Source organism: Pseudomonas sp. sp1636, from assembly GCF_030376615.1.
In the GTDB taxonomy this organism is placed as follows: Bacteria; Pseudomonadota; Gammaproteobacteria; order Pseudomonadales; family Pseudomonadaceae; genus Aquipseudomonas.
In genome coordinates, this window is sequence record NZ_JARRAB010000001.1 from 1 (window position 1) to 226,387 (window position 226,387).

At 63.4% G+C, this 226,387-nt stretch carries 211 protein-coding genes, 1 tRNA gene and 2 pseudogenes (1 of these 214 cut by a window edge); 93 read left to right on the forward strand and 121 right to left on the reverse strand.

What is annotated here, in order from left to right; genetic code table 11:
* Positions 1-439: 439 nt before the first annotated feature.
* The 5 genes from P8H27_RS00005 to merR form a co-directional block, all read right to left on the reverse strand.
* Entirely contained in the window at positions 440-730 is a 291-nt protein-coding gene (locus P8H27_RS00005; RefSeq protein WP_289634564.1) for a GYD domain-containing protein, read from the reverse strand.
* A gap of 369 nt (positions 731-1,099) precedes the next feature.
* Positions 1,100-2,584, reverse strand: coding sequence for a sodium/proline symporter PutP (gene putP, locus P8H27_RS00010; protein ID WP_289634565.1), 1,485 nt, complete (start codon positions 2,582-2,584; stop codon positions 1,100-1,102).
* Between the two features lie 152 nt (positions 2,585-2,736).
* Positions 2,737-5,925 (reverse strand): bifunctional proline dehydrogenase/L-glutamate gamma-semialdehyde dehydrogenase PutA, encoded by a 3,189-nt coding sequence (gene putA / locus P8H27_RS00015; protein ID WP_289634566.1) that lies wholly within the window; start codon positions 5,923-5,925, stop codon positions 2,737-2,739.
* 433 nt (positions 5,926-6,358) lie between these two features.
* Positions 6,359-6,637 carry a hypothetical protein gene (locus P8H27_RS00020; protein WP_289634567.1) on the reverse strand — a complete coding sequence of 93 codons (279 nt, stop codon included), beginning with the start codon at positions 6,635-6,637 and terminating at the stop codon, positions 6,359-6,361.
* 597 nt (positions 6,638-7,234) lie between these two features.
* On the reverse strand, positions 7,235-7,633 hold the full coding sequence (gene merR, locus P8H27_RS00025; protein WP_289634568.1) for an Hg(II)-responsive transcriptional regulator: 399 nt from the start codon (positions 7,631-7,633) through the stop codon (positions 7,235-7,237).
* A gap of 75 nt (positions 7,634-7,708) precedes the next feature.
* Here merR and P8H27_RS00030 point away from each other — a divergent pair, with 75 nt between their 5' ends.
* From P8H27_RS00030 to P8H27_RS00045, 4 genes are all read left to right on the forward strand, one after another.
* A complete protein-coding gene (locus P8H27_RS00030) occupies positions 7,709-8,056 on the forward strand; it encodes a mercuric transporter MerT family protein (RefSeq protein ID WP_289634569.1) in 348 nt (115 codons plus the stop codon).
* Between the two features lie 12 nt (positions 8,057-8,068).
* Positions 8,069-8,344, forward strand: coding sequence for a mercury resistance system periplasmic binding protein MerP (gene merP, locus P8H27_RS00035; protein WP_289634570.1), 276 nt, complete (start codon positions 8,069-8,071; stop codon positions 8,342-8,344).
* Between the two features lie 7 nt (positions 8,345-8,351).
* Positions 8,352-8,561, forward strand: a complete 210-nt coding sequence (locus P8H27_RS00040) for a GDCCVxC domain-containing (seleno)protein (protein ID WP_289634571.1) — start codon at positions 8,352-8,354, stop codon at positions 8,559-8,561.
* A gap of 691 nt (positions 8,562-9,252) precedes the next feature.
* Positions 9,253-10,479, forward strand: a complete 1,227-nt coding sequence (locus P8H27_RS00045; protein WP_289634572.1) for a nitrate/nitrite transporter — start codon at positions 9,253-9,255, stop codon at positions 10,477-10,479.
* A gap of 353 nt (positions 10,480-10,832) precedes the next feature.
* Here P8H27_RS00045 and P8H27_RS00050 read toward each other — a convergent pair whose 3' ends face one another.
* Positions 10,833-11,651, reverse strand: coding sequence for an AraC family transcriptional regulator (locus P8H27_RS00050; protein ID WP_289634573.1), 819 nt, complete (start codon positions 11,649-11,651; stop codon positions 10,833-10,835).
* Between the two features lie 127 nt (positions 11,652-11,778).
* On the opposite strand from P8H27_RS00050, the gene P8H27_RS00055 reads away from it, so the two are divergent.
* The 3 genes from P8H27_RS00055 to P8H27_RS00065 all read left to right on the forward strand — a co-directional run bounded on the left by P8H27_RS00055 (position 11,779) and on the right by P8H27_RS00065 (position 15,602).
* Complete coding sequence (locus P8H27_RS00055; RefSeq protein ID WP_289634574.1) at positions 11,779-12,735, forward strand: ornithine cyclodeaminase family protein; 957 nt, start codon at positions 11,779-11,781, stop codon at positions 12,733-12,735.
* 105 nt (positions 12,736-12,840) lie between these two features.
* Positions 12,841-14,328: a Na+/H+ antiporter NhaC gene (gene nhaC / locus P8H27_RS00060; RefSeq protein WP_289634575.1), complete on the forward strand. Its 1,488-nt coding sequence runs from the start codon at positions 12,841-12,843 to the stop codon at positions 14,326-14,328.
* Complete coding sequence (locus tag P8H27_RS00065; RefSeq protein WP_289634576.1) at positions 14,328-15,602, forward strand: FAD-binding oxidoreductase; 1,275 nt, start codon at positions 14,328-14,330, stop codon at positions 15,600-15,602. Before nhaC ends, P8H27_RS00065 begins: the two co-directional genes overlap by 1 nt.
* Positions 15,603-15,674: 72 nt before the next feature.
* On the opposite strand, the gene P8H27_RS00070 is transcribed toward P8H27_RS00065, so the two are convergent.
* The 4 genes from P8H27_RS00070 to P8H27_RS00085 form a co-directional block, all read right to left on the reverse strand.
* On the reverse strand, positions 15,675-16,214 hold the full coding sequence (locus P8H27_RS00070) for a DinB family protein (protein WP_289634577.1): 540 nt from the start codon (positions 16,212-16,214) through the stop codon (positions 15,675-15,677).
* Entirely contained in the window at positions 16,187-16,450 is a 264-nt protein-coding gene (locus P8H27_RS00075; protein ID WP_289634578.1) for a hypothetical protein, read from the reverse strand. Before P8H27_RS00075 ends, P8H27_RS00070 begins: the two co-directional genes overlap by 28 nt.
* Positions 16,451-16,759: 309 nt before the next feature.
* Positions 16,760-19,054: a TonB-dependent siderophore receptor gene (locus tag P8H27_RS00080; RefSeq protein ID WP_289634579.1), complete on the reverse strand. Its 2,295-nt coding sequence runs from the start codon at positions 19,052-19,054 to the stop codon at positions 16,760-16,762.
* Positions 19,055-19,174: 120 nt separating this feature from the next.
* Complete coding sequence (locus tag P8H27_RS00085; RefSeq protein WP_289634580.1) at positions 19,175-19,534, reverse strand: DUF2946 domain-containing protein; 360 nt, start codon at positions 19,532-19,534, stop codon at positions 19,175-19,177.
* Positions 19,535-19,888: 354 nt separating this feature from the next.
* Between P8H27_RS00085 and P8H27_RS00090 the strand changes: the two genes are divergently transcribed.
* A complete protein-coding gene (locus P8H27_RS00090; RefSeq protein ID WP_289634581.1) occupies positions 19,889-21,058 on the forward strand; it encodes a diguanylate cyclase in 1,170 nt (389 codons plus the stop codon).
* A 141-nt stretch (positions 21,059-21,199) separates the two neighbouring features.
* Here P8H27_RS00090 and P8H27_RS00095 read toward each other — a convergent pair whose 3' ends face one another.
* The 7 genes from P8H27_RS00095 to P8H27_RS00125 all read right to left on the reverse strand — a co-directional run bounded on the left by P8H27_RS00095 (position 21,200) and on the right by P8H27_RS00125 (position 27,624).
* Complete coding sequence (locus tag P8H27_RS00095; RefSeq protein WP_289634582.1) at positions 21,200-21,613, reverse strand: hypothetical protein; 414 nt, start codon at positions 21,611-21,613, stop codon at positions 21,200-21,202.
* 17 nt (positions 21,614-21,630) lie between these two features.
* Positions 21,631-22,584 (reverse strand): class I SAM-dependent methyltransferase, encoded by a 954-nt coding sequence (locus tag P8H27_RS00100; protein WP_289634583.1) that lies wholly within the window; start codon positions 22,582-22,584, stop codon positions 21,631-21,633.
* A gap of 1,053 nt (positions 22,585-23,637) precedes the next feature.
* Positions 23,638-23,979: an FKBP-type peptidyl-prolyl cis-trans isomerase gene (locus P8H27_RS00105; protein WP_289634584.1), complete on the reverse strand. Its 342-nt coding sequence runs from the start codon at positions 23,977-23,979 to the stop codon at positions 23,638-23,640.
* A 191-nt stretch (positions 23,980-24,170) separates the two neighbouring features.
* Positions 24,171-24,473 carry a ribbon-helix-helix domain-containing protein gene (locus P8H27_RS00110; RefSeq protein ID WP_289634585.1) on the reverse strand — a complete coding sequence of 101 codons (303 nt, stop codon included), beginning with the start codon at positions 24,471-24,473 and terminating at the stop codon, positions 24,171-24,173.
* Between the two features lie 78 nt (positions 24,474-24,551).
* Positions 24,552-25,133 (reverse strand): DJ-1/PfpI family protein, encoded by a 582-nt coding sequence (locus tag P8H27_RS00115; RefSeq protein WP_289634586.1) that lies wholly within the window; start codon positions 25,131-25,133, stop codon positions 24,552-24,554.
* A 186-nt stretch (positions 25,134-25,319) separates the two neighbouring features.
* Positions 25,320-26,477, reverse strand: coding sequence for a phosphatidylserine/phosphatidylglycerophosphate/cardiolipin synthase family protein (locus P8H27_RS00120; protein WP_289634587.1), 1,158 nt, complete (start codon positions 26,475-26,477; stop codon positions 25,320-25,322).
* Between the two features lie 256 nt (positions 26,478-26,733).
* Positions 26,734-27,624 carry an acyl-CoA dehydrogenase gene (locus P8H27_RS00125; protein WP_289634588.1) on the reverse strand — a complete coding sequence of 297 codons (891 nt, stop codon included), beginning with the start codon at positions 27,622-27,624 and terminating at the stop codon, positions 26,734-26,736.
* A 152-nt stretch (positions 27,625-27,776) separates the two neighbouring features.
* On the opposite strand from P8H27_RS00125, the gene olsB reads away from it, so the two are divergent.
* Positions 27,777-28,535, forward strand: coding sequence for an L-ornithine N(alpha)-acyltransferase (gene olsB, locus P8H27_RS00130; RefSeq protein WP_289634589.1), 759 nt, complete (start codon positions 27,777-27,779; stop codon positions 28,533-28,535).
* 124 nt (positions 28,536-28,659) lie between these two features.
* Entirely contained in the window at positions 28,660-29,430 is a 771-nt protein-coding gene (locus P8H27_RS00135; RefSeq protein WP_289634590.1) for a 1-acyl-sn-glycerol-3-phosphate acyltransferase, read from the forward strand.
* 1 nt (position 29,431) lies between these two features.
* On the opposite strand, the gene P8H27_RS00140 is transcribed toward P8H27_RS00135, so the two are convergent.
* Complete coding sequence (locus P8H27_RS00140) at positions 29,432-30,280, reverse strand: universal stress protein (RefSeq protein ID WP_289634591.1); 849 nt, start codon at positions 30,278-30,280, stop codon at positions 29,432-29,434.
* Between the two features lie 133 nt (positions 30,281-30,413).
* Between P8H27_RS00140 and P8H27_RS00145 the strand changes: the two genes are divergently transcribed.
* The gene (locus P8H27_RS00145) at positions 30,414-33,140 is read left to right on the forward strand and encodes a cation-transporting P-type ATPase (protein WP_289634592.1); all 2,727 of its coding nucleotides are present in this window, start codon (positions 30,414-30,416) and stop codon (positions 33,138-33,140) included.
* 216 nt (positions 33,141-33,356) lie between these two features.
* Here P8H27_RS00145 and P8H27_RS00150 read toward each other — a convergent pair whose 3' ends face one another.
* A complete protein-coding gene (locus P8H27_RS00150; protein WP_289634593.1) occupies positions 33,357-33,938 on the reverse strand; it encodes an ACP phosphodiesterase in 582 nt (193 codons plus the stop codon).
* Between the two features lie 128 nt (positions 33,939-34,066).
* Between P8H27_RS00150 and P8H27_RS00155 the strand changes: the two genes are divergently transcribed.
* Both P8H27_RS00155 and P8H27_RS00160 read left to right on the forward strand, forming a co-directional pair.
* Positions 34,067-34,369 carry a helix-turn-helix transcriptional regulator gene (locus tag P8H27_RS00155; protein ID WP_289634594.1) on the forward strand — a complete coding sequence of 101 codons (303 nt, stop codon included), beginning with the start codon at positions 34,067-34,069 and terminating at the stop codon, positions 34,367-34,369.
* 40 nt (positions 34,370-34,409) lie between these two features.
* Positions 34,410-35,459, forward strand: a complete 1,050-nt coding sequence (locus tag P8H27_RS00160) for an alkene reductase (RefSeq protein ID WP_289634595.1) — start codon at positions 34,410-34,412, stop codon at positions 35,457-35,459.
* 76 nt (positions 35,460-35,535) lie between these two features.
* Here P8H27_RS00160 and P8H27_RS00165 read toward each other — a convergent pair whose 3' ends face one another.
* The 4 genes from P8H27_RS00165 to P8H27_RS00180 form a co-directional block, all read right to left on the reverse strand.
* Complete coding sequence (locus P8H27_RS00165) at positions 35,536-36,297, reverse strand: amino acid ABC transporter ATP-binding protein (RefSeq protein ID WP_289634596.1); 762 nt, start codon at positions 36,295-36,297, stop codon at positions 35,536-35,538.
* Between the two features lie 11 nt (positions 36,298-36,308).
* Complete coding sequence (locus tag P8H27_RS00170) at positions 36,309-37,406, reverse strand: amino acid ABC transporter permease (RefSeq protein ID WP_289634597.1); 1,098 nt, start codon at positions 37,404-37,406, stop codon at positions 36,309-36,311.
* Between the two features lie 9 nt (positions 37,407-37,415).
* Complete coding sequence (locus P8H27_RS00175; RefSeq protein WP_289634598.1) at positions 37,416-38,600, reverse strand: amino acid ABC transporter permease; 1,185 nt, start codon at positions 38,598-38,600, stop codon at positions 37,416-37,418.
* Between the two features lie 99 nt (positions 38,601-38,699).
* Complete coding sequence (locus tag P8H27_RS00180) at positions 38,700-39,728, reverse strand: amino acid ABC transporter substrate-binding protein (RefSeq protein WP_289634599.1); 1,029 nt, start codon at positions 39,726-39,728, stop codon at positions 38,700-38,702.
* Positions 39,729-40,211: 483 nt separating this feature from the next.
* Here P8H27_RS00180 and P8H27_RS00185 point away from each other — a divergent pair, with 483 nt between their 5' ends.
* The 7 genes from P8H27_RS00185 (at position 40,212) to P8H27_RS00215 (ending at position 48,805) form a co-directional block, all read left to right on the forward strand.
* Positions 40,212-40,898 carry an alpha/beta hydrolase gene (locus P8H27_RS00185; RefSeq protein ID WP_289634600.1) on the forward strand — a complete coding sequence of 229 codons (687 nt, stop codon included), beginning with the start codon at positions 40,212-40,214 and terminating at the stop codon, positions 40,896-40,898.
* Complete coding sequence (locus P8H27_RS00190) at positions 40,895-42,796, forward strand: acyl-CoA synthetase (protein ID WP_289634601.1); 1,902 nt, start codon at positions 40,895-40,897, stop codon at positions 42,794-42,796. Before P8H27_RS00185 ends, P8H27_RS00190 begins: the two co-directional genes overlap by 4 nt.
* A gap of 195 nt (positions 42,797-42,991) precedes the next feature.
* Complete coding sequence (locus P8H27_RS00195) at positions 42,992-43,927, forward strand: GGDEF domain-containing protein (RefSeq protein WP_289634602.1); 936 nt, start codon at positions 42,992-42,994, stop codon at positions 43,925-43,927.
* Positions 43,928-44,126: 199 nt separating this feature from the next.
* Positions 44,127-45,587 (forward strand): ATP-dependent RNA helicase RhlB, encoded by a 1,461-nt coding sequence (gene rhlB, locus P8H27_RS00200; protein ID WP_289634603.1) that lies wholly within the window; start codon positions 44,127-44,129, stop codon positions 45,585-45,587.
* 304 nt (positions 45,588-45,891) lie between these two features.
* Complete coding sequence (locus tag P8H27_RS00205) at positions 45,892-46,854, forward strand: ornithine cyclodeaminase family protein (RefSeq protein WP_289634604.1); 963 nt, start codon at positions 45,892-45,894, stop codon at positions 46,852-46,854.
* A 10-nt stretch (positions 46,855-46,864) separates the two neighbouring features.
* On the forward strand, positions 46,865-47,989 hold the full coding sequence (locus P8H27_RS00210; protein ID WP_289634605.1) for an FAD-binding oxidoreductase: 1,125 nt from the start codon (positions 46,865-46,867) through the stop codon (positions 47,987-47,989).
* A 186-nt stretch (positions 47,990-48,175) separates the two neighbouring features.
* The gene (locus P8H27_RS00215) at positions 48,176-48,805 is read left to right on the forward strand and encodes a transcriptional regulator (RefSeq protein ID WP_289634606.1); all 630 of its coding nucleotides are present in this window, start codon (positions 48,176-48,178) and stop codon (positions 48,803-48,805) included.
* Positions 48,806-48,980: 175 nt separating this feature from the next.
* Here P8H27_RS00215 and P8H27_RS00220 read toward each other — a convergent pair whose 3' ends face one another.
* A complete protein-coding gene (locus P8H27_RS00220) occupies positions 48,981-49,892 on the reverse strand; it encodes a LysR family transcriptional regulator (RefSeq protein WP_289634607.1) in 912 nt (303 codons plus the stop codon).
* Between the two features lie 236 nt (positions 49,893-50,128).
* On the opposite strand from P8H27_RS00220, the gene P8H27_RS00225 reads away from it, so the two are divergent.
* The gene (locus tag P8H27_RS00225) at positions 50,129-51,511 is read left to right on the forward strand and encodes an MFS transporter (protein WP_289634608.1); all 1,383 of its coding nucleotides are present in this window, start codon (positions 50,129-50,131) and stop codon (positions 51,509-51,511) included.
* A 152-nt stretch (positions 51,512-51,663) separates the two neighbouring features.
* Here P8H27_RS00225 and P8H27_RS00230 read toward each other — a convergent pair whose 3' ends face one another.
* The gene (locus tag P8H27_RS00230) at positions 51,664-52,248 is read right to left on the reverse strand and encodes a DUF4157 domain-containing protein (RefSeq protein ID WP_289634609.1); all 585 of its coding nucleotides are present in this window, start codon (positions 52,246-52,248) and stop codon (positions 51,664-51,666) included.
* 151 nt (positions 52,249-52,399) lie between these two features.
* On the opposite strand from P8H27_RS00230, the gene P8H27_RS00235 reads away from it, so the two are divergent.
* Positions 52,400-52,864 (forward strand): group II truncated hemoglobin, encoded by a 465-nt coding sequence (locus P8H27_RS00235; RefSeq protein ID WP_374761312.1) that lies wholly within the window; start codon positions 52,400-52,402, stop codon positions 52,862-52,864.
* 168 nt (positions 52,865-53,032) lie between these two features.
* Here P8H27_RS00235 and P8H27_RS00240 read toward each other — a convergent pair whose 3' ends face one another.
* From P8H27_RS00240 to dmeF, 6 genes are all read right to left on the reverse strand, one after another.
* Complete coding sequence (locus P8H27_RS00240) at positions 53,033-53,809, reverse strand: ABC transporter substrate-binding protein (RefSeq protein WP_289634611.1); 777 nt, start codon at positions 53,807-53,809, stop codon at positions 53,033-53,035.
* Positions 53,810-54,120: 311 nt separating this feature from the next.
* Entirely contained in the window at positions 54,121-54,576 is a 456-nt protein-coding gene (moaE, locus tag P8H27_RS00245; protein WP_289634612.1) for a molybdopterin synthase catalytic subunit MoaE, read from the reverse strand.
* Positions 54,577-54,578: 2 nt separating this feature from the next.
* Positions 54,579-54,827 carry a MoaD/ThiS family protein gene (locus P8H27_RS00250; RefSeq protein ID WP_289634613.1) on the reverse strand — a complete coding sequence of 83 codons (249 nt, stop codon included), beginning with the start codon at positions 54,825-54,827 and terminating at the stop codon, positions 54,579-54,581.
* Entirely contained in the window at positions 54,824-55,300 is a 477-nt protein-coding gene (moaC, locus tag P8H27_RS00255) for a cyclic pyranopterin monophosphate synthase MoaC (protein WP_289634614.1), read from the reverse strand. Before moaC ends, P8H27_RS00250 begins: the two co-directional genes overlap by 4 nt.
* Before the next feature lie 121 nt (positions 55,301-55,421).
* A complete protein-coding gene (locus tag P8H27_RS00260; protein ID WP_289634615.1) occupies positions 55,422-56,813 on the reverse strand; it encodes a PhoH family protein in 1,392 nt (463 codons plus the stop codon).
* Between the two features lie 312 nt (positions 56,814-57,125).
* Positions 57,126-58,073 (reverse strand): CDF family Co(II)/Ni(II) efflux transporter DmeF, encoded by a 948-nt coding sequence (dmeF, locus tag P8H27_RS00265; protein WP_289634616.1) that lies wholly within the window; start codon positions 58,071-58,073, stop codon positions 57,126-57,128.
* 169 nt (positions 58,074-58,242) lie between these two features.
* Here dmeF and yaaA point away from each other — a divergent pair, with 169 nt between their 5' ends.
* The 4 genes from yaaA (at position 58,243) to P8H27_RS00285 (ending at position 60,876) form a co-directional block, all read left to right on the forward strand.
* Entirely contained in the window at positions 58,243-59,022 is a 780-nt protein-coding gene (gene yaaA / locus P8H27_RS00270) for a peroxide stress protein YaaA (protein WP_289634617.1), read from the forward strand.
* 108 nt (positions 59,023-59,130) lie between these two features.
* Positions 59,131-59,595, forward strand: coding sequence for a multidrug transporter (locus tag P8H27_RS00275; protein WP_289634618.1), 465 nt, complete (start codon positions 59,131-59,133; stop codon positions 59,593-59,595).
* Between the two features lie 36 nt (positions 59,596-59,631).
* Positions 59,632-60,462 carry an SDR family oxidoreductase gene (locus P8H27_RS00280; RefSeq protein ID WP_289634619.1) on the forward strand — a complete coding sequence of 277 codons (831 nt, stop codon included), beginning with the start codon at positions 59,632-59,634 and terminating at the stop codon, positions 60,460-60,462.
* Positions 60,463-60,876, forward strand: coding sequence for a hypothetical protein (locus P8H27_RS00285; protein ID WP_374761305.1), 414 nt, complete (start codon positions 60,463-60,465; stop codon positions 60,874-60,876).
* Between the two features lie 58 nt (positions 60,877-60,934).
* On the opposite strand, the gene P8H27_RS00290 is transcribed toward P8H27_RS00285, so the two are convergent.
* A complete protein-coding gene (locus tag P8H27_RS00290; protein ID WP_289634620.1) occupies positions 60,935-61,834 on the reverse strand; it encodes a DMT family transporter in 900 nt (299 codons plus the stop codon).
* Positions 61,835-62,102: 268 nt separating this feature from the next.
* Positions 62,103-62,459, reverse strand: coding sequence for a metalloregulator ArsR/SmtB family transcription factor (locus tag P8H27_RS00295; RefSeq protein WP_289634621.1), 357 nt, complete (start codon positions 62,457-62,459; stop codon positions 62,103-62,105).
* A gap of 463 nt (positions 62,460-62,922) precedes the next feature.
* Here P8H27_RS00295 and arsB point away from each other — a divergent pair, with 463 nt between their 5' ends.
* The 5 genes from arsB (at position 62,923) to P8H27_RS00320 (ending at position 68,965) form a co-directional block, all read left to right on the forward strand.
* Entirely contained in the window at positions 62,923-64,002 is a 1,080-nt protein-coding gene (gene arsB / locus P8H27_RS00300) for an ACR3 family arsenite efflux transporter (RefSeq protein WP_289634622.1), read from the forward strand.
* Positions 64,003-64,011: 9 nt separating this feature from the next.
* Positions 64,012-65,016 carry a permease gene (locus tag P8H27_RS00305; RefSeq protein ID WP_289634623.1) on the forward strand — a complete coding sequence of 335 codons (1,005 nt, stop codon included), beginning with the start codon at positions 64,012-64,014 and terminating at the stop codon, positions 65,014-65,016.
* A 15-nt stretch (positions 65,017-65,031) separates the two neighbouring features.
* Positions 65,032-65,265 carry a thioredoxin family protein gene (locus P8H27_RS00310; RefSeq protein WP_289634624.1) on the forward strand — a complete coding sequence of 78 codons (234 nt, stop codon included), beginning with the start codon at positions 65,032-65,034 and terminating at the stop codon, positions 65,263-65,265.
* A gap of 92 nt (positions 65,266-65,357) precedes the next feature.
* The gene (locus tag P8H27_RS00315) at positions 65,358-66,233 is read left to right on the forward strand and encodes a helix-turn-helix domain-containing protein (RefSeq protein ID WP_289634625.1); all 876 of its coding nucleotides are present in this window, start codon (positions 65,358-65,360) and stop codon (positions 66,231-66,233) included.
* 98 nt (positions 66,234-66,331) lie between these two features.
* Positions 66,332-68,965, forward strand: coding sequence for a DEAD/DEAH box helicase (locus P8H27_RS00320; RefSeq protein WP_289634626.1), 2,634 nt, complete (start codon positions 66,332-66,334; stop codon positions 68,963-68,965).
* A 146-nt stretch (positions 68,966-69,111) separates the two neighbouring features.
* Here the strand turns inward: P8H27_RS00320 and P8H27_RS00325 are convergent, their stop codons facing one another.
* Together P8H27_RS00325 and P8H27_RS00330 are read right to left on the reverse strand one after the other, a co-directional pair.
* Positions 69,112-69,615: a phosphate-starvation-inducible protein PsiE gene (locus P8H27_RS00325; protein WP_289634627.1), complete on the reverse strand. Its 504-nt coding sequence runs from the start codon at positions 69,613-69,615 to the stop codon at positions 69,112-69,114.
* Between the two features lie 197 nt (positions 69,616-69,812).
* The gene (locus P8H27_RS00330) at positions 69,813-70,280 is read right to left on the reverse strand and encodes an aminoacyl-tRNA deacylase (protein ID WP_289634628.1); all 468 of its coding nucleotides are present in this window, start codon (positions 70,278-70,280) and stop codon (positions 69,813-69,815) included.
* 304 nt (positions 70,281-70,584) lie between these two features.
* On the opposite strand from P8H27_RS00330, the gene P8H27_RS00335 reads away from it, so the two are divergent.
* Positions 70,585-70,848: a YebG family protein gene (locus tag P8H27_RS00335; protein WP_289634629.1), complete on the forward strand. Its 264-nt coding sequence runs from the start codon at positions 70,585-70,587 to the stop codon at positions 70,846-70,848.
* Between the two features lie 299 nt (positions 70,849-71,147).
* Here the strand turns inward: P8H27_RS00335 and P8H27_RS00340 are convergent, their stop codons facing one another.
* Positions 71,148-71,462 carry a helix-turn-helix transcriptional regulator gene (locus tag P8H27_RS00340; RefSeq protein WP_289634630.1) on the reverse strand — a complete coding sequence of 105 codons (315 nt, stop codon included), beginning with the start codon at positions 71,460-71,462 and terminating at the stop codon, positions 71,148-71,150.
* 89 nt (positions 71,463-71,551) lie between these two features.
* On the opposite strand from P8H27_RS00340, the gene soxC reads away from it, so the two are divergent.
* Positions 71,552-72,835, forward strand: coding sequence for a sulfite dehydrogenase (soxC, locus tag P8H27_RS00345; protein WP_289634631.1), 1,284 nt, complete (start codon positions 71,552-71,554; stop codon positions 72,833-72,835).
* Positions 72,828-73,388 (forward strand): c-type cytochrome, encoded by a 561-nt coding sequence (locus P8H27_RS00350; RefSeq protein WP_289634632.1) that lies wholly within the window; start codon positions 72,828-72,830, stop codon positions 73,386-73,388. The genes soxC and P8H27_RS00350 overlap by 8 nt, the downstream gene beginning before the upstream one ends.
* A gap of 70 nt (positions 73,389-73,458) precedes the next feature.
* On the opposite strand, the gene P8H27_RS00355 is transcribed toward P8H27_RS00350, so the two are convergent.
* The 4 genes from P8H27_RS00355 to P8H27_RS00370 all read right to left on the reverse strand — a co-directional run bounded on the left by P8H27_RS00355 (position 73,459) and on the right by P8H27_RS00370 (position 78,041).
* Positions 73,459-74,568 (reverse strand): dihydrolipoamide acetyltransferase family protein, encoded by a 1,110-nt coding sequence (locus P8H27_RS00355; RefSeq protein ID WP_289634633.1) that lies wholly within the window; start codon positions 74,566-74,568, stop codon positions 73,459-73,461.
* A gap of 296 nt (positions 74,569-74,864) precedes the next feature.
* The gene (locus P8H27_RS00360) at positions 74,865-75,851 is read right to left on the reverse strand and encodes an alpha-ketoacid dehydrogenase subunit beta (RefSeq protein ID WP_289634634.1); all 987 of its coding nucleotides are present in this window, start codon (positions 75,849-75,851) and stop codon (positions 74,865-74,867) included.
* The gene (pdhA, locus tag P8H27_RS00365; RefSeq protein ID WP_374761306.1) at positions 75,844-76,938 is read right to left on the reverse strand and encodes a pyruvate dehydrogenase (acetyl-transferring) E1 component subunit alpha; all 1,095 of its coding nucleotides are present in this window, start codon (positions 76,936-76,938) and stop codon (positions 75,844-75,846) included. The genes P8H27_RS00360 and pdhA overlap by 8 nt, the downstream gene beginning before the upstream one ends.
* Positions 76,939-77,021: 83 nt before the next feature.
* A complete protein-coding gene (locus P8H27_RS00370; RefSeq protein WP_289634636.1) occupies positions 77,022-78,041 on the reverse strand; it encodes a Glu/Leu/Phe/Val dehydrogenase in 1,020 nt (339 codons plus the stop codon).
* A 178-nt stretch (positions 78,042-78,219) separates the two neighbouring features.
* Here P8H27_RS00370 and P8H27_RS00375 point away from each other — a divergent pair, with 178 nt between their 5' ends.
* From P8H27_RS00375 to P8H27_RS00410, 8 genes are all read left to right on the forward strand, one after another.
* On the forward strand, positions 78,220-79,020 hold the full coding sequence (locus tag P8H27_RS00375) for a SirB1 family protein (protein WP_289634637.1): 801 nt from the start codon (positions 78,220-78,222) through the stop codon (positions 79,018-79,020).
* Between the two features lie 564 nt (positions 79,021-79,584).
* On the forward strand, positions 79,585-79,968 hold the full coding sequence (gcvH, locus tag P8H27_RS00380) for a glycine cleavage system protein GcvH (RefSeq protein ID WP_289634638.1): 384 nt from the start codon (positions 79,585-79,587) through the stop codon (positions 79,966-79,968).
* Between the two features lie 10 nt (positions 79,969-79,978).
* Positions 79,979-82,840 (forward strand): aminomethyl-transferring glycine dehydrogenase, encoded by a 2,862-nt coding sequence (gene gcvP / locus P8H27_RS00385; protein WP_289634639.1) that lies wholly within the window; start codon positions 79,979-79,981, stop codon positions 82,838-82,840.
* 265 nt (positions 82,841-83,105) lie between these two features.
* Positions 83,106-84,482: a sodium:alanine symporter family protein gene (locus P8H27_RS00390; protein WP_289634640.1), complete on the forward strand. Its 1,377-nt coding sequence runs from the start codon at positions 83,106-83,108 to the stop codon at positions 84,480-84,482.
* 60 nt (positions 84,483-84,542) lie between these two features.
* Positions 84,543-85,796, forward strand: coding sequence for a serine hydroxymethyltransferase (gene glyA / locus P8H27_RS00395; protein WP_289634641.1), 1,254 nt, complete (start codon positions 84,543-84,545; stop codon positions 85,794-85,796).
* A gap of 72 nt (positions 85,797-85,868) precedes the next feature.
* A complete protein-coding gene (locus tag P8H27_RS00400) occupies positions 85,869-87,245 on the forward strand; it encodes an L-serine ammonia-lyase (protein ID WP_289634642.1) in 1,377 nt (458 codons plus the stop codon).
* A 115-nt stretch (positions 87,246-87,360) separates the two neighbouring features.
* The gene (gene gcvT, locus P8H27_RS00405) at positions 87,361-88,482 is read left to right on the forward strand and encodes a glycine cleavage system aminomethyltransferase GcvT (protein ID WP_289634643.1); all 1,122 of its coding nucleotides are present in this window, start codon (positions 87,361-87,363) and stop codon (positions 88,480-88,482) included.
* Between the two features lie 1,202 nt (positions 88,483-89,684).
* On the forward strand, positions 89,685-90,722 hold the full coding sequence (locus tag P8H27_RS00410) for a tellurite resistance/C4-dicarboxylate transporter family protein (RefSeq protein ID WP_289634644.1): 1,038 nt from the start codon (positions 89,685-89,687) through the stop codon (positions 90,720-90,722).
* 218 nt (positions 90,723-90,940) lie between these two features.
* Here P8H27_RS00410 and P8H27_RS00415 read toward each other — a convergent pair whose 3' ends face one another.
* A complete protein-coding gene (locus P8H27_RS00415; protein WP_289634645.1) occupies positions 90,941-91,600 on the reverse strand; it encodes a hypothetical protein in 660 nt (219 codons plus the stop codon).
* Positions 91,601-91,812: 212 nt separating this feature from the next.
* On the opposite strand from P8H27_RS00415, the gene P8H27_RS00420 reads away from it, so the two are divergent.
* From P8H27_RS00420 to P8H27_RS00430, 3 genes are all read left to right on the forward strand, one after another.
* Entirely contained in the window at positions 91,813-92,724 is a 912-nt protein-coding gene (locus P8H27_RS00420) for a DMT family transporter (RefSeq protein WP_289634646.1), read from the forward strand.
* Positions 92,725-92,830: 106 nt separating this feature from the next.
* Positions 92,831-93,133: an I78 family peptidase inhibitor gene (locus tag P8H27_RS00425; RefSeq protein WP_289634647.1), complete on the forward strand. Its 303-nt coding sequence runs from the start codon at positions 92,831-92,833 to the stop codon at positions 93,131-93,133.
* Positions 93,134-93,387: 254 nt separating this feature from the next.
* Entirely contained in the window at positions 93,388-94,920 is a 1,533-nt protein-coding gene (locus P8H27_RS00430; protein ID WP_289634648.1) for a sigma-54-dependent transcriptional regulator, read from the forward strand.
* 44 nt (positions 94,921-94,964) lie between these two features.
* On the opposite strand, the gene P8H27_RS00435 is transcribed toward P8H27_RS00430, so the two are convergent.
* The 3 genes from P8H27_RS00435 to P8H27_RS00445 all read right to left on the reverse strand — a co-directional run bounded on the left by P8H27_RS00435 (position 94,965) and on the right by P8H27_RS00445 (position 97,577).
* Positions 94,965-95,732 (reverse strand): crotonase/enoyl-CoA hydratase family protein, encoded by a 768-nt coding sequence (locus P8H27_RS00435; protein ID WP_289634649.1) that lies wholly within the window; start codon positions 95,730-95,732, stop codon positions 94,965-94,967.
* Positions 95,733-95,894: 162 nt separating this feature from the next.
* Positions 95,895-96,806 (reverse strand): SDR family oxidoreductase, encoded by a 912-nt coding sequence (locus P8H27_RS00440; RefSeq protein WP_289634650.1) that lies wholly within the window; start codon positions 96,804-96,806, stop codon positions 95,895-95,897.
* 318 nt (positions 96,807-97,124) lie between these two features.
* Positions 97,125-97,577 carry a flavodoxin gene (locus tag P8H27_RS00445; protein ID WP_289634651.1) on the reverse strand — a complete coding sequence of 151 codons (453 nt, stop codon included), beginning with the start codon at positions 97,575-97,577 and terminating at the stop codon, positions 97,125-97,127.
* A 323-nt stretch (positions 97,578-97,900) separates the two neighbouring features.
* Here P8H27_RS00445 and P8H27_RS00450 point away from each other — a divergent pair, with 323 nt between their 5' ends.
* From P8H27_RS00450 to P8H27_RS00475, 6 genes are all read left to right on the forward strand, one after another.
* Positions 97,901-98,530 (forward strand): hypothetical protein, encoded by a 630-nt coding sequence (locus P8H27_RS00450; RefSeq protein ID WP_289634652.1) that lies wholly within the window; start codon positions 97,901-97,903, stop codon positions 98,528-98,530.
* A gap of 381 nt (positions 98,531-98,911) precedes the next feature.
* On the forward strand, positions 98,912-99,622 hold the full coding sequence (folM, locus tag P8H27_RS00455; protein ID WP_289634653.1) for a dihydromonapterin reductase: 711 nt from the start codon (positions 98,912-98,914) through the stop codon (positions 99,620-99,622).
* A 23-nt stretch (positions 99,623-99,645) separates the two neighbouring features.
* Positions 99,646-100,206, forward strand: a complete 561-nt coding sequence (gene folE, locus P8H27_RS00460; RefSeq protein ID WP_289634654.1) for a GTP cyclohydrolase I FolE — start codon at positions 99,646-99,648, stop codon at positions 100,204-100,206.
* A gap of 2 nt (positions 100,207-100,208) precedes the next feature.
* The gene (gene folX, locus P8H27_RS00465) at positions 100,209-100,580 is read left to right on the forward strand and encodes a dihydroneopterin triphosphate 2'-epimerase (protein ID WP_289634655.1); all 372 of its coding nucleotides are present in this window, start codon (positions 100,209-100,211) and stop codon (positions 100,578-100,580) included.
* Positions 100,581-100,733: 153 nt separating this feature from the next.
* Positions 100,734-101,039, forward strand: a complete 306-nt coding sequence (locus tag P8H27_RS00470; protein ID WP_289634656.1) for a DUF1244 domain-containing protein — start codon at positions 100,734-100,736, stop codon at positions 101,037-101,039.
* Positions 101,036-101,377, forward strand: coding sequence for a HopJ type III effector protein (locus P8H27_RS00475; protein ID WP_289634657.1), 342 nt, complete (start codon positions 101,036-101,038; stop codon positions 101,375-101,377). The genes P8H27_RS00470 and P8H27_RS00475 overlap by 4 nt, the downstream gene beginning before the upstream one ends.
* Before the next feature lie 205 nt (positions 101,378-101,582).
* On the opposite strand, the gene trxB is transcribed toward P8H27_RS00475, so the two are convergent.
* Entirely contained in the window at positions 101,583-102,527 is a 945-nt protein-coding gene (gene trxB / locus P8H27_RS00480; protein WP_289634658.1) for a thioredoxin-disulfide reductase, read from the reverse strand.
* Positions 102,528-102,777: 250 nt separating this feature from the next.
* Between trxB and cysZ the strand changes: the two genes are divergently transcribed.
* Positions 102,778-103,533, forward strand: coding sequence for a sulfate transporter CysZ (cysZ, locus tag P8H27_RS00485; RefSeq protein WP_289634659.1), 756 nt, complete (start codon positions 102,778-102,780; stop codon positions 103,531-103,533).
* Positions 103,534-103,684: 151 nt separating this feature from the next.
* Here the strand turns inward: cysZ and P8H27_RS00490 are convergent, their stop codons facing one another.
* The 4 genes from P8H27_RS00490 to P8H27_RS00505 all read right to left on the reverse strand — a co-directional run bounded on the left by P8H27_RS00490 (position 103,685) and on the right by P8H27_RS00505 (position 106,765).
* Positions 103,685-104,794 carry an NADH:flavin oxidoreductase gene (locus P8H27_RS00490; RefSeq protein ID WP_289634660.1) on the reverse strand — a complete coding sequence of 370 codons (1,110 nt, stop codon included), beginning with the start codon at positions 104,792-104,794 and terminating at the stop codon, positions 103,685-103,687.
* Positions 104,795-104,851: 57 nt separating this feature from the next.
* Positions 104,852-105,445 carry a TetR/AcrR family transcriptional regulator gene (locus tag P8H27_RS00495; RefSeq protein ID WP_289634661.1) on the reverse strand — a complete coding sequence of 198 codons (594 nt, stop codon included), beginning with the start codon at positions 105,443-105,445 and terminating at the stop codon, positions 104,852-104,854.
* Between the two features lie 182 nt (positions 105,446-105,627).
* A complete protein-coding gene (locus tag P8H27_RS00500) occupies positions 105,628-106,110 on the reverse strand; it encodes a glutathione peroxidase (RefSeq protein ID WP_289634662.1) in 483 nt (160 codons plus the stop codon).
* Positions 106,111-106,279: 169 nt separating this feature from the next.
* Complete coding sequence (locus P8H27_RS00505; RefSeq protein WP_289634663.1) at positions 106,280-106,765, reverse strand: peptidylprolyl isomerase; 486 nt, start codon at positions 106,763-106,765, stop codon at positions 106,280-106,282.
* Between P8H27_RS00505 and P8H27_RS00510 the strand changes: the two genes are divergently transcribed.
* The 4 genes from P8H27_RS00510 to P8H27_RS00525 all read left to right on the forward strand — a co-directional run bounded on the left by P8H27_RS00510 (position 106,764) and on the right by P8H27_RS00525 (position 111,658).
* Complete coding sequence (locus P8H27_RS00510; RefSeq protein WP_289634664.1) at positions 106,764-107,093, forward strand: DUF3565 domain-containing protein; 330 nt, start codon at positions 106,764-106,766, stop codon at positions 107,091-107,093. The two genes, P8H27_RS00505 and P8H27_RS00510, sit on opposite strands and share 2 nt — an antisense overlap.
* On the forward strand, positions 107,094-108,281 hold the full coding sequence (locus tag P8H27_RS00515; protein WP_289634665.1) for an acetate kinase: 1,188 nt from the start codon (positions 107,094-107,096) through the stop codon (positions 108,279-108,281).
* 19 nt (positions 108,282-108,300) lie between these two features.
* Positions 108,301-110,394 carry a phosphate acetyltransferase gene (gene pta / locus P8H27_RS00520; protein ID WP_289634666.1) on the forward strand — a complete coding sequence of 698 codons (2,094 nt, stop codon included), beginning with the start codon at positions 108,301-108,303 and terminating at the stop codon, positions 110,392-110,394.
* A gap of 352 nt (positions 110,395-110,746) precedes the next feature.
* Complete coding sequence (locus P8H27_RS00525; RefSeq protein ID WP_289634667.1) at positions 110,747-111,658, forward strand: acyltransferase; 912 nt, start codon at positions 110,747-110,749, stop codon at positions 111,656-111,658.
* 101 nt (positions 111,659-111,759) lie between these two features.
* Here the strand turns inward: P8H27_RS00525 and P8H27_RS00530 are convergent, their stop codons facing one another.
* Both P8H27_RS00530 and P8H27_RS00535 read right to left on the reverse strand, forming a co-directional pair.
* Entirely contained in the window at positions 111,760-112,419 is a 660-nt protein-coding gene (locus P8H27_RS00530) for an OmpA family protein (RefSeq protein WP_289634668.1), read from the reverse strand.
* Positions 112,420-112,532: 113 nt separating this feature from the next.
* Positions 112,533-113,177 carry an MBL fold metallo-hydrolase gene (locus P8H27_RS00535; protein WP_289634669.1) on the reverse strand — a complete coding sequence of 215 codons (645 nt, stop codon included), beginning with the start codon at positions 113,175-113,177 and terminating at the stop codon, positions 112,533-112,535.
* Positions 113,178-113,548: 371 nt separating this feature from the next.
* Here P8H27_RS00535 and hsdR point away from each other — a divergent pair, with 371 nt between their 5' ends.
* From hsdR to P8H27_RS00565, 6 genes and pseudogenes are all read left to right on the forward strand, one after another.
* Positions 113,549-115,927, forward strand: a complete 2,379-nt coding sequence (hsdR, locus tag P8H27_RS00540; protein WP_289634670.1) for an EcoAI/FtnUII family type I restriction enzme subunit R — start codon at positions 113,549-113,551, stop codon at positions 115,925-115,927.
* 101 nt (positions 115,928-116,028) lie between these two features.
* Entirely contained in the window at positions 116,029-117,495 is a 1,467-nt protein-coding gene (locus P8H27_RS00545; RefSeq protein WP_289634671.1) for a class I SAM-dependent DNA methyltransferase, read from the forward strand.
* Between the two features lie 19 nt (positions 117,496-117,514).
* Complete coding sequence (locus tag P8H27_RS00550; RefSeq protein WP_289634672.1) at positions 117,515-118,057, forward strand: endonuclease domain-containing protein; 543 nt, start codon at positions 117,515-117,517, stop codon at positions 118,055-118,057.
* Complete coding sequence (locus tag P8H27_RS00555) at positions 118,054-120,426, forward strand: restriction endonuclease subunit S (RefSeq protein ID WP_289634673.1); 2,373 nt, start codon at positions 118,054-118,056, stop codon at positions 120,424-120,426. Before P8H27_RS00550 ends, P8H27_RS00555 begins: the two co-directional genes overlap by 4 nt.
* A gap of 57 nt (positions 120,427-120,483) precedes the next feature.
* Positions 120,484-121,482: an Abi family protein gene (locus P8H27_RS00560; RefSeq protein ID WP_289634674.1), complete on the forward strand. Its 999-nt coding sequence runs from the start codon at positions 120,484-120,486 to the stop codon at positions 121,480-121,482.
* A gap of 345 nt (positions 121,483-121,827) precedes the next feature.
* Positions 121,828-121,959 (forward strand): annotated as a pseudogene (locus tag P8H27_RS00565) (transposase); the annotation flags it as partial.
* Between the two features lie 50 nt (positions 121,960-122,009).
* Here P8H27_RS00565 and P8H27_RS00570 read toward each other — a convergent pair.
* The 11 genes and pseudogenes from P8H27_RS00570 to P8H27_RS00620 all read right to left on the reverse strand — a co-directional run bounded on the left by P8H27_RS00570 (position 122,010) and on the right by P8H27_RS00620 (position 133,598).
* Positions 122,010-122,621, reverse strand: coding sequence for a LysE family translocator (locus P8H27_RS00570; protein WP_289634675.1), 612 nt, complete (start codon positions 122,619-122,621; stop codon positions 122,010-122,012).
* Between the two features lie 90 nt (positions 122,622-122,711).
* Positions 122,712-123,032, reverse strand: coding sequence for a hypothetical protein (locus tag P8H27_RS00575; protein ID WP_289634676.1), 321 nt, complete (start codon positions 123,030-123,032; stop codon positions 122,712-122,714).
* 146 nt (positions 123,033-123,178) lie between these two features.
* Positions 123,179-123,925: a TIGR00266 family protein gene (locus P8H27_RS00580; protein WP_289634677.1), complete on the reverse strand. Its 747-nt coding sequence runs from the start codon at positions 123,923-123,925 to the stop codon at positions 123,179-123,181.
* 132 nt (positions 123,926-124,057) lie between these two features.
* On the reverse strand, positions 124,058-125,353 hold the full coding sequence (locus tag P8H27_RS00585; RefSeq protein ID WP_289634678.1) for a flavohemoglobin expression-modulating QEGLA motif protein: 1,296 nt from the start codon (positions 125,351-125,353) through the stop codon (positions 124,058-124,060).
* Positions 125,354-125,382: 29 nt separating this feature from the next.
* Complete coding sequence (locus P8H27_RS00590) at positions 125,383-125,934, reverse strand: hypothetical protein (RefSeq protein ID WP_289634679.1); 552 nt, start codon at positions 125,932-125,934, stop codon at positions 125,383-125,385.
* 64 nt (positions 125,935-125,998) lie between these two features.
* Positions 125,999-126,160 (reverse strand): annotated as a pseudogene (locus P8H27_RS00595) (TetR family transcriptional regulator); the annotation flags it as partial.
* Between the two features lie 186 nt (positions 126,161-126,346).
* Entirely contained in the window at positions 126,347-127,849 is a 1,503-nt protein-coding gene (gene lysS, locus P8H27_RS00600; RefSeq protein WP_289634680.1) for a lysine--tRNA ligase, read from the reverse strand.
* 136 nt (positions 127,850-127,985) lie between these two features.
* Positions 127,986-129,081 (reverse strand): peptide chain release factor 2 gene (prfB, locus tag P8H27_RS00605; RefSeq protein WP_289634681.1). Its coding sequence is split into 2 segments (ribosomal slippage): positions 127,986-129,008 and positions 129,010-129,081, totalling 1,095 coding nucleotides; the frame shifts between segments, so codons are not numbered across the junction.
* Between the two features lie 246 nt (positions 129,082-129,327).
* Positions 129,328-130,689 carry an exosortase Q gene (xrtQ, locus tag P8H27_RS00610; protein ID WP_289634878.1) on the reverse strand — a complete coding sequence of 454 codons (1,362 nt, stop codon included), beginning with the start codon at positions 130,687-130,689 and terminating at the stop codon, positions 129,328-129,330.
* Positions 130,690-130,703: 14 nt separating this feature from the next.
* A complete protein-coding gene (locus P8H27_RS00615; RefSeq protein ID WP_289634682.1) occupies positions 130,704-132,734 on the reverse strand; it encodes a VIT domain-containing protein in 2,031 nt (676 codons plus the stop codon).
* Between the two features lie 135 nt (positions 132,735-132,869).
* Entirely contained in the window at positions 132,870-133,598 is a 729-nt protein-coding gene (locus P8H27_RS00620; protein WP_289634683.1) for a tellurite resistance TerB family protein, read from the reverse strand.
* A gap of 329 nt (positions 133,599-133,927) precedes the next feature.
* Here P8H27_RS00620 and P8H27_RS00625 point away from each other — a divergent pair, with 329 nt between their 5' ends.
* Positions 133,928-134,614 carry a transglutaminase-like cysteine peptidase gene (locus tag P8H27_RS00625; protein WP_289634684.1) on the forward strand — a complete coding sequence of 229 codons (687 nt, stop codon included), beginning with the start codon at positions 133,928-133,930 and terminating at the stop codon, positions 134,612-134,614.
* A gap of 3 nt (positions 134,615-134,617) precedes the next feature.
* Here P8H27_RS00625 and recJ read toward each other — a convergent pair whose 3' ends face one another.
* Positions 134,618-136,330: a single-stranded-DNA-specific exonuclease RecJ gene (recJ, locus tag P8H27_RS00630; protein ID WP_289634685.1), complete on the reverse strand. Its 1,713-nt coding sequence runs from the start codon at positions 136,328-136,330 to the stop codon at positions 134,618-134,620.
* A 65-nt stretch (positions 136,331-136,395) separates the two neighbouring features.
* Positions 136,396-136,935 carry a YaeQ family protein gene (locus P8H27_RS00635; RefSeq protein WP_289634686.1) on the reverse strand — a complete coding sequence of 180 codons (540 nt, stop codon included), beginning with the start codon at positions 136,933-136,935 and terminating at the stop codon, positions 136,396-136,398.
* 97 nt (positions 136,936-137,032) lie between these two features.
* Here P8H27_RS00635 and P8H27_RS00640 point away from each other — a divergent pair, with 97 nt between their 5' ends.
* From P8H27_RS00640 to P8H27_RS00660, 5 genes are all read left to right on the forward strand, one after another.
* On the forward strand, positions 137,033-138,232 hold the full coding sequence (locus P8H27_RS00640) for a CaiB/BaiF CoA-transferase family protein (protein WP_289634687.1): 1,200 nt from the start codon (positions 137,033-137,035) through the stop codon (positions 138,230-138,232).
* Positions 138,233-138,422: 190 nt separating this feature from the next.
* The gene (locus P8H27_RS00645; protein WP_289634688.1) at positions 138,423-139,496 is read left to right on the forward strand and encodes a hypothetical protein; all 1,074 of its coding nucleotides are present in this window, start codon (positions 138,423-138,425) and stop codon (positions 139,494-139,496) included.
* Positions 139,497-139,677: 181 nt separating this feature from the next.
* Positions 139,678-140,076 carry a hypothetical protein gene (locus tag P8H27_RS00650; protein WP_289634689.1) on the forward strand — a complete coding sequence of 133 codons (399 nt, stop codon included), beginning with the start codon at positions 139,678-139,680 and terminating at the stop codon, positions 140,074-140,076.
* On the forward strand, positions 140,073-141,623 hold the full coding sequence (locus tag P8H27_RS00655) for a multiheme c-type cytochrome (protein WP_289634690.1): 1,551 nt from the start codon (positions 140,073-140,075) through the stop codon (positions 141,621-141,623). Before P8H27_RS00650 ends, P8H27_RS00655 begins: the two co-directional genes overlap by 4 nt.
* A gap of 50 nt (positions 141,624-141,673) precedes the next feature.
* Positions 141,674-143,944, forward strand: a complete 2,271-nt coding sequence (locus tag P8H27_RS00660) for an FTR1 family protein (protein ID WP_289634691.1) — start codon at positions 141,674-141,676, stop codon at positions 143,942-143,944.
* A gap of 375 nt (positions 143,945-144,319) precedes the next feature.
* Here the strand turns inward: P8H27_RS00660 and thrC are convergent, their stop codons facing one another.
* The 4 genes from thrC to xerD all read right to left on the reverse strand — a co-directional run bounded on the left by thrC (position 144,320) and on the right by xerD (position 148,948).
* Complete coding sequence (gene thrC / locus P8H27_RS00665; RefSeq protein WP_289634692.1) at positions 144,320-145,729, reverse strand: threonine synthase; 1,410 nt, start codon at positions 145,727-145,729, stop codon at positions 144,320-144,322.
* A gap of 80 nt (positions 145,730-145,809) precedes the next feature.
* Complete coding sequence (locus tag P8H27_RS00670) at positions 145,810-147,114, reverse strand: homoserine dehydrogenase (RefSeq protein WP_289634693.1); 1,305 nt, start codon at positions 147,112-147,114, stop codon at positions 145,810-145,812.
* Between the two features lie 119 nt (positions 147,115-147,233).
* On the reverse strand, positions 147,234-147,959 hold the full coding sequence (locus tag P8H27_RS00675) for a thioredoxin fold domain-containing protein (protein WP_289634694.1): 726 nt from the start codon (positions 147,957-147,959) through the stop codon (positions 147,234-147,236).
* Between the two features lie 92 nt (positions 147,960-148,051).
* The gene (gene xerD, locus P8H27_RS00680) at positions 148,052-148,948 is read right to left on the reverse strand and encodes a site-specific tyrosine recombinase XerD (RefSeq protein ID WP_289634695.1); all 897 of its coding nucleotides are present in this window, start codon (positions 148,946-148,948) and stop codon (positions 148,052-148,054) included.
* 85 nt (positions 148,949-149,033) lie between these two features.
* Between xerD and P8H27_RS00685 the strand changes: the two genes are divergently transcribed.
* Positions 149,034-150,875, forward strand: coding sequence for a sodium:proton antiporter (locus P8H27_RS00685; protein WP_289634696.1), 1,842 nt, complete (start codon positions 149,034-149,036; stop codon positions 150,873-150,875).
* A 197-nt stretch (positions 150,876-151,072) separates the two neighbouring features.
* On the opposite strand, the gene rplS is transcribed toward P8H27_RS00685, so the two are convergent.
* The 5 genes from rplS to ffh all read right to left on the reverse strand — a co-directional run bounded on the left by rplS (position 151,073) and on the right by ffh (position 154,586).
* Positions 151,073-151,423, reverse strand: coding sequence for a 50S ribosomal protein L19 (gene rplS / locus P8H27_RS00690; RefSeq protein ID WP_289634697.1), 351 nt, complete (start codon positions 151,421-151,423; stop codon positions 151,073-151,075).
* 42 nt (positions 151,424-151,465) lie between these two features.
* Positions 151,466-152,218, reverse strand: a complete 753-nt coding sequence (gene trmD / locus P8H27_RS00695) for a tRNA (guanosine(37)-N1)-methyltransferase TrmD (protein ID WP_289634698.1) — start codon at positions 152,216-152,218, stop codon at positions 151,466-151,468.
* 5 nt (positions 152,219-152,223) lie between these two features.
* Positions 152,224-152,751, reverse strand: coding sequence for a ribosome maturation factor RimM (gene rimM, locus P8H27_RS00700; RefSeq protein WP_289634879.1), 528 nt, complete (start codon positions 152,749-152,751; stop codon positions 152,224-152,226).
* 17 nt (positions 152,752-152,768) lie between these two features.
* Positions 152,769-153,020, reverse strand: coding sequence for a 30S ribosomal protein S16 (gene rpsP, locus P8H27_RS00705; RefSeq protein WP_172144420.1), 252 nt, complete (start codon positions 153,018-153,020; stop codon positions 152,769-152,771).
* A 192-nt stretch (positions 153,021-153,212) separates the two neighbouring features.
* A complete protein-coding gene (ffh, locus tag P8H27_RS00710; RefSeq protein WP_289634699.1) occupies positions 153,213-154,586 on the reverse strand; it encodes a signal recognition particle protein in 1,374 nt (457 codons plus the stop codon).
* A gap of 157 nt (positions 154,587-154,743) precedes the next feature.
* Here ffh and P8H27_RS00715 point away from each other — a divergent pair, with 157 nt between their 5' ends.
* Together P8H27_RS00715 and P8H27_RS00720 are read left to right on the forward strand one after the other, a co-directional pair.
* The gene (locus tag P8H27_RS00715; protein ID WP_289634700.1) at positions 154,744-155,544 is read left to right on the forward strand and encodes an inner membrane protein YpjD; all 801 of its coding nucleotides are present in this window, start codon (positions 154,744-154,746) and stop codon (positions 155,542-155,544) included.
* A 9-nt stretch (positions 155,545-155,553) separates the two neighbouring features.
* A complete protein-coding gene (locus tag P8H27_RS00720) occupies positions 155,554-156,840 on the forward strand; it encodes an HlyC/CorC family transporter (RefSeq protein ID WP_289634701.1) in 1,287 nt (428 codons plus the stop codon).
* A gap of 33 nt (positions 156,841-156,873) precedes the next feature.
* Here the strand turns inward: P8H27_RS00720 and P8H27_RS00725 are convergent, their stop codons facing one another.
* Genes P8H27_RS00725 through P8H27_RS00740 form a run of 4 tightly spaced genes read right to left on the reverse strand, consistent with a single transcriptional unit; the run spans position 156,874 to position 158,975 of the window.
* Positions 156,874-157,608, reverse strand: coding sequence for an SGNH/GDSL hydrolase family protein (locus P8H27_RS00725; protein WP_374761307.1), 735 nt, complete (start codon positions 157,606-157,608; stop codon positions 156,874-156,876).
* Entirely contained in the window at positions 157,605-157,811 is a 207-nt protein-coding gene (locus P8H27_RS00730) for a DUF1289 domain-containing protein (RefSeq protein WP_289634702.1), read from the reverse strand. The genes P8H27_RS00725 and P8H27_RS00730 overlap by 4 nt, the downstream gene beginning before the upstream one ends.
* Positions 157,811-158,335 (reverse strand): gamma carbonic anhydrase family protein, encoded by a 525-nt coding sequence (locus P8H27_RS00735; RefSeq protein WP_289634703.1) that lies wholly within the window; start codon positions 158,333-158,335, stop codon positions 157,811-157,813. Before P8H27_RS00735 ends, P8H27_RS00730 begins: the two co-directional genes overlap by 1 nt.
* Before the next feature lie 37 nt (positions 158,336-158,372).
* Positions 158,373-158,975: a CoA pyrophosphatase gene (locus P8H27_RS00740; protein WP_289634704.1), complete on the reverse strand. Its 603-nt coding sequence runs from the start codon at positions 158,973-158,975 to the stop codon at positions 158,373-158,375.
* A 168-nt stretch (positions 158,976-159,143) separates the two neighbouring features.
* Between P8H27_RS00740 and P8H27_RS00745 the strand changes: the two genes are divergently transcribed.
* Together P8H27_RS00745 and P8H27_RS00750 are read left to right on the forward strand one after the other, a co-directional pair.
* The gene (locus P8H27_RS00745; RefSeq protein WP_289634705.1) at positions 159,144-159,701 is read left to right on the forward strand and encodes an NUDIX hydrolase; all 558 of its coding nucleotides are present in this window, start codon (positions 159,144-159,146) and stop codon (positions 159,699-159,701) included.
* Positions 159,702-159,720: 19 nt separating this feature from the next.
* On the forward strand, positions 159,721-160,224 hold the full coding sequence (locus P8H27_RS00750; RefSeq protein WP_289634706.1) for a murein L,D-transpeptidase family protein: 504 nt from the start codon (positions 159,721-159,723) through the stop codon (positions 160,222-160,224).
* 46 nt (positions 160,225-160,270) lie between these two features.
* Here the strand turns inward: P8H27_RS00750 and P8H27_RS00755 are convergent, their stop codons facing one another.
* Both P8H27_RS00755 and purL read right to left on the reverse strand, forming a co-directional pair.
* Positions 160,271-160,588 carry a YqfO family protein gene (locus P8H27_RS00755; protein WP_289634707.1) on the reverse strand — a complete coding sequence of 106 codons (318 nt, stop codon included), beginning with the start codon at positions 160,586-160,588 and terminating at the stop codon, positions 160,271-160,273.
* Positions 160,589-161,050: 462 nt separating this feature from the next.
* Positions 161,051-164,944 carry a phosphoribosylformylglycinamidine synthase gene (gene purL / locus P8H27_RS00760; protein ID WP_289634708.1) on the reverse strand — a complete coding sequence of 1,298 codons (3,894 nt, stop codon included), beginning with the start codon at positions 164,942-164,944 and terminating at the stop codon, positions 161,051-161,053.
* A gap of 143 nt (positions 164,945-165,087) precedes the next feature.
* Here purL and mltF point away from each other — a divergent pair, with 143 nt between their 5' ends.
* On the forward strand, positions 165,088-166,548 hold the full coding sequence (gene mltF / locus P8H27_RS00765; RefSeq protein WP_289634709.1) for a membrane-bound lytic murein transglycosylase MltF: 1,461 nt from the start codon (positions 165,088-165,090) through the stop codon (positions 166,546-166,548).
* A gap of 181 nt (positions 166,549-166,729) precedes the next feature.
* On the opposite strand, the gene tadA is transcribed toward mltF, so the two are convergent.
* The 5 genes from tadA to P8H27_RS00790 form a co-directional block, all read right to left on the reverse strand.
* Positions 166,730-167,212, reverse strand: a complete 483-nt coding sequence (gene tadA / locus P8H27_RS00770) for a tRNA adenosine(34) deaminase TadA (protein WP_289634710.1) — start codon at positions 167,210-167,212, stop codon at positions 166,730-166,732.
* Positions 167,212-168,579 carry a multicopper oxidase family protein gene (locus P8H27_RS00775; protein ID WP_289634711.1) on the reverse strand — a complete coding sequence of 456 codons (1,368 nt, stop codon included), beginning with the start codon at positions 168,577-168,579 and terminating at the stop codon, positions 167,212-167,214. The genes tadA and P8H27_RS00775 overlap by 1 nt, the downstream gene beginning before the upstream one ends.
* A gap of 272 nt (positions 168,580-168,851) precedes the next feature.
* The gene (guaA, locus tag P8H27_RS00780) at positions 168,852-170,432 is read right to left on the reverse strand and encodes a glutamine-hydrolyzing GMP synthase (RefSeq protein ID WP_289634712.1); all 1,581 of its coding nucleotides are present in this window, start codon (positions 170,430-170,432) and stop codon (positions 168,852-168,854) included.
* A 76-nt stretch (positions 170,433-170,508) separates the two neighbouring features.
* Positions 170,509-171,978, reverse strand: coding sequence for an IMP dehydrogenase (gene guaB, locus P8H27_RS00785; RefSeq protein WP_289634713.1), 1,470 nt, complete (start codon positions 171,976-171,978; stop codon positions 170,509-170,511).
* Positions 171,979-172,186: 208 nt separating this feature from the next.
* Positions 172,187-172,738 carry a sugar ABC transporter ATPase gene (locus P8H27_RS00790; protein ID WP_289634714.1) on the reverse strand — a complete coding sequence of 184 codons (552 nt, stop codon included), beginning with the start codon at positions 172,736-172,738 and terminating at the stop codon, positions 172,187-172,189.
* A 107-nt stretch (positions 172,739-172,845) separates the two neighbouring features.
* Between P8H27_RS00790 and xseA the strand changes: the two genes are divergently transcribed.
* The 5 genes from xseA (at position 172,846) to leuA (ending at position 179,129) form a co-directional block, all read left to right on the forward strand.
* Positions 172,846-174,225, forward strand: coding sequence for an exodeoxyribonuclease VII large subunit (xseA, locus tag P8H27_RS00795; RefSeq protein WP_289634881.1), 1,380 nt, complete (start codon positions 172,846-172,848; stop codon positions 174,223-174,225).
* Positions 174,226-174,279: 54 nt separating this feature from the next.
* Entirely contained in the window at positions 174,280-175,104 is an 825-nt protein-coding gene (locus P8H27_RS00800) for a M23 family metallopeptidase (protein WP_289634715.1), read from the forward strand.
* Between the two features lie 45 nt (positions 175,105-175,149).
* Positions 175,150-175,692: a hydrolase gene (locus P8H27_RS00805; protein ID WP_289634716.1), complete on the forward strand. Its 543-nt coding sequence runs from the start codon at positions 175,150-175,152 to the stop codon at positions 175,690-175,692.
* Between the two features lie 92 nt (positions 175,693-175,784).
* Positions 175,785-177,029: a mechanosensitive ion channel family protein gene (locus P8H27_RS00810; protein ID WP_289634717.1), complete on the forward strand. Its 1,245-nt coding sequence runs from the start codon at positions 175,785-175,787 to the stop codon at positions 177,027-177,029.
* 426 nt (positions 177,030-177,455) lie between these two features.
* Entirely contained in the window at positions 177,456-179,129 is a 1,674-nt protein-coding gene (gene leuA, locus P8H27_RS00815) for a 2-isopropylmalate synthase (RefSeq protein WP_289634718.1), read from the forward strand.
* A 114-nt stretch (positions 179,130-179,243) separates the two neighbouring features.
* Here the strand turns inward: leuA and P8H27_RS00820 are convergent, their stop codons facing one another.
* The 21 genes from P8H27_RS00820 to trmJ all read right to left on the reverse strand — a co-directional run bounded on the left by P8H27_RS00820 (position 179,244) and on the right by trmJ (position 197,960).
* Positions 179,244-180,035 carry an amidohydrolase gene (locus P8H27_RS00820; RefSeq protein ID WP_289634719.1) on the reverse strand — a complete coding sequence of 264 codons (792 nt, stop codon included), beginning with the start codon at positions 180,033-180,035 and terminating at the stop codon, positions 179,244-179,246.
* Positions 180,023-181,171, reverse strand: coding sequence for a pyridoxal phosphate-dependent aminotransferase (locus P8H27_RS00825; protein ID WP_289634720.1), 1,149 nt, complete (start codon positions 181,169-181,171; stop codon positions 180,023-180,025). The genes P8H27_RS00820 and P8H27_RS00825 overlap by 13 nt, the downstream gene beginning before the upstream one ends.
* Positions 181,172-181,292: 121 nt before the next feature.
* A complete protein-coding gene (gene der / locus P8H27_RS00830; protein WP_289634721.1) occupies positions 181,293-182,765 on the reverse strand; it encodes a ribosome biogenesis GTPase Der in 1,473 nt (490 codons plus the stop codon).
* A 128-nt stretch (positions 182,766-182,893) separates the two neighbouring features.
* Positions 182,894-184,045 carry an outer membrane protein assembly factor BamB gene (gene bamB, locus P8H27_RS00835; RefSeq protein WP_289634722.1) on the reverse strand — a complete coding sequence of 384 codons (1,152 nt, stop codon included), beginning with the start codon at positions 184,043-184,045 and terminating at the stop codon, positions 182,894-182,896.
* Complete coding sequence (locus tag P8H27_RS00840; protein WP_289634723.1) at positions 184,038-184,682, reverse strand: tetratricopeptide repeat protein; 645 nt, start codon at positions 184,680-184,682, stop codon at positions 184,038-184,040. Before P8H27_RS00840 ends, bamB begins: the two co-directional genes overlap by 8 nt.
* A gap of 38 nt (positions 184,683-184,720) precedes the next feature.
* On the reverse strand, positions 184,721-186,010 hold the full coding sequence (hisS, locus tag P8H27_RS00845) for a histidine--tRNA ligase (RefSeq protein WP_289634724.1): 1,290 nt from the start codon (positions 186,008-186,010) through the stop codon (positions 184,721-184,723).
* A gap of 18 nt (positions 186,011-186,028) precedes the next feature.
* Positions 186,029-187,141: a flavodoxin-dependent (E)-4-hydroxy-3-methylbut-2-enyl-diphosphate synthase gene (gene ispG, locus P8H27_RS00850; RefSeq protein WP_289634725.1), complete on the reverse strand. Its 1,113-nt coding sequence runs from the start codon at positions 187,139-187,141 to the stop codon at positions 186,029-186,031.
* 1 nt (position 187,142) lies between these two features.
* Positions 187,143-188,117 (reverse strand): RodZ family helix-turn-helix domain-containing protein, encoded by a 975-nt coding sequence (locus P8H27_RS00855; RefSeq protein WP_289634726.1) that lies wholly within the window; start codon positions 188,115-188,117, stop codon positions 187,143-187,145.
* Complete coding sequence (pilW, locus tag P8H27_RS00860) at positions 188,117-188,875, reverse strand: type IV pilus biogenesis/stability protein PilW (protein WP_289634727.1); 759 nt, start codon at positions 188,873-188,875, stop codon at positions 188,117-188,119. Before pilW ends, P8H27_RS00855 begins: the two co-directional genes overlap by 1 nt.
* A gap of 13 nt (positions 188,876-188,888) precedes the next feature.
* Positions 188,889-190,037 carry a 23S rRNA (adenine(2503)-C(2))-methyltransferase RlmN gene (rlmN, locus tag P8H27_RS00865; protein WP_289634728.1) on the reverse strand — a complete coding sequence of 383 codons (1,149 nt, stop codon included), beginning with the start codon at positions 190,035-190,037 and terminating at the stop codon, positions 188,889-188,891.
* A gap of 24 nt (positions 190,038-190,061) precedes the next feature.
* Positions 190,062-190,493: a nucleoside-diphosphate kinase gene (gene ndk / locus P8H27_RS00870; RefSeq protein ID WP_238039797.1), complete on the reverse strand. Its 432-nt coding sequence runs from the start codon at positions 190,491-190,493 to the stop codon at positions 190,062-190,064.
* Between the two features lie 100 nt (positions 190,494-190,593).
* Positions 190,594-190,794 (reverse strand): Fe-S cluster assembly protein IscX, encoded by a 201-nt coding sequence (iscX, locus tag P8H27_RS00875; RefSeq protein WP_289634729.1) that lies wholly within the window; start codon positions 190,792-190,794, stop codon positions 190,594-190,596.
* A 22-nt stretch (positions 190,795-190,816) separates the two neighbouring features.
* Complete coding sequence (fdx, locus tag P8H27_RS00880) at positions 190,817-191,155, reverse strand: ISC system 2Fe-2S type ferredoxin (RefSeq protein ID WP_289634730.1); 339 nt, start codon at positions 191,153-191,155, stop codon at positions 190,817-190,819.
* Between the two features lie 2 nt (positions 191,156-191,157).
* Entirely contained in the window at positions 191,158-193,023 is a 1,866-nt protein-coding gene (gene hscA, locus P8H27_RS00885) for a Fe-S protein assembly chaperone HscA (protein WP_289634731.1), read from the reverse strand.
* Between the two features lie 52 nt (positions 193,024-193,075).
* Complete coding sequence (gene hscB, locus P8H27_RS00890) at positions 193,076-193,597, reverse strand: co-chaperone HscB (RefSeq protein ID WP_289634732.1); 522 nt, start codon at positions 193,595-193,597, stop codon at positions 193,076-193,078.
* A gap of 7 nt (positions 193,598-193,604) precedes the next feature.
* Positions 193,605-193,928, reverse strand: coding sequence for an iron-sulfur cluster assembly protein IscA (iscA, locus tag P8H27_RS00895; RefSeq protein WP_289634733.1), 324 nt, complete (start codon positions 193,926-193,928; stop codon positions 193,605-193,607).
* An 11-nt stretch (positions 193,929-193,939) separates the two neighbouring features.
* Complete coding sequence (iscU, locus tag P8H27_RS00900) at positions 193,940-194,326, reverse strand: Fe-S cluster assembly scaffold IscU (protein WP_090442874.1); 387 nt, start codon at positions 194,324-194,326, stop codon at positions 193,940-193,942.
* Between the two features lie 187 nt (positions 194,327-194,513).
* Complete coding sequence (locus P8H27_RS00905; protein WP_289634734.1) at positions 194,514-195,728, reverse strand: IscS subfamily cysteine desulfurase; 1,215 nt, start codon at positions 195,726-195,728, stop codon at positions 194,514-194,516.
* 49 nt (positions 195,729-195,777) lie between these two features.
* Positions 195,778-196,269, reverse strand: a complete 492-nt coding sequence (gene iscR, locus P8H27_RS00910; RefSeq protein ID WP_289634735.1) for a Fe-S cluster assembly transcriptional regulator IscR — start codon at positions 196,267-196,269, stop codon at positions 195,778-195,780.
* 139 nt (positions 196,270-196,408) lie between these two features.
* On the reverse strand, positions 196,409-197,188 hold the full coding sequence (gene cysE / locus P8H27_RS00915; RefSeq protein WP_289634736.1) for a serine O-acetyltransferase: 780 nt from the start codon (positions 197,186-197,188) through the stop codon (positions 196,409-196,411).
* The gene (trmJ, locus tag P8H27_RS00920) at positions 197,181-197,960 is read right to left on the reverse strand and encodes a tRNA (cytosine(32)/uridine(32)-2'-O)-methyltransferase TrmJ (RefSeq protein ID WP_289634737.1); all 780 of its coding nucleotides are present in this window, start codon (positions 197,958-197,960) and stop codon (positions 197,181-197,183) included. Before trmJ ends, cysE begins: the two co-directional genes overlap by 8 nt.
* Positions 197,961-198,105: 145 nt before the next feature.
* Here trmJ and suhB point away from each other — a divergent pair, with 145 nt between their 5' ends.
* Positions 198,106-198,921, forward strand: a complete 816-nt coding sequence (gene suhB / locus P8H27_RS00925; protein ID WP_289634738.1) for an inositol-phosphate phosphatase — start codon at positions 198,106-198,108, stop codon at positions 198,919-198,921.
* 87 nt (positions 198,922-199,008) lie between these two features.
* On the opposite strand, the gene P8H27_RS00930 is transcribed toward suhB, so the two are convergent.
* From P8H27_RS00930 to queA, 6 genes are all read right to left on the reverse strand, one after another.
* Entirely contained in the window at positions 199,009-199,545 is a 537-nt protein-coding gene (locus P8H27_RS00930; protein ID WP_289634739.1) for a glycine zipper 2TM domain-containing protein, read from the reverse strand.
* A gap of 119 nt (positions 199,546-199,664) precedes the next feature.
* Positions 199,665-200,570: a protein translocase subunit SecF gene (gene secF, locus P8H27_RS00935; RefSeq protein ID WP_289634740.1), complete on the reverse strand. Its 906-nt coding sequence runs from the start codon at positions 200,568-200,570 to the stop codon at positions 199,665-199,667.
* Positions 200,571-200,579: 9 nt separating this feature from the next.
* A complete protein-coding gene (gene secD, locus P8H27_RS00940; RefSeq protein WP_289634741.1) occupies positions 200,580-202,448 on the reverse strand; it encodes a protein translocase subunit SecD in 1,869 nt (622 codons plus the stop codon).
* A gap of 62 nt (positions 202,449-202,510) precedes the next feature.
* Complete coding sequence (gene yajC, locus P8H27_RS00945) at positions 202,511-202,843, reverse strand: preprotein translocase subunit YajC (protein WP_289634742.1); 333 nt, start codon at positions 202,841-202,843, stop codon at positions 202,511-202,513.
* A gap of 39 nt (positions 202,844-202,882) precedes the next feature.
* A complete protein-coding gene (tgt, locus tag P8H27_RS00950) occupies positions 202,883-203,998 on the reverse strand; it encodes a tRNA guanosine(34) transglycosylase Tgt (protein WP_289634882.1) in 1,116 nt (371 codons plus the stop codon).
* 14 nt (positions 203,999-204,012) lie between these two features.
* Positions 204,013-205,062, reverse strand: a complete 1,050-nt coding sequence (gene queA, locus P8H27_RS00955; RefSeq protein WP_289634743.1) for a tRNA preQ1(34) S-adenosylmethionine ribosyltransferase-isomerase QueA — start codon at positions 205,060-205,062, stop codon at positions 204,013-204,015.
* Between the two features lie 111 nt (positions 205,063-205,173).
* Between queA and P8H27_RS00960 the strand changes: the two genes are divergently transcribed.
* The 3 genes from P8H27_RS00960 (at position 205,174) to P8H27_RS00970 (ending at position 206,713) form a co-directional block, all read left to right on the forward strand.
* Positions 205,174-205,258, forward strand: a tRNA-Leu gene (locus P8H27_RS00960).
* A gap of 345 nt (positions 205,259-205,603) precedes the next feature.
* Positions 205,604-205,816 (forward strand): cold-shock protein, encoded by a 213-nt coding sequence (locus tag P8H27_RS00965; RefSeq protein ID WP_010486675.1) that lies wholly within the window; start codon positions 205,604-205,606, stop codon positions 205,814-205,816.
* 396 nt (positions 205,817-206,212) lie between these two features.
* Complete coding sequence (locus P8H27_RS00970) at positions 206,213-206,713, forward strand: RDD family protein (protein ID WP_289634744.1); 501 nt, start codon at positions 206,213-206,215, stop codon at positions 206,711-206,713.
* 198 nt (positions 206,714-206,911) lie between these two features.
* Here P8H27_RS00970 and lptG read toward each other — a convergent pair whose 3' ends face one another.
* Together lptG and lptF are read right to left on the reverse strand one after the other, a co-directional pair.
* Positions 206,912-207,973, reverse strand: a complete 1,062-nt coding sequence (gene lptG, locus P8H27_RS00975) for an LPS export ABC transporter permease LptG (protein WP_289634745.1) — start codon at positions 207,971-207,973, stop codon at positions 206,912-206,914.
* Positions 207,966-209,087: an LPS export ABC transporter permease LptF gene (gene lptF, locus P8H27_RS00980; RefSeq protein ID WP_289634746.1), complete on the reverse strand. Its 1,122-nt coding sequence runs from the start codon at positions 209,085-209,087 to the stop codon at positions 207,966-207,968. The genes lptG and lptF overlap by 8 nt, the downstream gene beginning before the upstream one ends.
* A gap of 141 nt (positions 209,088-209,228) precedes the next feature.
* Between lptF and P8H27_RS00985 the strand changes: the two genes are divergently transcribed.
* The 9 genes from P8H27_RS00985 (at position 209,229) to rlmF (ending at position 218,532) form a co-directional block, all read left to right on the forward strand.
* Positions 209,229-210,728 carry a leucyl aminopeptidase gene (locus P8H27_RS00985; protein ID WP_289634747.1) on the forward strand — a complete coding sequence of 500 codons (1,500 nt, stop codon included), beginning with the start codon at positions 209,229-209,231 and terminating at the stop codon, positions 210,726-210,728.
* A 105-nt stretch (positions 210,729-210,833) separates the two neighbouring features.
* Positions 210,834-211,253, forward strand: a complete 420-nt coding sequence (locus tag P8H27_RS00990) for a DNA polymerase III subunit chi (protein WP_289634883.1) — start codon at positions 210,834-210,836, stop codon at positions 211,251-211,253.
* Positions 211,254-211,263: 10 nt separating this feature from the next.
* Positions 211,264-211,656 carry a DNA polymerase III subunit chi gene (locus tag P8H27_RS00995; protein WP_289634748.1) on the forward strand — a complete coding sequence of 131 codons (393 nt, stop codon included), beginning with the start codon at positions 211,264-211,266 and terminating at the stop codon, positions 211,654-211,656.
* A gap of 205 nt (positions 211,657-211,861) precedes the next feature.
* Positions 211,862-214,768 carry a valine--tRNA ligase gene (locus tag P8H27_RS01000; RefSeq protein WP_289634749.1) on the forward strand — a complete coding sequence of 969 codons (2,907 nt, stop codon included), beginning with the start codon at positions 211,862-211,864 and terminating at the stop codon, positions 214,766-214,768.
* A 2-nt stretch (positions 214,769-214,770) separates the two neighbouring features.
* Positions 214,771-215,055: a hypothetical protein gene (locus tag P8H27_RS01005; RefSeq protein ID WP_289634750.1), complete on the forward strand. Its 285-nt coding sequence runs from the start codon at positions 214,771-214,773 to the stop codon at positions 215,053-215,055.
* A 29-nt stretch (positions 215,056-215,084) separates the two neighbouring features.
* A complete protein-coding gene (gene nhaD / locus P8H27_RS01010; RefSeq protein ID WP_289634751.1) occupies positions 215,085-216,449 on the forward strand; it encodes a sodium:proton antiporter NhaD in 1,365 nt (454 codons plus the stop codon).
* Positions 216,450-216,528: 79 nt separating this feature from the next.
* Positions 216,529-216,825 (forward strand): winged helix-turn-helix domain-containing protein, encoded by a 297-nt coding sequence (locus tag P8H27_RS01015; protein WP_289634752.1) that lies wholly within the window; start codon positions 216,529-216,531, stop codon positions 216,823-216,825.
* A gap of 15 nt (positions 216,826-216,840) precedes the next feature.
* Positions 216,841-217,401, forward strand: coding sequence for a VTT domain-containing protein (locus P8H27_RS01020; protein ID WP_289634753.1), 561 nt, complete (start codon positions 216,841-216,843; stop codon positions 217,399-217,401).
* 114 nt (positions 217,402-217,515) lie between these two features.
* Positions 217,516-218,532: a 23S rRNA (adenine(1618)-N(6))-methyltransferase RlmF gene (rlmF, locus tag P8H27_RS01025; protein WP_289634754.1), complete on the forward strand. Its 1,017-nt coding sequence runs from the start codon at positions 217,516-217,518 to the stop codon at positions 218,530-218,532.
* A 256-nt stretch (positions 218,533-218,788) separates the two neighbouring features.
* Here rlmF and P8H27_RS01030 read toward each other — a convergent pair whose 3' ends face one another.
* Positions 218,789-218,968 (reverse strand): hypothetical protein, encoded by a 180-nt coding sequence (locus tag P8H27_RS01030; protein ID WP_289634755.1) that lies wholly within the window; start codon positions 218,966-218,968, stop codon positions 218,789-218,791.
* A 199-nt stretch (positions 218,969-219,167) separates the two neighbouring features.
* Between P8H27_RS01030 and P8H27_RS01035 the strand changes: the two genes are divergently transcribed.
* Positions 219,168-219,575, forward strand: a complete 408-nt coding sequence (locus tag P8H27_RS01035; protein ID WP_289634756.1) for a hypothetical protein — start codon at positions 219,168-219,170, stop codon at positions 219,573-219,575.
* 133 nt (positions 219,576-219,708) lie between these two features.
* On the opposite strand, the gene P8H27_RS01040 is transcribed toward P8H27_RS01035, so the two are convergent.
* The 7 genes from P8H27_RS01040 to P8H27_RS01070 form a co-directional block, all read right to left on the reverse strand.
* Entirely contained in the window at positions 219,709-220,464 is a 756-nt protein-coding gene (locus tag P8H27_RS01040; RefSeq protein WP_289634757.1) for an ABC transporter permease, read from the reverse strand.
* Entirely contained in the window at positions 220,461-221,405 is a 945-nt protein-coding gene (locus P8H27_RS01045) for an ABC transporter ATP-binding protein (protein ID WP_289634758.1), read from the reverse strand. The genes P8H27_RS01040 and P8H27_RS01045 overlap by 4 nt, the downstream gene beginning before the upstream one ends.
* Positions 221,402-222,568 carry an ABC transporter permease gene (locus P8H27_RS01050; protein WP_289634759.1) on the reverse strand — a complete coding sequence of 389 codons (1,167 nt, stop codon included), beginning with the start codon at positions 222,566-222,568 and terminating at the stop codon, positions 221,402-221,404. Before P8H27_RS01050 ends, P8H27_RS01045 begins: the two co-directional genes overlap by 4 nt.
* Positions 222,569-222,575: 7 nt before the next feature.
* Positions 222,576-223,496 carry an ABC transporter substrate-binding protein gene (locus tag P8H27_RS01055; protein ID WP_289634760.1) on the reverse strand — a complete coding sequence of 307 codons (921 nt, stop codon included), beginning with the start codon at positions 223,494-223,496 and terminating at the stop codon, positions 222,576-222,578.
* Between the two features lie 426 nt (positions 223,497-223,922).
* Positions 223,923-224,351 (reverse strand): potassium channel family protein, encoded by a 429-nt coding sequence (locus P8H27_RS01060; RefSeq protein WP_289634761.1) that lies wholly within the window; start codon positions 224,349-224,351, stop codon positions 223,923-223,925.
* Positions 224,352-224,570: 219 nt separating this feature from the next.
* On the reverse strand, positions 224,571-225,281 hold the full coding sequence (locus tag P8H27_RS01065; RefSeq protein ID WP_289634762.1) for an ABC transporter substrate-binding protein: 711 nt from the start codon (positions 225,279-225,281) through the stop codon (positions 224,571-224,573).
* Positions 225,282-225,623: 342 nt separating this feature from the next.
* A protein-coding gene (locus P8H27_RS01070) for an AAA family ATPase (RefSeq protein WP_289634763.1) crosses the window boundary here: on the reverse strand, positions 225,624-226,387 show its final stretch. It continues 2,680 nt past the right edge of the window; only the last 764 of its 3,444 coding nucleotides appear in the window; its start codon lies off the right edge, out of view; it ends in the stop codon at positions 225,624-225,626.

Below are 226,387 nucleotides of genomic sequence, written 5' to 3' on the forward strand. Positions count from 1 at the left end.
TCTGCAAGCTCGCGTCCCAGTCCCGCCAGGAGGCCGAGTGCAGGTGTTGCGTAGGGGGACGAGCCGCATGGATGCGGCGAGAGGCTTAATGGGCCAGGGATGGCCCTTGTAAGCCGGCCCCCGGAGCGGCGCCGGAGCGAGGGGAGTTTCGCGCAGCGAAACCCGGATGCCGGGTGCCCTTCTTTGGCACACCTTTCTTGGGCAAGCAAGAAAGGTGTGGCGCCCGTGAGGGGCGCAACCCAAACGTCCAGCACACGCGTTAACGGGCCATGCCAAGTCTTCGGCAGAGACGCACAAACTTGCCAGTCCGGTGTCAAGCTCAACGTCCCCACAGAAATGCGAAGAACCAAAAAAAACGGCCCATCAGCCAGGCCGTGGGCCGCTACAACACAAGCGAAGCGCCTGCAGCTATGGCAAACCATGCAGGCAGGATCAGGTTCTAAGGCATGCTGCCGATGATCTTGCGGATCTCTTGCTCCGAGAAGCCGCGCAGCGTCTGCGTGCGCGTATTGCCCAGCGAGCCGACTTTCAACAGCAGGGCGGTGGCGGCGGCCTCGTCCCCCTCGACAACCAGCACCAGGTCGTAATTGCCGACGGTCCAGTAGACGGCCTTGACCGTTACGCCCGCCTTTTCGCCCAACGCCTTGAATGCCTGAAAACGATCCGGTGAGTCTTGAACCGCCCGGATGCCCTGATCGGTGAAGTTAACCAGCGAAATGAAAGTTGCCATGATTACACCCCTTGTTAGGGTTGCCGAATGGCGGTCACAGAGTCGACAGCGATTACCTGGAAGAGGGCCGCCATTCTTCCAAATCCGCGAATCGACCATCAATCGCTTGAGCCTGTTGCTTGCCCGCCACGGTGCGGACTGAGGCCGCTGCCCCACCGCGCCAACGTGCCTTGCTAGGAATAGCAGCTCACGGCATCCCCCGCATGACCACTGATCCGCACAGGCAAAAAAAACCGGCCCCACACAACGGGGTGGGGGCCGGCAAAGCACTATCGGGTCGTCGTGGGGCCCGAGCCGGGCATCAGCAGTGAAATCCTGACTCGGGCGCCCCGCCTGCAGACGACCGGCTGCAGGCGGGGATGAAACTCATCAGGCCAGCTTGCGCGCGACCTCGTCGAACTGGGCTTGCAGGGCCGCTTCCGGCTCCTTGCTCAGCAGGCTGACGACGATGATGGCCAGGGTCGCCAGGATGAAGCCGGGGATGATCTCGTACAGGTCGAAGATACCGCCGGACAGCTGCTTCCAGACCACCACGGTCAAACCGCCGAGGACGATACCGGCCAGGGCGCCGTTGCGGTTCATCCGCTTCCAGTACAGCGACAGCAGGATGGCCGGACCGAAGGCGGCGCCGAAGCCGGCCCAGGCGTAGGACACCAGGCCCAGTACGGTGTTGTCCGGGTTCATGGCCAGCACCAGGGCGATGAGCGCAATCAGCACCACGGCGCCACGGCCCACCCAAACCAGTTCGCTATCGCTGGCGTGCTTCTTGAGGATGGCCTTGTAGAAGTCTTCGGCCAGAGCCGAGGAGCTGACCAGCAACTGCGAGTCGGCGGTGGACATGATCGCAGCCAGTACGGCGGCCATCAGGATACCGGCCACTACCGGGTGGAACAGGCTGTTGACCAGCACCATGAATACGGTTTCGGCGTCGCCCAGGTCGGTTTCCAGGAAGCCGACGCCAATCCAGCCGATGGCCAGTGCGGCAATCAGGGTCAGAGCCGTCCAGCTGACGGCAATGCGACGGGCAGTCGGCATGTCCTTGTCATTGGAGATCGCCTTGAAACGCGCCAGGATGTGCGGCTGGCCGAAGTAGCCCAGGCCCCAACCGAGCAGCGAAAGGATCGCGATGATGCCCAGCGGCTGACCCTTGACATCGTTGAAGAAGGTCAGCAATTCCGGGTTTTTCGTGGCTATCGCCAGGTGCGCGGCTTCGACACCGCCTACGGCGTTGAGCGCAAACACCGGCACCAGCACCAACGCGGCCGCCATCAGCAGGCCTTGCACCACGTCGGTCCAGGCCACCGCGAGGAAGCCGCCGAACAGGGTGTAGGACACCACCGCCAGGGTGCCGACCACCACGGCGATCTGGTAGTCGAAACCGAACACGGTTTCGAACAGCTTGCCAGACGCCACCAGACCGGAGCTGGTGTAGAACAGGAAGAAGGTCAGGATGATCAGCGCCGACACCACGCGCAGGGCGCGGGATTTGTCGTTGAAGCGGTTTTCGAAGTAAGACGGCATGGTCACCGAATCATTGGCCGTGTGCGAGTACACCCGCAGACGCTGGGCGACGAACAACCAGTTCAGCCAGGTGCCGGCCAGCAGGCCAGCAGCGATCCAGGTGGCTTCGAAACCGGCGGCCAGGGCATAGCCCGGCAAACCCAGCAGCAGCCAGCCACTCATATCGGAAGCACCCGCCGACAGCGCGGCGGTGGTCGGGCCAATGGAACGGCCGCCGAGGATGTAGTCGGACAAGTTGCTGGTACGCCGGTAGGCCACCAGGCCCAACCACAGCATCAGTACCAGGTAGACCACGAAGGTCACCCCTACAACAAAAACGTTCTGCTCACTCATCTTGTTGTTCTCGTATTCGCACGGCTCGGGCCGTGACTCTAATTTTAAGCGGCCGCCGTATACGGCCACTGCCTTGAAACCACCAACCCGGTGCACGCCTGCTAACCCGGCCGGAGGCGGTGGCAGGCCTTGTGAGCCTGCCCTCGATGAACTCAGTCCTCGTCGCCCAGCGACAGCAGGGAGGCGTTGCCGCCCACCGCCGTGGTGTTGACCGAGGTGGTGCGTTCGTTGACGAAGCGCAGCAGGTAGCTCGGCCCGCCGGCTTTCGGTCCGGTGCCGGACAGACCGCAACCGCCGAACGGCTGCACACCGACCACGGCACCGATCTGGTTGCGGTTGACGTAGAGGTTGCCGACGCGCGCCAGCGCCTCGATGCGCGCGGCGGTTTCCTCGTTGCGGCTATGCACGCCAAGGGTCAGGCCGTAGCCGGTGGCGTTGATCGCAGCGACCACTTGCTCCAGCTCGCTGGCCTGGTAACGCACGATGTGCAGGATAGGGCCGAAGTTTTCTTTCTTCAGCTCGGCGATGCCGCCGATCTCGAAGGCCACCGGAGCGACGAAGTGACCGTTCAAGCCAGCCGGCAATGCCGTTTCGGCAATCAGCTTGCCCTCGCCCTTGAACTGGGCGATATGCGCGTCCAGGCCCGCCTTGGCTTCGGCATCGATCACCGGGCCGACATCGCTTTCGCGCAGGTGGGTCGGGCCGACTTTCAGTTCGGCCATCGCCCCCTTGAGCAGATCCAGCACGCGCTCGGCGATATCGGCCTGCACGTAGAGCACGCGCAGGGCCGAGCAACGCTGGCCGGCGCTGGTGAAGGCCGACTGCACGGCATCCTTGATCACTTGTTCCGGCAACGCGGTGGAGTCGACGATCATCGCGTTCTGCCCGCCGGTCTCGGCGATCAGTGCGGCGATCGGGCCGGCCTTCTCGGCCAGTTGGCGGTTGATGATCCGCGCGGTGTCGGTCGAACCGGTGAAGCACACGCCGGCGACCCGGGCATCGCGGCAGAACACGCCGCCCAGGGTGGCGCCATCGCCCGGCAGGAAGGCGATCACGTCCACCGGCAGGCCGGCTTCGAACATCAGTTGCAGTGCGCGCGCGGCGATCAGGCTGGTCTGCTCGGCCGGCTTGGCCAGCACACAGTTACCGGCCACCAGCGCGGCGGCGATCTGGCCCAGGTAGATGGCCAGCGGGAAGTTCCACGGGCTGACGCAGACGAAGATGCCACGGCCTTCGTGGAACAGTTCGTTGCGCTCGCCGGTCGGCCCCTTGAGCTCTTCGCGGCCCAGACGCAGGCGCGCCTGTTGGGCATAGTAACGGCAGAAATCCACCGCCTCGCGCACTTCGTCGATGCCGTCCTGCATCGATTTGCCGGCCTCCACGGTGCACAGCGCCATCAGCTCGCCGCGATTGGCCTCGAGCAAATCGGCCAGGCGCTCGAGGATGCTCGCACGGCTGTCGACCGGCGTGGCATTCCAGCGCGGCCAGGCGGCGCTCAACCCGTCCAGCGCCTGAGCGGCCTGGGCGGCGCTGGCGAACTGGGCGCTGCCGACCAGCTTGCTCAACTCATACGGGCAATACACGTCCTGCGCGGTGCCGGGCAGCGACTGCCCGTTGATCACCGGCGCGGCCTGCCATTGACGATTGAGATGGGGCTGATAGGCGAGCTCGAGCTCAGCGAGAGAGTGCTGGATGTTCATGTTGAGGCCTTGGGAGTTTTTCCGCGCAGCGCCGAACAGTGCAGGCGGAAGGGGGATTTTGTCATTACCGAGGGTTTTAAACTTGCACAGTTGCGTCACCGGATGATCGAGAAGTGACTCGATCGGCGTATTCGGGTCGACCAACTGGTGGACGAACGAGGAGTTCGCGCCGTTCTCCAGTAGGCGGCGCACCAGATACGGCAGCAAATCCTTGTGCGCACCGACTGGCGCATAGATGCGCACGGTCTTGCCATGCTTCTCCAGCACGGTGTCGTACAGCGCGTCGCCCATGCCATGCAGGCGCTGGAATTCGAACTCGCGCGGCTGCTGGCACTCGGCGGCCATCGACAGGATGCAGCTGACGGTATGCGCGTTATGGCTGGCGAACTGCGGGTAGATCACGCCGCGGGCGAAGTCCGACAGCAGGAAGCGGGCGCAGGCCAGGTAGGAGGTATCGGTGCCTTCCTTGCGGGTGAACACCGGGTAGCCGTCCAGCCCCTGCACCTGGCACTGCTTGATCTCGGTGTCCCAGTAGGCGCCCTTGACCAGACGCAGCGGCATCTTGGCACCGAGCTCCTTGCCCAGCAGGCACAGCCACACCAGCACCGGCAGGCAGCGCTTGGAATAGGCCTGCACCACCAGGCCGAACTCGCCCCAACCGGCGATGGCCGGGTCGCGCATCAATTTTTCATAGAGCTCCAGCGACAGCTCCAGGCGGTCGGCTTCCTCGGCGTCCACCGAGATACCGACGCCCAACTTGCGCGCCCGCACGGCCAGCTCGCGCACATTGGCGAACAGCTCGGTCAACACGCGCTCGCGCTGGGCCACTTCATAACGCGGATGCAGCGCCGACAACTTGATCGAGATCGACGGTTTCGGCCCCGGGCCGACCTGCGCCTCGGCACCCACGGTGTCGATGGCCAGGCGGTAGTCGGCCATGTACTTCTCGGCGTCGGCGGCGGTCAGCGCCGCCTCGCCGAGCATGTCGAAGGAGTAGGTGTAGCCCTTCTGGCGCTCGGAACGACCGTTCTTCAGCGCTTCGGCAATGTTGCGGCCGAGCACGAACTGCTTGCCCATCAGCTTCATCGCCTGGTTCATCGCGGCGCGAATCACCGGCTCGCCGGAGCGCTTGATCAGGCGGCCAATGACCTTCTTCGGGCGGCCATCGGCGGCGTCCGGATCGACCACCTTGCCGGTCATCACCAGGCCCCAGGCCGCGAAGTTGACCAGCACGTTATCGCTCTTGCCGAGGTGGCGTTCCCACTCGGCGGCGCTCAATTTGTCGCGGATCAGCGCGTCGGCGGTAACCGCGTCCGGCACGCGCAGCAAAGCCTCGGCCAGGCACATGAGCATCAGCCCTTCCTGGGTGTCGAGGCTGTACTGACGAAGCAGTGCGTCGAGGGTATCGACGGCATTGTCCCGGCTACGCACGTCTTCGATCAACGTGCGGGCATTGCGGCGGATAGCCTCGATGCCGGCGTCGCCGGGGTCGCCGGGGTCGGCGAGCTTGAGAAGCTCAGTAAGATAGGCTGCCTCGTCAACGCTGTAGTTGGCGCTGATGACAGGGAAAAAATCGGCGGCCTTGGCGGTCGAGATCCGGTTAAGGAACTCGTCCTGCAAGACGTGACTGGCTTTAAACATCACGCCCATCCTCTTATGGAGACTGTTGTTGTGGGTATCACTGCTATGGGTCTAGCGCAGATGTGCGGATCAGGCCAATACGCCATGCCAACCACGCACGGCACACAGTGGAGGGGGAATTTAGTGGCATAGCCATGGCCGCTTCTTGCAGAAAGCTCTGGAGTTTTTGCGAAAAACTCCAGGCGGGGAACTAACGGCGAACAGGCGTTCGAATTGCCGCTGGCTGGAGCAGCCGGATAGCCAGCGGCTTTGGCCGCTGAAACAGGCCTGGCTGTGGGGCGACTCGATACGCCTATCGCCCGGCGAGCGGGCGAACCAGCAGCGCAGCCAGGCTGCGCAGCGCGCCACCGAGCGGCAACCGCGCCACGCCGATCATCATCAAGCCATGCGCCATGCTTGTTTCCCGCCGCCAGCGATGCCAGCCAACGCCTGCTCAGCCGAACTGCTCGTCATAGGCCGCCGGGGTGATACCGGCGCCGAGCAGGCATTCGCGCAGGTGTTTGATTTCCTGCTTGCTGCACACATTGCTGTGATGCGGGTGATGCAGAAAGAACTCGTGCTGGTTCAACAGCACGCGAAAGCGCGCCCCGAGAATCGGCTCGACCGTCGCGCCGAGGTGATGCAGCAATGACTCGACCTCCCGCCAGTGGACGTTGCCAGGCAACGGCCCCTGGAAAATCGAGTGCAGCAGAACCTGGTACTTGTGGCTCATGGTTCGGTCTCCTGGCAAATACCCACTGTTCGTAGGATAGCGGAGTGCGCGCTTGTGCCTCGCAAGCCCAAGGTTCCATGGCCGGCGCCGGCAACAAACCGGCACGACGGACACCGGCTTGAACCCGCTCGCCCCGCGCGGCTCCGCTTCAGGCAGGCCAGCCACCGACGCTGGCTACCTCGTCGAGAACGGCGCAGTCCCATGCCGCCGTGTCCAACGCGCCGATGCCGACCCACACGGCGCGCTGCGCACCGCCAAGGCCAGCCGGTACATGTTGGCGATGAACCGAAGAACTGGAGTGCTCTTGGCGCGCCACCGCCAGGCCGGGATCGGACTGCAGAGCATGAATGGCTGGCAACGGCCGAGGCTGTGTAAAAACGCAGACACCGTTTTGAAGTCTGCGTTGCTACGTAGTTTGGTTGGTCAGCAGCCCTAGAATTTGCATAGGAGCGCGTTTTTCGGTGCGATTCTGACTGTCAAACTCGCTCTAAAACGTTTGCACACAACCTGGGCCAGAAGCAGACGGTCGTGATCGGCAGCGGGCTTATTACGTCGCTTCACGGATTGCCGACTTAGCGTGGCGACATCCAGCTGGGTTCAATCCCCAGCTAGTGCATTGATGATAGGGCAAGCGGCCCCGCCATCGCCCACATCACATTGCTGTACGAGTCCGCCAAGTACCTTCTGCATGGCCGCAAGATCGTCCATCTTTTGCTGAATCAGAGTCATCTTCCGCACAGCCAGTGCGCGCGTCTCAACACAAGTGCACGCAGCATCTAGCGTCAGCAGCGCGCCCACCTCATCCAGCGTGAAGCCAAGCGCCTGTGCTCGTTTGATGAAGCGCACCCGCTTGATCTGCTCAGGTAGATAGCGCCGATAACCACCGAGCGGTTTTGGTGGCTCATCCAGAAGGCCGCGCCGCTGGTAATAGCGAATCGTCTCGATGTTCACCCCGGCAGCTTCCGCCAGCTTGCCGATAGTCAGCGCTGTCGCCATCACAACTCCCTTGACTCCGTACTCAGGTACAGGATTTAGAGTAACGCTTGGCTAGATAGGTTCAAGGAGATCGCGATGACTCAGCTCACCAGTAAAGGATCGCTTATCGCGAGTGCATTGGCCGCCATTGGTGCATCAGTGTGTTGTGTCGGACCGCTCGTACTGTTGGCGCTTGGTATCAGCGGTACGTGGATCGGCAGCTTGACGGCGATGGAACCATATCGACCTTACTTCATCGGTCTGACTCTGCTGTTTCTCGGGCTGGCTTTCCGCAAGCTCTACCTGATGCCGCAGGTGTGTGCAGCAGACACGGCCTGTGCAGATCCGCGCACGACCACTCGGCAGCGGCTCGTATTCTGGATCGTAACCGGGCTGCTACTGGGTCTGCTGGTCGTGCCGTGGATCGCCCCACTGTTCTATTGAAGGAGACTCACCATGCGCAAATTGCTACTGGCTGTGCTCGTCGTCTTGCCTCTCATGACGCTGGCGGCTTCACCGGAAACCATTACGCTCGACGTGCGGAAGATGACCTGCGCGGTCTGCCCGATCACGGTCAAAAAATCACTAGAAAAGGTGCCCGGAGTGAGTGATGTCAAAGTCGATTTCGTTGAGAAAACGGCCACCGTCACGTTCGACCCGGATAAAACAAACTCCGAGGCGATGACCACAGCGACTACGAACGCGGGTTATCCCTCCACAGTGCACAAGTGAGGCGGCAATGCGTGCCATAACCCTCGAATCGGTATTAACTTGTCCGCACTGCGGTTATGCCCAACTGGAAACCATGCCCACAGATGCATGCCAGTTCTACTACGAATGCCTGAACTGTAAGACGTTGCTACGACCGCAAGCGGGCCACTGCTGTGTTTTCTGTTCGTTCGGCTCTGTGCCATGTCCGCCAATTCAGCAGCAGCGAGGATGCTGCTGAACGGGTTAGCGTACGGCTTCCATTTTCTGAGACGCACCAACACCTTCGCTGATCCTCAGAATTGGAAAATAAGGACTGATATTTTGCCTAGTCTGACTGTCCGCAATGGGTCGATTCTGTTGAAAAAGTCGGTCTCCGAGGGAGCTGCTTTTCGGCAGCTCAAAAATCACTCAATTTTGGCGTTGCTACGTAAAAACCAACGCAGCTCCGCCTTCTGAGCGAGTCAGATTTCAACGTAGCCAACGCTATTTCGTATTCAAAAATCGCAAAGGGACTTTTTCAACAGAATCGGCCAAAAGCTGACATTCAGCAGCATCGAGATCCTGGTGCCTCGCCGTTTTTCGGGCAGCCCGTTGCTTCGCGCCTGAGCTGCAAATAGGCATACAGCATGCCGTTATAGGGAATATGGAGGGCGCTTTTATCGGTCGTTCGGATTGCCAGCTCAGTAGAGTTAGGCCCGAGCAGAGGGTTGAACACTAGCCGCGCTGCAGTTGAGTGGGTCAAGGCTGGGGCTGTGCTTTTACTCATCAACGGCAGCATGACCACAGCTCCAGCGCCTCTCTAGCAGACCGTTGAAAAACCTAGGCGAGGCAGCCGAGCCTGTTTTTAACGCCGTATCGGCAACGCAGGTAGTTTTTCAACGGCCGGCTAAATCGCTTCTGTCATTCCCGACCGCCAAAAGGTGCCCGCCATGCGTTTAAATGCTGCGGTTGTAGTGCTGCTAACCGGCCTGGTGGCGGCGACATATGGCTTCGGAATCTATCTGTTCGCCCAGCTCGTCCCCGATATGCAGGCATCTTTTGGTTTCGATTTTTCCTATGTGGGTAGCATCACCGCTTCGGCGCAACTGGGTTTTCTGCTCGGCGCACTGCTGGCGGTCTGGCTGACGCCCAAGATCGGCGGCGGCTGGATGATAGTGGCTTCGGGTACGGTGTGTGCCCTGGCGTTGCTGCTGATCCCGTTGTCGAACAACATCTTTGTGGTAGGCGTATTGCTGACCCTGCTGGCAGGCACTGCTGCGACTGTCTTTGTGCCGATGGTCGATGTCATCGCTAGTGTGGTCGCCTACCGTTACCGTGGCTTGGCCATGGGCCTGGTATCCAGCGGAACCAGCTATGGGGTGGCGATCAACAGCCTGTTGGTGCCCCTTTATGTCCCGCAAGGGGAATGGCGCAGCGTCTGGTGGTTGGTAGGGTTGCTCACGGTGGCGATGGCTGTGCTGGTGCTGCTGGTGTTCAAGAAGGGCGGTTTGCTTGGCCAAAACGTGCCGGTAGCCGCGGCACCGGCGACAGAAGATGTCGCCTTACCCAGCTTGCGCTTGGAACTGATAAAACCCTGGGTGTTACTGATCTGGTCGATGAATTTCTTGATAGGTTTCGCTACCTTTCCGTTCCAGACCTACCTCTCGTCTTATCTGCGCACCGAGCTGGGTTTTGGAGTGCAATACAGTGCCCAGGTCTGGGCGTTGATCGGTTTCGTCGGCATGTTCGCCGGGCTTGCAATCGGCTGGCTCTCGGATCGGATCGGGCTACGCGCCGCGATGCTTCTGGTATATGGCTGCGTGGTGCTGGCTGCACTGATATTCGTGGTGAGTCCCTCGGGTTATTGGCCCTTGGTCGCCGCGGTGCTGTTCTCTACTGCCTTCTACCCCATCTTCGGCCTTATTCCCGCTTACGTTTCCAAATTGGCATCATCCAGCGCCATGGCCGTCTCCATCTTTGGTATCGCCAACGTGATGCAAGGCTCTGGCGGCATGCTGGGCAACTATGGCGCGGGACTACTGGCTAATCACAGCGGCAGCTTTGCCGGGGTATATGCCGCGATAAGCGGCGTTGGTGTGTTGCTGATAGTGCTGACGCTAAAACTGCCCCGAGAGACCCCGGCAACCGCAGCGGCGGGCTTAACCGCTAGCTGCTAGTGCGGGTTGGACACAGCTCGTGCGGCTAGCAACAGAAGAGTAGGCAACGCGGCCCATGGAGGTGCTGGAGGCGCCAGCGATGTTTTACCTCGGTTTTGTAAAAACCGGAAAAACCGGGGCAGACCACGGTATTGATGCTGAGGAAGCAGCTCCTGGCCGGTTTCTGCCGGTTGTTACTGGCTGCTATCGGGTCGTTGGCTGTCGGGCACGAATGCCAGGAGCGGCCAGCCTGCCCTATAAATCAGTCCGCCCCCTTTTCGCTAGCAAAGACTCGCCCCTAAGTCGGGCCTCCCGCGCAAGGCTTGAATCCGCGAGGGTACATAAACCGATTACCCACACGGCCAACCAGCGGGTTAACCCGGATCCGGCGCCGTTGCGGTCTGGGGCCGGATGGCGCGGGCGGAGCCCGGCGTCTGCTTGAAGCGGCTCTTGTAGGCCCGGGAGAAGCTGGAGGCATCGGCAAAGCCGACTTCGTCGGCCACCGCCGCCAGCGAAATGGCGCTGTTGAGCAGGAGGAACTGCGCCCGCTGCATGCGCCGGTTCATCACGTATTGTTGCGGCGTCAGGCCGAACTGGCGCTGGAACAGGCAATGGAAATGGCTCTCGCTGAGGTTGATCGCCGCCGCCAGCTCGCCATTGCTGGGCGGCTCGGCCAGGCGCCGGTCGATCAGCCGGTCGAGCTCGGCGACGGCCAGTCGCGAGCCACGCAGCGGCGACGGGGCGGCCGATGAATAGAGCTGGCACAGCTGGGTCATGAACAGCGAGACCAACTGGTAGCTGACCACCGAGCCGCCCTGTTCCAGGCCACGCCGCAGCTGCCCGGCGGCGAAGTCCAGCAGCGGCAGCGCGGCAGCATCCAGGCAAACGAACTCCGGGCGCTGGAACAGCGTCTGGCTGAAGTTCAGCTCGCAGGCCTGTTCCAGCGCCCGGATATAGGGGTCGTTCAGCGACACGTCGATCACCAGCAGTTCGCTGTCTTCGCTGAGGCCGGCATATAGATGCCCGGCCGAAGCCGGTACCAGTGCGGCGCGGCCGTTGGCCAGGCGGCCGGCGTTGCCCTGGAACTCGCAGTCCATCCGCCCGCGCCAGCCGATCAGCACCTGGGCATAGTCGTGGCAATGCTCGCCGCGCTGCCGCGCGATCAGATTACGCCGGGCCTGGCTGCGGTTCATTGCGCCTGAACCGCTGGAGGAAGGGATCGATTCATAGCCTGGGTATATAACTCCAGCGGCAGGGTCAATGGCAGAGGGGGCAACGTGATTACCATGGCAAAACACCTTAGCAACGGGAAACACCGCCATGCAACTGAATGCCGACCAGGTACAAAGCGCCCTGCCGTGGGCCAGTCTGATCGAGGCGCTGAGCGACATCTTCGCTCGCGACGACGTCTGCTCGCCGATTCGTCACCACCACGCGCTCAACGTGCCCGGCGAGCCGACAGCCACCCTGCTGCTGATGCCGGCCTGGATCGAAGGCGAGTACCTGGGCGTCAAGCAGGTCAATGTATTCCCCGGCAACAATGCGCGTAACCTGCCCGGTCTGAGCAGCTACTACATGCTCAGCTGCGGCCAGAGCGGTCGCCCGCTGGCGCTGCTGGACGGCAACGAGCTGACCGCACGACGCACCGCCGCGGCCTCGGCGCTGGCCTCGCGCCTGCTGTCCCGCGCCGATGCCAGCACTCTGCTGATGGTCGGCGCCGGACGCATGGGCCGCCGCCTGATTCCGGCGCACATGAGCGTGCGGCCGATCCAGCGCGTGCAGGTGTGGGATCGCAACGAGACGGCCTCGGCGGCGCTGGTGGCCGAACTGCGGGCCAGCGACATCGACGCCCAGGTGTGCCGCACCGAGCAGTTGCAACAGATCGCCGGCGCGGCCGACATCATCAGCTGCGCGACCCTGGCGACCGAGCCGGTGATCTTCGGCGACTGGCTCAAACCCGGCGCCCACCTCGACCTGGTCGGCAGCTTCACCCCCAACATGCGCGAAACCGACAACCTCGCCATGCAGCGTTGCGCGGTGTTCGTCGACACCCGCGCCGGGGCGCTGAGCGAGACCGGCGACCTGATCATGCCGATCCGCGAAGGCGCCATCGGCACCGACAAGATTCTCGCCGAACTCGCCGAGCTGTGCCGCGGTCAGCACGCCGGCCGCGCCGCCCTGGCCAACCCCGAGCAAGCGCTGACCCTGTTCAAGTCGGTGGGCGATTCGCGCGAAGACCTCGCCGCGGCGATTCTCGCCTACCGCCATCAAGGCTGAAACGAACGCCTGTTTGGGCACCCGGCGACGGGTGCCCTTTTTTACTCCCGCCAACAAAAACAAGACGATGAGGACGGCCGTCGCTCATCATCCGGAGTCCCGAGAATGACGGATAAAGCCACGCCCCCAATTGCCATGCCCAACCTCTGGCTGGCCCTGATTCCAATTGTCCTGACCATCGGCCTGCTGGCCCTGCAGATCTTCTACTACAACGATTTCACCCCGCACATCGCGCTGGCCATCGGCATCGCCATCACCGGCCTGGTGGGCTGGGCGCAAGGCTATCGCTGGAAGGACATCGAGTCCGGCGCCTTCCATGTGCTGCACGTGGCGATGCCGTCGATCGCCACCCTGATCCTGGTCGGCATGCTGGTCAGCACCTGGATCGCCAGCGGCACCGTACCGCTGCTGATCTACTACGGCCTGGAGCTGATCGACCCGGCCTGGTTCCTCGCCGCCTCGATGCTGCTCTGCTCGGTGGTATCGCTGGCCATCGGTTCGAGCTGGACCACGGTCGGCACCATCGGCCTGGCGCTGGTGGGCATCGGCACCGCCTTCGGCATTCCGCTGTACTGGATCGCCGGCGCGGTGGTCTCAGGCGCGTTCTTCGGCGACAAGGTCTCGCCCCTGTCGGACACCACCAACCTGGCGGCGGCGGTGACCGAAACCAACGTGTTCGAGCACATCCGCAACATGATGCCGACCACCATTCCGGCGATGCTCATCGCCTTCGCCCTCTATCTGCTGGTGGGCGGCCAGGCCAGCGTCGATGCCTCGCAGCTCGAGCAGATCCGTCTGTTCAAGGAAGGCTTGAGCAGCCACTTCGACCTCGGCTTGCTGGCGCTGATCCCGCTGCTGGTGGTCATGGCGCTGGCGTTCTTCAAGGTCGCGCCGATTCCGGCGCTGTTCACTGGTTTCGCCCTCGGCGGCCTGGTTGCCTTGATCAATTACGACTACAACCTCAACCAGCTGCTGACCTTCGCCCACAGCGGCTTCAAGATCAGCAGCGGCAGCGAGTCGCTCGACAGCCTGCTCAACCGCGGCGGCGTGACCTCGATGACCTGGATGGTCACCTTGATGATGTTCGCCCTGGCCTTTGGCGGCGCCCTCGAGCGCACCCGCTGCCTGGAATCGGTGGTCAGCTCGATCATGCGCCTGAGCAGTGGCTTTCGCGGCCTGCAAACCAACGCCATTCTGACCTCGATCGCGACCAACGCGGTGTCCGGCGACGTCTACCTGTCGATCGCCCTGCCGGGGCGCATGTACGGCCCCGAGTACGACCGCCTGGGCTACAGCCGCCTCAACCTGTCGCGGGCCATCGAGGAAGGCGGCACCCTGGTCTCGCCACTGATCCCCTGGAATGCCGGCGGCGCCTTCGTCATCGGCACCCTGGGGCTGTCGGTGGCGTCCGGCGACTACAGCAACCTGCTCTATGCGCCGCTGGCATTCGCCTGCTGGCTGTCGCCGCTGATCGGCATCCTCTACGCCCAGACCGGCTGGTTCTCCAAGCGCGCCGAGGTCGAGCAGGTGGGTGCGGCTGCCCGCCCGGCTACCGACACGTCGCTGGCTTCCCCGGCAGAAGAAGTGGCCTGATGCGATCCTCACGCGCGCCTCAGCCTGGCGCTTCTGCCCAAACCGTCGCGGTGGTCGGCGCCGGCGTGGTCGGCCTGTGCACCGCCCTGCAAGCCCAGCGCCAGGGCTACCGGGTGACCCTGATCGACCGCGATGCGCCGGGCCAGGGCGCCTCCTTCGGCAACGCCGGCTACCTGGCCACGGAACTGATCGACCCGCTGTCCAGCGGCAAGACCCTGCGCGGCGCCTTGGCCATGTTGCTCGATCCGCACGGGCCGTTGGCCTTGCCGCTGGGCTACCTGCACCGCAGCCTGCCCTGGCTGCTGCGCTTCGTCGCCGCCGCCCGCCCCGCTCAGGTCGCGCGCTCGCGGGACGGTCTGCTCGCCCTCAACCGGGCGGCGCTGCCGGCCTGGCGGCGCTGCCTGGCCGACATAGGCGCCAGCCAACAGCTGCGCCAATCCGGCTACCTGCTGGTCTGGGAATCGGCGGGGCGCCTCGAGGAGGCCAGGGCCCACGCCCGCTACCTGCAGCAATGGGGGGTGCACAGCGAGTTGGTCGACGCCGCGCGCGTGGCGCAACTGGAGCCGGCGCTGGCCGGTACGGTCAAGCATGCCCTGTATTTTCCCGAGGCCTGCCAGGTGCGCGAGCCCTATGAGCTCTGCCGCCAGCTGTTCGCCGCGTTCGAGGCGCGCGGCGGCTGCTTCGTGCAGCAGGCCGTCGAACACTTGTCTGCCGATGCGCAGCAGGTGCGCGTGCAGATCGCCGGTACAGCGTTGAGCGTCGACCGGGCGGTGATCTGCGCCGGTGCCTGGAGCAAGAAGCTGCTGCAGGGCACCGGCATCGAGGTGCCGCTGGAGGCGGAGCGCGGTTACCACCTGAGCCTGGACAGCCCGGTCATCCGCCTCAACCGGCCCATCGGCTCGGCGGAACGGCGCTTCGTCATCAGCCCGCTGGACTCCGGCCTGCGCGCCGTGGGCTTTACCGAACTGGGTGGCCTGCGGCTGAAGCCGATCCGCCGGCGCGGCAAGACCCTGCGCCGGCACAGCCAGGCGCTGATTCCGGCACTCGCCGATCCATCCCTGCAAACCAGCGAGTGGATGGGCCACCGCCCCACCCTGCCCGACTCGCTGCCGGTGATCGATCGTCACCCGCAGCATGCGCGGTTGCTGTTCGCCTTCGGCAACCAGCACCTGGGCCTGACCCAGGCGGCGATCAGCGCGGAACTGGTGGTCAGCCTGATGGCCGGGGAAACCCCGCCTATCGACTTGCGGCCCTACCGGGTCGACCGCTTCTGAGTCGAGCAGCCAATCCTCCTCAGCGAGGGCTCGCTCAGCCTTCCACCCAAACCGCAACAGCTCGGGCAGCCCTTAGCCGGGTCGATCGGCGATCAACGCCAGCAGGTCGGTGACGCCCACATCGACCCCCGCCTGGGCCAGCAGGGTCGTGACCTGGCCGCGGTGGTGGCTCTGGTGGTTGAAGAAGTGCATCAGCAGACTGAAGAACGGCTTCTGTGCGGGCACGCCCTTGCTGTTGCGGTAGGCGAGCAGATGATCCAGATCGGCCTCGCCGATGGACGCGGCCCAGTCGAGGATCAGCCGGTCGAGCCATTGGCGATGCGCGTACAGCGCCCGGAGGTCGGCGAACAGTATCTGCCCCAGGCCCGCCGGCGCCGGCAGGTCGCGCACCGGCGCCAGCGCGGCATAGTCGGCCGGGTGGTTGGCAAAGCGTTGAAGCCAGATTGTGTCGCCTACCACCAGGTGGTTCAGGGTGCCGAGCAGCGAGCCGAAGAACGCCTTGCGGTCGGCGACTTGCTCGGCCTCGGGCAGACCGAGCGCCGCCTGATAGACCTTGGCGTTGATCCATTGGTTGTACTGCGCCATCAGGCGGACATGCTGGCTTCGGCCCACGGTGAATCTCCTATTCGCTGATTGGATGCGGCGTCGCCTTGACGGCGAACGATCCCTCCCAGCCGAGATAGTACAGCTCGAAGGGCATGGCGCGGGCAGGCTTTCAGATCGGGGATGAGCTCTGCAAAGCCATCTCGCGGCACCTTGATCTGGAGAAAAAGCCGAACGATGGACTGCCGTTCGATCGTGAGGCGATCAAGCCGAGCCAGCCGGCGTTGAAAGGACTGGGCATCCATAACGCCACGCCTTGCTGAGCCGTCTTCAATCTCGGGCTTGCAACAGTTAACGGCTACATAGCCCCCAAAAAAGGCCCTGTACCCGTTAACCGTTGTATCGCCAGGCGCGAACGGCCTGCGATCCGTAGGAGGCCCGGCCTCGGGGCGAGCCTTGGCAATACCGCGCAACGATGGGCAGGCAGCCCTGCGGGGTCGCGCCGCCTACAAGAGATCGCGCATGCAACACATAATTGGGACATAGCCAAAAAAAGAACCGGCCTGCACAGCAGGCTGTGCAGGCCGGTTCCGCAGGCTGACTGGCGACCCGACTCAGAAGGCCACATTGACCCCGGTGTAGAAGGAGCGGCCCATTCCAGGCACCGCGACGCCCCACTCAATGCCATTCATCGACATGGTTCGGCCCTGGGCGGTGTAGGCGCCGCCGGTGGGCTGGTGGTAGAACTTGTCGGCCAGGTTCTCCACGCCGAAGTCCAGCCGCACCTTGTCCCAGCTGTGGCTGAGGCGCAGGTTGAACAGGGTGTAGCCGGCCGTCTGGATCTCGTTGCGCACCTCGGAGCCATGGTTCTTCGACTGCACGCTGACCATCTCCAGGCTGTTGCTCCAGCCGCCGAGTTCCTGAGTCAGGGCCAGCGTGGTGTTGAGCGGCATGATGTTGTACAGCTCATCGCCGCTATCGCGGTTCTTGCCGTTGCTGTAGTTGACCAGCCCAGTGAACCCCCACTGGCCCAGCGCATTGCTGGCCAGCGGCATGCGCCCGGCGACGTCCACGCCGTAGATGCGGGCCGACTGGTTGGCGTACTGCAGCACGTTGAACTGATCCGGGACAATCGTCTTACCCGGCAGGCTCACGGCATCGATGTAATCGTTGACCCGGGTGTAGAACGGCGTGACCTTGAGCTCGTGGCGGCGGTCGACGCTGTGCCAATCGAAGGTGGCCGAGGCGATGTGCGCCGCTTCCGGCTTGAGGTCGACGTCGCCGACATAGCCATTGCCGTCGCCGACAAAGTTGTTCATGGTCGCGGCCATGGGCCAGCTGGACCAGGTGTAACGCTCATACAGGTTGGGCGAACGCACCTTGCGCGCCACGCCGAACTCGATATCCAGGTTGGCGTCGTGGCTGTAATGCGCCAGGGCCGTCAGATCCCAGTTGTTGTCGTTCTGGCTGCGGTCGCTGGCATTGAAGGCGGCCGCTTCGACGAGTTGCCCGCCGCCCGCGTGACCATAGCCATGCACCTCATCGGCATCGCTGGCCACATGTTCGTAACGCACGCCCAGCAGGGTCAGCCAGGCCGGGTTGAGCTGCCGCTCCCACTCGCCGAACAGGCCGATGCGATCGCGCTCGCCGTCCTTGATGTTCTCGAAGGTGTTCGGCCACATGCCGCCACCCGAGGCCGGCCAGAAATCATTGAGGCGATAGCGCTGGTATTCACCGCCGACCCGCAGCAGGTCGCGTTCGCTCAGGTCGATGCTGGCCTTGACGCTGGCGCCGAGGGTCTTGCCTTCGCTCTCCATCGGCATGCCGGCGGCACAGGTGGGGGAAAGCGGGCTGCAAGGGCGGGTGTCCGTGCTGCCGGGAATCATCGACTGCATGCCATACCAGAAGCGTTTGTCCGGGCCGAAGTTCATCTCGTGCTCGACTTTCTCGTGATAGACCTGGGTCTCCAGATCACCCCAATCGAACTGGCTGAGGTAACGCAGGTTGATGCGTTCCTGGGTGTTATCGGTCATGTCCATGCGCTGGTTGGCGAACAGTTCCTGCGGTACGTGCTGGTAACCGAGCTTGAGCTCCAGCAGATCCTCGCCCAGCTTGAGCGCCATGCTCAGGTCATGGTTTTCCGTCTCGTAGGCGGTGGAGGCCACTTCGTCCAGCGGCGAACCGTTGCCGAGCTGGCCGGTGCTGGTGCTGTCCTTGAAGTCGTCGCCGGCCATGTAGTTGTTGGCCTTGCTGTAGCTGCCGGCATAACGAATGTTGAACACATCGTTGGCATGGGTGGCGGAGAAGTTGCCGCCACGCGCATCGTTATTGCTGCGCAAGAAGGCGCCCACCTCGCCCTTGTTGATGCTCGCCGCCCCCGGCGCCGCGAACTCGGGCTTGGCGCTATCGGCAATGATGGTGCCACCGATGCTGTCGCCACCGACGCTGACCGGGGTGATGCCGGCAAACACCTGCAGCTTGCCCAGGTTGCTCGGGTCGATATAGGACAAGGCCGGGTTCATGTGGTTGGGGCAGGAAGACACCAGATCCATGCCATCGACCTTGATGCGCAGGCGATCGTCCGCCAGGCCACGGATGACCGGCAGGCTGGAAATACCCCCGGCGCCGTTGAGGCTGACGCCGGGCACGCCGCGCAGCAGCGAAGCCGTGTCGCTGGTGGCCGGGCTCAGGCTGCGCAGGGCTTGCAGCGAAACCGCGGTGGCGCCGAGCGGCACCTGCTCCCCCTTGATCACGGCAGCTTCAAGCTGCAGCGCCTCGGCCACAACAGGCTGCGGCGCGGCGTGGCCAGCGTGCAAGTCGGAGTTGGCGGTTTCTACGGCCAGCGCCAGCGGGCTGAATAAAACCAGCAGGGCGGCACAGGCGCGGGAATCGACACGGGTACGGGACATGGGACATTTCTCTAGGCATAGGTGATGAGCACCGCAAGCTGCGCACGCGCACCCAAGGGGCGACAGCGCGCGACGGCCAAGCGGCAGACAACAAGGTGGCAACCGGCGGCTGCCGAAGCACTAGGAAATGGGCGGGGCGCGGGTCAGCGCGCCAGGGAATACGGTGTCGCGGCCTGCCGCCAGCGGCGTCGGCAGCACACTCAGGGGGGGCGGCGCCAGGCAGGGCTGGGCCTGCGCCGCGCTGCCGGGAACGGCCGGCGAACTCAATAGCAGGGTGCAATAGCCGCACTTGGCCCAATCCAGCTCATGGCCGACGCTTGGCGACTGCTCATGCTCGCCGCTGCAGGCCAGCTCGTTGCGCCAGCTCGACTCGCGGCCGCCCTGGTTCAACCCCTGCCCCAGCAACGGCCCGACCAGCAGCAACAGCATGGCCAACAGGCCAAGCCGGCTACAGTGACGAACAAGCTGCGAATGAGACAAGGGCGTTATCCATAGTGAGCAAGCGCACGCATGCTAACGCAAAGCAACGCCCACCCTGACTGGGGCAGAAGGTCGCAGCCAGCCGCCCCAGCCTCCGTCGCCAAGCCCGCGCTGCAGCCGCACCAGCCCCTGCCCAGTCCCCGCCGAAGCCCGTCGGGCGGGCGTTCGCCAGCGTTGCGCCGGCCTCGCAGGCACGGCCAGGCATGCCGTAAGATGGCCATGGCCGTCACCAAAAAACCTGAACGCAAGCTCAAGTTACTGATCCATATCAGGGTTTAGCCAGATTTGCGCCGGCACACTGGCAATCTGCCAGTTATAAAATGCAGCCCCCTTTACCAGGCCAGAGAAACAACCATGAGATCCGCCTTCGAGCCCTTGATCCGCTGCCTGGCGACCCTGCTACCGGGGGAATTGCGCCCCAGCGAACTGCCGCAGCTGCTCACGCCCCGACAGCACTCGCTGCTCCTCAACCAGCGCCGGGCCACCATGATCGTCAACCGCGTGCGGCTGTTCGCCTTCCTGTTTGCCGTGCTCACCCCCCTGTGGGCCGTGATCGACATCATGGTCTTCGACTTCTCCCTGTGGGCCGGGCTGGCGTTGTTCCGCATCCTGGCCAGCGGCGCCTTCGTCTGCCTGCTGCTGTTCTACCGACCCAGCGGCAACCTGTTCGAAGCCTACCGCGCCATCACCCTGCTGTTCGCCATCCCCACGCTGTTCTACGTGGCCTCGCACACCCTGCTCGGCAGCCATCAGCTCACCGAGTTTTCCGCGGCGGCGGCCACCGGCTATGCCTTCCTGCCCTTCGTGCTGATGGCCGGGCTGTCCATCTTCCCCCTCAGCCTGAAGGAGAATCTGGCCCTGGCCAGCCTGTTGCTGTTGGCCCAGGGCTTGGCCGGTTATCTGGGTTGGTCGACCCTCAACTGGCCCTCCTTCGCCGGCGGCTTCTGGCTGCTGATCCTGATTGCCGGGGTCACCGCCCTGGCCAGCATGAGCCAGCTGGCGTTCATGATCGCCCTGCTGCGCCAAGCCATTCACGACCCACTGACCGGCATGCTCTCGCGCGGCAGCGGCGAGGAGATCCTCGGCCTGCACTGGAGCGGCGCGCAGCGCAACAACAGCTACCTGAGCCTGGCCTTCATCGACCTCGATCACTTCAAGGCGGTCAACGACAACTTCGGCCATGAAGCCGGCGACCGCACCCTCTGCGCCTTCGCCGCCCACCTGCAGAGCAACCTGCGCGACGCCGACAGCCTGCTGCGCTGGGGTGGCGAAGAGTTCCTTCTGATCATGCCCAACACCGACATGGCCCAGGCCGACCAGGCTCTGCAGCGCCTGATGCAGCACGGCCTGGGCAACCGCCCGGACGGCAGCCCGCTGACCGCCAGCATCGGCCTGGCCGAGCGCCGCCATGACCAGGCGTCCAACTGCCACGAGCTACTGGAGCTGGCCGACCGGCGCATGTACCTGGCCAAACAAGGCGGACGCAACCAGATATGCGACCACAACGCCGCCGCGCCGGCGTAGCGGTGCGACCTGCAAAGCGGCGGCCAATAACCCTGAAAGGCCCATTGCCTGGCCGAGCGAGCACAGGCGACTGACGCGCCGGCGCAGGCCTCAGGGTGGTGAAGCCATAGAGCGGCGCCGCGAGTGTGTTTTCAGCGCTTCTCAGTCCAGCGCTTCATCGTCGCGGATGAGGGTGTAGTGGCGACCCTGCTCGGCGTCGCTGTAGTCGTGCACAAAGAACATCACCACCTCGCCCAGCCCCGGCATGGTCGCCACATAATCGCCGACGTCAGCCACGAAGAAACCGGCCGCATCGGGCTTGGCCTCGCACTCGATATAGGCAGTGACGAACAACTCGGGCTCGACATCGCCGAAGAACTCGGCACGCTCGAACTCGTCCCATTCGCCAGGCGCCTGGAACGCACCGCTGAAGAGAATCTTGGCATCGCCGAGATCCAGTTCTTCCGCATCGGGATCCTCGTCATCCGGCCGGTAGACCGTGCAGTCCTGGGCGTCCGGGTTGCCGAGTATGGCCAGGCGGGCAGCCAGGCGCTGTTGGGGTTCGATCTGGGGCACGTGGATCTCCGCTGTCACTACAAGGGGCTGCCAGTGTGGCGGCTAAAGACCAGGGCTTTCAAGCCGCCGTCGGGCTGGATGTCGGCGAACTCCGGCGGGTTGTCCAGGCGCTGGACAAACCTCAGGCTCGGCGCCTCACTGGCCATGCCCTCGAGCAAAAACTCAGGGCCGACCTCCGGATCGTTCACGCAGGCCAGCACCACGCCTTCTGCGCCGAGCAACTCAGGCAGGCGGCGCAGGACTTTTCGATAATCCTGGGTCAGGACAAAACTGCCTTTCTGGAAAGAAGGCGGGTCGATGATGACCAGGTCATAAGGGCCGCACTTTCTGACCTTGCCCCAGGATTTGAATAAATCATGGTCCAGAAAACTCACCCGACTGAGGTCATGCCCATTCAGGCGGTGATTGTCCCGCCCTCGGCTGAGGGCCGCCCTGGCCATATCCAGGTTCAGCACATGTTCGGCGCCTCCGGCAATCGCGGCGACCGAGAAGCCGCAGGTGTAGGCGAACAGATTGAGCACCCGCTTGCCCCGGGCCTGGGCTTGCACCCAGCGGCGGCCGTAGCGCATGTCCAGGAACAAGCCGCTGTTCTGCTTCTTGCCCAGATCCAGCTGGTAACGCAGGCCATGCTCGCTGATCAGCCATGCATCGCGCACCTCGCCGAGCAGCCACTCGGTCGCGCTATCCGGCAAGTAGCGGTGTTGCAGCAGCAGGCTGTGCGCCTGGCTGTCCAGCCAGACGGGCGACTGGGTCAGCGCCATGAGCATGTGTTTTAGCCCAGCCAACTGCGCCGGCTCCGGCTCGCGGAACAGCGACACCAGCAGCAGCCCCTGCAACCAGTCGACCGTGATCTGCTCAAGCCCCGGCCAGCGGCGTCCGCGGCCGTGGAACAGGCGTCTGCTTTCGTCGGGAGCGGGGCTTAGCGAGGCGAGCAACTGCTGCTGCAGGGTAGCGATGGCGTCTGAGTTCATGGGGGCTTTATCAGGTGGGCATTGCGCTGCATTTTAACAGGCCGTCGGGAAACTACCTGCGTTGCCGATGCTGCGTTAGATCAATGGGCTCAGTGTCATTGACTCTCAACTTCCCGATACCCCGCAGACTTTCTGTCCCCCCTGGGCAATCGCCCGCCGCCTGTCTTGGCTTCGATTTTGGCCTTGAACCGATCATCGCCCAAAACCCACGCCTTGTTCGTGGCCTCACGGATTACAGTCACTTCCCGCTCCGGCGCTCTATCCAAAAACAGTGGCCGGCAGGCACTCTGCCCCCTCCACTTCCGTGTTGCCTAGCTAAAATCAATGACTCTGACTCCATTGATTTAAAAGGAAAGCTTTGCTCAGTACTTGTGGGAGAGCCTATATACAGTTGTTATGTGTTGCGTGCAACTATTAACCGGAACCAACTAGCTTTGCGATTATTATGCCGAGTGCCAAAAGTGAGAAAATTCCGACCATGGATACTAAGAAATTGGTTAGGTAGGTGGAATTCTCGCGCTCAGTAATAGGTGTTCTTGGTAGTTTTCCGAGAGTAATTAGGCGGCATACAGGCCAACCTACATACCAAGCAATTTCCTCGAAGCAAAACTCCCAAATTAGCCAGATTAAAGATCTGACTACGAGCCCAATGATACGTAGTAATCCTTTCAATGCACCTTCGGCTAAATCTTCCAAGCGCCTTACTCCTTAAGACACATAACGACTATTGGACGACATTACTGTCGCATTTAAACACGACAGTAATGTCGTATAACGTTCCTTGTCCTCCCGTAAGCCTTGTCTAGCTTGGAGGGGGGTCGCAGCAAACGCGACCTAGCCCAGTCAGTCTGTCCATCACCCCATTGGCGCGAGTCATGCCAGGCTGGCGATTTCTTGCGCGCCCCTCTAACCGAGTCGCGGCAAGCATTGCTCTGGGCATTGGTGCTGGGCCGGCGATTAGCCGTGCTGGGTATCGTTGCGCTCGACGCCCGCCTACATAGCGGCGAAGCCCGTCAGACCGGGTGTTGCTCGCACCGGCGGCGCAGGCGCCCATCAATCGTCCCGGGTCAGCACTTCCAGCAGTTCGATCTCGAAGATCAGGTTGGAGTGGGGCTTGATATGGGCGCCGAATTCTCTTTCGCCGTAGCCGAGGTGGGCCGGGACGAAGAGTTTGCGTTTGCCGCCGACTCGCATGCCCATCAGGCCTTGATCCCAGCCTTTGATCACGCGGCCGGTGCCGATCACGCACTGGAAGGGTTTGCCGCGGTCGTAGGAGGAGTCGAACTTGCTGCCGTCTTCGAGAAAGCCGTTGTACTGGGTGGTGATCAAGGCACCTTTAACCACGGCCTTGCCCTCGCCCACCTGAATATCTTCGATCTTTAATTCGCGGCTCATCGCTCGCCTCCTTTGTCCGGCCTGGTAAACGAGTTTAATCCAGTCGGCGTAAGTGCGCTGTTGCCGGCTGCAATACCGCCAGACGAGCGGCCAGCCCGGCCGGCTCTGGCGCTGTTAGCGGGGCCGCCCAAAAGCACCGCGCCGGGTCGGCCTTCCTACACAGAAACACAGCACCTGCTTTGCCTGCCTGACTATTGCGCACGCTGCGCCAGTGACAACTCGCGCACATTGCTCGGCCGCTGGGCGAGAAAACGGGTGCAGCTGACGCGCAGGAAGGAGGCGAAATTCACCACTTCGCCGCGGTAGTCCATGACCTCGTCGTAGAGCTTGCTGATCAGTTGGTTGGTGGTCATGCCGTCGACCGCGGCGATCTCGGCGAGGATGTCCCAGAACTGGTTTTCCAGGCGCAGGGTGGTGACCACGCCGCGGATGCGCAGCGAGCGCGAGCGCGATTCGTAGAGAATCGGGTCGGCTTTGACGTAGAGCTCGCACATGGGCGTCTTGCCTCGATCGGGGAGCGGCTAATAGCACCGGGCAAGCGCCAGTACATCGGCGCTTGCCCGGTCGCCAGTCTACAGGCTGATCCGGGTGCCCAGCAGCTTGAGGAAAGCGGCCAGCCAGGCCGGGTGCGCGGGCCAGGCCGGGGCGGTGACCAGGTTGCCCTGGACATGGGCCTGATCCACGGCGATCGCCATGTAGCGGCCACCGGCCAGCTGCACTTCCGGCCCGCAGGCCGGGTAGGCGCTGCATTCACGGCCGTCGAGCACACCGGCGGCGGCCAGCAGTTGGGCGCCATGGCAGACCGCGGCGATGGGCTTGTTGGCTGTATTGAAGGCCTGCACCAGGGCCAGCACCTCGGCATGCAGGCGCAGGTATTCCGGGGCGCGGCCGCCGGGAATCAGCAGGGCGTCGTAATCGTCGGCCTTGACCAGGCTGAAGTCGAAGTTGAGGGCGAAGTTGTGCCCGGGCTTTTCGCTGTAGGTCTGCTCGCCTTCGAAGTCGTGGATGGCGGTGCGCACGGTTTGCCCGGCGTTCTTGTCCGGGCAGACCGCATGCACGCTGTGGCCCACCATCTGCAAGGCCTGGAACGGCACCATCACTTCGTAGTCTTCGACGTAGTCGCCGACCAGCATCAGAATCTTTTTCGCAGCCATGAGCGTTCTCCTGTAACGGGTTGGGGGAGCCAAAGCAGTATCCGCCCCCCGTTCAGTACACAGGTAATAGCCTAGAACTACATCGCAGAGAAACATGCCCGCATGTCGGGCGGCCAAGCCAAAGTGCAACCTAGCAGGCCGTTGAAGAACGTAGGCGAGACAGCCGAGCCTGTTTTCAACGGCCGGCTAGCGACGTCGGTCGAGCAGGTTCACCACCAGCCGATCCAGCCAGCCCCACAGGCGTTGCTGTAGACGCCGCCACCAGGGCCGGGCGTGCCAGAGTTCCTGGCTGATCTCGAGGCTGTCGGCGAAATCCGCCTGGAAGCTGGCGGCCACCGCGGCGGTCAGCTCCGGGTCGAGCGCCTCCACATTGGCGTCGAGGTTGAAGCGCAGGTTCCAGTGGTCGAAGTTGCACGAGCCGACGCTGACCCAGTCGTCCACCAGCACCATTTTCAGGTGCAGAAAACGTGGCTGGTATTCGAAGATTTGCACCCCGGCCCTGAGCAGCTTGGGGTAGTAGCGCTGGCCGGCAAAGCGCACCGGCGGGTTGTCGGTGTGCCGACCGCTGAGCAGCAGGCGCACCTCGACCCCGCGCGCCGCCGCCTTGCGCAAAGCGCGGCGGACTTTCCAGGTCGGCAGGAAATACGGCGTGGCCAGCCAGATGCGTTGCTTGGCGCCGTGTAGCGCACGCACCAGTGACTGCAGAATGTCGCGATGCTGGCGGGCATCGGCGTAGGCCACCCGGCCCAGGCCCTCACCCACTGGCGGCGATAGCGGCAGATGTGTCAGCCCCAGCGTCGGCCTTGGCCGCCAGGCAAGCCGGGCATGCAGGGCATGCCATTGGCGGTCGAACAACTCTTGCCAGTCGGCCACCAGCGGCCCGGCGATTTCCACCATGACCTCGTGCCAGAGGCTGGCGGTTTCGCCCGGAATCCAGAACTGATCGGTCGCGCCGGTGCCGCCGACAAAGGCCAGCCGGCCATCGACCAGCAACAACTTGCGGTGGTCACGATAGAAATTACGGAGCCCTCGGCGCCAACGCAACGGGTTGTAGCGGCGTAACTGCACGCCGGAGGCGCTCAGACGCCGGCGGTCGACCTGCGACAGGGACTGGCAACCGTAATCGTCGAACAGGCAACGCACCTCGACGCCGCGTTGCGCCGCCGCGCACAAGGCTTGCGCCAGGACTGCCATGCAGGCGCCGCTTTGCACCAGGTACAGCTCCAGCGCGACCGATTGGCGAGCGGCGCCGATGGCCTCGATCATCCGCGGGAAGAAGCTCGGGCCATCGTTGAGCAAGGCGAACTGGTTGCCGCTGCGCCAAGGGAAAACCATTCCGGGCATCAGTACGCGGCCAGCAACAAAAGGCAGGTCAGGCAGATTCGCATAAGCACCCGCAGGTTAAGCATCAAGGTCGCCACGATAGTCGTCCGTGGCGGCCTTGCAAAGCCTGCTGTAGTGGCTGCTCAAGGCCGTGACGCGACTGGCGCGGCGGGCCGCAACTGGCAACTCTGCCGCAGCTCGAGCCGACGACGCCGTGGCCAGGCGAAGGCACTAGCACGCCTTCGATGAGGCGAAACGGCGCTGGCGAGCGAGCACGTTACAGCTGCAGGCCCAAGGCGGCCTGGGCATTGGCCAGGCGTTTGCCGCGCGCCGCCCCGGCAATCGACAGCAGGCCGCGGTCGCGTTGCCACAAGGCGGCCCACTGCGCCGGCCCGGCGGCGAAGGCCGCGTGCAACTCGGGGTCGAGTGCGGCGAACTGGGCGAACAGCCCGGCCAGCAGCAGATGCGTGGCGGGTTGTGCCGGGCCTTGCCGGGCCACTTCGGCACAACCGGCGAGCAAGCCGAGCAGGCGCAACTGCAACGCCTGCGGCCAGCGCGACTCCTGCCCCACGCCATACAACCAGGCACCGACGGCGGCCAGCACGTGCAGATCCTCGATGCTGCGAAAAGGCTTCACGTAATCATCCCAGCCATCGCCGGCCAAGCGCGCGCAGTGGGCGCCGTCGAGATGCAGGCGGGCGTGGCCGATGTCCGGCATCAAGGGCAGCGCCGGCAGCGCCTCGATGCGCACCCCGGGATCGCCATTGCGCACCACGCCCAGGGCCAACCGCACCGCTTGCGCCGGCGGCTCTTCGCGGGCGGCGACCAGCAGCCAGTCGGCGGCATCGCCTGCCGTGACGAAATCCTTGCGCCCATGCAGCAGCAGGTCGCTGAGCCGGGTCTGCATATCCGCCGGGCGCACGCTCTTGTTCTCGGTGACACAGAGCGCGCCCAGCGACCAGGGCGCGGACGGCCACAGCACCCGCAGGGCGCCTTGATAACCGGCGAGGAAGGCCAGCCCCGGCGTCGCCGCCAAACGCCCGCCGAGCAAGGCCAACTCGAATGGCGCCGGCGTGCCCAGCCGCGCCAGCAGCGCGGTATACCACGCCTCCAGGTTGCTCGCGGCCGGCAGGCGCTGGTGGGTTTGCAACAGGATTGGCCAGGGCATTCGCAGTTCCTCAAACGGGTTGGAGTCGCAGCGGCTTGTCACACAAGCATCACCAAAACTTCACAGGGGTGACACCGCTGCTACCTAGCCTGAGCTTGCCCAACAAGATCGACCGGCTGCAAGACAAAAAGCTGGCCAACGGAGAGAACGGCATGACTCAGATGGCAATCACCCGCGACCGCACCACCCCAGCACGTCGCTTGCAAGCCGAGCGTCTGGTCGGCCCCGCTGCCCTGCGGGAAGCCCAGGCCCTGCGCTTTCGCGTGTTCAGCGCCGAGTTCGCGGCCAAGCTCAAGGGTGCCGAGCTCGGTCTGGACATGGATGACTACGACATTCACTGCCAGCACATCGGCGTGCGCGATCTGAACAGCGGCCGGCTGGTGGCCACCACCCGCCTGCTCGACCATCAGGCCGCCGCCGGCCTGGGGCGGTTCTACAGCGAAGAGGAATTCAGCCTGCACGGCCTGCCGCATCTCGAAGGCCCGCTGCTGGAAATCGGCCGCACCTGCGTCGACAGCGCCTACCGCAACGGCGCCACCATCGCCGTGCTCTGGGCCGAGCTGGCCGAAGTCCTCAACCGGGGCGATTACCGCTACCTGATGGGCTGCGCCAGCATCTCCATGCAGGACGGCGGCATCCAGGCCCAGGCGATCATGCAGCGCCTGCGCGAACGCTACCTGTGCACCGAGCACCTGCGGGCCGAGCCGAAGAAGCCGCTGCCGATCCTGGCGGTGCCGAGCAACGTCATCGCCGAGCTGCCGCCGCTGCTCAAGGCCTACATGCGCCTGGGCGCGAAGATCTGCGGCGAGCCGTGCTGGGATGAGGATTTCCAGGTAGCCGATGTGTTCATCCTGCTCAAGCGCGACGAACTCTGCCCACGCTACGCCCGCCACTTCAAGGCGGCGGTCTGAACCGACTTACCTTGTAAGCCGCTGCAGCCGCGCATTGCGAGTTCCGGGTTCGCGGCATTGCAGACTTGCAGCGAGTTCCAGGAACCGGTAGACATGCCGGCACTCGCGTCCCCCGGAGCCATCCATGGCGAAACTACGTTTATCTCTGCGTCTCCTGCGTTTGCTGGCGGTACTCGGCCTGGGCACCCTGCTGGCCGGGCTGCTGAATCTGCTGGAACCTTTGCTGCGGCATGACCCGATGAACCTGCGCCAACGCCTGAGCCGCTGGTTCTTTGCGCGCCTGAGCAATGCCCTGCCGTTTCGCCTGAGCGTGCACGGCGAGCTGCCGCAGGAACCGATGCTGTGGGTCAGCAATCACATCTCCTGGACCGATATTCCGCTGCTTGGCAGGCTCGCCCCGCTGTCGTTCCTGTCCAAGGCCGAGGTGCGCTCCTGGCCATTGGCCGGCTGGCTGGCGCGCCAGGCCGGCACCCTGTTCATCCGCCGCGGCGCGGGCGACGGCAGCCTGCTCAACCGGCAACTCGGCCAGCATCTGGGACAGGGTCGGCCGCTGCTGATTTTCCCGGAAGGCACCACCAGCGACGGCCAGATCCTGCGCACCTTCCACGGCCGCTTGCTGAGCAGCGCCATCGATACCGGGGTCGCCCTGCAACCGGTCGCCATCCGCTACCTGCGCGACGGCCGGCCCTGCCTGACCACGCCCTTTATCGGCGACGACGACATGCTCTCGCACCTGTTGCGCCTGCTCGCCAGTGACCCGATCGACGTGCAGATCCGCTTGCTGCAACCGATTGCCAGCGCCAGCCTGAACCGCAACCAACTGGCACGCCGCGCTCAAGCGGCCGTGGCCGGCGCCTTCGAGCCGGACAGCAGCACTCAGCGCCAGGCCGCGTGAATCAGCCCGGCGGCGGCACGCAGAGGATGTCGCAGGCCAACTCGGCCAGCAGCGCCCCGGCGACGCTGCCGAGCACCAGCCGCGGCAACCCTTTGCGCTCATGGGTGGCGATCACCAGCAGGTCGGCCTGGCGCTGTTGCAGCGCCTGGGCAATCACCTGCCGGGGTTGGCCTTCTTGCACCCGCACGCAGCCGTCGGGCAGGCTCAAGCCGGCGTCATGCAGGTTCGCCAGCAGCGTCAGCAAGGCCTCCTCGGTCTGACTCTCGAGTAAGCGCTGATCAATCGCCGCCTCCGTCAGCAACCCCAGCGGAAATGGCTCCTGGGCATACACCGCCGTGCAGTGCTGCGGGTCGAGCAGGCCCAGCCGCTGCGCACGCGTCATGGCCTGCACCGCACCAGGCGACAGATCCAGCGCCGCCAACACCTGCCGATAATCGGCAACGACCGGTTGCGCGACACGCAGTACCGGCAGATGACTGCCACGGATCAGCCGCTCCACGCTGGAACCCAGAAAGAAATCGCGCAGCGGCGTCTTGCGGTGACAGCCGACCACCAGCAGGTCGGCGTCCATGCCCAGGCACGCCTCGAAGATGATCGCTTCGACCTCGCCGCTGCTCACCAGCACCCGCGGCCGGCTGCCGGTCTGTTCGGCCAGTTGCTGCGCCTGCTCAGCGAGCAACCGCTCGACCCGCTGCACATGCTCGGCGACGAAGTCCTTAGGCGCATCGTCGTCGACCACATGCACCAAGGCCCAGTCGCCGCCACCCTGCTTGCGGATCAACTGAGCGGCACGCTGCAGCGCATGCGCCGAGCGTTGCGAAAGGTCGGTCGCCACCAGCAGTTTGATCATCTCGCTTACCTCGCCAGCCTGGGCATGCCCGGTTATTCAACTGCCGCGCATGTCCTGCGGTGTTGATACAGATCAGAGCATAGCCAGTGAATAAGGCTACTGTGCCAACAAGGCAATGCATGGAGAGGCCTGAATGGACACCCGACAACCAGCCCAGACGGCCCAGACTGCAACGCACTGGCACAGCGTCGATGCGCAACAGGCGCTCGCCGCCCTGCACGGCAACCCGGCGGGCCTTGCCGAGAGCGAGATCGCCAGCCGCCGGCAACGCTATGGGGCCAATCGCCTGCCGCCGCCCAAACGGCGCGGCCCGTTGCGGCGTCTGCTGCTGCAATTCCACAACCTGCTGCTGTACATGATGCTCGCCGCGGCGGCGGTCACCGCCCTGCTCGGCCACTGGGTGGATACCGCGGTGATTATCGCCGTGGTGCTGATCAATGCCCTGATCGGCTTCCTTCAGGAGGGTAAGGCCGAGCACGCCCTGGATGCCATTCGCGACATGCTGTCGCTGCATGCCATGGTGCTGCGCGATGGCGAACGCCGGGAAATCCCTGCCGAACAGCTGGTGCCCGGCGATATCGTCAGCCTGGTGTCCGGGGACAAGGTGCCGGCCGACCTGCGCCTGCTCAGGGTGAAGAATTTCGTCGTCGAAGAAGCGGCGCTGACCGGCGAGTCGGTGCCGGTGGAGAAATCCATCGCCCGCTCGGGCAAAGACGCGGTGCTCGGCGACCGCCGCTGCATGGCCTATTCCGGCACCCTGGTCAGCAGCGGCCAGGCCCTCGGCCTGGTGGTGGCCACCGGCCCGGCCACCGAACTGGGGCGTATCGGCAGCATGCTGCAACAGGTGCAGTCGATATCCACGCCACTGCTGCGGCAGATCGACGGCTTCAGCCGTTGGTTGAGCGTGGCCCTGCTGATCCTGGCGGTCGTCACCTTCGCCCTCGGCACCCTGTGGCGCGGGCAGGATCCGGCGCAGACATTCATGCTGGTGGTGGCGCTGACCGTCGCGGCGATCCCGGAAGGATTGCCGGCGATCATGACCGTGATCCTGGCCCTCGGCGTGCAGCGCATGGCCCGGCAAAACGCCATAGTACGGCGCTTGCCGGCGGTGGAGACCCTCGGTTCCGTCACCCTGATCTGCTCGGACAAGACCGGCACCCTGACCCGCAACGAGATGAGCGTGCAACGGCTGGTCAGCGCGCAGCGGGTCATCGACGTCAGCGGAGTCGGTTACGCCCCCACGGGCGGTTTCCATCTGGCTGGCGCGCCCCTGGACATCGATCAGAACCTGCTCGACATCGGCCGCGCGGCGCTGTTGTGCAACGACGCCCGGCTGGAGGAAGACGCCGACGGCAACTGGCGGCTGCACGGCGACCCGACCGAAGGCGCACTCGTCGCCCTGGCCCTGAAAAGCGGCCTCGACCCGCTGGCCACGCAGGCCGAGCTGCCGCGCAGCGACGCCATTCCCTTCGAGTCGGAACACCGCTTCATGGCCACCCTGCACCATGACCACAGCGGTCATGGGCTGATCTATCTGAAAGGCGCCCCCGAGCGGCTGCTGGAGATGTGCAACCGGCAACGCGGTGCCGACGGCGACCAGCCGCTCGATGCGGATTTCTGGCGACGCCAGGCCACCGACCTCGCCGCCCACGGCTTGCGCCTGCTGGCCATTGCCAGCCGTCCGGCCGATGCCGAGCAACGCAGCCTGAGCTTTGCCGATGTGCAACAGGGCTTCACCCTGCTGGCCCTGTTCGGCATCATCGACCCGCCGCGGGCAGAGGCCATCGCCGCGGTGGCCGAGTGTCGGCGCGCCGGCATCGCGGTGAAGATGATCACCGGCGATCATGTCGAAACCGCCCGTGCCATCGGCGCGCAACTGGGCATCGGGGTTGGCCGGCCAGCGCTGACCGGTGCCGAAATCGAGCTGCTCGACGAACCCAGCCTGCGCAAGCTGCTACCCGGCATCGAGGTGTTCGCCCGCGCCAGCCCGGAACACAAGCTGCGCCTGGTGCAGGCCATGCAGGCCAGCGGCGAAGTGGTGGCGATGACCGGCGACGGAGTCAACGATGCGCCGGCGCTGAAGCGTGCGGATGTCGGCGTGGCGATGGGCCACAAGGGCACCGAGGCGGCCAAGGAAGCGGCGGCAATAGTCCTTACCGACGACAATTTCGCCACCATCGCCGGGGCCGTGCGCGAAGGCCGGGCGATTTACGACAACCTGAAGAAGTTCATCCTGTTCGTCCTGCCCACCAACGGCGGCGAGGCCCTGATCGTAATCGCCGCCATCCTGTTCCAGCTGACCCTGCCGCTGACCCCGGTGCAGGTGCTGTGGATCAACATGGTCACCTCCATCACCCTGGCCCTGGCACTGGCCTTCGAACCGTCCGAGCGGGGCCTGATGAGCCGCCCGCCGCGTCCGCCGGCCGAGCCGCTGCTCACCGGCTTTTTCGTCTGGCGCGTGCTGATGGTGTCGCTGCTGATGATGGCCGGCGCCCTCGGCTTGTTTCTCTGGGAAATGCAGCACGGCAACAGCCTGGAAAGCGCGCGCACCATGGCCGTTAACACCGTGGTGATGGGCGAGATGTTCTACCTGTTGAACAGCCGGCATATCTTCGCCTCGGTGCTCAATCGCGAAGGCTTGCTCGGCAATCCCAAGGTGCTGCTGGCCATCGCCGTGTGCCTGGCGCTGCAACTGCTGTTTACCTATGCAGCGCCCATGCAGCAGGTATTCGGCTCCAGCGGGCTGAGCGGCGGTGAATGGCTGCGCGTGGTGCTGGCCGGTTTGCTGCTGTTCAGCGTCGCCGAACTGGAGAAGGCGCTGATCCGCCGCTTCCACCTGCATCCCCACGCGCGGGGCTGAACCCGGTGCGCGCGGCCGCCTAGGCCGTGCGCACCGGCTGTGTCCCGGATTGCATCCGGCGAGTAATGTCGCGCAACTTGTAGGAGGCGCGCCCCCGCGGCGAATGCAGCCCGCAGGGCTGCCCAGCTATCGCCTGGCGGGCACGGGTTAAAAGCTCGCCCCGAGGTCGGGCCTCCCACAGAAATACAATCCGGGCCTTGCACATAAACATAGGATCTACGGCTCCACCCGCAAGCGCCGGGCGAACTCGAGCAGCTCCGGGTAGAACTGACGGAAATCCTCGCTCAGCGGCACGTACAGGCGCTCCAGCTCGAGCAGGCTGCCATCCAGCAGGCCTGGCCGTGACAGGCGCCGGCCCATGCCGGCGATCACCTGCTCCAGCACGGCGAAATCGCGGTAGCTGCCCAGCCAGTCCTGCGCCGCCATGCGCGGCACAATCAGGGCCAGGCGCTCGGGCAAAACCGGCTCGGCGGCCAAGAGCCGGTACACCCGCCCGGTGAACTGCGCCAGCGGCTCGTCGGCGTAATCCGCCCAATGCAGCGCCAGGCAATGGTCGAAGAACAGATCCAGAAGAATCCCGGCACAGCGCCGCCGCTCGGCGGGAAAACGCGACCGGGCCTGGGCCAGCAGCGCATGGCTGTCGGTAAAGGCATCGATGCGCCGATGCAGGGCGATGGCGGCTTCGATATCCGCCGGCCACTGTCCGCCCAGCCGGCCTTTGACGAAGTCGCCATACAGGCTGCCCAGCAGTTGCGCCGGCGCGTCGCCGCCGAGGTGTAGGTGCGCGAGGTAGTTCATCTGCCGAGCTTACACATCAGTGCGGTCGATGAGCACTATCGGCACGAACAATCTGTATATCGTCAGGCACCGATATAAAGTCCGCTGCATGCCGATATGGCGCAACCGCAACCCTGGAAACCCCGTCCATGCCCATCGATATCGATGAAGTCATCAAAGCCCTGGCCCATCCGGTGCGCCGCGACATCCTGCACTGGCTGAAAGATCCGCAGGCGTACTTCGCCGATCAGGATCACCCGCTGGAGAACGGCGTGTGCGCCGGCAAGATCGACCAGCGTACCGGGCTGTCGCAATCGACGGTGTCGGCGCACCTGGCAACCCTGCAACGGGCCGGGCTGGTGACCAGCAGCAAGGTCGGCCAGTGGCACTTCTTCAAGCGCAACGAAGAAACCATCCAGGCGCTTGTGCGCCATATCAGTCACGAGCTTTAACCCACCCGATCCCTGCATGACAGCCGCTGGAGAATCACCCATGCCTACACTTTTCGACCCGATCAAGATCGGCGAGCTGGAACTCGCCAACCGCATCATCATGGCGCCGCTGACCCGCACCCGCGCCGACGCCGGGCGCGTGCCCAACGCGCTGATGGCCGAGTACTACGTACAGCGCGCCTCGGCCGGGCTGATCATCAGCGAGGCCACCGCGGTCACGCCGATGGGCGTCGGCTACCCGGACACGCCCGGCATCTGGTCCGAAGCACAGGTGCGCGGCTGGAGCAATATCACCAAGGCGGTGCATGCCAATGGCGGTAAGATCGTCTTGCAACTCTGGCATGTCGGGCGCATCTCCCACCCCAGCTACCTCAACGGTGAACTGCCGGTGGCGCCCAGCGCCATCGCGCCGGCCGGGCATGTCAGCCTGGTGCGGCCGATCACCGAATACGTCACCCCGCGCGCCCTGGAAACCGAGGAAATCGCCGATATCGTCGAGGCCTATCGCCAGGGCGCGGAAAACGCCAAGGCGGCCGGTTTCGACGGCGTGGAGATCCACGGCGCCAACGGCTACCTGCTCGACCAGTTTCTCCAGGACAGCACCAACCAGCGCAGCGACCGCTACGGCGGCTCCCTGGAAAACCGCGCGCGGCTGATGCTGGAAGTCACCGATGCGGTGATTGCGGTGTGGGGCGCCGGCCGGGTCGGCATGCACCTGGCGCCGCGCGCCGACAGCCACGACATGGGCGACAGCAACCGCGCCGCGACCTTTACCTACCTCGCCCAAGAGCTGGGCAAGCGCGGCATCGCCTTTATCTGCGCCCGCGAGCAGGAAGCCGATGACAGCCTGGCAGCGAGCCTCAAGCAAGCCTTCGGCGGCGTGTTCATCGCCAACGAGCGCTTCACCAAGGAGCAGGCCAACGCCTGGCTGGCCGCAGGCAAGGCCGATGCCGTGGCCTTCGGCATCCCCTTTATCGCCAACCCGGATCTGCCCGCCCGCCTCGCCGAAGACGCCACGTTAAACCAGCCGCAGCCGGCAACCTTCTATGGTTCCGGGCCGGTCGGCTATATCGATTACCCACGGTTGTAACGCTGCCGGGCGCGTGAAGTGACCCGCTGAATGAAAAAAGGAGCCGAAAGGCTCCTTTTCTCATTGCCGCGGGTTCTCAGTGCAGGATCTGGCTGAGGAACAGCTGAGTGCGCTCGTTCTGCGGATTGGTGAAGAAGGTTTCCGGATCGGCCTCCTCGACGACCTCGCCCCTGTCGAGGAACAGCACCCGGTTCGCCACGGTGCGGGCAAAGCCCATCTCGTGGGTTACGCAGAGCATGGTCATGCCGTCTTCGGCCAGACCGACCATGGTGTCCAGCACTTCCTTGACCATTTCCGGGTCGAGTGCCGAGGTCGGCTCATCGAACAACATGATTTTCGGTTTCATGCACAGCGCCCGAGCGATGGCCACCCGCTGCTGCTGACCACCGGAGAGTTGTCCGGGATACTTGAGGGCCTGCTCGGGAATGCGCACGCGCTCCAGGTAATGCATGGCCACTTCCTCGGCTTCACGCTTGGGCATCTTGCGCACCCACATCGGCGCCAGCGTGCAGTTCTGCAGCACGGTCAGATGCGGGAACAGATTGAAGTGCTGGAACACCATGCCGACTTCACGGCGAACCGTCTCGATGTGCTTGAGGTCATGGGTCAGTTCGGTGCCGTCGACCACGATACGCCCTTGCTGGTGTTCCTCCAGGCGATTGATGCAGCGAATGGCCGTCGACTTGCCGGAGCCGGATGGACCGCAGAGAACGATACGCTCGCCCGGCTGCACGCTCAGGTTGATGTCCTTGAGTACGTGGAACTGACCGTACCACTTGTGCACGCCCTCCATCAGGATCATCGGCTCAGCGCTGGTTTGTTTAATTGCTTCAGACATTGCAAGGGCTCCTAACGCTTATGGCCGGTCTCGAGCTTGCGCTCCAGGTGCATGGAGTAACGGGACATACCAAAACAGAAAATCCAGAAAACCAGGGCGGCGAACACATAGCCTTCGGTGGCCATACCCAGCCAGACCGGGTCGGTAGTGGCTTGTTTGATGCTGTTGAGCAGGTCGAACAGGCCGATGATGATCACCAGGCTGGTGTCCTTGAACAGGGCGATAAAGGTGTTGACGATACCCGGAATCACCAGTTTCAACGCCTGCGGCAGAATCACCAGACCCATCATCCGCCAGTAGCCCAGGCCCATGGCCGCAGCCGCCTCGTACTGGCCTTTGGGGATGGCCTGCAAGCCGCCACGCACCACCTCGGCCACATAAGCCGACTGGAACAAAATCACCCCGATCAGCGCCCGCATCAGCTTGTCGAAGTTCATCCCTTCGGGCAGAAACAGCGGCAGCATCACCGAGGACATGAACAGCACCGTGATCAGCGGTACGCCGCGCCAGAACTCGATGAAGGTCACGCAGATCACCCGAATCGCCGGCATGTCCGAACGCCGGCCAAGCGCCAGCAGGATGCCCAGCGGCAAGGCGCCGGCGATACCGATGGAGGCAATCACCAGGGTCAGCATCAGGCCGCCCCAACGGGTGGTGGATACCGTGCTCAGGCCGAAGAAACCGCCATGCAGCAGCCAGTAGGCCAGCACGGGGTACAACAGCAGGAAGGCCAGACCGTACAGCGCCTTGCGCGGCATCTGCGGAATGAACAGTGGCGCCGCGCCAATCACCGCCATCCACAGGGTCAGGTCGACGCGCCAGCGCAGTTCGGTCGGATAGAAACCGTACATGAACTGGCCGAAACGCTGCTGGATGAACACCCAGCAGGCACCGTCACCGGTGCAATCGGCACGGGTGGTTCCGATCCAGTTGGCATCGATGAAAGCCCACTGGATCAGTGGCGGGATAATCAACCAGACCAGGTAGCCGGCGAACAGGGTCAACAAGGTGTTGAACCAGTTGGAGAACAGGTTGGCGCGCAGCCAACCGAGCACGCCAACGCTCAGCAGCGGTGGCGGTAGATCGGGTTTGAACGTATGGGTTTGCATGGCTGCTCCTTACCGCTCGATCAGCGCAATGCGCTTGTTGTACCAGTTCATCAGCATGGAAATACTGATGCTGATGGCCAGGTACACGCTCATGGTGATGGCGACCACCTCGATGGCCTGGCCGGTCTGGTTGAGGACAGTGCCAGCGAACAAGGAGACCATGTCCGGATAGCCGATACCGGCGGCCAATGAGGAGTTCTTCGCCAGATTGAGGTACTGACTGGTCAGCGGCGGAATGATTACTCGCAGTGCTTGCGGGATGATCACCAGACGCAGGGTCTTGCCCGCGGGCAAGCCCAAGGAGCGCGCCGCCTCGGTCTGACCATGGCTGACCGAGAGAATCCCGGCACGCACGGTCTCGGCGATAAAGGCGGCGGTATAGATGGTCAGCGCCAGGGTCAGGGCCATCAGCTCGGGGATCATCACCCAGCCGCCACGGAAATTGAAACCGCTCAGCGCCGGCGTAGTCCATTGCAGCGGATTACCCGTCAGCAGCACGGCCAGCGCGGGCAGCCCCAGCAGCAAAGGCAGCGCACCCAGCGACACGGGAAAGTACTTGCCGGTCGCTTCGAAGCGCGCCTTCGACCAACGTGACAGCAACACCACGCCGATCAGCGCCACCGCTATGGCAGCGGCAAAGGTCATGAAGCTGTCGGTGGCGCTGGGTGACGGCATGTACAGGCCGCGGCTATTGAGGAAGAAAGTCTGGCCTATCTCCAGGCTCTGCCGCGGCCCGGGAAGCGAGAGCATCACCGCGAAGTACCAGAAGAAAATTTGCAGCAATGGCGGGATATTGCGGAACGTCTCGATATAGACGGTGGCCAGCTTGCTGATCAGCCAGTTAGGCGACAACCGTGCTACGCCGAGAATGAAACCCAGGATAGTCGCACCGATGATACCGATCACCGACACCAGCAGGGTATTGAGCAGGCCGACAAAGAACACCCGTCCGTAGGTATCGCTTTCCGTGTAGTCGATCAGGTGCTGGGCAATGCCGAAGCCGGCACTGTTGTTGAGAAAGGCGAAACCGGAGGTGATCCCGCGGTTCTCGAGATTGGTCTGGGTGTTGTCGAACAGATACCAGCCGAGCGCCACAACGACGATAACGGCAAGAATTTGGAATAGCCATCCGCGCACCTTGGGGTCGGTCCAGACCGATCCCCGTGGGTGCGAGGCATTTGCAGGAGTTTGCATAGGAGCCCTCTTGGAACCCCCATACCCGCATTGGCGGGTACGGGGTTCACGTCATCTAGAACCTGCCAGCGCCCCAGGACGGGATGCTGGCAAAGACGATCAGCGCACTGGCGGTGCGTATTGCAGACCACCTTTGTTCCACAGGGCGTTGAGGCCGCGCTCGATCTTCAGATCGCTGCCGGCGCCGACGTTACGGTCGAAGCTCTCGCCGTAGTTACCCACTTGCTTGACGATCTGCACCGCCCAGTCTTTCGGCAGCTTCAGATCCTTGCCGAACTCACCTTCGCCGCCCAGCAGACGGGCAACATCCGGGTTCTTGGTGGTCTTGGCCACTTCTTCGACGTTCTTCGAGTTAACGCCCAGCTCTTCGGCGTTGACCATGGCGAACAGGCTCCAGCGGACGATGTTGAACCACTCGTCATCACCCTGACGCACCACCGGGCCCAGCGGCTCTTTGGAGATCACTTCCGGCAGTACCACGTACTCCAGCGGCGCAGCCAGCTTGATGCGTTGCGCGTAGAGTTGCGATTGGTCGGACGTCAGCACGTCGCAACGGCCGGACTCCAGCGAAGTGGCGCTCTCGTCGGAAGTATCGTAAGTGATCGGGGTGTACTTCAGACCGTTGGCGCGGAAGTAGTCGGAGAGATTCAGCTCGGTGGTGGTACCGGCCTGGATGCACACGGTCGCACCGTCGAGTTCCTTGGCACTGGTAACACCGAGTTTCTTGTTAACCAGGAAGCCCTGCCCGTCGTAGTAGTTGACGCCGGCGAAGTTCAGGCCCAGACCGGAGTCGCGCGAACTGGTCCAGGTGGTGTTGCGCGACAGCATGTCGATTTCGCCGGATTGCAGCGCGGTGAAGCGCTCCTTGGCCGTCAGCGGGCTGTATTTAACCTTGGTTGCATCGCCGAACAAGGCCGCTGCCACTGCGCGACAGACATCGACATCGAGGCCAAAGTAATTACCCTTCGCATCGGCGTAGGAGAAGCCAGGCAGACCATCGCTGATACCGCACTGAACGAAACCTTTCTTCTGTACCGCGTCCAGGGTAGCGCCGGCATGCACGAAGCCGCTGATGCCGAGAACGGTTGCGGTAGTCAGAATAGCCAGGGTGGATTTCACCATCTTCATTAAAACCTCCAGTTGCTTTTGTTGTGTTTGGAGTCTCGGCCCTACCTCCGTACCCTTATGGGGCTCGTCGATCGTGTCGGCAGCAACGCGATCAACCGGGGATCAGACCTTAAATGCGAGTCTAGTTGCTGATCGTTACCTCAGCCATTAAAGCTCTCGCTCGCCCATTGGTCGAATGGACTGGAGACGGATAGCGCTTCGCTTATCGGCCAACATGCCGCATTTGCCGAGTCTTGTGGAAACCCCCATCAAATGGCTTCCCGTCTATTCCGTACCCGGTTTGGTAGCAGTGTTACCGTGCCGGGCGACAGCATGAATCCCGCTTGGTTACGCAAAGCCCGTACCAGAACCTCGCCTTTATGGCGATACGCTCAGGTCAAGAGCAAAACTTGCAACCTTGCGACATCTTCTTCACAGAATAGCCACTCACTAAAATTTCAGGTGCATTAAAAGTTGCGCAATCGCACCACCCTGGAGCTACCCATGAGCGACCCGTTGATCCTTCAGCCCACACTCGCGGCCGACGCCTGCGTCATTTGGTTGCACGGCCTGGGGGCCGACCGTTATGACTTCCTGCCTGTGGCCGAGGCATTGCAGCAGCCTTTACGCAGCACCCGCTTCGTCTTGCCGCAAGCGCCCACCCAACCAGTGACCATCAATGGCGGCTGGGCCATGCCCAGTTGGTACGACATCCTCGCCATGAGCCCGGCACGGGCGATCAACCGCGAACAACTGGAAGCGTCGGCCCGGCAAGTGATCGCGCTGATCGAAGCGCAGCGCGACAGTGGCATCGACCCGGCACGGATCTTCCTCGCCGGGTTCTCCCAGGGCGGCGCCGTGGTTCTGCATACGGCCTTCCTGCGCTGGCAAGGGCCGCTCGGCGGAGTCATCGCCCTGTCCACCTATGCGCCAACCTTCAGTGACGAAATGCAACTGGCAGATACAAAAAGACAACTGCCGGTACTCTGTTTGCATGGCAGATTCGACGACGTTGTGCTGCCCGCCATGGGCCGTGCAGCCCATGATCAACTGGCCGCCTGCGGCGTCGCCGTGCAGTGGCGCGATTATCCGATGGCCCACGAAGTGCTGCCGGAAGAAATCCGCGACATCGCCGACTGGCTGGCGCAGCAGCTGAGCACGCCAACGCCACGAGCAGAGAACAACACATGACCAGCCAACCCAGCATTCGCGGTTTAGCCGATATCGAACAGATCGAAGCCACCCCGCTGGCCGAGCGCAACCTGCCGGCCAGCACCTACGAACTGATCCGCCGCACGACCGCGGCCCAACCGGACGCGCCGGCGCTGTCCTTTGTTCTGCAGGGCACTGCCGACGAGTCCGCCTATCGACTCAATTACCAGGAACTGCTGGGCAAGATCACCCAGACGGCCAACGCCTTTCACCGCCTCGGCCTGCGCCCGGGCAAGGCGGTGTCCTTCCTGTTGCCCAACCTGCCGCAAACCCACTTCACCATCTGGGGCGGCGAAGCGGCCGGGATCGTCAACGCGATCAATCCGCTGCTCGAACCCGAGCATATCGCCGAGCTGATCGAGGCCGCCGACTCCGAGTTGCTGGTGACCCTGGCGCCCTTCCCCGGCACCGACCTGTGGGCCAAGGTCGAGTCGCTGCGCGGCCGGCTCCCCAATCTCAAGGCGTTGATCTGCGTGGACATGGCCAACCTGCTGGACGAACCGCAGCGCAGCGCCCTCAAGGCGCAACGCGGGCCGTTGCCGGAAGGCGTGTTGGACTTCGACGAACTGATCGCCGCCTGCCCGGCCGACCGGCTGGAAAGCGCCCGCCAATTCCACCCGGACGACATCGCCAGTTACTTCCACACCGGCGGCACCACCGGCACCCCGAAACTGGCCCCGCACAGCCACGGCAACGAAGTGGCCATGGCCTACAGCATGAACCTGGTCACCCGCTTCGCGCCTGGCGACGTGACCCTCTGCGGCCTGCCGCTGTTTCACGTCAACGCCGTCATCGTCACCGGCCTGACCACCTTCGGCGGCGGTGCCGAGGTGCTGCTGGCCACCCCGCAGGGCTATCGCAACGGCGCGCTGATGCAGAATTTCTGGCGCCTCATCGAGCGCCACAAGGTCAGCTTCTTCAGCGGCGTGCCGACCATCTTTGCCGGCCTGCTGCAGGTACCCAGCGAGGGCCACGACCTGAGCTCGCTGAAATACGCCCTGTGCGGCGCCGCGCCGATGCCGGTGGAACTGATCCGCCAGTTCGAGGCCAAGACCGGCCTGACCCTGATCGAAGGCTACGGCCTCACCGAAGGCACTTGCGGCAGTTGCGTCAACCCGCCAGCCGGCGAGCGCCGCCCCGGCTCCATCGGCCTGCGCATGCCCTACTGCGCGGTGAGCATCAAGCTGCTCGACGAGCAGGGCCGCTACCTGCGCGATGCCGCGCCAAATGAAATCGGCAACCTGTGCATCCGTGGCGCCAGCGTGTTCAAGGGCTACCTGCAAGCCGGCAAGAACGCCGGCATCTGGGTCGACGGCGACTGGTTCAACAGCGGCGACCTGGGCCGCATCGATGCCGACGGCTACATCTGGCTGACCGGACGCAGCAAGGATCTGATCATCCGCGGCGGCCACAACATCGACCCGCAGATGATCGAGGAAGCCCTGCACAGCCACCCCGCCGTGGCCTTGGCCGCCGCGGTCGGCAAGCCCGACGAGAAGGTCGGCGAACTGCCGGTGGCCTATGTCCAGCTCAAGCCGGGCAGTCAGGCCAGCGAAGCGCAGCTACTGACGCATGCTGCCGCGCATATCTGCGAACGCGCAGCCGTGCCCAAGGAAATCTGGATCATCGACGCCATCCCGCTCACCGCCGTGGGCAAGACCTTCAAGCCGGCTCTGCGCCTCGATGCCATTCGCCGCGTCTATCAGGCCGCAATGACCGAGTTGGACACCGCCATCCGCGTCGAGGCACTCAGCGACGAGCACCTCGGCCAGCTCGCCCATATCCATCTGCCGCGCCGCGACAGCCAGCTGGAGCAGGCCGTGGCCGAGCGTCTGGCGGGGTTCGCGGTTGCCACCCGACTGCACTGCAGCGACTGAGTGCCACCTGGGGCGCACGGACGCGCCCGACCGTGATGCATCCCACAGTTCGCACGCACAGGCCCGCCACACTTTTGCCGAGGATTGCCAGCCCCCGCCCACAGGCATACAGTGGGCGTTGGTATTGCCTATACGACAGGGAGTGTTAGCGATGTCCACCACCTTTGCCAGCCTGCTGCGCACACGCCTCGCACGATGAAAACCTCACGCAGGCAGGCCAACCTGCAGCAAGTCCGACAACTGCACCTGTTCAACAATGTCGCGACCAGCAGCGTCGACCAAGCGCTCAAGGAGTTCCGCATCTGCGACCTGGAGCCTGGCGAAATCCTCCTGTCGCCGTTCAACCACAACCAGCACCTCTACCTCCTGCTCAAAGGCCAACTCAAGGTCTACCTCGGCTCGCTGGACAATCCGCCGATCAGCACCCTGCACGCTGGCGACTGCGCCGGGGAAATCAGCTTTATCGACAACCATCCCCCTTCCGCCTATGTGGTGGCGACCGAGCCGAGCAGCATGCTGCGCTTGCACCGTGAAGCCCTGATCAAGCTGTTCCAGCAATCGCCCCAACTGATGCACAACCTGCTGGAACTGCTCTGCACCCGTCTGCGTCAAGGCAACCTGCTAATTCTCAACAGTGAGCAGAACGCCAACGTCGACACCCTGACCGGCTCGTTCAACCGCCGCTGGCTCGAGCACATGTACGAACGCGAGAGCACCCGCTGCGCCTTCAACCAACAGCCTTTGAGCCTGCTGATGCTGGATGTCGACCACTTCAAGGCTTACAACGACCAACATGGCCATCTGGCCGGCGACTACGCCCTGTGCCTGGTGGCCCACACGTTGCGCAATCAGCTGCGCGCCAAGGACAGCCTGGTACGCTTCGGCGGCGAAGAGTTTGTCATTCTCCTGCCGGAAATCGCCGCTCCGGAGGCGCGCAGCATCGGCGAGCGGTTGCGCCATAGCCTTGAGAACGTCACATCCTTCTATTCGTCGGTCGGGCTTTTGCCCGGGGTCACGGTTTCCATCGGCTTGGCGCAAATGGATCCGAAAGACAGCCTGCAGAGCCTGATCGCCCGTGCCGATGGCGCGCTCTATAAAGCCAAGCAGCAAGGCCGCAACTGCCTCTGCTAACATCCGCCGGCAACGCTGACGGACAAGCCCTGCTCACCCGGTCAATTGCCAAGCCGATTGGCGCGAAGACGCGTCAACCCGCCGAGGCCCGGCGCGACAAAGCGGGTCGATAGCGCCCGCCAGCCATGGCACTTCGCCGCACCGGCTTCTTGCTTTACACTGGCAGCCGTTCACTCCTTAACCAATTGACGAGATGACCGTGCTCAAAGCACTCAAAAAAATATTCGGCAAAGCCGAGGGTGAGCAGCCCAGCCCAACCAGCACGCCTGCTTCGCCAACCACGCCCCGTAGCGGCGACACCCACCCCGCGCAACCCAGCCACACGGCCAAGCCGCACAAGCCGGCCAGCGATAGCGGCAGTGCACCTGCGGCGGCGGCCAACCAGGAGAAAGCGCCGGTCAAGGCCGACAAGCCCCGCCGCCAACGGGCGGCCAAGCCGGCGAACAGCTGGAAGCTGGAAGACTTCGTGGTCGAACCGGCCGAAGGCAAGACCCGCTTCCATGACTTCAAGCTCTCCCCCGAGCTGATGCATGCCATCCACGACCTGGGTTTCCCCTACTGCACGCCGATCCAGGCCCAGGTGCTCGGCTTCACCCTCAGAGGCCAGGATGCCATTGGCCGCGCCCAGACCGGCACCGGCAAAACGGCCGCCTTCCTGATCTCGATCATCACCCAGCTGCTGCAGACCCCGCCGCCGAAAGAGCGCTACATGGGTGAGCCACGCGCGCTGATCATCGCGCCGACCCGCGAACTGGTGGTGCAGATCGCCAAGGACGCCGCGGATCTGACCAAATACACCGGGCTCAACGTCATGAGTTTCGTCGGCGGCATGGACTTCGACAAACAGCTCAAGCTGCTCGAGTCGCGCTATTGCGACATCCTGGTGGCCACCCCGGGGCGCCTGCTCGACTTCAACCAGCGTGGCGAGGTGCACCTGGACATGGTCGAGGTGATGGTGCTCGATGAAGCAGACCGCATGCTCGACATGGGCTTTATCCCCCAGGTGCGGCAGATCATCCGCCAGACCCCGCCAAAGAACGAGCGCCAGACCCTGCTGTTCTCGGCGACCTTCACCGACGACGTGATGAACCTGGCCAAGCAGTGGACCACGGAGCCCGCCATCGTCGAAATCGAGTCGGAGAACGTGGCCAGCGACACCGTCGAGCAGCACGTCTACATGGTCGCCTCCAGCGACAAGTACAAGCTGCTGTACAACCTGATCGCGCAGAACGACTGGATCCGGGTGATGGTCTTCGCCAACCGCAAGGACGAAGTGCGGCGCATCGAAGAACGCCTGACCCGTGACGGCATCAGCGCCGCGCAAATGTCCGGCGATGTGCCGCAGCACAAGCGGATCAAGACCCTCGAAGGCTTCCGCGAAGGCAAGATCCGGGTCATGGTCGCCACCGACGTGGCCGGCCGCGGGATTCACGTCGACGCCATCAGCCACGTGATCAACTACACCCTGCCGGAAGTGCCGGACGACTACGTGCACCGCATCGGCCGCACCGGTCGCGCGGGCGCCAGCGGCACCTCGATCAGCTTCGCCAGCGAAAACGACGCCTACGCCCTGCCACCGATCGAACAACTGCTGGGGCGCAAGATCAACTGCGAAATGCCGCCAGAAGAGTTGCTCAAACCGGTGCCGCACAAGCGCTAAGCGCCAGCCGGCAGGAAACAGAAAAAGGCGAAGCCAAGCGGCTTCGCTTTTTTATTGGCTATGTCCCGTTAACAGGCCGTTGAAGAATGTCGCCGAGGCAGCCAAGGCCAGGCCGTTTTTAACGCACTATTGGCAACGCAGGTAGTTTTTCAACAGCCGGTTAAGTGTTGAGTCCCTGACACAGCCAAGGCTGACAGCGGCAAGCATGCGCCACCCACAGGCAACCAGCGGTCATGCCTCTTGCCGGAGTATACTTAAAAGTCCAGAATAGATTTTTAAGTCATTACCCGCTGGAGACACCTGCATGCCTAACGTCACGCCCTACATACTGCACCAGGCAGAGACCGAGCAGCTGCTCGCCCAGGTCGACGTGCACCAGGCCATGCTGGCCATGTTCCGTGGTCTGGCGGCGGGCAATGCCGTGCAGCCGGCGCAGCAGTTGGTCGAGTTTCCCAACGCAGCCGGCGATTTCATCAATTACCTCGGCGTATTGGCCGAAGCCGGCGTGTACGGGGTCAAGACCTCGCCCTATATCGTGCGCGAGCAAGGCCCGCTGGTCAGCGCCTGGACCCTGCTGATGTCGATGCACAGCGGCCAACCGCTGCTGCTCTGCGATGCCGGCAGCCTGACCACCGCGCGCACCGCCGCCACCACCGCGGTGGCCGTGGATGCCCTGGCACCCAAGCAGGCCATGCGTCTGGCGGTGATCGGCAGCGGCGCGGTGGCGCGCGCCCATGTGCACTACGTCAAAGGTTTGCGTGAGTGGCAGAGCATCCGCGTCTATTCGCCGAGCCTGGCCGAGCAGAGCGATGCGCAGCGCCGCGAATTGCAGCAGCTCGATCCGCGCCTGCAGCTCTGCGGCAGCCTTGAGGAGGCGACCCGCGACGCCGAGGTGATCATGCTCTGCACCTCATCCGCCGGCCCGGTGCTCGACCCGCACAGCCTGCGCCAGTCAGCGCTGATCACCTCGATCAGCACCAACGCGCCACGCGCCCACGAAGTGCCGCCACAATCGCTGGCGAGCATGGACGTATACTGCGACTACCGCGCCACCACCCCGGGCAGCGCCGGCGAAATGTGCCTGGCCAGCGAACAGCATGACTGGGATCGCGCACTGATTCGCGGCGACCTGGCAGAGCTGCTCAGCGACCAGGCGGCACGGCCGGACTATCGCCGCCATGTGTTCTTCCGCTCCATCGGTTTGGGCCTGGAAGACATCGCCCTGGCCAATGCGCTCTACCATCTCAAGCACGCACGCAACGCCTAGGAGCCCTGCCATGCAACAGGCCGACTTTCTCATCATCGGCGCCGGTATTGCTGGCGCCTCGACCGGTTACTGGCTGGCGCCGCACGCCCGGGTGATCGTACTGGAACGCGAGCAACTGCCGGGCTACCACTCCACCGGCCGCTCCGCCGCGCTCTACACCGTGGCCTATGGCACGCCGCAGGTGCGTGCCCTGACTGCCGCTAGCCGGGCGTTTTTCGACGCCCCGCCGGCCGACTTCGCCGAACACCCGCTGCTCACGCCGCGCGGCGAGCTGAGCGTGGATTTCACGGGCGACCCGGAGGAATTGCAGCGCCAGTACCAGAGCGCCAAGGCCAGCGTGGCCGAGGTGCAATTGCTCAGTGCCGAACAGGCCTGCGCCATGTTGCCGGTGCTGCGCGCCGAGAAGGTTCAGGGCGCGCTGTTCGATCCGAGCGCCGCCGACATCGACACCGACGCCCTGCACCAGGGCTACCTGCGCGGCATCCGCCGGCATGGAGGACAGATCCACTGCAACAGCGAGGTGCTGCAGATCCAGCGCCGCGACGACGGCTGGGAAGTGCGCACCGCCACTCAGAGCCTGCATGCCAAGGTGCTGATCGACGCCGCTGGCGGTTGGTGCGATCAGATCGCCACACTCGCCGGGGTCGCTCCGCTCGGCCTGCAACCCAAGCGCCGCGCCGCCTTTATCTTCGCCGGCCCGGAGGGCATGGACACCCATCATTGGCCGATGCTGGTCAGCCTCGACGAATCCTTCTACATCAAGCCCGATGCCGGCATGCTGCTCGGTTCGCCGGCCAACGCCGACCCGGTCGAGCCGCATGATGTGCAGCCGGAAGAGCTGGATATTGCCATGGGCATCTATCAGATCGAGGAGCACACCAGCCTGAGCATCCGTCGGCCGGCCCGCACCTGGGCCGGGCTGCGCTCCTTCGTCGCCGATGGCGACCTGGTCGGCGGTTACGACAGCCGGGAGCCGAGCTTTTTCTGGGTCGCCGCGCAGGGCGGCTACGGCATCCAGACCTCGCCGGCGATGGGCCAGGCCTGCGCCGCCCTGGCCCGCGGCGAACCCTTGCCAGCACACCTGGCAGCCTTCGGTTTGACCGCGCAGATGCTCTCTCCCGCGCGTCTGGGCTAACGGGCCGTTGCAAACCCTAGGCGAGACAGCCGAGCCTGTTCTTAACGCCGTATCGGCAACGCAGGTAGTTTTTCAACGGCCTGCTAAGTCGCCGAATGCAGGTAAAACGCCCGGGGGGTGACGCCTCGGGCGCTTTACGCCACACTCGCAGCGCCCCGTCGTGCGGGGCGCCGACTGGAGCCCCTGATGAAACCGACCTCTGCCGCCGATCTGGCTAATTACCGGGTCATTGCCGACGCCATCGCCACCCTGTTTTTTCCCCACGCCGAAGTGGTGCTGCACGACCTGCGCACGCAGAAAGTCGATTACATCGCCAACAATATCTCCAAGCGCGAGATCGGCGACGACGCGGCCCTGGAAGACCTGCTCGGCGGCGAAGTCGACGAACGCAGCATCGGCCCTTACGAAAAACTCAACTGGGACGGGCAGAAGATTCGCTCGGTCAGCAGCGTGGTGCGCGACGGCCAAGGCGCACCGATTGCGGTGCTGTGCATCAACCTGAATATCTCGCTGTTCGAGAGCGCCAAACAGGCGCTGGATCTGTTCCTCTCCTCCAGCAAGCTGATTGCGCAGCCAGACGCGCTGTTCCGCGACGATTGGCAGGAGCGCATCAACACCTTCCTGCATAGCTGGCTGCGCCAGCGCCAGCTTGGCCTCAACCTGCTGACCCGCGAGCACAAGCGCGAGCTGGTCGAAGCCCTGCACGCCGAAGGCGCGTTCAAGGGCAAGAGCGCCGCCAACTATGTGGCCAACGTGCTGAACATGGGCCGGGCGACGGTGTACAAGCACCTGAAAGAGATCAAGGAAGAGGGTTGAGCGCTCGCTGTGCGCGGGTGGCGAGAAGCGCACAGGAGCAGACGCGCCCAGGTTCCGGGCCTATTAACTTTGCCTACCTTGCAACTCGCGGGCCTATGAGCAAGAGCCACTAATCGCTGATGCGCCCGCGCAGCTTGATCCCCACGATAGGGTTTCAGCCTTCACTGGCTCGTTATCACGCCGAAGGAGTACCGAGCGGTTCCGTGCAGACGTCCCGCACGCATTCGCGGAGCCAGCGATGCGCTGGGTCGGCGTTCATGCGTGGGTGCCATAACAGGGCAACCGTGATCTCCGGAGTACTGAACGGCAGGGGAAAGCTGAACATTGCGCCACCCAGGTTGCCGCTATGGCGTTCGGGAACGGTGGCGACCAGATCCGTCGCGCGCGCCAGGGACAACGCGGCCGACAGGCCGCCGACGATGGCGACTATCTGCCGCTTCAGGCCAAGCGCCGCCAACGCCTCGGCAACCGGCCCCAGGTCGTGGCCGCGCCGCGAGACCAGCACGTGGCGGCCAGCCGCGTAGCGGGCCGGGGTGATTTCGCCCTGGCTCAGCGCGTGGCCCATGCGCACCACGCCGATAAAACGGTCGCGGAACAGCGCCCGCGTATGCAGCTCCGGGCTGGTCGCGGCGCCGACCACACCGGTGTCCAGATCAACGCTGCCCTCGCGCAGCGGCGTGCTGTCCTTGTCTGGTTTCTGCACGAAGCGCAGTTGCACGCCGGGTGCTTCGGCGCCGATGCGGGCAAGCAGGCGCGGCCCGAAGTTTTCCACGAAGCCGTCGCTGGTGCGCAAGGTGAATGTTCGCTCGAGCTGCTGGAGATCGAGTAACTCCACGGGACGCAGCACCGCTTGCGCGTCCTGCACCAACTGGCTGACCCGCTCGCGCAGCTCGAGCGCCCGGGGCGTCGGCACCAGGCCGCGCCCAGCCCTGACCAGCAACGGATCGCCGGTTGTTTCACGCAGCCGCGCCAGGGCACGACTCATGGCCGAGGGACTCAGCCGCAGGCGTTGGGCGGCGCGCGCAACGCTGCCCTCGGCGAGCAGCACATCCAGAGTGGTCAGCAAGTTGAGATCGGGCGTCGACATAGATAAACCCCAGCACGGCTTCATTCTGACATGGCGTTAGATGCACGAATAAACTGCAAACGCTGCGCCTTCCGCTACTTCAAATAGCGCATTAGGCTCCTGACTGCAACCTATCGGGAGTCGCCAACATGCAGTGCAGATCGAAGCCAAGCGCCGCGGGAACAGCCGAGGAAGTCGCTGAATATGGGCAACGCAGACCGTCGCTGAAGTGGGCGCGGGTCAGCCTTGCACTCACCATGTTGCTGTCCTCGCTGGCCAGCAGCATCGCCACTATCGGCTTGCCGACCCTGGCCCAGGCGTTCAACGCCACCTTTCAGGACGTCCAGTGGGTCGTTCTCGCCTATCTCCTGGCCATCACCAGCCTGATCGTCAGTGTCGGCCGGCTCGGCGACATGCTCGGCCGCCGACGGCTGATGCTGGCCGGGATAGCGCTGTTTACCGCCGCCTCGGCCCTGTGCGGCATTGCGCCTACGCTCTGGCTGCTGATCGCCGCCCGTGCCGTGCAGGGCCTGGGGGCCGCCATCATGATGGCCCTGACCATGGCGTTGCTGGGTGAGACGGTGACCAAGGCGAAGACCGGCAGCGCCATGGGCCTGCTCGGCAGCATGTCGGCGATCGGCACCGCGCTCGGCCCCACGCTGGGTGGTGTGCTCATCGCCGGGGGCGGTTGGCGGGCCATCTTCCTCATCAACCTGCCGCTGGGTCTGCTGGCATTCGGCCTCGCCGCTCGCCACCTGCCCGCCGCTCGGCCGCTAGCGCAGGCCGAGCGCGTGCGCTTCGACCACCTGGGGACGCTGTTGCTCGTCATCACTCTCGCGGCCTATGCGTTGGCCATGACGGTGGGACGCGGCAGCTTCGGCCTGCTCAATGCGGCGCTGCTGTTCGCGGCGGCTACCGGCGCCGGCCTCTTTCTGCGCGTCGAAAGCAAAGCGGCTTCACCGCTGATCCGCCTGGCGATGTTCCGCGATTCGACGCTCGGCGCGAGCTTTGCGATGAGCGCCCTGGTCATGACGGTGATGATGGCGACGCTGGTGGTCGGCCCGTTCTACCTCTCCACTGCGCTTGGGCTCGATGCGGCCCGGGTCGGGCTGGCCATGTCGTCCGGCCCGATTATCTCCGCGCTGGCGGGCATGCCGGCCGGGCGTATCGTCGATCGGTTCGGCGCACCGCGCATGAGCATAGCCGGGCTCAGCAGCATGGCGGCCGGCGCATGCGCCCTGCCGCTGCTGCCCGTGAGGCTCGGCGTCCTGGGTTACATCGTCCCGCTCATCGTCATCACCGCCGGCTACGCGCTATTCCAGGCGGCCAACAACACCGCGGTCATGGCGGACGTTCGCCCAGACCGGCGGGGCGTGGTCTCCGGCTTGCTCAACCTGGCGCGCAATCTCGGCCTGATCACCGGCACAGCCGTCATGGGCTCGGTGTTCGCGCTCGGCGCGGCGACGAGCGAGATCAGCACCGCGCATCCCGAGGCTGTCGCACTCGGCATGCGCACCACCTTCGCCGTCGCCGCGACCCTGATTGCCGTCGCCCTCGCCATCGCCTTGGCAAGCCATGCCCTTTCGCAGCGCGGCGTTTCGTCAAGAGGTGAGCGGGAGGATGGCCGTAGCGTTGGGTGAATGCAGGGCCGCAATGGCTCGACTGCCGCCAGTCGACTCAGCATCGCCTCGACTAGCACCCAGAGGCTGTGAAAAAACCGCAACGCCGCTGCAGCCGCTGGCTGACGGCCGCAGTAGGCCGGAGGTTGTTTCACCGCCTCTCACGCCTCTGGCTAGGGTGTAGCTAGCCGTAACGCCTTCGCCAGCCGGCCCTGCATCTCGTACGCCGGGGCCTCGACGCTTTGGTAATCCCGGCTGTAGCGCCGGGCGAACTCGGCGACGCCCCATTGCTGGTACTGCTGCACGTGCTTGAGTTCGTGCGCCCAGAGGGCAACGTTGTCGAGGGCGTCCTGCTGATGGCGAAAGACGATGATGTCGACCAGGGTGACCGCCTGCACGTCGGGATTTTGTAGCATGAGGTTGGCGGCGTTCAGCTGCGTCTCATCACCCAGCCGGTAGCGAACCGCCTCCAGCACCTGCAGGTCGTAGTAGGGCTCGAGCTGAACACGCACATTCAGCGGGATGACGTGAACCTCACCGGCGGCCACGGCGTTGCGCGATTGCACCAGCCATTGCTCCAGGCCGGAGGCCGCCAGCCGGTTCAGGTCGTCGTAGATCGGGCCCATTTCCCCGACCCGATCGGGTGCACAGAAGCAGGCGAGCAGGCATACCTGGTGCGCTCCCGGCGGACAGGTGCTGGCAGCCGAAGCGGTGCCGGCGAAGATGAGTGGAACGATCAGGCGGGATAATCGAAGCAAGACGGCGGCTCGCAAAGAGGGTTATCAAAGGCGCTGGAATCCGGCGGACGCTGTAATGCGCGGCGCTTGTCCGAGCGGGCGTTGGACACGCACATTGGGCATTCGTCACCCAGGCCGCCATCAGGTTTGCGGCCGCATGTTGCGCCACCGGATGCCCGGCTACAATGGCGTTTTCCCACCGAGGGCCAGCACCGTGAGCAACCATCCCCCCTACGGCGTCGGCGACGCCTCCTACCAGGCCGCGGGCGGCATCGAGGGTCTGCGCCGGCTGGTGGCCGATTTCTACCAATTGATGAACCACCTGCCCGAGGCGGCCGAGTTGCGTCGCCTGCACCCGGCAAGCCTGGAGCAATCGATGGACAAGCTGGCCTGCTTTCTCAGCGGCTGGCTAGGCGGCCCCAAGCTGTTCGCCGAGCAATACGGAACCATCGCCATCCCCGCCTTCCATGCCCAATGGCCGATCGGCGCAGACCTCAGCGAGGCCTGGCTGAACTGCATGGAACAAGCCATCGCCCGACAGGGCTATGCAGCTGACTTCGCCGAATATCTGCTGGCCCAGTTGCGGGTACCCGCCGGGCGCATCGTCCAGGCCAGCCGTAACCGCCACGGCCACTAACGCCGGCAACCTGCGCCAACTCGCACGCTGGCAGGGCCGACCCGGCCAGTCACCCCTCGTGAAAGCGCCGCCCTGCAGACACCGAAATTCCGCGCACCGCGCGGCATTTTTGCTGTGCCTGCGGCTTAGCAGGCCGTTGAAAAACCACCTACGGTTTTCAACGGCCTGTTAGTCGCCGTAGATATCGAAGTCGAAGTAGTTGGCCTGAATCTTCTGGTACTCGCCGTTGTCACGGATCGCCTTGATCGCCGCATTCAACTTGCCGAGCAGCTCGCTGTCGCCTTTGCGCACGGCGATGCCGGCGCCTTCACCGAAGTAGTCGGGGTCGGTCAGGCTTGGGCCAACGAAGGCAAAGCCTTTGCCGTTTTCGGTTTTCAGGAAGCCCTCATTCACCGGAAACACATCGCCGAGTATCCCGTCGAGGCGGCCGGAGAGCATGTCCAGATAGATTTCGTTCTGCGAGGTGTAGCGCACCACCTCTACGCCTTGTTTGGCGAGCACTTCACTGGCGAAGCGGTCGGTGGTGCTGGAGCGTTGCACGCCGATGCGCTTGCCTTTGAGGTTGGAAAAATCTGCGGCAACCTCAGTGCCCTCTTTCATCACCAACTGGGCCGGGCTGTAGTAGTAACGCCCCGTGAAATCGACTGAATGACGACGCTCATCGGTAATGGTCATAGACGACAAGATGGCGTCTATTTTCTTGACCTTGAGCGACGGAATCAGGCCGTCAAACTCCTGTTCAACCCAGCTGCATTCAACTTTCATCTCGGCGCACAGGGCGTTGCCGATGTCATGGTCGAAGCCGTCGATCTTGCCATCGGCGGTCTTGAAGGCAAACGGTGGGTAGGCCGCCTCGATGCCCAAGCGCAGTGGGTTTTCGGCAGCACACAGGTTGGCGGCAATCAGGCTCAGGGCGAAGCCGCCCAGTAAGACGAGTTTCTTCATTGTGGTGATTCCTGCTGAGTGAGTGACCTAGCCCACGCCCACGGGCAAACGCCCTGGCCTGGCGAAATGACGGCAAGACAGAAGAAAAGCGCATCAGGCATGTGCCTGTGCGGGAAACTAGCGCGGGGTGATGCGCGGGGACGGGTCATCTGCCAGCCTCTTTTTGTACGATAAAATCCATACTGGACTTAAACGTACAAATCGTCAACCGGACACGCCCAACCGCCAGCCGAGCGCTGGCGACCCGATTCGAGCAAAGATGACTGGCGTTAAGCGCCCGGCAGCGCAACCGCAGCGCCGCCGGGAATAGCCTACGGCTTGCGCCAGCGCTCGGCGGCGCTTTGATCGCTGTGCCGACCTTCGACCCAGCACGAGCCCTCGGCCGTGTCTTCCTTCTTCCAGAACGGCGCGCGGGTTTTCAGGTAGTCCATGACGAAGGCGCAAGCCTCGAACGCCGCCTCGCGGTGGGCGCTGGTGGTACCGACGAAGACAATCGGCTCACCCGGTTCCAGACGGCCGATGCGGTGAATGATCTGCAGGTTCAGCAGCGGCCAGCGCTGTTCGGCCTCTGCCGCGATCTTGCCCAGGGATTTCTCGGTCATGCCGGGGAAGTGTTCGAGAAACATGCCGCCAACCTGGCGGCCCTCGTTGAAGTCGCGCACATAGCCGACGAAGCTGACCACCGCGCCTACGCCGACGTTCGTCGCATGCAGCGCGTTGACTTCAGCCCCCGGATCGAAGGGTTCCAGCTGGACTCGGATGGTCATGCTCAGCCTCCGGTGACGGTGGGGAAGAAGGCCACTTCATCGCCCTCCTCCAGCGGCTCGGCGAGGCTGCACAACTCCTGGTTGCGCGCGCACATCAGGTTCTGTTCGGCCAACACCTGCCATACCCCACCACGCGCCAGCAAGTGCCGGCGCAGGTCGTCGAGGGTGGCAAGCTCCTGGGTATCGCTCAGCTGCTCGCCATCCAGGCCCAGGGCCTCGCGGTAACGGGCGAAATACTGCACGCGAATCATTGCTCGTCCTCGGCCTTGTAGTGGCCGCTCTTGCCGCCCAGCTTCTCCAGCAGGCGTACGTTTTCGATGACCATGCCGCGATCCACGGCCTTGCACATGTCGTAGATGGTCAGGGCCGCGACGCTGGCGGCGGTCAGGGCTTCCATTTCCACCCCGGTCTGCCCGCTCAGCTTGCAACGCGCGGTGATCTGTACCGCATCATCGCCCAGGGCGAGCAATTCGACCTTAACGCTGCTCAACATCAACGAATGACAGAGCGGAATCAGGTCGGCGGTCTTCTTGGCGGCCTGAATACCGGCGATACGCGCCACGGCAAACACGTCGCCCTTGGGATGCGCGCCAGCGACGATCATCTGCAGGGTCTGCGGGCGCATGCGCACTACGGCTTGAGCCACGGCTTCGCGGACGGTCAGCGCTTTATCGCTGACATCGACCATGGTGGCGTGACCTTGGGAATCGAGATGGGTTAGCACAGGTTTACTCCAGGCAGGGATCGGCCGATTGTAAACCCAGCAGTCAAGATATGGCAGCTGCAAGCCATCAGCTGCTGCGCTTTCAACTCGCAGCTATGGCTTGCAGCTTGCCGCCCAGCTCCTACATATGGGTTTCGGCAAATTCCGCCAGGATCGAACGCGGCACCCCTTGCAGGGTGATGTGCACGCCGTGGGGGAAGTCCTTGAAGCGCTCGGTGAGGTAGGTCAGGCCCGAACTGGGCGCCGACAGGTAGGGGGTGTCGATCTGCGCCAGGTTACCCAGACAGACCACCTTGGAGCCGGTGCCGGCGCGGGTGATGATGGTCTTCATCTGGTGCGGGGTGAGGTTCTGGCACTCGTCGATCAGGATCAGACTCTGCTGGAAGCTGCGCCCGCGGATGTAATTGAGCGATTTGAACTGCAAGGGCACTTTTTGCAGGATGTAATCGACGCTGCCGTGGGTGTTCTCGTCGTCCATGTGCAACGCTTCCAGGTTGTCGGTGATGGCGCCGAGCCAGGGCTCCATCTTCTCCGCCTCGGTGCCGGGCAAAAAGCCGATTTCCTGATCCAGGCCCTGCACGCTGCGGGTGGCGATGATCCGCCGGTAGCGCTTGCTGACCATGGTCTGCTCGATGGCCGCGGCCAGGGCCAGAATGGTCTTGCCCGAGCCGGCGGCGCCGGACAGGTTGACCAGGTGGATGTCCGGGTCGAGCAAGGCGAACAGCGCCAGCGCCTGATGGATGTCGCGCGGACGCAGGCCCCAGGCCTCCTGATGCAGCAAGGGCTCCTGGTGCAGATCGAGGATCAGCAGTTCATCGTTCTGGATGCCCTTGATCCAGCCGACGAAGCCCTGCTCGTCGATGATGAACTCGTTGACGTGCACCGCTGGCAGGTTGTCGATCAGCTGCACGCGGTGCCAGGTGCGGCCGTGATCCTGACGGGTCTCGACCTTGCTCACCCGATCCCAGAAGGAACCGCTCATGCTGTGATAGCCCTTCGACAGCAGCGACACATCGTCGACCAGTTGGTCGGTGTGGTAGTCCTCCGAGTCGATACCGCAGGCGCGCGCCTTCAGGCGCATGTTGATGTCCTTGGTCACCAGCACCACGGACATGTCCGGTCGGCGGGCTTTCAGCTCGACCAGTTGGTTGATGATCTTGTTGTCGTTGAGATCCTCCGGCAGCCAGGTGATGGGGGAGGCACTCTTAGTCATGAGAATCGAGAGAAAGCCACAGGGGCCGCTCTTCTCACGCTGGATCGCGACACCATGCTCCACTTCCTCGGGGGTGGCGCTGCCAAGGATCTTGTCGATCAAGCGAATGGCCTGACGGCACTCGGCGGCGACGCCCAGTTTGCCGGTTTTCAGCTTGTCCAGCTCCTCCAGCACGGTCATCGGGATAGCGACGTGGTGTTCCTGAAAATTCAGCAAGGCATTGGGGTCGTGGATCAACACATTGGTGTCGAGGGCATAGAGGGTTGGAGCAGTGGGCTTGAAGCTTCCGTGGTCATCCATACTCGGTCACCTTCTTCTAGGAGCCAAGCGACGAAATGCCTGAGCAGCGTTCCGCCGCGGGGACCGCCGGTCGCTCAGACGGGGGCTGAGCAGGTGCAAGCAAGGTGAAGGCCAGGGACGCCACCTGTCTGCAGGGTTCGGCGGTCTGTCTTTTAAATACTCCAAAAAGCATGACAGGCGAATGTTTTTTTCAGTTTTTTCAGGTTTATTCGTCGGCTCGACGAATAGCGCTTGGCGACCCGCGCAGGCACCGTTAAAGTCAAAAGTCCTAGCGGCGTTCCAGCCGAAAAAACTCCCGCCTTGGCGCCACGCTCAGGGCGCGTTTTCCGCGCAACGATTGACTTCCACGGTGACATGCACCAGCTCGCTGACCCCCGCCAGACGGAGCTTGTAGCGATCCGCCGAGAGGTCGCCATGGGTTACCACGCTGACGATGCAGGCATATTGCGCCCGGCCGACTCGCCACAGGTGCAAATCCGCCAACTCGCTATCTGCTTCCTGCGCCAAAGCGCTGCGCACACGCAGCACAACGGGGCTGTCCATCTCGCGGTCGAGCAGCACCTTGGCGGTCTCGCTCAACAAGCCCTTGGCCCATAGCGCAATGATCACTGAGCCGATCACGCCCATCAGCGGATCGAGCCAGCTCCAGCCGAACAACCAACCGCCCAGCAGGGCAACGATCGCCGCCACCGAGGTCAGGGCATCCGCCAGCACATGGAGAAAGGCGGCCTGCCGATTGAGATCCTTGCCCGCCGCTGGAGCGGCATGAGCGTGCTCGCCATGAGCATGCACGTGGCCGTGACCCTGCTGCTCACGCAACAGCCAGGCCGACAGCAGGTTGACCAGCAGACCGAGCACAGCGACCCCCAGCGCCACCTCGAAGGCAATCGCCTGCGGTTGCCACAGCCGCCATAACGACTCGAACAGCAACAGCGCCACCACCACCAGCAACAGCAGCGCACTGGCGAAGCCGGCCAGCACCTCGATCTTCCAGGTGCCGAAGGCGAAGCGCGGATCATCGGCATAATGCCGCGCCAGCAGATAGGCCAAGGCGGTCAGGCCAATGGCGAGCATATGCGAGGCCATGTGCCAACCATCGGCGAGCAGGGCCATGGAATTGAAGGCATAGCCGGCGGCGATCTCCACCAGCATGGTCGCCCCGGTCAGCGCGACCACCAGCCAGGCTTGGCGCTCGGTGTTGGTTTCCAGCGGGCGATAATCGTGGGAAGGTTCCCAGCGCGAGTGATTGCAGGCGGCCATGGCGACTCCTCGAAGGATTTGACCTGGGCAAACTACAACCCCGGGGCGGCCCCAGGTCAAGCGGCCGGCACCTGGGCCTCCTGCCCCCGGCCAATCGCCAATCGCCCTTATAGGTAGTCGCAGCCGCCTGCAGCTTCTAGAATTGCGCAGACTTTCAGGAGCAGACCTTATGTTGATGGTGATTTCCCCGGCCAAGACCCTCGATTTCCACACTCCACCGGTGACCCAGCGCTATACCCAGCCCGAACACCTCGACCACGCCCAGGATCTGATCGCCCAGCTACGCGACTTCACGCCCCTGCAGATCGCCGAGCTGATGCACCTGTCGGACAAACTCGCCGGCCTGAATGCCGTGCGCTTTGGCAGCTGGACGAAAAACTTCACCCCGGAAAATGCCAAGCAGGCACTGCTGGCGTTCAAGGGCGACGTCTACACCGGGCTGCATGCCGAAGACTTCAGCGAAGCCGACTTCGATTTCGCCCAGGCACACCTGCGCATGCTCTCCGGCCTCTACGGCGTGCTGCGGCCGCTGGATCTGATGCAGCCCTACCGCCTGGAGATGGGCACCAAGTTGGCCAATCCGCGCGGCAACAACCTCTACGACTTCTGGGGCGAGCGCATCAGTGGCTGGTTGAATGAGGCGCTGGCCGCCCAGGGTGACGAGGTGCTGCTCAACCTGGCCTCCACCGAGTATTTCAGTGCGGTGAAACGCAAGGTGCTCAACGCGAGGATCATCGACACCGAGTTCAAGGATCTGAAAAACGGCCAGTACAAGATCATCAGCTTCTACGCGAAAAAGGCCCGCGGCCTGATGGCCCGCCATGTGATCAAGGAACGCGTGAGCAACCCCGAACAACTCAAGGCCTTCAACTCTCAGGGTTACGCTTATTCGGCCGCACACTCGACGCCGAACAAACTGGTATTTTTACGCGACGCCCCACAAGACTGAGCCGGCCTCGACGTCCCCGGTCACCAGCCGACAAGTCGCCAACACGGCGCATGCCGCCCCGGCCTTGTGTAGGATAAAGCCCAGTTTCACCCACCAAGGCCCATCACTATGTTATTCGGCGCGATACTGGTTCTGAGCTGGCTGACCCTGCTGATCCGCTACCCGAGCAAAGCCCTGCCCATCTCCCTCGCCGCCCTGATCGGCCTGGGCCTGGTGGCCAGCTGGGTGCTCTGGCAGGAAAGCCGCGAGACGCGCCACCTGGCGCATCTGCAACTACGCCTGGCCTACGACGCGCAAAACTGCCCAGCCAATCGACCCCTGGCGCTGCAGTTGAAGAATGGCAGCAGCGCCGCCCTGCTCGAACTACGCTGGCAGATCGCCGCCTACCGCCCCGGCGACAGCATCAACCTGGCCGAACGCCTCTACGAATCCCCGCGCTACCGCGGCCCCGGCGAACTGCTGCCAGGCGCCACCTGGCAAGACTGCCTGCCCTTGCCGACCCTGCGCAGCGGCTACCGCGCCAGCACCCTGGAATTCCGTGCCGAACGCCTGCAAGGCAGCTTCAGTCACTGACTCCCCGCCTCCTGGCCCCCCAATAAGGATGTGCGCATGCGCCAACCCAGCGCCCTGATCACCGGATGTTCCAGCGGCATCGGCCGCGCCCTGGCCGACGAATTCCACCAGGCCGGCTATCAGGTATGGGCCACGGCCCGGCAAAGCGCCGACCTCGCCGCACTCCGCGCCGCCGGCTTCAGCGCGGTGCAACTGGACGTCAACGATGGCCCGGGCCTGGAACAACTGGCCGAACGCCTGCAGGCGGAAATCGGCGGCCTGGACGTACTGATCAACAACGCCGGTTACGGTGCCATGGGGCCGCTGCTGGATGGCGGCGTTGCAGCCATGCGCCGGCAATTCGAGACCAATGTGTTCTCGATCATCGGCGTCACCCGCGCCTGCTTCCCGCTGCTGCGCCGTAACAAGGGTCTGGTGGTAAATATCGGCAGCGTCTCGGGCGTCCTGGTCACCCCCTTCGCCGGCGCCTACTGCGCCTCGAAAGCCGCCGTGCATGCCCTCTCCGATGCCCTGCGGCTGGAGCTGGCACCCTTTTCCATCGAACTGATGGAGGTGCAACCCGGGGCGATTGCCTCCAGCTTCGCCGCCAACGCCAGCCAGCAGGCCGAGCAATTGATCGATCAAGCCTCGCCCTGGTGGCCGCTGCGTGACGCCATCCGCGCCCGCGCCAATGCCTCGCAGAACAAGCCAACCCCGGCCAAACAGTTTGCCGGCCAGCTGCTCGCCGCCGTACAACGGAGCAAACGTCCACGCCTGCTGCGCCTGGGCCATGGCAGTCGCGGCCTGCCGTTGCTGACGGCGCTGCTGCCGAAAAGCCTGCTCGAGGCGCTACTGAAAAAACGCTTCGGCTTGAATCGGAGCCTCTAAGTGCATCCCGCCACCGACCTGACCAACCCGACACCGAACCCCGTGCCCGTGGCGCGCCTGGCCCTGACGGGAGTAGCGGCGGCGATCGCGCTCAATCTGCTGCTGCGCAGCTTCGTCAAACTCGGCGGGCTGCTGACCACCCTGCTGATTGCCGCCACGGTCGCCGCGGCAATGGCCCTCTGGTTTGCCGGACGCCAGCGCCGCGCGCCGTTGCCCAGCGAACGGCGGCGCCTGGTCTGGCTCTATGGCGGGGTCTTGGCGCTGCTCTATCTCGGCCTGCTGGCCATGATGGCGCTCAAGGACGCCCCCAGCCCGATGGGCCTGCTGATCTTCGGTCTGCATTACCTGTGCTACCCGCTGTTCGCCCAATTGCTATTCTCCGAGCGGGTTTTCGCCAAGTTCCACAAGACCTAGCCCGGATAAAGGCAGTGGCAAGCGTATTAGATCCGACAGCATGCCTTTCTATTCAGATTCAGCCCGTAGCTCGCGCCAGCCGCGGCATGGGCTTCGGCTGGCGAAACACCAGCACGTTGCCGAGCATCACCAGCAGCAGGCCGAACAGCGCCGGCGCGGTCCACTGGTAGCCCTCGACGAACACCGAGATATTCAGCGCCACCACCGGGAACAGCACGGTGCAGTAGGCCGCCCGCTCCGGCCCCATGCGCCCGACCAGGGTCAGGTAGGCGGTGAAGCCGATCACCGAACCGGGAATTGCCAGGTACAGCAGCGAACCGACATAGCGCGTGCTCCACTCGAAAGCGAACGGCGTGCCGTTGACCAGGCAGATCGCCACCAGCATCAAGGCGCCGTAGAGCATGCCCCAGGCGTTGGTGGTCAGCGGCTTGAGGCCGGCCTTCTGTTGCAGGCTGGAAAGCAGGTTACCGGCGGAAAAACACAGGGTGCCGATCAGCGACAAACCGATGCCCAGCAGGGTTTCCCGACTGGCGGCATGCCCGGCCAGTTCCGGCCAGAACAGCAAACCCAGGCCAACCAGGCCCAGGACACCGCCGGCCAGCACATTGGCGGCGACCTTCTGCTTGAAAAACAGCCGCGCATTCAACGCATTCCACAGCGTCGCGGTGGAGAAAATCACCGCAATCAAGCCACTGGGAATCCACTGACTGGCGCTGTAGAAACACAAAAAGTTAATGCAGAACAGGCACAAGCCCTGGAGCAGGCAGATCAACTGGCCACGCCTATCGAGCTTCTGCAGGCGCCCGCTGAGCAGCAGCACGCCGAACAGCACCGCCGCGGCCAGGGCGAAGCGATAGGCAATCGAGGCGGCCAGCGCCACCTCGCCGATCTGCAATTTGATGGCGATCCAGGTGGTGCCCCAGATCAGCACGGTCAACAGGTAGAGCGACAGGTTCATCAACAGACTCCCGGTGGATAACCGAGAGTCTGCGCCCGATCAGCCCTGTCGCTCTTGCACAAACTTGCGCTTTTTATCCGACCCGCCGCTGTCGGGGCAGGCCGATGGACACCGGCGCCGCGCCGCCAGCAGCACAAAGACCGAGAAAAACCATAGGCACGCAGCCAGGCCATAGGTCTGATGGTTGAACGGCGCCTGGCAGGGGGTGCTGCGGCAGCTGTTGGCGGTGCCGAGCAACAGAACCCAGCGGCATTCCTTGCTACGCAGCTCAGCTGCAGATGTTCTGCCGGTCGGGGCGGTTGCGCATGCTCTGCAGTTTTTCGCTATTGACGGCCAGCCAGGGCCGGTTGGCCTGCAAAATCACCTGCAGCATCTGTTGTGCCCACTCGGGCAGCTGCGGGTGCAAGCGGTAGTACACCCACTGACCGCGCCGCCGATCTTCCAGCAGGCCGCAACTGCGCAGTTGCGCCAGATGACGGGATATCTTCGGCTGGCTGTCCTCCAGCGCAGCGGTCAATTCGCAGACGCACAGCTCGCCTTCGGCGGCGATCAGCAGGGTCATGCGCGCGCGGGTTTCATCCGCCAGGCATTTGAAAACAGTGGTGGGGCTCAAGGGTTCAAGCATCGGTGCCTCAGCGTTTGCTCTTGACTCATGCGAGCAGCTTGATGCGTAGGTGAATCTGATGAAGCCTGCTAGGCATTGATTTGCTCAATGCCTAGCAGGCTTCGAGGTTCCAGGCGATGTGCTCGCCGGCACCCGGCCTCACCAACAGCGGGGCGGCGATGCCACAGCAGCATCGTTTAAATTCGTTTTGGCGAATATATTTAAAACCATATATCTTGTAAACCGAATGCCTTGATGATCGGTGGTGAGCAGGACAGCCTGGGCGATATCGCCATACTCGAGCCCGGGCGTGAGACCCGCGAGCGCGCGGTACTGGAGCCCGAGCGGCAAGCTCGGCGCGGATGGCACCCGCGCCGCCCACAGCCGCGTCAGCGAAAGCGCAGCCACGCTACAGCCCGACATCGATCGATAGCACACCAGCCGAGCGCCGCTAGACTCGGCGCTCCGCCATAAGGAAACCCCGATGTCCAGCCAGTGCGAAGTAATCGGCAAGCAAGCCGCAGGAGCCCCCCTGGGCTTTTTCGAGCGTTACCTGACGCTTTGGGTATTTCTCTGCATCATCGGCGGCACCCTACTCGGCCTGTCAGCCCCCAATGCGGCGCAGGCCGTGGGCGCCCTGGAAATCGCCCGGGTGAATATTCCGGTGGGCCTGCTGATCTGGGTGATGATCATCCCCATGCTGATCAAGATCGACTTCAGCACCCTCTCCGAGGTCTATCAGCAGCGCACCGGGTTGGCCGTAACCCTGACCGTCAACTGGCTGATCAAACCCTTCACCATGGCCTTTATGGCCTGGCTGTTTTTGCGCCATCTATTTGCCGGCTGGTTACCGGCCGAGCAGCTCGACAGCTATGTCGCCGGGCTGATCCTGCTGGGCGCCGCGCCCTGCACCGCCATGGTCTTCGTGTGGAGCAACCTGTGTAAGGGCAACGCCAATTTCACCCTGAGCCAGGTGGCGATCAACGACCTGGTGATGGTGTTCGCCTTCGCCCCCATCGTCGCCCTGCTGCTGGGGGTGTCGTCGATCCCGGTGCCCTGGGACACCCTGCTGCTGTCGGTAGTGATGTATATCGTCATCCCGCTGGCCATTGCCCAATTTATCCGCGCACGCCTGCTGCGCCAGGGTGAGGCGGCATTGCAAGCGCTGCTGACGCGTATCGGGCCGTTCTCCATCCTCGCCCTGCTGGCCACCCTGGTGCTGCTGTTCTCCTTCCAGGGCCAGACCATCATCGAGCAGCCGCTGATCATCGCCATACTGGCGGTGCCGATCCTGTTGCAAACCATACTGATCGCCGCATTGGGTTACGGGTTATGCCGCCGACTCAAGGTTCGCCACGACATCGCCGGCCCGGCGGCGATGATCGGCGCGTCGAATTTCTTCGAGTTGGCCGTGGCGGTGGCCATCGTGCTTTACGGCTTCAACTCCGGCGCAGCGCTGGCCACGGTGGTCGGCGTGCTGATCGAGGTACCGGTGATGCTCTGGCTGGTGCGCATGATCAATAACAGCAAGGGCTGGTACGAACGCGCGCAAGCGCAAGACTGAGGAAGACCTGTGGAACCGTTCAAATGGCTCGATGACCAGCTGCTGCGCATGGACTGGCTGGCCTGGCTGGTGCGTGTGCTGCTGGAGGACGGCTTCGGCCTGGACATGGCCAGCCGCAGCGGTGCCAGCCTGCACTTCTTCATCTTTGACGTGATCAAGATTTTCATCCTGCTCAGCGTGCTGATCTTCAGCATTTCCTGGGTGCAGAGCTATTTCCCGCCAGAACGTACCCGACGCATCCTCGGCGGTCTGAGCGGCTTCAAGGCTAAGCTCACCGGCGCGTTGCTCGGCACCATCACACCATTTTGCTCCTGCTCGTCGATCCCGCTGTTTATCGGCTTTACCAGCTCCGGCCTGCCGCTGGGCGTGACCTTCAGCTTTCTCATTTCCTCACCGCTGGTAGACCTGGCGTCGGTCATTCTATTGGCGAGCATCTTCAACTGGTCGATTGCCATCGCCTACGTGCTGACCGGCCTGGTGCTGGCAGTGCTGGGCGGCATGCTGATCGGGCGAGCGAAGATGGAGCGCTATGTCGAAGCCTTTGTCCTGCACAACCCGGTGCTCGAGATACCGCAAGAAGAGTTGACCCGCCGCGACCGGGCCCAGTTCGCCTGGGCACAAGTCAGCGATATTTTCCGCAGGGTGTGGCTGTATGTGCTGATTGGCGTGGGCATTGGCGCAGCCATTCACAACTGGATTCCGGCGGACTGGATCGAAGCGTTGTTAGGGCAGAACAACTGGTGGTCGGTGCCGCTGGCGAGCCTGATCGGCATCCCCATGTATGCCGATATTTTTGGCACCCTGCCGATTGCCGAAGCCCTGGTTGGCCAAGGCGTCGGCCTGGGCACGGCGCTGGCCTTTATGATGGCGGTTACCGCGCTGTCGCTGCCCTCGCTGATCATGCTCAAGAAAGTGGTCAAAACACCGCTGCTGGCATTGTTCTTCGGCATCGTGGCCGTTGGCATTGTGCTGATTGGCTATCTGTTCAACACGCTTAGCTATCTATTCATCTGACCTATGGAGCACGGCATGATCATCAAAATCTTGGGCTCCGGCTGCAAGAAATGCATCTCCCTGACCGAGAACACGCAAGCAGCGTTGGCTAACCTGGGACGCGAAGCACAGGTAATCAAAATCACCGACTTTGCCGAAATAGCCGCCCATGGGGTGATGTCGACACCCGCGCTGGTGATTGACGACAAGCTGGTATCGGTCGGCAAGGTGCTGACAGTCGACGAGGTGGAAAAGCTGCTCAGCGCCTGAGTCCTGCGCCGCCTTGAATATTCTTGCGCTTTTCACCGCGCCGGGGCTGGCGCAGGCGCATGCCCGGCGTAGCATGGGGCGAGGGAGGATTTATGTCGCAACTTGAGCACCTACAGGTTTTCCAGAGCATGCACAGCTCGCCCCATGCCCGCCTGCAACGCAGCGCCGAGCTGGGCGACGGCCTGGCGGCGGCCCTCTGGAGCAACCGCCATGATGCCCGCGACTACCAGGCCCCCAGCCATCACACCCTGTCCTGCTACCTGGCCGGCGGCACCGGCACCTTTCGCCGCGAAAACCCGAATAGCAAGGGCGCCCCCGACAAACTGTGCATCCTCCCGGCCGGCCACCAGTCGGCCTGGGTGATCAACGGCGAAATCCAGTTGGCCCACCTGTATATCAGCCAGGAGCAATTCGCCCTGGCGGCCGTCAACCTGCTGGATCGCGAACCCCGGGAGCTGGAGCTGCGCGAAGGCACCTTTCTCGATGATCCACAGCAGGCTCAGCGCTTTCGCCAGCTCAGCCAGCTGGATTGGCACGAGCCGGCTGAGCGCCTGCTGAGCAGCAGCCTGGCCCATGGTTTGATCAACCACGCGCTGCTGTCCCAGGTGGGACTTCGCCAAGGGTTGCGCCTGAGCGGCGGCCTTGCCCCAATCCTGCGCCGCCGCTTGCGTGAATTCATCGAAGCGAACCTCAGCGAACCACTGAGCCTGGGGCAGCTGGCCGGCCTCTGCGCCTTGTCCGAGTACCACTTCGCGCGCATGTTCCACGTGAGTTTCGGCCTGCCGCCGCACCGTTATCTGCTGGCGCGCCGCCTCGAACGCGCCCGCCAGTTGCTGCGCAGCAGCCGCCTGCCGTTCGGCGAGATCGCCCTGGCCTGCGGCTTTGCCAGCGCCAGCCACTTCAGCAACCGTTTTCGCCAAGCCTTCGCCGCGACGCCGGGGCAGTACCGCAGGGCATTTGCCGGCTGAGCCACTAATCCCCCGCCAGCTGTGCCAGAATCGCCGGCTTTGCACCTGCCGGGCATTGTCATGCACAGACTCGCCGCCGTTCCCGCTGGACTCGCCTGATGGCCCTGGATGTTCTGCGTCTGCGCCAGGCCGACTGGCGTCCGGCATTCCGTGCCGGCGATGTGCAGCGCGGTATCGGCTATGCCGAACAAGGACGCAGCACCCTGCTCAGCCTCAAGGGCGATACCCTGCTGGCCAGCTGTCGCGGCTCGGGCGCGCGAACCTACCAGCAGCGCATCGGCCTGCACTCCTACCCCCAGGGCTGGAGCGTCAACGGCCAGTGCAGCTGCCCGGTGGGTTTCAACTGCAAGCACGTGGTCGCCGCCCTGCTGACCCTGGAACGCCAGCAACTCGCCGGCATCGATCTCAGCCCGCTGATCGAGACGCGCGCGGAGGTCGTCGAACAGCGCCTGGAGGGTCTCCAGCCCCAGCCGGTGCTGACTCTCGGCAGCCATGTGCGGGTGCATTTCGATGCGCGCAAGGGACGCATGCACGAGCAGACCCAGCACCGCGCCGCCCTGGCGTTCGCTTACCAGGGGCAGCTGGCCTACGGCAAACCGACGAACGATCTGCTGGTGCGGCAGAGCCCGAGTCTGACCCTGCGCATCATCCGCGACGCGACCCACGAAGCGCGGCTGCGCCAACGCCTGGAAGACGCCGGCCTGCAGGTGGCCCTGCGCCAGAGCGAAGCCCTCGCCGAGCATCCCGGCGAACACTTCGAATTGCCCGGCGAGGCGGCCTGGCTGAGTTTCGTCCAGCAGCAATTGCCGCTGCTGCGCGAGCAGGGCTGGCGGATCGAGCTGCAGCCGGAATTCCGCTACAACCTGGCGCCGGTCGACGATTGGTACGCCGCGATCGCAGAGACGCCCGAGCACGACTGGTTCGATCTGGAGCTGGGGATCGAAGTCGAGGGCCAGCGCATCAGCCTGCTGCCGATCCTGCTGCAAGCGATTCGACACAAACCCTGGCTGCTCAATGGCGAGGCTCTGGCCCAGCGCCAGGATGAGGAAATGTTGCTGGTCAGCCTGCCGCAGAGCAACCAGCACATCGCCCTGCCCTTCGCCCGCCTCAAGCCCTTGCTGGCGACCCTGGGCGAGCTGTTTTTCCGCGAGCCGGGCGAATCCAGCCAGCGCTTGCGCCTGCCACGCGCCGACGCCGCGCGCCTCGGCGAACTGGAGCAAGGCCCGGCGCTGAACTGGCAGGGCGGCGAGCAACTGCGCGGCTTGGCCCAACGCCTGCAGACGCACAGCACCCAGGATGTCGAAGCGCCGGCGGGTTTGCAGGCCACCCTGCGCCCCTATCAACTGCACGGCCTGGCCTGGATGCAGGCGCTTGGCGAGCTGGAGATCGGCGGGGTGCTGGCCGACGACATGGGCCTGGGCAAGACCCTGCAAACCCTGGCGCATATCCTCGGCGAGAAACAAGCCGGGCGCCTGAACCGGCCGGCGTTGATCGTCATGCCCACCAGCCTGATCCCCAACTGGCAGGACGAAGCCGCGCACTTCGCCCCGCAGCTCAGGGTACTGGCCCTGCACGGGGCAAAACGCCGCCCGCTGTTCAGGCTGATCGACGCACACGACATCGTCCTGACCACCTACGCCCTGCTGCCGCGCGACCTCAAGGCACTGGCGGCGCAGCCCTATCAGCTGCTGATTCTCGACGAAGCGCAGAACATCAAGAACCCGCGCAGCAAGGCCGCGCTGGCCGCCGGGCAAGTGCAGGCACGCCAGCGCCTGTGCCTGACCGGCACGCCGCTGGAAAACCACCTGGGCGAACTCTGGTCGCTGTTCAACTTCCTCATGCCCGGCTGGCTCGGCGACAGCAAGAGCTTCACCCGCGACTACCGCACCCCCATCGAGAAGCAGGCCAACCAGCAGCGCCTGGCGCACCTGCGCGGGCGGATCAAACCCTTCGTCCTGCGCCGCACCAAGGAACAGGTGGCGCGCGAGCTGCCGCCCAAGACCGAGGTGACCCACTGGGTCGAACTGACCGCCGTGCAGCGCGACCGCTACGAAACCCTGCGCCTGGCGATGGACAAGAAGGTGCGCGATGAAGTCGCCCGCCAGGGTCTGGCGCGCAGTCAGATGGTGATCCTCGAAGCGCTGCTGCGCCTGCGTCAGGCCTGCTGCGATTTGCGCCTGCTCGGCGATGACGACGCGCCGCTGAAAAGCAGCGACTCGGGCAAACTCGGCGCCTTGCTGGAGATGCTCGAAGAACTGGTCGACGAAGGCCGCAAGGTGCTGCTGTTCTCCCAGTTCACCTCGATGCTGACGCTGATCGAAAGCGAACTGCAGGCGCGCAAGATCGGCTACACCAAGCTCACCGGCAGCACCCAGGATCGGCGCACCCCGGTGCAGCAGTTCCAGGCCGGCGAGTTCCCGGTGTTCCTGATCAGCCTGAAAGCCGGCGGTGCCGGGCTCAACCTCACCGCCGCCGACACGGTGATCCACTTCGACCCCTGGTGGAATCCGGCCGCCGAGGCCCAGGCCAGCGACCGTGCCTACCGCATCGGTCAGGACAAACCGGTGTTCGTCTACAGGCTGATCGCCCGCGGCAGCGTCGAAGAGAAGATCCAGCACCTGCAGCAGGCCAAGGCCAGCCTGGCGCGCGGCCTGCTGGAGGGCGGCAGCCAGGCGCAGTGGCAGGTGAGCGAGGACGACCTGGCGGCGCTGTTCGCCCCCCTCGGCGACTGACCTGGCAACCGGGCACTGGGGCACACGGCCTAGCGTCCCCTACGAGCCCGCAGCCCGAATGCAATCCGGGAGCGGTTTGTCGTCGATCTATTTTCCTGGATTGCATCCAGGCTACGGTTAGCGTGAAAGGCGCGCAGCGCTCGGCCTCACTGGTCGCTGCGGGTATCGTCTTTTTCCGCCGCGTCATCCGCCGGGTTGCGGCGCATGCGCGGCCCGTCGCTCTGTACCGCGGGGAACCGCGAGGAGGCGTAGCGCACCACCAGAATCGCCAAGGCCAGCAACAGAATGGCCCCGGACACCAGCACCACGCCCATGTCCGGGCGATGATGGTGCGAGACATCGGAAATCAACAGCCGGGTCAAGGCGGTGATCGCCACATAGATCAGGAAACGGATCGGCATGTGGTTGGTCTTGAAGTAGATCCCGACCATCGCGCCCAGTTCGAGGTAGATGAACAGCAGCAGAATATCGTCGACCGTGGTGTGGCCCTTCTCGACCATATCGCCGAACGCCATCACTGCCGCCCAGGCCGTAGCCCCGCCGATGGCGAACAGGGCCAGGTAATGGAAGCTCTCGACCAACAGGTTGCCGAGCGACTCGGCCAGGCCATGCAGGTTCTCACGCAGGCTCTCGGCCCAATTCAATTTCAAGATACCACTCCTCAGTCTTGGCCTGCCCGCCATGTTCGGCCGCGCAGACAAAGGTCGAATTATGCAGGACGGATGCCGGCCAGACGGCCGAGAACAGCGCTGTGCGGCAATAATACACAGCTACGCGCCAGCGAGCATGACGCCGGAGTGGAACCGCAGCGGACGGCACCGCAAACCATGCCGCCCCTTGGGTCAGGTTATTCGCTGATGGATCCGCACTGGGCGGTCGGCATGAGCCTGGCGAATTGCTTCGCGCTCATGTGCACCAAACCCTCGTGATCGCCCGACTCGAAGTACACCTCCTTCAGCCCGGTGAGCGCCTCGTCGATCAGGGTGTCCATCGCGAAGGCACTGCCCACCGGCGGAATCGCCCCGGTCGCGCAGTCGCTGAAGCGCGGGATGAACTCGTTCTCCCGCGCCAGGCGCCAGTGGCGCTTGGTCAGCTTGCGCACCTTGTTCAGGTCGACCTGGCGGGTCGCCGGAACCACCGCCATCAGCCAGTGGCCCTGGAAATCGTCGAGGATCACCGACTTGGCCATCAGGTGTGGCGGCACCCCGGCGCGGCGCGCGGCTTCGCGCGAGGTCATCGAGGGGTCGTGCTGGAGCGTGTCGTAGCGGCAATGCTGCTGTGACAGGTAATCTTGCAAACGGGTGGCCATGCTCATGATGCACCTCCTGCCGCTGGCCTGAGGAATGACGCCGCGAAGCTCGCATTTGCCGCGACGGGCGTGTCGTCTGGAATCCGGGGCTGAACCCCGTGCAAGCGGTCAACCCGAGGCTGCCACCCACTCTGCAAGTTTAGTGCATGGGGTCGTGCGCGCCGCCCCACCGGGCCAATCACGGATAACCGGCACACGCGCCGGGACGATTACCGCTGGCCAAACCGGAGCAAGTTCTTTATGCTCGCCACTACTGTATAAATGAACAGTTTTCTTGTAACCCATCAGCGTGAAGGCGTAGAGGTGATGAATGGCCGTCGAAGTGGTGTACCGCAGCAGCCGGGATCTGGAGCGTTTATTTATGGATAAAGCCGAAGCCGACCGTCATGACAAGATGCTCGAACTGGCCGAGCTGCTCACCGACGTATTGCAGAAAGCGGTGCCTTCGCTGAACGAGCAGCAAGGCGAAGAGCTCGGCATTTTCATGGCCAAGAACCGCGACATCTTCGCCAAGGCGTTCAAGAACCAGCCCGATGCGCTGAACGAGCTGGGGCAGGACGCGGCAGCGGAATAACCGCCGCCCCGACTCGGCAAGCAACCGGCGCGCGCTGCGCCTCAGCCGATGCCGCCCTGTTCGCCGCATTCACCGTCGATCGGCGCCAGCTTGGCCGGCTAGTCGATTACCTCAAATTCGCCGACTTGAGTCTTATCCGTGGGAGGCCCGACCTCGGGGCGAAGCCGTTGTCCTGCACCGCGCTCCCACAACTTGGCAGCCCTGCGGGCTGCATTCGCCGCGGGGCGCGGCCGCCTACAAGGCTGGGCACAGGCTTGAGTCCATGGAGAAACGGATTAATCGACCAGGCCACTAACGGCTCAGGTTCGGCGGTTGTCCTGGCAACATTCGGCCATGACGAACTGCAGGGCTTGCTGCAGCCGCGCGAAATCGACCCGGTTAAAAACCTCACGGCCGTCCCGCTCCTGGCGCAGCACGCCGGCCTGCGCCATGGTGTTGAGGTGATGGGCCAGGGTCGAGCGCGGAATGCCGATACGTTCCTGCAGCTGGCCGAAGTTGAGCCCGTCCGCACCGCTGCGAACCAGGGTGCGGAAGACTTGCAGGCGCACCGGATTAGCCAGCGCCTCTAGGCAAAGTGCGACATCGTTGAGTTCCATGGGGCGAAGGATAGACAAGCGGCGAAGTGCATGCAACTATATAACCGGTTTTCTAGTTATATAGTTATTTGGCTTTGGAGACGGCGCCTGCCGCCAGGGAACCCGCCATGCACAAATCAGCTCTGCGCTTCGTCGCCGGCAACGGCCTGCTCGACCGCCGCGCCTTTCTCAAGAGTGGCTACGGCCTGACGATCGCCACGGCCATCGGCCTCTCGCCCGCCGGCCGGGCACTGGCGCAAACCGAGCCGTCCATGCCGGCCTGGATGACCAGCCTGGGCGCTGGCGATAGCCCTTATGGCAGCCCCTCGCCGCATGAAAGCCAGGTGCTACGCCAGCCGCAGCCAAGCACGCCGCAGACGGCCGGTTTCAGCATCTGGCACTCGCCGTTGCAACACCAGCGCGGCATCATTACCCCCAGCGGCCTGCACTTCGCGGTGCACCACAACGGTATCCCGGCGATAGAACCGGAGCGCCATCGACTGCTGATCCACGGTCTGGTCGAACGCCCCCTGCAGTTCGACCTGGAACGGCTGATGCGCTACCCCATGGTTTCGCGCATCCAGTTCCTCGAATGCGCGGGCAATACCGCCGCCAACGCCCTCTCGCCCACCGCGCTCGATGGCGACTGTCGGGAGCTGTTCGGCCAGGTTTCCGGCTCGGAGTGGAGCGGCGTGCCCTTGTCCTACCTGCTGCACGAGGCCGGAGCGAAGAGCACGGCACGCTGGGTGATCTGCGAGGGCGCCGACGGCGGTTCGCACAGCCGCAGCCTGCCGCTGGCCAAACTGATGGACGACGCCATCATCGCCTTCTACCAGAACGGCGAGCGCCTGCGCCCCTCGCAGGGCTATCCGCTGCGGCTGTTCGTGCCTGGCTGGGAGGGCAACGTCAGCATCAAGTGGCTGCACCGGCTGGAGGTCAGCGACAGCCCGGCCTTCAGCAAGGACGAGTCGGGGCTCTATACCCGAATTCTCAGCGACGGCGATATCCTCGTGTTCGGCTTCCCGATGGAGGTCAAGTCGGTGATCACCCACCCGTCCGGCCAGCAGCGGCTACCCGAGCTCAAAGGCTTCTACGAAGTTTCCGGACTGGCCTGGTCCGGCCGCGGGCGGATCGCCAAGGTGGAGGTCTCCGCCGATAACGGCCGGAGCTGGGCGGCGGCGCAGTTACAGGGCCCGCGGCTGGACAAGTCACTGACCCGCTTCAGCATTCCCTGGCAGTGGAGCGGCGCGGCCACCACCCTGCTCAGCCGCGCCACTGACGAGCACGGCAACACCCAGCCGACCCGCAGCGAATGGCGCAGCCGCTACGCGGCCCACTCGTTCAACCACTACAACGCCATCCAGGCTTGGCGAGTGCAGCGCGACGGCAGCGTGGAGAACGTCTATGCGTAGCCTCTGCTACAGCGCCTGGCTGCTGCTCGCGCTTGGCACCGGTGCGGCGGCGCAACCACTGATCGGCCTCGGCCAACCCTTAGCGCCGGAGACCCTCCAGCGCTATGCCATCAGCGTCTTCCCCGATGGCCGCAACCTGCCCGCCGGTGCGGGTAGCGTGCACGCGGGCCGTGCGCTGTATGCCAGCCGCTGCGCGGGCTGCCATGGCGCCAAGGGCCGCGAGGGGCCGGCCGCACGCCTGGCCGGCAGCGACGGCTTCTTCAGCCTAGACGACCCGCTGCGCATCCTGCGCATCCGCGAGCAGCCGCTATTGCTCCTGTCGGTCGGCGGACTATGGCCCTACGCGACCACGATCTTCGACTACACCCGCCGGGCCATGCCGCACCATGCGCCCAAGAGCCTGAACCACGATCAGGTCTATGCCCTGAGCGCCTATATCCTCTACCTCAACGGCCTGCTGGAGGAGACCGCCGTGCTCGACCGCGATAGTTTGCCGAGGGTCGCAATGCCCGGCCGCGCGCGCCTGCGCTGGGCCGAGCAGACGCTGGAATAAGCGCCGCCGCGCTGTTCGTCCAGGATCCGTGAATGGGCCTGCGGCTACGCCCCTGCTTGGCCGCCGTGGCTCAGCCCTCGGCCTGTTCCAGCGCCTGCACCAGCGCCTTGAGAAAACGCGCGGCCTCGCCACCGGTGACCGCGCGGTGGTCGAAGGTCAGCGACAACGGCAGAATCGGGTGCACCACTACCTGGCCAGCCACCGCCACCGGCTCCTCGCGGATGCCGCCGGCGCCGATGATCGCCACCTGCGGCGGCATCACCACCGGGTTGGCGTAGCGGCCGAACAGGGTGCCGAAGTTGGACAGGGTCAGGGTCGCGCCCATCATTTCCTGGGGCGGAATCGAGCGCGCCTTGACGTCGGCGCGCAGGCGCGCAATTCCTTCCTTCAAGTCTTCGCCCGTGCGCGCGCCGACATTGCGCAGCACCGGTACGAACAGACCGTCCGCGGTATCCACGGCGATGCCCAAATCCAGCTGACTGTGCTGTTTTATCGACAGCGACTTGCCGTCGAACCAGCTATTGAGCAGCGGCTCGACCTGGCAGGCGGCGGCGATGGCCTGGGCCAGACGCACCAATGGATCGCGTGCCTGGGCCCAACGGTGCAGGTCGGCATCGCCGGCGATAAACACCGGCACCACCTCGGCATGCGCTCGCGCCATGTTGAGCGCCATGCTGCGCCGCACCCCGCGCAGCTTGTCGCCGCCGAACTTGTCGCGGGCGGACTGGGTAGCGGCTTCGACATCGCCACGGGTAATCAGGCCGGCGCTGCCGGAGCCGCGCAAACCACTCAGGTCGACGCCCAATTGGCGCGCCAGTTGACGCACCGCCGGGGTCGCGCGCGGCGCCAGATGTTCGCGGGTCGAAGGTGCGGCGCCGACGAAGAAACTATCCGCCTGCGCCTCGCCGCCGCCTTCCAGGCGACCGACCACGGTGCCCGCATCGGCCTCGCCTTCGTAGCCCAGCAGCGGCTCGCCGACATGCAGAATGTCGCCCTCGGCGCCGAAGCACTTGGCCACCACGCCGTCGTAGGGCGCCGGAATGTCGACGATGGCCTTGGCGGTTTCCACCGAGACCAGCAACTGGTCGGCTTTGACCGCATCGCCGGCCTTGATGTGCCACTCGACGATCTCGGCCTCCTGCAGGCCTTCGCCCAAGTCGGGCAGTTTGAAGTATTTCATGGCGTTCTCCCGATTCCACCGTTTTTGTTCGCTAGCCAAGTCGTAGTGGTTCTGAGCTCGCTGGCAATCGCGATCAAGGTCGCTTCTACAAGAGGGTGGCCGCTCATACACCGCCGTAAGGCAGAGCGTCACCGGCTGCGTTGCCACGCGGACGGCTCGACCTGGGAACGACCAACCAAGGCAGCTCCGTAGCCCGGATAAGCCTTGGCGCAATCCGGGAGCGATATCCGCTTTACAACCATGCCCCGGATTGCGCTGCGCTTATCCAGGCTACGCCCAGCAAGGGCCACGCAGGTTCAGGCGTACTCCAGCACCGTCGCGCAAGCGGCGAGAATGTCCTCGACGCCGGGAATATACAGTTGCTCCAGGCGGTACAGCGGCGGCGGAATATCCGGCGCGCTGACCCGCTGGATCGGCGCCTGCAAATCCAGCCAGGCACGCTCGTACAGGCTGGCGGCGATCTCCGCGCCGACCGCGCAACTCTTCGGCGCCTCGTGCACGATCACGCAGCGCCCGGTCTTGCGCACCGAGGCTTCGAGGGTGTCCAGATCCAGCGGCTTGACGCAGGCGACGTCGATCACCTCGGCGGACACCCCGCGTTCCTGCAGTTGCGCAGCCGCCTGCAGGGTCTCGTGGACGCTGGCGCCCCAACTGATCAGGCTCAGGTCGCTGCCCTCGCGCAGGGTGAAACAGCTGTCCAGCGGCAGGCGCTTGCCATCGTCGGCCAGCACCTGCGGGTTCATCCGGTAGAGCCGGGTGGGTTCGAGGAAGATCACCGGATCGGGGTCGTCGATGGCCGCCAACAGCAGGCCGTAGGCTCGCGCCGGCGAGGACGGGATGACCACGCGCAGGCCGGGAATCTGGGCGAACAACGCCTCGGTGCTTTCGCTGTGGTGTTCCGGCGCACGGATGCCGGCGCCCATCGGCGTGCGCAGCACCAGGGGGCAGCTCAGGCGCCCGCGGGTGCGGTTGCGCATACGGCTGGCATGCGACACCAATTGATCCAGGGCCGGGTAGATGAAGCCCATGAACTGGATTTCCAGTACCGGCTTCAAGCCTTGCGCGGCCATGCCGACCGCCAGACCGGCGATCATGGTCTCGGCCAGCGGCGTGTCGATCACCCGTTTGAAGCCGAAGGCCTCGCGCAGGCCGGCGGTGGCGCGAAACACCCCGCCGTTGACGCCGACATCCTCGCCCAGCACCACCACATCCAGGTCTTCGTACATGGCCCGGTGCAGGGCCAGGTTGACTGCCTCCAGCAGGGTCAGCTTGGCCTCACTCATGATGGGCCTCCTCACGCCGGGCGACGCGCTCCAGCAGCATGTCGCGCTGCTCGGCCAGGGCCACCGGCCAGCGCGCATAGACGTAGTCGAACAGCGAGTCGAGCGACTGCTTGCCGGCCTGTTCGAAGGCGTCCACCGCCTGTTGCACCAACCCTTGGCATTCGCCGATCAGCGCCTGCTCGCGGCCTTCATCCCACACGCCCTGGGCGGCGAGAAAGGCTTGCAGGCGCTTGACCGGCTCTTCCTGCCAGGCCTGCTTGACCTCCTCGGCACTGCGATAGCGGGTGGCGTCATCGGCGGTGGTGTGGTCGCCGAGGCGGTAACTGAGGCACTCCAGCAACACCGGCCCCTTGCCGTGACGGGCACGTTCCAAGGCCACCTGCATACGCTCGTACACGGCGATGATGTCGTTGCCGTCGACCTGCTCGCCGGGGAAACCGGCGCCTATGGCTTTCTGCGCCAGGGTCGGCGCGCCGCACTGGATGCGCCGCGGCACCGAGATTGCCCACTGGTTGTTGTTGACCACGAAGACCACCGGCAACTGCCAGGCGCCGGCGACATTCAGTGCCTCGAGGAAGTCGCCCTTGCTGGTGGCGCCATCGCCGCAGGTGGTGACGGCGACTCTATGCTCGCCGCGGATCTTCATCGCCGTGGCCACTCCGCAGGCGTGCAGGGCCTGGGTGGCGATCGGCACGCAGAGCGGGAAGTCCTGGGCCACCGCCGGGTCAAGATAAGCGCTGCCGCGCTCGTCGCCGCCCCAGTAGAGGAGGATTTCCTCCATCTTCACCCCGCGCATCACCTGCACCGCGGTGTCGCGGTAATAGGGCACCAGCACGTCCTCGGGCTTCATCAGCGCGCCTATGGCCACGCCTATGGCTTCCTGTCCGATGGTCGGGGCGTAGGTGCCGATGCGTCCGGTGCGTTGCAGGGCCACGGCCTTCTGGTCGAATAAGCGGGTCAGCACCATCTGCCGGTACAGACGGCTGAGCAGCTCGAAGTCGTCGGCCCACGCCGGCAAGGCAGCGAGCAGGCGGCCCTGCGGGTCGAGGTAACGGGTATAGGGAATCTCGGGATTGAGCGGGTTCATAGGCATTTCCTCGGCACCTTGTGGGTGTGCGAACAACGGCCGAGGCGGGTGGCGTCGACCGAAGCGGGCCAAGACAAACAGGCTCAGCCGTACAGCAAACGCTCGGCCAGGGCGTCGGCAACCCGCGCCGGCGAGCGCTTGTCGGCCTGGGCATGGGCGTAAATCTCGGTCAAGCGCAGGCTGATCTGCTTCAAGTGCGTGGTGATCGCCGCCGGGCTCTCGCCGCGGTGCCTGAGGGCGACGTAGATCAGCCCGCCGGAATTGATCACGTAATCCGGGGCGTAAAGAATCCCGCGCGCTTGCAGGGTGTCGGCGATATCGGCGCCGGCCAGTTGATTGTTGGCCGCTCCGGCCACGGCCGAGCAACGCAGCTGGCCGACCGTTTCGGCATTCAACACGCCCCCCAGGCCGCAGGGCGCGAGGATGTCGCAGGGGGTGGCGAGCAAGGCATCGCTGGCCACCGGATGAGCGCCCAGTTGTTCCACCGCCAGTTGCACCCGGCCGCCGTCCAGATCGCTGACCAGCAACTCGACGCCCGCCGCGTGCAGCTGCTCGGCCAATGCATAGCCGACGTGGCCAAGCCCCTGGACGGCCACGCGCAGGCCTTCCAGATCATCGCCGCCCAGGCGTGCCTGGGCCGTCGCGCGGATCCCGGCGAACACGCCCATGGCCGTGTGCGGCGACGGATCGCCCTCGCTGGTGGTGCTGGTGACGTGCTGGGTGTGCTGGGCGATGCAGTCCATGTCGGCGCTGGAGGTGCCACTGTCCATCGCCGTGATGTAGCGGCCATTGAGCGTCTCGATAAAGCGCCCGAAGGCTTCGAACAGGGCGCCACGGTTGTCCATATGCGCCGGGCGGATGATCACCGCCTTGCCGCCGCCCTGGGGCAGGCCGGCCAGGGCGGCCTTATAGCTCATGCTGCGGGCCAGGCGCACGGCATCATGGATTGCGCTCTGCTCGTCGGGATAAGCCAAGTAACGGCAGCCACCCAAGGCCGGGCCGAGTCGGGTGTTGTGGATGGCGATTATGGCCTTGAGGCCCGTGAGCGGATCCTGGGTGAGGTGCAGCGCCTCAAGCCGGGCGGCTTCCATCATGGCGAACATGCTGTGGCTCCCCTACTTCTGGTTATAGCCAGTATAGGTTGGCCCCCTGAAATCGCCCGGACGGGCCAACATAAGTACGCCGGGGAACACCGCCAAGCTGTATCAGCAACAGTTGCCAGCGCAACACTGGACGCCGTCCGGCAAGGCGGTTACAAACGAGTAACCTGCGGAGGTGACCATGAACCCACGCCAGTCCTGCTTTGCCTGCCTTGAGCGAGAGCCGCCCGCCCTCTTCGAGGCGGCGCTGTGGATTGCCGCCGAACACGACCCGACTCTGCAACCGGCCGAGGTGCTGCGTGAACTCAACGGGTTGCAGCTGCAGATCAGCCTCGATCTGCCCGCCTTACCGCCCCAGGAACTGGCGCAACCGCTGCTGCGGCGCCTGAGTGAACTGGACTTTCGCGAAGACGACAGCCCGCCACGCCCGCAGATCGCCTTGCTGCACAAGGTTGTCCAGCGCCGCCGCGGACAACCGCTGACGCTGGCATTAATTGCCCTGGAGCTGGCGCGGCGCCTGAACATCCCCTTGCAAGGGGTCAATTTCCCCGGGCATTTCCTGCTCCGGGTAGCAGGCGCCGACCACCTGCTCGACCCGTGCGGCGGCCGGCGCCTGTATACCCGCGACTGTCGCGAGCTGCTGATCCGCCACCAGGGCAGCCAGGCCGAACTCAGCGCCAGTCATATGCGGGCCTGCGATGAACGCAGCATGCTGCAACGGCTATCGCGCAACCTGCATCAGCTGCACCTGCGGGAAAAGGATTATCTGGCGGCCTTGAAGGATGCCGAACGCGTGTTGCTGCTGGGCGCGCCCACGGTGGCCGACCACCTGACTCGCGCCGAGCTGTACCAGCGCCTGGAGTGCCCCCAGGCCGAGCGTTTCGATGTGCAGCATGCCCTGCTGCTCTGCGACGACCCGGCGCAACGCATGCTGCTCGCCGAGCGCCTGCGCCAGCTCGCGACGCCGCCGGCCCTGCATTGATGCGCCCGGGCGGCGATCCGTTCGGCGCTTGGGGCGGTTTCGGAGCGCAGCGACAACCCGCCAGCGTTGCGCCACGCGGGCAGGCTGGCGGACTGCATGCCAGGGCTGATGCGCTGAGGAGCAAGACCGCAGCCGCCTTGACGGATGCGCCGCGACGCGGGCTCATGCCGCGCCACAGCCGGCGATCTTGCGCCGGCTGAGCTGCCGATAGCGAACGTCCGGCCCAGCCGACCGATCTCGGGGCATAGCCGAAGAATCGACCGTATCGCATTCAATACGGCGTAACGAAACACACACGGCAGCGACATAAACCTGCCAACCCGCGACATCAAAGGCTTTGCCTCCCCCTTTTCGCCCCCTCCCGGCACGAGCGTATCGAATACGCTACACACGGATTCGCGACAACTTCCCGGCACAAATCGTAAGCAATTGATTTTATTGATAAAAATAACAATGGCATCGCACTTGCTATGCTCTCTCCCCAGAGCGCTCGCTGCCCGGCACGAGCACCTTGATCATCGCCCAAACAAGAATCGGGCGAGTCTGACCACTTGAGGAATCCACATGAGCGAGTTGCGTTTTACTGTCGATCACGAATGGCTGCGTCAAGACGCCGATGGCCTGGTTACCGTTGGCATCACCGCTTACGCCCAAGAAGCACTGGGTGACGTGGTGTTCGTGCAGTTGCCGGACGCGCAGTCCTTCGCCGCAGGCGCCGAAGTCGCCGTGCTGGAGTCGGTCAAAGCCGCCAGCAACATCGCCATGCCCCTGGACGGCGAAATCGTCGAAGTGAACGCCGCGCTGGAAGCCAGCCCGGAGCTGGTCAACGAAGACCCGCTGGGCCAGGGCTGGTTCTTCCGCTTCCGCCCGGCCAATGCCGGCGCCGTTGCCGAGTTGCTCGATCAGGCCGGCTACGACCGCCTGCTCAAAGCCAATGACGACGCCTGAGGTGGCCGGCATGACTGACGCAATCGACCTGAGTACCGCCAACGAATTCATCGCTCGCCACATCGGCCCGCGGGACGCCGACGTCGCCGCCATGCTCGAGGTGCTCGGCTTTGAGTCGCTGGACGCGCTGATCGCCAGCGTGATCCCCGACAGCATCAAGGGCAGCAGCGTGCTGGAGCTGAGCGATGGCTTGAGCGAGGCCGACGCCCTGGCCAAGATCAAGGCCATCGCCGGCCAGAACCAGCAATTCACCACTTACATCGGCCAGGGCTACCACGGCACCCACACGCCGGCGCCGATCCTGCGCAACCTGCTGGAAAACCCGGCCTGGTACACCGCCTACACCCCCTACCAGCCGGAAATCTCCCAGGGCCGCCTGGAAGCGCTGCTGAACTTCCAGACCCTGATCAGCGACCTGTCCGGCCTGCCGATCGCCAACGCCTCGCTGCTCGACGAAGCCACCGCCGCCGCCGAGGCCATGACCTTCTGCAAGCGTCTGTCGAAGAACAAGGCCAGCAATGCCTTCTTCGCCTCGCAGCACTGCCACCCGCAGACCCTCGACGTGCTGCGCACCCGCGCCGAGCCCCTGGGCATCGAGGTAGTGGTCGGCGACGAACACGCCCTCGCTGACGCCGGCGCCTACTTCGGCGCCCTGCTGCAGTACCCGGCGAGCAACGGCGACATCTTCGACTACCGCGAACTGGTCGAGCGTTTCCACGCCGCCAATGCCCTGGTCGCGGTCTCCGCCGACCTGCTGGCCTTGACCCTGCTGACCCCGCCCGGCGAGTTCGGCGCCGACGTGGCCCTGGGCAGCGCCCAGCGCTTCGGCGTGCCGCTCGGTTTCGGCGGCCCGCACGCGGCCTATTTCGCCACCCGCGAAAGCTTCAAGCGCGACATGCCGGGGCGCCTGGTCGGGGTTTCGGTCGACCGCTTCGGCAAGCCGGCCCTGCGCCTGGCCATGCAGACCCGCGAGCAGCATATCCGCCGCGAGAAGGCCACCAGCAACATCTGCACCGCCCAGGTGCTGCTGGCCAACATCGCCAGCATGTACGCCGTGTACCACGGCCCCCAGGGCCTGACCCGCATCGCCAAGCGCGTGCACCAGCTGACCGCGATCCTCGCCCAGGGTCTGACCCAGCTGGGTTACAGCGTCGAGCAGACCAGCTTCTTCGACACCCTGACCCTGGCCACCGGCACGCGCACCGCGCAACTGCACCATCAGGCTCGCGCCATGGGCATCAACCTGCGTGAGATCGATGGCGAGCGCCTCGGCCTGTCGCTGGACGAAACCACCACCCCGGCCGCCGTCGAAGCGCTCTGGGCGGTATTCGCCGACGGCCAGGCGCTGCCGGCCTTCGCCGAACTGGCGAGCAGCGTCGCCGCGCGTCTGCCGCAAGACCTGCTGCGCCAGTCGGCGATCCTCGCCCACCCGGTATTCAACCGCTATCACTCGGAAACCGAGCTGATGCGCTACCTGCGCAAGCTGGCCGACAAGGACCTGGCACTGGATCGCAGCATGATTCCGCTGGGCTCCTGCACCATGAAGCTCAACGCCGCCAGCGAGATGATCCCGGTGACCTGGGCCGAGTTCGGCAACCTGCACCCCTTCGCCCCGAGCGAGCAGAGCCAGGGCTACCAGCAGCTGACCAGCGAACTGGAGGCCATGCTCTGCGCCGCCACCGGCTACGACGGCGTGTCCCTGCAGCCGAACGCCGGCTCCCAGGGCGAGTACGCCGGCCTGCTGGCGATTCGCGCCTACCACCGCAGCCGCGGCGACGAGCAGCGCGACATCTGCCTGATCCCGCAATCGGCCCACGGCACCAACCCGGCGACCGCCAGCATGGCCGGCATGCGCGTGGTGGTCACCGCCTGCGACAGCCTGGGCAACGTCGACATCGAAGACCTGCGGGCCAAGGCCATCGAGCACAAGGAGCGTCTGGCCGCGCTGATGATCACCTATCCGTCGACCCACGGCGTGTTCGAGGAAGGCATCCGCGAGATCGCCCAGATCGTCCACGACAACGGCGGCCAGGTGTACATCGACGGCGCCAACATGAACGCCATGGTCGGCCTCTGCGCCCCGGGCCAGTTCGGCGGCGACGTCTCGCACCTGAACCTGCACAAGACCTTCTGCATCCCCCACGGCGGCGGCGGCCCGGGCGTCGGCCCGATCGGCGTCAAGGCGCACCTGATCCCCTTCCTGCCCGGCCACGCCAACATGGCCCGCAAGGAAGGGGCAGTCAGCGCCGCACCCTTCGGCAGCGCCAGCATCCTGCCGATCACCTGGATGTACATCAGCATGATGGGTGGCGCAGGCCTCAAGCGCGCCTCGCAGCTGGCGATTCTCAACGCCAACTACATCGCCCGCCGTCTGGAAGAGCACTACCCGGTGCTCTACACCGGCAGCAACAGCCTGGTGGCCCATGAGTGCATCCTGGATTTGCGCCCGCTCAAGGACATCAGCGGCATCAGCGTCGACGACGTGGCCAAGCGCCTGATCGACTTCGGCTTCCACGCCCCGACCATGTCCTTCCCGGTGGCCGGCACCCTGATGATCGAGCCGACCGAGAGCGAGTCCAAGGAAGAGCTGGATCGCTTCTGCGACGCCATGATCGCCATCCGCGAGGAAATCCGCGCGGTGGAACGTGGCGACGTGACGGCCGACAGCAGCCCGCTGAAGAACGCACCGCACACCGCGGCCGAACTGGCCGGCGACTGGCCGCACAGCTACAGCCGCGAACAGGCGGTGTACCCGCTGGCCTCGCTGGTCGAAGCCAAGTACTGGCCGCCGGTGGGTCGGGTCGACAACGTGTTCGGCGACCGCAACCTGGTCTGCGCCTGCCCGTCCATCGAAGCCTACCAGGAGGCCTAACGGCCCCACCCGTAGCCCGGATTACCTCCGGGCTACGGGATCAAGGTCGCCGAGCTTTATCGGCGACCGCAACAGCGCTTGCAGGGGGGCGGCATGTTTCTTGTGTCGGCAAACCCAGGGTGCCTGCCGCCTCCCTGTAACAACTCATGGCGCCCACGCGCTAACCACTCACGAGCCAGCAATCCCATCGCGGCAAAACCGCGCACCAGCCCTTATCCGGCACGGGCCATCCCCGTGCACTTAAAACAAGAAAGAGGTGCTCTCCATGGAATTCATCAATAACCTGACCAATCAAATCAACGGCCTGGTCTGGGGCCCACCGATGCTGGTGGCGATCCTCGGCACCGGTCTGTTCCTCATGCTGCGCCTGAAATTCATGCCCCTGAGCAAGATCGGCGCGGGCTTTGCCCTGCTGTGGCAAGGGCGCAAGAAAGACGACGAAGCCAGCGGCGAGATCAGCCCGTTCCAGGCATTGATGACCTGCCTGGCCGCCACCGTCGGTACCGGCAACATCGCCGGCGTGGCCACCGCGATCTTCCTCGGCGGCCCCGGCGCGCTGTTCTGGATGTGGTGCACCGCCCTGGTCGGCATGGCCACCAAGTACGCTGAAGTGGTGCTGGCGGTGCATTACCGCGAGAAAGACGAGCGCGGCGAGCACGTCGGCGGGCCGATGTACGCGATCAAGAACGGCCTGGGCAAGAAGTGGCTGTGGCTCGGCACCGCCTTCGCCATCTTCGGCGGTCTGGCCGGTTTCGGCATCGGCAACATGGTGCAGGTCAACAGCATGGCCCATGCCCTGACGGACACCTTCGGCATACCGGCCTGGGTCACCGGCGTGGTCGCCATGGTCTTCGTCGGCCTGGTGATCCTCGGCGGCATCAAGCGTATCGGCGCGGTCGCCGCCACCCTGGTGCCGGCCATGTGCGTGACCTATGTGGTCGCCGCCATAGTGGTGCTGATCGTCAATGTCGACGCCATCCCGGGCGCCTTCGGCCTGATCTTCAGCCATGCCTTCACCCCGACTGCCGCCACCGGCGGTTTCGCCGGCGCGGCGGTGATGGCGGCGATCCGCTTCGGCGTGGCCCGCGGCATCTTCTCCAACGAAGCCGGTCTGGGCACCGCCGGTATCGCCCAGGCGGCCGGCACCACCCACAGCTCGGTGCGCTCGGGGTTGATCGGCATGCTCGGCACCTTTATCGACACCCTGATCATCTGCACCCTGACCGGTCTGGCGATCATCGCCTCGGGCGTGTGGACCAGCGGCGCCAGCGGTGCCGGCCTGTCGGCGGCGGCCTTCGAGTCGGCGATGCCCGGCTTCGGCGGTGCCATTCTCAGCATCGCCCTGGTGGTCTTCGCCTTCACCACCATCCTCGGCTGGAGCTACTACGGCGAGAAGTGCTGGGAGTATCTGGTCGGCACCAAGTCGATCCTGCCGTTCCGCATCGTCTGGGTGCTGGCCGTGCCCTTCGGCGCCGTTGCCCAGTTGGACTTCGCCTGGCTGGTCGCCGACACCCTCAACGGCCTGATGGCGCTGCCCAACCTGCTGTCGCTGCTGCTGCTCAGCCCGGTGGTGGTCAAGCTGACCAAGGAATATTTCGCCCGCGACGGCCGTGTGACCGGCAACGCACCGGCACAACGCTAAACCACGCCCCTCTCGGCGCGACCGCAAGGCGGCCGCGCCCTTAGTACAGGACTGCTCCCGATGTTCCATAAAAGCCTGACCCTGAACACCTACGACCCGGCCCTGGCCGCAGCCATCGCCGCGGAAGAGCACCGCCAGGAAGACCATATCGAGCTGATCGCCTCGGAAAACTACACCAGCCCGGCGGTGATGCAGGCCCAGGGCACCGGCCTGACCAACAAGTACGCCGAAGGCTACCCGGGCAAGCGCTACTACGGCGGCTGCGAACACGTCGACGTGGTCGAGCAGCTGGCCATCGACCGCGCCAAGGCGCTGTTCGGCGCCGACTACGCCAACGTCCAGCCGCACTCCGGCTCCTCGGCCAACAGCGCCGTCTACCTGGCCCTGCTCAACGCTGGCGACTGCATCCTCGGCATGAGCCTGGCCCACGGCGGCCACCTGACCCACGGCGCCAAGGTCAGCTCCTCCGGCAAGCTGTACAACGCCGTGCAATATGGCATCGACGGCGATGGCCTGATCGATTACGACGAGGTCGAGCGCCTGGCCGTCGAGCATCAGCCGAAGATGATAGTCGCCGGCTTCAGCGCCTACTCCAAGACCCTGGATTTTGCGCGCTTTCGCGCCATCGCCGACAAGGTCGGGGCGCTGCTGTTCGTCGACATGGCCCACGTCGCCGGTCTGGTCGCCGCCGGCCTGTACCCCAACCCGCTGCCCTACGCCGACGTGGTCACCACCACCACCCACAAGACCCTGCGCGGCCCGCGTGGCGGCCTGATCCTGGCCAAGAGCAATCCCGAGATCGAGAAGAAGCTGGGCGCCGCGGTGTTCCCCGGCGCCCAGGGCGGCCCGCTGATGCACGTGATCGCGGCCAAGGCGGTGTGCTTCAAGGAAGCCCTGGAGCCGAGCTTCAAGGACTACCAACAGCAGGTGATCAACAACGCCCAGGCCATGGCGGCAGTGTTTATCGGCCGCGGCTACGACGTGGTCTCCGGCGGCACCGACAACCACCTGTTCCTGCTCAGCCTGATCAAGCAGGGCCTGACCGGCAAGGCCGCCGACGCGGCGCTGGGCGCCGCGCATATCACGGTGAACAAGAACGCCGTGCCGAACGACCCGCAGTCGCCGTTCGTCACCTCGGGCCTGCGCATCGGCACCCCGGCGGTCACCACCCGCGGCTTCAAGGAAGGCGAGTGCCGCGCACTGGCCGGCTGGATCTGCGACATCCTCGCCGAGTTGGACAACCCCAGCGTGATCGAACGGGTTCGTGGTCAGGTCGCCGACCTGTGCGCCACCTTCCCGGTCTACGCTGAATAGATAAGGTCGCTTCTTAGTCTGGCGTGCTCCTCCCGAGGAGTGCGTCAGCAGCACAAGAAGCAGGAGCTCAGCATGTCACTCAGCGTTTTCGATCTATTCAAAATCGGCATCGGCCCCTCCAGTTCGCACACGGTCGGGCCGATGCTCGCCGCCGCACGCTTCGCCGAAGGCCTGCGCCGCGACGACCTGCTCGACGGCACCGACTGCGTCAAGGTCGAGCTGTACGGCTCACTCGGCGCCACCGGCAAGGGCCACGGCAGCGATAAAGCCGTGCTGCTCGGCCTGCAAGGCGAGTTGCCGGACAGCATCGACACCAGCACCATAGAACCGCGCCTGGCCGCCCTGCGCGCCGCCGGCGAACTGAAACTGCTCGGCGAGAAAGCCATCCGCTTCGTCGAGAAAGAACACCTGGCGATGATCAGGAAACCCCTGCCCTACCACCCCAACGGCATGATCTTCCGCGCCTTCGACACCTCCGGCCTGCAGATCCGTGCGCGCGAATACTACTCGGTGGGCGGCGGTTTCGTGGTCGACGAGGAAGCGGCCGGTGCCGACCGCATCGTCGAGGATCGCACCCCGCTGGCCTACCCCTTCACCACCGGCAAACAACTGCTGGGCCACTGCGCCGAGCAGCAGCTGTCGATCAGCCAACTGATGCTGGCCAACGAAGCCGCCTGGCGCCCGGAGGCCGAGACCCGCGCCGGCCTGCTGAAGATCTGGCAGGTGATGCAGGACTGCGTCGAAGCCGGCTGCCGCCATGAGGGCATCATGCCCGGCGGGCTCAAGGTCAAGCGCCGCGCCGCCGCCCTGCACCGCCAGCTGTGCCAGCACCCGGAAGCGGCCCTGCGCGACTCGCTCAGCGTGCTCGACTGGGTCAACCTCTACGCCCTGGCGGTCAACGAGGAGAACGCCAGCGGCGGCCGCGTGGTGACCGCCCCGACCAACGGCGCGGCCGGCATAGTGCCGGCGGTGCTGCATTACTACATGCGCTTCATCCCCGGCGCCAACGAAGACGGCGTGGTGCGCTTCCTGCTCACCGCCGCCGCCATCGGCATCCTGTACAAGGAGAACGCCTCGATCTCCGGCGCCGAAGTCGGCTGCCAGGGCGAAGTCGGCGTGGCCTGTTCGATGGCCGCCGGCGCCCTCTGCGAAGTGCTCGGCGGCAGCGTCAACCAGGTGGAGAACGCCGCCGAGATCGGCATGGAGCACAACCTCGGCCTGACCTGCGACCCGATCGGCGGCCTGGTTCAGGTGCCCTGCATCGAGCGCAATGCCATGGGCTCGGTGAAGGCGATCAACGCCGCGCGCATGGCCCTGCGCGGCGACGGCCAGCACTTCGTCTCGCTCGACAAGGTGATCCGCACCATGCGCCAGACCGGCGCCGACATGAAGAGCAAATACAAGGAAACCGCCCGCGGCGGCCTGGCGGTCAACATCATCGAGTGCTGATGCCCCTCATCAATCCCGTAGGAGCGGGCCATGCCCGCGAAAAGCCTTCACACAAAGCATCGCGGGCATGGCCCGCTCCTACAGATCGCAGCTATTTTTAGACTTGGAGAACCGCATGACTACCGAAACCCTGGCAAAAACGCCACTACACGCCCTGCACCTGGAACTTGGCGCGCGCATGGTGCCCTTTGCCGGCTACGACATGCCGGTGCAATACCCGCTCGGCGTGATGAAAGAACACCTGCACTGCCGCGAGGCGGCCGGCCTGTTCGACGTCTCGCACATGGGCCAGATCATCCTGCGCGGCCCGAATGCGGCCAAAGCCCTGGAAAGCCTGGTGCCGGTGGACATCGTCGACCTGCCCGTGGGCATGCAGCGCTACGCCATGTTCACCGACGACCAGGGCGGCATTCTCGACGACCTGATGGTCGCCAACCTGGGCGACGACACCCTGTTCCTGGTGGTCAACGCCGCCTGCAAGCACCAGGACCTGATGCACCTGCAACTGCAGATCGCCAGCCAGTGCCAGATCGAAGCCTGCTTCGACCGCGCCCTGCTCGCCCTGCAAGGCCCGAAGGCGGTGGATGTACTGGCCCGCCTGGCCCCGGAAGTGGCGAAGATGACCTTTATGCAGTTCGCCCCGGTGCGCCTGCTCGGCGTCGACTGCTACGTCAGCCGCTCCGGCTACAGCGGCGAAGACGGCTATGAAATCTCGGTGCCGGCCGCCCACGCCGAAGCGCTGGCACGCAGCCTGCTGGCCGAGCCGGAAGTCGCGGCCATCGGCCTCGGCGCGCGCGACTCGCTGCGCCTGGAAGCCGGCCTGTGCCTGTACGGCCACGACATGAGCACCAGCACCACGCCGATCGAAGCCAGCCTGCTGTGGGCCATCTCCAAGGCCCGCCGCGCCGATGGCGCGCGTGCCGGCGGCTTCCCCGGCGCCGAGCGGATCTTCGCCCAGCAGCAGCAAGGCGTGGCCAGCAAACGCGTCGGCCTGTTGCCGCAGGAGCGCGTACCGGTGCGTGAAGGCGCGGAAATCGTCGATGCCGATGGCAACCTCATCGGCTCGGTCTGCAGCGGCGGCTTCGGCCCAACCCTGGGCGCCCCGGTGGCCATGGGTTACGTGCAGAGCAGCCACATGGCCGTGGACACCCCTGTGTGGGCCATGGTGCGCGGCAAGCGCGTGGCGATGAAAGTGGCCAAGACCCCGTTCGTGCCGCAGCGCTACTACCGCGGCTAACAGGCCAAATTTTTAGGCTCTGTACCCGTTAGGTGTTGTATCACCAGGCGCGAACTGCCTGCGATCCGTAGGAGGCCCGACCTCGGGGCGAGCTTTGGCTATACCGCGATAACGATGGGCAGGCAGCCCTGCGGGCTGCATTCGCCGCGGGGCGCGTGACCCACATGGATGTGGGAAATGCCGCTAGCCTGTCAGGAACAGGCGCGGCCCTCCTACAAGAGATCGCGCATGCAACACATAATTGGGACATAGCCAATTTCTAACCCAGCATCGGCAACGCCGGTCGTTTTCCAACGACCGGCGTTGCCCGCAAACATAGCCCGGAGTGCATCCGGGCGCCCCAGCCGCCCGCACGCTGGGCCGCGCCGGCAATAACGGCCGCGTAACCTCGAAGCCCGGAGCAGCCTCGGCGCACCTTGACCTCACCCGCGCCGACAGCTGGCTTCGCCCCATTCTCGCGACGGGAAGCATGGGCGCAGAATCGAAGAGCGCGCAAAAGCGCGGTCACACCAGTTGCTGGCTATTTCTGCACGCAAAGCAGGCCGGGCGTTTTGCCTCGGGCACTGCAAACTCCGCCTCCCACTCGAGTGCGCGTAACCTATCATTTGAACCAGCACCTGCCTTTGCGCACAGCCTATCGCTAACGGCTCATGGCGCTTGAGCATTCGACAAAGGCGCCGCGATTGGCGACCTTCGACATGCCCAAGGCGGGAAGGACACTTGCCTAGCAGGCCGTTGAAAAATGTAGGCGAGGCAGCCGAGGCTAGGCAAAAACAGGCGAGAAAGCGCAGTTTACGTGTTGTAAATGAGCATTTTGAGCCTGTTTTTAACGACGCATCGGCAACGCAGGTAGTTTTTCAACGGCCTGCTAGCGCACCGAGCGGAGCATCAGCGCGCTGCTAGCGGCTCAGCACAAAAGGGACAGCGATGAAGACAGCGGATAAAAATCCAGCCGCGATGCGCGCCGAGTATCGCCGCGCAGAGCTCGCCTTAGTGGCGCGAGGAAACCATGCCGCCGCTCAGACAACGCGCCGCCTCGTTAGCGCAGCTACACGCAGAGCCGGCCGTGCGCCAGCGTCATGCCGCCTGCGGATGCGTTCGGCATACGCGGCGGGCGGTTAGCCGATGCCAGCCCGCGCATCATGAGCACTCCTCCTGACGAACAGCACGAGTCGACTCGGCGCGGGCCGGCGGGCCGGCGTATGTTCGCCGAGCTGGCCGATCTGTCGCCCGCCTACTTTGGCATGGTCATGGCCACGGGGATCGTCTCGCTCAGCGCGCACCTGCTGGCCATGCCCGGCTTGGCGCAGACCTTGTTTCGACTCAACATCGTCATCTACGGCGTGCTGTGGCTGCTGACCGTGCTGCGCATGCTTGGCCACTCGCGTCGGTTCTTCGCGGACATGTTCGATCACCTGCGCGGGCCCGGATTCTTCACCAGCGTGGCCGCGACGAGCATCCTCGGCAGCCAGTTCGTCCTGCTCGCCAACGACCATGGTGCGGGCACCGTGTTATGGGCGGCGGCGATCATGCTGTGGATCGTACTGACCTACGCGATATTTGCGGGTTTCACCATCAAGGAGCACAAGCCGACCCTGGATCAGGGGATCAGCGGCGCCTGGCTGCTCGCGGTCGTGGCAACCCAATCGATCGCGGTTCTCAGCGCGCTGCTGGCCGCCCATATCGGCCAGCCCGGGAAACTGGAGATGAACTTCCTCGCGCTCTCCATGTGGTTGTGGGGCGGCATGCTGTACATCTGGATGATGTCGCTGATCTTCTACCGCTACACCTTCTTTCCGTTTTCCCCCGGCGATTTGTCGCCACCGTACTGGATCAACATGGGCGCAATGGCGATCTCGACCCTGGCTGGGTCGCTGCTGATCATCAATGCATCCGACGCTCCCTTCCTGCTTTCGCTGCTCCCCTTCATCAAGGGTTTCACGGTCTTTTACTGGGCGACGGGTACCTGGTGGATTCCCATGCTGGTGGTTCTCGCGGTGTGGCGCCACGCGTACCGGCGCTTCCCGTTGCAATACGATCCGCTGTACTGGGGCGCCGTGTTTCCCCTGGGCATGTATGCGACCAGCACTTTCGAGATGATCGAAGCGATGGATATCGGTTTCCTCCGATTCTTGCCGCCGGTGTTTCTCTATATCGGGCTCATCGCCTGGACTGCGGCATTTTGCGGATTGACGCTCAACCTGCTGCGCCGTATCGGCGGATCCCGAGGCGAGCCGTAGTGGGCTGTTTGGCTAGTTGATTAGCGCAAATTCGCCGGTTCAAGCCCAGCCGTGCATGCCACTGGGCGGCGGACTCCTCGGGATAGCCGGCGAAGTGTTTATCCGCGGGGCGCAACGCGATTTCGGCCCAGGACGCTTTCGCCTCGAGCCGCACAGGGCAAGCCCGGCGGCGCTGCTCGGCCGGACTCGCCATCTGCCCCGTTTACCGGGTTGGCCGCTCAGTCCACGGCGAAGCAGTACAACAGCCCCGCGCCTCCGGTGCCGATCAGGGCTTCTTGACTGCATCCACGGCTGAGGTGCGAGGCATTCCACGAACGTGACGGCGCATCGTCGCGCAGCCCCATGCGGTCGTGGTGGCCGACCTGGGCCGCGCCTTCAGCACCGCTGGTCCAGTTGCTGCAGGTGTGGTCTTCGCCGGCGGCAAACGCCGTGCCGTCGGCCTGGGAGCCGGTGAGTATGTCGTGCATGTTCGGCGTGTCGCCACGCCCCTTGACCGGCGCACCGTGCTCGTCAAGGGCCGTGTCCTTGCTCAGTTGGTTGTCGCCGTGCAACTGCGCGACATCCTCGGCAATGACCACGCCTGTGGCGTTTTGCCAAGGGCCCTGGCCGATACGGTCGCGGGCATTGACCGCCTCCGCCCCGCTGCTGGCACTGTTGCTGAGGTAGGCGCGCCAGGTACGCTGGCCCGCCCCGACAGCCGCGGCCAGGCTCTGGCAGTGGCCGTCGGCACCGGCCAGACCGCCCAGGTCGGCGCCCTTGCCCATGCCCTGGCTGGTGACGAAGAAGGTCATGTCGGCTTGCTCGGCCTGGCTGGCAAAACTGCAGACCAGTGCCAGCAGGGTCGCGGGGATGGTGAGGGTGAGAGTCATCTTGTGCATGTGCTGTCCTCCTGTGAGAAACGGCCCCCCCAGACCGGAATATGACTGCCCGCTAGAGCCTAGCAGCTCTTCCATCGCCCCGCGCCTGGCGCAAGGAGCAGCGGCGCGGCCGCAAACTAACAGGACGCGGCTGATCGAAGGCCGCCGGTGCGTTACTCTTTGACCGTTGCCGGGGATTCGCCCCGAGTCAGTCAAGGATGTGTCCGCGTTTTATGCCTGCTCCCGGGGTATTTCCCCGCCATATCGCCGTATTGATTCTGGCCGCCCTCGCCTGCACCTTTGCCGGCAACCATATCGCCGCCCGCATCGCCTTCGATGACGACGCAGGCGTATTGCTGGCGATTCTCTGTCGTTCCGGAGTGAGCATGCTGATGCTCGCCGGCTTGGTGCTCTGGCAGCGGCAACGCGTGCAACTGGCGCCAGGTGTCTGGCCTTGGCAGCTGCTGATGGGGGTGCTGATCGCCGTACAAAGTCTGGCACTGTACTCGGCCGTGGCGCGCATTCCGGTGGCCCTGGCTTTGCTGGTGGCCAATACCTTCCCGATCCTGCTGAGCCTGCTCACCTGGGCCCTTGGCGGGCCACCGCCGACGCGGCGTACCGCCTGGCTGATGGGCTTGATCCTGCTCGGCCTGTTGCTCGCCCTGGATGTGCCGGCCCGCCTGGGCGCGAGCGCGCATGTCGGCGCCGACTGGCTGCTGGGTATCGGCCTGGCGTTTTGCGGTGCCTGCGCCTTCGCCAGCGCGCTATGGGTGACCGAACACCAACTGTCAGGCCTGCGCGGCTCGGTGCGCAGCATGCTGACCATGATGGTAGTGTTCAGCAGCGCGGCCCTGCTCGGCGCTGGCGATCTGCTGCCTGGCGGCATGGCGCCGCCCGCGACCCCCACCGGCTGGATCGCCCTGGGCGTATTGGCGCTGCTTTACGCCACGGGCTTCACTCTGTTATTCGTCTGCATGCCGCGCCTGGACATGCTGCGCAACGCCCCGGTGATGAATGTCGAGCCGGTGGCCACACTGCTGCTGGGCTGGCTGATCCTGGGCCAGGTGCTGAGCCACACCCAGATCCTTGGTGGCTTGATCGTGGTCGGCGGCATCGTGCTGCTGACCTATCGTAAACAGCCATGAGCCAAGCCGCGGCCTGGGCAGCGCAACAGACACCGTCCGCGGCGACGGCGCAAGGCCAATCAATTCAGCGCGCCATCCCCCTGGCGCCCGCGCAAAGGATCACCGCATGTATCGCCAACAACTCCCCTGCACCCTGGCCATGCTCGCCGTCCTGGCCGGCTGCAGCTCGGTGGATAGCACCGAGCCCGCAGCCTTGCCACCCCACGGCGACTGCAACGCCGAGGCGGTGCAAGCCCTGCTGGGCGAAACCGCGACGGCGGCCCAGGTTGAACAGGCGCGCCAGCAGGCCGGCGCGCGCAGTGTGCGGGTACTGGCGCCCGGCGATGCGGTGACCCTGGACTACAACTCGCGGCGCCTGAATATCGAAATCGACGAGGCCGAGGCGATCGAGCGGATCAACTGCGGCTGAATAGCCCTCGACGGTCGGCCGCGCCTGCACCTAATGGCCAAACCGCCGCGTAGCGGAGTAACCGCCGCAGGCTGGCCCGCAGGGTCGGCGAAGCGCGTCAAAAGCGCCGTTTACCGGGTGTAAATGCGTATTTTGCGCCCATGTTTAACGCCTTATTGGCAACGCCGGTCGTTTTCAACGGCCTGTTAGCGGTTTAAATAAGCGGCGCAGACCGGGCATACTGGCGCCCTCTTTATCCAGCCCCAGTTGCCCGCATGCGCATCCACGTCAGCTTTATCGACCGCGTTGGTATCACCCAGGAAGTCCTGGCCCTGCTCGGTGGGCGCAATCTCAACCTGGATGCAGTGGAGATGGTGCCGCCGAACGTCTACATAGACGCACCGACCTTGAGCGCCGAAGTGCTCGACGAGCTGCGCGAGGCGCTGTTCAAGGTGCGCGGCGTGCAGGCGGTGACCATCGTCGACATCCTGCCCGGCCAGCGTCGGCGCCTGCAGCTCGACGCCTTGCTCGCGGCCATGACCGACCCGGTGCTGGCGGTGGATAACGAAGGCCGCGTGCTGCTGGCCAACCCGGCACTGATCGCCCTGTGCGAACGCGAAGTGGAAGGGCTGTCGCTCGCGGAGCTGTTCGCCGACCCGACCTTGCTCAAGGCCTTGCTGGAACAACAATTCCGCCTGCCGCTGCGTGAAATCACCCTCAACGGCCAGGCGCTGTTGCTGGATGCCATGCCGATCAGCGAAACCGCCGATGCCGGCCGGATCGCCGGCGCGCTGCTGACCTTTTACGCGCCCAGCCGGATCGGCGAACGCCTGGCGGCGCTGCACCACGACCACGCCGAAGGCTTCGATTCGCTGCTCGGCGAATCGCTGCCGATCCGCACCTTGAAGACCCGCGCCCTGCGGGTCGCCAGCCTGGATGCGCCGCTGTTGATCCAGGGCGAAACCGGCACCGGCAAAGAGTTGGTGGCGCGTGGTTGCCATGCCATCAGCGCCCGCAGCAGCGCGCCCTTTCTGGCGCTGAACTGCGCAGCGCTGCCGGAAAACCTCGCCGAAAGCGAGCTGTTCGGCTACGCCCCCGGCGCCTTTACCGGCGCCCAGCGCGGCGGCAAACCGGGTCTGCTGGAACTGGCCAACCAGGGCACGGTATTTCTCGACGAGATCGGCGAGATGTCGCCCTATCTGCAGGCCAAACTCCTGCGCTTCTTGAATGACGGCACCTTCCGCCGAGTCGGTGGCGAGCGTGAGGTCAAGGTCAATGTGCGCATCCTCAGCGCCACCCACCGCGACCTGGAACAAATGGTCAGCGAAGGCACCTTCCGCGAAGACCTGTTCTACCGTCTCAACGTGCTCAACCTGGAAGTGCCACCGCTGCGCGAACGTGGTCAGGACATCCTGCTGCTGGCCCGACACTTCATGCAGCATGCCTGCACGCAGATTCAACGCCTGCCCTGCCGGCTGACCCCGGAGACCTACCCGGCGCTGCTCGGCAATCGCTGGCCGGGCAACGTGCGCCAGCTGCAGAACGTGATCTTCCGTGCCGCCGCCATCTGCGAGAGCAACCTGGTGCAGATCGATGACCTCGACATCGCCAGCACCGCCGTCGCCCCCCAGTTGTTCGAAGGCGAGATCGTCAGCCTGGAAGCGGCCGTGGCCGGTTTCGAAAAAGCCCTGCTGGAAAAGCTCTACCTCAGCCACCCCTCCAGCCGCCAACTGGCCGCACGCCTGCACGCCTCGCACAGCGCCATCGCCATGCGCCTGCGCAAGTACGGGATTCCCGGCAAGCGTTGACTAAGGCTGGCAGGACGCAGGGTGGGCTTCAGCCCAGCCTGCAGTCAGAATTGACCGTGCCGCCCCTGGCCGTCCTTGAAACGCTGGGCGCCGGCCTGGGTTTCGCCGCTGGCGATCACCTGCATGCCGCCGGCAAACTCGTTGGCGAGCGCCTGCTTAAAGGATAAATCCCACTGCGCATAGGCACTGGCGCGGTCAGCCAGCAGGCAGCGCTGCGGGAAGCCGGCGATCTCCCGCGCCAGTTGCTGGGCGGCCGCCAGCGCCGTACCCGCAGGCACCACGCGGTTGACCAGGCCGATGGCCAACGCCTCCTCGGCCAGCACCGCACGCCCGGTAAGAAGCAAATCCAGCGCCCGGCCCTGGCCGATGATGCGGGGCAGGCGCACGCTGCCACCGTCGATCAGCGGCACGCCGAAGCGCCGGCAGAACACCCCGAGCATCGCATCGTCGGCCATCACCCGCAGGTCGGCGAGCAGCGCCAGTTCCAAGCCGCCGGCCACCGCATGGCCTTCGATGGCGGCGATCAACGGCTTGCTCAGCTGCATGCGACTCGGCCCCATGGGCCCGTCGCCCTCAGGCTCCAGGCGATTGGCGCGCTCGCCGCCTGCGGCCACCGCGCCCAGATCGGCACCGGCGCAGAAAGTACCGCCGGCGCCGGTGAGCACGGCGACCCGCGCCTGCTCGTCCGCCTCGAACGCGCGCAACGCATCGGCCAGCGCCTCGGCGGTCGGCCGGTCGACGGCGTTGCGCACCGGCGCGCGGTCGATGATCAGGGTGGTGACCGAACCGTTGTTCTCGACGATAACGCTCATGACAGGCTCCCGGCAGGGTGCGCCGCGCGCACCAGGACGCAAAATTCGGTGCGCACGGCGCACCCTACACAGCAAAAGACCGGCATAACGCCGGCCTTCACCTTATATCCCGGCGGTAGGCAAATCAGCCCGCTGGCCGAATCCCCCGCCAGACTGGCGCGATCAGAGGGCGTATCGCTGCAGGTGCGCCATCATTTGTTTTAGCGCGTCGAGATTGTCCGCCGGATGCGTCGCGCCGTCGAAGTCGCAGATCTGCTGCCAGCTGGCCGCCACGTCTTCCGCGCTGAAACCGCCACGCGGGTCGAAACCGGCGCCCAGGCTGCGCTCCCAACGGGTCTTGCCGATCCAACCGCCACCGACCTCGAACAGGCCGGAGGTTTCTGCGCAGGCGGCGCTGGCCAGGTAGACCACCAGCGGGCTGACCAGCTCGGGCTTGAGCTGCGCGAACACCTGCGGCGGGATCAGCCCTTCGGTCATGCGCGTGCCGCCGGTGGGGGCGATGGCGTTGACCAGGATGTTGCTCTTGCGCCCTTCGATGGCCAGGGTACGGGTCAGGCCGTACAGGCCGAGCTTGGCCATGCCGTAGTTGGCCTGGCCGAAGTTGCCGTAGATACCCGAGGTGGACGCGGTGAAGATCACCCGCCCGTAGTTCTGCTCGCGCATATGCGGCCAGGCGGCGCGGGTGACCTTGTAGGCGCCCTCGACGTGCACCCTGTAGACCAGATCCCAGTCGGCGTCGTCCAGCTTGTGGAAGCTCTTGTCGCGCAGAATCCCGGCGTTGTTGACCACCACGTCGATGCGGCCGAAGGCGTCCAGGGCGTGCTGGACGATCTTCTCGCCGGCGGTCACCGAGTCATGGTTGGCCACCGCGATGCCGCCAGCGGCGCGGATTGCCTCGACCACCTTGTCCGCGGCCGAGGCGTTGGCGCCCTCGCCATGGGCGCTGCCGCCGAGGTCGTTGACCACCACCTTGGCACCATGCTTGGCGAACAGCAGGGCATGGGCGCGACCCAGGCCGCCCCCGGCACCGGTGACGATCACGACTTGGTCTTGCAAACGGATGGCTTCGCTCATGGGTTGGGCTCCTCGGCAGATGGCAATAGTCCGAGTGTCCAGCAGGCACACACCGGTCACAATCAAGGCGCTCGCCGCTGAATAGTCCTCGATAAGGCAACAGGATGATGGCGACGGCCCCCAGCATGCGTCCTGCTTATAAGCTTTGGCGAAAGACCAGGTAGTGCCAATCCCAACTGGCGCTGGGAACACCGTGGATCAGCAGCAAGGGCGCAGGCCGATCCGGGGGCGTTCCATTCGGAGCCTAGGACGGCTGCACACGCAACGACAGCCCGGCATGTGCATGCCGCGCCGATTAGTCAGGGCGCGCTGCCGGCATCAGGCTTGCAGCGCCAGCATGAACTCGGCCAACCAAGGCTCGGCGTCGGTTTCCGGGGTGACGCTTTCGCTGCTGTCCAGGCGCAGCATGGCCACCACCTCGCGGATACCCAGTTCGGCATACAGTTCGCGTACCAGCTCGCCGCCGCCACAGAAGGTGTCACCGTAACTGGAGTCGCCCAGGGCAATGACGCCGCCGGGCAAACCATTCCAGGCGGGCAGATGATCGCGAATGGCGAAATACAGAGGCTGCAGGTTATCCGGCAGTTCGCCCATGCCGGTGGTCGAGGTCACTGCCAGAAAGGCCTCGGGGGCAAACGCCTGGACATCGGCCAGGCTGGCACGCGGATTATGCCAGGCGTCGAAGCCGGCATTTTTCAACAGCCGCTCGGTGTGCCGGGCGACTTCCTCGGCGGTGCCATAGACCGAACCGGAAAGGATGGCGACTTTCATAAACAACTCCGAAACATGCGGAACACAGACTGAAACGGCGGGCATTATGCCGCAAGTAGCCCGCACAACCGGATCTTTTGGAATGCCGCGGACAGCTCCCGCCGGCAAAGCATCCCGCGGTTCAACGCAGGCGCGCAGCTGAGCGACTACAGCAAGCACGGCAGCCAGAAGAATGTCGCCGAACACCTGCACAGTCAGGACTGGGCCAAGGAACTGGCGCCCCTGCGAGCGGAACCGGCACAGTTGAAAAGCCGACCACTGGCATAAACCAATAGCGGACTATGCTGTCATAACGGATCAACCCTCCTGGGCAGAATTTGACCATGCATGACCGGCCATTACTCACACCGGCTGAACTGGAGTTCATCCAGCATCTAAGCAAGAAGTCTGCGGCGGGCACACGCGAGCCCGCGCCAATCCCCGACTTGCTGGTCGATGCCGGCACCCAGCTCAGAGAGCTGCTCGCCTATTGCGCCGCCAACGAACAACTGACCATCGATGCCCACGTCGCCAATCAGCGCCTGACCTTTACCCCGCACCTGATCGAAGACGCGCATCATGTGCAACACCTTGAGCTCGGCACCCCGCAGATTTTCGATGTGGGTCCGGCCAGCCGCGCCTGGCGCCTGCCGCTGGATCCGCCCGTTGCGCTGCGCCAGCACAACGCCAAACCCAGCGACCTGTGGGCACACGAACTGTCGCTCAACGGGCTACTGGTCGAGTTCCGCGCCACGGGCGCCGCGCCCGATCAGTTCAAACTGATCCTGCCACTCGCCGGGCAGAAGCCGATTGCCATTGCCGGCAGCCTGGTGCGTAAAACCGTCAATAGGCTCCTGGCCTATCGACTCGAACCGCTCGACAAACTCGGCAACGAGCGTTTGCAGCAGTTCATTTTCCAGCAGCACCGCGCACGCCACCCCCAGGCTAACCAAAGCTTGCCGGCGCCCCTCTAGCAGGCCGTTTTTAACGCCGCATCGGCAACGCAAGTCGTTTTCCGACGGCCTGCTAGACGTTGTTCGCGGATAACGCGTAACGGGGCCATAGCCTTGCCACCGCCCCATAGCCACCGCAAAACCTATGCATAACAATTAACGCTGTACAACATAAGGCCAAATTTACTGCGCCTGTTTATTCTGCAATTTTGCACACCGACGACTTAGCCCAACAGAACAGGTATAAGCCGAACGAATCGACAGTAACCATGCCGGGCGCATGGTTGTACAAACTAAACGACTGCTATAAGTTCCCCTCTGCTTCAGTCGATCCAGCGCCTGGCTGGCCAGCTATCCCGACGCAACGTCGCTGGGCCCACCCCTCCATCTGCTGAGCCCATCATGAGCGCTAGCGCATCCCCGATTCTGATCACTGGCGCCAGTCAACGCATCGGCCTCCATTGTGCCGAGCGCCTGCTCGACGACGGTCATCGGCTGATCGCCACCTACCGCAGCGAACGCGAGGGCCTCAAGCACCTGCGCGCACGCGGCGCACTGACCCTGCAGGCCGACTTTGCCAGCGAGGCGGGCATCCTCGCCTTTATCGCCGAACTGAAGAGCCATACCGCCAGCCTGCGCGCCATCGTCCACAACGCATCCGAGTGGCCAGACGAAACGCCCGGCGCCGAGGCGACGATATTCCAGCAGTTGTTCAACGTACACATGCTGGCGCCCTACCTGATCAACCTGCATTGCGCGGCGCTGCTGCGGCGCTCAACCCCCGCCGACATCATCCATATCAGTGACGATGTGGCGCGCAAAGGCAGCGCCAAACGCCCGGCCTACTGCGCCAGCAAAGCCGGCCTGGACAACCTCACGCTCTCGTTCGCCGCGAAATTCGCCCCCCGGATCAAGGTCAACGGCATCGCCCCCGCGCTGATCATGTTCAACCCCGAGGATGACGCGGCCTACCGGGCGAAAACCCTGGAAAAATCGGCATTGGCTATCGAGCCCGGCCCCCAGGTGATCTACCAAAGTTTGCGCTACCTGCTGGATAACCCCTACGTCACCGGCACCACCCTTACCGTAAACGGCGGCCGCCATCTCAAGTGAGGCGCGCCTCGAGGACTGTACCCATGAACCGACAACTGCCCGATCACTACCGCGACATCCTCCTCGGCATAGGTGAAGACCCCGAGCGCGAGGGCCTGCTGGAGACCCCGGCACGCGCGGCCAAGGCCATGCAATACCTGTGTCACGGCTACCAGACCAGCCTGGAAGAAGTGGTCAACGGTGCGTTGTTCGCCTCCGACAATGACGAAATGGTCATCGTCAAGGACGTCGAACTCTATTCCCTGTGCGAACACCACCTGCTGCCGTTTATCGGCAAGGCTCATGTGGCCTACATCCCCACCGGCAAAGTGCTGGGGCTGTCGAAAGTGGCGCGCATCGTCGACATGTACGCGCGACGCCTGCAAATCCAGGAGAACCTGACCCGGCAGATCGCCGAGGCCGTGCAGCAGGTGACCAACGCCGCGGGCGTCGCCGTGGTGATCGAAGCCAAGCACATGTGCATGATGATGCGTGGCGTCGAGAAGCAGAACTCGGTGATGAGCACCTCGGTGATGCTCGGCGCCTTCCGCGAGTCATACAATACCCGTCACGAGTTCCTGCAACTGATTGGACGGAGCAACTAGCTATGCCACGACTGGAGCCTGGAATGGCGCGCATTCGGGTCAAGGATCTGCGCCTGAGAACCTTTATCGGGATCAAGGAAGAGGAAATCAACAACAAGCAGGATGTGCTGATCAACCTGACCATCCTCTACCCGGCCAACGAGGCGGTGCGCGACAACGACATCGATCACGCACTGAACTACCGCACCATCACCAAGGCCGTCATCCAGCACGTCGAAGGCAATCGCTTCGCCCTGCTCGAACGCCTGACCCAGGAAGTCCTCGACCTGGTGATGCAACAGACGGCGGTGCGTTACGCCGAAGTGGAAGTGGACAAACCCCACGCCCTGCGCTTTGCCGAATCGGTCTCGATCACCCTGGCCGGCCACCGTTGAACATAGGCTAACCGGCTCGACCCGCGAACCGCCGCGGCATTGCCGCGAAACGCCGGGGCTTTTATCATCCTCGCCACCTTAGCCCGTAAGTCTGCCGGAGCCGCGCCACCGCCGGCACCGACAGCGATCCTGTCCGCCTCTGAGAACAGCACCATGACCGATCAAGAACGCCTGGAACTCGAAGCCGCCGCCTTCCGCAGCCTGCTGCAACACCTGCGCAGCCGCCCCGACGTGCAGAATATCGACATGATGAACCTCACCGGCTTCTGCCGTAACTGCCTGTCCAAATGGTACAAGGCCGCCGCCGATGACACCGGTGTCGCGCTCACCCCGGATCAGGCGCGCGAAGCCATCTACGGCATGCCGTACAGCGAGTGGAAAAGCAAATACCAGAAAGAGGCCAGCGCCGAACAGCAGGCCGCATTCAAGCAGGCCACCGCGCAAGGCGACGACGCATGAGCGCCCTCAGCGACTTCCGCGCCCGCCTGCATGGCGACGAGTTCGCCTTTAGCGAGACCCTGGCCTTTATCGCCGCGCACTATGACTACCAGCCGAGCGCCTTCAGCAATGGCGCGGTGGAAAACCTGGCCGGACAGAATGAAGGCTCCTGCAAGACCCTCGGCCTGGCCCTGCTCGAAGGCCTGAGCCTGGAAGAAAGTCTGCGCTGCTTCGGCGAACACTACCGCAGCGTGCTGGCCACTCCGGACGGCAACGACCACGGCAACATCCGCGCCCTGATGAGCACCGGCCTGGCCGGCGTGCGCTTCGCCCAGCAGCCGCTCAAGCGCAAGGCCTGAGCGAGCAAGGGGCAGGAGTGGTTGGTAGCTACCGGATTTCCTCCGGGCTACGGTTTCTGCCGCGCTCTGGCCGCCCCTAGTGTCGCGTCACAGATCATTTGTCGTGGACGCCGTTAGCCATCGAGTTGTAGGAGCCGGCCATGCCGGCGATTCGCACGCATGGCGTGCTCCTACAGGTTTGCGACATTCGAACCCTGTCGTGACACTAGGCGTCAAGGAAGCGCTCCACATCCAGGGCCGCCATGCAGCCGGCGCCGGCCGAGGTAATCGCCTGACGGTAGACATGGTCGGCGACGTCGCCGGCGGCGAACACGCCCGGCACGCTGGTGGCGGTGGCATTGCCGTCGCGACCGCCGTTGACCACCAGGTAACCGTCCTGCAAGGCCAACTGGCCGTCGAACAGCGCGGTGTTGGGCGTGTGGCCGATGGCGACGAACAGACCATCGACCGTCAACTCCGTGCTGCTGCCGTCGCTGTGCTGCAGGCGCACGCCGGTCACGCCCAGGTTGTCGCCCAGCACCTCATCGACCTCGGCGTTGAGTTTGAGCACGATCTTGCCCTCGGCGATCCGCGCCTGCAGCTTGTCCTGCAGAATCTTCTCGGCGCGGAAAGTCTCGCGGCGGTGCACCAGGGTCACCTTGCTGGCGATATTGGCCAGGTACAGCGCCTCCTCCACGGCGGTGTTGCCGCCGCCGACCACCGCGACCTCACGGTTGCGGTAGAAGAAGCCGTCGCAGGTGGCGCACGCCGAGACGCCCTTACCCATGAACGCCGCCTCGCTCGGCAAACCCAGGTAGCGGGCGCTGGCACCGGTGGCGATGATCAGCGCATCGCAACTGTAGGTGGCGCTGTCGCCGACCAGGCTGAAGGGCTTGCCGGCCAGATCCACCGCGTTGATATGGTCGTAGACGATCTCGGTGTCGAAGCGCTCGGCGTGCTCCTGCATGCGCTGCATCAACGCCGGGCCGGTCAGGCCATGGACGTCGCCCGGCCAGTTGTCGACCTCGCTGGTGGTGGTCAACTGGCCGCCAGCCTGCAGACCGGTGATCAACAGCGGCTTGAGGTTGGCCCGCGCCGCATAGACGGCGGCGCTGTAACCGGCCGGGCCGGAACCGAGAATGATCACTCGAGCATGGCGTGTTGCAGACATAAGAAGACTCCTGCCGGGCGCTGAGCCGGGCGAATAAACGCGACGGAGAGGCGCTGAAGCGCAAATCCCGCGAAGTGCACGATTCGGTAAGCTGATGCGCAGGCTACGCGGGTGCTGGCCGGCGAGGAAATACCCTTTGCCAATCCCATGCATAGCCAAGCCCTATGACACCCCGGCCGGCAGCGGCGGGCTTTCCCCTGTCGCGCAAAGCCGGTAAGGTCGGCGCGACTTGCACCTCACGGAGATCCCCATGTCTGCCCCTGTACTGTCCGGCCCGCAATACCTCAGCGAAGGTCTGAAACTGGTGCTGAGCCCGGGTTTGCGGCTGTTCGTGCTATTGCCGTTGACGATCAACCTGATCCTGTTCGTCGCCCTGGTCGGTTTCGCCGTGCAGCAGTTCGGCGGTTGGGTGGATGTCTTTATGCCGAGCCTGCCGAGCTGGCTGAGCTTCCTCGAATACATCCTCTGGCCGCTGTTCGTGGTGCTGGTGCTGCTGATGGTGTTCTTCAGCTTCACCATGCTGGCCAATATCATCGCCGCACCGTTCAACGGTTTCCTCGCCGAGAAGGTCGAAGTGGTGGTGCGCGGCGAAGACTGCTTTCCGCCGTTCAGCTGGGCCGAGCTGCTGGCCATGGTGCCGCGCACCCTCGGCCGCGAGCTGCGCAAACTGGGGTATTTCCTCCCGCGCGCCATCGGCCTGCTGATCCTCACCTTCATTCCGCTGGTCAACCTGATTGCCGCCCCGCTGTGGCTGCTGTTCGGCGTCTGGATGATGGCCATCCAATACATCGATTACCCGGCGGACAACAACAAGATGAGCTGGCAGGACATGCTCGCCTGGCTGCGCGAGAAGCGCTGGCAGAGCCTGGGTTTCGGCGGCATCACCTACGCCGCGCTGCTGGTACCGGGGCTGAACATCCTGATGATGCCGGCGGCGGTGGCCGGCGCCACGCTGTTCTGGGTGCGCGAGGGGGGCGATAAAGCCGTCGGCATAACGCCACGCTAAGGTCATCTCCCAGCAGGCCGGCGTGGCGAGGCCAATGCGTCACGTCCAATGTCAGCGGCTTACTCCAGGCGGAAAAAAGCCCCGATGTGCCGGGGCGCGCAGCAATCCTGCGCCGGCATGCGGCGCAGCAGAGCAACCTTGAGCGAAACGCTTACACCAGGCTCATCAGCGCGGCGCGGCTGAACGGCAGGATGTCCGCCTCGCGGCCATCGCGCACCTTGAGTGCCCAGTCCGGGTCGACCAGCAGGGCGCGACCCACGGCGACCAGGTCGAACTCCTGCTTGTTCAGGCGCTCCAGCAGGTTCTCCAGGCTGGCCGGCTCGGCGACCTTGTCGGTGTTGACCATGAACTGCAGGAACTCGCCATCGAGGCCGACGCTGCCGACGGTGATGGTCGGCTTGCCGGTCAGTTGGCGGGTCCAGCCGGCCAGGTTGAGATCCGAGCCGGCGAACTCCGGCTCCCAGAAGCGCCGGGTCGAGCAATGGAAGATGTCCACGCCGGCATCGCTCAGCGGCTTGAGGAAGGCTTCCAGCGCTTCCGGGGTTTCCACCAGACGCGCGCTGTAGTCCTGCTGCTTCCACTGCGAGAAGCGGAAGATGATCGGGAAATCCGGGCCGACTGCGGCGCGTACCGCCTGGATCAGTTCGATGGCGAAGCGCGAACGCTGGGCCAGGTCGCCGCCGTACTCATCCGTGCGCTGGTTGCTGCCCGCCCAGAAGAACTGATCGACCAGGTAACCGTGGGCGCCGTGGATTTCCACGCCGTCCATGCCGATGCGCTGGGCATCCTTGGCGGCCTGGGCGAAGGCGGCGATCACCTCCTGGATATCCTCCGTGCTCATGCCATGCACCACGACATTGCCATCTTTGAGCTTGGCGCTCGGCCCATAACCCGGCACCGCGGCGTCCGGCTCGGTGCCGAGCTTGCGCACATTGCCCACGTGCCACAGTTGCGGCACTATCTTGCCGCCTTCGGCATGCACGGCCTCGACCACTTTCTGCCAACCGGCCAGGGCGTCTTCGCCGTAGAAACGCGGCACATTCGGGTAACCGTTGGCGGCCTTGTGCCCGACGGTGGTGCCTTCGCTGACGATCAGGCCGACGCCCGCCGCCGCGCGGCGACGGTAGTACTCGACGACCTTGCCGTTGGGTACGCCACCCGGCGAGAAGGAGCGGGTCATCGGCGCCATCACCACACGGCTTGGCAGCTCCAGGGCGCCGAGGTTGAAGGGTTGGAACAGGGCTTGTACCGGGGCGGTCATAATCTCTCCTCTAGCCGGCCAGGCGACCGGTCGTCTCATCAACAGCGGGTGAAAGAATCAGGCTTGCAACAGACGCTGCAAGCGCTGCAGAAAATCGTCCAGCACCTGGCTATTGCTCGCTACTTTCAGGCGGGTCAGTGCGCCCTGCCAGGCGCTGGCGATAAAGCTCGCCAGGTTGCTGCAATCCTCATCCATGGCCAGCTCGCCAGCGGCCTGGGCCTGCTCCAAACAATGCTGGAGGATGTCCGCCGAGCGCTGCAGGATGGCATCGATCTCGGCGCCGAGGCGCGGCGACAACTCGGCCATTTCGAAACTCAGACTGCCGATAAAACAGTGATATTCGCGTTTTTCCTGGTGGGCAAAGTGCCCCACCAGCTCTGCGTAATACCCCAGGATGCGCTCGCGCGGCGTCAGCGCCGGGTTGCCGAGCGCCTCGGCATAACGCTGCAAACGTGGGCCGTAGACCTGCTGCAAGGCCTGCACGGCGAAGTCTTCCTTGCTGGCGAAGTAGTGGTAGAAGGAGCCCTTGGGCACGCCGGCGGCCTGGACGATTTCCTGCACCCCGGCACCGTGATAACCGCGTCGGGTCATCACCTCGGCGCCTTTGGCGAGGATCAGCTCACGTTTGTCGAGTCGTTGGTTGGCGTTCATGCCGGCAAGGATATGACCGGTCGTCTCGCCCCGCCCAGCACTATTGATGGGCGTGATAAACGGTCACAGCGAAGGAAGAAGGGCCAGCCTGTCGCCCGGATAAGCCGCGGCACGCGGTGCAATCCGGGGCAGCGCCCCCGGATTGCGCCAAGGCTTATCCGGGCTACGGGATCTTAAGGTTTTCAGCCGAGGGCTTTTTCGATGGCCTGGATCAAGGCGGGGTCGTCCGGCGCAGTGCGTGGCGAGAAGCGTGCCAGCACCCGGCCATCGTGGCCGACCAGGAATTTCTCGAAATTCCAGGTGATGTCGCCGGGAAACTCCGCCCCCTCGCCGGCCAGCAGGCGGTACAGCGGATGACGATCATGACCATTGACTTCGATCTTGCTGCCCAGGGGAAAGCTCACCCCGTAGTTGAGGCTGCAAAACTCGCGAATCGCCTCTTCGCTATCGGGTTCTTGCCCGGCAAACTGGTTGCACGGCAGGCCGAGCACGCTGAAGCCTTGCGCGCGGTATTGCTGGTAAAGCTGCTCCAGCCCGGCGTACTGCGGAGTGAGCCCGCATTTGGAGGCGACGTTGACCACCAGTACCACCTGCCCCTTGAAGGGTGCCAGCGGCAGTTCCTGGCCATCCAGCGTACGCAGATTGAGGTCGTGAAAAGCACTCATGACTGGCTCCTTGAGAACGCTTCGAATGACACACGGGGGACAAAAAAGGCGCCTCTCTAAAGGCGCCTTTCTTTTTAACTCAGCTTAGCAGCCGATGGCGCAGTTGCTACGACCATAAGTCGTATTCAGCAAGCGGCCAGAATCTGATTCACGACATCGCGGCCGTGGATCAGTGGTGGTGACCACCTTCGCCATGCACGTGGCCATGAGCGACTTCTTCTTCGCTGGCGTCACGCACTTCGACCACTTTGACCTTGAAGTTCAGGCGCTGGCCGGCCAGCGGGTGGTTGCCGTCGACGATCACGTCGTCGCCTTCCAGGTCACGGATGGTGACGATCTGCATGCTGCCATCCGGGCCGGAGGCGTGAAACTGCATGCCGACTTCCAGCTCGTCGACGCCTTCGAACATGGTGCGGTTGAGCGTCGCGACCAGCTCGGCGCTGTACTCGCCATAGGCATCTTCCGGCTCGACGGAGACATCCAGCTCGTCACCGGCCTGCTTGCCCAGCAGGGCTTTTTCCAGACCGCCGATGATGTTGCCAGCGCCGTGCAAATAAACCAGCGGCGCGCCGCCAGCGGAGCTATCGATCACCTCACCGGCATCGTTGGTCAGGGTATAGTCGATAGAGACAGCCTTATTGGGGGCGATCAGCATGGGGCGAGACCTTCTGCATAGAAATAAAGAACGGACAAGTTTAACCAAGGGTGCGCGGGAAAGCGAACCCGGCCCTGACGGGCGGCCGAGCACGGCCTTAGTGCGACTGATTGATTTTAGTCAGGACGCTGACGGCCATAGGCTGGCAATCTTGTCGTGCGGCCATACTCAACATTTGCGCCATCTGCCGCCCTGGCAAAATCGCGCCTGGGTGCTCGACCCCATACAACGCAGTACACGCTTGGGCCAGCCGTTCACCTGCGGCTGGTGCATGGCAGCTGTCGAAGCCGACGCCGCCGACCCGAGCCAAACAGACAAGGAACGGTAAATGCCGGCTCGCAATATCCTGGTAATCAACTGCGGCAGCTCGTCGATCAAGTTCGCCCTGGTCAATGAAGCCCACTCGCAATTCGTCCTCAGTGGCCTGGCCGAACGCCTTGGCAGCCATGATGCGGTGCTGCACTGGCAGCGCGGCGGCGAGAAGGACAGCCTGATGATCGCCAACGGCGATCACCGTGCCGCCCTCGCCCAACTGTTGCCGCTGGTGCAGAGTGCCGCCGGCGGCAAGCTGCACGGTATCGGCCACCGCGTGGTGCATGGCGGCGAGCACTTCACCGCGGCCAGCCGCCTGGATGAAGCCACCCTGCACGCCATTCGCGCCACCGCGCCGCTGGCGCCGCTGCACAACCCGGCCAACCTGCTGGGCATCGAGGCGGCGATCAAGCTGTTCCCCACCCTGACCCAGGTGGCGGTGTTCGATACCGCGTTTCACCAGACCCTGCCCGAACATGCCTTTCGCTATGCGTTGCCGGACAACCTCTACCGCGAACACGGCGTACGCCGTTACGGCTTCCACGGCACCAGCCACCGCTACGTCAGCCATCGCGCCGCCGAACTGGCCGGCCTCTCGGTTGGCGACAGCAGTTGGCTGGTGGCCCACCTCGGCAACGGCTGTTCGAGCTGCGCCATCGTCAACGGCCAGAGCCGCGACACCAGCATGGGCCTGACCCCGCTGGAAGGCTTGGTGATGGGCACCCGCAGCGGCGATGTCGACCCCAACCTGCACAGCCACCTGGCGCGCACCCTGGGCTGGAGCCTGGAGCGCATCGACCAACTGCTGAACAAGGAAAGCGGCCTGCTCGGTCTGTCCGGGCTGTCCAACGACATGCGCAGCCTGGAGCAGGCCCGCGAACAGGGCCATGCCGGCGCCACCCTGGCCATCGAGGTATTCTGCTACCGCCTGGCCAAATCGCTGGCCGCCATGAGCTGCGCCCTGCCGCAGCTGGACGGGCTGATCTTCACCGGCGGCATCGGCGAAAATTCGCCGTTGATCCGCAGCAAGACCGTCGCCCACCTGAAACTGTTCAACCTGGCGCTGGACAAGGAGGCCAACGCCCGCACCATCCGCGGCGTGGCTGGCTCGATCCAGGCCTATGGCCACCCGCGCGTGCTGGTGGTGCCAACCAACGAAGAACGCCAAATCGCCCTCGACACCCTGGCCCTGCTCAACGCCTGAGCGCCGCATCGGAGAAAACATGCACAGCTTCTTTATCTCGCCCACCGGCTTTGGCGTCGGCCTCACCTCGATCAGCCTCGGCCTGGTCGGCGCCCTGCAGCGTGCCGGTCTCAAGGTCGGCTTCTTCAAGCCGATTGCCCAGCCCCACCATGGCGATGACGGCCCGGAACGCTCCAGCGAGCTGATCGCCCGCACCCATGGCTTGCACTCGCCCAAGCCGCTGGCCTTGGCGCATGTCGAGCGCATGCTTGGCGACGGCCAGCTGGACGAGCTGCTCGAAGAGATCATCAGCCTCTATCACCAAGCCGCCGCTGACAAAGACGTGGTCATCGTCGAAGGCATGGTGCCGACCCGTCAGGCCAGCTATGCCGCACGGGTCAACTTCCACCTGGCCAAGAGCCTGGACGCCGACATCATCCTGGTGTCGGCACCGGAACAGGAGAGCCTCAGCGAACTGTGCGACCGGGTGGAGATTCAGGCGCAAATGTTTGGCGGGCCGAAAGACCCGAAAGTGCTCGGTGTAATCCTCAACAAGGTGCGCAGCGAAGACGGTGTCGAGGCCTTTTGCGGACGCCTGCAGGAGTTCTCTCCGCTGCTCAAGAGCGACGATTTCCGCCTGCTCGGCTGCATTCCCTGGCAGGACGAATTGAACGCACCGCGCACCCGTGACATCGCCGAACTGCTCGAGGCCCGGGTACTCAATGCCGGCGACTACGAACAACGGCGCATGCTCAGAATCATGCTCTGCGCCCGCGCCGTGGCCAACACCGTGCAACTGCTCAAGCCCGGCACCCTGGTGGTGACCCCCGGCGACCGCGACGACATCATCCTCGCCGCCAGCCTGGCGGCAATGAACGGCATGCCGCTGGCCGGCCTGCTGCTGTGTAGCGACTTCGCCCCCGACCCGCGGATCATGGAGCTGTGCCGGGGCGCCCTGCAAAGCGGCCTGCCGGTAATGACGGTGAGCACCGGCTCCTACGACACCGCGACCAATCTCAACCGACTGAACAAGGAAATCCCGGTCGACGACAAGGAGCGCGCGCAGAAGGTCGCCGATTTCGTCGCCAGCCACATCGACCACGACTGGCTGCGCACCCGCTGCGGCACGCCACGCGAGCTGCACCTGTCGCCCTCGGCGTTCCGCTACCAACTGGTGCAACAGGCCAAGGCGGCGGACAAGCGCATCGTCCTGCCGGAGGGCAGCGAACCGCGCACGGTGAAGGCCGCCGCCATCTGCCAGGCTCGCGGCATCGCCCGCTGCGTGCTGCTGGCCAAACCGGACGAGGTTTACGCCGTGGCTCAGGCGCAGGGCATCGAACTGCCGTCTGGGCTGGAAATCCTCGACCCGGATCTGATCCGCGAACGCTATGTCGAGCCGATGATCGAACTGCGCAAGGGCAAGGGCCTCAACGCCCCGATGGCCCTGGCGCAACTGGAAGACAACGTGGTGCTCGGCACCATGATGCTGGCTCTGGATGAGGTCGATGGCCTGGTTTCCGGCGCCATCCACACCACGGCCAATACCATTCGCCCCGCGCTCCAACTGATCAAGACCGCGCCGGGCTACAACCTGGTGTCTTCGGTGTTTTTCATGCTGCTGCCGGATCAGGTGCTGGTCTACGGCGACTGCGCGGTCAACCCGGATCCGAGTGCCGCGCAGCTGGCGGAGATCGCCGTGCAAAGCGCCGCCTCGGCCACTGCCTTCGGCATCGAGCCACGGGTGGCCATGCTCAGCTACTCCACCGGCGACTCGGGCACCGGCGAGGAAGTGGAAAAAGTTCGCGAGGCCACGCGCCTGGCCAAGCGCATCAACCCGGATCTGCTGCTCGACGGCCCCCTGCAATACGACGCCGCCGCCATCGACAGCGTCGGTCGGCAGAAGGCACCGAACAGCCCGGTGGCCGGCCGCGCCACGGTGTTCGTGTTTCCCGACCTGAACACCGGCAACACCACCTACAAGGCGGTGCAACGCAGCGCCGACTGCATCAGCGTCGGCCCCATGCTGCAAGGGCTGCGCAAGCCGGTGAACGACCTCTCGCGCGGGGCGCTGGTCGACGACATCGTCTACACCATCGCCCTGACCGCGATCCAGGCGGCCAACTTGCCGGAGTAGCGGCCCTCTGACTCGCAGCCCTATAGCCATAGGCAAGGGCTGCGGCAGCGTCGGCGGATGGCGCATCCACCCTGGCCACATTTCGTAGCCCGGATGCAATCCGGGAGCTGGTCTTGCAGTCACTGAAGCCCCCGGATTGCGCCAAGGCTTATTCGGGCTACGGAGTGGACTTTTGCCGCCCGCAATAGCGACAACAGTAACGGCAGCCCCGCAAGATGACCGAGCGGTCAACCCCAGCACTTGCAGTCCAGTTTCCAGACGCTACCCTTGGCGCCGACCGACCCGCGGTGGAGAACCGCGGGCTCTCAACGACCCGGGGCATGCGTCCCCCTTTCTGGAGGCACGTGCCCCCATGCTGCATTTTCTGCCTGCTGCCCTGCGCGGCCTGATTGGCGCAAGTTTGCTGGCCTTGAACACCCTGTTCTGGTGCTGGCCGCTGTTTTTCATCGCGCTGCTCAAACTGCTGTTGCCCATCCCGGCGCTACAGCGCTGCCTGCGCGACCTCATGCATACGACCGCCGAAGCCTGGATTTCCACCAATAAATTCTGGATGAATCTGCTGTCGCAGACCCGCTGGCACATCCAGGGAATCGAGTGCTTCGACCAACGGCATAGCTACCTGGTGACGAGCAACCACCAGAGCTGGGTCGACATCTTGGTGCTGCAATACCAGCTCAATCGACGCATGCCGCTGCTCAAGTTTTTCCTCAAGCAGGAACTGATCTGGGTGCCGGTAATCGGCCTGTGCTGGTGGGCGCTGGAGTTTCCCTTCATGAAGCGCTTCAGCAAGGAATACCTGGCCAGGCACCCGGAGAAACGCGGCGAGGATCTGGCCACCACCCGCAAGGCCTGCGCGCGCTACAAGAGCAACCCGGTGTCGGTGTTCAATTTCCTCGAGGGCACGCGCTTCACCCCGGCCAAGCATGCCGCGCAGGACTCCCCGTTCCAGTACCTGCTCAAACCCAAGGCCGGCGGCATCGCTTTCGTACTCGACGCCATGGGCGAGCAATTGCACAGCCTGGTCAACGTCACCATCCATTACCCGCAGGGCAGTCCAGGCTTCTGGCAACTGCTCAGCGGCGAGATCGGCGACGTGGTGGTGAGCTTCAATAAATTGCCGATCCCGTCGGAATTCATCGGCAGGAACTACGATCAGGACGAAGCCTATCGCCAGCGCTTCCAGCAATGGGTCAACCGGTTGTGGCAAGACAAGGACGCCGAACTGGCCCGCCTGCACCAGCAATATGGGCCGCCACGCCACTGATATAGCGGATAAAAACGCCCGCTTACCACGACCGCTTCACTTCGTCTGGACAAGCAAAAAGGCCTCCTAGTACAGGAGGCCTTGGCGTATGAGGCGACTCGTTACTGCAGGGGACGCAGGTTGATCTCGACCCGACGATTCTGCGCACGCCCGGCTTCGCTGGCGTTGCTGGCGATCGGCTGGTTCGGCCCGGCACCGTAGGAGGAAATCCGCGCCGCCGCTATGCCATTGGCGGACAGGTAAGAGGCGACGCTCTGCGCGCGGCGATTCGACAGGTTCTGGTTCAGCTCCAGCGAACCGGTGCTGTCGGTGTGGCCGACGATGTCGATGCCGTTCTTGTCGAATTCCTTGAACACCGTGACCAGGGAATTGAGGGTCGGGTAGAAGCCGCTGGAAATATCCGCCGAGTTGCTGGCGAAGGTGATGTTGCCCGGCATGATCAACTTCAGGTCATCGCCATTGCGCTGCACCTGCACACCCGTGCCCTGCAGGGTCTGGCGCAGCTTGGCTTCCTGGGTGTCGACGTAATAGCCATAGCCACCGCCTGCGGCGCCGCCCACTGCCGCGCCGATCAAGGCGCCTTTGGCCCGGTCTTTCTTGCTCGAAGTGGCCGCCCCGATCACGGCGCCGGTTACCGCGCCAACACCGCCGTAGATACCGGCTTTACCGGCTTCACGCTCGCCGGTGTAGGGGTTGGTGGTACAGCCGGCCAGGAGGGTAATGCCAGCTGCTGCAAATGCCAGGTTGCGCCATTTAGTCATGGTTGTTCCCTTGTTTTTCCGTGTTATGACAGATTTCAAACCAGGGTTTCGAACCTGGCTCGGACGTGAAGTTCCTCATCAGCTTAGCAAGCTCCGTCGCGCGGCATTGGCCGTCATGCCCGCACGAATGGGTTTTCGCGCATCTCCTCGGCCAACTGGGTATCCGGCCCGTGACCGGTGACCACCGTGGCCTCTTCGTCCAGGCGGTACAGGCGCTGCTTGATCGAACGCTCGATGGTCGGGTAGTCGCCGCCCCACAGGTCGGTACGGCCGATGCCACGCTTGAACAGGGTATCGCCGGCGATCAGCAGCTTGTCCCGGGGGAACCAGAAGCTCATCGAACCCGGCGTATGCCCCGGCGTGTGCAACGCCACCCCGCAACCGCAGTCCAGCGCCTGATCGTCGACCAACCACTGATCGGGGGCCGGCACCGGCACATAGGGCACGCCGAACATGCGGCACTGCATCTCCAGGTTGTCCCAGAGGAACTGATCGTCCTTGTGCAGGTGCAGGGTCGCGCCGGTCTTCTCCTTCATCTGCCCGGAGGCGAGGAAGTGATCCAGATGGGCGTGGGTGTGAATGATACTGACCACCTTGAGGCCATGGGCTTCGAGGCGCGCCATGATCAACTCGGGATTGCCACCGGGATCGACCACAATGGCCTTTTTGGTCACCGGGTCGCCGATGATCGTGCAGTTGCACTGCAAAGGCCCGACGGGGAAGGTTTCGCGGATTAGCGCGGGTTTGGCGGGTTCCATAGAGGCTCCAACAGGTTGAATGGCACATTTGCGGCACGCTCGGCATGAAAAACGCTAAGCGAAGAAGACCCTATCAGCGGCCTGCCCAAATCAGCTGTAAAGGGTGACCCCAACAGACCCGCACATTCAATAGCCAGAAGGCAATCCTTGCTCGTGCATGCCTGCTTGCCTGCTTGCCTGCTTGCCGGCCGGCCGGCGGCAACGACCGTCCAGCCAACTGAAAGTCGCAAGACAAAAATGGAGAGTGTTCACCCCCCCCTGGGCAAGACGCCCCGCCCAATCAACGCCAAACAAGGTACATTTACGCCCATCGAGCACGATCAGCAGTGCCGGCATGGAGCGACCAGGCCGGCTTGAAGGGAATTGGGGTTATGGACAAAAAGTCGCTTTCCGAGCGGGACATCTGCAGCAAGTACATCGCCCCAGCCGTCCAGCAAGCCGGTTGGGACATGCACCAGCAGGTACGCGAGGAAGTCAGCTTCACCAAGGGCCGCATCATCGTCCGCGGCAAGCTGCACAGCCGGGGCGAATCGCGCCGTGCCGACTTCATCCTCTACCACCAGGCCAACCTGCCGCTTGCCGTGATCGAGGCGAAGGACAACAAGCACTCCGTGGGCTCCGGCATGCAGCAGGCGCTGGGCTATGCCGAGGCGCTGGATGTGCCTTTCGTGTTCTCCAGCAATGGCGATGGTTTCCTGTTCCACGACCGCAGCGGCACAGGCGGCCAGACCGAAACCGAACTCAGCCTCGACCAGTTCCCCGGCCCGGATGAACTCTGGCAGCGTTACTGCCAGTGGAAGGGCCTGGACGACCAGGCCCAGCACAAGATCGCCGCGCCCTACTACAACGACGGTTCCAGCCGAACACCGCACTACTACCAGATGAACGCCATCAACCGCACGGTCGAAGCCGTGGCACGCGGGCAGGATCGCGTGCTGCTGGTCATGGCCACCGGCACCGGCAAGACCTACACCGCCTTCCAGATTATCTGGCGGCTGTGGAAGTCCAAGCAGAAGAAACGCATCCTGTTTCTCGCCGACCGCAATATCCTGGTCGACCAGACCAAGAACAACGACTTCAAGCCGTTCGGCCAGGCGATGACCAAGATCGCCAAACGCCAGATCGACACCTCCTACGAGATCTACCTGTCGCTCTATCAGGCCGTCACCGGCGCTGAAGATGAGATGAACGTCTACAAGCAGTTCTCCCGCGACTTCTTCGACCTGATCGTGATCGATGAATGCCACCGCGGCAGCGCCGCCGAAGACTCCGCCTGGCGCGAGATTCTCGACTATTTCGCCAACGCCACCCACGTCGGCCTCACCGCCACGCCGAAGGAAACCAAAGAGGTGTCGAGCATCACCTACTTCGGCGAGCCGGTGTACAGCTACACCCTTAAGCAGGGCATCGAAGACGGCTTCCTCGCGCCCTACAAGGTGGTGCGCATCGACTTCGACAAAGACCTGCAAGGCTGGCGGCCGCCCAAGGGCATGCTCGACAAGCATGGCGAGCTGATCGAAGACCGTATCTACAACCTCAAGGACATGGATCGCACCCTGGTCATCGAGGCGCGCACCCAACTGGTGGCGCAGAAGGTCAGCGAGTTCCTCAAGGCCACCGATCCGTTCCAGAAAACCATCGTCTTCTGCGACGACATCAACCACGCCGAGCGCATGCGCCAGGCCCTGGTCAACCTCAACCCGGAGCGCGTGGCCGAGAATCGCAAGTACGTTATGCGCATCACCGGCGATGAGCAGGAAGGCAAGGCCGAGCTGGATAACTTCATCAACCCTGAAGAGCGCTACCCGGTCATCGCCACCACCAGCAAGCTGATGACCACCGGCGTCGATGCGCAGACCTGCAAGCTGATCGTGCTCGACCAGCACATCAAGTCGATGACCGAGTTCAAGCAGATCATCGGTCGCGGCACCCGCATCAACGAGGACTACGGCAAGTACTGGTTCACCATCATGGACTTCAAAAAGGCCACCGAGCTGTTTGCCGACTCGGCCTTCGATGGCGATCCGGTTGTGATTTACGAGCCAGGGTCAGACGAGTCACCCGTGCCGCCCGACGAGGAATCTTCCCCCGGCCCCCTCTTTGGTAAAGAGGGGGAGCAGTTGATAGCGGACGACCTTCCCCCCTTCGCAGAAGGGGGGATCGAGGGGGGATTGCGGCGCATCAAGTACGTCATCGACAGCATCCCGATCTACGTCATCGCCGAGCGCGTGCAGTATTACGGCCCGGACGGCCGACTGATCACCGAGTCGCTGCACGATTACACCCGCGCCTGCGTGCAAAAGCAGTTCGCCTCGCTGGATGACTTCCTGCGCCGTTGGAGTGATGCCGAGCAGAAGAAGGCCATCATCGACGAAATGGCCGCCCAAGGCGTGATGTGGGAAGCCCTCGCCGAAGAAGTGGAAAAGCAGCAGGGCAAGCCGCTAGATCCCTTCGACCTGATCTGCCACGTCGCATTCGACCAGCCGGCCCTGTCGCGCCGCGAGCGCGCCGAGCAGGTGAAAAAGCGCAACTACTTCGCCAGGTATTCCGGCGCCGCCCGCCAGGTGCTGGAAGCCCTGCTGGATAAATACGCCGACACCGGCATCGAGCATATCGAGGACATCAAAATCCTCCAACTCGACCCGTTCAGCCAGATTGGTGCGCCCATCGAGTTGGTCAAGGCCTTTGGCGGCAAGGCTGGCTACAACAAGGCCATCCACGAACTGGAAGACGAGCTTTACGCCAGTTAGCAGAACTGGATCGTAGGGTGGGCAACGGCGCAGCCTTGCCCACCATCATCAGCCAATCCCGATACAATCCCCCGCTTTGCCGCACCTGCCGAGAATTCGTTATGTCGATCAGCTCCACCATCAAATCCATCCAGGACATCATGCGCAAAGACGTCGGCGTCGACGGCGACGCCCAGCGCATCGGCCAGCTGGTCTGGCTGCTGTTCCTGAAGATTTTCGATGACCGCGAGCTGGAATGGGAGCTGATGGACGACAGCTACCGCTCGCCCATCCCCGAGAGCTGCCGCTGGCGCACCTGGGCCGCCGACCCGGAAGGCATGACCGGCGACGACCTCAAGGGTTTTATCGACAACAACCTGTTCCCCCAGCTGCAGAACCTGCACGAGTACAGCAACACGCCGTCGGCCTTCGTGGTGCGCAGCGTGTTCGAGGACGCCTACAACTACATGAAGTCCGGCCAGTTGCTGCGCCAGGTGGTCAACAAGATTCAGCAAGGCGTGGACTTCAACAAGGCCCAGGAGCGCCACGAGTTCGGCAACCTCTACGAGCAACTGCTGCGCGACCTGCAGAACGCCGGCAACGCCGGCGAGTTCTACACCCCGCGTCCGGTCACCGAATTTATGGTGCGCATGGTCGACCCCAAGCTGGAGGAAAAGGTCATGGATCCGGCCTGCGGCACCGGCGGCTTCCTCACCTGCGCCATCGAGCACAAGCGCAGCCGCTATGTGAAAACCGCCGAGGACGAACGCACCCTGCAGGCCAGCATCTTCGGCGTGGAGAAGAAGCCGCTGCCGCACCTGCTGGCCACCACCAATATGATCCTGCACGGCATCGAAGTGCCCAGCCAGATCCGCCACGACAACACCCTGAGCAAACCGCTGATCAGCTGGAGCCCGAACGAGCGCGTGCACTGCATCGTCGCCAACCCGCCGTTCGGCGGCATGGAAGAAGACGGCATCGAAACCAACTTCCCCGCCGCCTTCCGCACCCGCGAAACCGCCGACCTGTTTCTGCTGCTGATCATGCAGCTGCTTAAAGACGGTGGCCGCGCCGCCGTGGTGCTGCCCGATGGTTTTCTGTTTGGCGAAGGCATCAAAAGCCGCATCAAGGAAAAGCTGCTCACCGAGTGCAACCTGCACACCATAGTTCGCCTGCCCAATGGCGTGTTCAACCCCTACACCGGCATCAAGACCAACCTGCTGTTCTTCACCAAGGGCACGTCGACCAAACAGGTGTGGTTCTACGAACACCAGTACCCGGCCGGAGTGAAGAACTACTCCAAGACCCGGCCCATGCGTATCGAAGAGTTCGCCGTGGAGCAAGCCTGGTGGGGCAGCGAAGCCGATGGTTTTGCCGCACGGAAAGAGAACGAGTTTGCCTGGCAGGTCGGCGTCGAAGAGCTGCAGGCGCGCAACTGGAACCTCGACTGCAAGAACCCGCATATCGGCGAACAGATCAGCCACGACCCGAACCAGCTGCTGCGCAACTACGCCAAGCTGCAAGATGAAATCGGCGAGCTGCGCGACCAGCTCAAGACGGTGCTGGCCGAAGCCCTGGAAAGACCATGAACACTCAAGGATGAGCAACATGCTGCCCTACAACCGCAACCTGAAGCCCTTGGCCCGCGATCTGCGCAGCAACATGACCGAGGCCGAACAGCGGCTCTGGTCTCGACTCAGACGCAAACAGGTATTGGATCTGCAGTTCTATCGCCAGAAACCCTTGGCCGGCTATATCGCCGACTTTTACTGCGCAGCGGCCAAGCTGGTCATCGAACTGGATGGGGCACAACACCTCGAAACGGCTGCACAAGAACGGGACCAGCAACGAACCGCTGCCCTGCAAAAGCTCGGACTGCAGGTAATCCGTTTCGATAACCGTCAGGTTTTACTTGAGTTGGAAGATGTAATGAGCGTGATTTTTGCTGAAGTAGCAAAAGCAATCCCCCCCTGCCCCCCTTTTTCAAAGGGGGGAGACAAGCAGCCTGATGCCGCTCCCGGCACCAGCGTACTGCCAGGCCGCACGCAGCCCTCATCAACCGACGCAGAACCCCATCCCCCCCTTTGCAAAAGGGGGGCTAGGGGGGATTCGCCTTTAGCTGCCACACCTGACGCCGGTGAAACAGCATGACTGCTTTGCTCACCGACAATCTGCCGCTGCTGGCAGGCAGCCCCAATGGCATCAAGAAGCTGCGCGAACTGATTCTGGAGCTGGCCGTGCGCGGCAAGCTGGTGCCGCAAGATTCCAGCGAAGAACCGGCCAGTGAGTTGCTTAAGCGGATTGCCGAGGAAAAGGCTCGGTTGGTGGCTGAGGGTAAGATCAAGAAGCAGAAGCCGCTGGCGTCGATAGCCGAGGAAGAAAAGCTATTTGAGTTACCCATGTCTTGGGTGTGGGGGCGTCTTGGCGAAATCACTTTAAAAATAACGGATGGAACACACCACTCGCCCACAAATACCCCGAGTGGTGATTACAAATACATCTCAGCAAAGAATATCAAGTCATGGGGTATCGATCTGACAGGGGTCACTTATGTGACCAATGAAATCCATCAGGAGATTTTTTCTCGTTGTGACCCAAGTAAAGGCGACGTCCTGTATATCAAAGATGGCGCGACCACTGGCGTAGCAACAATTAACTCGCTGGACGAGCCGTTCAGCATGCTATCCAGCGTGGCGCTACTCAAACCCAGCGGCGGACTGCATAACGAGTACATGCTGAAAGCGATAGTCTCGCCGGTTTTCTATCGCGAAATGCGTGCTGGTATGACGGGCGTGGCAATCACTCGCGTGACGCTAGCCAAGCTAAATAATGCAGTCATCCCGCTACCGCCGCTCGCCGAACAACACCGCATCGTCGCCAAAGTCGATGAACTGATGGCCCTGTGCGACCGCCTGGAAGCCCAGCAGACCGACGCCGAAAGTGCCCACGCCCAACTGGTACAAGAGCTGCTCGACAGCCTGACCCAAGCCAGCGACGCCTCCGACTTCGCTGCCAACTGGCAACGCCTGGCCGAACACTTCGACACCCTGTTCACCTCCGAACCCAGCATCGACGCCCTCAAACAAACCCTGTTGCAGCTGGCCGTGGTGGGCAAACTGGTTCCGCAAGACCCCAGTGATGAATCGGCGAGTTGCTGGCTTGGCCGAATTGAAAGTGAAAAAGCTCAGTTGATTGAAGCCGGTCTACTGAAAAAAACGAAGAGCGCTCTGGACGTAGGCAGAAGCGAAGGCACTCCCGAACTTCCAGACTCATGGCGCTGGGTAACACTCAACGCGATCACATTGGGAATGGACTCTGGCTGGAGTCCGGCTTGCGAGCAAAATCCGTCACCAAAAAATGACATTTGGGGTGTGCTCAAGACAACTGCAGTGCAGGTTATGCAATATCGTCAGGATGAGAACAAAGAGCTTCCCTCTCACCTTGAGCCTAGACCTGATGCAGAGGTGAAGGCTGGGGACATTCTTTTTACTCGTGCAGGCCCGACCAATAGAGTGGGTATCTCTTGCTTAGTCGCAAGCACCAGACCCAAGCTAATGATTTCGGACAAGATCATCCGCTTCCATCCGGTTGAGGCAGGGGCATATGGACGCTATATAGCTCTATGTCTAAATACTGGGAGTACAGCAAGGTACTTGGAGTCAGCCAAGTCCGGCATGGCTGCCAGCCAAGTGAATATTTCACAGGAGAAATTGAAGCTCGCACCTATTCCGCTGGCCCCTCTGCCAGAACAACAGCGCATCGTCGCCAAAGTCGATCAACTAATGGCCCTCTGCGACCGACTAAAAACCCGCCTAACCCAGGCCCGCCAACTGAACGAACAGCTGGCCAGCACCCTGGTCGAACGCGCCCTTGCCGATGATCGCCAGCAGGCACCCGTCACCACGGATCAAAAAGTCGCCCGCACCCTACTCGCTGCCGAAATAACTCACCGCCTCCACAGCCAACGCACCTTCGGCCAGCGCAAACTGCAGAAGGTGATTTACCTGGCCGAGCATGCGGCCAGGCTTGCCGCCGTACAGGGTAACTACTTGCGCGATGCAGCCGGCCCCCATGATCGTCAACTGATGAATCAGGTCGAGAACGAGCTATGCAACCGCCAGTGGTACGAGTGCGTCGACCGCGAAACCTTTGGCCATGCCTACCGTCCGCTTTCCCAGGCAGGGCAACATCGGCAGGCGTATGACAGCGCCTGGTCGACTGCCGAGCGGGCCACCATTGAGCGGGTCGTCGACTTGATGCGGGACTGGGATACGGATCGCTGCGAAATGACCGTAACGCTCTACGCCGCCTGGAACGACTTTATCCTCGAAGGCCGCCCGGTTACCGATGAGGCCATCGTCGACGAAGTTATGCATAGCTGGAACGACGCCAAGCTGCGCTTCGGCAAGAACGAATGGCTGGCAGTGCTCGCCAAGATGAAGAAGCAGGAAATCCTGACGCCCACCGGCTTTGGCCAACGCACCACGGGCGGTATGCTCAGCTTGCCCGGTTTCGAATAGCCAAAGGGCAATCAGGACGGCGAGGAGAAAGCGGCAGATGCTCAAGGTCATTTTCAAATGATACCCGGCTATCCAAAACCCTGGAAAAGCTACCAGGAGCAGCTCGATCAGCTCATCGCTCGCGGCATGGGTGTCACAGACAACGCCAGGGCCCTGGACTACCTAGAGCGCATCGGCTACTACCGGCTGAGCGGTTACTGGTACCCATTCCGCGAACGCGTCGACCTCTGCCTGCTCGATCCACAGACCAATGCCAAGCCGAAAAAGGTCAAAGTTGAGCGGCTGCCGCTGGATGAATTCAAACCTGGAACGACCTTTCAGAACGCCGTAGACCTTTATGTATTCGACAAGAAATTGCGACTGCTCGTCCTGGATGCGCTGGAGCGTATCGAAATTGCCCTGCGCGTCGACATCTCCCATGGCCTTGGCAAGCACCATAAGTTCTCCTACCTGAAGCCGGAGCTGTTTCACCAAAGCTTCTCCGGCAAGCTGGATAGTAAGACAGGGCTGACCAAACATCATGGCTGGTTGAGCAAGCATGCAGCGCTTATCAACCGCTCAAACGAAGACTTCATCCGTCACAACAAGGACAAATACGGATTGCCTTTGGCCGTTTGGGTCGCCTGCGAAGTGTGGGATTTTGGAACTCTATCAACGCTTTTCAGTGGCATGACCGAAGCAGACCAGGACTCCATTGCCAAGCAATATGAAGTCAGTAATGGCCGCATTTTCGCCACATGGCTGCATAGCCTGAACTATCTACGTAACGTATGTGCCCATCACAGCCGGCTGTGGAACAGAAACGTTGTTGTATACCCTCGCCTGCCATCGACAGAAGAAACTCCTGCATTGAGCCCCTTTCAGGAGGCACGTCAGCGCAAACCTTTCGTTCTGTTAGTAATCATTCTGCAACTGATGAAGGTCATCAACCCGGCATCTAGCTGGGGGCAAAGACTGAAAACGCTAATGGAGCAGGACTTCCCAGACCTGAGCCACCTAGGTCTCGATCTGAAAGGCATGGGCGCACCAGAAAGCTGGCAGACACTCGATTGGTAAACTGCAGGCAATAAAAAACCCCTGAGCAATCTCGGCACCGAAGCGCTTCAACCGACAGGGGTCGTGTTGCTGCCAATTATAGGCAGCTGCGCCATTGCGTCAACCGCCGCCGGGCGTCAAAAGCTGGCTGACCTTACTCGCACTGTGCCGACATTCGGCTCTACGCCGCAGCTCAGCGCACATCCAGATGGAGGCATCGTGCATGTCCCTTTTTAGCACCTCCAGCTCTTCGGCCGTCAACGGCCTGGGGTGGTTGTCTTGCGGCTGCCCCCGGTGTCAGGCCAGTGGTCGCCTGAGCCGACTTATCAAAACGATAGATCGGAGGCGTCAAAGAGAGCGGTAAGGTCGCGTTATTCACCTGAGCGTAAAGCTGCCCTTATCCGTAAATTACTGCCGCCACAAAACATGTGCGTGGCCGAGTTGTCGCGTCAAGAAGGCATCTCCCACGCCACCCTGCATGCTTGGCGCACCAAGCTCGGACAGATAAGGGCGCAGAGTTACTATCTGTATTCATCCCCAACCGCCTGTTAGCGGCTCGCCGAAGCCAATGCCGCGCCGAAGCCGATAAAGGTCAGCCCAGCGGTTTTATTGACGATGCGCCCGCCACGTGACGAGGTCAGCCAGGACTTCGCCCGCCGCGCAAACAACGCATAGACGCAATGAATGCACACCACCAGCGCACTGTACGTCAGCACCAGGGTGGCGAACTGCAGCGAATAGTCGCGTGCCGGGTCGATGAATTGCGGAAAAATCGACAGGAAGAAAAACACCGCCTTGGGGTTGGTCAACTGTAACGACAGCCCTTCGACAAAGCGCCGAGGGAAGCTCGCGCTGTGCACCGCTTGCAGGGAGAAATCGAACGGCGGCGCCCGCCACAGGCGAATGCCGAGGTAAACCAGGTAGGCCGCGCCGACCAATTTGAGCAGGGTGAAGGCCTGCGCCGAGGTCGCGAGCAACACCCCCAAACTGGTGGCCGAAATCGCCGCGACCACCAGGGCGCCGAAAGCGATGCCGAGAATTCCGCCAAAGGTGCCGCGCAAACCATAACGCAGGGCATTGGTCAGGGTCATGACCACGCCCGGGCCGGGGCTGGCCACGGTGGCGGCGGCCATCAGCAGAAACAGCAGGTAGAGCTCCATCGATGACTCCTTGTCGTCGGCGCTGGGCCCGATTGCCGTGCGCCGGGGATAGCTGCGGCGCGCAGGCCGCTCAGGCTGCCGGCCGCACTGTCACTCTCCGGCCGGCGCACCCTCGGCCACGCAGCGCACGGCCCGCTTGCGTTGGTCGACCAGCACGCCACTCAGGCCTTTCTGTTCCAGGTCGAACAACACCAGTACGCCGTCCACGCACTGCGCCACCTGGCTGGCCGGCTTGAGCGAGACCTTGTAGTCCTCGCCGGGAACGGTCTTGAGCATGGTGTAGTCGGCGAGCAGCAAGGCATCCTCCGGCTGGGCGATGTGCAGATAGCCGTAGTAGCCGAGGGCCGCCACTGTGGCGCAGATGCTGGCGATGCCGGTGAGGATCAGGGGGATGGGGTTCAGTTCACTCATGACAGACTCTCGAGGTTGGGCGTTTCGGCAAAAAATAGTCGCCTATCGAGCCAGATGGCTGGCTGACAGGCAAGCGACGAATTGGCACTGACAGTAACGGCAGGCGGCGCAGCTTGATACGCGCGCGAGCCCGTGCGAAGGCTCGATCATTTGCCGCCGGCACGCACTTGCTCGCGGGCCTTGAAGGTCGCCGCGTAGATGCGCTCGGCCAGGCGCGAGAACGGCAGGCTCTGCACCCAGACCGTGCCAGTGCCCTTGAGGGTCGCCAGGACGATGCCCTCGCCGCCGAACAGCATGCTTTTCAGCCCGCCGGCCAGGGCGATGTCGTAGTCGATGCCGCTGGTAAAGGCCACCAGGCAGCCGGTGTCGAGGCGCAGGGTCTCGTTGTTCAACTCCTTGCGGATCACGGTGCCGCCGGCATGCACGAAGGCCAGGCCATCGCCCTCGAGTTTTTGCAGGATAAAGCCCTCGCCGCCGAAGAAACCGGCGCCCAGGCGCTTGTTGAAACTGATACCGACCGCGGTGCCGTAGGCGGCGCAGAGAAAGGCGTCTTTCTGGCAGATCAGGCTGCCGCCGTGCTCGGCCAATTGAATCGGCACCACGGTGCCCGGGTAAGGCGCGGCGAAAGCCACCCGTGCCTGGGTTTGGCCGGCATTGGAGAAGTGCGTCATAAACAGCGACTCGCCGGTGAGCAGGCGCTTGCCGGCGCTCCACAACTTGCCCAGTACCCCGCTCGCCGCGCCATCGCCCATGCGCGTCTCGAAGCGTACGCCGTCGCTCATGTAGTTCATCATGCCGGCTTCGGCGATCACCGTCTCGCCGGGGTCGAGGATGATTTCCACGCTCTGCGCCGAGGCGCCGAGGATTTCGTAGTCGAGCGAGTGGCTGGGCATGCGGGGCTCCTGGCTGTTCGAATTGGGCGCTTTCCCGGATTGCATCCGGGGCTACGGCTCACCTGTTTAAGGTTCAGGAGCGTCACGAGCGAAGGGTCGTGCGCAACGCCGCATAACCGAGTGCAGCAGCGCCTAGAGGATGTTGGCGTAGTCGGCTTCGATCCGATCCAGACTCAGGTGATTGAGGAAGTTGGAGAAACACATCCAGGCCGACAGCGCGTTGAGATCCTGGAACTGCGGCGGCAGGTATTTCGGCGCCACCACCAGGCCCTCGTCGACCAACTGGCGCAGGGTGCGCATGTCTTCCAGGGTGGTCTTGCCGCAAAACAGCAGGGGTATCTGCTCCAACTTGCCCTTGCGCACGGCCAACTGGATGTAGTTGTAGACCATGATGAAGCCCTTCAGATAGGACAGATCCTTGGTGAACGGCAACCCGTTCGGGGTCGAGCCACGGAACACCCGGCTGGCGTTGCTGTAGCTGACCTCCATGTCGAAACCCTGCTCGCGGTAGAACTCGAAGACCTGGAGAAAATCCGCCCCCTCCTCGGCCATGTGGATGGTGCGAGTGCGATTGGTCAGCTTGCGCAGACGGGTCGGGTAGGAGGCGAAAGTGATCACCTCCATCAGGATGGCCAGCCCCTCCTGGGTCACGGTGGACGACGGCGGCCCCTTGGACAGAAAGGTGCAGATCGGTTGGCTCAAACCGTTGAGGGTGGTGCCGACATGCACCAGCCCCTCGTGTACTTCCAGCGCCCGGACATCGCGTTCGTTGAACAGCGCATCGGCGCGAATCTTGATGTAGTCGGCGCCGGCCGCGGCATCGGCGAGAATGCCGTCGGACTCGAACACCCGGATGGTGTCCTCCGCTTCGCCGAACACCTTGTTCAGCCGGCCCTGCAACAAACTCACGGCCTGTTTGGCGTCGAGGTTTTTCGGCTCGTCCTCAAGATCGCCGCGCCTGTCGATATTGTTCAGGTAGTCGGAGAACATCAGGCCCAGGTCGGCCAGGGTCGGGTCGCCGGCATGGAAGGCATCGGAGGCGGCGCCATAGAGCTCCTGGGAGATCAGGCCGAAATCCTCGGTGCCGCGCGCCTCGAGCATGCGGATGACCATGCGGTATTCGCGGCACATGCGCCGCATGATCTGGCCGACCGGGTTGAACTGGCCGAGCTGACGGGTGACATCGCGCTCGATGCCCTGGAATTCCTGTTTCTTCGCGATCGCATCGAAGCCCAAGGGGCGGCTTGCGTAATAGGCGCGGTCGACCGCCGGCGGCTTTTTGCCTTTCTGTTTGAGAAAGCCCTCACGGATGCTGTCGTCCCATTTCACCGCATCGAGCACGCGAATCGGCGTCTGCGCCTCGACGATCCGCTCGGATAACGCCCGCACGCTCAGTTGATAGTCGTCCAGCTCGCTGTGACTGTTCATCGCGCCCTCATTGTCCATGCTTTGACTGCCTATGGGCCGACGCGCTGATAGCGCGCGACCTCGATAAATACATCCGAATTGGCCTGATCGTCGAGGTAGGCGAAGACCACGTCCAACGGGCTGCTAATCAAGACCCCCTCGCCCTGCGGCGTGTCGACGGGGGTGCCTTGCAACCGGCCCGCCTCGAGCTCCTGCAGGACGCGTTCGACATCCAGGGTGTAGACCACCAGCTCATTGTCGGCGGTCAGTTCGAAGCCGGCGATGGCGAAGTTGCCGCCCAGGCGTTGCGGCAACCCTGCCGACAGGTACCAACGCCGGCCGTGATGGGCCACGGTGAAGCCATACCGTTGGAGACTGTCGAGGTTGTCCGGGCTGCCCTCGTAAGTTCGGGCCTCGTAGAGGTTGGAGCCGGCACGGGTGATGTCCAGATAGAACTGCTCGCCCCATTCGTCCTTGCGCGACCATTCGCCGAGCAAAGGAATAGGCGCCGCTTCGTTGGCTGGAATCGGGTCGTTGAAGGTCACCAGGCAACCACTCAACAACAGCAAGGACAAAACGACCACTAGGCGCCAGGCTTTCATTTCGCTCTCCATGTGAAAACAGTTCGCCCCCCCGGAGAAACCCTTCGGGGGGCGTCGGCACAACTCAGAGTGCCAACACTACATGCATATAACGTTTAAGAATGACCAACATGTCTTCATTGTCTAGTTGTTCAACTCCGTCGAGCAGGTTCTGATACTCCATCCAGCCGATAATCGCCGTCAACAGCTTGGCATCCCGCTCCGGCTGACACGAACCCGGCACCTGGCCGGTTACCCAGTCAGTTGCGCCTGAGAACGCCGACCGCCACTTGCTGGGTTATGTGGCGCGCCAATGATGCCGTTGCTTTTCAGCTCCACGACCCGCGCCGCTAACCCACAAAAGCTACAAAAGTGGCGACCAACAGATCACTGGGACATAGACAACAAAAAGCCGCCCGAGGGCGGCTTGGCTTCACGCTTGCGGGCGCATGTGCGGGAAGAGGATCACGTCGCGGATCGACGGTGCATCGGTGAGCAGCATCACCAGGCGGTCGATGCCGATACCCTCGCCCGCGGTGGGCGGCATGCCGTATTCCAGGGCGCGGACGAAATCGGCATCGTAATGCATGGCCTCGTCGTCGCCGGCGTCCTTGTCGGCCACCTGGGCTTGGAAGCGTTCGGCCTGGTCTTCGGCGTCGTTCAGCTCGGAATAGGCGTTGGCGATTTCACGGCCGCCGATAAACAGCTCGAAACGGTCGGTGACGCTCGGGTCTTCATCGTTACGCCGCGCCAGCGGCGACACTTCGAACGGATATTTGGTGATGAAGTGCGGCTGCTCCAGCTTGTGCTCGACCAGTTCCTCGAAAATCATCACCTGCAGCTTGCCCAGTCCTTCGAAGCCCAGCACCTTGGCGCCGGCCTGCTTGGCGATGGCGCGGGCCTTGTCGATGTCGTGCAAGTCGGCGGCAGTAATCTGCGGGTTGTACTTGAGGATCGAGTCGAACACCGACAGGCGCACAAAGGGCGTGCCGAAGTGGAACAGCTTGTCGCCGTAGGGCACGTCGGTGCTGCCGAGCACCAACTGCGCCAGCTCGCGGAACAGTTCCTCGGTCAGGTCCATCATGTCTTCGTAGTCGGCGTAGGCCTGGTAGAACTCGAGCATGGTGAACTCGGGGTTGTGCCGGGTCGACACGCCCTCGTTACGGAAGTTGCGGTTGATCTCGAACACCCGCTCGAAGCCGCCGACCACCAGGCGCTTGAGGTACAGCTCGGGGGCGATACGCAGGAACATCTGCATGTCCAGGGCGTTGTGGTGAGTCTCGAACGGCTTGGCCGCGGCGCCGCCGGGGATGCTCTGCAGCATCGGCGTTTCCACTTCGAGGAAGTCGCGCTGCATCAGAAACTGGCGGATGTGGGCGATCACCTGGGAGCGCACGCGGAAGGTCTCGCGCACTTCCTCGTTGACCATCAGGTCGACGTAACGCTGGCGATAACGCTGCTCGGTGTCGGTCAGGCCGTGGTGCTTGTCCGGCAGCGGGCGCAGCGACTTGGTCAGCAGGCGCACCTCGGTCATCTCGACGTACAGGTCGCCCTTGCCGGAACGGGCCAGGGTGCCTTCGGCGGCGATGATGTCGCCCAGATCCCAGTGCTTGACCTCTTCCAGTTTTGCTTGCGGCAACGTCTTGCGGTTGACGTAGACCTGGATGCGCCCGCTCATGTCCTGAATCACCATGAAGGAGCCGCGGTTGAGCATGATGCGACCGGCGACCTTGACCGGGATAGCGGCTTCGGCCAGCTCTTCCTTGGTCTTATCGACGTACTGTTTCTGCAAGTCCGCGCAGTAGCTGTCGCGACGGAAATCGTTGGGGAAGGCGTTACCCAGCTCGCGCGCGCCGGCAAGCTTTTCCTTGCGCTGGGCAATCAGCTTGTTTTCTTCCTGTTGCAGTTCGTGGTGGTCGAGTTGTTGGTCGCTCATGATCTCTGGTCTTTCCTGGTAATCGTAGGTTGGTGCTGAGCGCAGCGATGCCCAACATCCGGCCAACGGGCCGGCCTCCTACGCAAATGCAGCGCCGCTCGTTGGGCCTGACCGGCCCAACCTACATTGCGTGTTGTTAAAGCCCCTGTTTCAGGCTGGCCACCAGGTACTCGTCGATATCGCCGTCGAGCACCTTGTCGCAGTCGCTGCGCTCGATATTGGTGCGCAGATCCTTGATCCGCGAGGCATCGAGCACATAGGAACGGATCTGGTGCCCCCAGCCGATGTCCGACTTGGTGTCTTCCAGGGCCTGCGAAGCGGCGTTGCGTTTCTGCACTTCCTGCTCGTACAGGCGCGCGCGCAACATCTTCATCGCAGTGTCCTTGTTGGCGTGCTGCGAGCGTTCGTTCTGGCAACTGACCACGGTGTTGCTCGGCACGTGGGTAATCCGTACCGCCGAGTCGGTGGTGTTGACGTGCTGGCCACCGGCCCCGGAGGAACGGTAGGTGTCGATGCGCAGATCGGCCGGGTTGATCTCGATCTCGATGTTGTCGTCGATTTCCGGCGAGACGAACACCGCGGTGAACGAGGTATGCCGGCGATTGCCGGAGTCGAACGGGCTCTTGCGCACCAGGCGGTGCACGCCGATCTCGGTGCGCAACCAGCCGAAGGCGTACTCGCCCTTGATATGCAGGGTGGCGCCCTTGATCCCGGCGACTTCGCCGGCCGACAGCTCCATGATGGTGGCGTCGAAACCGCGTTTGTCGGCCCAGCGCAGGTACATGCGCAACAGCATGTTGGCCCAGTCCTGGGCTTCGGTGCCGCCGGAGCCGGCCTGGATGTCCAGGTAGGCGTTGTTGGCGTCCATCTCGCCGCTGAACATGCGCCGGAATTCCATCTTCTCGAGGATATCGCGCAGGCGCTCGACCTCGGCCGCGACATCGTCGACGGCGCCCTGGTCTTCCTCTTCGGCGGCCATCTGTAGCAGATCGCGGGAGTCGGCCAGGCTGCCGTCGAGGTCGTCGATGGTGTCGACGATCAACGCCAGGGAGGCGCGTTCACGGCCCAGGTTCTGCGCGTATTCGGGGTTGTTCCAGACGTTCGGGTCTTCCAGTTCGCGGTTTACTTCGACCAGCCGATCATGCTTGTGATCGTAGTCAAAGATACCCCCGAATAGTCTGGGTGCGCTCGGACAGGTCCTTGATGCTGTTCAGGATCGGGTTGATTTCCATGGCTGGCGGCACTCGCAGGTAAAACTTTCGGAAAAGCCGGCGAGTATACCGCAGTCCGTCCCGCCTGGCAGCCCGCCGCCAACCAGACGGATCAGTGGACGGTGGCGTTGTTCTGCCGGCGCTTTCACCAGGGCCTTGCCTGTTCCAGCCCCATGCGCAGCCGGGTGCCCGCTTTGCGCCAAGACCGCTGAGAGCGAGCGCGGCGAGTTGGCGCCGGCGGATAAACCGGGCAGCGACTTGCTCCACTCAACGCGGCAATAGCTCGGCCGTACTCACCGCACGCCACGGCCCCACTGAACGACCGCTCAGCGCCGACCAGTACCAGGCCGAGTTATCGCTGAAGCTTTGCCCGCCGGCATCCTCGATGTACTCGCACACGCGCAGGTTCGTGCCGCGCCCGCTGGCGACGAAGCAGCGCTGCAAGCCTGCGGCATCGGTGCGCTGCTCCAGGTGCATGGCTTCTATGCGATACCCCAGGCCACGGAAACAATCGGCAGCCGGGTGCAGCTTGCGCGTGGGCCGGGTGACGTGGCGCAGCGTGACCACCTGCGCGCCGGCGCTGAAACGGGCGATGGCGCCGGGAAACTGCGCGGCGAAACGTTGTTCCACCGCCGACAAGGCCAGCGGTCGCAATGCCTGGCCAGCGAACTGCAGCGGCCATTCGACAAAATTATCCGGCCGTGGCTCGGCCGCCAACGGCTTGCTCAATAGCGGCCACAGCGCCAACAGGACGAAGGCCAATACCAGCGCGCCTTGCAGCGCCGGACTGAGCGGTGACCGATGTTCCGCCGCCGGAGTGGCGTGCGTAACCATTCCACAACCGGCCGCGACATAGCGCAGCACCAGCGCGCAGACCGCGACGAACACCAGCAACCCGGTGCCTTCATGCATCCAGCTCGGCCAATCCAGACGCCCGGTTTCCTGCAATACCAGCACGCTGTTGCGCAGGATATTGCCCGTCAGCACCAAGCCGCCGAGCAGCGGCAAACGCCGCAGCAGCTGTCGATCCGTCAGGCGCAACCAGGCCGCCGTGGCGAAGGCGGTGAAATAGGCGACCCAGGCCATCTGAATCCCCGAACAGGGCGCATCGACCATCACCAGTTGCCCGGCCACCTCCAGCGTGCTGCCTTGGCGCAACACCTCCAACCCGCCCGCGCGCAGCAACCAGGCACTGACCTCGGCCGTTAGCACCCGCAACGGATAGCCGATAAAGAACTGCAGCGACGACATGATCGGCAAGGCCAGCAGCGCCAGACCCAACCAGGCCAACAATGCCTGGCCCGGTACGCGCAAGGCCAGCACCCCACTGAACAGCGCCAACACCGCCAGCACCGCGCGCAGCAACGGCGGCAGCCCGGGCGTCAGGGCGGCGACCGCGCAGAGCAACAGCGCCAGCAACAACCCAGGCAGACGCGGCGCAGCGGCCAAGCGACTGCGCTCGCGCCAGAGCATCGGCAGCAGCGCGGCCAGGGCGACTATGCCGAATGGATCGTCGGAGCCATCGCTCATCCGCCGCACACTCCACTGCCACACTGGCCACAGCGCCAGGGTCGGCAACAGGAGCCAGGCCCAGCCCGGCAGCCTCGCTGAACAGCGCGCCCCAGCCATGCGCGGGGCCGAGATCACGCGGGCTGCTCCTGACGAACATGCTGACGCGCCAGCCAGCCCATGCCCAAGGCGGCAATCAGCAGCATCAGCCAGACACTTGGCTCCGGCGTGCTCGACACCAGCGCGCCGCCTATCGCCAGATTACTGACCCCCTGAGGCATCGGCACAGGCTGTTTGACGCTTGCGGCAGCGGCCGGATCGGGGTTACGCACCCGTTCATCGACGGAGATAAACGAGGTGTAGGGCGTCAGCAGGCTGTACTTCAAGCCCAGATCCAGTATCGCCTGGCTATGGGCATAGTCGCCTTCGAGGGTTTCCTGATCGGTCAGGCTGGCGACCTTATGCCGCGCCCACAGGTAGGCCAGCGCCTGATTGCTCGCGCTGGCCATCTCGGGCTGTATTGCCACTTCGGCGCGGTAAGGCCCGGCCGCGCCGCGGCCCTCGACCTGCAAGCTACCGCGCGCCTCACCGCGCCATTTGCCGAACACCGCCAGCGGGCGTTGGGCGAACAGATCCGGCAGGGCCACCGGTTCCACGTCGTACACATCCAGACCGTCGAAACGTACCTGCGGATTGGCCAATACGGGCGCATCGATCATCTGCCGGAAGCGCTCGGCCTGCTCGTCCGCCGAGTCCTCATCGAGGATCACGAAGGGCTCGCCCTGCCCGGCCCGGGCCAAGCCTTCGAGCAATTGCCGGTTGACCGAACTGCCGATACCGAAGGCGAACAGGTTGGCCTTGTCCAGGTTGCTGCGCACCAGCTCGAAGGCATCGCGCTCCACAGTCACATAACCGTCGGTCACCACCACAAAGCTGCGCGCCCGCTCGGGGTCGGCGGGTACCGCCAGGGCCTGGCGCAACGCCGGCAGCAGCTCGGTACCGCCCGAGCCCATCTGCGTGTCGAGCATAGCCAGCGCCTGGCGGATATTCGCCGGGGTGGCCGCCAGGGACTCGGCGGCGAGCATGCTGCTACTGCCGGCAAACAGCAGCACATTGAAGCTATCGGCCGGACGCAGACTACCGACCAGTTTCTTCAGCAGGCGCTTGGCGGTATCCAGCGGAAAACCATGCATGGAGCCGGAGATATCCACCACGAAGATGTATTCACGCGGCACCAGCATCTGGCGCTTCACCTTGGCCGGCGGCGCGATCAGTGCCAGGAAGAAATTCTCATCGACGCCCCTGGACAGCAGCACCCCGCTCTCGAAGCGGGCACCACTTAAGCGGTAGTCGAGGACGAAGTCGCGGTTATTGCCGGGATCTTGGCTGGCGTCCAGGCTGATCCGGGCCTGGCTCGGCGTAGCCTGCTGCAGCTCGATGCGATGGCTGGGCGAGCGAATCTCGCCCAGTGCCACCGGCGACTGCACGTCGACCTTGAGGGCAAAACTGTCGCGACCCGCTTCGCCCTGCGGCAGGTAAGGCGTACCGACCCAGGGCCCGGCCTTGCGGCTCTCGCTACCCGCGGCGCCGTTGTAACGCGGCCCGACCACGGTCGGAAAGACGAACTGGTAAACGCCATCGGTGGGCACCAGCAGCTCGGTATAACGCAGTTCCACATCCACCACATCGCCGGGCAGGATATTGGCGACATTCATCTGGAATACGTTTTCCCGCTGCTGCTGGAGCAAGGCCGCGGTCTTGCCGGCGCTCTTGGCCTGCTGGTATTGCTGCTGGGCCTTCTGCTTCTCGCGGATCTGCGCCTGCAGCTCGCGCTCGCCCAAACGCACCCTCATGCCATACACCGCCGCGCGGGTCGAGCCAGGAAACACATAGCGCGCCTCCAGCGCCCGCGTGCCCTCGTTGCGGTATTGCTGAACGACCCGCACATCGGCGATCACCCCCAGCACTCGCACGTCCACCCGGGTGGACTTGAGCGGCATGCGATCGACCGCGGGATCGTCGCTCTGCACCGCGAAGTAAGGGCTTTCACCAGACGCGGCAGCGGCTTGCGCACTGACCAGAGCGGGCGGCGCTAGAACCAAGGCGATCAACAGTACAAGCCTGCGACCGGCGCAGATCCTGGCAGTAGATAAATAGTCAAACATGGCGACGCTCCCCGTGAGTTATGCAAACACGGGGGCAATCTTGGGGTCGCTTTGTGGTGAGAGTTTGTAGCCGCTATGGCGATTGTGTGGACTCTTGCAGACACCCACATAATAGTCGCAACGGTTCCGGGCCGCTTAGCTAGCGTCCTGCTGAAGCTGTACCTGGCTTTCCAGCTCGGCTTTTAGCGCCGGATCGAGCTTAAGCTGACGGGCCAGCTCTTCCAGGTAGGCGCGCTCCATAAAATGCTCCTCATCGACCATCAGTACGCTGGCGATGTACATCTCGGCGGCCATTTCCGGGCTGGTCGCCGCGCGCGCCACTTCGGCCGGATCGAGCGGCTTGTTCAGCTCGGCCTCGAGCCAGCGCTGCAGCTCGGCGTCATGGGTCAACTTGGCCAGCTCGCCTTCGATGAGTTGACGCTCGCGCGCATCGACATGCCCATCGGCCTTGGCTGCGGCCACCAACGCCTTGAGAATGCCCTGGCTATGCGCCTCGGCCTGCGGCGCCGGCAAGCGGTCGAGGGTTTGCGGTTCGCCTTGCGGCGCTTGCGCCTGCTGCGCCTGCCAGTTGCCATAGGCCTTGTAGGCGATCACCCCGAGCGCGGCCAGACCGCCATAGGTCAGCGCCTTGCCGCCCAACTTGCGTGCACTCTTGTTGCCCAGCAGCAAAGCCATGGCGCCGCCGGCCAAAGCGCCGCCCCCCGCACCGGAAAGCAGACTGCCCAGACCGCCGGCACCGCCACCTGACAACAAACCACCCAAACCGCCGGCAGAGGAGCCCTTGCCGGGGTTTTGCCCAGCCTTGTTTTGCAGCAGATCCTGACCGGACTTGAGCAGTTGATCGAGCAAACCACGGGTATTCATCGACAAGTCTCCTGGTTAACAAATGGGCAACAAAGGTGCAACAAAGGTGCAAATCAGGTCGCCAGAATAAATGGAAACTTCCTGCACTATCCGCCGGTTTGCTTCGAGATGTTGCCGCAACGCAGCCTGACGAGCCGCCGTCGGCGTCGGCTCCGCTGACAGCAACCCCTGCAGTTCGTCGGTTACTCGGGGGAAAGCCCTCAAATAGTGTTTCCCATCACACCCTGCCTCTATGCGCTCACTAATTGACGTCGGTAGGATGGCGGCCCAACGAGTAGAACTCGGCTAAGGCTATGGAAGGCTCAACAGTCCAGCGCAGACACCCGACCATGCCCCGACTTGCGACCTCCGGCCACACTCGCCCCCTCGCACGCCTCCTGTCGATGACCCTGGCGACCCTGCTGGCCCTGGGCGGCTGCCTCAGCCATGCCCAACTCCGGCATGAGGCCTCCGCCTTGGATCAAGCCATCGAACAAGCCCGGCTGACCAGTTGGCGCAGCCTGATCGAGCAGAGCGGCGCCCTGGACGAGCGGAGCAAACTGCAAGCGGTCAACGACTTCATCAATCGCTCGGTGAGCTACGCTACCGATCGCGAAATCTGGGGCACGGACGAATACTGGGCGACGCCGCTGCAGACCCTGTCGCGCGGCCGCGGCGACTGCGAAGACTTCGCCATCGGCAAGTATTTCAGCCTGGTGGAGATGGGCGTGCCCAGCGAGAAGTTGCGCCTGACTTTCGTCAAGACCCTGGCGCTCAACCAGGCGCACATGGTGTTGGCCTACTACCCGAGCCAGACGGCGCAGCCGCTGATCCTCGACAACCTCGACCCGCGGATCAAGCCGGCCGGCGAGCGCCGCGACCTGCTGCCGGTGTATGCCTTCAACAACCACGGCATCTTCCTGGCCAAGGCGCCGCAGCAGAAGTCCGCCCAGCCGCCGCAACTGCTCTCGCGCTGGAGCGACGTCAGCGAGCGCGCCCTGGCCGATGAGGCGAAACTGCAGGCAAACCAGAGCTGATCGTCAGCGCGGCGCCAGGTGCGCCACCAGCAGTTGCACGCTTTCCTGGCCACGGTACTCGTTGACGTCCAGCTTGTAGGCCAACTCGACCCAGCGCACGGTGGGGTTGGGCCAGGTTTCGCGGTCGACGTTGAAGGCGATGGCGTCCAGGGTCTGGCCGCCGCACTCGGTCTTCAGCACCAGCTTGAGGTGTTTGTCGCCGACCAGGCGCTGCTGCACCACCTGGAACACCCCGTGGAACAGCGGTTCGGGGAAATGCTGGCCCCAGGGCCCGGCATTGCGCAGTTCCTTGGCCAGGGGCAGATGAAACTCTTCGACCGACAAGGTGCCATCGGAGAGCAAACGCCCGGTCAGGTCGTCCTCGCCCAACTGCCGACGCACTTCGGCATCGAAGGCCACGGCGAAGGCACCGAAGCACTCCTGCGGCAGGGACAGTCCCGCCGCCATGGCGTGGCCGCCGAATTTGCTGATCAGGCCCGGGTGCTTGGCCGCCACTGCATCCAGCGCATCGCGGATATGAAAGCCCGGCACCGAGCGCGCCGAGCCCTTGAGCACGCCGTCGCCGGCATCGGCGAAGGCGATGGTCGGGCGGTGATAACGCTCCTTCAGGCGCGAAGCGAGGATGCCGATCACCCCCTGATGCCAATCCGCCTCGAACAGGCACAGGCCGAACGGCATGTCCGCCAGCGGCAGATCCTTGAGCTGAGCCAGAGCCTCGCGCTGCATGCCCTGCTCGATGGCCTTGCGATCCTGGTTGAGCTGATCCAGCTGCACCGCCATGTCGCGGGCCAGGGCCTGGTCTGCGCAGAGCAGGCATTCGATGCCCAGACTCATGTCGTCCAGCCGTCCGGCCGCATTCAGGCGCGGGCCGAGGATGAAGCCGAGGTCGGTGGCGGTGATGCGCTCCGCTTGCCGCCCGGCCACTTCGAGGATCGCGCGCAGGCCCGGCCGCGCCCTCCCGGCGCGAATCCGCGCCAGGCCCTGATGCACCAGGATGCGGTTGTTGGCGTCCAGCGGCACCACGTCGGCGACGCTGCCCAACGCCACCAGGTCGAGCAACTCGGCCAGGTTCGGCTCCGGCCGCTGCGGATTGAACCAGTTCAGCTCGCGCAAGCGCGCGCGCAGCGCCAGCAATACGTAGAAGATCACCCCGACCCCGGCCAGCGCCTTGCTCGGGAATTCGCAGCCCTGTTGGTTGGGGTTGACGATGGCGTCCGCTGCCGGCAGCTCGGCCCCCGGCAAGTGGTGATCGGTGACCAGCACCATCAGCCCCGCCGCCTTGGCCGCCGCCACCCCCTCGACGCTGGAAATGCCGTTGTCCACGGTGATCAATAGTTGCGGTTGGCGTTGCAGCGCCACCGCGACTATTTCCGGGGTCAGGCCGTAGCCGTACTCGAAGCGGTTCGGCACCAGGTAGTCGACATGGGCCGCACCGAGCAGGCGCAAACCGAGCAGGCCCACCGCACTGGCGGTAGCACCGTCGGCATCGAAGTCACCGACGATCAGCATCCGCTGGCCTTGCTCCAGGGCTTGCACCAGCAACTCGACCGCCGCCTCGATACCCTTGAGCTGCCGGTAGGGCAGCAGCCGCGCCAGGCCCTTGTCCAGCTCGGCCAGCGACTGCACGCCACGGGCGGCATACAGGCGGGTCAACAGCGGCGGCAGATTACCCAGATCGGGCAGGATGGCGGGTAGCGGGCGGGGTTCGATACGCATCTTCAGCTCATGTCGGGAGGGGATCGGTAAGCGCCTTGGCGGCCCAGGGTGCCGGCAAAAGGCGTTTAGCGTTGGCCGATGAGCCACTCGATAGGTATTTCATGCTGACCGCGCTCATCGGTAACGAATAACTCGCCGTCGCTGATCATCACGCTCCAGTTCAGCGAGCGCGGCAGGTCGAGGGCCACGCTTGCCAGTGCCTCCTGATCCAGCGCCACCACGTTGATGTTTTTCAGGCTGCGCACCGGATCGAGCGCCTTGGTCTGCCACACGCGCAGATTGCCGTAGGCCACCAGGCTGAATTTCTCGGTACGCCGCGAGCACCAGGTGATGCGCTCGCTGTCCGGCTGGCCGACTTCGATCCAGTGCAACACCCGACCATCCAGGCTCTTTTCCCACAGCGCCGGTTCATCCACATCCGACAGGCCACGGCCAAAAGCCAACTGCTCGTGGTAGAACAGGGCATAGCCGATCAACCGTGCGGCCAGGCGCTCTTCGGTTTCCGACGGGTGTTTGGCCACGGTGAAGCGCAGGTGCTCGTAGACGCTGTTGTCGATATCGGTGAGGTTCAGCTCGATCTTGTAGGTGGTGGACGGCAGGGCCATGGGCGGGCTTCTTGACTGGGCAAATAAGCCGGCAAGTCTACCCGATGCGGCGTACTCACGTTAGAGTCGCGACCATCCCCAGATAGATGGACGCCCCATGAGCCTGCCCAGCAAGCCCCTCGCCGGCCTGAAAGTGATCGAACTCGGCAGCCTGATTGCCGGCCCCTTCGCCGCACGTATCTGCGCCGAGTTCGGCGCCGAGGTGATCAAGGTCGAATCGCCCGACGGCGGCGACCCGCTGCGCAAGTGGCGCAAGCTCTACCAAGGCACCTCGCTGTGGTGGTTCGTGCAGGCGCGCAACAAACAATCGATCACCCTCAACCTCAAGCACGAGCAAGGCCTGCAGGTGCTGAAGAAGCTGCTCGGCGAGGCCGACATCCTGATCGAAAACTTCCGCCCCGGCGTGCTGGAAAAACTCGGCCTGGGCTGGGAGGTGCTGCATGCGCTCAACCCCAAGCTGGTGATGGTGCGCCTGTCCGGCTTCGGCCAGAGCGGGCCGATGAAGGATCAGCCGGGCTTCGGCGCGGTCGGCGAGTCCATGGGCGGGCTGCGCTACATCACCGGCTTCGCGGATCGCCCGCCGGTGCGCACCGGCATTTCCATCGGCGATTCGATTGCCGCGCTGTGGGGCGTGATAGGCGCGCTGATGGCGCTGCGCCATCGCGAGGTCAACGGCGGCCAGGGCCAGGTGGTCGATGTGGCGCTGTATGAGGCGATCTTCGCCATGATGGAGTCCATGGTGCCGGAGTTCGACGTGTTCGGCTTCATCCGCGAGCGCAGCGGCAATATCATGCCCGGCATCACCCCCTCCTCGATCCATACCAGCAGCGATGGCAAACATATCCAGATCGGCGCCAACGGCGATGCGATCTTCAAGCGCTTCATGCAGGCCATCGGCCGCCATGACCTGGCCGAAGACCCGAGCCTGGCCAGCAACGACGGCCGCGACGCACGCCGCGACGAGCTGTACGGGGTAATCGACCGTTGGGTCGGCGGACTGCCGCTGGAGCAGGTGCTGGCCACCCTGAACCTGGCCGAAGTGCCGGCCAGTCGCATCTTCAGCGCCGAAGACATGTTCGGCGACCCGCAATACCTCGCCCGCGAGATGCTCCTCAGCGCCAAGCTGCCGGACGGCAAGCCGTTCAAGATGCCCGGCATCGTGCCCAAGCTGTCCGACACCCCGGGCGGCGTCGAGTGGACAGGCCCGGCCTTGGGCGAGCACAACCAGCAGGTACTCAGCGAACTGGGTTACGACAGCGCCCAGATCGCCGCCCTGCGCGAGCGCGGAACGATCTGAACGGCCCGACGCCCTCCGAAACGCCTGCCCACGCGCAAGACACCCACCCCTCACCCGAGCCGGCTTGACTTTAATCAAGTCGGCTCAACGCCCAAATGTTAACTTGATTGCAAATGATAATGATTGCATATAAAGACAGCGGTCGAGATTAGCCACTCACTGTTTCAGTTAACGCAAAAGGGTTTGTGATATGTCGAAAAGAATGGAGAAGCGCGGCCAATTCAGTGCGCTGGCGGTAGCCCTGGTTTCCGCGCTGGCAATGAGCGGCCAAGTGAGCGCCGCTACCGATGCAGAAACTAAGGGTCTGGCCAGCGTCAAGCAATTCACTCTGGATCACAATGAGCGACTGATCGCCCAGGCCCAGCTACTGGAGTCTGCCGTCGCCGACTATGCCGCCACCATCGACGCCCATAAAGGCAATTACCAGGCAGCCTGGGACGCCGACAAGGACAACCTGACGCAACAGATCAACAACATTCGGATGCTGTGGCTGGAAACCTCGAACCAGTATGAAGCCATCGAAGGCATTGTTGCCGGCATTCCCTCCACCGCCAAATACGATCTGATTCTCGATGCCGGCAACCCTGGCACCGAGGAAGAAGACGTGGCCGAGTACGACCTGACCTTACCGGACGGCAAGGTGCTCAAGCGTCCTGGCAATCTGTTCCATGGCATCACTGAGCCACTGTTCTGGGGCATGGACGAGGCCAACGTCAAACTCAAGACCGACTTCAATGGCGACGGCAAGATTGCCCGTAGCGAAATGCTGTTCGACGCCAACCTTGGCCTGGGCGCCGCACTGGCGTTGTCGCACTGGTCGAAGGCCCTGCAAGCCGACATGAACGCCTGGAAGCCTAATCGCGACGATGCCTTCACCTCGGTGGTAACCATGACCCCTACGGTGGGCGATTACTTTGGGGAGTGGAAGGAGTCCCAGTTCATTACCGCCGAAATCGGCTCGTTCGTGGCGCAGAGCCGTCTAGTTGACGTACTGGGCATCATGAATGGCTGCAAGAAGATGTACTTCAGCGCTATATCCCCAGTTGTTGCCGGCAACGACGCCGACCTTGACCGCCAGATCAAGAGCGGCTTCAACGAACTGCTGAGCTTGGTCGAAGACACCTATGCCCGGGAAAAGGCCGGCACCCAGTTCGGCGCCGAAGAAGCCGATGCCCTCGGCAACGAAGCGCAGGATATTGCCGACCGCGTAGTCGCCATGGTGCTTCAGGCTGCCGCCAAGAACAACGTGAAGATCCACAGCTAAGTATGAGAGTCGTCCAACCGCACCGTCATTGCGGGCCCACTGCCCGCAAGAGCCTCTGTACATGATACGTTCGGACACCCTCCTGGAGTCAGCGGCGGCGTGCAAAGCGCCCGCTGCTCAAGCCAAACGGCGTGCTGCACTGTTCATTTCCCTACTCTTTGCCGGCCTGATGGGCTCCGGCTTGCATCTGGAGTTTCTCGCCGGGCGCAACTGGAACTCCGGCGAAGTCGTCTTGCTGGTTCACCTGCTGATGGGCCTGGGATTCAGCGCCCTATTCGTTGCCTGGATCAGCAACCATGTGCGCGCAGGACTGTTCAGCAGTCAACGCCCACTCTTTACCTGGCTGAGCTGGCTGTTACTGGGTAAATGTACCCTGATTCTACTTAGCGGCCTGCTTATGGCATTACCGGCCGCCCTCTATCTAGGTCACGTAATCTGGTTCTGGAGTTTCGAAACGACCGCCGTTTTGGCCTTCCTACACCTGTGGGCAGCCATCCTGGGCGGCCTCGGCCTGCTGCTTCATCTGCTGCTCAGGCACTGGCGTCATGCGGAGCCGATTGAAAAGGAAAACCGGCCGTGAAAAGCCAATTCAAGAAAAGCGCACCCTGGCTCGCACTCGGTCTGCTCGGCAGTTTGAGCCTGATCATCGCGGCCGAACTGCTGCGTCCGCCAACAGCAGAGTCGGGTGTCGACCTGGTCGACATTCCTTACTACCAGTTGCCATTCGGCCCTGATGCAGAAGGCCAGGAGCGCCCCTTCTGGCCCTCACGACTGCAGACGGAAAATGGCCGACTGATCGATCCCAAAGCCATTCAGTCAGCGGCCGCCTGTGCCGAGTGCCACCCGCGCGAGTTCGATGAATGGGCTCCCTCGCTGCATGCCATTGCCGGACGCGATGTCGTCTATGAAAAAGCCGTCGAGACCAATGAAGACCTGCACCGCGACGGCATCGAGAAAGCGCGTTTCTGCGAAGGCTGCCATGCCCCGGGTGAAGTGCTGGCGGGGCGCACTAATAGATTCAAATCGGTAATGCCTTCTGACGCCGAAACCGAGGGCCTGACCTGTGTGATGTGCCACACCGCAATCCATGCCGATCCGGTGGAAGGCAATGGCGCGCTGACTCTGGCCGTCAATACCGGGGTAGACCAACTCTCCAACCCGATGATTCTCGCGGCCCCCCGCGATCATTCCCGGGCCTTTGGTGCCACCCAGACCAATGCCCTGATTGCCAGCTCGGATTTCTGCGGCGCCTGCCACACCGAAAATTACGACCGTTCGATGTCCAAAGCTGAAACCCGCCAGCACGTGCAGACCACCTTCGTCGAATGGCGCGACAGTTGGTACGGCCGCAACAACGTCAGCTGTCAGGATTGCCACATGGCACCGGATCCGGCTGCTTATGTTCGACAAATTCGAGCCGGCAACCTGGCCAAACCCGAGCGCTATTCGCACAATTTCGTGGGCGCCAACTACCTGATGTTCGACACCGCCCTGGGCTCCAACCTCACCTACCTGCGCGGCGGTATTCCGCCCGGTTTGACCGCTGCAAAAAACACTCAGCTGATCGAGCAGCAAGGTAAAGCGACCCGCGCCCTGCTTAGAGAAGCGGCAGGATTGGAACTGCGCCACAGTGAAATCCGCGATGATCAGTTGCGCTTCAGCATTGCCGTGCAGAACCTGGGAGCTGGGCACAACTTACCCACCGGCGTCATCGACCAGAAATACATGTGGCTGGAAGTCATCGTTCGCGACGCCGAGGGCAAGGTTCTCTATCACTCGGGCGCCTTTGATGCCGAGCGCGGCGAAACCGACCCGAATGCCGTGATCTGGCGTGAAGACTTCCGTGACGCCAAGGGTAAGCGCATTCCCGACCACCTCACTTTCTTAACGGCGCAAATCACCCACCTACGCCGCGGCGTCCCGCCCAAAGGCGAAGACGTGGTGGATTACCAGGCCCCCTTACCAGCAGGCAGCCATGGCCCATTGACGCTGGAAAGCAGGCTCTGGTACCGGGTAGCCACTCAGGAATTCGCCTACAACACGCTGAAGATCGACCTGGTCATCCCAGCGTTCGAACTGGCAGCAGCAACCTTCAGCCTTAGCCAGATCGACGAGGTCGCACCATGATCGCGCCTGTATTGCGCTCTTTCCTGCTCATTGCAGCCCTGCTCGGGGCAATGACAGCCCTCCCGGCCAGCGCGGCGGTTCCCTGGGAAAATGCCGAAAACATACGGATCGACAGCGCCTACCTGCAGCGTCACCTGTTCCGCCAGCCCAACCCGGCACTGCGTCAGGATGCCCATGTCCGCCTGGAGCGCCTGCGCGAACACTGGGAACAAGGCCTGCAAGCTGCCTACGCTGACGCCAGCGCCACTCAGGCCGCCCATATCAGCTCAGCACTGACGCGCCTCGAACAGGCAGTCATGGCCTGGGATCCGGTACGGGTGGCACAAGCGCGTGCCGAGCTGTGGAGCGGCCTGCTGGATGGGGCTCTGCGCAATACCCTGCGCCAACTTGACCAAGGCGCATTCGATGAAGCGGCAGCCTGGCTGCATATCCGCGAATATGCGCGTACCTCGCGTGATACCGCTGCCAGTCTGGCCATTCGCGAAGCGCTGGCCGGGCGCCTGAGCGCCCAACAGGCACGCCAGACCATAGAAACGGAACTGCTGGGCATCTATGCCAGCGAAATGCGTATGGCGCTTGCTCAGGCCCGCAACCATCTGGCGGCTCAACACCCGGTGCAACTGGCCAGCAACCTGGCTCGCGCCATGGGCCTACAACGTTTGCTGACAGATAACTTGAATAGCCGGCTGGGCAGCGACCAGGCGCAGGCCATTGCCTCACGTTTTGCCCAACTGGACAAGGAGCTACCCGCCGCAGTGCTCGACCAGCAACTGGCCAGACTGGAAACCAGCCTGCTGACCTACACGCCAGCACCGCTTTCAGCAAGCGAGCTGGAACGACGGATCCAGTTGCTTTTTCGTTTTCTGCGCCTGATTCCCATCGAATACAGCAAAGGCGTGCGCGATGGCGAAATCACGATCCCCTTCGAATACTTCGAGGCCGGGCTGTTTCGTGACCGTGCGGAAATGCTGCTGGGCGACCTTGGCTACAACCTAGCTGAACGCTCTCCCGCGGCCCTGCAACGAATGACCGCCATTCTGACCGAGCTGCAACAGCAGATTAGTGCCAAGGGTGATAGCCAACAGGTACAAGCCCTCGCCGACGAGGGGCAAAATCTGCTGATCGAGGCCTATGGCGATGAATTGTTGCAAAACGCCCAGGGCGCGGCGCTGTCCCTGCTGCCGGAAGTCCTTACGGAAATCGCGAATGCGGTAACCGCTGGCGACTGGGAGGCCGCTGAACTGAAGCGGCTGGAAGCTTATGCGCTGTTCGACCCCGATATCGAGCAACGCCTGGTGCCACGCGCCCCGGCACTGGCCTTGAAGATGGAAGCCGCGTTCTGGGAAGGCAACAGCCGTGAACCGGGCCTGGGCACGCTGGTTGCGGGCCGTGCCAGCGAACCGGCATTCAAGGCCGCATTGGCACGGCTGCAAGCCGATACGACAGAAGCCACCAAGATACTGGGCAGCCAGCTGTCTGCCAGCGGTGCGTTCATCCAGTCGCTGGCCATTCTGCTGCGTGAGGGGTTGGAAGCTGTCATTGTGCTGGCGTGCCTGATCGGCGCGGTGAAGGCAAGCGGCGTACCCGCCAGCGGCCTACGGGGCTGGCGCTGGCCGGTTCTGGCCGGAACCCTCAGCGCGGTGGCAGGTTCCTTTGCCTTGTGGCTGACTGTCGGCAAACTATTTGCCATGTCCACCCTACAACGCGAACTGCTCGAAGGGCTCACCGCCCTGATCGCCGCCGCAGTCCTGTGCTATGTAACCCACTGGATCTTCCGCAAAGCCTATGTAGGCGACTGGGTCGCCGATATTCGCCGCAAGGCCAGCCGCGCCGCCCAGGCGCAGTCCGGCACACAAGGCGCCTATCTGGGCTGGATGACGCTGTTCAGCCTGGCCTTCCTGGTGGTCTTTCGCGAAGGTTTCGAAACCGTGCTGTTCTACGAAGCCCTGCTGATCGATGCCCCCTCGCTGCCGGTACTGGCTGGCCTGGCGACCGGCGCAGTGCTCTCGGGCATTGCCGCCTATGTGGTTCTGGGACTGGAGGCGACGCTACCGATAGCGTTGTTCTTCCGGATTACCGGCGTACTGCTGGCCATACTCTGCCTGATGATGACTGGCAGCGGTATTCGCGGCCTACAGACAGCGGCTCTGGTGCCAGCCACACCGGTAGACTGGTTCCCCGATGCACCCTGGCTGCAGCTTTACTTCGGCCTTTACCCGGTGGCCGAAACGCTGTTGGCCCAGGGCGCACTGGCCGGGTTGTTGCTGCTGTCGTTGGCCTGGCTGCTCTATCGTCGGCCACAGCATCACGCAACAGCCTGAAGGCCTCAAGGGGGCTGGACAGTCCATCCGGCTCCCGCTGTGCCCCCAGCACGTGCCGGCCTTGGCCTTGACGCCGACGCTTCATTTGCTCGCCCTGGCTGGCCGGCTCTGCAACACACTCGCGCCGGCGTGGGTAGGCGTCGCGACCAAAGGCTCTCAGTGGCTCAACCCCGAAGGCGTGGCAGATTTCGTCATGGCTCTTGGTTCGAGCGCGCCACATGCCACCGACTCGGCGCCCTGCAGCTTGCCAAAGGCGGAAGCGTGCATCGGCGCGCTAGTAGACAGTCACGGCGTTACACGCCCGGCTTGGCGCACGCAAAAGAAAACCCGGAACCGCCAGAGGCGACACCGGGTTGCGGGATTACGTGCCAGGCGTTACAGCGGCTTGCCGCGGTTGCCGTGCTGGGCGACGAAGCCCTGCACCGTTTTCAGGTCATTGGCCAGCACCGTGCAGCGCTCTTCGCGCTCGAACAGATCGGCCAGATGCGGCGGCAGCGCCGGGGCCTGGCCGACGCCGGCCTGCTCCACCGCCTCGGGGAACTTCACCGGGTGTGCGGTGCCGAGGATCACCATCGGAATAGCCAGGCTGCGCCGGCATTCGCGGGCGGCGCGCACGCCGATGGCGGTGTGCGGGTCGAGCAACTCGCCGCACTCGGCATACACCTCGGCGATGGTTTCGCAGGTGGTCTGGTCGTCTACCGCCAGCGAATCGAACAGCTTGCGCGCCTCGACCCAGCGCTCTTCCTCGACGCTGAAACCACCGCCTTGCCTGAAGTCGGCCATCAGCTCGGCAATCGCCGCACCGTTGCGCCCGTGCAGGTCGAACAGCAGGCGCTCGAAGTTGGACGAGACCATGATGTCCATGGACGGCGACAGCGTCGGGTACAGGTCGCCCTTGACGTACTGGTTGCCGCTCATAAAGCGATGGAGGATGTCGTTGCGATTGGTCGCCACTATCAGCTGGCTGATCGGCAAGCCCATGTTGCGCGCCAGGTAGCCGGCGAAGATGTCGCCGAAGTTGCCGGTCGGCACCGAGAAGGCGATGGAACGCGCCGGGCCGCCGAGCTGCAGGGCCGCATGGAAGTAGTAGACGATCTGGGCCATGATCCGCGCCCAGTTGATCGAGTTGACCGCCACCAACCGGGTGCCCTTGAGGAAACCCTGGTCGGCGAAGCTGGCCTTGACCATCTCCTGGCAGTCGTCGAAGTTGCCTTCGATGGCGATGTTGTGGATGTTCTCGCCGAGGATGGTGGTCATCTGCCGGCGCTGCACCTCGGACACCCGGTTGTGCGGGTGCATGATGAAGATGTCGACGTTGTCGCAGGCTTTGCAGCCTTCGATGGCGGCCGAACCGGTGTCGCCACTGGTGGCCCCCATGATCACCACGCGCTCGTTGCGCTTGGCCAGCACGTGATCGAGCAGGCGACCGAGCAGCTGCAGGGCGAAGTCCTTGAACGCCAGGGTCGGGCCGTGGAACAGCTCGAGCACCCACTCGTTGCCGTTGAGCTGACGCAGCGGCGCCACCGCGCCGTGGGCGAACACCGCGTAGGTCTCTTCGAGGATTTTCTTGAAGTCGGCATCCGCAATGCTACCGGCGACGAATGGGCGCATCACCCGGAAGGCCAGTTCGTGATAGGGCAGGCCAGCCCAGGAAGCGATCTCTTCCTGGGTGAAGCGCGGCAGGTTTTCCGGCACATAGAGACCGCCGTCGCTGGCCAGGCCAGCCAGCAGCACGTCTTCGAAATTCAGGGCCGGTGCCTGGCCACGGGTACTGATATAGCGCATGTTTGGCAAACCTTCGGTTTGAGCTGCAAGCTTCAAGCGGTAAGCCGCATGCGCTTGCTGCGCCTGCGGCCTGCTGCTGGTTAGTTCAACTGTTCGACGCGGATACGCATGACCTTGCCCACCACATCATCCAATGCTTCCAGGGCGGCCAGCGCCTCGTCGATGCGCGCCTCGACCACCCGGTGGGTCACCAGAATCATCGGCACCAGGCCGTCGTGTTCTTCGACTTCCTTCTGCATGATCGACTCGATGTTGATGCCGCGCTGCGACAGGATGCTCGCCACCTGCGCCAGCACGCCGGGATGATCCTTGGCCTGGATGCGCAGGTAGTAGGCGCTTTCGCAGGCGCTGATCGGCAGTACCGGGTGATCGGACAGCGAGTCCGGCTGGAAGGCCAGATGCGGCACACGATTGGTCGGGTCGGTGGTCAGGGCGCGCACCACGTCGACCAGATCGGCAATCACCGAAGAAGCGGTTGGCTCCATGCCGGCACCCGCGCCGTAATACAGGGTCGAACCCGCCGCGTCGCCATTGACCATCACCGCGTTCATCACCCCGTTGACGTTGGCGATCAGCCGATCGGCGGGAATCAGGGTCGGGTGCACGCGCAACTCGATACCGGCCTCGGTGCGACGCGCGACCCCCAGGTGCTTGATGCGATAGCCCAGGGCTTCGGCATAGTTGACGTCAGCCGTGGTCAGCTTGGTGATGCCTTCGGTATAGGCCTTGTCGAATTGCAGCGGCACGCCGAAAGCGATGGAGGCGAGGATGGTCAGCTTGTGCGCCGCATCGATGCCCTCGACGTCGAAGGTCGGATCCGCCTCGGCATAACCCAAGGCCTGGGCTTCCTTGAGCACGTCGTCGAAGGCCCGGCCTTTCTCGCGCATTTCGCTGAGAATGAAGTTACCGGTGCCGTTGATGATCCCGGCCAGCCAATTGATACGGTTGGCCGCCAGACCTTCGCGAATCGCCTTGATCACCGGAATGCCGCCAGCAACGGCGGCTTCAAAAGCGACGATTACACCCTTCTCGCGGGCCTTGGCGAATATCTCGTTGCCGTGCACGGCGATCAGCGCCTTGTTCGCGGTGACCACGTGCTTGCCGTTTTCGATGGCCTTGAGCACCAGCTCTTTGGCCAAGGTGTAGCCACCGATCAGCTCGATGACGATATCGATCTCGGGGTTGTCGACCAGCTCGAAGACATCGCTGGTCATGCTAATACCGGTTGTGTCGTACTGCGGCTTGGGCGAGCGAATGGCAATCTGGGCAATCTCAATGCCACGACCGGCGCGACGTGTGATTTCCTCGGCGTTGCGCTTGAGTACATTCAAAGTACCGCCACCGACAGTACCCAGCCCACAGATGCCTACTTTGACCGGTTTCACACTGAACTCCCCATCTGCACTGCGTAAAACGGCCGGAGCTAGCTCCGGCCGCAGAAAAGAAAAAAGAGCCGCACCTTACGAAGCGGCTGTTTATTAGTCAATCGCTTCGAGCCCCCGAATCAGTTGGCTTCGAGCGCCAGCTTGGCCAGTTGCGCTGCCGGCTGGTAACCGGGTATCAGCTTGCCATTGGCCAGGACGATCGCCGGCGTGCCGCTGACCCCGATCATCTGCCCCAGGGCGTATTGCTTGGCCACCGGGTTGTCACATTCGGCAGCCGGCACCTCCTGGCGCGTCTTGGCCAGGGTCATCGCCGCCTGGCGATCCTTGGCGCACCAGACACTGACCAGTTCCTGGTAGGCCGGGCTTTGCAAACCCTGGCGCGGGAAGGCCACGTAACGCACCTCGACCCCCAGGCGATTGAGCGCCGGCACTTCGCTGTGCAGCTTCTGGCAGTAGCCACAATCGGTGTCGGTGAACACGGTGATATGGGTCTTGGCCTGCGCGGCGGGAAATATCACCATTTCCTTGGCCGCAATGCCGTTGATCTCTTTGGCAATCCCTTGGGTTTCCTGCTGCTCGGTCAGGTTGAGCGCCTGGCCATCCTTGATTTGAAACAGATAGCCCTGCAGGAGGAACTGACCATCGCCACTGGCATACAACTGACGCCCGCCCTTGAGCTGAATCTGATACAGGCCGGGCATCTGGCTCTCGGCAATCGCTTCGATGGGCATATCCGGCTGGATCGACTGCAAGCTCTGGCGGATCAGCTGATCGGGGTCGGCGGCCAGGCTCAGGCTGCTGGCCAGGCCGAGGGCCACGGCTGCGAAAATACGGGTCACGCGCATGGATACTCCTAACGAGCGTCGGACAAACGAAGATTGCCACAGCCTACCATAGATGCCCGCAAAGGCAGACCACAGCAGGTCGGACGGCCACCTCAGCCTCTTGGATGATGCCGGGCATGCAACTCTTGCAGGCGCGCTCGGGCAATATGGGTATAAATCTGCGTGGTCGACAGGTCGCTGTGCCCCAACAGCATCTGCACCACGCGCAGATCGGCGCCGTGATTGAGCAGATGCGTGGCAAAGGCATGGCGCAAGGTATGCGGCGACAGGCTCTTGGCGATCCCGGCGACCCTGGCCTGCAGCTTGATCCGATGCCAGAAGGTCTGCCGGGTCATTTGCTCGCCACGCAAGCTGGGAAACAGCACGTCGCTGGGTTTGCCGCCCAACAATAACGGCCGCGCCTCCTTGCTGTAGCGCTCGAGCCACAGGATCGCCTCTTCGCCCAGCGGCACCAGGCGCTCCTTGCTGCCCTTGCCGAACACGCGCAATACCCCCTGGCGCAGGTTGACCTGCTCCAGGGTCAGGCCGATCAACTCGCTGACCCGCAAACCACAGGCATAGAGCACCTCGAGCATGGCGCGATCGCGCAGGCCGATCGGGTCGTCCAGTTCCGGCGCCGCCAATAGCGCTTCGACATCCGCCTCCGAGAGGGACTTGGGCAGCGCTCTGCCGAGCTGCGGCAAATCGACCTGCAGGGTCGGATCGGCGCCAATCACCCCTTCGCGCAACAAGAATCGGTAAAAGCCGCGCAACCCCGAGATCAGCCGCGCGGTAGAGCGGGCCTTGTAGCCCTCATTCAAGCGCCAGGCCAGATGATCGAGAATCAACTCGCGACCGACGCCGGCCAACTCCAGATCGCGCGCCTGCAACCAACCATTGAACAACGCCAGATCGCTGCGATAGGCCGCCCGAGTGTGCACGGACAAGCCTTTCTCCAGCCACAGGGCATCGAGAAAACGGTCGATCAGCGGGTGGTCGATAGCGGGCATGGGGGACTATGGCGGCCATTGAAAGCGGGTTAGTCTTTCACAGCCTGGTCATGCCCGACTAGCGGCATGTAGCCAAGGACAACAAATGGACGAGCAACAAATCCTCCTCGCCTTCGCCGCCATCGGCGCCGCCGCCCTGGCCTGTCAGTGGCTGGCCTGGCGCCTGCGCTTGCCGGCGATTCTGTTCTTGTTGATCGGCGGCATTCTCGCGGGTCCGGTTCTCGGCTGGCTTGACCCACAGGCGCTGTTCGGCCCACTGCTGTTCCCCATGGTCTCGATGTCCGTGGCACTGATCCTGTTCGAAGGCAGCCTGACCCTGCATCTGTCCGAATGGCGCGAAATCGGCAGCGTGGTCAGACGCCTGGTAACAATCGGCGCACTGGCCACCTGGGCGATTATCGCCGTCACTACCCACTACCTGCTCGACTTCGCCTGGGACATGGCCCTGCTGTTCGGCACCCTGACCCTGGTCACCGGGCCCACGGTGATAGTACCGATGCTGCGCGTGGTACGGCCGAAAGCCTCGGTGGCGAACATCCTGCGCTGGGAAGGCATTGTCATCGACCCGATTGGCGCGCTGCTTGCCGTAGTCGTTTACAGCTTCATTATTGCCAGCAGTGACGGCGACGGCTGGAACCATGGTCTGGGTACCTTCGCCGGGGTGATCTTCTGCGGCAGCCTGTTCGGCATGGCCGGCGGCTGGGCACTCGGACAAGTACTGCGGCGGCAATGGCTGCCAGACTACCTGCACAACCTGGCCGTGCTGGCGACGGTACTCGGGGTTTTTATCGCATCCAACCAGGTCATGCACGAGTCCGGCCTGCTCGCGGTCACCCTGATGGGCATGTGGCTGGCCAATATGAAGGGCGTGGACGTCCGGCATATCCTCCACTTCAAGGAGAACCTCAGCGTGCTGCTGATTTCCGGCCTGTTCATTCTGCTCGCCGCGCGCCTGGATCTCGGCGCCCTGCTCGCGATGGGGCCGGCGGTTTTGCTGCTGCTCGCCGTCATCCAATTCATCGCGCGCCCGCTCAGCGTGGCGCTGTCTACCCATGGCTCCAGCCTCAACTGGCGTGAGCGCGCCCTGCTCGCCTGGATAGCCCCACGCGGCATAGTCGCCGCCGCGGTGTCGGCGATCTTCGCCATCCGCTTGAGCGAGTCCGGCCACGACGGCGCCCAGCTTCTGGTGCCCCTGACTTTCGCCGTCATCATCGGCACCGTGGTCTTGCAAAGCGCCACCGCGCGTCCACTGGCAAGCCTGCTCAAGGTGGCCGAACCATCGCCCAGCGGCTTCCTCATCGTTGGCGCCAACTCAGTCGCCCGGGCGATTGGCAGGGCCCTGCAACAACTCAACTGTCGCGTACTGCTGACCGACTCAAGCTGGGAAAACATTCGCGCCGCGCGCATGGAGAACCTGCCGACCTATTTCGGCAACCCAGCCTCACAACATGCCGAGGCGCACCTGGATCTGATCGGCCTCGGCCACCTGCTGGCGCTATCGCCGGCCGGCGAACTGAACACCCTGGCGAGCATGCGCTTTCGCCATGAGTTCGGCGCCACGCGCCTGTTCAGCCTGGCAAGCGGCCAGGAAAGTCGCCGCAGCGACAAGCACCGCGCCAGCGACGAACACCGTGGCCGACCGCTGGGCAGTCAGCCCCTGACCTATCCTCATGCCGCCAGCCGCCTGTCCCACGGCGCCGAACTGTACAACACAACCTTGACCGACGGCTTCGGCTGGGGCGATTACCAGGCGCTGCACGGCACGCGCGCCACCCTACTGTTCGCCCGCGACCCTGAGGGCTGGGTGCACGTGGCAACGCCAGGCCACAACTTGCAACCGCAGACCGGCTGGACCCTGGTATCGCTCATCGAAACGCAAACGACAACCACCGCCAGTGTGGAGCAAAATAGCCTGCAGACCACATGAGCGACGATCGAATCGACCACCCCTGATGATCCGCTCTCCGGGGTTCGGCATCCGGAAGCCTCTTGCCAAGCCCCACAACCGAGCCCGGCCAGGCGGACAACTTATCGGGACGCGGAGCAAGCGACACTCAACGCCCAGCCCGCCCCATAAACGAAAAAAGCAGCCCGAAGGCTGCTTTTTTCACAGGAAGCCGAGGCTTAGCCCAGTTTTTCCTTGATACGCGCCGCCTTACCGGACAGGTCACGCAGGTAGTACAGCTTGGCTTTGCGTACGTCGCCGCGACGCTTGACGGCCAGGCTCTCGACCAGCGGGCTGTAGGTCTGGAAAGTACGCTCTACGCCAACACCGTTGGAGATCTTGCGCACAGTGAAGGCACTGTTCAGACCACGGTTACGCTTGGCGATTACCACGCCTTCGAACGCCTGCAGACGCTCACGGTCGCCTTCCTTCACTTTCACCTGGACGACAATGGTGTCACCCGGGGCAAAGGGAGGGACTACTTTGCTCATCTGCTCAGCTTCGATTTGCTGAATGATCTTGTTGGTCATGCTGCGCTCCTAAGACAAGCCGTCTGGCCGGTCATCGATACGTTAACTATCGTCCCGCTGGCGGATGTATTCCTCCAGCAGCTTTTTCTCTTCCCCAGAAAGCGAGCGGCTATCCAGAAGATCGACACGACGTTCCCAGGTCCGACCGAGGGACTGCTGCAAACGCCAGCGCCGGATGTGTTCGTGGTTGCCGCCGAGCAGCACCTCAGGAACACGCTTATCCGCATACACCTCCGGACGGGTGTAATGCGGGCAGTCGAGCAGGCCATCCGTAAAGGAATCCTCCTCGGCCGAACTTGCATGACCCAATGCACCAGGCAAAAGGCGCGTTACCGCATCGATCAGCACCATGGCCGGCAGCTCACCGCCAGACAGGACGTAATCCCCAATCGACCATTCTTCATCGACGTACGTTTCAATGAAACGCTCATCGACGCCTTCGTAGCGCCCGGCAATCAGGATCAAAGCCTCCTCATTGGCCAGTTCGCGTACGGCTGACTGCGTCAGCTGACGACCCTGCGGCGAGAGGTAAATCACCTTCGCTTTTACACCTGCGGCCTGCCTGGCATCGAGCAAGGCATCCTCAAGCGGCTTGATCTTCATCACCATGCCCGGACCGCCACCGAAAGGCCGATCATCCACAGTGTGATGACGGTCTACGGTGTAGCTCCGCGGATTCCAACAGGTCAGTTGCAGCAAGCCCTGCTTCACCGCACGGCTGGTGATGCCGTAGTCGCTGATTGCGGTAAACATTTCCGGGAACAGCGTAATGACTTCGACGCGCAGATTTGGCATCAGGCTTAGAAGTCCGCATCCCAGTCGACCCGCATTTCGCCAGCGCCAAGGTCAATCGACAGCACGCATTGCTCCGTATAGGGCAACAGGCGCTCACGACCATCCAGGCTGTCGGTGCAGGGTTTGACCACAATCACATCGTTGGCACCGGTCTCGAACAAATGGTCGATCTTGCCGAGCAATTGCCCCGCTTGATCGATAACCCTGAGACCTTCCAACTGATACCAGTAGAACTCGCCTTCACTCAGCTCAGGCAGCTGGCTGCGCGGCACGCAAATCTCGAAACCGGCGAAGGTACGAGCCACTTCGCGGTCATCCAGACCCTTGAGCCTTGCCACCAGAACCTTGCCTTGCAAGCGCCCACTGGCCACTTCGACTTGCTTCACCTCGTTGTCACGCCTGAGCGTCCAGCGAGGGTAATCGAGCACGTTGGTCAAAGGATCAGTAAAGGAAAACACCTTCACCTCGCCTTTTATGCCATGCACCGAGACTATCTTGCCCAGAACCACTAAGTCCTCGGCGGGAGCTGGCATCATGCTCATAAGGTTGCTTAGGCAGCAGCCTTGGCAGCTTCCTTGAGCAGCTGAGCAACACGCTCAGACGGCTGTGCACCCTGGCCGAGCCAGTAAGTAGCACGCTCTTGGTCGACGGACAGCTTGATTTCGGCACCCGAAGCAACCGGATTGAAGAAACCAATACGCTCAACGAAACGACCATCGCGCGCATTGCGGCTGTTGGTCACGGTGAGGTGGTAAAACGGGCGCTTTTTGGAGCCGCCACGGGCAAGACGGATGGTTACCATTGAACTTCTTTCCTGTAGTCGGTGCTGCAAACTAAAAAATGCAAGCATAGGGCACTAGGCCCGAAAGGCCGCATATTCTAAGGATTATTAGGGTTTTTGCAAATCTCTTTTTTGCCGCCAACGCTCGGCGACCGCCGCAAGCCACAGGCCGCAAGCGGTCATCCAGAGACCACTTGCAGCTTGAAGCTCAAGCTACATCTTCGGCATACCGCCCGGCATCATACCGCCCATGCCGCGCATCATCTTGGCCATACCGCCCTTGGCCGTGAATTTCTTCATCATCTTTTGCATCTGCTTATGCTGCTTGATCAGGCGCCCGATGTCCTGCACCTGAGTCCCCGAACCCATGGCGATGCGGCGCTTGCGCGAGCCGCTGATAATTTCCGGGTCGCGCCGCTCGCCTGGAGTCATCGAGTTGATGATGGCTTCCATCTGCTTGAACTGTTTCTCGGCCGCCCCCTGAGCGTTGCCCATCTGCGCCAGATTGACCCCACCCATCTGCGGCAACTTGTCCATCAGGCCGCCAAGGCCACCCATGTTCTTCATCTGCTGCAACTGGTCACGGAAGTCTTCGAGATCGAAGCCCTTGCCCTTCTTCAGCTTCTTGCTCAGCTTGTCGGCTTTCTCGCGGTCGAGGGTCTGTTCGGCCTGCTCGATCAGGCTGAGCACATCGCCCATACCGAGGATGCGCGAGGCAATTCGCTCCGGATGGAACGGCTCCAGCGCATCGCTCTTCTCGCCCATACCGATGAACTTGATCGGCTTGCCGGTGACATGCCGCACCGACAAGGCCGCACCGCCGCGCGCGTCGCCATCGACCTTGGTCAGCACCACGCCGGTCAGCGGCAGGGCATCGCCGAAGGCCTTGGCGGTGTTGGCCGCATCCTGACCGGTCATGGCATCGACCACGAACAGGGTCTCGGCCGGTTTGATCGCGGCATGCAGCGCCTGGATCTCCGCCATCATCTCGGCATCGATGGCCAGACGACCGGCGGTATCGACGAGCACCACATCGATGAATTTGAGCTTGGCTTCCTTGATCGCCGCCTCGGCAATCGCCACCGGTTTCTGGCTGATATCGGAAGGGAAGAAGGTCACGCCGATATCGGCTGCCAGGGTTTCCAACTGCTTGATCGCCGCCGGACGGTAGACGTCGGCCGACACCACCAACACGGTCTTCTTCTTGCGCTCCTTGAGGAAGCGCGCCAATTTGCCTACCGTGGTGGTTTTACCCGCGCCCTGCAAGCCGGCCATCAGCACCACGGCCGGCGGCGTGACGTTCAACACCAGGTCTTCGTTGGCCGCGCCCATCAGCTCTTCCAGCTCGGCGCGCACGACCTTTACGAAGGCCTGGCCCGGCGTCAGGCTTTTCGACACCTCGGTACCGACCGCACGGTCTTTAACCTTGCTGACGAAGTCCTTGACCACCGGCAACGCGACGTCAGCTTCGAGCAACGCCATGCGCACTTCACGCAAGGTGTCCTTGATATTGTCTTCGGTCAGCCTGGCCTTGCCAGTGACATTGCGCAGCGTCTGCGAGAGGCGGTCGGTAAGATTTTCGAACATGCACGTTCCTTTCGGGCCCTATCGAGCCGAGGGTGGGCTTGCAACAGACCGGCGATTATATCGGAGACTCCCAGCCACCGACACTGTCGGCGGTCTTTCGTGAAATGCTCGTTGTATGCCACACTCAGCGCCTTTCGGGCTTGCCTAACCAGGATTTATGCACCCTTTGCTTCCCAGTCTCGCTGCTGCCAGCTTTTACGCCGGCGCCACCCTCTACCAAGGCCTGCGCCTGAGCCAGCGCAGCACGCCCGATAAACGCCTGCTGGCGCTACTCGGCGTGCTCGCCTTGCTCTTCCATGGCGCCAGCCTGATTCTGCAGATGAGCCAAGCGTCCGGCCTGTCGCTCGACTTCTTCAATGCGGCCAGCCTGATTGCCAGTGCCGTGATCGCGCTGACCCTGCTCGCCTGCATCCGCATCCCCGTGCAGAATCTGCTGCTGCTGCTATTCCCGCTCGGCTGCCTGACGGTATTGCTGGCGCAGTTCATGCCGAGCGGCACGATCCAGTCGATCAACGAAGCGCCGGGCATCCTCGCCCACATCCTGCTGTCGATCCTGGCCTACGGCATGCTCACCATCGCCGTGTTCCAGGCGCTGCTGCTGTTGCTGCAGGATCATCAGCTCAAGCACAAGCACCCGTCCGGCTTGATCAAAAACTTCCCGCCGCTGCAAACCATGGAAAGCCTGCTGTTTGGCTTTCTCTGGGCCGGCTGGATACTGCTGTCGCTGTCGCTGCTGTCGGGCGTGGTTTTCATCGATGACCTGTTCGCCCAGCACCTGCTGCACAAAACCATCCTGTCCAGCTTCGCCTGGGTGGTCTTCGCCGTGCTGCTCTGGGCCCGACACCAGCTCGGCTGGCGCGGACACAAAGCCATCCGCTGGACCCTGGCCGGTTTTTGCCTGCTGATGCTGGCCTACTTCGGTAGCAAGCTGGTTCGCGAATTCATCCTGCATATCTAGGCCATTGCCGTGGACAACGCACACCCCGGTTTTCTGCTTGGCCTGCTGATCTTCCTGCTGGCCTGCTCGGCCTTCTTCTCCAGCTCGGAAACCGGCATCCTCAGCCTCAATCGCTACCGCCTGCGCCACCTGACCAAAGAAGGGCACCGTGGCGCCAAGCGCGTCAGCGACCTGCTCAGCCGCCCTGATCGCCTGCTCGGCACCATCCTGATCGGCAACAATTTCGTCAACATTCTCGCCTCGGCCATCGCCACCGTACTGGCCATTCAGCTCTGGGGCGAGGCCGGGATCGCGATCGCCACCATAGGCCTGACCCTGGCGCTGCTGATTTTCGGCGAAATCACCCCGAAAACCCTGGCCGCCCTGCACCCGGAAAAAGTTGCCTACCCGTTCAGCCTGCCGCTGCTGCTGCTGCTCAAACTGTTCTACCCCCTGGTCATTATGCTCGGCTGGATCAGCAACGGCCTGCTCAGGCTGCTGGGTATCGACCCGGCCAGCAAAAGCAACGACAGCCTGACCACCGAGGAACTGCGCAGCGTGGTGCGCGAGTCTGGCCATGAACTGCCGAAAAACCGCCAGAACATGCTGCTCGGCATCCTCGACCTGGAAAACGTCACGGTCGACGACATCATGATTCCGCGCAACGAAGTCACCGGCATCAACCTGGAAGACGACCTCGAAACCATCCTCAACCTGCTCACCACCACGACCCACACGCGCCTGCCGGTGTTTCGCCACGACATCAACCAGGTCGAGGGCATCGTCCACATGCGCCAGATCGCGCGCCTGATGAGCCACAACCAGCTGACCAAGGAAGACTTGCTCGCCGCCTGCAACGAACCCTATTTCGTGCCGGAGAACACGCCGCTGTCGACTCAGTTGATCAACTTCCAGAAGCAGAAACACCGCATCGGCATCGTCGTCGACGAGTACGGCGATGTGATCGGCATCGTGACCCTGGAAGACATCCTCGAAGAAATTGTCGGCGACTTCAGCAACCAAGACGCGCTGCGCAGCCCGGACATCCACCCACAGGAAGACGGCACCCAGGTCATCGATGGCGCCGCCTATATCCGCGAAGTGAACAAGACGCTCGGCTGGCACCTGCCCTGCGACGGCCCCAAGACCCTCAACGGCCTGATCACCGAAGCCCTGGAAAGCATTCCCGACAGCGCCGTATGCCTGAAGATAGGCCCCTACCGCCTGGAAATCCTGCAATCGTCGGAGAACCGGGTAAAAAGCGTGCGAGTCTGGCAGACCAGCGCTACGGCGCCGAGCGACGAACCGGCAGACTAGCAGGCCGTTGAGAAATGTAGGCGCCGAAATTGACTAGTCGAACCGCCCCAACAGGCCATTAACCGCCAGGCTCTCGGCCCAGACCCGATAACCGAGGCTCGACGGGTGATAGCCATCGAGCGCCAGGTAATCTGCGGAAAATTCCAGAGTCGCCGAATGATGCCCCGCCCCGAGGCGATCGGCGAGCCGGCGCAAGCTGGCATCCAGCAAGGCGGCGCGCATGCCGAGCACACGCCGCAACAACCAGGGCAAGGCGCTCAAATGCTGCAGCGGCGGCACGCTGCAGAAGGCCACCCGCGCACCATCCCGGGCCAATGCCTCGGCCATGTCGCCAAGCGCCGTCTGCCAGTGCCGCAGCGAAGTGACATGGCTGGTGTCGTTGACGCCGAAGACCAGCAGCACCAGATCAAAGGATTCATCCAGCACCTGCGGCAACAACCGCTCCCGCGCCTGTACCGCGGTGATGCCATTCTCGCCGCAGGCACGCCAGGCCACCGGCCTGGCGTGCCGAACGGCCAGCGCCTCGGCCAACTGCCCCACCAGCGCCGCACGCAAGCAACTGACACCAACACCCACCACCGTCGACTCGCCCAACAGCAGCAAACGCAAGGGCTCACCCGCCTGATCCGCCCCCGCCAGACCGCGCCGCGGGCCTTCGGCAGGCGGCAGCCGCAGTGTCCGCCTGCGCGTGCGTATGGCCAGCGGCACCAGCAGCGGCGACAGCAACGCCACCATCAACCACCAGGCGTAGGCGCGCAGGCGACTCACCGCTCGCCAGAACCACAGAGCAAGACGCCCTTGGCTTGCGCACGCTCATGACAGCGCCGCAGCACCTGACGGCGCGCGGCGTTGTCCATGCGGCTCCAATGGGTGATTTCGGCGGCATTGCGCTGGCAGCCGATACAGATGTCTTCATCGTCCAGCGCGCAGACCTGCACACAGGGCGAGGCAAGGGGGCGTTCTTGCGCCATCAGTCGTCCTGCTCGGCCAGATCGCGCGCGTAACGTTGGGCGTTATGGACATAGTGGGCGGCGCTGACTTCGAGCATTTTTTTCTGCGCCTCGCTCAGCTCACGCACCACCTTGCCTGGCGAGCCGACCACCAGCGAACCGTCGGGAATCTCCTTGCCTTCGGCGATCAGCGTATTGGCGCCGATGATGCAGTACTTGCCGATCCTGGCACCGTTGAGCACCACCGCATTGATGCCGATCAGGCTGTAATCGCCCACCGTGCAGCCATGCAGCATGGCGTTATGGCCGATGGTCACACCCTTGCCGACCGTCAACGGAGAGCCCATGTCGGTGTGCATCACCGTACCGTCCTGCACGTTGCTCTGCTCGCCGATATGGATCAGTTCATTGTCGCCACGCAACACCGCGTTGAACCAGACGCTCGCCCCCTGCTCCAACTTGACCCTGCCAACCAGGGTGGCGTTCGGCGCCACCCAGCTCTCGGGATGGGCGTCGACACAGAATTGCCCCAGGCGATAGTTCATTGGTTGACCCTCGTTTGCCGGTTGATGTCTGCCGCTATTAGCGGAGCGTGATGAAATGCGCAGGCGGCCGGTGCAGCTGGATGCCGGCGTCATAAACCAAGTTGACCAGTTCAACCAGCATGATCGCCGTAAGGCCCCAGATCTTGTATTCGCCATAACGGTAGCTCGGCACGTACCAACTCTGTCCGAGGTAGTCGATGCGATGGGTCATCTCGCGCGAATCGTCGCGAAAGAACGCCAGGGGCACCGCAAACACCGAGGCGATTTCGTCGTCGTTGGCCCGGTATTCGACGTAATCCGGCACCAGTCCGACATAGGGCGTGACCTGAATGCCGTGCCGCGAAACCAGCGTGCTGAGCGGCCCAACCACCTCGACCAGACCTGGCGGCAGACCGATTTCCTCTTCGGCCTCACGCAGCGCGGTGCGAACCAGATCGGCATCTTCCGGATCCCGTCGACCACCGGGGAAAGCCACCTCGCCACCGTGGGTGGACAGGCCACTGGCGCGCAAGGTCAACACCACTTCCGGCTCGTCGCTGCGAGTGAGCGGAACCAACACCGCCGCTTCCGGGAAGTTGCGGTCGGCCTCCAGAAGACGCGGGCTGTAGCCGCGCACGCGGTGGAGCAGTTCGTCCAGCATGGAAGTTCTCGGTATTTGTTCTTGTTTGGATGATTGCACGAAAGTCACCCGCGGCCCAAGCCCCGCAACGCTGGCCACGAGCATTCAGGATATCGATGCAACGCCTGCATTGCGCTTGCCGTCCAGCCCTATCGCGCGCCAAGATATGGGCAGCAAAGAGGATTCGCCATGAAGTTCTGCAGCCAGTGCGGCAGCCCTGTGGCCCTGATGATTCCCCAGGGCGACAACCGCTTGCGCCATGTGTGCGAGCACTGCCACACCATTCATTACCAAAACCCGCGAATCGTCGCCGGCTGCCTGCCAGTATGGGATCAACGCGTGTTGTTGTGCCGCCGCGCCATCGAACCGCGCCGCGGTTACTGGACCCTGCCGGCCGGCTTCATGGAGAACGGTGAAACCCTGGAGCAGGCAGCGGCCCGCGAAACCCACGAGGAAGCCTGCGCACGGGTGCGCGACCTGAGCCTCTATACCCTGTTCGACCTGCCGCACATCAATCAGGTGTATATGTTCTTCCGCGCCGAACTGGTCGACCTGAACTTTGCCGTCGGCGCAGAGAGCCTGGAGGTACGGCTGTTCGCGGAATCCGAAATCCCTTGGTCCGAGCTGGCTTTCCCGACTGTCGGGCGTACCTTAGAATGCTACTTCGCCGACCGGCAACAACACGCCTACCCGGTACGCAACGAGCCGCTGGAAGCCTTGCGCGCGCACTACAAGAAAGTCCATTGAACCCTGGGATACCGCTCCGATGCGCTGGCTACTCATTCTGCTCTGTTTATCCATTACCGCTCATGTTCACGCCACTGCCACGCCCATCCAGGAGGCCTCCTCGGTCGACAAGGTGCTGGTGATCAAGTCGGAGCGCAAACTGCACCTGATCCGCCGCGGCGAAACCCTCAAGTCCTACCGGATTTCCCTCGGCAAGCAGGCCAGCGGCGCCAAGCGCCGCGAGGGCGATCAGCGCACACCGGAAGGTCTCTATTGGATCGACTGGCGCAAAACCAGCGAGAAATACCAGCTGTCGCTGCACATTTCCTACCCCAACGCCCGCGACCAGGCCCACGCCCGCGAGCAGGGCGTGACGCCGGGCGGCATGATCATGATTCACGGCACGCCGCAGGACGAGGAATACCCGGAGTGGTTCTTCCATACCCTGGACTGGACCGAAGGCTGCATCGCCCTGAAAAACGACGACATGCGCGAGATCTGGAAGCTGGTCAAAGACGGCACCCTGATCGAGATCAGACCCTGACGGCGGCAAGCGCTAAGCCTGCCCCTTGCCGCTGATGGCTTCTCGCCTAGAACTGAATATCCGACAAACGCCAGACATCGAAAGCCGGCGTCTCGTAGGGATGGCTCTTTTTCAGGGCCTTGACCGCGTCATGGATCAGCTCGTCGGCAACCACCAGCTCTACTTTCCACTCCGCAACCTGCTCGACCACGCCGACCTGACCGAGAAACGCCTGACTACCTTCCAGCGGGCGGAACTGCCCCTGCCCCAAGGCCTGCCAGGCGCAATTGTCGTAGCGACCAATGCGCCCACCACCCGCGGCAAACACCACCTCTTTCACCTCGTCCAGATGGGTTTCCGGGACATAAAAGCACAGTTTGTACATCAAACTCTCCGCAGACAGGGCAGATTGAAAGTGGCTGGATAATGACGCCAAAAAAATAATGGCATTTTGCCTTCATTCAATCTGTGGCGTCTATCACACACCTTGTTTTCGACCGCCGGATCGCCCGGGCGTTCGCCCTGAACAGCGTGCTGTCGAGCACGGCCCGCGCCTTGCGGCCTAATTGCCGCTGCAGAAACGCCGCCACTTGGCTTTGCCAGCAGGCGCCGACGGATTGTGCTCGCCATCGCAGCAAGGCAAACGCAGCGACTGGCACAGCGGCACCGCAACAAAACCGATTGCAGACAGGATCGAGCCGCACCCCGGCTGAACAGCCGGGAGGGCTATCGGGAAGTGCGGACGAACGCCCGCAACGGCACAGCAGCAAGCGAGCGCCAGGTTTGACCTGGCGCACCCGGGCAGGACAGGCGCAGACTTAGCGGGTTTGCGCCTGCGCCCCCGGCATCAATCCACCCAGACCCGCGCGTTGCGGAACATGCGCAGCCAGCCGGCGTCTTCTTGCCACTCATCCGGCCGCCAGGAGTTCTGCACGGCGCGGAACACCCGTTCCGGGTGCGGCATCATGATGGTCACCCGGCCGTCGCGGCTGGTCAGGCCGGTGATGCCACGCGGCGAGCCGTTGGGGTTGGCCGGATAGGTTTCGCTGACCTTGCCGTGGTTGTCGACGAAGCGCATGGCCACGCAGCCGGACAGGTCGGCCTCGAGCAGGGCTTCCTCGCTCTCGAACTCGGCATGCCCCTCGCCGTGGGCGATGGCAATCGGCATGCGCGAACCGGCCATGCCCTGGAGGAAGATCGAGGCCGATTCCTGCACCTGGACCATGGCCACCCGCGCCTCGAACTGCTCCGAACGGTTGCGCACGAAGTGCGGCCAGAACTCGCTGCCGGGGATCAGCTCGTGCAGGTTGCTCATCATCTGGCAGCCGTTGCACACGCCGAGGGCGAAGCTGTCCTTGCGCTCGAAGAAGGCCTGGAAGGCATCGCGGGCCCGGTTGTTGAACAGGATCGACTTGGCCCAACCCTCGCCGGCACCGAGCACGTCGCCGTAGGAGAAGCCGCCGCAGGCGACCAGGCCCTTGAAGGTCTCCAGATCGACACGCCCGGCGAGGATATCGCTCATGTGCACGTCGATCGCATTGAAACCGGCGCGGTCGAAAGCCGCGGCCATTTCCACCTGGCCGTTGACGCCTTGCTCGCGCAGCACGGCGATTTGCGGACGCAGGCCCTTCTTGATGTAGGGCGCGGCGATGTCCTGGTTGACGTCGAAAGCCAGCGTGATGCTGAGGCCCGGATTGTCTTCCTCGAGCAGCGCATCGAACTCCTGCTCGGCGCACTGGACGTTATCGCGCAGGCGCTGAACCTGGTAACTGGTTTCGCTCCACTGGCGCTGCAACAAGCGGCGTTGGCCGGCGAATACCGGCTGATCGTTGAAGTTGATCCGCACCTCGCCATTGTTCACCGGCTGACCGATCACCGCCACGCAGTCCAGCCCCGCCGCACTGAACTGGGTCAGCACCTGCGGGGTGATATCCTTGTGCACCTGGATCAGCGCCCCCAGCTCCTCGTTGAACAGCACCGCCGCCAGTTCGTCCGGGCTGCCGGCCAACGAGTCGAGCGTCAGATTGAGGCCGCAGTGGCCGGCGAAGGCCATTTCCAGCGCACTGACCAGCAAGCCGCCGTCGGAACGGTCATGGTAAGCCAACAGGTGACCGTCGGCATTCAGGCCCTGGATCACCGCGAAGAAGGCCTTGAGGTCTTCGGCGTCGTCGACGTCGGGAGCCTGCTTGCCGATCTGCCCATAGACCTGAGCCAGAATCGAGGCGCCCAGGCGGTTTTGCCCACGGCCCAGGTCGATCAGGATCAGGTCGGTTTCGCCCTTGTCCATACGCAGTTGCGGCGTCAGGGTCTTGCGAATATCGCTGACCGGAGCGAAGCCGGTGACGATCAGCGACAACGGCGAGGTGACGCTCTTCTCCGCGTCGTCCTCCTGCCAGCGGGTCTGCATCGACATCGAATCCTTGCCCACCGGGATGGTGATCCCCAGCTCCGGGCACAACTGCATGCCGACGGCTTTGACCGTGTCGTACAGGCGGGCGTCTTCGCCCGGGTGGCCAGCGGCGGCCATCCAGTTGGCGGACAGTTTGATGTCGGAAATCTGCTCGATCCGCGCCGCGGCCAGGTTGGTCACGGTTTCGCCAATGGCGATGCGTCCCGAGGCGGCCGCATCCAGCAAGGCCAGCGGGGTGCGCTCGCCCATGGCCATGGCTTCGCCGGTATAGACGTCGAAGCTGGTGGCGGTGACCGCGCAATCGGCCACCGGCACCTGCCACGGACCGACCATCTGATCGCGCGCGACCAGGCCGGTGATGGTGCGGTCGCCGATGGTGATCAAAAAGCTCTTGCTGGCCACGGCCGGGTGATGCAGCACGCGGGTCAGGGCATCGTCGAGCGCCAGGCCGCTGGCAACGAAATCATCGCCCAGCTCGGCTTCGTGAGCGGCCGAACGGTGCATGCGCGGCGCCTTGCCGAGCAGCACGTTGAGCGGCATGTCCACCGGCTTGTTGCCGAAATGGCTGTCGGCAACGCTCAGGTGCGGCTCTTCGGTGGCCTCGCCGACCACCGCGAACGGGCAACGCTCGCGCTCGCAAATCGCCTTGAAACGCTCGAATTCGGCGGCATCGACCGCCAGCACGTAGCGCTCCTGGGACTCGTTGCTCCAGATCTCATGGGGCGCCATGCCCGGCTCGTCGTTGGGCACATTGCGCAGCTCGAAACGCCCGCCACGACCGCCGTCGTTGACCAACTCGGGGAAGGCGTTGGACAGGCCGCCGGCGCCGACGTCATGGATAAAGCTGATCGGGTTGCGCTCGCCGAGCTGCCAGCAGCGGTCGATCACTTCCTGGCAGCGCCGCTCCATTTCCGGGTTCTCGCGCTGCACCGAGGCGAAATCCAGATCCGCCGAGCTGGCACCGGTGGCCATCGACGAGGCGGCGCCGCCGCCCAGGCCGATCAACATGGCCGGACCACCGAGCACGATCAGTTTGGCGCCGATGCTGATTTCACCTTTCTGCACATGGTCGGCGCGGATGTTGCCCATACCGCCCGCAAGCATGATCGGCTTGTGGTAACCGCGCACCTCGAGGCCGCGCGGCGTCTGGATCGTTTGTTCGAAGGTGCGGAAATAGCCGGTCAGCGCCGGGCGACCGAATTCGTTGTTGAACGCGGCGCCGCCGAGCGGCCCTTCGATCATGATGTCCAGGGCGGTGACGATGCGCTCCGGCTTGCCATAGGGCACTTCCCACGGCTGTTCGAAGCCGGGGATCTGCAAATTGGATACGCTGAAACCGGTCAGCCCGGCCTTGGGCTTGGCGCCGCGGCCGGTGGCGCCTTCGTCGCGGATCTCGCCGCCGGAGCCGGTGGCCGCACCGGGGAAGGGGGCGATGGCGGTCGGGTGGTTGTGGGTCTCCACCTTCATCAGGATGTGCACCGGCTCCTGATGGGCGGCGTATTGACGGGTTTCGGCGTTCGGGTAGAAACGCCCGGCCGTATGGCCGACGATCACCGCGGCATTGTCTTTATAGGCCGAGAGCACGCCTTCGCTGTGCAGCTCATGGGTGTTCTTGATCATGCCGAACAGCGACTTGTCCTGGCTCTCGCCGTCGATGTCCCAGCTGGCATTGAAGATCTTGTGCCGGCAATGCTCGGAGTTGGCCTGGGCGAACATCATCAGTTCGATGTCGTGCGGGTTGCGCTTCAGCTCATTGAAGCTGCTGACCAGGTAATCGATTTCGTCTTCGGCCAGGGCCAGGCCCAGTTCGACGTTGGCCTGTTCCAGGGCGGCGCGGCCACCGCCCAGCACATCCACCGCGCTCAGCGGCTTGGGCGTGGCGTGACTGAACAGCGCAGCGGCGCCTTGCAAATCAGGCAACACCAGCTGGGTCATGCGGTCATGCAGCAAGCCCGCGACCAGTTGCAGCTCGGCTTCGCTCAACTCGCCGGCGACGTAGTAGGCGATACCGCGCTCGATGCGCTGGATCTTCGCCAGCCCGCAGTTACGGGCGATGTCACTGGCCTTGCTCGACCAGGGCGAGATGGTGCCGAAACGCGGAATGCTCAGGAGCAAGCGGCCGTTCGGCTCCTGCACCGGGACACTCGGGCCGTATTTCAGCAGACGGGCCAGCACCTGTTCTTCATCGGCGCTGAGCACCCCGACGACATCGGCAAAATGCGCGAACTCGGCATACAGCCCAGTCACAGCGGGTACCTTGCTGGTCAGTTGGGCAAGCAATTTACCGTGGCGGAAAGCAGAAAGGGCGGGAGCGCCGCGCAGGATCAACATCGGGGACAGCCTCTGGGAAGGGGTGTACTTTGAGGCCGTGCATTCTAGCCTAAAGCGCTCGCCGCGACACCCGTGACGGTGCCGGAACTGTCGCCTGCACTGCCAAGATATGGTGAGCAGCACGCTTTGCGTATACTGCGCCCATGTTTGCTCAATCTGCGTTCCGTACACGCTGTGCCAACTGGCTGTCGGCGATCGGGATCCTCCTACTGCTCATCAGTTGCGCTGAAGAACCCAGCGCGCTCGAGCGCGTCAAGGCGGAGGGTGTACTGCGGGTGATCACTCGCAACAGCCCGGCCACCTACTTCCAGGATCGCAACGGCGAAACCGGCTTCGAGTACGAACTGGTCAAACGCTTTGCCGACGACCTGGGCCTGGAACTGCAAATCGAGACCGCCGACAACCTCGACGAACTGTTTGCCAGCCTCGCCAAGAAAAATGGCCCGGTGCTGGCCGCCGCCGGCCTGGTAGAAAGCGACGGACGGCAGCAGGTCGCCCGTTTCTCCCTGCCTTATCTGGAAGTCACCCCACAAATCATCTACCGCGATGGCCAACGGCGCCCCACTCGCCCGGACGACCTGCTCGGCAAACGCATCCTGGTACTCAAGGGCAGCAGCCACGCCGAGCAATTGGCCCAATTGAAGGTCGAGCTGCCGGAACTGAACTACCAAGAGTCGGCTGCGGTGGAAGTGGTCGACCTGCTGCGCATGGTCGACGAAGGGCAAATCGACCTGACCCTGGTCGACTCCAACGAACTGGCGATGAACCAGGTGTACTTCCCCAACGTGCGAGTGGCCTTCGACCTCGGCGACTCGCAAAGCCTGGCCTGGGCCGTCGCCCCCGGCGCCGACAACAGCCTGCTCGAGGAGATCAACCGCTTTCTCGAGCGCGCGCAGCAGAACGGCAGCCTGCAACGCCTGAAGGAGCGCTATTACGGCCACGTCGACGTGCTGGGTTACGTCGGCGCCTATACGTTCGCCAAGCACCTGCAGCAACGCCTGCCCCGTTACGAGAAGGATTTCCGCCAGGCGGCGCAGACCAATCAGGTCGACTGGCGCCTGCTCGCCGCCATGGGCTATCAGGAATCACTCTGGCAACCGTCTGCCACCTCGAAAACCGGAGTGCGCGGCCTGATGATGCTGACCCTGCGCACCGCCCAGGCCATGGGCGTGTCCAACCGCCTCGACCCCAAGCAGAGCATCGATGGCGGCGCCAAATACATCGTCCAGGTGAAACAACAGTTGCCCGAGAGCATCCAGGAGCCGGATCGTACCTGGTTCGCCCTGGCCGCCTACAACGTCGGCGGCGGCCACCTGGAAGATGCGCGCAAGCTCACCGAGGCCGAGGGCCTGAACCCGAACAAATGGCTGGATGTGCAGAAGATCCTGCCGCGCCTGGCGCAAAAGCAGTGGTACAGCAAGACCCGCTACGGCTATGCCCGTGGCGGCGAACCGGTGCATTTCGTGCGCAACATCCGCCGCTATTACGACATCCTCACCTGGGTCACCCAGCCGCAGCTGGAAGGCAGCCAAATGGCCGCCAGCAACCTGCACACGCCCGGGGTAAACAAGACGCCACCCCGGGAAGAGCTGCCGCCACTGTAACGCGAGCCGATCGCCTCACCTGCTCGACCTGCCCAATTGCTCTACCGATCCGCAGGATGGCCTTGAGCGCATCGAAGCGCATCCGCTTCGATGTGGAGCAAATCCGAGGAGCACCTCAGCCGTCCATCGTCGCCCGGATTGCGCTTAAGCTTATTCAGCGGGCTGCGGGAAAAGACGGCCTCTAGCGCGTTGCGCGCCGGGTCTTGAAGAACGCACTGAGCAGCGCAGCGCACTCCTCGGCCAACACCCCGCCCTCGATCAGCACCCGATGATTGAGAAACGCCTGGCTGAAGAACTCGCCACGACTCAGCGCCACCCCGGCCTTGGGCTCGGTGGCGCCATACACCACCCGCTGAATCCGCGCGTGTACGATCAGCCCGGCGCACATGCTGCACGGCTCCAGGGTCACATACAGGGTGCTGCCCGGCAGACGGTAGTTGTCGACGGCCTGCGCCGCCGCACGGATCGCCACCATCTCGGCATGGGCGCTGGGGTCATGCGTGGAAATCGGGCAGTTGAAGCCGCGCCCGATGATCGCATCATCCTGCACCAGCACCGCGCCGACCGGCACCTCGCCCAAGGCCGCGCCCTCGGCGGCCAGGGCCAGGGCCTCGCGCATGAAGTGCGCGTCGCGGCTGCGGTCGATGATCTTTGGCTGGCGCATCAGGCCACCTCGATCGCGGCCATCAGGCCGGTTTCCATATGGTCGATGACATGGCAATGGAACATCCAGATGCCTGGGTTATCCGCGACGAAGGCGATTCGCGCGACCTCATTCTTGCCCAATAAATAGGTGTCGGTGAAATACGGGATGATCTTCTTGCGGTTCGAGTCGAGCACCTTGAACGACAGCCCGTGCAGGTGGATCGGGTGCAGGTACTGGGCCATGTTGCGCAGCTCGAAGATATAGTGACCGTCCTTCTTCAGGCTGGCGATGGGCCGATCCGCGCAGGTTTTGTCATTGATGTCCCAGGCCTGGCCGTTGATCTGCCAATACTTGGCCGGACCCTTGTCGTCCACACCAGCCAGCTTCGCCGACCACTCGAAGTTGAAACGCAGGGTCTCGGCCCGCGCCAGATCGGGCTCCGCCACCGGATTGCGCGGCAGCCGCGCCGGCCAGTCGCCCGCGCGCTCAGGCGTCGCCGTGCTCTTCAGGGTGGCCAGGCGCAGCGGCCCGTTGCGCAGCGACAGCTCCTGGCCAGCCGCCGGTACGCGAACCGCCAGATCGATACGCATGCCAGGCCCCAACCAGTACTCCTTGCCCAGCGCGCGCGGCTCGATCGGGTGACCGTCCAGCGCATACAAGCGCGCATCGGCGCCCGGCAAATTGAGCTTATAAGTAACCGTGTTATCCAGATTCAATAACCGCAGTCGTACCACCTGCCCCGCTGGCAGCTGCAAAACCGGGGCAGGCTTGCCATTGATAGTCGTCAGCCGCCCGCGCGTACCTTCACGCGCCGCCTCGCGCGGCACACTGAAGGCGCTGAAGGCACCCTGCTCGTCGATGTGCCAGGTCTTCAGACTCAGCGTGCGCTCATGCCTGAACCCGCTCGGTTCGCGCTCCTCGACGATCAGCGGGCCGACCAGCCCGCGGCCCAGTTGCCCGGCGCTGGACAGGTGCGGGTGGTACCAGAAGTTGCCGGCGTCTTCGGTCTTGAAGCGGTAGTCGAAATACTCGCCCGGCAGCACCGGCAACTGCGAGATGTAGGGCACACCGTCCATTTCCAGCGGCAGGCGGATGCCATGCCAATGAATGGTGCTCGGCTCGTCCAGATGATTGATAAAACGCACCCGCAACCAGTCGCCCTGGCGCGCACGAATCTCCACGCCCGGCGCCTGCCCACCATAGGCCCAGGCCGGAGTCATGTGCCCGGGCACCAGCTCGATATCCTGTGGTGCAGCGATCAATTCGTAGTCGTGGGTCGCCGCATTCTGCGGGCGCCCCAGCCAGTAGCGTACGCCGCCGGTACCCAGCCCTACGGCGGTCAAACCAAGCAGGCCACCGAGAAGTTGTCGACGTGTAAATGACATGGGTACAGACACCTCTAGATAGGGGGACTTTCTAGAACAACACGCTGGGCCCATCGGGAAAGCAAGGTAGGCATGTAATAGCCGGCCTCTGACGGATCGGCTTTTTAGAAGCTTTCAAAATCAAACAGGCGACGCCGAAAAAGGGTTACTGGGCTAAGGCCAGGCAAAGCGCCCCGGAGCTTTTAAGCGCAGCGTACTGCAGTACGCGAGCATTAAAAGCGAGGACGCAACGCCTGCATGGCCGACGACCGGGAAGCCGTCCCGCTAACGCATCATTCCCACTCGATGGTCGCCGGCGGCTTGCTCGACACGTCGTAGGTGACCCGGGAGATGCCTTCGATTTCGTTGATGATCCGGTTGGACACCTTCTCCAGCAATTCGTAGGGCAGGTGCGCCCAGCGCGCGGTCATGAAGTCGATGGTTTCCACCGCGCGCAGGGCGACGACCCAGGCGTAGCGACGGCCGTCGCCGACCACCCCGACCGACTTGACCGGCTGGAACACCACGAAGGCCTGACTGGTCTTGTGGTACCAGTCGAAGTTGCGCAGCTCTTCGATGAAGATGTGGTCGGCGCGGCGCAGAATGTCCGCGTATTCCTTCTTCACCTCGCCGAGGATGCGCACGCCCAGACCCGGGCCCGGGAACGGGTGGCGGTAGACCATGTCGTAAGGCAGGCCCAGCTCCAGGCCGATACGCCGCACTTCGTCCTTGAACAGTTCGCGCAATGGCTCGACCAGCTTGAGGTTCATCTCCTCCGGCAGGCCGCCGACATTGTGGTGCGACTTGATCACGTGGGCCTTGCCGGTCTTGGCGCCGGCCGACTCGATCACGTCCGGGTAGATGGTGCCCTGGGCGAGGAATTTGATGTTGTCCAGCTTGCTGGCTTCGGCATCGAACACATCGATAAAGGTGCGGCCGATGATCTTGCGCTTCTTCTCCGGATCGGCTTCGCCGGCCAGGTTGCCGAGGAACTGCTCCTCGGCATTGGCGCGGATCACCTTGACCCCCATGTTCTCGGCAAACATGGCCATCACCTGCTCGCCTTCGTGCAGGCGCAACAGGCCGTTGTCGACGAACACGCAGGTCAACTGGTCGCCGATCGCCTTGTGCAGCAAAGCCGCGACCACGGAAGAGTCGACCCCGCCGGACAAACCCAGCAGCACATTGGCGCTGCCGACCTGGGCACGCACCTGGGCAATCGCGTCTTCGACGATATTCGACGGCGTCCACAACGCCTGGCAACCGGCGATTTCCAGGACGAAGCGCGAGAGGATGCGTCCGCCCTGCTTGGTGTGGGTCACCTCGGGATGGAACTGCACGCCGTAGTAGCCGCGGTGGTCGTCGCTCATGGCGGCAATCGGGCAGCTCGGGGTGCTGGCGAGGATATGGAAGCCCTCGGGCATGGCGGTGACCTTGTCGCCGTGGCTCATCCACACGTCCAGGCCGAACACGCCGTCGTCGTCGACATGGTCTTCGATGCCGGCCAGCAGGCGGCCCTTGCCGACCACATCGACGCGGGCGTAGCCGAACTCGCGCACATCCGAGCCCTGCACCTTGCCGCCGAGCTGCTCGGCCATGGTCTGCATGCCGTAGCAGATACCCAACACCGGCACGCCGAGGTCGAATACCGCATGCGGCGCGCGCGGGCTGTCGGCCTCATGCACCGACTCCGGGCCACCGGCGAGGATGATCCCGCGCGGCGCGAAGGCGCGGATGTCCTCGTTGCTCATGTCGTACGGATGCAGTTCGCAATACACCCCAATCTCGCGCACGCGGCGGGCGATCAGCTGGGTGTACTGGGAGCCGAAGTCGAGGATCAGGATGCGGTGGGCGTGAATATCTTGGTGAGCCATGGCCGTCTCTCGTAGCGGAATTCACAAATGACAAGGGGCTGCAGAACAGCCCCATGTCGATTCAATGCGATGGATCTCAGCCCACGCGATAGTTCGGGGCTTCCTTGGTGATCTGCACATCATGCACATGCGACTCGGCCATGCCGGCGCCAGTGATGCGCACGAACTCGGGCTTGGTGCGCATTTCTTCGACAGTGGCGCAACCGGTGTAACCCATGGACGCGCGCAGGCCGCCCATCAGTTGATGGACGATGGCCGCCATCGCGCCCTTGTAGGGTACGCGTCCCTCGATGCCTTCCGGCACCAGCTTCTCGGCACCGGCGGAGGAGTCCTGGAAGTAACGATCCGAGGAACCCTGGGCCTGGGACATGGCGCCCAGCGAACCCATGCCGCGGTAAGCCTTGTAGGAACGGCCCTGGAACAGCTCGACTTCGCCCGGCGCTTCTTCGGTACCGGCCAGCATCGAGCCGATCATGACGCAAGAGGCACCCGCGACTACGGCCTTGGACAGATCGCCGGAGAAGCGGATACCGCCGTCGGCGATCAGCGGCACACCAGTGCCTTGCAGCGCGGCGGCGACATTGGCCACCGCGGAAATCTGCGGCACACCCACCCCGGCAACGATGCGCGTGGTGCAGATCGAGCCCGGGCCGATACCGACCTTGACCGCATCGGCGCCAGCTTCGACCAGGGCCTTGGCGGCATCGCCGGTGGCGATGTTGCCGCCGATCACCTGGACTTCGGGGAAGTTCTGCTTGACCCAACGCACCCGGTCGATCACACCTTTGGAATGACCGTGGGCGGTGTCGACAATGATCACATCGACGCCGGCCGCCGCCAGGGCGGCTACGCGGTCACCGGTATCGGCACCGGTACCGACCGCCGCGCCGACGCGCAGACGACCCTGATCGTCCTTGCTGGCCAGCGGATAGGCCTTGGCCTTCTCGATATCGTTGACGGTCATCATGCCCTTGAGGCGGAACTGACCGTCGACGATCAGCACCCGCTCGATGCGGTGCCTGTGCAGCAGTTCGCGCACCACCTGGGTGTCTTCGCCTTCCTTGACCGTGACCAGACGCTCTTTGGGCGTCATCACTTCGCGCACCTTGGCGGCCATGTTGGTCTCGAAGCGCACGTCGCGACTGGTGACGATGCCGACCAGATCGCCGTGGTGCAGCACTGGCACGCCGGAAATATTGTTCTGCCGGGTCAGGTCGAACAGGTCGCCCACAGTGGCGTCGGCCTCGATGGTGATCGGATCCTTGACCACACCGGACTCGTAGCGCTTGACCTTGCGTACCTCGGCAGCCTGCTGCTCGATGGTCATGTTCTTGTGGATGATGCCGATGCCGCCTTCCTGCGCCATGGCAATCGCCAGACGGGCTTCGGTCACGGTATCCATGGCAGCAGAGAGCAACGGAATATTCAGTTCGATGCCGCGGGTCAGGCGAGTCTTGAGGCTGACATCCTTCGGCAGAACTTCGGAATAACCAGGAATAAGTAGAACGTCGTCGAAGGTTAGAGCTTCTTGACTGATACGCAGCATGGCGGGGGCTCCCGGACGGGAAAATTGGAAGCGCGCCATTATACTCAGAGGTTGTTAAAAAATCGAGCGCCGCAGCGGGCGTTTGGAGGCGGTCGCAGTAGGCGAGAGTTTTCTCACAAACTCTCAGGCAAGCCCCTGCACTCATGCAAACAATCGGCCGCGATGCCGCGCCCTGTCGCAGCCAGCGCCCGCGCCTGCCAAGCAGGCGTTACAGTTTGACCTCAACCACGGACAGCGGATAATCCAGCCGCTCGGCGAATTCGTCGAGAAAACTCTGCTTAAAAGCCGCCTCGGCCCAGTTATTGAAGATAAACCCCAGATTGGAAAAGCCGCAGGGCTGCAGAAACAGGAAGCCGTTGATGTCGTCTTCATGCCCGCATAGCGGACAGAGGAAGGTGTCGGTATGGCCGGGCATCCATTCCTCCAGACGGTCGAACAGCTCCACGCCAACCTCCTGGCGGCACTGCGGACAACCGGCCTCCTCGAGAAAGTCGTGCAGCGGGGTGAAGATGCAGCGCTTGGAGACGATCTCCAGGCCATGGACTGGCCGGTCGAACGGCAGCAGCGCCGGCTCTTCGACCACCCGCCGGGCACCCGGGGCAATGCCATAGGCCAGCTTGTTGAAGGTGCGGCCGCAGGTGCTTAGCTGCGCCTCAATGACATCCTGCTGCACCAGCCAGCGCACAATCGCCCGCGCCCTGGCCTCATGCCCGGAGAAGCTGGAGATTTTCGGCACTATGATGGCTTGCTGTTCGTTCATGAAAAGACTCTGGCCCGAGGTAATAGCCGCGCAGCTTAATGGCCCGGCGCCGCCGGTCAAGGCAAACGGCCTATGGTCGGCCCGGCAAAGCCTTTATCATGCCGGGCATGATCAAAGACCCGTTCCAACGCCTGAACCTCGACCGCGAAGTGCTCAGCGTCAGCCAGTTGAATAACCGCGCACGCCTGCTGCTGGAGGATGTGTTTTCCGGTATCTGGGTCGAGGGGGAAATCTCCAACCTGGCCAAGCCGGCTTCCGGGCATATCTACTTCACCCTCAAGGATAGTCAGGCCCAGGTGCGCTGCGCGCTGTTCCGACAGAACGCGGCCAAAGTCCGTCAGGCCTTGCGCGACGGCCTGGCGGTCAAGGTGCGCGGCAAGGTTTCGCTGTTCGAAGGACGCGGCGATTACCAGTTGATTCTCGACAGCGTCGAGCCGGCCGGCGACGGCGCCCTGCGCCTGGCCTTCGAAGCGCTGAAGGACAAACTCGGCGCCGAGGGTCTGTTCGCCAGCGAGCGCAAAGCCGCCCTGCCGGCCCACCCCAAGCGCATCGGCATCGTCAGTTCGCCGACCGGCGCGGTAATCCGCGACATCATCAGCGTGTTCCGCCGCCGCGCCCCGCAGGTCGCCCTGACCCTGATCCCCACTGCCGTACAGGGCCGCGAAGCCAGCGCGCAGATCATCCGCGCCCTGCAACTGGCCGACCGCCAGGGCTTCGACGCGCTGATCCTGGCCCGCGGCGGCGGCTCCCTGGAAGACCTCTGGTGCTTCAACGAAGAGCCGGTGGCCCGCGCCATCGCCGCCTGCGTCACCCCCATCGTCAGCGCGGTGGGCCACGAAACCGACGTGTCCATCGCCGATTTCGTCGCCGACGTGCGCGCGCCCACCCCCTCGGCCGCCGCCGAACTGCTGGCCCCCGACAGCAGCGAACTGGTGCAGCGCTTGCACAGCCTGCAGCGCCGCCTGGTCATGCGCATGCACAACCGCCTGGAGCGCGAACGCCTGCGCCTGGACGGTTTGAGCCGGCGCCTGCGCCACCCCGGCGAGCGCCTGCGCCAGCACGCCCAGCGCCTGGACGACCTGGAGATGCGCCTGGCGCGCGCCTGCGAGCGCCAGTTGAACATTCGCCGCGAACGCCTGGCGCGCCTGCACACCCGCCTGGCCGGCCAGCATCCCGAGCGCACGTTGCAACTGCTGCGCCAGCGCCTGGGCAGCCTCGCCGAGCGCCTGCCACGGGCCATGCGCGAAGGCCTGAAACAACGCCGTTTGCAACTGCAAAGCCAGGTGCAGACCCTGCAGGCGGTCAGCCCGCTGGCCACCCTCGGCCGCGGCTACAGCATCCTCCTCGACGAGCGCGGCCGGGCCGTGCGCCGCGCCGCCGACACCCACACCGGCCAACGCCTGAAAGCACGCCTGGGCGAGGGCGAGCTGGACGTGCGGGTCGAGGACAACCACGTGCAGCCGGCGACCCTGTCGTTGCTGGACTGATCGATCATCAGGTGGATGAGCACAACGGCATCCACCCTACAGCCGGGATAGCCCATGCGATTAATTGCCTTGTTAGCCAGCCTTTGCCTCGCCCTGCCCGTGCAGGCCGAAGGTTTTATCAGCCGCCTGCTCAACCAGCCGATACCCGGCGGCGTCGCCGTGCTCGACCTCGGCACCGCCGCCAGCGCACCCCGCGCCACTTTCCAAGGCAAACCGCTGCTGGTGATTCGCGAGGACGGCCAGCGCTGGATCGCCATCGTCGGCCTGCCCCTGACAACCAAACCCGGCCCTCAGCAGATCGAGGTGAACGACGCCCGGAGCCTGAGCTTCCAGGTCGGCGGCAAGCACTACGCCGAGCAGCGCATCACCCTCAAGAACCCGCAGCAGGTCAACCCGAACGCCGCCAACCTCAAGCGCATCGAGCGCGAACTGGCCGAGCAAACCCGCGCCTACCAGCAGTTCAGTGCCCGCCAGCCGAGCAACCTGCTGTTCGACAAGCCCGTCAGCGGGCCATTGTCCAGCCCCTTCGGCCTGCGCCGCTTCTTCAATGGCGAGGAGCGCAACCCGCATTCCGGCCTGGACTTCGCCGCCAAGCGCGGTACCCCGATCCAGGCGCCGGCGGCAGGACGGGTCATCCTGATCGGCGACTACTTCTTCAACGGCAAGACCGTATTCGTCGACCACGGCCAGGGCCTGATCAGCATGTTCTGCCACCTCTCGGAGGTCGGCGTCAAAGTCGGCGACGAACTGCCGCGCGGCGGCGTGCTCGGCAAGGTCGGCGCCACCGGCCGCGCCACCGGGCCGCATTTGCACTGGAACGTCAGCCTGAATGATGCGCGGATCGACCCGGCCATTTTCATCGGGGCCTTCAAACCCTGAAACATGGCCGTGCTCCAGTGACTTACCCATAACGAGGGACTGTTGATGCGAATCAAAGCCGAGACTTCAACCCTGCTGCTCATCGACATTCAGGCCCGCCTGTTTCCGGTCATCCATGACCGCGCCACACTGGCCGAACATGCCTTGTGGTTGCAGCAGGTGGCGCAGCGCATCGGCGTGCCCGTGCTGCTCACCGAACAGTACAGCAAGGGCCTGGGGCAGACGATCGCGTCCTTGCGCGATGGCCACCCGGCTTCGGCCATCATCGAGAAACTGCATTTTTCTGCAGTCAGCGAAGGCGAACTGTTCCAGCGTCCCGGCGGCGAACGCGCGCAGTTCGTGGTGTGCGGCAGCGAAGCGCACGTCTGCGTGTTGCAGACCGTACTCGACCTGCTCGTCCAGGGCCGCCAGGTGTTCGTGGTGGCGGAGGCCGTCGGCTCGCGCCAGGCCTCGGACAAGGCGCTGGCCCTGGCGCGCATGCAGCAAGCCGGCGCCAGCATCGTGTCGCGAGAGATGGTCGCCTTCGAATGGCTGGAGCAGGCCGGCAACCCGCTGTTTCGCGAGGTGAGCAAGGCGTTCATTCGCTGAACGCGCCAGCACCCCCCTGCATCCTGAACACCGCGGACTGCCAGGCATGCACCGACGCATGCCGGCCTACCCGTGTAACCCGGAGTTGAAACATGCGTAACCCATTCAACGGCTGGCTCGACTGGCTGAACGCCCAGCCAGCACTGCAAACCCTGGCCTTCTCCGCACTGCTGGTCGTCGCCGCCTGGCTATCCAACTGGCTGGTCAAGCGCATTCTCGTGCGCGCCCTGTGCCGCCTGATCGACGCTACCGCCCTGGGGCGCAATGCGCAGAACCTCGATAACGAACTGATCAAGCGCCTGGCCAATATAGTGCCGGTGCTGATTCTCTCCGCCGGTGTCGGCCTGGTGCCGCATCTGCCAGACGCCCTGGTGACGGTGACCCGCAACGTCTGCAGCGCCTTTATCGTGCTGACCGTCGCTTTGGCCTTGAGCACCCTGCTGGACATTGCCAACACGCTCTACCACCTGCGCCGCGATGCCCACCTACGGCCGATCAAGGGTTACCTGCAGGTGTTGAAGATCGCGGTGTTCGCCGTGGCGGCGATCCTGATGGTCGCCACCCTGCTCGACCGCTCGCCGCTGATCCTGCTATCCGGCCTTGGCGCCATGGCGGCCGTGTTGATGTTGATCTTCCAGGACACTTTGTTGTCGCTGGTGGCCAGCGTGCAGATCACCTCCAGCGACATCATCCGCGTCGGCGACTGGATAGAAATGCCGCAACTGAATGCCGATGGCGACGTGATCGACATCGCCCTGCACACGGTCAAGGTGCAGAACTGGGACAAGACCATCACCAGCATCCCGACCAAGCGCTTTATCAGCGACCCGTTCAAGAACTGGCGCGGCATGCAGGAATGTGGCGGCCGGCGGATCAAGCGCAGCCTGTACCTCGACCAGACCAGCATCGGCTTCCTCGACGCCGAGGCCATTGCCCGCCTGCAGCGCGTCAGCCTGCTCAGGCAATACCTCAAGCTCAAGCACAGCGAACTGCTCAGCTGGAACAGCGCCCTGGCCGAAGACGCCCAGGAACCGGCCAACACCCGGCGCATCACCAATATCGGCACCTTCCGCGCCTACGTGGAACATTACCTGCGCCAGCACCCGCAGCTTAACCAGAACATGACCCAACTGGTGCGCCAGCTCAGCCCGACGGCCGACGGCCTGCCGCTGGAGCTCTATTGCTTCACCAACACCATTGCCTGGGGCAGTTACGAGGGCATCCAGGCGGATATTTTCGACCACCTGCTGGCGATCCTGCCCGAGTTCGGCCTGCGCGTGTTCCAACACCCCAGTGGGGCGGACATGCGCGCATGGCATGGCGGATCGCCGGTCTGAGGTGCCGGTGTGATTGCGCCGCCCGCAAGGCGCAATCACACCGCGCAATTAATCCAAATTCCAATCCGTCATAACGCAATAAAAAATCACATAAACAAGCCACACGCGCTTTATCACCAATTTTTCAGCAATGCTTGCCAGCTTTAGCCCCGCTGGTTAGGGTTGGCGCCATGAACGCTAACCGCACCCTCTTCCTGCTGCGCCAACAGCCAAGACCCACAGGGATGTGGGAAATGCCGCTAGCCCGCCGGCGACCCCATGGATGGGGGAGGTAGGAAAAACGCCGGGAGCGTTTTCGAGAGCGGGCGCGGCCCTCTGCCTGGTCGGCCAGCGACTGCGTGGCTGATTCCTTACGCCAACGCCCCGTCCCATTTCTCAGATTCAGCCCGGCCCGCCGCGTGCGACCGTAGCTAAAAGGAACTTCAGATGAGCATGCTCAAAGACCCGTCCAGCAAGTACCGCGCCTTCCCGGCCATCGACCTGCCGGATCGCACCTGGCCGTCGAAAACCATCAGCGAGGTGCCGATCTGGTGCAGCTCGGATCTGCGCGACGGCAACCAGTCGCTGATCGAGCCGATGGACGCGGCGAAGAAGATGCGCTTCTTCAAGACCCTGGTGCAGGTCGGCATCAAGCAGATCGAAGTGGGCTTCCCCTCGGCCTCGCAGACCGACTTCGATTTCGTCCGCGAGCTGATCGAAGGCGGGCACATCCCCGAGGACACCACCATTCAGGTACTGACCCAGGCCCGCGAAGACCTGATCAGCCGCACCTTCGAGTCGCTCAAGGGCGCGAAGAAAGCCATCGTCCACGTCTACAACGCCACCGCGCCCTCGTTCCGGCGTATCGTCTTCAACCAGGACAAGGCCGGGGTGGTGGGCATCGCGGTGAATGCGGCGCGGATCATCAAGGATCTGGCCGCGCAGCAGCCGAACACCCAATGGACGTTCCAGTACTCGCCGGAGATTTTCACCTCCACCGAACTGGCGTTCGCCGTGGAAGTCTGCGACGCGGTGCTCGACGTCTGGCAGCCGACCCCAGAGAACAAGGCGATTCTCAACCTGCCGGCCACCGTGGAAGTGGCCACGCCCAACGTCTACGCCGACCAGATCGAATGGTTCGGCCGCCATATCGGCCGCCGCGACAGCGTGCTGATCAGCCTGCACACCCACAACGACCGCGGCACCGGCGTGGCCGCCAGCGAACTGGGGCTGATGGCCGGCGCCGACCGGGTCGAAGGCTGCCTGTTCGGCAACGGCGAGCGCACCGGCAACGTCGACCTGGTCAACCTGGCGCTGAACCTCTACACCCAGGGCATCCACCCAGGCCTGGACTTCTCCGACATCGACAACGTGCGCAAGGTGGTCGAGGAGTGCAACCAGATCCCGGTGCACCCGCGCCACCCCTATGTCGGCGACCTGGTGCACACCGCGTTTTCCGGCTCGCACCAGGATGCGATCCGCAAGGGCTTCAGCCAACAGGATCCGAACGGCGTCTGGGAAGTGCCCTACCTGCCGATCGATCCGGCCGACATCGGCCGCAGCTACGAGGCGGTGATCCGGGTCAACAGCCAATCGGGCAAGGGCGGCATCAGCTACCTGCTCGAGCAGGAATACGGCATCTGCCTGCCGCGGCGCATGCAGATCGAATTCAGCCAGGTGGTGCAGAAGGAAACCGACCGCCTCGGTCTGGAAATGAGTGCCGAGCAGATCTATCGCCTGCTCGACCGCGAGTACCTGCAAGCCATTACCCCTTATGCGCTGAAGGGCCATCGCCTGCAGGAGGAGAACGGTACCAGCGCGGTCGACGTCGAAGTGCTCAGCGAGGGCGAAAGCCAGCACTGGCGCGGCATCGGCAAGGGCCCGCTGGAGGCCCTGGTCGCCGGCTTGCCGGTGGCCGTGGAAATCATGGACTACAGCGAGCACGCGATCGGCGCCGGCACCAACGCTAAGGCCGCGGCCTACCTCGAGCTGCGGGTCAACGGTGGTCGCGCGCTACACGGCGTCGGCATCGACGAGAACCTGACCACGGCGAGCTTCCGCGCCCTGTTCAGCGCCTTGAACCGCGCCCTGACCCAGGCCGAGGCGCAAGAAGCGGCCTGACGCAGACCGCAACGGCAGAACGCCGGACATTGCCCGGCGTTTGCTTATCCGTAGCCCGGATGCAATCCGGGAGCGTTGGAATGAGCGCTATCGCTGCCCCGGATTGCATCCGGGCTACGTGATCGCGAAGTCATCCGCATCCAGATAGGCCGGGAAGCGCTCGCGGTAGGCGGCCAATTCGCTGGCCCTGAGCGTCACCCGGAACACCCCGGCAGCCGCTCCGGCATTGAGCAAGGCTTCACCCTGGAAATCCAGAACCTGAGTGTCTCCGCTGTAGGGGTGCCCTTTGCCATCCTCGCCGATGCGGTTCACCGCCGCCACATAACACAGGTTTTCGATCGCCCGCGCCGGCAGCAGGCGGTTCCAGTGCTGCCGCCGCGCCGCCGGCCAGTTGGCGGTGTACAGCAGCAGATCGGTGCCGTGCGGGTCGCGGCTCCACAGCGGGAAACGCAGGTCGTAGCAGATCAGCGGGCGGATCTGCCAGCCCTTCAGCGCCAACAGCAGCTGCTTGTCTCCCGCCGCGTAGTGCCGGTGTTCGCCGGCCATGCGGAACAGATGGCGCTTGTCGTAGTGCGCCACGGAACCATCCGGGCGCGCCCAGAGCAGCCGATTGCGGTAACTGCCATCGGCCGCCTGGATGATCAGGCTGCCGGTCACCACTGCATCGATGCGCTTGGCTTGCTCGCTCAGCCACATGCTGGTCGGGCCATTCTCCGGCTCGGCCAGGGCCACGGAGTCCATGCAGAAGCCGGTGCTGAACATCTCCGGCAGCACGATCAGGTCGGCACCGCGGGCCTGCTCCAGCAAGGCCTGAAAATGCGTGCGATTGGCTTCGGGGTCTTGCCAGGCCAGTTCGGTCTGGATCAGCGCCAGCTCAAGGTCGGGCAATTGGTTTATATCGCGCATAGTTTTTCCGCCGCCTGGGCCAGGGTTTCCTCGCGCTTGGCGAAGCACAAGCGCAGCAGGCGTAGATCCTTGGGCGGCTGTTGGTAGAACACCGACACCGGAATGCTCGCCACCCCGTGCTCGCGGGTCAGCCACTCGGCCATCGCCAGATCATCCAGGTCATCGCGAATCGCCGAGTAGTCGACCAACTGGAAATAGCTGCCGGCGGCGCGGCTGAACGTGAAGCGCGACCCCGCCAGCAGATCGCAGAACAGGTCGCGCTTGGCCTGGTAAAAGGCCGGCAACTGTTCGACATGCTCGGGGTGCTCAGCCATGAAATCGGCCAGCGCCCATTGCAGCGGGGTGACGCCGCAGAAACTGACGTACTGGTGCACCTTGCGCAACTCCGCACTCAAGGCCGGCGGCGCCACCACATAGCCGGTCTTCCAGCCGGTGACGTGATAGGTCTTGCCGAACGAGCTGACCACCAAGGCACGCCGGTACAGCTCCTCATGGGCCAGCACGCTGGCATGCCTGGCCCCGTCGAACACCAGGTGTTCGTAGACCTCGTCGCTGAGCAGGTAGAGGTCGCGTTCGCGGATCAGCGCCGCCAACTGCTCCAGCTCGACCGTCGAGATCAAGGCGCCACTGGGGTTGTGCGGGCTGTTGAGGATGATCAGGCGGGTCTTGTCGCTCAGCGCAGCGGTCAAGGCCTGCCAATCGATGGCAAAGCCGGGCAAGGCCAGCGGCACATGCACGCAACGCCCGCCGGCCAGCTCCACCGCAGGTTCGTAGCTGTCGTAACAGGGGTCGAAAACGATGACTTCATCGCCTGGCCGGATCAGCGCCTGGATCGCACAGAAGATCGCCTGGGTCGCCCCCGGGGTGATAGTGATCTCAGTGTCGGCGCTGACGCTGCGGCCGTAACTGCGCGCGATCTTCGCCGCCACCTGCTCGCGCAACGCCGGCAGGCCGGTCATGGGCGCGTACTGGTTATGGCCGGCGGCAATGTGCCGGCCGACCGCCTCGCGCAAGGCCTGCGGGCCATCGAAATCGGGAAAGCCCTGGGACAGGTTGAGCGCCCCGGTTTCCACGGCGAGCTGCGACATGCGGGTGAAGATGGTGGTACCGACGTTGGGCAATTTGCTGATGATCATCGATGACGATATCCCTGGATCAAGCGCCGGGCGTGAGCGCTACTGATGCGGCAGGATAGCCCAACCCCCGGAAAGGCAAAAGGCACCCGCAGGTGCCTTTATAGAGCGTCAGGTTACAGATTCAACGCTTGTCCTTGCGCTTCTTCTCGGCCTTCTTGTGGTGGCTCATCAGGCGGCGCTTCTTGTTCACCTGGCGGTCGGTGAGGGTGTTCTTGTTGCCCTCGTAGGGGTTCTCGCCGCCCTTGAACTCGATGCGGATCGGCGTGCCGACCAGTTTGAGCACGCGCCTGTAGGTGTTTTCCAGGTAGCGCACATAGGACTTGGGCACCGCCTCGACCTGGTTGCCGTGGATCACGATCAGCGGCGGGTTGGCGCCACCGAGGTGGGCATAGCGCAGCTTGATCCGGCGGTTTTGCACCATGGGCGGCGCGTGATCGCTCACAGCGTCTTCGAGAATCTGGGTCAGGCGGTTGGTCGGCCAGCGGGTGATGGCCGACTTGAACGAGTCCTGCACCGATTTGTACAGATGACCGACGCCGGTGCCGTGCAGGGCCGAGATGAAGTGGATGTCGGCGAAGTCGACGAAGAACAACCGGCGTTGCAGCTCGGTCTTCACGTAGTCGCGTTCGCTGGGCTCCATGCCGTCCCACTTGTTCAGGGCGATGACCAGGGCGCGGCCGCTTTCCAGGACGAAGCCGAGCAGGTTGAGGTCGTGGTCGACCACCCCTTCGCGGGCATCCATGACGAATACCACCACGTTGGAGTCCTGGATCGCCTGCAGGGTCTTGACCACCGAGAACTTTTCCACCGCCTCGAAGATCTTGCCGCGACGGCGCACGCCGGCGGTGTCGATCAGGGTGTACTTCTCGCCGTCGCGCTCGAACGGAATATAGATGCTGTCGCGGGTGGTGCCGGCCTGGTCATAGACGATGACCCGGTCTTCGCCGAGCATGCGGTTGACCAGGGTCGACTTGCCGACGTTGGGCCGACCGATGATCGCCAGCTTGATCCCGTCTTTCTCGCTCGGTCCGGGAATGCGCTTGGCTTCCTGACCTTCCAGCACTTCCTCTTCTTCCTCGCCTTCCGGCAGCTCAGTTTCATCCTTGGGGAAGGAGCCCAGCACGGCTTCGAGCATCTGGGTGATGCCGCGGCCATGGGCACCGGCAATCGCCAGGGCTTCGCCCATGCCCATGGAGGCGAACTCGGCACGCGCCAGATCCGGATCGAGGTTGTCGACCTTGTTGATCACCAGAAAGCTGTGCTTGTTGCGCTTGCGCAGGTGCTCGCCAATCATCAGATCCGAGGCCGACAATCCGGCACGGGCGTCGACCATGAACAGTACGGCATCGGCCTCTTCGATGGCGTGCAACGACTGCTCGGCCATCTTCGCGTCGATGCCCTCTTCGTCACCGGAGATACCGCCGGTGTCGATGACGATATAGGTTCGCCCCTGCCACTTGGCCTCGCCGTATTGACGATCACGGGTCAGACCGGACAGGTCGCCGACAATCGCGTCGCGGCTTTTGGTCAAGCGGTTGAATAGGGTGGACTTGCCGACGTTAGGGCGGCCCACCAGGGCAATTACGGGAACCATTAGGCTCTCCACTTCGTTATTTCAAAAAATACAAAAGCCGCTGCATGGGCAGCGGCCGGAATTCACAGCGCGGAGTGACTAGCTGCACAGCCTTGCCGTGCAGCATCGCCACGCCCGCTAGCGGTGGGTCACTTGATGGTCAGCGCGACCAGTTTGCCACCATTACCGAATGCATACAGCCAGGCGCCGACCACCAGCGGACGAGCGCGCAGGCCATCGCTATCGATGCGCTCACGACCGACGAAACGTCCATCCACCTGACTGATCAGGTGCAGGTAACCTTCCAGATCGCCGAAGGCGATGTAGCTGGAGAACACTTCCGGCGCCGACAGTTGACGACGCGCCAAGGCATCGTTGCTCCACAGCGCCGAGGACGAACGCTCGTCGATGCCCTCTACCGTGCCGTTGGCCAGGCTGACATAGACGTTGCCGAAACCCTGGGCCACTCCGACCGAACTTGAGGCTTCACGTTGCCACAGCACCCGTCCGCTTTCCATATCCAGCGCCGCCACACGGCCCTGATAGCTGACCACATACAGGTTGCCGCCTGACAGCAGCAGGCCGCCGTCGATATCCACCACGCGCTCAAGCTCGGAGCGTCCTTGCGGAATCGCCACGCGCTGCTCCCAAACCGGGATACCGCGCTGGGCATCGAGGGCAATCACCTTGCCACTGGACAGGCCGGCAATCGCCAGGCGATTGGTCAGCACCGGGCTGCCGGTGCCACGCAGGGTCAGCACGGCCGGGGTGTTTTCAAACAGCCAGCGCTGGCTGCCGGTGTCGGCATCCAGAGCGATCAGCCGATCGTCCTGGGTCTGCACCAGCACGATGTCGCCGTTGATCGCCGGCGCCGCCAGCACTTCGCTGGTCACCCGCGCACGCCATTTTTCTTCGCCGGAGCTGGCATCGAGGGCAATGATCTCGCCTTTCAACGTGCCGACAACCACCAGGCCGTAACCGGCAGCCACGGCACCCGAAACCGGCAGATCCAGCTCTTCTTTCCAGATCACCTTGCCGGTCATGCGGTCGAGCGCCATGACCAGGCCTTCGACATCGGCCGCGTAAATGCTGTCGCCCTCGACAGCGGGCACCAGCATGTTGAAGGTTTCGCCCTGACCTTCACCGATCGAACGACTCCACTCCTTCTGCAGCACCACTTCTTTTTCGAAGTCAGGCAGATCGGCGGGCGGTAATTCCTTTTTACTGTTGCTGCTGCAACCCACAGCCAAAACGGCCAGGGCCAGCAGTGCGGCATTTTTCCAACGCATCACGTCACGCATCCCCTTTGGCCAAATCGTCGAGCTTCATTTGCAGGCCGCCCACGGCGGCCTCTTCGGCCAGCGCCGCCTTGGCTTTTACATAGGCGGCATAGGCCTCATCGCTGCGCCCCAGCTTCACCAGCAGGTCGCCTTTGAGTTCTTCGCGGCTGGCGAGATAGGCTTGATCGGCATCGCCCTCGAGCAGCTTGAGCGCCTCTTCGGTCTTGTCCTGCGCGGCCAGCACACGGGCCAGACGCTGACGGGCCAATTCGGCCAGGGTGTCGTCCACCGGCTGATCGACAATCGCTTGCAACTCGGCCGCGGCATCGTCCAGCTTGCCGGATTCGACCGCGACCTTGGCGACGAACAGGCTGCCGTACTGGGCATAATGACTGCCGGCAAAATCGCGCTTGAGCGCATTGGCCAGTTCGGCGACCTTGGCCGGATCGGGCTGACCACTCGGGTTCAGCGCGCTTTCCAGCAATTGCTGATAAGCCATCGAAGCGCCATGAGCCTGGCCGGCCTGGTATTTCTGCCAGCCCTGCCAGCCAAACACCAGCACCAGCGCCAAGGCGCTGCCGGTGAGCAATGGTTTGCCGTTGCGCTGCCACCAGTCCCTGATTACCGCCAGCTCTTCTTCATCGGTACGCGAAACCACCCCAGATACTCCTATTCGCTAAATCGCTTAACAGCCTGTCAGGCCTGCAAGGCACAGGTCGCCAAATGGTCGGCCAATGCCGTCCAGGCGATACTTTGTTGTTCACCCTGGCCCCGCAGCGGCTTGCAACCTACCACCTGCCGGGCCAGTTCGTCTTCACCCATGACCAAGGCGTAAAGCGCACCGCTCTTGTCGGCCTTCTTCAGTTGACTCTTGAAACTGCCCGAGCCGGCATTGACCTGCAAGCGCAGCGCCGGCAGGCGATCGCGCAGGCGCTCGGCCAAGGCCAGCGCCGCCAATTCCGCCGGCTCGCCCAGGGCGCACAGGTAGACATCGACCTGCCGGGCGATTTCTGCCGGTACTTTATCCAGGGTTTCGATCAGCAGCACCAGGCGTTCGATGCCCATGGCGAAACCCACGCCCGGCGTCGGTTTGCCGCCCATCTGTTCGACCAGGCCATCGTAGCGACCGCCAGCGCAGACCGTGCCCTGGGCACCGAGCCGATCGGTCACCCACTCGAACACGGTCTTGCTGTAGTAATCCAGGCCACGCACCAGCTTGGGATTGATCACATAAGGCACGCCAGCCGCATCCAGGCGCGCCTTGAGGCCGTCGAAATGCACCTGCGATTCGTCGTCCAGGTAATCGGCTAGCTTCGGCGCGTCGGCCAGCAACGCCTGGGTCTCCGGCGACTTGCTGTCGAGCACGCGCAGCGGGTTGCTGGTCAGGCGCCGGCGACTGTCTTCGTCGAGCTGCTCGGCACGCGCCGTGAGGTACTCGACCAGGGCTTCGCGATAGACCGCCCGCGCCGCGCTGGTGCCCAGACTGTTCAGTTCCAGGCTGACCGCATCGCGAATACCGAGCAACTCCCACAGGCGCCAGGTCAGGATGATCAGCTCGGCGTCGATATCCGGGCCGTCGATATTGAACACTTCCACGCCGATCTGGTGGAACTGGCGGTAGCGCCCCTTCTGCGGCCGCTCGTGACGGAACATCGGCCCGATATACCAGAGTTTCTGGGTCTGCCCGCCGCCGGCCAGGCCGTGTTCGAGCACGGCGCGCACGCAGGCGGCAGTGCCTTCCGGACGTAGGGTCAGGGAGTCGCCGTTGCGATCCGCGAAGGTGTACATCTCTTTTTCGACGATGTCGGTCACTTCGCCGATCGAGCGTTTGAACAGCTCGGTGAACTCGACGATCGGCATGCGGATTTGCCGGTAGCCATAGCCATCCAGCAGACGCGCCACGCGGTCTTCGAAGTAACGCCAGAGCGGAGTTTGCTCGGGCAGAATGTCGTTCATGCCACGGATGGCTTGCAGGGACTTGCTCAATTCATTTCCTTAACAGGGTTAGCTGCGCACGATAACCGCGGCGTCAGCGGCGACCTTCTCGGCCGCCTTCTGGCGGATCAGCTTTTCCAGCTCATCCACCAGGTGGTCGTTGTTCAGTTTCTGCGCCGGCTTGCCATCGATATAGATCAGGTTGCTCGGCGCGCCGCCAGTCAGACCGATGTCCGCTTCCTTGGCTTCGCCCGGGCCGTTGACCACACAACCGATCACCGCGACGTCCAGCGGCACCAGCAGATCTTCCAGGCGGCCCTCGAGGTCGTTCATGGTCTTGACCACATCGAAATTCTGCCGCGAGCAGCTCGGACAGGCGATGAAGTTGATCCCGCGCGAACGCAGACGCAGCGACTTGAGAATATCGAAGCCGACCTTGATCTCTTCCACCGGGTCGGCGGCCAGGGAGATGCGGATGGTATCGCCAATCCCCTCGGCCAGCAGCATACCCAGCCCCACCGCCGACTTCACCGTGCCCGAACGCAGGCCACCGGCCTCGGTGATGCCCAGGTGCAAGGGTTGCTCGATCTGCTTGGCCAGCAGGCGATAGGCCTCCACCGCCATGAACACATCGGAGGCTTTGACGCTGACCTTGAAGTCGGGGAAATTCAAACGATCCAGATGCTCGACATGGCGCAGCGCCGATTCGACCAGAGCTTCAGGGGTCGGCTCGCCGTATTTTTTCTGCAGGTCTTTTTCCAGCGAACCGGCGTTGACCCCGATGCGAATCGAAATACCGCGATCGCGCGCCGCCTCGACCACGGCCTTGACCCGGTCGGCACGGCCGATATTACCCGGGTTGATGCGCAGGCAATCGACGCCCAGCTCGGCCACCCGCAGGGCGATCTGATAATCGAAGTGAATATCCGCCACCAGCGGCAGGCTGACCTGCTGCTTGATCCGGCCAAAAGCTTCGGCAGCGTCCATGTCCGGCACCGAGATGCGCACGATATCCGCACCGGCGTCTTGCAGGCGCCGAACCTGGGCCACGGTTGCCGCCACATCGTTGGTATCGGTGTTGGTCATGCTCTGCACGGCGATGGGCGCATCGCCGCCCACCGGCACCGAGCCAACCCAGATCTTGCGCGTCAGGCGACGTTTGATCGGCGATTCACCATGCATGTTACTGACCACCCAACTTTATGCGTGCGGTTTCACCCGTGGTAAAGGGCGCCAGGTCGACGGCCTGGCCGTTGTAATTCACTTGCGCGCCCCGGGCAAAGCCCAGGCGCAACTCCAGCGGCGCCTGGCCGGCCAGCTGCAATGCCTCGCCCTTACGCTTGAGCGCACTGAACAGCACCTTGCCACTGGCATCGGTCACTTGCGTCCAGCAGTCGGCGCTAAAGCTGACACTTAGCAGGCCCTCGCCGGCAGCGACGGCCAGCGACTCGGCAGCGTTGGCCGGCGCGGGGCTGACGGCTTCCGTGGCGCCAGCCGGTTCGGCCTGCACCACGGCTGCAGCCGGTTCAGCCGCCGCAACAACTGCCGGCTCTGCAGCGCCGTCCAATTCAGGCTCTGTTGCTGCTTCGGCGGTGACGGGCGCCAGGTTCAGCTCAGTCGCCCCCTGGGCCGCCAGCACCGCCTGGTCTTCAGGCTCATCCAGAGGATGAATCTGGGTCGTACCATCGGCACCGTCCACTTCAACCTGCTCGAGGCTGGTTACCGCCGACTCGCCGGCATGCCGTGCGGTCTGCTCTTGCCACCAGTAAAAACCGACGCCAGCCAGCACCACCAGCAAGGCAAAACTGACGAAACGCAGAATGCTCTGCGAATAACGCACCGGCTCCTCGATATGGCCCAGGCTGTGCACATCACTGCCCACGGCGTCACTGCCAGTGAACTGGTCGAACTCCAGCACCAGACGACTCTGATCCATGTCCAGGAGTTTTGCATAAGCGCGCACATAGCCACGGGCAAAGGTGTTGCCCGGCAACTTGTCGAAAGCCCCGGCTTCGATCTGACTCAGGCGCAGCGGCGTCAGGTTGAGCTGGGCGGCCACTTCCTCGACGGCCCAGCCCTTGCTCTCGCGGGCCTCGCGCAGCGACTCGCCGGGATTGACGCGCTGGGCAGTTACAACTTCAGGGTGCGCCGCTTTCATCATTGCTCCGACCGATATTGCTGATATTCCGGCGTGCCGGGATAAAGACGCTTCAATTGCAGGCCCAGGCTGGCTGCCGTGTCGCGATCCTCGAAGATGCTCGCCAGACGGGCGCCGAGCAACAGGCTACGCGCATTCTGCTCGGCCAGCAGGCTGTAGCTATCGTAATAGCCGCGAGCCGGCACATATTGTTTGTCCTCGTAGGACAGCACGGCCATCTCCAGCAGCGCCCGAGGCTGGCGACTGTTGAGGCGCAGCGAGCGCTCGAAGTAGGCTTTCGCCTGCTCACGCCGATTGAGTTTCATGGCGGTCAAACCGAGGTTCTCGAACACCCGCGAACGCTCGGGGTAAAGGTTGTCCTGGGAGGCCTGCTGATAACTGCTGAAGGCCTCCTGGTAGCGTTTCTGCTCGAACAGAAAGCCAGCGTAGTTATTCAACAGCCGGGCATCACCCCGGCGTTGCGACAACGCCTCGCGGTAGTGCTCATCGGCCAGTTTGTATTCCATTTCTTGCTGGAACACCAGCGCCAGGGCCGCATGTGCATCGGCACTGGAAGGGTCGAGGTCGAGGGCTTTTTTCAGCGGCACCTTGGCACGCTCGCCGGCACCTTGCTGCAGATAGCCAATGCCTAACTGGATGTAGGCATCACGGGCCTGATCGCGTCCCTTATCGGTTCTCATCGGGTCGATATCGCCAGTCGACACACAGCCGGCCAACAGGCTGGCGATTAACAAGAACAGCGCTGGGCGCAGGGTCATGGGTATCCTCTCTTCAAGTTCGATCGGCGGCGGAACGCGGCGTATCGGCCTCGCTACTCAATTCACGCACGGCAATGTAGCGTTCGCTACGACGGGTACGATCCATGACCTGGCCGACCAACTGGCCGCAAGCAGCATCGATGTCTTCCCCGCGGGTGGTGCGCACGGTGACATTGTGCCCGGCTTTATGCAGCAGATCCTGGAAACGGCGAATGGCATTGTTGCTCGGCCGCTCGTAACCCGAATGAGGGAAGGGATTAAACGGGATTAAATTGATCTTGCAAGGCACATCTTTGAGAAGTGCGATCATCTGCTCAGCATGTTCGGGCTTATCGTTGACATCCTTGAGCAGGGTGTACTCGATGGTCAGCACACGCTTCTCACCGAGACGCGCGACATAACGCTGGCAGGCCGCCAGCAACATCGCCAGCGGGTACTTCTTGTTGATCGGCACCAACTGGTTGCGCAGCGCATCGTTCGGCGCATGCAACGACAGCGCCAGGGAGACATCGATGACTTCGCCCAGCTTGTCGATCATCGGCACCACGCCCGAGGTGGACAGGGTCACCTTGCGCTTGGAGATGCCATAACCGAGGTCGTCCATCATGATCTGCATGGCGGCGACCACATTGTCGAAGTTCAGCAACGGCTCGCCCATGCCCATCATCACCACATTGGTGATGGCGCGGTCGACCTTGGCGGGCACGCTGCCAAACGACTTGTTGGCGATCCACACCTGGCCGATCACTTCGGCGGCCGTCAGATCGCTATTGAAACCCTGTTTACCGGTGGAGCAGAAGCTGCAATCCAGGGCGCAACCGGCCTGCGACGAAACGCACAGAGTGCCGCGCGAACCTTGCGGGATGTACACGGTTTCCACACAACTGCCCGACGCCACCCGCACCACCCACTTGCGCGTGCCATCGGTGGAAATATCTTCGCTGACCACTTCCGGGCCGCGGATCTCGGCACAGGCCTTGAGCTTCTCGCGCAAGGCCTTGCTGACGTTGCTCATGGCGTCGAAATCATCGACGCCAAAGTGGTGAATCCACTTCATCAACTGACCGGCACGGAAACGCTTCTCCCCGATGTCCTCGAAGAACTGTTCCATTTCTGCCTGGGTCAGACCCAGCAGATTGATTTTGCCGACAGCATCAGTCATGGCTTCACCCTCGCACGCGTCGCCTTAGCGAATGCGCGCGCACACCTCGGTAGCGGAGAAGAAGTAGGCGATTTCACGGGCGGCGGACGCCTCGGAATCGGAACCGTGCACCGCGTTCTCGTCGATGGATACGGCGAAATCGGCACGAATGGTGCCGGCAGCCGCTTCTTTCGGGTTGGTCGCGCCCATCAGCTCACGGTTCTTGGCGATGGCATCTTCGCCTTCCAGCACCTGAACGATAACCGGGCCCGAGACCATGAAAGCGACCAGATCCTTGAAGAAACCGCGCTCGCTGTGCTCGGCGTAAAAGCCGCCGGCTTCGCGCTCGGACAGCTGTACCATTTTCGAGGCGACGACGCGCAGGCCAGCCTTTTCGAAGCGGCTAACGATCTCGCCGATAACGTTCTTGGCAACAGCGTCGGGCTTAATGATGGAGAAAGTACGTTGAACAGCCATGTGGAACTCCAGAAACAAGAATTAAAGCGAAAAATTAAACCCGCGAATTATACGCGGGTTCCGGTTAAATGCGTAGGGCAGCGCCGCTGCGGCGCCCCGATCAGTCGATCTCGTCGATCCAGGCCGCCTGAATGGCTTCAAGCACTTTCTCGCCGCCACGCTGCGGATCGTCCGAGAAATCCGGCAATGCCAGCACCCAGCGATGCAGATCGACAAAATTGACGAAATGCGGATCGACGTCAGGCTTGCTTTCCGCCAACTGGATCGCGATCTCCAGCACATCGGCCCATTTGAGACTCATGACCTGCTCCTTTGCCGAGTTCTCAGTGCCCTTCGGACACTTGATTGATGGTGTACTTGGGGATCTCTACCACCAGATCCTGCTCGGCCACCACGGCCTGGCAAGACAGCCGCGAATTAGGCTCCAGCCCCCAAGCCTTGTCCAGCATATCGTCTTCCAGTTCATCGGATGGTTCCATGGACGCAAAGCCTTCCCGAACCACCACGTGACAGGTGGTGCAGGCACAGGACTTCTCGCAGGCATGTTCGATGTCGATACCATTGCGCAGCGCGACATTGAGCACGGTTTCGCCCGGCTGCGCTTCGAGCACCATCCCTTCAGGGCAGTGGTCGGCGTTGGGCAGAAAGATCACCTGCGGCATGCTTACTCCTCGATTTCATTAAGACTACGGCCAGCCAATGCGGCTTTGACCGTGGCATCCAGGCGACGAGCGGCAAAGGCATCGGTCACCTGGGTCAAACGTTTGGTCTGCTGCTCAATGGCCAAGCCATCGTTACCCGCCATCAGCGCGCGCAACTGCTGCAGTTGCGCCTCGATCGCCAGACGCTCATCGGCATCCAGCAACCGCTCGCCATCGGCCTGCAAGGCAGCCTCTACCGCCTCGAGCAAACGCTGGGCATCCACCTGTTGCTCACGCAGCACACGGGCGACCTTGTCGTCACCGGCATTGCGGAAAGAGTCCTGCAACATTCGCGCGATTTCGCCGTCGGTCAGCCCGTAAGACGGCTTGACCTGGATGCTGGCCTCCACCCCCGAGGCCAGCTCGCGGGCCGCCACGCTGAGCAGGCCATCGGCATCGACCTGAAAGGTCACGCGAATCTTCGCCGCACCGGCGACCATTGGCGGAATACCGCGCAACTCGAAACGGGCCAGGGAACGGCAATCGCTGATCAGCTCGCGTTCGCCTTGCAGCACATGAATCATCATGGCGGTCTGACCATCTTTATAGGTGGTGAAGTCCTGAGCGCGCGCCACCGGAATGGTGGTGTTGCGCGGAATCACCTTCTCCATCAGCCCGCCCATGGTCTCCAGGCCCAGCGACAGCGGGATCACATCCAGCAGCAACAGCTCCTCGCCATCACCGCGCTTGTTACCCGCCAGGGCATCGGCCTGGATCGCGGCGCCGATGGCCACCACCTGATCCGGATCGATATCGGTCAAGGGCTCACGCGCGAACATCTCGCCGACCGCCTGGCGCACACGCGGCACCCGAGTCGAACCACCGACCATGACCACGGCCTCGACCTCTTCCAGCTCGATACCGGCATCGCGTACGGCACGCCGACAGGCCTTGAGGCTGCGCGCCAGCATCGGCTCGATCAACGCCTCGAACTGCTCGCGGCCCAACTGCCCCTGCCAAGCACCATGGCTCAACTGGGCCACAGCACAACCGGTCAGGGTTTCTTTGGCCGCACAGGCGGCCTGCAGCAGGCTGCGCTGCTCGCCCGGATCGAGGTCGGCGGACAGACCGGCCTGCTCGACCATCCAGCCCGCAATCGCGTGATCGAAGTCATCGCCACCCAAGGCGCTGTCGCCACCGGTGGCCAACACCTCGAACACCCCGCCGGTCAGGCGCAGAATAGAAATATCGAAGGTGCCGCCGCCCAAGTCATAAATCGCCACCACGCCTTCGGCATGCTGATCCAGGCCATAGGCCACGGCGGCGGCGGTCGGCTCATTGAGCAGGCGCAGCACATTCAAACCGGCCAGACGCGCCGCATCCTTGGTGGCCTGGCGCTGGGAGTCGTCGAAGTAGGCCGGCACCGTGATCACCGCACCGACCAGCTCACCGCCGAGGGTGGCCTCGGCACGCTGGCGCAACACCTTGAGAATATCGGCAGACACCTCGACCGGGCTTTTCGGCCCTTGCACGGTGTCGATGAAGGGCATGTGCGACTCGCCCCCGACGAAACGATAGGGCAGTTGCTCGCCCAGCTGCTTGACGTCGGCCAGGCCTCGCCCCATCAGGCGCTTGACCGAAAGCACGGTGTTCAATGGATCTGCGGATGCAGCCGCCCTGGCGGTCTCGCCGACCTCGACATGATCGGCGTGATAGCGCACCGCCGAGGGCAGTATCACCTGCCCCGCGGCATCGGCGAGCGGCTCGGACAGGCCGCTGCGCAAGGCAGCGACCAGCGAATTAGTGGTACCCAGATCAATCCCCACCGCCAACCGACGCTGGTGGGGCTGGGGGCTCTGTCCGGGCTCAGCGATCTGCAGTAGGGCCATGATTAATCAATGCTTGTCTGTATATCAGGCGTGCCACGTCGGCGGCGCCAGGTTAATCGTCGAGGCGCTCTTCCAACTGGCGCACCTCGTGGGAAAGCTTGTCGAGAAACTGCATGCGGCGCATCAGGCGCTCGGCCTCGGCGCGACGCTGCAGATTATCCCAACAAACGGCAAAGCTTTCGTTCAACTCATTCTGGGCAATCTTCAGCCGGCGCTTGAACGTCGCCACGCCCAGCAAGTCGGCGCTGTCCTGCAGGTCTTCCAATTCTTCGCGCCAATGCATCTGCTGCAGCAGGAAGTCCGGATCTTGCACCGTGACCTCCAGAGGCAACTCCGGCCCACTCAATGCCAGCAGATAACGCGCACGCTTGGGCGCACTTTTCAGCGTGCTGTAGGCCTCATTGAGACTGGCCGAATGTTCCAGCGCCAAGCGCTGCTCACGGTCAGAGGCATCGGCGAAGCGATCCGGGTGGACATTGCGCGCCAGCTCGCGATAGCGCACGGCCAACTGGTCAAGATCCAGACGGAAACCCGGCTGCAGATCGAACAAGGCAAAATGACAAGGACTACCCACAAATGCCTCAGATGTTGAAGCTTTCGCCGCAGCCACACTCGCCGCGTACGTTAGGGTTGTTGAACTTGAAGCCTTCGTTCAAACCTTCCTTGACGAAGTCCAACTCGGTGCCGTCGAGGTACACCAGACTCTTGGGGTCGATAATCACCTTGACCCCGTGGCTCTCGAACACCTGGTCTTCGCTGGCGGCCGCGTCGACGAACTCCAGCACATAAGCCAGGCCAGAGCAGCCAGTGGTGCGAACACCCAGGCGAATACCCTCACCCTTGCCACGCCCTTCAAGCGAACGCTGCACATGCTGAGCGGCAGCTTCGGTCATGCTGATAGCCATCGACAACCTCCTTAGAGCAAACCTTTCTTCTGCTTGTAATCACGCACGGCCGCCTTGATGGCGTCCTCGGCGAGTACCGAGCAGTGAATTTTCACCGGCGGCAACGCCAATTCTTCGGCGAGCTGGGTGTTCTTGATGGTTTCCGCCTCATCCAGGGTCTTGCCCTTCATCCACTCGGTGGCCAGGGAGCTGGAAGCGATCGCGGAACCGCAGCCATAGGTCTTGAACTTGGCGTCTTCGATCACCCCCTGCTCGTTGACCTTGATCTGCAAACGCATGACGTCGCCACACGCCGGCGCACCGACCATGCCGGTACCGACGTCCGGGTCTTGTGCGTCCATCTTGCCGACGTTGCGCGGATTTTCGTAGTGGTCAATGACCTTTTCACTGTAAGCCATGCTGGTATTCCTCTCTCACATCAGGGGCTGCTCGACGGCAGCTTTAGCAGGCTGTTGAAAAACTACCTGCGTTGCCGATGCGTCGTTAAAAACAGGCTCAAAATGCTCATTTACAACTCGTAAACTGCGCTTTTTCGCCTGTTTTTGCCTAGCCTCGGCTGCCTCGCCTACGTTTTTCAACGGCCTGTTAGTGTGCCGCCCACTCGACCTTGGACAGATCCACACCCTCTTTGAACATATCCCACAGCGGCGACAATTCGCGCAGCTTGGTGACCGCCTCGCGAACCTTTTGCGCGGCGTAGTCGACCTCTTCCTCGGTGGTGAAACGGCCGAAGGTAAAACGGATCGAACTGTGCGCCAGCTCGTCGTTACGGCCCAGGGCGCGCAATACGTACGAGGGTTCCAGCGAAGCCGAAGTACAGGCCGAACCCGACGACACCGCCAGATCCTTGAGCGCCATGATCAACGACTCGCCTTCGACATAGTTAAAGCTGAGATTGAGATTATGCGGCACCCGCGAGGTCATGCTGCCGTTGACATACAGTTCTTCCAGGCCGTCGACCTGCTCGAAGAAGCGATCACGCAAGGCCTTGATGCGCTGGTTTTCCTGGGCCATTTCTTCCTTGGCGATACGGAAAGCTTCGCCCATACCGACGATCTGGTGAGTCGCCAGGGTACCGGAGCGCATGCCGCGCTCATGGCCGCCGCCATGGGTCTGGGCTTCCAGGCGCACACGCGGCTTACGCCGCACGTAGAGCGCACCAACCCCCTTGGGGCCGTAGGTCTTGTGTGCCGAGAAGGACATCAGGTCGACCTTGAGCGCTTCTAGATCGATCGCCACCTTGCCGGTGGACTGCGCCGCATCGACGTGGAACAACACGCCGCGCGCACGCGTCAGCTCGCCGATGGCAGCGATATCGTTGATGGTGCCGATTTCGTTGTTCACATGCATGATCGACACCAGAATGGTGTCCTCGCGCAGCGCCGCCTCGACCATGGCCGGCGTAATCAGCCCGTCTTCGCCCGGCTCGATGTAGGTCACCTCGAAGCCTTCGCGCTCCAACTGGCGGGTGGTATCCAGCACCGCCTTGTGCTCGATCTTCGAGGTGACGATGTGCTTGCCCTTGCCGCTGTAGAAATGCGCAACACCCTTGATCGCCAAGTTATCCGACTCAGTGGCACCGGAGGTCCAGACAATCTCGCGCGGGTCGGCATTGACCAACTCGGCGACCTGACGACGGCCGGTTTCAGCAGCTTCCTCGGCCTTCCAGCCGAACACATGGGAGCGCGACGCCGGGTTGCCGAAGTTGCCATCGACCAGCAAGCACTCACTCATTTTCTGCGCCACACGCGGATCGACCGGGGTGGTGGCGGAATAATCGAGGTAAATCGGCAATTTCATTGACTCTCTCCTAATCAGGTTTCTGGCCACACGGACCGGCACCCCACGCTCAATCGACAGAGGATGCTTCAATTTTATCCTGGTGCAGCATCCTGCCATTGCTGCGGCGCTGATCCTGGCACTGCGCGATTTCTTGCACTTCGCGGCGCATCACCAGATCAGCCAAACTAATACCACTGAGGAACGCATGAATCTGCTGGCTCAGGTCGCACCACAAATGATGGGTCAAGCAGGTGTCGCCGTCATGGCAATCGCCCAGCCCCTGACAGCGCGTGGCATCGACCGACTCGTTGACCGCATCGATCACCTCAACCACCTGAATGCCCCGCATATCGCGCGCCAGCTGATAACCGCCACCCGGACCACGCACACTGGAAACCAGATTGCCCCGACGCAGCTTGGCAAACAGTTGCTCGAGGTATGAAAGGGAGATCCCCTGACGCTCGGAAATGTCTGCCAGGGACACCGGCCCATGCTGCGCATGCAGCGCCAAGTCCAGCATGGCGGTAACGGCGTAACGGCCTTTGGTGGTCAGTCGCATGGAGGATTACCACAGAATCACGATTTGGCGCGAGTATGCAATTCCCGAGTATTTAAGTCAACTATAAGACCCAGCGCCTTACTCGGGATTAGCCGCAACCGGAGGCGGCCCAGCATAGCAAACCGCTCGCCCAGACGCATCAAGCCTCAGGCTTACCATCCTGATCCTTGCACACGCCGACGAAGTCCTCATCACGCAACGCCGGCAACTCCTTGGCGTAGTAGTCGCTTCCCAACTCATTAAGCGCCTTGCACATACCTTCCAGGCGCCCATCGACCGCCTGCAAGTGATCGAGCAACTGACCAATGGCCCGCGCCACCGGATCCGGCATGTCCTGACCGACACCGTAGGCATCGAAACCCAGCTTCTCCGCCATGGCCTGGCGCTTGGCCGCCTGCTCATCATCCACCTTGACGATGATCCGCCCGGGAATGCCGACGGCAGTCGCGCCTGCCGGCACCTCCTTGGTCACCACCGCATTGGAGCCGATCTTCGCCCCCGCCCCCACCGTGAACGGCCCGAGCACCTTGGCGCCCGCACCGACCACCACGCCATCTTCCAGCGTCGGATGGCGCTTGCCCTTGTTCCAACTGGTGCCACCCAGGGTCACGCCCTGATACAGGGTGACATCGTTGCCGATTTCGGCCGTCTCGCCGATGACGATGCCCATGCCATGGTCAATGAAGAAGCGCCGACCGATCTTCGCCCCCGGATGGATCTCGATCCCGGTCAGCCAGCGCCCCAGATTGGACACCACCCGCGCCAACCACTTCCAACCGGACGTCCACAGCGCATGGGCCAAACGATGCAGCCAGACCGCATGCAGACCCGGGTAGCAGGTCACCACCTCAAGCGCATTGCGCGCCGCCGGATCGCGATGGAATACGCCCTGGATATCTTCCCGCATGCGCTCAAACATCAGTTTTCCCCTGCTTATGGTGCTCACCACGCGCCGCCTTGACGGTTTCCGTCAGAATGCCGCGCAAGATATTCATTTCCAGCTTACTGATACCACTACGCCCGTACAGGCGCCGCAAGCGGCTCATCAAATGCCGCGGCTTGGCCGGGTCGAGAAAGCCGATCTCGACCAAAGCGAGCTGCAGATGCACATAGAAGGACTCCAGCTCATCCGCCGTCACCGGCTGCACACTGAGCATCGCGGTGGTTTCCAGCTTAGCGGTCTTGGTCGGCCGATTCTGCGCCGCCAACCAGGCCATGCGCACTTCGTATGCCAAGACCTGCACCGCCGCCGCCAGATTCAATGAACTGAACTCCGGGTCGGACGGGATGTGCACGTGAAACTGGCAACGCTGCAACTCCTCGTTGGTCAGGCCGGCGTACTCACGACCGAACACCAGGGCCACTTCGGCGCCCTGCATCGACTGCTCGCACGCGGCCAACCCGCACTCGCGCGGATCGAGCAACGGCCAGGGAATGCGCCGATCGCGCGCACTGGTGCCCAACACCAGGCTGCAACCGACCAGCGCCTCTTCCAGCGTGCCGACCACCTGCGCGGCCTCGAGAATATCAGTCGCACCCGAGGCCCGAGCCACCGCATCGCCACTGGGAAAGTCCAGCGGGTCGACCAGCACCAACCGCGACAGCCCCATGTTTTTCATGGCGCGCGCGGCACCGCCGATATTGCCGGGATGACTGGTATTGACCAAAACCACTCGAATATTTTGCAGCAACGCAAGCGCTCACATGGACAGCCAAGGGCAGCAAAGCTTACAGAACCACCCAAGGTAATGCCATGCAAGACACAGACGGCACTTCATCCACCAGTCTTTTCTGCTAATATGGCCGGCTTTCTTTAACGACCCAGGTGAATCGCCCATGCAGCCCATGCTGAATATCGCCCTGCGCGCGGCCCGCAGCGCCGGTGAAATGATTTTCCGCTCGATCGAACGCTTGGACGTCATCTCGGTCGACGAGAAAGATGCCAAGGATTACGTGACCGAAATCGATCGCTCTGCCGAGCTACTGATCATTCAGGCCCTGCGCAAAGCTTATCCGACCCACAGCTTCCTCGGCGAGGAAGGCGGCCTGATCGAAGGCAGCGGCGATGGCGCCGACTACCTGTGGATCATCGATCCGCTGGACGGCACCACCAACTTCATCCGCGGCGTGCCGCATTTCGCCGTCAGCCTGGCCTGCAAATACCGCGGCCGACTGGAGCACGCCGTGGTCATCGACCCGGTGCGCCAAGAAGAATTCACCGCCAGCCGCGGCCGCGGCGCCGCCCTCAACGGCCGCCGCCTGCGCGTCAGCTCACGCAAGAGCCTGGACGGCGCCCTGCTCGGCACTGGCTTCCCGTTCCGCGACAGCCAGCTCGACAACCTGGAAAACTACCTGGGTATGTTCCGCAACCTGGTCGGCCAAACCGCCGGCGTCCGCCGCGCCGGTGCCGCCAGCCTGGATCTGGCTTACGTGGCCGCAGGCCGCTTCGATGCCTTCTGGGAGTTCGGCCTGTCCGAATGGGACATGGCCGCCGGCGCCCTGCTGATCCAGGAAGCAGGCGGCCTGGTCAGCGACTTCACCGGCGGCCACGAATTCCTCGAGAAAGGCCAGATCGTCGCCGGCAACACCAAGTGCTTCAAAGCGGTTCTGACGGCCATCCAGCCGCATCTTTCCGCCTCAATGAAACGCTGATCAGGCGACAACTAAAAAACCGGCCTCGGCCGGTTTTTTATTAGCCACAAAAAAAGCGCCCCGCAGGACGCTTTTCCATTTGCAGGGTTACTGAACCGTCTCAGTCAAGACCAACTGCCCATCCTTGACTGGAATCCGCCGGCCCGGATCGCTGGCCATACGCACCCGCCCCTCCTTGCCATCCAACTGATACTTGACGTCATAACCGACCACTTTCTCACTGGTGTCGGTCACCGTGCTGCAGCGGGTTTCAGTGGTGGTATAGGTGTCACCGGCCTGCATGTTGCCCTGCACCTTGTTGCCGGCATAACCGCCGCCAACGGCACCGGCCACGGTGGCGATCTTCTTGCCGGTGCCGCCGCCCACCTGATTACCCAGCAAACCGCCGACCACCGCCCCAATCGCCGTTCCGGCAATCTTATGCTGATCCTGCACCGGCTTCTGCCGGGTCACAGTGACGTCCTTGCAGACCTCGCGCGGCGTCTTGATCGTTTCATTGACGGGTTGCACGGCAAGCACTTCCGCGTACTCGGGGCCACTTATCAGACTGTAAGTGGCGACGGCGCCGCCCGCCGTAACCCCAACAGCACCCAGCACCGCACCAACGAGCATTGATTTGTTCATGGCAACTCCTGATTTTCGCTTATCAGGCGCATGGCGCCCAATCTCCTCGCCGTTGGACAGGAGCGACCCGGCGCAAGTTCAACACCCGTTCAAGCCGCCCCGCCAGAACCGCGACAGACTCAGGGCCGCTCGTCGACCTCTTCAGTCGCCACCGGCGGAATCAGATCCTCGACCGTCAGGTTGAGCCAGATCAACACCACGTTGGAGATATAAATCGACGAATAAGTACCCACCAGCACGCCAACGAACAACGCAAAGGCAAAGCCGAACAGGTTATCTCCCGCAAAGACCAACAAAGCCCCAATCGCCAACAAGGTGGAAATCGAAGTAGCCAGAGTGCGCAGCAGGGTTTGCGTGGTGGAGATATTGATGTTTTCGATCAAATCGGCCTTGCGCAGCACGCGGAAGTTCTCACGCACCCGGTCGAACACCACGATGGTGTCATTCAACGAATAACCGATGATCGCCAACAACGCCGCCAACACCGTGAGATCGAAGGTGATCTGGAAAAACGACAGAACCCCCAGGGTGACGATGACGTCATGCACCAGCGAGACGAAGGCGCCCATGGAGAACTTCCACTGAAAACGGAAGGCCAGGTAGAGCATGACCCCACCCAGCGCCAGGAGCATGCCCAGACCGCCCTGATCGCGCAGTTCCTCGCCGACCTGCGGGCCGACGAATTCAACCTTTTTCACCTGCAGCCTATCGCCTGACTGCTGCAGAACCGTGGCGACCTTATTCCCCAACTCCGGATCATCGCCCTGCATCCGCACGACCACCTCGGTAGTCGCGCCAAAGCTCTGCACCACGGCATCGCCATAATTAGCACCCGCCAGCTGTTGGCGAATTTTGCCGAGGTCTGCCGGCTGCTCATAGGCCAGTTCGATCTGCGTACCGCCGGTAAAATCCAGACCGAAGTTAAGGCCTTTAAGCGCCAAACTGCCCAACGCAATAAAGGTCACGACCACGGTGATAGCAAACGCAATATTGCGTATGCCCATGAAGTTAATTACACGACTCATCTCAGCCCCTTAAATCCACAACTTCTTCAGGTCGCGCCCGCCGAAGCTCAAGTTGACCATCGCACGAGTCACCAGAATGGCAGTGAACATCGAAGTGAGGATGCCCAGCGACAGCGTCACCGCAAAGCCTTTGACCGGACCGGTACCCATGGCGAACAAAATGCCACCGACCAATAGCGTGGTCAGGTTACCGTCGATAATCGCCGAGTAGGCGCGGTCGAAGCCCTCATGAATGGCTCGCTGCACCGACATGCCATTGGCGATTTCCTCGCGAATCCGCGAGAAGATCAGCACGTTGGCGTCCACCGCCATGCCCATGGTCAGCACGATACCGGCAATCCCCGGCAGCGTCAGAGTGGCACTCATCAGCGACATCAGCGCCAGCAGCAACACCATGTTGAAGCCCAGGGCAATGGTCGCCAGCACGCCGAAGACGCGGTAAATGGCAATGATAAACAGCGAGACGAAGAGCATGCCCCAGAGCGCGGCATCGACCCCCTTGGCAATGTTATCGGCCCCCAGGCTCGGGCCGATGGTGCGCTCTTCGGCGAAGTACATCGGCGCCGCCAAGCCGCCGGCACGCAGCAGCAACGCCAGCTCGGTCGACTCACCCGGGCCGTCGAGACCGGTAATACGGAACTGGCTGCCCAGCGGCGACTGAATGGTCGCCAGGCTGATAATGCGCTTGTCTTCGATGAAACTCTGGACGGCGACTTCTTTCTCTACGCCATCGACAACCTGACGCAAGTAACGCACGGTCGGCTTTTGCTCGATAAAGATCACCGCCATGCTGCGCCCGACATTGCTGCGCGTCGCCCGATTCATCAGCTCGCCGCCATGGCCATCCAGACGGATGTTGACCTGCGGACGGCCATTCTCATCGAAGCTGGCCTGGGCGTCGGTCACCTGGTCACCGGTGATGATCAGCTCGCGCTCCAACTGCGCCGGCGGGCGCCCCTCCTCACGGAACTCGAAGGCCTCGGTCGAGGCTCGCGAGGCATCGACGTCGGCAGCCAGACGAAACTCGAGGTTGGCCGTCTTGCCCAGAATGCGCTTGGCCTCGGCGGTGTCCTGCACACCCGGTAGCTCAACCACGATGCGGTTGGCACCTTGACGCTGAACCAGCGGTTCGGCCACGCCCAACTCGTTGACCCGGTTACGCACGGTCGTCAGGTTCTGCTTGATCGAATATTCGCGAATTTCCGCGAGCTTGGCCTGGGTCAGGGTCAGGCGCAGCACTTGCAAATCGCTGCGTTCGGTGGAGTTCAACTCGAAATCGGAGAACTCCTTACGAATCAGCCCCTGAGCCTTTTCCAGGGTCGCCTCGTCGACGAAGCCCAACTGAATCGCGCCGTTGAGCTCGGGCAGGCTGCGGTAGCGCACGCGCTCCTTGCGCAGCATGCTCTTGACCTCACCCTCGTAGACCTTGCGCCGCGCATCCAGAGCCTTGTCCATGTCCACTTCCAAGAGGAAATGCACGCCACCGGACAGATCCAGGCCCAACTTCATCGGCCCCGCCCCCACGCTGCGCAACCAGTCCGGAGTGGTTTGCGCGAGGTTCAAGGCGACCACGAACTCTTCACCCAAAGCCCTGCGCACCACGTCCTTGGCCGGCAACTGATCGGCCTGACTGGTCAAGCGCAGCAGGCCGGCACGGCCTTGCGCAGCCAGACTCGAAGCCTTGACCGCGATCCCGGCCTCTTGCAGGGCACGGCTGGCGCGCTCCAGATCAGCCTGCTCGACCCGCATGGCCGTGCTGTTACCGCTGATCTGGATGGCCGGATCATCTGGATACAGGTTGGGCGCGGAATAAAGAAAGCCGATCGCCAGCACAGCCAGGATCAGCAGGTACTTCCAGAGGGGAAACTTATTGAGCATGACGCCGCCCGTTATGACGCGGGGCGCCTTAAGCGCCCCGTCGGATGGTAAGAGTGTGAAGCTTAAATAGCTTTCAGCGTGCCCTTGGGCAGGGTCGCGGCGATGGCTACCTTCTGAATCTTCAGCTCGACCGTGTCGGACACTTCCAGCACCACGAAGTCATCGCTGACCTTGGCCACTTTGCCGGCGATACCGCCGCTGGTCACCACTTCATCGCCTTTCTGCAAGGTGCCGAGCAGGTTCTTGTGCTCTTTGGCGCGCTTGGCCTGGGGACGCCAGATCATCAGATAGAAGATGACCAGAAAGCCGACCAGAAACACCCACTCGAAACCAGAACCAGCAGCGCCCACGGGGGCGGCGGCATCGGCATAAGCGGCAGGGATCAAAAAGCTCATTTAACACTCCTGTTGGAAACTACTCGAAAACGATGATTATCAGTCCAGCGGCGGAACCGGCAGGCCACGCCGGGCATAGAAGGCAGCGACAAAGGCGGCCAATGTACCCTGTTGAATAGCCTCGCGCAAACCAGCCATCAGCCGCTGATAGTGACGCAAGTTATGGATTGTATTCAGCATGCTACCCAGCATTTCGCCGCACTTATCCAGATGATGCAGATAGGCGCGGGAGAAATGTTGGCAGGTGTAACAGTCGCAAGTTGGATCCAGCGGCGAATCATCCTGCTTGTGGAAAGCATTGCGGATTTTCAGCACGCCGGTGTCGACGAACAGATGGCCATTGCGCGCATTGCGCGTCGGCATCACGCAATCGAACATGTCCACACCGCGGCGCACACCCTCGACCAGATCTTCTGGCTTGCCCACGCCCATCAAGTAACGCGGCTTATCGGCGGGCAGCAGGGCCGGCAGGTAATCCAGCACGCGGATCATCTCTTCCTTGGGCTCGCCGACCGACAGGCCGCCAATCGCCAAGCCGTCGAAATCCAGCGCATTCAAGCCCTCCAGCGAACGCATGCGCAGCTCCTCATGCATGCCACCCTGAACGATGCCGAACAGCGCCGCCGTGTTGTCGCCATGCGCCTCCTTCGAGCGCTTGGCCCAGCGCAGCGACAGCTCCATGGAGCGCTTGGCCACATCGAATTCGGCCGGATACGGGGTGCATTCGTCGAAGATCATCACGATGTCCGAGCCCAGATCGCGCTGCACCTGCATCGACTCTTCCGGCCCCATAAACACCTTGGCGCCATCCACCGGCGAGGCGAAGTACACCCCCTCCTCCTTGATCTTGCGCATCGCCCCCAGGCTGAACACCTGAAAACCACCGGAATCGGTAAGGATCGGCCCCTGCCACTGCATGAAGTCATGCAGATCGCCGTGACGCTTGATCACCTCGGTGCCGGGGCGCAGCCACAGGTGAAAGGTATTGCCGAGGATCATCTGCGCGCCTATTGCCTCGATGTCACGCGGCAACATGCCCTTGACCGTGCCATAGGTGCCCACCGGCATGAATGCCGGCGTCTCCACCACCCCGCGCGGGAAGGTAATGCGCCCGCGCCGCGCCTTGCCATCGGTCGCCAGCAATTCGAAAGACATCCGGCAGGTGCGCGTCATAGGTGATCCTCTGGCCCGCGTGGCGCGGGGTTGCGGGTGATGAACATGGCGTCGCCATAACTGAAAAAGCGATAGCCTTCGGCGACCGCACTTTTATAGGCCGCCATGGTTTCGGGGTAACCGGCGAACGCCGAGACCAGCATCAACAAGGTCGACCCCGGCAAATGGAAATTGGTCACCAAGGCATCGACCACATGCAGCGGCCGGCCCGGGTAGATAAAGATGTCGGTGTCCCCGCTGAATGCCTTGAGTACACCATCGCGCGCCGCACTCTCCAGCGAGCGCACGCTGGTGGTACCCACGGCCACCACACGACCGCCACGGGCACGACAGGCCGCCACGGCATCGACCACCTCCTGACCGACCTCCAGCCACTCGCTGTGCATGTGGTGATCTTCGACGTGCTCGGCCCGCACCGGCTGAAAAGTACCGGCGCCGACATGCAGGGTCACGAAAGCGCTCGCGACCCCCATCCCGGCAATGCTCGCCAGCAACGCCTGATCGAAATGCAAACCCGCGGTCGGTGCCGCCACCGCACCGGCACGCTCGGCATACACGGTCTGATAACGCTCGCGGTCGGCGCTATCGTCCGGGCGATCTATATAAGGTGGCAGCGGCATATGACCGACCCGCTCGAGCAACGGCAAAACCTCTTCGGCAAAGCGCAACTCGAACAGCGCGTCATGCCGTGCCAGCATCTGCGCCTCAGCGCCGCCATCGAGCAGAATCATCGAACCCGGCTTGGGCGATTTGCTCGAACGCACATGGGCCAGCACCCGATGGCTGTCCAGCACCCGCTCGACCAGCACTTCGAGCTTGCCGCCAGAGGCCTTCTGACCGAATAGACGTGCAGGGATTACCCGCGTGTTGTTGAACACCATCAAGTCGCCGGGGCGCAGATACTCCAGCAGATCGCTGAACTGACGGTGCGCCAGCGCACCACTGGGCCCATCCAGCGCCAGCAAGCGGCTGGCACGCCGTTCGGCGAGCGGATGGCGGGCAATCAGAGCGTCAGGCAGCTCGAAATCAAAGTCGGCAACGCGCATGTTTGGAGGGGTCGTCTAGCAGGGCGGCAAAGCTTACCGGAAATAGTGCAATCTGACCACGCAAGTGGATTGACCAATAGCAAAGCGCTCCCTATACTTCGCCGCCATTGTGCCCCGGTGGCGGAACCGGTAGACGCGGCGGATTCAAAATCCGTTTTCGAAAGAAGTGGGAGTTCGAGTCTCCCCCGGGGCACCATATATCTCTATCGTTGCTTTAGCGCCTCAAGCAACAGACAACAACGGCTTGCACTGCACGCTCATGCACCGGCAAGCACGTTGCCAAAACGCTTCTTGCGATCATTCAGAACCACCTGCATTACGGCTGAAACACAGGCCCTGCGGGGGTTGGCATTTGCCTTTGAGTTAGCGTAGAGTGCTTTCCACTGTGTTTGCATGGGTCGCCGCAAATCATGATCTGGTGCAGTAGATCATCCGGATCCGCTACATCCCGCTCGACGTCGCCTTACTCCTTGCAACCAGTCTGTCTCAGCCCTCTATTGTTTGGAGGCTGTCATCAACTCTAGTTTCAAGGATATAAACTATGTCGAATCGTCAGAACGGTACCGTCAAGTGGTTTAACGACGAGAAGGGTTTTGGTTTCATCACTCCAGAAAGCGGCCCGGATCTATTCGTGCATTTTCGCGCGATTGAGGGCAACGGCTTCAAGAGCCTGAAAGAAGGCCAAAAAGTCAGCTTCGTGGCGGTACAAGGTCAAAAAGGCATGCAGGCTGACCAAGTTCAAGTCCAGGAATAACCCTGCGGTTCTGAAGAACCCCTGATGGCAACGTCGGGGGTTTTTTTATGGTTCTGTACCCGTTAGGTGTTGTATCACCAGGCGCGAACTGCCTACGGTTCGTAGGAGGCCCGACCTCGGGGCGAGCTTTTGCTGTATCCACGAAACGATGGGCAGGCAGCCCTGCGGGCTGCATTCGCCGCGGGGTCGCGCCTCCTACAAGAGATCGCGCCTGCAACACATCATTGGGACATAGCCTTTTTTATGGCCATGTCAGCGTTACCTGTTGGCCCCGACCACAGCCTGCAAAAGCGCCGCCCCGCATGTAATACGTCGCCGGGACATCGTCTTTTTAGGCTTAGCGATGCCGCATTGTGATTCTCCATTCCGCCAGTCCGACCGAGCAAAGAGCCCACCATGCCCAAACACCTGCTGCGTCCGCAGGGCGACTTCCCCCCTGCCGGGTTAATTCGCCGCCTGGCCGCCGCGTTCTATGACTTTCTGCTGTGTCTGGCGCTGCTGATCGTGGTGACCTTTGCCTACAAGCTGATCCTGATGGGCTTCTACGGCGAAACACGGCTCAAACAGCTCTCCGACTCAGGCGCACTGGATGGCGACCCCTTACTGTCCACCCTGCTGGTGCTCAGCCTGTTTGGCTTCTTTGGCAAATTCTGGACGCACAGCGGCCAGACGCTGGGCATGCAGGTATGGGGCATTCGCATCGAGAACACTGACGGCACGGCCATTAGCCTATGGCAGGCATTGCTGCGTTTCCTGGTCGCCATTGCCTCCTGGCTGTGCCTGGGCCTGGGGTTTTTCTGGGTGCTCTGGGACAAGCAGAAGCGCAGCTGGCATGACATCTACTCCAGCAGTCGCACGGTGCAACTGCCGAAGAACACTCACAAGACCAAGCAGTAGCACACGGCAAACGAAAAAGCCGGCTCAACGCCGGCTTTTGATCGACCACGCAAACTAGCCGGCCGCTGAAAAACGTAGGCGAGGCAGCCGAGACAAGGCAAAAACAGGCGAGGAAGCGGAGTTTACGAGCTGTAAATGAGCATTCCGAGCCTGTTTTTAACGCCGTATCGGCAACGTAGGTAGTTTTTCAACGGCCTGCTAGCCGGCGCGACGCAATAGGCCGACACCGGCCAGGGCGCAAACCGCCGCCGGGATCAGCACGGCAAACAAGGGCGAGAAACCGAACACCAGGCTGGAAGGCCCGAGCAAATCCTGGGCGATGCGGAACACGAAGCCCACCACCACCCCGGTGAAGACCCGCTGGCCCAGGGTTACCGAGCGTAACGGGCCGAAGATGAAGGATATCGCCATCAGTACCAGCGCGGCAGTCACCACCGGCTGCAGCACCTTGCTCCAGAATGCCAGCCAGTACTGGCCATTATTCAAACCCTGCTCGGCCAGGTAGTGGATATAGCGCCACAGCCCGGTTACCGACAACGCCTCAGGCTCCAGCACCACGGTACCGAGCAACTGCGGGTTCAGCTCGACATCCCAGCGCTCATTCGGCGCGTTTACCACCTCGGTGCTGCGCTCGCGGAAATGCGTGGTCGCCACATTCTCCAGCTGCCAGTGATCGCCCTGAAACTGCGCGCGCCGGGCAAAACTGGATGACAGCATGTGGCGCTGCTCATCGAAGCGGTAACGGGTCACACCGAACAGCACGCCGTTGGGCTGTACCGCGTTGATATGCACGAACTCCTCGCCTTGACGATGCCACAAGCCGCGCCTGGAACTCTGCGCCTCGCCACCGCCCTGAGCCATGGCGCGGTCGGCCTGGGCCCGGTTTTCGCTCCAGGGCGCCAGGTATTCGCCGATCAGAATGCCGACCAGCATCAACACCAGCATCGGCTTCATCACCGCCCAGACGATGCGCCCGATCGAAACCCCGGCGGCGCGCATGACGGTCAACTCGCTGTTACTGGCCAGACTGCCCAGCCCGATCAGGCAGCCAATCAAGGCCGCCATCGGCAACATCTCGTACACCCGTCGCGGCAGGGTCAAGAAGACGTACCAGGCGGCTTCCTGCAGGCCGTACCCCCCCTCGACATCGCCCATCTCATCGATAAAGGCGAACAACAAGGCCAGACCGACGATGACCCCCAGTACGGTGAGAATCGCGAAAAACACCTGGGTGCCGATGTAACGATCCAATTTAAGCATGAGCCACCCCCGACCCGGCACGGCGACTCGCCCACTTGAGGCGCAACGGTTCCCAATAGAGCAACGCAAGACCAATCAACAGAAACACTCCATGCACCCACCACAACCCCAACTCCTGAGGAATTCGGCCCTTGTCCAGGGCGCTGCGCGCAGCGATCAACAGAGCCAGGTAAGCCATATACAAGAGAATTGCCGGGAGCAGCTTGAGGAAACGCCCTTGCCGTGGATTGACCCGCGACAGTGGCACCGCCAACAGGGTAACCACGAAGACCAGCAGCGGTAGCGACAGGCGCCACTGCAATTCGGACTGCAAGCGCGGATTGTCACTGCCGATCAGCTCTCGGGTTGGCACGGCCTCACGCTCGCTGATCTCGCCACTAACCGATGGCTTGGGCAACAGCACGCCATAGGTGTCGTACTGAATCGCCCGGTAGTCGGCCTGCCCTGGGTTGCCGTCGTAACGGTAGCCGTTCTGCAGAATCAGATAACGGCTGCCATCGGCCTGAATTTCCTGACGTCCGCGCTCCGCCACCAGCACGGTGATCCCGCGCTCCTTGCCGCCCGCACGGGAAAAGCGTTTCTCGGAGATAAAGATGCCCGCCAACTCGCCGCGGTCTGGCGACAGCTCCTTGGTATAGGTCACCCGCGAACCATCCCGCATGGCCTGGAAACGCCCAGGCACCAGGGTATCGAATTCGGTCAAGGCATCCTGCTCATTGAGAATTTTCGCCACCTGCGCCACCCCCTGCGGCGCCAGACCCATGCTCAGCCAGGCGACCAACAGCGCCACCACCAGCGCCGGCGCCAGGGTGTAAGCCAGCAAACGCCGCTGACTCATGCCAGTGGCCGAGAGTACGGTCATCTCGCTGTCGAGGTAGAGCCGGCCATAGGCCAGCAGGATGCCGAGAAACATCCCCAGCGGCAGGATCAGCTGCAGGAAGCCCGGCAGGCGAAAGCCCATGATCATCAACAACACGCCCGGATCCAGCAATCCTTGGGCCGCCTGCGCCAGGTACTTGATGAAACGGCCACTCATTATGATCACCAGGAGTACGGCACTCATCGCACTCAAGGTCACCAGCACTTCACGAGACAAATAACGGAACACGATCAAACCAGACACTCCAGGGTTGTCAGGCTCAGGCGGCTACGATCACACTAGCCGCACTGTTTGCCGGTTCGCACACAGACGAACCATCGAAAATAGCCGGCATTATCCTGCAATATCGACTCATTGTCTTGGGAACACCACGCCATGGAATTTATTGTCAAAAGCACTCGCCCGGAAACCCTGAAAACCGCCACCCTGGTCATCGCCGTCGGCGAAGGCCACAGGCTCGGCGAGACGGCGAAAGCAATTGATAACGCCAGCGCAGGCGCAATCAGCGCCCTGCTCAAGCGCGGCGACCTGGCCGGCAAACTTGGCCAGACCCTGCTCGCGCACAACCTGCCGGGCCTCAAGGCCGAGCGTGTGCTGCTGGTCGGCAGCGGCAAGGAGGCTGAACTCTCAGACCGCCAACTGCGCAAAATGATCGCTGCAGTGTATGCCGTGCTGAAGACCCTGGGCGGCAGCGATGCCGTGCTGGCGCTGGGCGAAGTCCAGGTCAAAGGCCGCAACGCCTACGGCAAGGCCCGCCTGATGGTGGAAACCCTGGCCGATGGCGGCTACCAGTTCGACCGTTTCAAGAGCGAGAAGGCCGAGGTCAAGGCCTTGAAGAAGCTGATCCTGCTCAGCGACAAGCCCGACCAGGCCGAAGTCGAGCGCGCGACCCAGCATGCCCAGGCGATTGCCGGCGGCATGGCGTTCACCCGCGATCTCGGCAACCTGCCGCCGAATCTGTGCCACCCCAGCTACCTGGCCGAAGAGGCCAAGGCCCTGGGCAAGGCCTACAAGAACCTCAAGGTCGAGATTCACGACGAGAAAAAGCTCAAGGAACTCGGTGCCGGCGCCTTCCTCGCCGTGGCCCAGGGCAGCGAGCAGCCACCGCGGCTGATCGTGCTCAACTACCAGGGCGGCAAGAAAACCGACAAGCCCTTCGTCCTGGTCGGCAAGGGCATCACCTTCGATACCGGCGGCATCAGCCTCAAGCCCGGCCAGGGCATGGACGAGATGAAGTACGACATGTGCGGCGCCGCCAGCGTCTTCGGCACCCTCAAGGCCGTGCTCGAGCTGCAACTGCCGATCAATCTGGTGTGCCTGCTGGCCTGCGCCGAGAACATGCCCAGCGGCGGCGCCACCCGTCCCGGCGACATCGTCACCAGCATGAGCGGGCAGACCGTGGAGATCCTCAATACCGACGCCGAAGGCCGCCTGGTGCTGTGCGACGCCCTGACCTACGCCGAGCGCTTCAAGCCGCAGGCGGTGATCGATATCGCCACCCTGACCGGCGCCTGCATCGTCGCCCTGGGCGGCCATACCTCGGGCCTGATGGGCAACGACGACGAACTGCTGCAGCAGCTTCTCGGCGCCGGCCAGGCCGCCGACGACCGCGCCTGGCAGTTGCCGCTGTTCGACGAATACCAGGAACAGCTGGACAGCCCCTTCGCCGACATCGCCAACATCGGCGGGCCGAAAGCCGGCAGCATCACCGCCGGTTGCTTCCTCTCGCGCTTCGCCAAGAAGTACCACTGGGCGCACCTGGACATCGCCGGCACCGCCTGGATCAGCGGCGGCAAGGAAAAAGGCGCGACCGGCCGGCCGGTGCCGCTGCTGACCCAGTACCTGCTGGATCGCAGCGACAAGGTTGCCAGCTGACACGACATGCGCCAGGGCCTCGGCCCTTGCCATCCTGTAGGAGCGGGCCATGCCCGCGATCGTGACTTCGCGGGCATGGCCCGCTCCTACGTAATCTGGAGACCGATTGTGCGCATCGAGTTTTACGTCCTCTCCTCCGCCGCCCCGGCAGACCGCCTGCGGGCGGCCTGCCAACTGGCGATGAAAGCCTGGCGCCATGGCCTGCCGGTGTTTCTGCGCGGGTGCGACAGCGCGCAATGCACTGAGCTCGACGAACTTCTCTGGCGTTTCAAGGCCGAAGCATTCGTGCCGCACACGTTGCATCAGGATGATCCGCAAGCACCGGTGGTGATTGGCCTGGACGAGGAACCGAGCAGCCAGCAAGGCGTGCTGATCAACCTGAACCCGAGCCTTTCGCCCTTTGTCGAACGTTTCAGCCGGGTGATCGAGATCGTCAACCAAGAGCCCGATCTATTGACCGCCTGCCGGGAGAATTTCCGCAGTTACCGCGAACGCGGTTATGATCCGAAACGAGTCGAACTTTAAGTTCTGCACCATGGACACGCCAAAACTCCCGCAAAAGCCCACCCATCTGCTGGACGACCTCGAGTCGATCCGCCAACTGCTGGGCGACGAACTCCTGGATCCGCCACTGCTGACCGACTCGATCGACCCGGACAGCATTCCCCTGCTCTCGGATATCGTCAGCCCGCTGCCGGCACCGGAGCATCCGCCGATCGCCCCGCCCGCCCAAGCGGCAGGCCTGCACAGCAGCATCCAGCAAACCCTCAATCGCGACAGCGAATTGAAGCGCCTGGACAACGAGTTGCACGCCGCCGCCCAGCTGATTCTGCAGGATGTGATCGACGACTTCGTGCCACAGATCGAAGCCGAGCTGAAGCGCCGCCTGCAAGCCCGCCTGAGTCGCCTGCTGCCGCCGCGCAAGTAGCGAGGGCACCTGTAGCCCGCCTGAATTTATAGAGCAGGCCTTGGCGCAATCCGGGAACGTTTGCACAAGCATCCCCGGATTGCATCCGGGCTACGAACCTGCGCTCGACGCCATCCGGATTGACGGTCTGACGCTTATGGCTTGCGCTCATAAGCGTTATACTTGCCGGCTTTTCCGATCAGCCGTCATAAGGGTCCCGCCGCGCATGGACAAGACCTACCAGCCGCACGCCATTGAAACCGCCCTGTACCAGAACTGGGAGACGAACAACTACTTCGCTCCGCAGGGGTCGGGCCAGCCCTACACCATCATGATCCCGCCGCCGAACGTCACCGGCAGCCTGCACATGGGCCATGGTTTCAATAACTCGATCATGGATGCGCTGATCCGTTTGCGCCGCATGCAGGGCCGCAACACCCTGTGGCAACCAGGCACCGACCATGCGGGCATCGCCACGCAGATGGTGGTCGAGCGCCAACTGGCCGCCGAGGGCATCAGCCGGCATGATCTGGGCCGGGAAAAATTCCTGGAAAAGGTCTGGGAGTGGAAGGAACAGTCCGGCGGCACCATCACCCGGCAGATCCGTCGCCTGGGCAGCTCGGTGGACTGGTCGCGCGAGCGCTTCACCATGGACGACGGCCTGTCGGAGGCGGTCAAGGAAGCCTTTGTGCGCCTGCACCAGGACGGTCTGATCTACCGCGGCAAGCGTCTGGTCAACTGGGACACCAAACTGCACACGGCGATTTCCGATCTGGAAGTGGAAAACCACGACGAGAAAGGCAACCTGTGGAACCTGCGCTACCCGCTGGCGGACGGCAACCAAACGCTTGACGGCAAGAACTACCTGATCGTCGCCACCACCCGCCCGGAAACCATGCTCGGCGACAGCGCCGTCGCGGTAAACCCCAACGACGAACGCTACCAGGCGCTGATCGGCACCTTCGTCGAGCTGCCCCTGGTTGGCCGGCGCATTCCGATCATCGCCGACGACTATTGCGACCCGGAGTTCGGCACCGGCTGCGTGAAAATCACCCCGGCCCATGATTTCAACGACTACGAAGTCGGCAAGCGCCACAACCTGCCGCTGCTCAACATCTTCGACAAAGACGCCGCCGTGCTGGCCACGGCTCAGGTGTTCAACGTCGATGGCAGCGTCAACAGTGTGATCGACGCCCGCCTGCCCGCCGAGTACGCCGGCCTGGATCGCTTCGAGGCGCGCAAGCAGATAGTCGCCGCCTTCGAGGCCGCCGGCCTGCTGGAAGGCATCGACGCGCATGCGCTGAAAGTGCCGAAAGGCGACCGCTCCGGCACCGTCATCGAGCCCTGGCTGACCGACCAATGGTACGTCTCCACCAAGCCGCTGGCCGAACCGGCCATTGCCGCGGTGGAAGACGGCCGCATCCAGTTCGTGCCCAAGCAGTACGAGAACATGTACTTCAGCTGGATGCGCGACATCCAGGACTGGTGCATCAGCCGCCAGCTGTGGTGGGGCCATCGCATCCCGGCCTGGTACGACGAAGCCGGCAACGTCTACGTCGGCCGCGACGAGGCTGAAGTACGCGCCAAGCACAAGCTCGGCGCCGAAGTTGCGCTGCGCCAGGACGAAGACGTCCTCGACACCTGGTTCAGCTCCGGCCTGTGGACCTTCTCCACCCTCGGCTGGCCGCAGCAAACCGAATACCTCAAGACCTTCCACCCCACCGACGTATTGGTCACCGGCTTCGACATCATCTTCTTCTGGGTCGCGCGGATGATCATGCTGACCATGCACCTGATGAAGAACCAGGACGGCACGCCGCAAGTGCCGTTCAAGACCGTGTACGTGCACGGCCTGGTGCGCGATGGCCAGGGCCAGAAGATGTCCAAGTCCAAGGGCAACGTGCTCGACCCGCTGGACATCATCGACGGCATCGACCTGGAAGCCCTGGTGGCCAAACGCACCAGCGGCATGATGCAGCCCAAGCTGGCCGAGAAAATCGCCAAGCAGACCCGCGCCGAATTCCCCGAGGGCATCGCCGCCTACGGCACCGACGCCCTGCGCTTCACCAACCTGGCGCTGGCCTCCACCGGTCGCGACATCAAGTTCGACATGGGCCGGGTCGAGGGTTACCGCAACTTCTGCAACAAGATCTGGAACGCGGCGAACTTCGTCCTCGAAAACACCGATGGCCAGGACACCGGTATCAATGACGAAGCGGTCGAGCTGTCCTCGGTGGATCGCTGGATCATCTCGGCCCTGCAGCGCACCGAAGCCGAGGTCACTCGCCAGCTCGATGCCTTCCGCTTCGATTTGGCGGCGCAAGCCTTGTACGAATTCATCTGGAACGAGTACTGCGCCTGGTACCTGGAGTTGGTCAAGCCGGTGCTGTGGGACGCTGTACAGGGAAGTACGAGTGTCGCCGAAGGCAGGACGCCGGAGGCGACCGAGAACGCCTATAAACTGGCCCGCCAGCGCGGCACCCGCCGCACCCTGGTGCGCGTGCTCGAAGTGGCGCTGCGCCTGGCCCACCCGTTCATGCCCTTTATCACCGAAGAAATCTGGCAGCGGATCAAGACCCAGGCCGGCGTCGATGGCGAGACCATCATGTTGCAGGCCTGGCCGGTGGCCAACGAGAGCCGCATCGACGCTGCCGCCGAAGGCGACATCGAGTGGGTCAAGCAGCTGATGCTGGGACTGCGGCAGATCCGCGGCGAGATGAAAATCTCCATGGCCAAGCGCATCGACATCATCCTGCAGAATGCCAGCGACGAAGATCAACGCCGCCTGGCCGATAACCTGCCGCTGCTGAACAAGCTGGCCAAGCTGGAATCGGTTCGGGTACTGGCCGCCGGCGAACAGGCGCCGATGTCCGCCACCGCCCTGGTTGGCGACATGCAAGTGCTGGTGCCGATGGCCGGGCTGATCGACAAGGACGCCGAACTGGCGCGCCTGGACAAGGAAATCCAGCGCCTGGAAGGTGAAGTCCAGCGGGTCGGCGGCAAGCTGGCCAACCAGGGCTTCGTCGCCAAGGCGCCTGCCGAGGTGCTGGACAAGGAGCGGGCCAAACTGGCCGAGGCCGAACAGGCCCTCGGCAAACTCGCCGAGCAGCGCGAGCGCATCGCCGATTTATAGCCGTGAACAGAGCCCGCCGTCGCAAGATCGCGGGCTTTTTTCTGAGCGGAAAAATGCCCTATCGGCGCACTCAAGCAGTGGCCGCAAGACGCCCCCGGCAGCGGTCAATGCCGACCTGGATCGGCACGACTCAACTGAACGACATAAGGTTTCTATTCTTGTCCAGCATCAACGCAGTGCAACCTGGAATCGCCTATAAACGCCGCCAATTGGCGCGACGCTTTCCGCTCGAAGCATTCTTGATGCAGGCTGCCGCTCAGCATTTTTCTTACGATTTCAAACCTTAACCTTAACCTTCTGACTGGAAACTCAGCCTATGTTTGCATACGTACTAATGGCATTGATATTCGTGCTCGGATATCTATGCATCGCCCTCGAACACCCACTGAAAATCGACAAGGCCGCCTCGGCCATCCTCACCGCCGTGGTCTGCTGGACGGTACTGGTGCTGGGCGCCGACAGCATCCTGCCGCTATTGGCAGGAGAAGGCGCGTCCCATGAAGTCACGACCGAACTGCGCCACCACCTCGGTGAAGTCTCGGAGATCCTGTTCTTCCTGATGGGCGCCATGACCATCGTCGAACTGATCGACGCCCACGAAGGCTTCAAGGTCATCACCGACCGCATCCGCACCAACAAGCGCGTGCACCTGCTGTGGATGGTCGGTTTCATCACCTTCTTCCTCTCCGCCGCGCTGGACAACCTGACCACCACCATCGTCATGGTTTCCCTGCTGCGCAAGCTGATCAAGGAACAGCACGAGCGCTGGTTCTTCGTCGGCATCGTGGTGGTAGCCGCCAACGCCGGCGGCGCCTGGTCGCCGATCGGCGACGTGACCACCACCATGCTGTGGATCGGCAATCAGATCACCGCCAGCGGCATCGTCGCCCAACTGTTCATCCCCAGCCTGGTCTGCCTGCTGGTACCGCTGTTCATCCTCAGCCTGACCATGAAGGGCGAGTTCGAGCGTCCGGTGGTAAAACCAACCAAGGAAGAGCGTCGCGACCCGACCACCGCGTTCGAACGCAACCTGGTGTTCATCCTCGGCATCGGCGCCCTGCTGTTCGTGCCGGTGTTCAAGACCGTCACCCACCTGCCGCCGTACATGGGCATCCTGTTCGGCCTCGGCATCCTCTGGGTGGTCACCGAAGTGCTGCACCGCGGCAAGAACGAAGAAGACAAGCACCCGCTGTCGGTGGTCGGCGTACTGCGCAAGATCGACACCACCAGCGTGCTGTTCTTCCTCGGCATCCTCCTCGCCGTCTCCAGCCTGGCCACCGCCGGCCACCTGACCCAGGTCGCCACCGCCCTGAAAGAGAGCCTGGGCAACGTCTACACCATCAACATCGCCATCGGCCTGCTGTCCTCGGTGGTCGACAACGTGCCGCTGGTAGCCGGTGCCATGAAAATGTACCCGCTGACCAACCCCGACATGCTGGCGGCGGCCGGCGGCGATGGCTGGCTGGGTAACTTCGTGGTCAATGGCACCTTCTGGGAAATGCTGGCCTATTGCGCCGGCACCGGCGGCAGCTGCCTGATCATCGGCTCGGCGGCCGGCGTGGCGGCCATGGGTATGGAGAAGATCAACTTCATCTGGTACCTGAAGAAGATCAGCTGGCTGGCCCTGCTCGGCTACCTGGCCGGTGCGGCGACCTATATCGGTATCGCCACCCTGGCCTGACGGTTCAGCAGCGTTCGCTTATAACAGGCTGTGCTCGCGTAGCGGCGCAGCCTGTCCTTGCCGCAGGAGTTCCCTGGCGATGGATGTCAGCAAGACCAAAACCAGCTTCTATCGCCGCCTCTACGTGGCCTGGCTGATCGACAGTGGCAGCGCCTGCAGCGTGCCGGCACTGATGGACGCCACCGGCATGCCGCGGCGCACCGCCCAGGACACCCTGGCCGCCCTGGCGGATCTGGATATCGACTGCGCGTTCGTGCAGGAGGCGGGCGAACGCAACAACGCCGGGCACTATGAAATCCGCGACTGGGGCGCACTCGATCCGCAATGGATAGCCGCGCACCTGCCACAGATCAAGGCCATACTCGGTTACCCCTGACCGTTTAGGCCCGTTATGCGCAGCTCGCATCGACTCTTGTTGGTGATCCTCTTTCTCCTGGGTCTGTTCGTGCTGTTCGAAGTTCTCGGCATTCGCGCCCAGTTCAGCCTGGAATCCCTGCAAACGCTGATCCTGATGCACCCGGTGAGCGGCCTGCTGCTGTTCATCCTGCTATTTGCCTTGGGCAACCTGATCCAGATTCCCGGCTGGATCTTTCTCGCGGCTGCGGTGCTGGCCCTCGGCCGCGTCTACGGCGGCATCGTCACCTACCTGGCTGCCTGCTTCTCCTGCGGGTTCACCTTCATCTGCATCCGCACCCTGGGCGGCAACGCCCTGCGCGAACTGGACAGCCGCCTGGCGCAACGCCTGCTGGCCGGCCTCGACCGCCATCCGCTGGCCAGCATCATTGCCCTGCGCACGCTGTTCCAAACCGTGCCGGCACTGAACTACAGCCTCGCCCTGTCCGGCGTGCGCCTTCGCCATTACCTGCTCGGCACCCTGCTTGGCCTACCGCTGCCGATCGCGCTGTATTGCCTGTTTTTCGACTACCTGGCGATGTGGCTGAATATCGCTTAGCCGGCGGCTGGCTCTGCGCATAGCCGAAAGCAAACCATCGAGCCTACTCTTTTCCAGCACCGCCGCCGCAGCTATGGGAAAATGCCGCGCTCCGCCTCTGCCGATACCGCCAGCATGTCCCTGCCACCCAAACGCCCCAGCCGTAAACCCTCCGCGCCGCGCTCTCCTTTGCCGGCCAGGCCCGATGCGGCCAAGGGCCAGTTGCACCCGCGCAACCGCCACCAGGGTCGCTACGACTTTCCCGCGCTGATCAAGGCCAGTCCGGAGCTGGCGGCGTTCGTGATCATCAATCCCTACGGCAAGCAGAGCATCGACTTCGCCAACCCGGCGGCGGTCAAGGTGTTCAACCGGGCGCTGCTCAAGCAGTTCTACGGCATCAGCCAGTGGGATATTCCGGCGGACTACCTGTGCCCGCCGATTCCGGGGCGCGCCGACTATCTGCACTACCTGGCCGATCTGCTGGCCAGCGGCAATGCTGGCGAAATACCGCGCGGCGCCCAGGTGCGCGCACTGGATATCGGCGTCGGCGCCAACTGCATCTACCCGCTGCTGGGCAATCGCGAATACGCCTGGCAATTCCTCGGCTCGGATATCGCCGCCAGCGCCATCGCTTCGGCCAAGGCCATAGTGCAGGCGAACCCCGGTTTGGCCGGCGCCATCGAACTGCGCCTACAGACCGATAGCGCGCATATCTTCCAGGGCCTGCTGCAGGCCGACGAGCGCTTCGACCTGAGCCTGTGCAACCCGCCGTTCCACGCCTCGGCCGCCGAAGCCAGCAGCGGCAGCCAGCGCAAATGGCGCAACCTGGGCAAGCTCGACCCCAAGCGCAAGTTGCCGCTGCTGAATTTCGGCGGCCAGGCCGCGGAGTTGTGGTGCCAGGGCGGCGAGGCGGCCTTCGTCGCCCGGTTGATCAAGGAAAGCGCAGAGCATGCCCAGCAGGTGCTCTGGTTCACCAGCCTGATTTCCAAGGCGAGCAACCTGCCCGGCGTCTATAGCGCCCTGAAACAAGCAGGCGCCCGCGAAGTGCGTACCGTGGAAATGGCCCAGGGGCAGAAGCAAAGCCGCTTCGTCGCCTGGACCTTTCTCAGCGCCGAACAGCAGCAGAGCTGGCGGCAAGAACGCTGGTCGTAGGGGCGACATGCGAAGCCTTGTCCACAGTCTCGGCGTACAGGCCGCGGCGTGGCGTCTACGCCCTACAGCAGCAGCCCGGATGCAATCCGGGAAAACCTGGCGCCTACAGAACCGCTCCCCGGATTGCATCCGGGCTACGAAGCTGCGCATGCCCCGAGGCATGCGGATGGTGCTCCGTGAGCAGCCAACCGCTGCTCACGTACCATCTGCCTCTTTCGACTTTCATATGCGGGAGATATCCCATGCCGTTCAGCGACTACCGCCCACCCGTGCCCAACTCCTGGCGCTGGGCGATCCGCTCGCTGACCAGGACGGGATTTCTTACCGGCAACTCGGCCTGAGCGAAACCGATGTGCCGGAACTCTGCCGCCTGGCCCAGGCCGTCACCCTCTATGACGGCGAAGCCGACGACCTCGAAGCCTATGCTTGCGTGCATGCCTGGCGCGCCCTCGGCGAGCTGCGGGCAGAGGCCGCCATCGACACCCTGATCGGCGAGTTCCGCCACGCCGAAATGGACGACTGGGTGGCGGAAGAACTACCGGCGGCCCTCGGGCGGATCGGACCGACCGCGATTGCCCCCCTCACGGCCTATCTCGGAGACGACGACAACGATACCTGGGCACGTGTCACGTGCCATGGCGTCCCTGACCGCGATCGCCCAGGCCTTTCCCGAAAGCCGCGAGCGCTGCGTCGCCATTCTCAGCGAGCAACTGGCCCGTTTTGCCGGACGGGATGATTGCCTCAATGCCCTGCTGATCAACGACCTGTGCACCCTCGCGGCGGTCGAGGCCGCACCCTTGATGGAACAGGCCTTCGCCGCCGAAGCGGTCGAGCTGCCCATAGTGGGCGACTGGGAGGATGTGCAGATCGAACTGGGTCTGCTGCAGCGGCGCCTGACCCCCAGACCCAATTACTTAGGCTACAGCCTGCCCGAGCCCGGAGAGTCGGCGCCCACGCTGCGTAAACCCGCCGCCGGCAAGACGAAGAAGATCCAGCGCAAGCAGCAGGCGAAATCCTGCCGGCGCAACCGCAAGAAGAAATAGCCGCCGCGCAGCGATTGGCCAAGCGCACCGGCAGGCGGAGGATCGGTGCAACCCGCCGGGTCCTGCTGACCTGGCGGGTCGCACCCGCCCCACGGGGCTTCCCGGAGATGGCAACCGGCGACGAAAACACCCTTCACTTTGCCTCGCTGCTTCCCGGCGCTCGCCGTTGCAGTTGCTCGAACAGGCTGTCCACCGCCACGGCCAGCAGGCCGATCAGGATCGCGCCCTGCAGGATAAAGGCCGTATTGCCGGTGACCAGCCCCGAGATCACCGGGTCGCCCAGGGTACTGGCGCCGATAGTGGAGCCGATAGCCGCGGTGGCGATATTGATGGTCACCGAGGTGCGGATACCGGCCAGGATAACGTTCAAGGCCAGCGGCAACTCCACCTGCGCGAGCACCTGCAGCGGCGCCATGCCCATGCCGCGCGCCGCCTCCAGCACCGCCGGGTCGATACCGCGCAGGCCCGCCAGGCTGTTGCGCAGGATCGGCAGCAGGCCATAGAGGATCAGGGCGAACAGGGTCGGCCCGCTGCCGAAGCCGAGCGCGGGCACCGCCAGGGCCAGCACCGCCACCGGCGGTATGGTCTGGCCGATCGAGGCGACCTGGCTGACCAGCGGCAGAAAATCCGCGCCCCAGCGCCGGGTCACCATGATCGCCGCGCCCACCCCGAGCAGGCTGGAAACGCCGGCCGCCAGCATGACCAACAGCAGATGGCTGCCGAGCAGGTCGATGAAGGCGGCGCGGCCGTAGATCACCGTGCGGCTGTCCGGTTCGAGCAGACGAAACAGCCCGTCCAGTTCCGCCAACCCGAGCGCCGCCGCCAACAACAGGGTCAGCCACAGCAGCGGTTGCCAGGCGCCGCCACGCAGCAACGCGAACGCGCTCACCGGGGTCGACTCAGCAGCGTATCCAGCTGCAGCACACCGATCTGCCGGCCTTGCTCATCGACCACCGGCAGGCTGCCGCAGCGATGCCAGAGCATCAGCGACAGCGCCTGGCGCAGATTGTCCGTGGCCTTGAGCCGGGGCCCGGCGACCGGTTCGGCGGTCGTGACCAGCGCTTGCATCAGCGCCTCCACGCGCAACAGCCCGGCCTGCTTGAGGCCGCGTTCCTGGCCGCCGAGCAGGTTCTCGACGAAGGCATTGGCCGGTTTGGCCAGCAGCGCCTGCGGACTGTCCTGCTGGACGATCCGCCCCCGGTCCATCACCACGATGCGGTTGGCCAGCTTCAGCGCTTCGTCCATGTCATGGGTAACGAAGACGATGGTTTTGCGCACCTGCTGCTGGATGCGCAACAGCTCGTTCTGCAGGCTCTCGCGAGTGATGGGGTCGAGCGCACCGAAGGGTTCGTCCATCAACAGGATGTCCGGGTCGCCAGCCAGCGCGCGAGCCACCCCGACCCGCTGGGCCTGGCCGCCCGACAGCTGATGGGGGTATTTGCCGGCAAACTCGGCCGGTGCCAGTTCGAGCAATTGCAGCAGTTCCTCGACCCGCTGCCGGCTGCGCGCGGCCGACCAGCCGAGCAGGCGCGGCACCACGGCGATATTGCGCGCCACCGTCCAGTGCGGGAACAGGCCGATGCTCTGGATCGCATAGCCGATGCCCCGGCGCAGCTGTTGCGGATCGATCCGCTCGATGTCCTGGCCAGCGATACGAATACTGCCCGCCGAGTGCGGGAGCAGGCGATTGATCATGCGCAGGGTGGTCGACTTGCCGCAGCCCGAGGTTCCCACCAGCACGCACAGCTCGCCGGTTGCCACGCTCAGGGAAATGTCATCCACCGCCCGGGTCTGGGCGAACAGCTTGCTGACATTGCGCAGCTCGATCATCGCCTCGCTCCAGGGTCGAAACGCTCGGCCAGCAGGCCGAACAGACTGTCCGCCAGCAGCGCCAGGGCGATGATGGGCAAGGCGCCGAGGATGATCAGATCCATCGCCGACTGGCCCAAACCCTGGAAGATAAAGGTGCCAAAGCCGCCCGCACCGATCAGCGCGGCGACCGCCGTCAGGCCGATTGCCTGGATGCTGGTGACCCGCACGCCCTCGATGATCAACGGCATGGCCAACGGCAAACGCACCTGCAGGAACACCTGGGCGGGACTCATGCCCATGCCGCGCGCGGAGTCGATCACGCTGGGCTCGACCGCCTGCAGGGCGACGCAGGTGTTGCGCACGATCGGCAGCAGACTGTAGGCGATCAGGGCAAGCAGGGCCGGCGCCCAACCGATACCGCGGATGTTCAGCTGCTGCAGCCAGGCAAACTGGCTCGAAAGATAACTCAGCGGCGCGATCAGCAAACCGAACAGCGCCAGACTGGGAATGGTCTGGATAAAGCTCAGCAGGCCGATGCTGCCCTTGTGCGCAGCCGGATAACGGTTGAGCAACAGCGCGATGGCACAGCCGAACAGCAGGCTGCAACCCACCGCCCCGCCCACCAGCGCCAGATGGCTATACAGGGCGGCAGCGAACTGGCTGCGGCGCGACTGGTACTCGCGCAGCAGCGCCAACGGCTCCAGCCACCCCAACCGGGCGAGCGACCACAGCAGCAGGGCCAGGGCGACGACCATCCCGAGCAGCCAGACCCGCGCGAGACGAATGCGCTGCTGCACCTCGATCAACAGCAAGCCGAGCAGAAACAGCAGGCCCCAGCCAGCCGCGCCTATGCCGACCCGCGCGTAGGGCATGTCCGCGCCGATATGCCGCGCGACACACCAGGCCAGGCTCAGGGGCAATTGCAGCAACAGGACAAACAGCACCGCCAGGGTCAACCAGTAGCGCAGGGGCGAGGGCCGCAGCGCCAGCCAGGGGCAAACCAGCAACAGCCCCGTGACCAGCAGCGCCCAGGCCGGCCCCACGGCCGTCAGCAGCCCCAGGCCATGGCCCGGGGCGATACGGTTGGGCTGGATGCTGACGAAATCCAGGCTCCACAGCAGCACCAGCGCCAGCAACGCCAGCACCGGGATAACCGTATTGGCCCGTCGTGGCAGCGTCATGCGCGCATCATTGCGCCAGGCTGTCGAGGAACGCCGCCGCCACTTGCGCCGGTTCCGCGCCCTGCACCGCCACCTCGCCATTGAGCCGTTGCAAGGTCGGCAGATCCAGGGCGACGAAGATCGGCTGGAGAATCCCGGCGATCTGCGGGTAGGCCTCGAGCACATCCGCGCGCACCACAGGCGCAGGCTGATAGACCGGTTGCACGCCCCGGGTGTCTTCCAGCACCTGCAGATCCAGGGCGCTCAAGCCGCCATCGGTGCCGTAGGTCATGGCCGCATTGACCCCATTGGTCTGCAGCGACGCGGCGCGGATGGTCGCCGCGGTATTGCCGCCGGCCAGGATCAGCAACTGCTCGGACGTCAGGGTGAAGCCGTAGGCCTGCTGGAAGGCCGGCAATGCCGCTGGCGATTCGACGAACTCGGCGCTGGCGGCGAACTTGAAGGCGCCACCGGCGGCCAGGTAACGGGCCAGATCGTCCAGCGTCTTCAGACCATGGGCGCGCGCCAGATCGCCGCGCACGCTCATCGCCCAGGTGTTATTGGCCTTGGCCGGTTGCAGCCAGACCAGTCGGTTGGCGGCAAGATCCAGCGCCTTGACCTTGGCGTAGCCCTGCTCGGCGTCTTTCCACAGGCGGCTGTCGACGCCGTCGAAAAAGAACGCGCCATTGCCGGTGTACTCCGGGTAGATGCCGACTTCACCGGCGATCAGGGCACTGCGCACTATATGGGTGGCGCCGAGCTGGGTGCGATCCGTCACCGGCACCCCGCCACGCTGCAGCGCCTGATAGATCAACTGCCCCAGCACCGCACCCTCGGTGTCGATCTTGGAGGCAACCACCACCGTTTGCTGTGCCTGGGCGGCCGCGAGCAGCCCCCACAGTGCCAGCACCGAGAGAAGCCGTCCGAGTTGCTTGGCCAATAAAGACATGATTGATCCACCCTGTTGGTTGACGGCGCGGAACCCTGGGCACGGCAATCCCGCCGATCCGTGCCTAACAGGCCGTTGAAAACCACCTGCCTTGCCAATACTGCGGTAACCATGGCCGCAAAATGCGTATTTGCAACCCGTAAACTCTGTTTTTGACTCGCTTCGCTCGCCCCGCGGATCAGCCTGCGGCCGTTACTCCGCTACGTTGCGTTTCGGCCATTTGCCTGGTCGTGGCGGCCTCGCCTAGATATTGCAACGGCCGCCTACGATTCCCGAGGTTGCTGCTTATGACCATAGGCAGGCCGCATGCCCACGGCAAATCGCCGGCCCATGGGCGTCGCAGCACCCGCCAATTTGCCTCCCCCGAGCGCGGACGCGGGAGGAGGCGTAAGGGCGGGCTTGCTCATGGGCAGCGCCCATCACAACCTAGCGGGTGTTCCAGAACCGTTGCATCTCCACAAATAGAAAAGACGCGGTCCAGGTAATCAGCACCAGCCCGGTGAGCGATTCGATGCCGGTCAAATAACGCAGGTCGCCGTGCGGTTGGATATCGCCGAAACCCAGGGTGGTAAAGGTGGTGAAGGAAAAATACCCGCAGTCCAGCAAACTGCCGTTGAAGTTTCCTTCCAGGTAGCCCCAGCGACCACCGGCGCGGTGCATCAGAAAGTAGGCGTAGGCAAAAACCCACACCTCCACGGCATGGGCAATCAGCGCACCGCCGACGCCCAGCACGATGCGAAAACGATGGCGCACCTTGAGTCGTGGCAACAGCAGCGTCAGCCGAAACAGAAACTCGTAGTGGATGATGACGGCGATGATCACGACCAGGCTGTTAACTACAAATACGGCAATCACGGGCAATCCTGCTGTGAATGGTTTATTCGACCCAGGCTCTGCTTCGATGCCCCAAGATCGAGCTTGATCTCGCCAAGGAGTATGCCCTCGGCTTCAGCGACACACCACGCCGGTCGACGTCATGAGCACGCCCGCGCGTTCCACGGCGCACCCGGCTACCCGGGGTCATGCACCATGCCGACGCGCCACCGTCGGCGACGGCAAGCCGATGCAATGGCCTTAGGGTGCGGGCCTGGCCAGGAAAGCCTGCACCCGCGCCCGATACTCCGGCGCCTCGCGCTGGCGTTCTATCTCGGCCCAGATGGCCTTGGCCAGGGTCGGGTTGGCCGCGACGTAGGCATTCGACAGCATCAGGTAATAGGCTTTCTCCTCGAGCGGTAATGTGACCTTCTCGATCGCGGCCGCCAACGCTGGGTGGGCCTGCAGGAGAAAATCGGCACGCAGGCTTTGCAACGCCGCCGCCTCGATGCGGCCATGCCTGAGCATGTGCAACAACGCCAGTGGATCGCGGCTGCTTTCATCCACCTCGGCGCCATGCTCGCGAATGAAGTCGACGATGGAAAAACCACTCAGCGAACCTATGCGGCCACTGAGCCGGCGAAACTCGTTGCCGTCCCAGCCCAGCAGGCTGCCCTTGCGCCGGTACAGGGCATAGCTCGAGGTATGCAGGCGCTTGCGCTCATCCAGCCGGCCGTCGGCAGCCGTTGGATAACGGCCGAGAGCCAAGCGTTCGGCCTTGAAACTGGAGGAGAAGGCGCCATCGTATGTCCCCCGCGCCAGGCCGGACAGACAACGCTTCCAGGGCACCGCAACGAACTCGAACTGCAGCGCCAAGGCCTGCTCGACCAGCTCGAGCAGTTGCAGATTGAGCCCGGAATTATCGGTCATCACCCAGGGATAGGAGTCCTGATCCTCAAAGCACAGCTTCAACTCAGACCTTGCGGCTGAGGCGGCCGTGACCATGGAGGGCAAGCAGCAAACAAGCACAAAACAGACAAGTGCCTTGGTCAACGCGCGTGCTCCGTCAACGTAACGAGAGTGGTCATCCGTGGGCTATTGCAGCGCCTTCTTCCTGGGCGCCGGCATCAGTATAGGTAAAACCCGCAGCCTGTCGGGCTTGACCGTGCGTCGCGAGGAGAAATCCGGGCTGAGCCGGGCTTGCCGATCTTTCGCGGCGAATAGCAGGCGATTTAACGAGAAAGAACGGCAAAAACAGCCAACTACGGCTTTTCCGCCGCCATCTCCCGGTTACGGGTTGCCTGTGGGGGCCTGCTATCCCCCGCCGACCACGGCAAAGCGCTTGTCCAGCCCGCTATAGCCCATGCCCACGCCCTTGTGCACCTTCAGTTGCACCGGAATGCGCTCCTTCATCGCTTCCACATGGCTGATCACGCCGATCATCTTGCCGCTGGCGTTGAGGCTGTCGAGGGCATCCAGAGCGACTTCCAGGGTTTCGCCGTCGAGGGTGCCGAAGCCCTCGTCGAGAAACAGCGAATCGATGCTGGCCTTGTGGCTGACCAGATCGGACAGCGCCAACGCCAGGGCCAGGCTGACCAGAAAGCTTTCGCCGCCGGACAGGGTCTTGGTGTCGCGGGCGATATCGGCCTGCCAGGTGTCGATCACTTCCAGCTCCAGCTCGCCGCTGCTGCGTCGCGCCAACTGGTAGCGGCCATGCAGGCGCTGCAGTTGCTGGTTGGCCAGGTAGACCAGGTGATCGAGGGTCAGGCCCTGGGCGAACTTGCGGTACTTGGCGCCGTCGGCCGAGCCGATCAGGCTGTTGAGTTGCTGCCAGAGGTCGTACGCGGCCTGCTGGGCTTGGATCGCGGCGAACAGACTGTGCAGAGTCTGCCGCCGCGCATCGTCGCCCTGCAACTGGGCGCGGATTTCGCCCTGGCGCTGGCTCAGGGCTTTGAGCTGGGTCATCAGCTGCTGAATATGATCCCGCACCTGTTCATCGCTGCCATCCGCCAAGAGCCCAGCCGGCTCGCTGGCCTGCAACTCAAGCAGACGTCGGCTCGCCCCCATTTCCAGGGCTT

Excerpts from the sequence above, each read along its gene's own strand:
- P8H27_RS00005 (WP_289634564.1), bottom strand. The coding sequence starts at position 730 with ATGGCAACTTTCATTTCGCTGGTTAACTTCACCGATCAGGGCATCCGG.
- putP (WP_289634565.1), bottom strand. The coding sequence starts at position 2,584 with ATGAGTGAGCAGAACGTTTTTGTTGTAGGGGTGACCTTCGTGGTCTAC.
- putA (WP_289634566.1), bottom strand. The coding sequence starts at position 5,925 with ATGTTTAAAGCCAGTCACGTCTTGCAGGACGAGTTCCTTAACCGGATC.
- P8H27_RS00020 (WP_289634567.1), bottom strand. The coding sequence starts at position 6,637 with ATGAGCCACAAGTACCAGGTTCTGCTGCACTCGATTTTCCAGGGGCCG.
- merR (WP_289634568.1), bottom strand. The coding sequence starts at position 7,633 with ATGGCGACAGCGCTGACTATCGGCAAGCTGGCGGAAGCTGCCGGGGTG.
- P8H27_RS00030 (WP_289634569.1), top strand. The coding sequence starts at position 7,709 with ATGACTCAGCTCACCAGTAAAGGATCGCTTATCGCGAGTGCATTGGCC.
- merP (WP_289634570.1), top strand. The coding sequence starts at position 8,069 with ATGCGCAAATTGCTACTGGCTGTGCTCGTCGTCTTGCCTCTCATGACG.
- P8H27_RS00040 (WP_289634571.1), top strand. The coding sequence starts at position 8,352 with ATGCGTGCCATAACCCTCGAATCGGTATTAACTTGTCCGCACTGCGGT.
- P8H27_RS00045 (WP_289634572.1), top strand. The coding sequence starts at position 9,253 with ATGCGTTTAAATGCTGCGGTTGTAGTGCTGCTAACCGGCCTGGTGGCG.
- P8H27_RS00050 (WP_289634573.1), bottom strand. The coding sequence starts at position 11,651 with ATGAACCGCAGCCAGGCCCGGCGTAATCTGATCGCGCGGCAGCGCGGC.
- P8H27_RS00055 (WP_289634574.1), top strand. The coding sequence starts at position 11,779 with ATGCAACTGAATGCCGACCAGGTACAAAGCGCCCTGCCGTGGGCCAGT.
- nhaC (WP_289634575.1), top strand. The coding sequence starts at position 12,841 with ATGACGGATAAAGCCACGCCCCCAATTGCCATGCCCAACCTCTGGCTG.
- P8H27_RS00065 (WP_289634576.1), top strand. The coding sequence starts at position 14,328 with ATGCGATCCTCACGCGCGCCTCAGCCTGGCGCTTCTGCCCAAACCGTC.
- P8H27_RS00075 (WP_289634578.1), bottom strand. The coding sequence starts at position 16,450 with ATGGATGCCCAGTCCTTTCAACGCCGGCTGGCTCGGCTTGATCGCCTC.
- P8H27_RS00080 (WP_289634579.1), bottom strand. The coding sequence starts at position 19,054 with ATGTCCCGTACCCGTGTCGATTCCCGCGCCTGTGCCGCCCTGCTGGTT.
- P8H27_RS00090 (WP_289634581.1), top strand. The coding sequence starts at position 19,889 with ATGAGATCCGCCTTCGAGCCCTTGATCCGCTGCCTGGCGACCCTGCTA.
- P8H27_RS00100 (WP_289634583.1), bottom strand. The coding sequence starts at position 22,584 with ATGAACTCAGACGCCATCGCTACCCTGCAGCAGCAGTTGCTCGCCTCG.
- P8H27_RS00105 (WP_289634584.1), bottom strand. The coding sequence starts at position 23,979 with ATGAGCCGCGAATTAAAGATCGAAGATATTCAGGTGGGCGAGGGCAAG.
- P8H27_RS00110 (WP_289634585.1), bottom strand. The coding sequence starts at position 24,473 with ATGTGCGAGCTCTACGTCAAAGCCGACCCGATTCTCTACGAATCGCGC.
- P8H27_RS00115 (WP_289634586.1), bottom strand. The coding sequence starts at position 25,133 with ATGGCTGCGAAAAAGATTCTGATGCTGGTCGGCGACTACGTCGAAGAC.
- P8H27_RS00120 (WP_289634587.1), bottom strand. The coding sequence starts at position 26,477 with ATGCCCGGAATGGTTTTCCCTTGGCGCAGCGGCAACCAGTTCGCCTTG.
- P8H27_RS00125 (WP_289634588.1), bottom strand. The coding sequence starts at position 27,624 with ATGCCCTGGCCAATCCTGTTGCAAACCCACCAGCGCCTGCCGGCCGCG.
- olsB (WP_289634589.1), top strand. The coding sequence starts at position 27,777 with ATGACTCAGATGGCAATCACCCGCGACCGCACCACCCCAGCACGTCGC.
- P8H27_RS00135 (WP_289634590.1), top strand. The coding sequence starts at position 28,660 with ATGGCGAAACTACGTTTATCTCTGCGTCTCCTGCGTTTGCTGGCGGTA.
- P8H27_RS00140 (WP_289634591.1), bottom strand. The coding sequence starts at position 30,280 with ATGATCAAACTGCTGGTGGCGACCGACCTTTCGCAACGCTCGGCGCAT.
- P8H27_RS00145 (WP_289634592.1), top strand. The coding sequence starts at position 30,414 with ATGGACACCCGACAACCAGCCCAGACGGCCCAGACTGCAACGCACTGG.
- P8H27_RS00150 (WP_289634593.1), bottom strand. The coding sequence starts at position 33,938 with ATGAACTACCTCGCGCACCTACACCTCGGCGGCGACGCGCCGGCGCAA.
- P8H27_RS00155 (WP_289634594.1), top strand. The coding sequence starts at position 34,067 with ATGCCCATCGATATCGATGAAGTCATCAAAGCCCTGGCCCATCCGGTG.
- P8H27_RS00160 (WP_289634595.1), top strand. The coding sequence starts at position 34,410 with ATGCCTACACTTTTCGACCCGATCAAGATCGGCGAGCTGGAACTCGCC.
- P8H27_RS00165 (WP_289634596.1), bottom strand. The coding sequence starts at position 36,297 with ATGTCTGAAGCAATTAAACAAACCAGCGCTGAGCCGATGATCCTGATG.
- P8H27_RS00170 (WP_289634597.1), bottom strand. The coding sequence starts at position 37,406 with ATGCAAACCCATACGTTCAAACCCGATCTACCGCCACCGCTGCTGAGC.
- P8H27_RS00175 (WP_289634598.1), bottom strand. The coding sequence starts at position 38,600 with ATGCAAACTCCTGCAAATGCCTCGCACCCACGGGGATCGGTCTGGACC.
- P8H27_RS00180 (WP_289634599.1), bottom strand. The coding sequence starts at position 39,728 with ATGAAGATGGTGAAATCCACCCTGGCTATTCTGACTACCGCAACCGTT.
- P8H27_RS00185 (WP_289634600.1), top strand. The coding sequence starts at position 40,212 with ATGAGCGACCCGTTGATCCTTCAGCCCACACTCGCGGCCGACGCCTGC.
- P8H27_RS00190 (WP_289634601.1), top strand. The coding sequence starts at position 40,895 with ATGACCAGCCAACCCAGCATTCGCGGTTTAGCCGATATCGAACAGATC.
- P8H27_RS00195 (WP_289634602.1), top strand. The coding sequence starts at position 42,992 with ATGAAAACCTCACGCAGGCAGGCCAACCTGCAGCAAGTCCGACAACTG.
- P8H27_RS00205 (WP_289634604.1), top strand. The coding sequence starts at position 45,892 with ATGCCTAACGTCACGCCCTACATACTGCACCAGGCAGAGACCGAGCAG.
- P8H27_RS00210 (WP_289634605.1), top strand. The coding sequence starts at position 46,865 with ATGCAACAGGCCGACTTTCTCATCATCGGCGCCGGTATTGCTGGCGCC.
- P8H27_RS00215 (WP_289634606.1), top strand. The coding sequence starts at position 48,176 with ATGAAACCGACCTCTGCCGCCGATCTGGCTAATTACCGGGTCATTGCC.
- P8H27_RS00220 (WP_289634607.1), bottom strand. The coding sequence starts at position 49,892 with ATGTCGACGCCCGATCTCAACTTGCTGACCACTCTGGATGTGCTGCTC.
- P8H27_RS00225 (WP_289634608.1), top strand. The coding sequence starts at position 50,129 with ATGTTGCTGTCCTCGCTGGCCAGCAGCATCGCCACTATCGGCTTGCCG.
- P8H27_RS00235 (WP_374761312.1), top strand. The coding sequence starts at position 52,400 with ATGCCCGGCTACAATGGCGTTTTCCCACCGAGGGCCAGCACCGTGAGC.
- P8H27_RS00240 (WP_289634611.1), bottom strand. The coding sequence starts at position 53,809 with ATGAAGAAACTCGTCTTACTGGGCGGCTTCGCCCTGAGCCTGATTGCC.
- moaE (WP_289634612.1), bottom strand. The coding sequence starts at position 54,576 with ATGACCATCCGAGTCCAGCTGGAACCCTTCGATCCGGGGGCTGAAGTC.
- P8H27_RS00250 (WP_289634613.1), bottom strand. The coding sequence starts at position 54,827 with ATGATTCGCGTGCAGTATTTCGCCCGTTACCGCGAGGCCCTGGGCCTG.
- P8H27_RS00260 (WP_289634615.1), bottom strand. The coding sequence starts at position 56,813 with ATGGATGACCACGGAAGCTTCAAGCCCACTGCTCCAACCCTCTATGCC.
- dmeF (WP_289634616.1), bottom strand. The coding sequence starts at position 58,073 with ATGGCCGCCTGCAATCACTCGCGCTGGGAACCTTCCCACGATTATCGC.
- yaaA (WP_289634617.1), top strand. The coding sequence starts at position 58,243 with ATGTTGATGGTGATTTCCCCGGCCAAGACCCTCGATTTCCACACTCCA.
- P8H27_RS00275 (WP_289634618.1), top strand. The coding sequence starts at position 59,131 with ATGTTATTCGGCGCGATACTGGTTCTGAGCTGGCTGACCCTGCTGATC.
- P8H27_RS00280 (WP_289634619.1), top strand. The coding sequence starts at position 59,632 with ATGCGCCAACCCAGCGCCCTGATCACCGGATGTTCCAGCGGCATCGGC.
- P8H27_RS00290 (WP_289634620.1), bottom strand. The coding sequence starts at position 61,834 with ATGAACCTGTCGCTCTACCTGTTGACCGTGCTGATCTGGGGCACCACC.
- P8H27_RS00295 (WP_289634621.1), bottom strand. The coding sequence starts at position 62,459 with ATGCTTGAACCCTTGAGCCCCACCACTGTTTTCAAATGCCTGGCGGAT.
- arsB (WP_289634622.1), top strand. The coding sequence starts at position 62,923 with ATGTCCAGCCAGTGCGAAGTAATCGGCAAGCAAGCCGCAGGAGCCCCC.
- P8H27_RS00310 (WP_289634624.1), top strand. The coding sequence starts at position 65,032 with ATGATCATCAAAATCTTGGGCTCCGGCTGCAAGAAATGCATCTCCCTG.
- P8H27_RS00315 (WP_289634625.1), top strand. The coding sequence starts at position 65,358 with ATGTCGCAACTTGAGCACCTACAGGTTTTCCAGAGCATGCACAGCTCG.
- P8H27_RS00320 (WP_289634626.1), top strand. The coding sequence starts at position 66,332 with ATGGCCCTGGATGTTCTGCGTCTGCGCCAGGCCGACTGGCGTCCGGCA.
- P8H27_RS00330 (WP_289634628.1), bottom strand. The coding sequence starts at position 70,280 with ATGAGCATGGCCACCCGTTTGCAAGATTACCTGTCACAGCAGCATTGC.
- P8H27_RS00335 (WP_289634629.1), top strand. The coding sequence starts at position 70,585 with ATGGCCGTCGAAGTGGTGTACCGCAGCAGCCGGGATCTGGAGCGTTTA.
- soxC (WP_289634631.1), top strand. The coding sequence starts at position 71,552 with ATGCACAAATCAGCTCTGCGCTTCGTCGCCGGCAACGGCCTGCTCGAC.
- P8H27_RS00350 (WP_289634632.1), top strand. The coding sequence starts at position 72,828 with ATGCGTAGCCTCTGCTACAGCGCCTGGCTGCTGCTCGCGCTTGGCACC.
- P8H27_RS00355 (WP_289634633.1), bottom strand. The coding sequence starts at position 74,568 with ATGAAATACTTCAAACTGCCCGACTTGGGCGAAGGCCTGCAGGAGGCC.
- P8H27_RS00360 (WP_289634634.1), bottom strand. The coding sequence starts at position 75,851 with ATGAGTGAGGCCAAGCTGACCCTGCTGGAGGCAGTCAACCTGGCCCTG.
- pdhA (WP_374761306.1), bottom strand. The coding sequence starts at position 76,938 with ATGAACCCGCTCAATCCCGAGATTCCCTATACCCGTTACCTCGACCCG.
- P8H27_RS00370 (WP_289634636.1), bottom strand. The coding sequence starts at position 78,041 with ATGTTCGCCATGATGGAAGCCGCCCGGCTTGAGGCGCTGCACCTCACC.
- P8H27_RS00375 (WP_289634637.1), top strand. The coding sequence starts at position 78,220 with ATGAACCCACGCCAGTCCTGCTTTGCCTGCCTTGAGCGAGAGCCGCCC.
- gcvH (WP_289634638.1), top strand. The coding sequence starts at position 79,585 with ATGAGCGAGTTGCGTTTTACTGTCGATCACGAATGGCTGCGTCAAGAC.
- gcvP (WP_289634639.1), top strand. The coding sequence starts at position 79,979 with ATGACTGACGCAATCGACCTGAGTACCGCCAACGAATTCATCGCTCGC.
- P8H27_RS00390 (WP_289634640.1), top strand. The coding sequence starts at position 83,106 with ATGGAATTCATCAATAACCTGACCAATCAAATCAACGGCCTGGTCTGG.
- glyA (WP_289634641.1), top strand. The coding sequence starts at position 84,543 with ATGTTCCATAAAAGCCTGACCCTGAACACCTACGACCCGGCCCTGGCC.
- P8H27_RS00400 (WP_289634642.1), top strand. The coding sequence starts at position 85,869 with ATGTCACTCAGCGTTTTCGATCTATTCAAAATCGGCATCGGCCCCTCC.
- gcvT (WP_289634643.1), top strand. The coding sequence starts at position 87,361 with ATGACTACCGAAACCCTGGCAAAAACGCCACTACACGCCCTGCACCTG.
- P8H27_RS00410 (WP_289634644.1), top strand. The coding sequence starts at position 89,685 with ATGTTCGCCGAGCTGGCCGATCTGTCGCCCGCCTACTTTGGCATGGTC.
- P8H27_RS00415 (WP_289634645.1), bottom strand. The coding sequence starts at position 91,600 with ATGCACAAGATGACTCTCACCCTCACCATCCCCGCGACCCTGCTGGCA.
- P8H27_RS00420 (WP_289634646.1), top strand. The coding sequence starts at position 91,813 with ATGCCTGCTCCCGGGGTATTTCCCCGCCATATCGCCGTATTGATTCTG.
- P8H27_RS00425 (WP_289634647.1), top strand. The coding sequence starts at position 92,831 with ATGTATCGCCAACAACTCCCCTGCACCCTGGCCATGCTCGCCGTCCTG.
- P8H27_RS00430 (WP_289634648.1), top strand. The coding sequence starts at position 93,388 with ATGCGCATCCACGTCAGCTTTATCGACCGCGTTGGTATCACCCAGGAA.
- P8H27_RS00435 (WP_289634649.1), bottom strand. The coding sequence starts at position 95,732 with ATGAGCGTTATCGTCGAGAACAACGGTTCGGTCACCACCCTGATCATC.
- P8H27_RS00440 (WP_289634650.1), bottom strand. The coding sequence starts at position 96,806 with ATGAGCGAAGCCATCCGTTTGCAAGACCAAGTCGTGATCGTCACCGGT.
- P8H27_RS00445 (WP_289634651.1), bottom strand. The coding sequence starts at position 97,577 with ATGAAAGTCGCCATCCTTTCCGGTTCGGTCTATGGCACCGCCGAGGAA.
- P8H27_RS00450 (WP_289634652.1), top strand. The coding sequence starts at position 97,901 with ATGCATGACCGGCCATTACTCACACCGGCTGAACTGGAGTTCATCCAG.
- folM (WP_289634653.1), top strand. The coding sequence starts at position 98,912 with ATGAGCGCTAGCGCATCCCCGATTCTGATCACTGGCGCCAGTCAACGC.
- folE (WP_289634654.1), top strand. The coding sequence starts at position 99,646 with ATGAACCGACAACTGCCCGATCACTACCGCGACATCCTCCTCGGCATA.
- folX (WP_289634655.1), top strand. The coding sequence starts at position 100,209 with ATGCCACGACTGGAGCCTGGAATGGCGCGCATTCGGGTCAAGGATCTG.
- P8H27_RS00470 (WP_289634656.1), top strand. The coding sequence starts at position 100,734 with ATGACCGATCAAGAACGCCTGGAACTCGAAGCCGCCGCCTTCCGCAGC.
- P8H27_RS00475 (WP_289634657.1), top strand. The coding sequence starts at position 101,036 with ATGAGCGCCCTCAGCGACTTCCGCGCCCGCCTGCATGGCGACGAGTTC.
- trxB (WP_289634658.1), bottom strand. The coding sequence starts at position 102,527 with ATGTCTGCAACACGCCATGCTCGAGTGATCATTCTCGGTTCCGGCCCG.
- cysZ (WP_289634659.1), top strand. The coding sequence starts at position 102,778 with ATGTCTGCCCCTGTACTGTCCGGCCCGCAATACCTCAGCGAAGGTCTG.
- P8H27_RS00490 (WP_289634660.1), bottom strand. The coding sequence starts at position 104,794 with ATGACCGCCCCGGTACAAGCCCTGTTCCAACCCTTCAACCTCGGCGCC.
- P8H27_RS00495 (WP_289634661.1), bottom strand. The coding sequence starts at position 105,445 with ATGAACGCCAACCAACGACTCGACAAACGTGAGCTGATCCTCGCCAAA.
- P8H27_RS00500 (WP_289634662.1), bottom strand. The coding sequence starts at position 106,110 with ATGAGTGCTTTTCACGACCTCAATCTGCGTACGCTGGATGGCCAGGAA.
- P8H27_RS00510 (WP_289634664.1), top strand. The coding sequence starts at position 106,764 with ATGGGGCGAGACCTTCTGCATAGAAATAAAGAACGGACAAGTTTAACC.
- P8H27_RS00505 (WP_289634663.1), bottom strand. The coding sequence starts at position 106,765 with ATGCTGATCGCCCCCAATAAGGCTGTCTCTATCGACTATACCCTGACC.
- P8H27_RS00515 (WP_289634665.1), top strand. The coding sequence starts at position 107,094 with ATGCCGGCTCGCAATATCCTGGTAATCAACTGCGGCAGCTCGTCGATC.
- pta (WP_289634666.1), top strand. The coding sequence starts at position 108,301 with ATGCACAGCTTCTTTATCTCGCCCACCGGCTTTGGCGTCGGCCTCACC.
- P8H27_RS00525 (WP_289634667.1), top strand. The coding sequence starts at position 110,747 with ATGCTGCATTTTCTGCCTGCTGCCCTGCGCGGCCTGATTGGCGCAAGT.
- P8H27_RS00530 (WP_289634668.1), bottom strand. The coding sequence starts at position 112,419 with ATGACTAAATGGCGCAACCTGGCATTTGCAGCAGCTGGCATTACCCTC.
- P8H27_RS00535 (WP_289634669.1), bottom strand. The coding sequence starts at position 113,177 with ATGGAACCCGCCAAACCCGCGCTAATCCGCGAAACCTTCCCCGTCGGG.
- hsdR (WP_289634670.1), top strand. The coding sequence starts at position 113,549 with ATGGACAAAAAGTCGCTTTCCGAGCGGGACATCTGCAGCAAGTACATC.
- P8H27_RS00545 (WP_289634671.1), top strand. The coding sequence starts at position 116,029 with ATGTCGATCAGCTCCACCATCAAATCCATCCAGGACATCATGCGCAAA.
- P8H27_RS00550 (WP_289634672.1), top strand. The coding sequence starts at position 117,515 with ATGCTGCCCTACAACCGCAACCTGAAGCCCTTGGCCCGCGATCTGCGC.
- P8H27_RS00555 (WP_289634673.1), top strand. The coding sequence starts at position 118,054 with ATGACTGCTTTGCTCACCGACAATCTGCCGCTGCTGGCAGGCAGCCCC.
- P8H27_RS00560 (WP_289634674.1), top strand. The coding sequence starts at position 120,484 with ATGATACCCGGCTATCCAAAACCCTGGAAAAGCTACCAGGAGCAGCTC.
- P8H27_RS00570 (WP_289634675.1), bottom strand. The coding sequence starts at position 122,621 with ATGGAGCTCTACCTGCTGTTTCTGCTGATGGCCGCCGCCACCGTGGCC.
- P8H27_RS00575 (WP_289634676.1), bottom strand. The coding sequence starts at position 123,032 with ATGAGTGAACTGAACCCCATCCCCCTGATCCTCACCGGCATCGCCAGC.
- P8H27_RS00580 (WP_289634677.1), bottom strand. The coding sequence starts at position 123,925 with ATGCCCAGCCACTCGCTCGACTACGAAATCCTCGGCGCCTCGGCGCAG.
- P8H27_RS00585 (WP_289634678.1), bottom strand. The coding sequence starts at position 125,353 with ATGAACAGTCACAGCGAGCTGGACGACTATCAACTGAGCGTGCGGGCG.
- P8H27_RS00590 (WP_289634679.1), bottom strand. The coding sequence starts at position 125,934 with ATGAAAGCCTGGCGCCTAGTGGTCGTTTTGTCCTTGCTGTTGTTGAGT.
- lysS (WP_289634680.1), bottom strand. The coding sequence starts at position 127,849 with ATGAGCGACCAACAACTCGACCACCACGAACTGCAACAGGAAGAAAAC.
- xrtQ (WP_289634878.1), bottom strand. The coding sequence starts at position 130,689 with ATGGCTGGGGCGCGCTGTTCAGCGAGGCTGCCGGGCTGGGCCTGGCTC.
- P8H27_RS00615 (WP_289634682.1), bottom strand. The coding sequence starts at position 132,734 with ATGTTTGACTATTTATCTACTGCCAGGATCTGCGCCGGTCGCAGGCTT.
- P8H27_RS00620 (WP_289634683.1), bottom strand. The coding sequence starts at position 133,598 with ATGAATACCCGTGGTTTGCTCGATCAACTGCTCAAGTCCGGTCAGGAT.
- P8H27_RS00625 (WP_289634684.1), top strand. The coding sequence starts at position 133,928 with ATGCCCCGACTTGCGACCTCCGGCCACACTCGCCCCCTCGCACGCCTC.
- recJ (WP_289634685.1), bottom strand. The coding sequence starts at position 136,330 with ATGCGTATCGAACCCCGCCCGCTACCCGCCATCCTGCCCGATCTGGGT.
- P8H27_RS00635 (WP_289634686.1), bottom strand. The coding sequence starts at position 136,935 with ATGGCCCTGCCGTCCACCACCTACAAGATCGAGCTGAACCTCACCGAT.
- P8H27_RS00640 (WP_289634687.1), top strand. The coding sequence starts at position 137,033 with ATGAGCCTGCCCAGCAAGCCCCTCGCCGGCCTGAAAGTGATCGAACTC.
- P8H27_RS00645 (WP_289634688.1), top strand. The coding sequence starts at position 138,423 with ATGTCGAAAAGAATGGAGAAGCGCGGCCAATTCAGTGCGCTGGCGGTA.
- P8H27_RS00660 (WP_289634691.1), top strand. The coding sequence starts at position 141,674 with ATGACAGCCCTCCCGGCCAGCGCGGCGGTTCCCTGGGAAAATGCCGAA.
- thrC (WP_289634692.1), bottom strand. The coding sequence starts at position 145,729 with ATGCGCTATATCAGTACCCGTGGCCAGGCACCGGCCCTGAATTTCGAA.
- P8H27_RS00675 (WP_289634694.1), bottom strand. The coding sequence starts at position 147,959 with ATGCGCGTGACCCGTATTTTCGCAGCCGTGGCCCTCGGCCTGGCCAGC.
- xerD (WP_289634695.1), bottom strand. The coding sequence starts at position 148,948 with ATGCCCGCTATCGACCACCCGCTGATCGACCGTTTTCTCGATGCCCTG.
- P8H27_RS00685 (WP_289634696.1), top strand. The coding sequence starts at position 149,034 with ATGGACGAGCAACAAATCCTCCTCGCCTTCGCCGCCATCGGCGCCGCC.
- rplS (WP_289634697.1), bottom strand. The coding sequence starts at position 151,423 with ATGACCAACAAGATCATTCAGCAAATCGAAGCTGAGCAGATGAGCAAA.
- trmD (WP_289634698.1), bottom strand. The coding sequence starts at position 152,218 with ATGCCAAATCTGCGCGTCGAAGTCATTACGCTGTTCCCGGAAATGTTT.
- rimM (WP_289634879.1), bottom strand. The coding sequence starts at position 152,751 with ATGCCAGCTCCCGCCGAGGACTTAGTGGTTCTGGGCAAGATAGTCTCG.
- rpsP (WP_172144420.1), bottom strand. The coding sequence starts at position 153,020 with ATGGTAACCATCCGTCTTGCCCGTGGCGGCTCCAAAAAGCGCCCGTTT.
- ffh (WP_289634699.1), bottom strand. The coding sequence starts at position 154,586 with ATGTTCGAAAATCTTACCGACCGCCTCTCGCAGACGCTGCGCAATGTC.
- P8H27_RS00715 (WP_289634700.1), top strand. The coding sequence starts at position 154,744 with ATGCACCCTTTGCTTCCCAGTCTCGCTGCTGCCAGCTTTTACGCCGGC.
- P8H27_RS00730 (WP_289634702.1), bottom strand. The coding sequence starts at position 157,811 with ATGGCGCAAGAACGCCCCCTTGCCTCGCCCTGTGTGCAGGTCTGCGCG.
- P8H27_RS00735 (WP_289634703.1), bottom strand. The coding sequence starts at position 158,335 with ATGAACTATCGCCTGGGGCAATTCTGTGTCGACGCCCATCCCGAGAGC.
- P8H27_RS00740 (WP_289634704.1), bottom strand. The coding sequence starts at position 158,975 with ATGCTGGACGAACTGCTCCACCGCGTGCGCGGCTACAGCCCGCGTCTT.
- P8H27_RS00745 (WP_289634705.1), top strand. The coding sequence starts at position 159,144 with ATGAAGTTCTGCAGCCAGTGCGGCAGCCCTGTGGCCCTGATGATTCCC.
- P8H27_RS00750 (WP_289634706.1), top strand. The coding sequence starts at position 159,721 with ATGCGCTGGCTACTCATTCTGCTCTGTTTATCCATTACCGCTCATGTT.
- P8H27_RS00755 (WP_289634707.1), bottom strand. The coding sequence starts at position 160,588 with ATGTACAAACTGTGCTTTTATGTCCCGGAAACCCATCTGGACGAGGTG.
- purL (WP_289634708.1), bottom strand. The coding sequence starts at position 164,944 with ATGTTGATCCTGCGCGGCGCTCCCGCCCTTTCTGCTTTCCGCCACGGT.
- mltF (WP_289634709.1), top strand. The coding sequence starts at position 165,088 with ATGTTTGCTCAATCTGCGTTCCGTACACGCTGTGCCAACTGGCTGTCG.
- tadA (WP_289634710.1), bottom strand. The coding sequence starts at position 167,212 with ATGCGCCAGCCAAAGATCATCGACCGCAGCCGCGACGCGCACTTCATG.
- P8H27_RS00775 (WP_289634711.1), bottom strand. The coding sequence starts at position 168,579 with ATGTCATTTACACGTCGACAACTTCTCGGTGGCCTGCTTGGTTTGACC.
- guaA (WP_289634712.1), bottom strand. The coding sequence starts at position 170,432 with ATGGCTCACCAAGATATTCACGCCCACCGCATCCTGATCCTCGACTTC.
- guaB (WP_289634713.1), bottom strand. The coding sequence starts at position 171,978 with ATGCTGCGTATCAGTCAAGAAGCTCTAACCTTCGACGACGTTCTACTT.
- P8H27_RS00790 (WP_289634714.1), bottom strand. The coding sequence starts at position 172,738 with ATGAACGAACAGCAAGCCATCATAGTGCCGAAAATCTCCAGCTTCTCC.
- xseA (WP_289634881.1), top strand. The coding sequence starts at position 172,846 with ATGATCAAAGACCCGTTCCAACGCCTGAACCTCGACCGCGAAGTGCTC.
- P8H27_RS00800 (WP_289634715.1), top strand. The coding sequence starts at position 174,280 with ATGCGATTAATTGCCTTGTTAGCCAGCCTTTGCCTCGCCCTGCCCGTG.
- P8H27_RS00805 (WP_289634716.1), top strand. The coding sequence starts at position 175,150 with ATGCGAATCAAAGCCGAGACTTCAACCCTGCTGCTCATCGACATTCAG.
- P8H27_RS00810 (WP_289634717.1), top strand. The coding sequence starts at position 175,785 with ATGCGTAACCCATTCAACGGCTGGCTCGACTGGCTGAACGCCCAGCCA.
- leuA (WP_289634718.1), top strand. The coding sequence starts at position 177,456 with ATGAGCATGCTCAAAGACCCGTCCAGCAAGTACCGCGCCTTCCCGGCC.
- P8H27_RS00820 (WP_289634719.1), bottom strand. The coding sequence starts at position 180,035 with ATGCGCGATATAAACCAATTGCCCGACCTTGAGCTGGCGCTGATCCAG.
- P8H27_RS00825 (WP_289634720.1), bottom strand. The coding sequence starts at position 181,171 with ATGATCATCAGCAAATTGCCCAACGTCGGTACCACCATCTTCACCCGC.
- der (WP_289634721.1), bottom strand. The coding sequence starts at position 182,765 with ATGGTTCCCGTAATTGCCCTGGTGGGCCGCCCTAACGTCGGCAAGTCC.
- bamB (WP_289634722.1), bottom strand. The coding sequence starts at position 184,045 with ATGCGTGACGTGATGCGTTGGAAAAATGCCGCACTGCTGGCCCTGGCC.
- ispG (WP_289634725.1), bottom strand. The coding sequence starts at position 187,141 with ATGCATGGTGAATCGCCGATCAAACGTCGCCTGACGCGCAAGATCTGG.
- P8H27_RS00855 (WP_289634726.1), bottom strand. The coding sequence starts at position 188,117 with ATGAAAGCGGCGCACCCTGAAGTTGTAACTGCCCAGCGCGTCAATCCC.
- pilW (WP_289634727.1), bottom strand. The coding sequence starts at position 188,875 with ATGACCCTGCGCCCAGCGCTGTTCTTGTTAATCGCCAGCCTGTTGGCC.
- rlmN (WP_289634728.1), bottom strand. The coding sequence starts at position 190,037 with ATGACTGATGCTGTCGGCAAAATCAATCTGCTGGGTCTGACCCAGGCA.
- ndk (WP_238039797.1), bottom strand. The coding sequence starts at position 190,493 with ATGGCTGTTCAACGTACTTTCTCCATCATTAAGCCCGACGCTGTTGCC.
- iscX (WP_289634729.1), bottom strand. The coding sequence starts at position 190,794 with ATGAGTCTCAAATGGGCCGATGTGCTGGAGATCGCGATCCAGTTGGCG.
- fdx (WP_289634730.1), bottom strand. The coding sequence starts at position 191,155 with ATGCCGCAGGTGATCTTTCTGCCCAACGCCGACCACTGCCCTGAAGGG.
- hscA (WP_289634731.1), bottom strand. The coding sequence starts at position 193,023 with ATGGCCCTACTGCAGATCGCTGAGCCCGGACAGAGCCCCCAGCCCCAC.
- iscA (WP_289634733.1), bottom strand. The coding sequence starts at position 193,928 with ATGGCTATCAGCATGACCGAAGCTGCCGCTCAGCATGTGCAGCGTTCG.
- iscU (WP_090442874.1), bottom strand. The coding sequence starts at position 194,326 with ATGGCTTACAGTGAAAAGGTCATTGACCACTACGAAAATCCGCGCAAC.
- P8H27_RS00905 (WP_289634734.1), bottom strand. The coding sequence starts at position 195,728 with ATGAAATTGCCGATTTACCTCGATTATTCCGCCACCACCCCGGTCGAT.
- iscR (WP_289634735.1), bottom strand. The coding sequence starts at position 196,269 with ATGCGACTGACCACCAAAGGCCGTTACGCCGTTACCGCCATGCTGGAC.
- cysE (WP_289634736.1), bottom strand. The coding sequence starts at position 197,188 with ATGTTTGAGCGCATGCGGGAAGATATCCAGGGCGTATTCCATCGCGAT.
- suhB (WP_289634738.1), top strand. The coding sequence starts at position 198,106 with ATGCAGCCCATGCTGAATATCGCCCTGCGCGCGGCCCGCAGCGCCGGT.
- P8H27_RS00930 (WP_289634739.1), bottom strand. The coding sequence starts at position 199,545 with ATGAACAAATCAATGCTCGTTGGTGCGGTGCTGGGTGCTGTTGGGGTT.
- secF (WP_289634740.1), bottom strand. The coding sequence starts at position 200,570 with ATGAGTCGTGTAATTAACTTCATGGGCATACGCAATATTGCGTTTGCT.
- secD (WP_289634741.1), bottom strand. The coding sequence starts at position 202,448 with ATGCTCAATAAGTTTCCCCTCTGGAAGTACCTGCTGATCCTGGCTGTG.
- yajC (WP_289634742.1), bottom strand. The coding sequence starts at position 202,843 with ATGAGCTTTTTGATCCCTGCCGCTTATGCCGATGCCGCCGCCCCCGTG.
- tgt (WP_289634882.1), bottom strand. The coding sequence starts at position 203,998 with ATGTCTTTCGAATTGCTGGCGACCGATGGCAAGGCGCGGCGCGGGCGC.
- queA (WP_289634743.1), bottom strand. The coding sequence starts at position 205,062 with ATGCGCGTTGCCGACTTTGATTTCGAGCTGCCTGACGCTCTGATTGCC.
- P8H27_RS00965 (WP_010486675.1), top strand. The coding sequence starts at position 205,604 with ATGTCGAATCGTCAGAACGGTACCGTCAAGTGGTTTAACGACGAGAAG.
- P8H27_RS00970 (WP_289634744.1), top strand. The coding sequence starts at position 206,213 with ATGCCCAAACACCTGCTGCGTCCGCAGGGCGACTTCCCCCCTGCCGGG.
- lptG (WP_289634745.1), bottom strand. The coding sequence starts at position 207,973 with ATGCTTAAATTGGATCGTTACATCGGCACCCAGGTGTTTTTCGCGATT.
- P8H27_RS00985 (WP_289634747.1), top strand. The coding sequence starts at position 209,229 with ATGGAATTTATTGTCAAAAGCACTCGCCCGGAAACCCTGAAAACCGCC.
- P8H27_RS00995 (WP_289634748.1), top strand. The coding sequence starts at position 211,264 with ATGGACACGCCAAAACTCCCGCAAAAGCCCACCCATCTGCTGGACGAC.
- P8H27_RS01000 (WP_289634749.1), top strand. The coding sequence starts at position 211,862 with ATGGACAAGACCTACCAGCCGCACGCCATTGAAACCGCCCTGTACCAG.
- nhaD (WP_289634751.1), top strand. The coding sequence starts at position 215,085 with ATGTTTGCATACGTACTAATGGCATTGATATTCGTGCTCGGATATCTA.
- P8H27_RS01015 (WP_289634752.1), top strand. The coding sequence starts at position 216,529 with ATGGATGTCAGCAAGACCAAAACCAGCTTCTATCGCCGCCTCTACGTG.
- P8H27_RS01020 (WP_289634753.1), top strand. The coding sequence starts at position 216,841 with ATGCGCAGCTCGCATCGACTCTTGTTGGTGATCCTCTTTCTCCTGGGT.
- rlmF (WP_289634754.1), top strand. The coding sequence starts at position 217,516 with ATGTCCCTGCCACCCAAACGCCCCAGCCGTAAACCCTCCGCGCCGCGC.
- P8H27_RS01030 (WP_289634755.1), bottom strand. The coding sequence starts at position 218,968 with ATGCACGCAAGCATAGGCTTCGAGGTCGTCGGCTTCGCCGTCATAGAG.
- P8H27_RS01035 (WP_289634756.1), top strand. The coding sequence starts at position 219,168 with ATGGCGTCCCTGACCGCGATCGCCCAGGCCTTTCCCGAAAGCCGCGAG.
- P8H27_RS01045 (WP_289634758.1), bottom strand. The coding sequence starts at position 221,405 with ATGATCGAGCTGCGCAATGTCAGCAAGCTGTTCGCCCAGACCCGGGCG.
- P8H27_RS01050 (WP_289634759.1), bottom strand. The coding sequence starts at position 222,568 with ATGACGCTGCCACGACGGGCCAATACGGTTATCCCGGTGCTGGCGTTG.
- P8H27_RS01055 (WP_289634760.1), bottom strand. The coding sequence starts at position 223,496 with ATGTCTTTATTGGCCAAGCAACTCGGACGGCTTCTCTCGGTGCTGGCA.